This is a genomic window from Bacillus sp. FSL R5-0593, assembly GCF_038603755.1.
GTDB lineage: Bacteria > Bacillota > Bacilli > Bacillales > Bacillaceae > Bacillus > Bacillus velezensis.
This window is the reverse complement of the sequence record NZ_CP152011.1, coordinates 1,199,950-1,421,343: the sequence shown is the minus strand read 5'-3', so window position 1 is coordinate 1,421,343 and position 221,394 is coordinate 1,199,950. Positions and strand designations below refer to the sequence as shown.

General features: G+C 45.1%; 261 protein-coding genes, 1 tRNA gene, 4 pseudogenes and 8 riboswitches (1 of these 274 only partly in view). Of the genes and pseudogenes, 72 read left to right on the top strand and 194 right to left on the bottom strand.

Features of this window, described 5'->3' with window-relative positions:
• From queE to NYE36_RS07330, 5 genes are all read right to left on the bottom strand, one after another.
• Positions 1-196 carry the beginning of a 7-carboxy-7-deazaguanine synthase QueE gene (queE, locus tag NYE36_RS07350; protein ID WP_015239741.1) on the bottom strand. Its footprint begins 536 nt before the window's first position, so 196 of the gene's 732 nt are visible here — the first part of the coding sequence; the start codon lies at positions 194-196; its stop codon lies off the left edge, out of view.
• Positions 189-629, bottom strand: coding sequence for a 6-carboxytetrahydropterin synthase QueD (queD, locus tag NYE36_RS07345; RefSeq protein ID WP_007611020.1), 441 nt, complete (start codon positions 627-629; stop codon positions 189-191). The genes queE and queD overlap by 8 nt, the downstream gene beginning before the upstream one ends.
• Positions 630-1,289 (bottom strand): 7-cyano-7-deazaguanine synthase QueC, encoded by a 660-nt coding sequence (queC, locus tag NYE36_RS07340; protein ID WP_003154679.1) that lies wholly within the window; start codon positions 1,287-1,289, stop codon positions 630-632.
• 99 nt (positions 1,290-1,388) lie between these two features.
• A riboswitch (PreQ1 riboswitch) is annotated at positions 1,389-1,433 on the bottom strand.
• Between the two features lie 108 nt (positions 1,434-1,541).
• Positions 1,542-2,663: a hypothetical protein gene (locus tag NYE36_RS07335; RefSeq protein WP_042635147.1), complete on the bottom strand. Its 1,122-nt coding sequence runs from the start codon at positions 2,661-2,663 to the stop codon at positions 1,542-1,544.
• Positions 2,664-2,760: 97 nt separating this feature from the next.
• Positions 2,761-3,798 carry a transporter gene (locus tag NYE36_RS07330; protein WP_020953988.1) on the bottom strand — a complete coding sequence of 346 codons (1,038 nt, stop codon included), beginning with the start codon at positions 3,796-3,798 and terminating at the stop codon, positions 2,761-2,763.
• 401 nt (positions 3,799-4,199) lie between these two features.
• Between NYE36_RS07330 and clpE the strand changes: the two genes are divergently transcribed.
• The 3 genes from clpE to motB all read left to right on the top strand — a co-directional run bounded on the left by clpE (position 4,200) and on the right by motB (position 8,038).
• A complete protein-coding gene (gene clpE / locus NYE36_RS07325; RefSeq protein WP_007408460.1) occupies positions 4,200-6,296 on the top strand; it encodes an ATP-dependent protease ATP-binding subunit ClpE in 2,097 nt (698 codons plus the stop codon).
• Between the two features lie 169 nt (positions 6,297-6,465).
• A complete protein-coding gene (gene motA, locus NYE36_RS07320) occupies positions 6,466-7,281 on the top strand; it encodes a flagellar motor stator protein MotA (protein WP_244805651.1) in 816 nt (271 codons plus the stop codon).
• The gene (motB, locus tag NYE36_RS07315) at positions 7,253-8,038 is read left to right on the top strand and encodes a flagellar motor protein MotB (protein ID WP_003154685.1); all 786 of its coding nucleotides are present in this window, start codon (positions 7,253-7,255) and stop codon (positions 8,036-8,038) included. The genes motA and motB overlap by 29 nt, the downstream gene beginning before the upstream one ends.
• Positions 8,039-8,073: 35 nt before the next feature.
• Here the strand turns inward: motB and NYE36_RS07310 are convergent, their stop codons facing one another.
• Complete coding sequence (locus tag NYE36_RS07310) at positions 8,074-8,520, bottom strand: MarR family transcriptional regulator (protein ID WP_007408463.1); 447 nt, start codon at positions 8,518-8,520, stop codon at positions 8,074-8,076.
• Between the two features lie 198 nt (positions 8,521-8,718).
• On the opposite strand from NYE36_RS07310, the gene NYE36_RS07305 reads away from it, so the two are divergent.
• Positions 8,719-10,236 (top strand): ATP-binding protein, encoded by a 1,518-nt coding sequence (locus NYE36_RS07305; RefSeq protein ID WP_061046826.1) that lies wholly within the window; start codon positions 8,719-8,721, stop codon positions 10,234-10,236.
• Between the two features lie 209 nt (positions 10,237-10,445).
• Here NYE36_RS07305 and NYE36_RS07300 read toward each other — a convergent pair whose 3' ends face one another.
• The 6 genes from NYE36_RS07300 to NYE36_RS07275 form a co-directional block, all read right to left on the bottom strand.
• Positions 10,446-10,706 carry an aspartyl-phosphate phosphatase Spo0E family protein gene (locus NYE36_RS07300; protein ID WP_007408464.1) on the bottom strand — a complete coding sequence of 87 codons (261 nt, stop codon included), beginning with the start codon at positions 10,704-10,706 and terminating at the stop codon, positions 10,446-10,448.
• Positions 10,707-10,986: 280 nt separating this feature from the next.
• Complete coding sequence (locus NYE36_RS07295) at positions 10,987-11,523, bottom strand: cupin domain-containing protein (protein ID WP_007408465.1); 537 nt, start codon at positions 11,521-11,523, stop codon at positions 10,987-10,989.
• 15 nt (positions 11,524-11,538) lie between these two features.
• Entirely contained in the window at positions 11,539-12,168 is a 630-nt protein-coding gene (locus tag NYE36_RS07290; RefSeq protein WP_007408466.1) for a methylthioribulose 1-phosphate dehydratase, read from the bottom strand.
• Positions 12,126-12,830, bottom strand: a complete 705-nt coding sequence (gene mtnX, locus NYE36_RS07285) for a 2-hydroxy-3-keto-5-methylthiopentenyl-1-phosphate phosphatase (protein ID WP_047935655.1) — start codon at positions 12,828-12,830, stop codon at positions 12,126-12,128. Before mtnX ends, NYE36_RS07290 begins: the two co-directional genes overlap by 43 nt.
• Positions 12,827-14,041 carry a 2,3-diketo-5-methylthiopentyl-1-phosphate enolase gene (gene mtnW / locus NYE36_RS07280; protein WP_141137938.1) on the bottom strand — a complete coding sequence of 405 codons (1,215 nt, stop codon included), beginning with the start codon at positions 14,039-14,041 and terminating at the stop codon, positions 12,827-12,829. Before mtnW ends, mtnX begins: the two co-directional genes overlap by 4 nt.
• Before the next feature lie 81 nt (positions 14,042-14,122).
• Positions 14,123-14,222: riboswitch (SAM riboswitch) on the bottom strand.
• A 36-nt stretch (positions 14,223-14,258) separates the two neighbouring features.
• Positions 14,259-15,455, bottom strand: coding sequence for a pyridoxal phosphate-dependent aminotransferase (locus tag NYE36_RS07275; RefSeq protein WP_038457815.1), 1,197 nt, complete (start codon positions 15,453-15,455; stop codon positions 14,259-14,261).
• 91 nt (positions 15,456-15,546) lie between these two features.
• On the opposite strand from NYE36_RS07275, the gene NYE36_RS07270 reads away from it, so the two are divergent.
• The 3 genes from NYE36_RS07270 (at position 15,547) to mtnA (ending at position 18,935) form a co-directional block, all read left to right on the top strand.
• Positions 15,547-16,326, top strand: coding sequence for a carbon-nitrogen family hydrolase (locus NYE36_RS07270; protein WP_003154702.1), 780 nt, complete (start codon positions 15,547-15,549; stop codon positions 16,324-16,326).
• A 92-nt stretch (positions 16,327-16,418) separates the two neighbouring features.
• A riboswitch (SAM riboswitch) is annotated at positions 16,419-16,573 on the top strand.
• Between the two features lie 109 nt (positions 16,574-16,682).
• Positions 16,683-17,867 (top strand): S-methyl-5-thioribose kinase, encoded by a 1,185-nt coding sequence (gene mtnK / locus NYE36_RS07265; RefSeq protein ID WP_094032388.1) that lies wholly within the window; start codon positions 16,683-16,685, stop codon positions 17,865-17,867.
• 6 nt (positions 17,868-17,873) lie between these two features.
• On the top strand, positions 17,874-18,935 hold the full coding sequence (gene mtnA / locus NYE36_RS07260) for an S-methyl-5-thioribose-1-phosphate isomerase (RefSeq protein ID WP_094032387.1): 1,062 nt from the start codon (positions 17,874-17,876) through the stop codon (positions 18,933-18,935).
• Positions 18,936-18,966: 31 nt separating this feature from the next.
• On the opposite strand, the gene NYE36_RS07255 is transcribed toward mtnA, so the two are convergent.
• The 3 genes from NYE36_RS07255 to NYE36_RS07245 all read right to left on the bottom strand — a co-directional run bounded on the left by NYE36_RS07255 (position 18,967) and on the right by NYE36_RS07245 (position 21,890).
• The gene (locus tag NYE36_RS07255; protein ID WP_223255230.1) at positions 18,967-19,086 is read right to left on the bottom strand and encodes a hypothetical protein; all 120 of its coding nucleotides are present in this window, start codon (positions 19,084-19,086) and stop codon (positions 18,967-18,969) included.
• A 90-nt stretch (positions 19,087-19,176) separates the two neighbouring features.
• Positions 19,177-19,674 (bottom strand): methylated-DNA--[protein]-cysteine S-methyltransferase, encoded by a 498-nt coding sequence (locus tag NYE36_RS07250; protein ID WP_244805650.1) that lies wholly within the window; start codon positions 19,672-19,674, stop codon positions 19,177-19,179.
• Entirely contained in the window at positions 19,671-21,890 is a 2,220-nt protein-coding gene (locus tag NYE36_RS07245) for a PAS domain-containing sensor histidine kinase (RefSeq protein WP_241458166.1), read from the bottom strand. Before NYE36_RS07245 ends, NYE36_RS07250 begins: the two co-directional genes overlap by 4 nt.
• A 255-nt stretch (positions 21,891-22,145) precedes the next feature.
• Here NYE36_RS07245 and NYE36_RS07240 point away from each other — a divergent pair, with 255 nt between their 5' ends.
• The gene (locus NYE36_RS07240) at positions 22,146-23,168 is read left to right on the top strand and encodes an acyltransferase family protein (protein ID WP_061861412.1); all 1,023 of its coding nucleotides are present in this window, start codon (positions 22,146-22,148) and stop codon (positions 23,166-23,168) included.
• Positions 23,169-23,209: 41 nt separating this feature from the next.
• Here NYE36_RS07240 and NYE36_RS07235 read toward each other — a convergent pair whose 3' ends face one another.
• The 4 genes from NYE36_RS07235 to htpX all read right to left on the bottom strand — a co-directional run bounded on the left by NYE36_RS07235 (position 23,210) and on the right by htpX (position 26,555).
• Positions 23,210-23,380: a hypothetical protein gene (locus NYE36_RS07235; protein WP_007610936.1), complete on the bottom strand. Its 171-nt coding sequence runs from the start codon at positions 23,378-23,380 to the stop codon at positions 23,210-23,212.
• Between the two features lies 1 nt (position 23,381).
• Positions 23,382-24,056 carry a YetF domain-containing protein gene (locus tag NYE36_RS07230; protein WP_244805649.1) on the bottom strand — a complete coding sequence of 225 codons (675 nt, stop codon included), beginning with the start codon at positions 24,054-24,056 and terminating at the stop codon, positions 23,382-23,384.
• A gap of 94 nt (positions 24,057-24,150) precedes the next feature.
• Positions 24,151-25,503 carry a TrkH family potassium uptake protein gene (locus tag NYE36_RS07225; RefSeq protein WP_033574635.1) on the bottom strand — a complete coding sequence of 451 codons (1,353 nt, stop codon included), beginning with the start codon at positions 25,501-25,503 and terminating at the stop codon, positions 24,151-24,153.
• A gap of 158 nt (positions 25,504-25,661) precedes the next feature.
• A complete protein-coding gene (gene htpX, locus NYE36_RS07220; RefSeq protein WP_007407207.1) occupies positions 25,662-26,555 on the bottom strand; it encodes a protease HtpX in 894 nt (297 codons plus the stop codon).
• Positions 26,556-26,702: 147 nt separating this feature from the next.
• Between htpX and NYE36_RS07215 the strand changes: the two genes are divergently transcribed.
• Together NYE36_RS07215 and NYE36_RS07210 are read left to right on the top strand one after the other, a co-directional pair.
• Positions 26,703-27,404, top strand: coding sequence for a DUF1836 domain-containing protein (locus tag NYE36_RS07215; protein ID WP_080129853.1), 702 nt, complete (start codon positions 26,703-26,705; stop codon positions 27,402-27,404).
• 135 nt (positions 27,405-27,539) lie between these two features.
• Positions 27,540-27,734, top strand: a complete 195-nt coding sequence (locus NYE36_RS07210) for an alpha/beta-type small acid-soluble spore protein (RefSeq protein WP_003154717.1) — start codon at positions 27,540-27,542, stop codon at positions 27,732-27,734.
• Positions 27,735-27,740: 6 nt separating this feature from the next.
• Here the strand turns inward: NYE36_RS07210 and NYE36_RS07205 are convergent, their stop codons facing one another.
• The 4 genes and pseudogenes from NYE36_RS07205 to NYE36_RS07190 form a co-directional block, all read right to left on the bottom strand.
• Positions 27,741-28,910: an anti-sigma factor domain-containing protein gene (locus NYE36_RS07205; protein WP_014417566.1), complete on the bottom strand. Its 1,170-nt coding sequence runs from the start codon at positions 28,908-28,910 to the stop codon at positions 27,741-27,743.
• A complete protein-coding gene (sigI, locus tag NYE36_RS07200; protein WP_003154719.1) occupies positions 28,907-29,662 on the bottom strand; it encodes an RNA polymerase sigma factor SigI in 756 nt (251 codons plus the stop codon). The genes NYE36_RS07205 and sigI overlap by 4 nt, the downstream gene beginning before the upstream one ends.
• 276 nt (positions 29,663-29,938) lie before the next feature.
• A pseudogene (locus NYE36_RS07195) lies at positions 29,939-30,836 on the bottom strand (TerC family protein).
• A gap of 130 nt (positions 30,837-30,966) precedes the next feature.
• Positions 30,967-31,536 carry a DedA family protein gene (locus NYE36_RS07190; protein WP_241458162.1) on the bottom strand — a complete coding sequence of 190 codons (570 nt, stop codon included), beginning with the start codon at positions 31,534-31,536 and terminating at the stop codon, positions 30,967-30,969.
• A 599-nt stretch (positions 31,537-32,135) separates the two neighbouring features.
• On the opposite strand from NYE36_RS07190, the gene NYE36_RS07185 reads away from it, so the two are divergent.
• Positions 32,136-33,017 (top strand): Ku protein, encoded by an 882-nt coding sequence (locus NYE36_RS07185; protein WP_241458161.1) that lies wholly within the window; start codon positions 32,136-32,138, stop codon positions 33,015-33,017.
• Between the two features lie 2 nt (positions 33,018-33,019).
• Complete coding sequence (locus tag NYE36_RS07180; protein WP_265450903.1) at positions 33,020-34,855, top strand: DNA ligase D; 1,836 nt, start codon at positions 33,020-33,022, stop codon at positions 34,853-34,855.
• A 9-nt stretch (positions 34,856-34,864) separates the two neighbouring features.
• Here NYE36_RS07180 and NYE36_RS07175 read toward each other — a convergent pair whose 3' ends face one another.
• The 4 genes from NYE36_RS07175 to NYE36_RS07160 all read right to left on the bottom strand — a co-directional run bounded on the left by NYE36_RS07175 (position 34,865) and on the right by NYE36_RS07160 (position 36,632).
• Positions 34,865-35,419 carry a hypothetical protein gene (locus NYE36_RS07175; protein WP_007407215.1) on the bottom strand — a complete coding sequence of 185 codons (555 nt, stop codon included), beginning with the start codon at positions 35,417-35,419 and terminating at the stop codon, positions 34,865-34,867.
• A 179-nt stretch (positions 35,420-35,598) separates the two neighbouring features.
• The gene (locus NYE36_RS07170) at positions 35,599-36,063 is read right to left on the bottom strand and encodes a MarR family transcriptional regulator (RefSeq protein WP_007610911.1); all 465 of its coding nucleotides are present in this window, start codon (positions 36,061-36,063) and stop codon (positions 35,599-35,601) included.
• 142 nt (positions 36,064-36,205) lie between these two features.
• Positions 36,206-36,388 carry a Fur-regulated basic protein FbpA gene (locus tag NYE36_RS07165; RefSeq protein ID WP_003154731.1) on the bottom strand — a complete coding sequence of 61 codons (183 nt, stop codon included), beginning with the start codon at positions 36,386-36,388 and terminating at the stop codon, positions 36,206-36,208.
• Positions 36,389-36,476: 88 nt separating this feature from the next.
• Entirely contained in the window at positions 36,477-36,632 is a 156-nt protein-coding gene (locus NYE36_RS07160; protein WP_003154733.1) for a hypothetical protein, read from the bottom strand.
• 193 nt (positions 36,633-36,825) lie between these two features.
• On the opposite strand from NYE36_RS07160, the gene tnrA reads away from it, so the two are divergent.
• A complete protein-coding gene (tnrA, locus tag NYE36_RS07155; protein ID WP_003154734.1) occupies positions 36,826-37,158 on the top strand; it encodes a MerR family transcriptional regulator TnrA in 333 nt (110 codons plus the stop codon).
• 35 nt (positions 37,159-37,193) lie between these two features.
• Here tnrA and mgtE read toward each other — a convergent pair whose 3' ends face one another.
• The 3 genes from mgtE to NYE36_RS07140 form a co-directional block, all read right to left on the bottom strand.
• The gene (gene mgtE, locus NYE36_RS07150; protein ID WP_012117400.1) at positions 37,194-38,549 is read right to left on the bottom strand and encodes a magnesium transporter; all 1,356 of its coding nucleotides are present in this window, start codon (positions 38,547-38,549) and stop codon (positions 37,194-37,196) included.
• 234 nt (positions 38,550-38,783) lie between these two features.
• A riboswitch (M-box (ykoK) riboswitch) is annotated at positions 38,784-38,949 on the bottom strand.
• 114 nt (positions 38,950-39,063) lie between these two features.
• Positions 39,064-39,201: a transcriptional regulator SplA domain-containing protein gene (locus tag NYE36_RS07145; RefSeq protein ID WP_003154740.1), complete on the bottom strand. Its 138-nt coding sequence runs from the start codon at positions 39,199-39,201 to the stop codon at positions 39,064-39,066.
• An 88-nt stretch (positions 39,202-39,289) separates the two neighbouring features.
• On the bottom strand, positions 39,290-40,552 hold the full coding sequence (locus NYE36_RS07140) for a glycoside hydrolase family 18 protein (protein ID WP_241458155.1): 1,263 nt from the start codon (positions 40,550-40,552) through the stop codon (positions 39,290-39,292).
• A 148-nt stretch (positions 40,553-40,700) separates the two neighbouring features.
• Positions 40,701-40,813: riboswitch (TPP riboswitch) on the top strand.
• A gap of 179 nt (positions 40,814-40,992) precedes the next feature.
• Here NYE36_RS07140 and NYE36_RS07135 point away from each other — a divergent pair.
• From NYE36_RS07135 to NYE36_RS07125, 3 genes are read left to right on the top strand one after another with little or no spacing between them, the layout of a single operon-like run.
• Positions 40,993-41,592, top strand: coding sequence for an ECF transporter S component (locus NYE36_RS07135; RefSeq protein WP_003154744.1), 600 nt, complete (start codon positions 40,993-40,995; stop codon positions 41,590-41,592).
• On the top strand, positions 41,579-43,216 hold the full coding sequence (locus tag NYE36_RS07130) for an ABC transporter ATP-binding protein (RefSeq protein WP_265450902.1): 1,638 nt from the start codon (positions 41,579-41,581) through the stop codon (positions 43,214-43,216). Before NYE36_RS07135 ends, NYE36_RS07130 begins: the two co-directional genes overlap by 14 nt.
• Positions 43,191-43,952 (top strand): energy-coupling factor transporter transmembrane component T, encoded by a 762-nt coding sequence (locus NYE36_RS07125; protein ID WP_007407220.1) that lies wholly within the window; start codon positions 43,191-43,193, stop codon positions 43,950-43,952. The genes NYE36_RS07130 and NYE36_RS07125 overlap by 26 nt, the downstream gene beginning before the upstream one ends.
• A gap of 45 nt (positions 43,953-43,997) precedes the next feature.
• Here the strand turns inward: NYE36_RS07125 and NYE36_RS07120 are convergent, their stop codons facing one another.
• Entirely contained in the window at positions 43,998-44,831 is an 834-nt protein-coding gene (locus NYE36_RS07120) for an STAS domain-containing protein (RefSeq protein ID WP_007407221.1), read from the bottom strand.
• A gap of 219 nt (positions 44,832-45,050) precedes the next feature.
• On the opposite strand from NYE36_RS07120, the gene NYE36_RS07115 reads away from it, so the two are divergent.
• Positions 45,051-46,010: a S8 family peptidase gene (locus NYE36_RS07115; protein ID WP_241458149.1), complete on the top strand. Its 960-nt coding sequence runs from the start codon at positions 45,051-45,053 to the stop codon at positions 46,008-46,010.
• 139 nt (positions 46,011-46,149) lie between these two features.
• A riboswitch (SAM riboswitch) is annotated at positions 46,150-46,304 on the top strand.
• Positions 46,305-46,387: 83 nt separating this feature from the next.
• Entirely contained in the window at positions 46,388-48,676 is a 2,289-nt protein-coding gene (metE, locus tag NYE36_RS07110) for a 5-methyltetrahydropteroyltriglutamate--homocysteine S-methyltransferase (protein ID WP_144664151.1), read from the top strand.
• 47 nt (positions 48,677-48,723) lie between these two features.
• On the opposite strand, the gene yeiL is transcribed toward metE, so the two are convergent.
• Positions 48,724-49,395 carry a transcriptional regulator YeiL gene (yeiL, locus tag NYE36_RS07105; RefSeq protein ID WP_244805645.1) on the bottom strand — a complete coding sequence of 224 codons (672 nt, stop codon included), beginning with the start codon at positions 49,393-49,395 and terminating at the stop codon, positions 48,724-48,726.
• A gap of 81 nt (positions 49,396-49,476) precedes the next feature.
• Here yeiL and NYE36_RS07100 point away from each other — a divergent pair, with 81 nt between their 5' ends.
• A complete protein-coding gene (locus NYE36_RS07100; protein WP_244805644.1) occupies positions 49,477-50,661 on the top strand; it encodes an MFS transporter in 1,185 nt (394 codons plus the stop codon).
• Between the two features lie 271 nt (positions 50,662-50,932).
• Positions 50,933-52,021 (top strand): collagen-like protein, encoded by a 1,089-nt coding sequence (locus NYE36_RS07095; protein WP_265450898.1) that lies wholly within the window; start codon positions 50,933-50,935, stop codon positions 52,019-52,021.
• Between the two features lie 19 nt (positions 52,022-52,040).
• On the opposite strand, the gene NYE36_RS07090 is transcribed toward NYE36_RS07095, so the two are convergent.
• The 4 genes from NYE36_RS07090 to NYE36_RS07075 form a co-directional block, all read right to left on the bottom strand.
• Positions 52,041-53,168, bottom strand: a complete 1,128-nt coding sequence (locus NYE36_RS07090) for a glycosyltransferase (protein ID WP_113766327.1) — start codon at positions 53,166-53,168, stop codon at positions 52,041-52,043.
• 4 nt (positions 53,169-53,172) lie between these two features.
• Complete coding sequence (locus NYE36_RS07085; RefSeq protein WP_015417317.1) at positions 53,173-53,634, bottom strand: hypothetical protein; 462 nt, start codon at positions 53,632-53,634, stop codon at positions 53,173-53,175.
• Positions 53,635-53,655: 21 nt separating this feature from the next.
• Positions 53,656-54,240, bottom strand: a complete 585-nt coding sequence (locus NYE36_RS07080) for a hypothetical protein (RefSeq protein ID WP_233162022.1) — start codon at positions 54,238-54,240, stop codon at positions 53,656-53,658.
• Positions 54,241-54,380: 140 nt separating this feature from the next.
• Entirely contained in the window at positions 54,381-54,791 is a 411-nt protein-coding gene (locus tag NYE36_RS07075) for an organic hydroperoxide resistance protein (protein ID WP_015417315.1), read from the bottom strand.
• Between the two features lie 135 nt (positions 54,792-54,926).
• On the opposite strand from NYE36_RS07075, the gene NYE36_RS07070 reads away from it, so the two are divergent.
• Positions 54,927-55,373, top strand: a complete 447-nt coding sequence (locus NYE36_RS07070; protein ID WP_007407230.1) for a MarR family transcriptional regulator — start codon at positions 54,927-54,929, stop codon at positions 55,371-55,373.
• A gap of 27 nt (positions 55,374-55,400) precedes the next feature.
• On the opposite strand, the gene NYE36_RS07065 is transcribed toward NYE36_RS07070, so the two are convergent.
• From NYE36_RS07065 to NYE36_RS07030, 8 genes are all read right to left on the bottom strand, one after another.
• Positions 55,401-55,826: an organic hydroperoxide resistance protein gene (locus NYE36_RS07065; RefSeq protein ID WP_199022492.1), complete on the bottom strand. Its 426-nt coding sequence runs from the start codon at positions 55,824-55,826 to the stop codon at positions 55,401-55,403.
• A 113-nt stretch (positions 55,827-55,939) separates the two neighbouring features.
• On the bottom strand, positions 55,940-57,187 hold the full coding sequence (gene proA / locus NYE36_RS07060) for a glutamate-5-semialdehyde dehydrogenase (RefSeq protein WP_061861402.1): 1,248 nt from the start codon (positions 57,185-57,187) through the stop codon (positions 55,940-55,942).
• Positions 57,184-58,296, bottom strand: a complete 1,113-nt coding sequence (gene proB / locus NYE36_RS07055; protein ID WP_060675386.1) for a glutamate 5-kinase — start codon at positions 58,294-58,296, stop codon at positions 57,184-57,186. Before proB ends, proA begins: the two co-directional genes overlap by 4 nt.
• Positions 58,297-58,665: 369 nt before the next feature.
• Positions 58,666-59,568, bottom strand: a complete 903-nt coding sequence (purU, locus tag NYE36_RS07050; RefSeq protein WP_007407234.1) for a formyltetrahydrofolate deformylase — start codon at positions 59,566-59,568, stop codon at positions 58,666-58,668.
• Between the two features lie 73 nt (positions 59,569-59,641).
• Positions 59,642-59,956 carry a multidrug efflux SMR transporter gene (locus NYE36_RS07045; protein ID WP_007407235.1) on the bottom strand — a complete coding sequence of 105 codons (315 nt, stop codon included), beginning with the start codon at positions 59,954-59,956 and terminating at the stop codon, positions 59,642-59,644.
• Positions 59,956-60,294 (bottom strand): multidrug efflux SMR transporter, encoded by a 339-nt coding sequence (locus NYE36_RS07040; RefSeq protein ID WP_007407236.1) that lies wholly within the window; start codon positions 60,292-60,294, stop codon positions 59,956-59,958. Before NYE36_RS07040 ends, NYE36_RS07045 begins: the two co-directional genes overlap by 1 nt.
• 66 nt (positions 60,295-60,360) lie before the next feature.
• A riboswitch (guanidine-I (ykkC/yxkD leader) is annotated at positions 60,361-60,469 on the bottom strand.
• Between the two features lie 12 nt (positions 60,470-60,481).
• Positions 60,482-61,027 (bottom strand): GNAT family N-acetyltransferase, encoded by a 546-nt coding sequence (locus NYE36_RS07035; protein ID WP_199022491.1) that lies wholly within the window; start codon positions 61,025-61,027, stop codon positions 60,482-60,484.
• A gap of 99 nt (positions 61,028-61,126) precedes the next feature.
• On the bottom strand, positions 61,127-61,645 hold the full coding sequence (locus NYE36_RS07030) for an acyl-CoA thioesterase (protein ID WP_199022490.1): 519 nt from the start codon (positions 61,643-61,645) through the stop codon (positions 61,127-61,129).
• A 189-nt stretch (positions 61,646-61,834) separates the two neighbouring features.
• Here NYE36_RS07030 and NYE36_RS07025 point away from each other — a divergent pair, with 189 nt between their 5' ends.
• Positions 61,835-62,695 (top strand): dimethylarginine dimethylaminohydrolase family protein, encoded by an 861-nt coding sequence (locus NYE36_RS07025; protein ID WP_031378798.1) that lies wholly within the window; start codon positions 61,835-61,837, stop codon positions 62,693-62,695.
• Positions 62,696-62,765: 70 nt separating this feature from the next.
• On the top strand, positions 62,766-63,815 hold the full coding sequence (locus tag NYE36_RS07020) for a lactonase family protein (protein WP_199022489.1): 1,050 nt from the start codon (positions 62,766-62,768) through the stop codon (positions 63,813-63,815).
• Between the two features lie 27 nt (positions 63,816-63,842).
• Here NYE36_RS07020 and NYE36_RS07015 read toward each other — a convergent pair whose 3' ends face one another.
• The 10 genes from NYE36_RS07015 to NYE36_RS06970 all read right to left on the bottom strand — a co-directional run bounded on the left by NYE36_RS07015 (position 63,843) and on the right by NYE36_RS06970 (position 74,924).
• Complete coding sequence (locus tag NYE36_RS07015; protein WP_007610864.1) at positions 63,843-64,814, bottom strand: oligopeptide/dipeptide ABC transporter ATP-binding protein; 972 nt, start codon at positions 64,812-64,814, stop codon at positions 63,843-63,845.
• A 3-nt stretch (positions 64,815-64,817) separates the two neighbouring features.
• Positions 64,818-65,717, bottom strand: a complete 900-nt coding sequence (locus NYE36_RS07010) for a C40 family peptidase (protein ID WP_199022488.1) — start codon at positions 65,715-65,717, stop codon at positions 64,818-64,820.
• Entirely contained in the window at positions 65,714-66,811 is a 1,098-nt protein-coding gene (locus NYE36_RS07005) for a dipeptide epimerase (RefSeq protein ID WP_199022487.1), read from the bottom strand. Before NYE36_RS07005 ends, NYE36_RS07010 begins: the two co-directional genes overlap by 4 nt.
• 6 nt (positions 66,812-66,817) lie before the next feature.
• Positions 66,818-67,765: an LD-carboxypeptidase gene (locus NYE36_RS07000; RefSeq protein ID WP_161619917.1), complete on the bottom strand. Its 948-nt coding sequence runs from the start codon at positions 67,763-67,765 to the stop codon at positions 66,818-66,820.
• A gap of 75 nt (positions 67,766-67,840) precedes the next feature.
• A complete protein-coding gene (locus NYE36_RS06995) occupies positions 67,841-69,460 on the bottom strand; it encodes a peptide ABC transporter substrate-binding protein (protein WP_060675390.1) in 1,620 nt (539 codons plus the stop codon).
• Entirely contained in the window at positions 69,457-70,485 is a 1,029-nt protein-coding gene (locus tag NYE36_RS06990) for an ABC transporter ATP-binding protein (RefSeq protein WP_021493815.1), read from the bottom strand. Before NYE36_RS06990 ends, NYE36_RS06995 begins: the two co-directional genes overlap by 4 nt.
• 5 nt (positions 70,486-70,490) lie before the next feature.
• On the bottom strand, positions 70,491-71,438 hold the full coding sequence (locus NYE36_RS06985) for an ABC transporter permease (protein WP_003154782.1): 948 nt from the start codon (positions 71,436-71,438) through the stop codon (positions 70,491-70,493).
• 5 nt (positions 71,439-71,443) lie between these two features.
• A complete protein-coding gene (locus NYE36_RS06980; protein ID WP_060675391.1) occupies positions 71,444-72,370 on the bottom strand; it encodes an ABC transporter permease in 927 nt (308 codons plus the stop codon).
• Between the two features lie 14 nt (positions 72,371-72,384).
• Positions 72,385-73,209: a M55 family metallopeptidase gene (locus tag NYE36_RS06975; RefSeq protein ID WP_007407248.1), complete on the bottom strand. Its 825-nt coding sequence runs from the start codon at positions 73,207-73,209 to the stop codon at positions 72,385-72,387.
• 155 nt (positions 73,210-73,364) lie between these two features.
• Positions 73,365-74,924 (bottom strand): MFS transporter, encoded by a 1,560-nt coding sequence (locus NYE36_RS06970; RefSeq protein ID WP_241458144.1) that lies wholly within the window; start codon positions 74,922-74,924, stop codon positions 73,365-73,367.
• Positions 74,925-75,210: 286 nt separating this feature from the next.
• Here NYE36_RS06970 and NYE36_RS06965 point away from each other — a divergent pair, with 286 nt between their 5' ends.
• Entirely contained in the window at positions 75,211-76,560 is a 1,350-nt protein-coding gene (locus NYE36_RS06965; protein ID WP_186314435.1) for a trypsin-like peptidase domain-containing protein, read from the top strand.
• A 99-nt stretch (positions 76,561-76,659) separates the two neighbouring features.
• The gene (locus NYE36_RS06960; RefSeq protein ID WP_014417532.1) at positions 76,660-76,836 is read left to right on the top strand and encodes a hypothetical protein; all 177 of its coding nucleotides are present in this window, start codon (positions 76,660-76,662) and stop codon (positions 76,834-76,836) included.
• 88 nt (positions 76,837-76,924) lie between these two features.
• On the opposite strand, the gene NYE36_RS06955 is transcribed toward NYE36_RS06960, so the two are convergent.
• The 3 genes from NYE36_RS06955 to NYE36_RS06945 form a co-directional block, all read right to left on the bottom strand.
• Complete coding sequence (locus tag NYE36_RS06955) at positions 76,925-77,896, bottom strand: glycosyltransferase family 2 protein (RefSeq protein WP_007610846.1); 972 nt, start codon at positions 77,894-77,896, stop codon at positions 76,925-76,927.
• 11 nt (positions 77,897-77,907) lie between these two features.
• Entirely contained in the window at positions 77,908-80,055 is a 2,148-nt protein-coding gene (locus NYE36_RS06950) for a glycosyltransferase family 39 protein (RefSeq protein ID WP_094032375.1), read from the bottom strand.
• A gap of 182 nt (positions 80,056-80,237) precedes the next feature.
• Complete coding sequence (locus NYE36_RS06945) at positions 80,238-81,188, bottom strand: ring-cleaving dioxygenase (RefSeq protein ID WP_094032374.1); 951 nt, start codon at positions 81,186-81,188, stop codon at positions 80,238-80,240.
• Between the two features lie 322 nt (positions 81,189-81,510).
• Here NYE36_RS06945 and NYE36_RS06940 point away from each other — a divergent pair, with 322 nt between their 5' ends.
• The 6 genes from NYE36_RS06940 (at position 81,511) to NYE36_RS06915 (ending at position 85,985) form a co-directional block, all read left to right on the top strand.
• Positions 81,511-82,827 carry an amino acid permease gene (locus NYE36_RS06940; RefSeq protein ID WP_094032373.1) on the top strand — a complete coding sequence of 439 codons (1,317 nt, stop codon included), beginning with the start codon at positions 81,511-81,513 and terminating at the stop codon, positions 82,825-82,827.
• A gap of 285 nt (positions 82,828-83,112) precedes the next feature.
• Positions 83,113-83,730, top strand: a complete 618-nt coding sequence (locus NYE36_RS06935) for a DUF47 domain-containing protein (RefSeq protein WP_003154804.1) — start codon at positions 83,113-83,115, stop codon at positions 83,728-83,730.
• Positions 83,731-83,742: 12 nt separating this feature from the next.
• Entirely contained in the window at positions 83,743-84,741 is a 999-nt protein-coding gene (locus NYE36_RS06930; protein ID WP_020955696.1) for an inorganic phosphate transporter, read from the top strand.
• 104 nt (positions 84,742-84,845) lie between these two features.
• Positions 84,846-85,592 (top strand): type II toxin-antitoxin system SpoIISA family toxin, encoded by a 747-nt coding sequence (locus tag NYE36_RS06925; RefSeq protein ID WP_094032372.1) that lies wholly within the window; start codon positions 84,846-84,848, stop codon positions 85,590-85,592.
• On the top strand, positions 85,593-85,763 hold the full coding sequence (locus NYE36_RS06920) for a type II toxin-antitoxin system SpoIISB family antitoxin (protein ID WP_003154807.1): 171 nt from the start codon (positions 85,593-85,595) through the stop codon (positions 85,761-85,763).
• A 96-nt stretch (positions 85,764-85,859) separates the two neighbouring features.
• Complete coding sequence (locus tag NYE36_RS06915; protein ID WP_244805641.1) at positions 85,860-85,985, top strand: hypothetical protein; 126 nt, start codon at positions 85,860-85,862, stop codon at positions 85,983-85,985.
• A 33-nt stretch (positions 85,986-86,018) separates the two neighbouring features.
• On the opposite strand, the gene NYE36_RS06910 is transcribed toward NYE36_RS06915, so the two are convergent.
• The 36 genes from NYE36_RS06910 to NYE36_RS06735 all read right to left on the bottom strand — a co-directional run bounded on the left by NYE36_RS06910 (position 86,019) and on the right by NYE36_RS06735 (position 112,867).
• Positions 86,019-86,897 carry an N-acetylmuramoyl-L-alanine amidase gene (locus NYE36_RS06910; protein WP_007407257.1) on the bottom strand — a complete coding sequence of 293 codons (879 nt, stop codon included), beginning with the start codon at positions 86,895-86,897 and terminating at the stop codon, positions 86,019-86,021.
• Between the two features lie 13 nt (positions 86,898-86,910).
• Entirely contained in the window at positions 86,911-87,174 is a 264-nt protein-coding gene (locus NYE36_RS06905) for a phage holin (protein ID WP_094032371.1), read from the bottom strand.
• Between the two features lie 13 nt (positions 87,175-87,187).
• Positions 87,188-87,451, bottom strand: a complete 264-nt coding sequence (locus tag NYE36_RS06900) for a hemolysin XhlA family protein (RefSeq protein WP_003154815.1) — start codon at positions 87,449-87,451, stop codon at positions 87,188-87,190.
• A 51-nt stretch (positions 87,452-87,502) separates the two neighbouring features.
• Complete coding sequence (locus NYE36_RS06895) at positions 87,503-88,264, bottom strand: phage portal protein (RefSeq protein ID WP_094032370.1); 762 nt, start codon at positions 88,262-88,264, stop codon at positions 87,503-87,505.
• Positions 88,265-88,320: 56 nt separating this feature from the next.
• A complete protein-coding gene (locus NYE36_RS06890) occupies positions 88,321-88,518 on the bottom strand; it encodes an XkdX family protein (RefSeq protein ID WP_012117366.1) in 198 nt (65 codons plus the stop codon).
• Between the two features lie 4 nt (positions 88,519-88,522).
• Positions 88,523-88,948, bottom strand: coding sequence for a hypothetical protein (locus tag NYE36_RS06885; RefSeq protein WP_079892045.1), 426 nt, complete (start codon positions 88,946-88,948; stop codon positions 88,523-88,525).
• A 12-nt stretch (positions 88,949-88,960) separates the two neighbouring features.
• On the bottom strand, positions 88,961-90,550 hold the full coding sequence (locus NYE36_RS06880; protein ID WP_053573489.1) for a hypothetical protein: 1,590 nt from the start codon (positions 90,548-90,550) through the stop codon (positions 88,961-88,963).
• Positions 90,551-90,552: 2 nt separating this feature from the next.
• The gene (locus tag NYE36_RS06875) at positions 90,553-90,825 is read right to left on the bottom strand and encodes a hypothetical protein (RefSeq protein ID WP_060674884.1); all 273 of its coding nucleotides are present in this window, start codon (positions 90,823-90,825) and stop codon (positions 90,553-90,555) included.
• Complete coding sequence (locus tag NYE36_RS06870) at positions 90,822-91,400, bottom strand: YmfQ family protein (protein ID WP_015239689.1); 579 nt, start codon at positions 91,398-91,400, stop codon at positions 90,822-90,824. Before NYE36_RS06870 ends, NYE36_RS06875 begins: the two co-directional genes overlap by 4 nt.
• Positions 91,384-92,430, bottom strand: coding sequence for a baseplate J/gp47 family protein (locus tag NYE36_RS06865; RefSeq protein ID WP_064116094.1), 1,047 nt, complete (start codon positions 92,428-92,430; stop codon positions 91,384-91,386). The genes NYE36_RS06870 and NYE36_RS06865 overlap by 17 nt, the downstream gene beginning before the upstream one ends.
• On the bottom strand, positions 92,423-92,848 hold the full coding sequence (locus NYE36_RS06860) for a DUF2634 domain-containing protein (RefSeq protein ID WP_015417292.1): 426 nt from the start codon (positions 92,846-92,848) through the stop codon (positions 92,423-92,425). The genes NYE36_RS06865 and NYE36_RS06860 overlap by 8 nt, the downstream gene beginning before the upstream one ends.
• Before the next feature lie 103 nt (positions 92,849-92,951).
• A complete protein-coding gene (locus tag NYE36_RS06855; protein WP_007610818.1) occupies positions 92,952-93,218 on the bottom strand; it encodes a DUF2577 family protein in 267 nt (88 codons plus the stop codon).
• Positions 93,218-94,195, bottom strand: a complete 978-nt coding sequence (locus NYE36_RS06850; protein ID WP_015239687.1) for a hypothetical protein — start codon at positions 94,193-94,195, stop codon at positions 93,218-93,220. The genes NYE36_RS06855 and NYE36_RS06850 overlap by 1 nt, the downstream gene beginning before the upstream one ends.
• A 13-nt stretch (positions 94,196-94,208) precedes the next feature.
• Positions 94,209-94,868, bottom strand: a complete 660-nt coding sequence (locus NYE36_RS06845; RefSeq protein WP_007610816.1) for a LysM peptidoglycan-binding domain-containing protein — start codon at positions 94,866-94,868, stop codon at positions 94,209-94,211.
• Positions 94,861-99,825, bottom strand: coding sequence for a transglycosylase SLT domain-containing protein (locus NYE36_RS06840; RefSeq protein WP_342496884.1), 4,965 nt, complete (start codon positions 99,823-99,825; stop codon positions 94,861-94,863). Before NYE36_RS06840 ends, NYE36_RS06845 begins: the two co-directional genes overlap by 8 nt.
• A complete protein-coding gene (locus NYE36_RS06835) occupies positions 99,813-99,965 on the bottom strand; it encodes a hypothetical protein (RefSeq protein ID WP_015239684.1) in 153 nt (50 codons plus the stop codon). Before NYE36_RS06835 ends, NYE36_RS06840 begins: the two co-directional genes overlap by 13 nt.
• A gap of 41 nt (positions 99,966-100,006) precedes the next feature.
• On the bottom strand, positions 100,007-100,453 hold the full coding sequence (locus NYE36_RS06830; protein ID WP_003154836.1) for a phage portal protein: 447 nt from the start codon (positions 100,451-100,453) through the stop codon (positions 100,007-100,009).
• A gap of 76 nt (positions 100,454-100,529) precedes the next feature.
• Positions 100,530-100,973 (bottom strand): phage tail tube protein, encoded by a 444-nt coding sequence (locus NYE36_RS06825; RefSeq protein WP_003154837.1) that lies wholly within the window; start codon positions 100,971-100,973, stop codon positions 100,530-100,532.
• Between the two features lies 1 nt (position 100,974).
• A complete protein-coding gene (locus tag NYE36_RS06820) occupies positions 100,975-102,372 on the bottom strand; it encodes a phage tail sheath family protein (RefSeq protein WP_007610810.1) in 1,398 nt (465 codons plus the stop codon).
• Positions 102,372-102,581, bottom strand: a complete 210-nt coding sequence (locus NYE36_RS06815; RefSeq protein WP_007610809.1) for a hypothetical protein — start codon at positions 102,579-102,581, stop codon at positions 102,372-102,374. The genes NYE36_RS06820 and NYE36_RS06815 overlap by 1 nt, the downstream gene beginning before the upstream one ends.
• Complete coding sequence (locus NYE36_RS06810) at positions 102,578-103,024, bottom strand: hypothetical protein (protein WP_015417289.1); 447 nt, start codon at positions 103,022-103,024, stop codon at positions 102,578-102,580. The genes NYE36_RS06815 and NYE36_RS06810 overlap by 4 nt, the downstream gene beginning before the upstream one ends.
• Complete coding sequence (locus NYE36_RS06805; protein ID WP_094032368.1) at positions 103,021-103,524, bottom strand: HK97 gp10 family phage protein; 504 nt, start codon at positions 103,522-103,524, stop codon at positions 103,021-103,023. Before NYE36_RS06805 ends, NYE36_RS06810 begins: the two co-directional genes overlap by 4 nt.
• Positions 103,521-103,877, bottom strand: a complete 357-nt coding sequence (locus tag NYE36_RS06800) for a DUF3599 family protein (protein WP_007407272.1) — start codon at positions 103,875-103,877, stop codon at positions 103,521-103,523. Before NYE36_RS06800 ends, NYE36_RS06805 begins: the two co-directional genes overlap by 4 nt.
• Positions 103,874-104,257: a DUF3199 family protein gene (locus NYE36_RS06795; protein WP_015417287.1), complete on the bottom strand. Its 384-nt coding sequence runs from the start codon at positions 104,255-104,257 to the stop codon at positions 103,874-103,876. Before NYE36_RS06795 ends, NYE36_RS06800 begins: the two co-directional genes overlap by 4 nt.
• 16 nt (positions 104,258-104,273) lie before the next feature.
• A complete protein-coding gene (locus NYE36_RS06790; protein ID WP_007407274.1) occupies positions 104,274-105,209 on the bottom strand; it encodes a phage major capsid protein in 936 nt (311 codons plus the stop codon).
• Positions 105,210-105,235: 26 nt separating this feature from the next.
• Positions 105,236-106,081, bottom strand: a complete 846-nt coding sequence (locus NYE36_RS06785) for an XkdF-like putative serine protease domain-containing protein (RefSeq protein ID WP_015417286.1) — start codon at positions 106,079-106,081, stop codon at positions 105,236-105,238.
• 19 nt (positions 106,082-106,100) lie between these two features.
• Positions 106,101-107,492, bottom strand: coding sequence for a phage portal protein (locus NYE36_RS06780; RefSeq protein ID WP_094031916.1), 1,392 nt, complete (start codon positions 107,490-107,492; stop codon positions 106,101-106,103).
• Between the two features lie 48 nt (positions 107,493-107,540).
• Complete coding sequence (locus NYE36_RS06775) at positions 107,541-108,839, bottom strand: PBSX family phage terminase large subunit (RefSeq protein ID WP_064116092.1); 1,299 nt, start codon at positions 108,837-108,839, stop codon at positions 107,541-107,543.
• On the bottom strand, positions 108,836-109,633 hold the full coding sequence (locus NYE36_RS06770; protein ID WP_094032366.1) for a terminase small subunit: 798 nt from the start codon (positions 109,631-109,633) through the stop codon (positions 108,836-108,838). Before NYE36_RS06770 ends, NYE36_RS06775 begins: the two co-directional genes overlap by 4 nt.
• Before the next feature lie 112 nt (positions 109,634-109,745).
• Positions 109,746-110,258, bottom strand: coding sequence for a sigma-70 family RNA polymerase sigma factor (locus NYE36_RS06765; RefSeq protein ID WP_012117362.1), 513 nt, complete (start codon positions 110,256-110,258; stop codon positions 109,746-109,748).
• 113 nt (positions 110,259-110,371) lie between these two features.
• Positions 110,372-110,575 carry an XtrA/YqaO family protein gene (locus tag NYE36_RS06760; RefSeq protein ID WP_007407280.1) on the bottom strand — a complete coding sequence of 68 codons (204 nt, stop codon included), beginning with the start codon at positions 110,573-110,575 and terminating at the stop codon, positions 110,372-110,374.
• Positions 110,565-110,906 carry a hypothetical protein gene (locus tag NYE36_RS06755; RefSeq protein WP_015239676.1) on the bottom strand — a complete coding sequence of 114 codons (342 nt, stop codon included), beginning with the start codon at positions 110,904-110,906 and terminating at the stop codon, positions 110,565-110,567. The genes NYE36_RS06760 and NYE36_RS06755 overlap by 11 nt, the downstream gene beginning before the upstream one ends.
• 97 nt (positions 110,907-111,003) lie before the next feature.
• A complete protein-coding gene (locus NYE36_RS06750) occupies positions 111,004-111,171 on the bottom strand; it encodes a hypothetical protein (RefSeq protein ID WP_003154863.1) in 168 nt (55 codons plus the stop codon).
• Positions 111,171-111,971, bottom strand: a complete 801-nt coding sequence (locus NYE36_RS06745) for an ATP-binding protein (RefSeq protein WP_031378815.1) — start codon at positions 111,969-111,971, stop codon at positions 111,171-111,173. Before NYE36_RS06745 ends, NYE36_RS06750 begins: the two co-directional genes overlap by 1 nt.
• The gene (locus NYE36_RS06740) at positions 111,871-112,698 is read right to left on the bottom strand and encodes a phage portal protein (protein WP_053573483.1); all 828 of its coding nucleotides are present in this window, start codon (positions 112,696-112,698) and stop codon (positions 111,871-111,873) included. Before NYE36_RS06740 ends, NYE36_RS06745 begins: the two co-directional genes overlap by 101 nt.
• Positions 112,688-112,867, bottom strand: coding sequence for a hypothetical protein (locus tag NYE36_RS06735; RefSeq protein ID WP_031378816.1), 180 nt, complete (start codon positions 112,865-112,867; stop codon positions 112,688-112,690). The genes NYE36_RS06740 and NYE36_RS06735 overlap by 11 nt, the downstream gene beginning before the upstream one ends.
• 190 nt (positions 112,868-113,057) lie before the next feature.
• On the opposite strand from NYE36_RS06735, the gene xre reads away from it, so the two are divergent.
• Both xre and NYE36_RS06725 read left to right on the top strand, forming a co-directional pair.
• The gene (gene xre / locus NYE36_RS06730; protein ID WP_003154871.1) at positions 113,058-113,396 is read left to right on the top strand and encodes an HTH-type transcriptional regulator Xre; all 339 of its coding nucleotides are present in this window, start codon (positions 113,058-113,060) and stop codon (positions 113,394-113,396) included.
• Between the two features lie 148 nt (positions 113,397-113,544).
• Positions 113,545-114,135, top strand: coding sequence for an ImmA/IrrE family metallo-endopeptidase (locus NYE36_RS06725; RefSeq protein WP_007407286.1), 591 nt, complete (start codon positions 113,545-113,547; stop codon positions 114,133-114,135).
• 21 nt (positions 114,136-114,156) lie between these two features.
• Here the strand turns inward: NYE36_RS06725 and NYE36_RS06720 are convergent.
• Together NYE36_RS06720 and NYE36_RS06715 are read right to left on the bottom strand one after the other, a co-directional pair.
• Positions 114,157-114,988, bottom strand: a pseudogene (locus NYE36_RS06720) (manganese catalase family protein).
• 70 nt (positions 114,989-115,058) lie between these two features.
• Entirely contained in the window at positions 115,059-115,661 is a 603-nt protein-coding gene (locus NYE36_RS06715; RefSeq protein ID WP_064116090.1) for a poly-gamma-glutamate hydrolase family protein, read from the bottom strand.
• 109 nt (positions 115,662-115,770) lie between these two features.
• Between NYE36_RS06715 and NYE36_RS06710 the strand changes: the two genes are divergently transcribed.
• On the top strand, positions 115,771-116,148 hold the full coding sequence (locus NYE36_RS06710; RefSeq protein WP_007610770.1) for a PH domain-containing protein: 378 nt from the start codon (positions 115,771-115,773) through the stop codon (positions 116,146-116,148).
• Between the two features lie 37 nt (positions 116,149-116,185).
• Here NYE36_RS06710 and NYE36_RS06705 read toward each other — a convergent pair whose 3' ends face one another.
• From NYE36_RS06705 to NYE36_RS06695, 3 genes are all read right to left on the bottom strand, one after another.
• Positions 116,186-117,139 carry an N-acetylmuramoyl-L-alanine amidase gene (locus NYE36_RS06705; RefSeq protein ID WP_015417280.1) on the bottom strand — a complete coding sequence of 318 codons (954 nt, stop codon included), beginning with the start codon at positions 117,137-117,139 and terminating at the stop codon, positions 116,186-116,188.
• A gap of 142 nt (positions 117,140-117,281) precedes the next feature.
• Positions 117,282-117,416, bottom strand: coding sequence for a PhrA family phosphatase inhibitor (locus NYE36_RS06700; protein WP_003154881.1), 135 nt, complete (start codon positions 117,414-117,416; stop codon positions 117,282-117,284).
• Positions 117,406-118,542 carry a Rap family tetratricopeptide repeat protein gene (locus NYE36_RS06695; protein WP_087920760.1) on the bottom strand — a complete coding sequence of 379 codons (1,137 nt, stop codon included), beginning with the start codon at positions 118,540-118,542 and terminating at the stop codon, positions 117,406-117,408. The genes NYE36_RS06700 and NYE36_RS06695 overlap by 11 nt, the downstream gene beginning before the upstream one ends.
• 205 nt (positions 118,543-118,747) lie before the next feature.
• Between NYE36_RS06695 and NYE36_RS06690 the strand changes: the two genes are divergently transcribed.
• Positions 118,748-119,215 carry a DinB family protein gene (locus tag NYE36_RS06690; RefSeq protein WP_015417279.1) on the top strand — a complete coding sequence of 156 codons (468 nt, stop codon included), beginning with the start codon at positions 118,748-118,750 and terminating at the stop codon, positions 119,213-119,215.
• 144 nt (positions 119,216-119,359) lie between these two features.
• Positions 119,360-120,124, top strand: a complete 765-nt coding sequence (locus NYE36_RS06685) for a sulfite exporter TauE/SafE family protein (RefSeq protein WP_007610763.1) — start codon at positions 119,360-119,362, stop codon at positions 120,122-120,124.
• Positions 120,125-120,197: 73 nt separating this feature from the next.
• On the opposite strand, the gene NYE36_RS06680 is transcribed toward NYE36_RS06685, so the two are convergent.
• From NYE36_RS06680 to NYE36_RS06625, 12 genes are all read right to left on the bottom strand, one after another.
• Complete coding sequence (locus tag NYE36_RS06680; protein WP_015417277.1) at positions 120,198-120,389, bottom strand: hypothetical protein; 192 nt, start codon at positions 120,387-120,389, stop codon at positions 120,198-120,200.
• Positions 120,390-120,530: 141 nt separating this feature from the next.
• Entirely contained in the window at positions 120,531-120,626 is a 96-nt protein-coding gene (locus NYE36_RS06675) for an ATP-binding cassette domain-containing protein (RefSeq protein WP_225649673.1), read from the bottom strand.
• A 112-nt stretch (positions 120,627-120,738) separates the two neighbouring features.
• Entirely contained in the window at positions 120,739-122,097 is a 1,359-nt protein-coding gene (locus NYE36_RS06670; protein ID WP_064116089.1) for a HAMP domain-containing sensor histidine kinase, read from the bottom strand.
• Complete coding sequence (locus NYE36_RS06665) at positions 122,094-122,765, bottom strand: response regulator transcription factor (RefSeq protein ID WP_060561818.1); 672 nt, start codon at positions 122,763-122,765, stop codon at positions 122,094-122,096. The genes NYE36_RS06670 and NYE36_RS06665 overlap by 4 nt, the downstream gene beginning before the upstream one ends.
• A gap of 184 nt (positions 122,766-122,949) precedes the next feature.
• The gene (locus tag NYE36_RS06660; protein ID WP_094032365.1) at positions 122,950-124,443 is read right to left on the bottom strand and encodes an altronate dehydratase family protein; all 1,494 of its coding nucleotides are present in this window, start codon (positions 124,441-124,443) and stop codon (positions 122,950-122,952) included.
• Positions 124,440-125,885, bottom strand: coding sequence for a tagaturonate reductase (locus NYE36_RS06655; protein WP_094032364.1), 1,446 nt, complete (start codon positions 125,883-125,885; stop codon positions 124,440-124,442). The genes NYE36_RS06660 and NYE36_RS06655 overlap by 4 nt, the downstream gene beginning before the upstream one ends.
• 75 nt (positions 125,886-125,960) lie before the next feature.
• Positions 125,961-126,959: a LacI family DNA-binding transcriptional regulator gene (locus NYE36_RS06650; RefSeq protein ID WP_007407297.1), complete on the bottom strand. Its 999-nt coding sequence runs from the start codon at positions 126,957-126,959 to the stop codon at positions 125,961-125,963.
• 76 nt (positions 126,960-127,035) lie between these two features.
• Positions 127,036-128,421: an MFS transporter gene (locus NYE36_RS06645; RefSeq protein WP_061861391.1), complete on the bottom strand. Its 1,386-nt coding sequence runs from the start codon at positions 128,419-128,421 to the stop codon at positions 127,036-127,038.
• A gap of 24 nt (positions 128,422-128,445) precedes the next feature.
• Positions 128,446-129,843 (bottom strand): glucuronate isomerase, encoded by a 1,398-nt coding sequence (gene uxaC, locus NYE36_RS06640; RefSeq protein ID WP_015239666.1) that lies wholly within the window; start codon positions 129,841-129,843, stop codon positions 128,446-128,448.
• Positions 129,844-130,027: 184 nt separating this feature from the next.
• Positions 130,028-131,206 carry an NAD(P)/FAD-dependent oxidoreductase gene (locus NYE36_RS06635; protein WP_012117352.1) on the bottom strand — a complete coding sequence of 393 codons (1,179 nt, stop codon included), beginning with the start codon at positions 131,204-131,206 and terminating at the stop codon, positions 130,028-130,030.
• Between the two features lie 39 nt (positions 131,207-131,245).
• Complete coding sequence (locus NYE36_RS06630; protein WP_003154908.1) at positions 131,246-131,662, bottom strand: DUF1641 domain-containing protein; 417 nt, start codon at positions 131,660-131,662, stop codon at positions 131,246-131,248.
• Positions 131,663-132,048: 386 nt separating this feature from the next.
• Positions 132,049-132,546 (bottom strand): cupin domain-containing protein, encoded by a 498-nt coding sequence (locus NYE36_RS06625; protein ID WP_015417270.1) that lies wholly within the window; start codon positions 132,544-132,546, stop codon positions 132,049-132,051.
• A 129-nt stretch (positions 132,547-132,675) separates the two neighbouring features.
• Between NYE36_RS06625 and NYE36_RS06620 the strand changes: the two genes are divergently transcribed.
• From NYE36_RS06620 to fetB, 3 genes are read left to right on the top strand one after another with little or no spacing between them, the layout of a single operon-like run.
• A complete protein-coding gene (locus tag NYE36_RS06620; RefSeq protein WP_113766339.1) occupies positions 132,676-133,659 on the top strand; it encodes a multidrug resistance efflux transporter family protein in 984 nt (327 codons plus the stop codon).
• A 26-nt stretch (positions 133,660-133,685) separates the two neighbouring features.
• Positions 133,686-134,423, top strand: a complete 738-nt coding sequence (locus tag NYE36_RS06615; protein WP_113766340.1) for an ATP-binding cassette domain-containing protein — start codon at positions 133,686-133,688, stop codon at positions 134,421-134,423.
• A 1-nt stretch (position 134,424) separates the two neighbouring features.
• The gene (fetB, locus tag NYE36_RS06610) at positions 134,425-135,186 is read left to right on the top strand and encodes an iron export ABC transporter permease subunit FetB (RefSeq protein WP_015239663.1); all 762 of its coding nucleotides are present in this window, start codon (positions 134,425-134,427) and stop codon (positions 135,184-135,186) included.
• Between the two features lie 25 nt (positions 135,187-135,211).
• On the opposite strand, the gene NYE36_RS06605 is transcribed toward fetB, so the two are convergent.
• Positions 135,212-136,030 (bottom strand): uroporphyrinogen-III synthase, encoded by an 819-nt coding sequence (locus tag NYE36_RS06605; protein ID WP_039251834.1) that lies wholly within the window; start codon positions 136,028-136,030, stop codon positions 135,212-135,214.
• A gap of 175 nt (positions 136,031-136,205) precedes the next feature.
• On the opposite strand from NYE36_RS06605, the gene NYE36_RS06600 reads away from it, so the two are divergent.
• Positions 136,206-136,391, top strand: coding sequence for a hypothetical protein (locus NYE36_RS06600; protein ID WP_053573476.1), 186 nt, complete (start codon positions 136,206-136,208; stop codon positions 136,389-136,391).
• 42 nt (positions 136,392-136,433) lie between these two features.
• On the opposite strand, the gene NYE36_RS06595 is transcribed toward NYE36_RS06600, so the two are convergent.
• The 4 genes from NYE36_RS06595 to fdhF form a co-directional block, all read right to left on the bottom strand.
• On the bottom strand, positions 136,434-137,618 hold the full coding sequence (locus NYE36_RS06595; RefSeq protein ID WP_064107726.1) for a macrolide family glycosyltransferase: 1,185 nt from the start codon (positions 137,616-137,618) through the stop codon (positions 136,434-136,436).
• Positions 137,615-138,835 (bottom strand): cytochrome P450, encoded by a 1,221-nt coding sequence (locus tag NYE36_RS06590; RefSeq protein WP_052827305.1) that lies wholly within the window; start codon positions 138,833-138,835, stop codon positions 137,615-137,617. Before NYE36_RS06590 ends, NYE36_RS06595 begins: the two co-directional genes overlap by 4 nt.
• Before the next feature lie 207 nt (positions 138,836-139,042).
• Entirely contained in the window at positions 139,043-139,585 is a 543-nt protein-coding gene (locus NYE36_RS06585) for a DUF1641 domain-containing protein (protein WP_012117344.1), read from the bottom strand.
• Positions 139,578-142,535 (bottom strand): formate dehydrogenase subunit alpha, encoded by a 2,958-nt coding sequence (gene fdhF, locus NYE36_RS06580; RefSeq protein WP_265450881.1) that lies wholly within the window; start codon positions 142,533-142,535, stop codon positions 139,578-139,580. Before fdhF ends, NYE36_RS06585 begins: the two co-directional genes overlap by 8 nt.
• Positions 142,536-142,659: 124 nt before the next feature.
• Here fdhF and NYE36_RS06575 point away from each other — a divergent pair, with 124 nt between their 5' ends.
• The 4 genes and pseudogenes from NYE36_RS06575 to NYE36_RS06560 all read left to right on the top strand — a co-directional run.
• Positions 142,660-143,229 (top strand): YjgB family protein, encoded by a 570-nt coding sequence (locus NYE36_RS06575; protein ID WP_015417262.1) that lies wholly within the window; start codon positions 142,660-142,662, stop codon positions 143,227-143,229.
• 98 nt (positions 143,230-143,327) lie between these two features.
• Positions 143,328-143,729: a DUF2809 domain-containing protein gene (locus NYE36_RS06570; protein WP_007407313.1), complete on the top strand. Its 402-nt coding sequence runs from the start codon at positions 143,328-143,330 to the stop codon at positions 143,727-143,729.
• A gap of 43 nt (positions 143,730-143,772) precedes the next feature.
• Positions 143,773-143,946 carry a YjfB family protein gene (locus tag NYE36_RS06565; RefSeq protein WP_012117340.1) on the top strand — a complete coding sequence of 58 codons (174 nt, stop codon included), beginning with the start codon at positions 143,773-143,775 and terminating at the stop codon, positions 143,944-143,946.
• Positions 143,947-144,060: 114 nt separating this feature from the next.
• Positions 144,061-144,201, top strand: a pseudogene (locus NYE36_RS06560) (hypothetical protein); the annotation flags it as partial.
• 86 nt (positions 144,202-144,287) lie between these two features.
• On the opposite strand, the gene NYE36_RS06555 reads toward NYE36_RS06560, so the two are convergent.
• Complete coding sequence (locus NYE36_RS06555; RefSeq protein WP_007407316.1) at positions 144,288-144,923, bottom strand: MgtC/SapB family protein; 636 nt, start codon at positions 144,921-144,923, stop codon at positions 144,288-144,290.
• Positions 144,924-145,024: 101 nt separating this feature from the next.
• On the opposite strand from NYE36_RS06555, the gene NYE36_RS06550 reads away from it, so the two are divergent.
• Positions 145,025-145,357, top strand: a complete 333-nt coding sequence (locus NYE36_RS06550) for a hypothetical protein (RefSeq protein WP_025284582.1) — start codon at positions 145,025-145,027, stop codon at positions 145,355-145,357.
• A gap of 524 nt (positions 145,358-145,881) precedes the next feature.
• Here the strand turns inward: NYE36_RS06550 and NYE36_RS06545 are convergent.
• Both NYE36_RS06545 and NYE36_RS06540 read right to left on the bottom strand, forming a co-directional pair.
• Positions 145,882-146,565, bottom strand: a complete 684-nt coding sequence (locus NYE36_RS06545) for an HAD family phosphatase (protein WP_064107873.1) — start codon at positions 146,563-146,565, stop codon at positions 145,882-145,884.
• 17 nt (positions 146,566-146,582) lie between these two features.
• A complete protein-coding gene (locus NYE36_RS06540; RefSeq protein WP_003154937.1) occupies positions 146,583-147,344 on the bottom strand; it encodes a DeoR/GlpR family DNA-binding transcription regulator in 762 nt (253 codons plus the stop codon).
• 253 nt (positions 147,345-147,597) lie between these two features.
• Here NYE36_RS06540 and lacG point away from each other — a divergent pair, with 253 nt between their 5' ends.
• From lacG to NYE36_RS06495, 9 genes are all read left to right on the top strand, one after another.
• Positions 147,598-148,998: a 6-phospho-beta-galactosidase gene (lacG, locus tag NYE36_RS06535; protein ID WP_108725034.1), complete on the top strand. Its 1,401-nt coding sequence runs from the start codon at positions 147,598-147,600 to the stop codon at positions 148,996-148,998.
• Positions 148,999-149,061: 63 nt separating this feature from the next.
• Entirely contained in the window at positions 149,062-149,376 is a 315-nt protein-coding gene (locus NYE36_RS06530; RefSeq protein ID WP_007407323.1) for a PTS lactose/cellobiose transporter subunit IIA, read from the top strand.
• 11 nt (positions 149,377-149,387) lie between these two features.
• Positions 149,388-151,085 carry a PTS lactose transporter subunit IIBC gene (locus NYE36_RS06525; RefSeq protein ID WP_061861383.1) on the top strand — a complete coding sequence of 566 codons (1,698 nt, stop codon included), beginning with the start codon at positions 149,388-149,390 and terminating at the stop codon, positions 151,083-151,085.
• Between the two features lie 15 nt (positions 151,086-151,100).
• Positions 151,101-152,270 (top strand): galactokinase, encoded by a 1,170-nt coding sequence (locus NYE36_RS06520; protein ID WP_033574544.1) that lies wholly within the window; start codon positions 151,101-151,103, stop codon positions 152,268-152,270.
• Between the two features lie 3 nt (positions 152,271-152,273).
• Complete coding sequence (gene galE / locus NYE36_RS06515; RefSeq protein WP_015417253.1) at positions 152,274-153,266, top strand: UDP-glucose 4-epimerase GalE; 993 nt, start codon at positions 152,274-152,276, stop codon at positions 153,264-153,266.
• 1 nt (position 153,267) lies between these two features.
• Positions 153,268-154,767 carry a UDP-glucose--hexose-1-phosphate uridylyltransferase gene (gene galT, locus NYE36_RS06510; protein WP_265450957.1) on the top strand — a complete coding sequence of 500 codons (1,500 nt, stop codon included), beginning with the start codon at positions 153,268-153,270 and terminating at the stop codon, positions 154,765-154,767.
• Between the two features lie 51 nt (positions 154,768-154,818).
• Complete coding sequence (locus NYE36_RS06505; protein ID WP_094032359.1) at positions 154,819-155,931, top strand: glycosyl hydrolase 53 family protein; 1,113 nt, start codon at positions 154,819-154,821, stop codon at positions 155,929-155,931.
• 285 nt (positions 155,932-156,216) lie between these two features.
• Complete coding sequence (locus NYE36_RS06500) at positions 156,217-156,690, top strand: MarR family transcriptional regulator (RefSeq protein ID WP_012117330.1); 474 nt, start codon at positions 156,217-156,219, stop codon at positions 156,688-156,690.
• Between the two features lie 142 nt (positions 156,691-156,832).
• Positions 156,833-158,245 (top strand): MDR family MFS transporter, encoded by a 1,413-nt coding sequence (locus tag NYE36_RS06495; RefSeq protein WP_241458128.1) that lies wholly within the window; start codon positions 156,833-156,835, stop codon positions 158,243-158,245.
• Between the two features lie 99 nt (positions 158,246-158,344).
• Here the strand turns inward: NYE36_RS06495 and NYE36_RS06490 are convergent, their stop codons facing one another.
• From NYE36_RS06490 to NYE36_RS06440, 11 genes and pseudogenes are all read right to left on the bottom strand, one after another.
• Positions 158,345-158,647: a putative quinol monooxygenase gene (locus NYE36_RS06490; protein ID WP_223252784.1), complete on the bottom strand. Its 303-nt coding sequence runs from the start codon at positions 158,645-158,647 to the stop codon at positions 158,345-158,347.
• A gap of 99 nt (positions 158,648-158,746) precedes the next feature.
• Positions 158,747-159,667 (bottom strand): class A beta-lactamase, encoded by a 921-nt coding sequence (gene bla / locus NYE36_RS06485; RefSeq protein ID WP_094032357.1) that lies wholly within the window; start codon positions 159,665-159,667, stop codon positions 158,747-158,749.
• A 322-nt stretch (positions 159,668-159,989) separates the two neighbouring features.
• Positions 159,990-160,352, bottom strand: a complete 363-nt coding sequence (locus tag NYE36_RS06480; RefSeq protein WP_064107888.1) for a hypothetical protein — start codon at positions 160,350-160,352, stop codon at positions 159,990-159,992.
• Between the two features lie 738 nt (positions 160,353-161,090).
• Positions 161,091-161,560, bottom strand: a pseudogene (locus NYE36_RS06475) (hypothetical protein).
• A gap of 111 nt (positions 161,561-161,671) precedes the next feature.
• Positions 161,672-162,004, bottom strand: coding sequence for an HIT domain-containing protein (locus tag NYE36_RS06470; protein ID WP_014417482.1), 333 nt, complete (start codon positions 162,002-162,004; stop codon positions 161,672-161,674).
• Between the two features lie 237 nt (positions 162,005-162,241).
• Entirely contained in the window at positions 162,242-162,619 is a 378-nt protein-coding gene (locus NYE36_RS06465) for a hypothetical protein (protein WP_050515813.1), read from the bottom strand.
• Between the two features lie 250 nt (positions 162,620-162,869).
• Positions 162,870-163,244, bottom strand: coding sequence for a UPF0715 family protein (locus NYE36_RS06460; protein ID WP_094032460.1), 375 nt, complete (start codon positions 163,242-163,244; stop codon positions 162,870-162,872).
• Positions 163,245-163,293: 49 nt separating this feature from the next.
• Complete coding sequence (locus NYE36_RS06455; protein ID WP_094032356.1) at positions 163,294-163,992, bottom strand: hypothetical protein; 699 nt, start codon at positions 163,990-163,992, stop codon at positions 163,294-163,296.
• A gap of 30 nt (positions 163,993-164,022) precedes the next feature.
• The gene (locus tag NYE36_RS06450; protein WP_175406755.1) at positions 164,023-164,196 is read right to left on the bottom strand and encodes a hypothetical protein; all 174 of its coding nucleotides are present in this window, start codon (positions 164,194-164,196) and stop codon (positions 164,023-164,025) included.
• Between the two features lie 42 nt (positions 164,197-164,238).
• A complete protein-coding gene (locus NYE36_RS06445) occupies positions 164,239-164,469 on the bottom strand; it encodes a hypothetical protein (protein ID WP_039251891.1) in 231 nt (76 codons plus the stop codon).
• Positions 164,470-164,517: 48 nt separating this feature from the next.
• The gene (locus NYE36_RS06440) at positions 164,518-165,066 is read right to left on the bottom strand and encodes a hypothetical protein (protein ID WP_064116066.1); all 549 of its coding nucleotides are present in this window, start codon (positions 165,064-165,066) and stop codon (positions 164,518-164,520) included.
• Positions 165,067-165,626: 560 nt separating this feature from the next.
• Here NYE36_RS06440 and NYE36_RS06435 point away from each other — a divergent pair.
• The 6 genes from NYE36_RS06435 to NYE36_RS06410 all read left to right on the top strand — a co-directional run bounded on the left by NYE36_RS06435 (position 165,627) and on the right by NYE36_RS06410 (position 169,893).
• Positions 165,627-167,405, top strand: a complete 1,779-nt coding sequence (locus tag NYE36_RS06435) for a T7SS effector LXG polymorphic toxin (RefSeq protein ID WP_094032355.1) — start codon at positions 165,627-165,629, stop codon at positions 167,403-167,405.
• Between the two features lie 11 nt (positions 167,406-167,416).
• On the top strand, positions 167,417-167,809 hold the full coding sequence (locus tag NYE36_RS06430; protein ID WP_021494070.1) for a hypothetical protein: 393 nt from the start codon (positions 167,417-167,419) through the stop codon (positions 167,807-167,809).
• A gap of 33 nt (positions 167,810-167,842) precedes the next feature.
• A complete protein-coding gene (locus NYE36_RS06425) occupies positions 167,843-168,148 on the top strand; it encodes a hypothetical protein (protein ID WP_064115924.1) in 306 nt (101 codons plus the stop codon).
• Positions 168,149-168,201: 53 nt separating this feature from the next.
• Complete coding sequence (locus tag NYE36_RS06420; RefSeq protein ID WP_064115923.1) at positions 168,202-168,504, top strand: contact-dependent growth inhibition system immunity protein; 303 nt, start codon at positions 168,202-168,204, stop codon at positions 168,502-168,504.
• Positions 168,505-168,868: 364 nt separating this feature from the next.
• Positions 168,869-169,192, top strand: coding sequence for a tRNA-Val4 (locus tag NYE36_RS06415; protein WP_229024214.1), 324 nt, complete (start codon positions 168,869-168,871; stop codon positions 169,190-169,192).
• A 506-nt stretch (positions 169,193-169,698) separates the two neighbouring features.
• On the top strand, positions 169,699-169,893 hold the full coding sequence (locus tag NYE36_RS06410) for a hypothetical protein (RefSeq protein ID WP_119027030.1): 195 nt from the start codon (positions 169,699-169,701) through the stop codon (positions 169,891-169,893).
• A 21-nt stretch (positions 169,894-169,914) separates the two neighbouring features.
• Here NYE36_RS06410 and NYE36_RS06405 read toward each other — a convergent pair whose 3' ends face one another.
• From NYE36_RS06405 to NYE36_RS06395, 3 genes are read right to left on the bottom strand one after another with little or no spacing between them, the layout of a single operon-like run.
• Positions 169,915-170,346, bottom strand: a complete 432-nt coding sequence (locus NYE36_RS06405) for a protein-export chaperone SecB (protein ID WP_119027029.1) — start codon at positions 170,344-170,346, stop codon at positions 169,915-169,917.
• Position 170,347: 1 nt separating this feature from the next.
• Complete coding sequence (locus NYE36_RS06400; RefSeq protein WP_119027028.1) at positions 170,348-170,623, bottom strand: hypothetical protein; 276 nt, start codon at positions 170,621-170,623, stop codon at positions 170,348-170,350.
• Positions 170,613-171,260 (bottom strand): hypothetical protein, encoded by a 648-nt coding sequence (locus NYE36_RS06395; protein ID WP_219194609.1) that lies wholly within the window; start codon positions 171,258-171,260, stop codon positions 170,613-170,615. Before NYE36_RS06395 ends, NYE36_RS06400 begins: the two co-directional genes overlap by 11 nt.
• A 504-nt stretch (positions 171,261-171,764) precedes the next feature.
• Between NYE36_RS06395 and NYE36_RS06390 the strand changes: the two genes are divergently transcribed.
• Together NYE36_RS06390 and NYE36_RS06385 are read left to right on the top strand one after the other, a co-directional pair.
• Positions 171,765-173,585 carry a T7SS effector LXG polymorphic toxin gene (locus tag NYE36_RS06390; protein ID WP_342496883.1) on the top strand — a complete coding sequence of 607 codons (1,821 nt, stop codon included), beginning with the start codon at positions 171,765-171,767 and terminating at the stop codon, positions 173,583-173,585.
• Positions 173,586-173,597: 12 nt separating this feature from the next.
• A complete protein-coding gene (locus NYE36_RS06385; protein ID WP_007408575.1) occupies positions 173,598-174,038 on the top strand; it encodes an SMI1/KNR4 family protein in 441 nt (146 codons plus the stop codon).
• A 228-nt stretch (positions 174,039-174,266) separates the two neighbouring features.
• Here the strand turns inward: NYE36_RS06385 and NYE36_RS06380 are convergent, their stop codons facing one another.
• The 59 genes from NYE36_RS06380 to NYE36_RS06090 all read right to left on the bottom strand — a co-directional run bounded on the left by NYE36_RS06380 (position 174,267) and on the right by NYE36_RS06090 (position 211,669).
• Positions 174,267-174,668 (bottom strand): DUF1878 family protein, encoded by a 402-nt coding sequence (locus NYE36_RS06380; protein ID WP_042635102.1) that lies wholly within the window; start codon positions 174,666-174,668, stop codon positions 174,267-174,269.
• Positions 174,669-174,686: 18 nt separating this feature from the next.
• Positions 174,687-175,142, bottom strand: a complete 456-nt coding sequence (locus NYE36_RS06375) for a hypothetical protein (RefSeq protein ID WP_042635101.1) — start codon at positions 175,140-175,142, stop codon at positions 174,687-174,689.
• 334 nt (positions 175,143-175,476) lie between these two features.
• Positions 175,477-176,640: an N-acetylmuramoyl-L-alanine amidase gene (locus NYE36_RS06370; RefSeq protein WP_342496882.1), complete on the bottom strand. Its 1,164-nt coding sequence runs from the start codon at positions 176,638-176,640 to the stop codon at positions 175,477-175,479.
• 54 nt (positions 176,641-176,694) lie between these two features.
• Positions 176,695-176,958 carry a phage holin gene (locus tag NYE36_RS06365; RefSeq protein WP_014470539.1) on the bottom strand — a complete coding sequence of 88 codons (264 nt, stop codon included), beginning with the start codon at positions 176,956-176,958 and terminating at the stop codon, positions 176,695-176,697.
• 15 nt (positions 176,959-176,973) lie between these two features.
• Entirely contained in the window at positions 176,974-177,252 is a 279-nt protein-coding gene (locus NYE36_RS06360; protein WP_013351240.1) for a hemolysin XhlA family protein, read from the bottom strand.
• 66 nt (positions 177,253-177,318) lie between these two features.
• Positions 177,319-177,510 carry an XkdX family protein gene (locus NYE36_RS06355; protein ID WP_076983146.1) on the bottom strand — a complete coding sequence of 64 codons (192 nt, stop codon included), beginning with the start codon at positions 177,508-177,510 and terminating at the stop codon, positions 177,319-177,321.
• Entirely contained in the window at positions 177,500-177,964 is a 465-nt protein-coding gene (locus tag NYE36_RS06350; RefSeq protein WP_327997739.1) for a hypothetical protein, read from the bottom strand. Before NYE36_RS06350 ends, NYE36_RS06355 begins: the two co-directional genes overlap by 11 nt.
• A gap of 18 nt (positions 177,965-177,982) precedes the next feature.
• Positions 177,983-179,203 carry a hypothetical protein gene (locus NYE36_RS06345; protein ID WP_327997738.1) on the bottom strand — a complete coding sequence of 407 codons (1,221 nt, stop codon included), beginning with the start codon at positions 179,201-179,203 and terminating at the stop codon, positions 177,983-177,985.
• A gap of 14 nt (positions 179,204-179,217) precedes the next feature.
• A complete protein-coding gene (locus NYE36_RS06340) occupies positions 179,218-179,847 on the bottom strand; it encodes a hypothetical protein (RefSeq protein WP_327997737.1) in 630 nt (209 codons plus the stop codon).
• The gene (locus NYE36_RS06335) at positions 179,844-181,028 is read right to left on the bottom strand and encodes a baseplate J/gp47 family protein (protein WP_327997742.1); all 1,185 of its coding nucleotides are present in this window, start codon (positions 181,026-181,028) and stop codon (positions 179,844-179,846) included. Before NYE36_RS06335 ends, NYE36_RS06340 begins: the two co-directional genes overlap by 4 nt.
• The gene (locus tag NYE36_RS06330) at positions 181,012-181,368 is read right to left on the bottom strand and encodes a DUF2634 domain-containing protein (RefSeq protein ID WP_073982177.1); all 357 of its coding nucleotides are present in this window, start codon (positions 181,366-181,368) and stop codon (positions 181,012-181,014) included. The genes NYE36_RS06335 and NYE36_RS06330 overlap by 17 nt, the downstream gene beginning before the upstream one ends.
• Positions 181,365-181,712: a Gp138 family membrane-puncturing spike protein gene (locus NYE36_RS06325; RefSeq protein ID WP_016938720.1), complete on the bottom strand. Its 348-nt coding sequence runs from the start codon at positions 181,710-181,712 to the stop codon at positions 181,365-181,367. Before NYE36_RS06325 ends, NYE36_RS06330 begins: the two co-directional genes overlap by 4 nt.
• Entirely contained in the window at positions 181,712-182,686 is a 975-nt protein-coding gene (locus NYE36_RS06320; protein ID WP_250539901.1) for a hypothetical protein, read from the bottom strand. Before NYE36_RS06320 ends, NYE36_RS06325 begins: the two co-directional genes overlap by 1 nt.
• Complete coding sequence (locus tag NYE36_RS06315; RefSeq protein ID WP_014470549.1) at positions 182,664-183,023, bottom strand: hypothetical protein; 360 nt, start codon at positions 183,021-183,023, stop codon at positions 182,664-182,666. The genes NYE36_RS06320 and NYE36_RS06315 overlap by 23 nt, the downstream gene beginning before the upstream one ends.
• 14 nt (positions 183,024-183,037) lie before the next feature.
• Positions 183,038-183,595 (bottom strand): LysM domain-containing protein, encoded by a 558-nt coding sequence (locus tag NYE36_RS06310; protein ID WP_129003887.1) that lies wholly within the window; start codon positions 183,593-183,595, stop codon positions 183,038-183,040.
• Positions 183,596-188,209: a transglycosylase SLT domain-containing protein gene (locus tag NYE36_RS06305; protein ID WP_327997736.1), complete on the bottom strand. Its 4,614-nt coding sequence runs from the start codon at positions 188,207-188,209 to the stop codon at positions 183,596-183,598.
• 158 nt (positions 188,210-188,367) lie between these two features.
• On the bottom strand, positions 188,368-188,664 hold the full coding sequence (locus NYE36_RS06300; protein ID WP_042635088.1) for a hypothetical protein: 297 nt from the start codon (positions 188,662-188,664) through the stop codon (positions 188,368-188,370).
• Positions 188,665-188,764: 100 nt separating this feature from the next.
• Complete coding sequence (locus NYE36_RS06295; RefSeq protein ID WP_327997735.1) at positions 188,765-189,160, bottom strand: DUF3277 domain-containing protein; 396 nt, start codon at positions 189,158-189,160, stop codon at positions 188,765-188,767.
• Positions 189,161-189,176: 16 nt separating this feature from the next.
• Positions 189,177-190,211, bottom strand: a complete 1,035-nt coding sequence (locus NYE36_RS06290; RefSeq protein ID WP_014470554.1) for a DUF3383 family protein — start codon at positions 190,209-190,211, stop codon at positions 189,177-189,179.
• A 4-nt stretch (positions 190,212-190,215) separates the two neighbouring features.
• The gene (locus NYE36_RS06285; RefSeq protein WP_042635086.1) at positions 190,216-190,686 is read right to left on the bottom strand and encodes a hypothetical protein; all 471 of its coding nucleotides are present in this window, start codon (positions 190,684-190,686) and stop codon (positions 190,216-190,218) included.
• The gene (locus NYE36_RS06280) at positions 190,643-191,032 is read right to left on the bottom strand and encodes a hypothetical protein (RefSeq protein WP_327997734.1); all 390 of its coding nucleotides are present in this window, start codon (positions 191,030-191,032) and stop codon (positions 190,643-190,645) included. Before NYE36_RS06280 ends, NYE36_RS06285 begins: the two co-directional genes overlap by 44 nt.
• Complete coding sequence (locus NYE36_RS06275; protein WP_327997733.1) at positions 191,032-191,535, bottom strand: hypothetical protein; 504 nt, start codon at positions 191,533-191,535, stop codon at positions 191,032-191,034. Before NYE36_RS06275 ends, NYE36_RS06280 begins: the two co-directional genes overlap by 1 nt.
• A 4-nt stretch (positions 191,536-191,539) precedes the next feature.
• The gene (locus tag NYE36_RS06270) at positions 191,540-191,875 is read right to left on the bottom strand and encodes a phage head-tail connector protein (protein ID WP_327997732.1); all 336 of its coding nucleotides are present in this window, start codon (positions 191,873-191,875) and stop codon (positions 191,540-191,542) included.
• A gap of 14 nt (positions 191,876-191,889) precedes the next feature.
• Positions 191,890-192,759, bottom strand: coding sequence for a phage minor head protein (locus NYE36_RS06265; protein WP_327997731.1), 870 nt, complete (start codon positions 192,757-192,759; stop codon positions 191,890-191,892).
• An 11-nt stretch (positions 192,760-192,770) separates the two neighbouring features.
• Positions 192,771-192,974 (bottom strand): hypothetical protein, encoded by a 204-nt coding sequence (locus NYE36_RS06260; protein WP_014470560.1) that lies wholly within the window; start codon positions 192,972-192,974, stop codon positions 192,771-192,773.
• Between the two features lie 13 nt (positions 192,975-192,987).
• Positions 192,988-193,848, bottom strand: a complete 861-nt coding sequence (locus NYE36_RS06255) for a phage capsid protein (protein WP_014470561.1) — start codon at positions 193,846-193,848, stop codon at positions 192,988-192,990.
• A gap of 14 nt (positions 193,849-193,862) precedes the next feature.
• Positions 193,863-194,582, bottom strand: a complete 720-nt coding sequence (locus NYE36_RS06250; RefSeq protein ID WP_327997730.1) for a DUF4355 domain-containing protein — start codon at positions 194,580-194,582, stop codon at positions 193,863-193,865.
• Positions 194,583-194,849: 267 nt separating this feature from the next.
• Positions 194,850-196,283, bottom strand: a complete 1,434-nt coding sequence (locus tag NYE36_RS06245; RefSeq protein ID WP_327997729.1) for a phage portal protein — start codon at positions 196,281-196,283, stop codon at positions 194,850-194,852.
• A gap of 3 nt (positions 196,284-196,286) precedes the next feature.
• Positions 196,287-197,492 (bottom strand): PBSX family phage terminase large subunit, encoded by a 1,206-nt coding sequence (locus NYE36_RS06240; RefSeq protein ID WP_327997728.1) that lies wholly within the window; start codon positions 197,490-197,492, stop codon positions 196,287-196,289.
• A complete protein-coding gene (gene terS / locus NYE36_RS06235) occupies positions 197,479-198,234 on the bottom strand; it encodes a phage terminase small subunit (protein WP_327997727.1) in 756 nt (251 codons plus the stop codon). The genes NYE36_RS06240 and terS overlap by 14 nt, the downstream gene beginning before the upstream one ends.
• Before the next feature lie 206 nt (positions 198,235-198,440).
• The gene (locus NYE36_RS06230; RefSeq protein ID WP_327997726.1) at positions 198,441-199,196 is read right to left on the bottom strand and encodes a DUF4145 domain-containing protein; all 756 of its coding nucleotides are present in this window, start codon (positions 199,194-199,196) and stop codon (positions 198,441-198,443) included.
• Between the two features lie 111 nt (positions 199,197-199,307).
• Positions 199,308-199,592 carry a YjcQ family protein gene (locus NYE36_RS06225; RefSeq protein ID WP_327997725.1) on the bottom strand — a complete coding sequence of 95 codons (285 nt, stop codon included), beginning with the start codon at positions 199,590-199,592 and terminating at the stop codon, positions 199,308-199,310.
• Between the two features lie 11 nt (positions 199,593-199,603).
• The gene (locus NYE36_RS06220; protein ID WP_327997724.1) at positions 199,604-200,068 is read right to left on the bottom strand and encodes a hypothetical protein; all 465 of its coding nucleotides are present in this window, start codon (positions 200,066-200,068) and stop codon (positions 199,604-199,606) included.
• Between the two features lie 137 nt (positions 200,069-200,205).
• A complete protein-coding gene (locus NYE36_RS06215; RefSeq protein WP_327997723.1) occupies positions 200,206-200,418 on the bottom strand; it encodes a DNA-binding protein in 213 nt (70 codons plus the stop codon).
• A gap of 181 nt (positions 200,419-200,599) precedes the next feature.
• A complete protein-coding gene (locus tag NYE36_RS06210) occupies positions 200,600-200,812 on the bottom strand; it encodes a helix-turn-helix domain-containing protein (RefSeq protein WP_327997722.1) in 213 nt (70 codons plus the stop codon).
• A gap of 124 nt (positions 200,813-200,936) precedes the next feature.
• Positions 200,937-201,452, bottom strand: coding sequence for a sigma-70 family RNA polymerase sigma factor (locus NYE36_RS06205; protein WP_327997721.1), 516 nt, complete (start codon positions 201,450-201,452; stop codon positions 200,937-200,939).
• A gap of 15 nt (positions 201,453-201,467) precedes the next feature.
• On the bottom strand, positions 201,468-201,596 hold the full coding sequence (locus NYE36_RS06200; protein ID WP_327997720.1) for a hypothetical protein: 129 nt from the start codon (positions 201,594-201,596) through the stop codon (positions 201,468-201,470).
• A 91-nt stretch (positions 201,597-201,687) separates the two neighbouring features.
• Positions 201,688-202,371 carry a hypothetical protein gene (locus NYE36_RS06195; RefSeq protein ID WP_007408603.1) on the bottom strand — a complete coding sequence of 228 codons (684 nt, stop codon included), beginning with the start codon at positions 202,369-202,371 and terminating at the stop codon, positions 201,688-201,690.
• Positions 202,361-203,506 (bottom strand): DUF3578 domain-containing protein, encoded by a 1,146-nt coding sequence (locus NYE36_RS06190; RefSeq protein ID WP_327997719.1) that lies wholly within the window; start codon positions 203,504-203,506, stop codon positions 202,361-202,363. The genes NYE36_RS06195 and NYE36_RS06190 overlap by 11 nt, the downstream gene beginning before the upstream one ends.
• Before the next feature lie 129 nt (positions 203,507-203,635).
• Positions 203,636-203,806: a hypothetical protein gene (locus tag NYE36_RS06185; protein WP_007408605.1), complete on the bottom strand. Its 171-nt coding sequence runs from the start codon at positions 203,804-203,806 to the stop codon at positions 203,636-203,638.
• Positions 203,807-203,935: 129 nt separating this feature from the next.
• Entirely contained in the window at positions 203,936-204,193 is a 258-nt protein-coding gene (locus NYE36_RS06180) for a hypothetical protein (protein ID WP_150941133.1), read from the bottom strand.
• Between the two features lie 12 nt (positions 204,194-204,205).
• On the bottom strand, positions 204,206-204,607 hold the full coding sequence (locus NYE36_RS06175; RefSeq protein WP_047936195.1) for a hypothetical protein: 402 nt from the start codon (positions 204,605-204,607) through the stop codon (positions 204,206-204,208).
• Positions 204,604-204,828, bottom strand: a complete 225-nt coding sequence (locus tag NYE36_RS06170; RefSeq protein WP_327997718.1) for a hypothetical protein — start codon at positions 204,826-204,828, stop codon at positions 204,604-204,606. Before NYE36_RS06170 ends, NYE36_RS06175 begins: the two co-directional genes overlap by 4 nt.
• A complete protein-coding gene (locus NYE36_RS06165) occupies positions 204,825-205,187 on the bottom strand; it encodes a hypothetical protein (RefSeq protein ID WP_327997717.1) in 363 nt (120 codons plus the stop codon). The genes NYE36_RS06170 and NYE36_RS06165 overlap by 4 nt, the downstream gene beginning before the upstream one ends.
• Before the next feature lie 31 nt (positions 205,188-205,218).
• Positions 205,219-205,422, bottom strand: coding sequence for an XtrA/YqaO family protein (locus NYE36_RS06160; RefSeq protein ID WP_252616890.1), 204 nt, complete (start codon positions 205,420-205,422; stop codon positions 205,219-205,221).
• 80 nt (positions 205,423-205,502) lie between these two features.
• Positions 205,503-205,655, bottom strand: a complete 153-nt coding sequence (locus tag NYE36_RS06155) for a hypothetical protein (protein WP_162861722.1) — start codon at positions 205,653-205,655, stop codon at positions 205,503-205,505.
• A 57-nt stretch (positions 205,656-205,712) separates the two neighbouring features.
• Complete coding sequence (locus tag NYE36_RS06150; protein WP_016938684.1) at positions 205,713-206,141, bottom strand: RusA family crossover junction endodeoxyribonuclease; 429 nt, start codon at positions 206,139-206,141, stop codon at positions 205,713-205,715.
• Between the two features lie 94 nt (positions 206,142-206,235).
• A complete protein-coding gene (locus NYE36_RS06145) occupies positions 206,236-206,379 on the bottom strand; it encodes a hypothetical protein (protein WP_191905474.1) in 144 nt (47 codons plus the stop codon).
• Positions 206,376-207,323, bottom strand: a complete 948-nt coding sequence (locus NYE36_RS06140; RefSeq protein WP_139890484.1) for an ATP-binding protein — start codon at positions 207,321-207,323, stop codon at positions 206,376-206,378. Before NYE36_RS06140 ends, NYE36_RS06145 begins: the two co-directional genes overlap by 4 nt.
• Complete coding sequence (locus tag NYE36_RS06135) at positions 207,208-207,909, bottom strand: DnaD domain protein (protein WP_150941128.1); 702 nt, start codon at positions 207,907-207,909, stop codon at positions 207,208-207,210. The genes NYE36_RS06140 and NYE36_RS06135 overlap by 116 nt, the downstream gene beginning before the upstream one ends.
• A gap of 9 nt (positions 207,910-207,918) precedes the next feature.
• Positions 207,919-208,107, bottom strand: coding sequence for a hypothetical protein (locus NYE36_RS06130; protein ID WP_007408614.1), 189 nt, complete (start codon positions 208,105-208,107; stop codon positions 207,919-207,921).
• On the bottom strand, positions 208,107-208,904 hold the full coding sequence (locus tag NYE36_RS06125) for a PD-(D/E)XK nuclease-like domain-containing protein (RefSeq protein WP_020954292.1): 798 nt from the start codon (positions 208,902-208,904) through the stop codon (positions 208,107-208,109). Before NYE36_RS06125 ends, NYE36_RS06130 begins: the two co-directional genes overlap by 1 nt.
• Positions 208,864-209,781 (bottom strand): hypothetical protein, encoded by a 918-nt coding sequence (locus NYE36_RS06120; protein ID WP_150941127.1) that lies wholly within the window; start codon positions 209,779-209,781, stop codon positions 208,864-208,866. Before NYE36_RS06120 ends, NYE36_RS06125 begins: the two co-directional genes overlap by 41 nt.
• Positions 209,778-209,966, bottom strand: a complete 189-nt coding sequence (locus tag NYE36_RS06115; RefSeq protein WP_327997710.1) for a hypothetical protein — start codon at positions 209,964-209,966, stop codon at positions 209,778-209,780. Before NYE36_RS06115 ends, NYE36_RS06120 begins: the two co-directional genes overlap by 4 nt.
• 102 nt (positions 209,967-210,068) lie before the next feature.
• The gene (locus tag NYE36_RS06110) at positions 210,069-210,266 is read right to left on the bottom strand and encodes a hypothetical protein (protein ID WP_007408618.1); all 198 of its coding nucleotides are present in this window, start codon (positions 210,264-210,266) and stop codon (positions 210,069-210,071) included.
• Positions 210,263-210,520: a YqaH family protein gene (locus NYE36_RS06105; RefSeq protein WP_007408619.1), complete on the bottom strand. Its 258-nt coding sequence runs from the start codon at positions 210,518-210,520 to the stop codon at positions 210,263-210,265. Before NYE36_RS06105 ends, NYE36_RS06110 begins: the two co-directional genes overlap by 4 nt.
• Complete coding sequence (locus NYE36_RS06100) at positions 210,517-211,089, bottom strand: helix-turn-helix transcriptional regulator (protein WP_015388430.1); 573 nt, start codon at positions 211,087-211,089, stop codon at positions 210,517-210,519. The genes NYE36_RS06105 and NYE36_RS06100 overlap by 4 nt, the downstream gene beginning before the upstream one ends.
• A 150-nt stretch (positions 211,090-211,239) precedes the next feature.
• Positions 211,240-211,431: a helix-turn-helix domain-containing protein gene (locus NYE36_RS06095; protein ID WP_042635063.1), complete on the bottom strand. Its 192-nt coding sequence runs from the start codon at positions 211,429-211,431 to the stop codon at positions 211,240-211,242.
• 10 nt (positions 211,432-211,441) lie between these two features.
• On the bottom strand, positions 211,442-211,669 hold the full coding sequence (locus tag NYE36_RS06090) for a helix-turn-helix transcriptional regulator (RefSeq protein ID WP_179960591.1): 228 nt from the start codon (positions 211,667-211,669) through the stop codon (positions 211,442-211,444).
• A 164-nt stretch (positions 211,670-211,833) separates the two neighbouring features.
• On the opposite strand from NYE36_RS06090, the gene NYE36_RS06085 reads away from it, so the two are divergent.
• From NYE36_RS06085 to NYE36_RS06070, 4 genes are all read left to right on the top strand, one after another.
• On the top strand, positions 211,834-212,199 hold the full coding sequence (locus NYE36_RS06085; protein ID WP_061046888.1) for a helix-turn-helix transcriptional regulator: 366 nt from the start codon (positions 211,834-211,836) through the stop codon (positions 212,197-212,199).
• A gap of 246 nt (positions 212,200-212,445) precedes the next feature.
• Entirely contained in the window at positions 212,446-213,018 is a 573-nt protein-coding gene (locus NYE36_RS06080) for an SHOCT domain-containing protein (protein ID WP_061046889.1), read from the top strand.
• Between the two features lie 66 nt (positions 213,019-213,084).
• Positions 213,085-213,606 (top strand): ImmA/IrrE family metallo-endopeptidase, encoded by a 522-nt coding sequence (locus tag NYE36_RS06075; protein ID WP_015388434.1) that lies wholly within the window; start codon positions 213,085-213,087, stop codon positions 213,604-213,606.
• A gap of 4 nt (positions 213,607-213,610) precedes the next feature.
• The gene (locus NYE36_RS06070; protein ID WP_327997709.1) at positions 213,611-214,840 is read left to right on the top strand and encodes a site-specific integrase; all 1,230 of its coding nucleotides are present in this window, start codon (positions 213,611-213,613) and stop codon (positions 214,838-214,840) included.
• 131 nt (positions 214,841-214,971) lie between these two features.
• On the opposite strand, the gene NYE36_RS06065 is transcribed toward NYE36_RS06070, so the two are convergent.
• The 3 genes from NYE36_RS06065 to NYE36_RS06055 form a co-directional block, all read right to left on the bottom strand.
• A tRNA-Val gene (locus tag NYE36_RS06065) sits at positions 214,972-215,044 on the bottom strand.
• A 138-nt stretch (positions 215,045-215,182) separates the two neighbouring features.
• A complete protein-coding gene (gene metC / locus NYE36_RS06060) occupies positions 215,183-216,358 on the bottom strand; it encodes a cystathionine beta-lyase (RefSeq protein ID WP_064115922.1) in 1,176 nt (391 codons plus the stop codon).
• Positions 216,351-217,472: a methionine biosynthesis PLP-dependent protein gene (locus NYE36_RS06055; protein ID WP_265450873.1), complete on the bottom strand. Its 1,122-nt coding sequence runs from the start codon at positions 217,470-217,472 to the stop codon at positions 216,351-216,353. Before NYE36_RS06055 ends, metC begins: the two co-directional genes overlap by 8 nt.
• Positions 217,473-217,541: 69 nt before the next feature.
• Positions 217,542-217,667: riboswitch (SAM riboswitch) on the bottom strand.
• A 174-nt stretch (positions 217,668-217,841) separates the two neighbouring features.
• Here NYE36_RS06055 and NYE36_RS06050 point away from each other — a divergent pair.
• From NYE36_RS06050 to NYE36_RS06025, 6 genes are all read left to right on the top strand, one after another.
• The gene (locus NYE36_RS06050) at positions 217,842-218,564 is read left to right on the top strand and encodes an esterase family protein (RefSeq protein ID WP_007409075.1); all 723 of its coding nucleotides are present in this window, start codon (positions 217,842-217,844) and stop codon (positions 218,562-218,564) included.
• A gap of 25 nt (positions 218,565-218,589) precedes the next feature.
• Positions 218,590-219,105 (top strand): YjcG family protein, encoded by a 516-nt coding sequence (locus NYE36_RS06045; protein ID WP_007409076.1) that lies wholly within the window; start codon positions 218,590-218,592, stop codon positions 219,103-219,105.
• 4 nt (positions 219,106-219,109) lie between these two features.
• Positions 219,110-219,541, top strand: a complete 432-nt coding sequence (locus NYE36_RS06040; protein WP_094032353.1) for a GNAT family N-acetyltransferase — start codon at positions 219,110-219,112, stop codon at positions 219,539-219,541.
• 159 nt (positions 219,542-219,700) lie between these two features.
• A complete protein-coding gene (locus NYE36_RS06035; protein ID WP_007409078.1) occupies positions 219,701-219,934 on the top strand; it encodes an AbrB/MazE/SpoVT family DNA-binding domain-containing protein in 234 nt (77 codons plus the stop codon).
• The gene (locus tag NYE36_RS06030) at positions 219,935-220,672 is read left to right on the top strand and encodes an ABC transporter ATP-binding protein (RefSeq protein ID WP_007409079.1); all 738 of its coding nucleotides are present in this window, start codon (positions 219,935-219,937) and stop codon (positions 220,670-220,672) included.
• A complete protein-coding gene (locus NYE36_RS06025) occupies positions 220,665-221,387 on the top strand; it encodes an ABC transporter permease (protein WP_032874488.1) in 723 nt (240 codons plus the stop codon). The genes NYE36_RS06030 and NYE36_RS06025 overlap by 8 nt, the downstream gene beginning before the upstream one ends.
• Positions 221,388-221,394: the final 7 nt, after the last annotated feature.

Here is a 221,394-nt window from a genome sequence, read left to right as displayed (position 1 = left end):
CGCGGTAAATGTCTTCCGCCGTCATCCAGCGGATATCTTTTTTGGCAGAGCCGTCCCATGTAAAAGCGGAGTCGCACCAGCTGCAGGAGTAGTCGCAGCCCGCCGTGCGGACGAACATGGTTTTCTGGCCGATAACCATGCCCTCCCCTTGTATCGTCGGTCCGAAAATTTCTAATACCGGAATTCCTTTAGCCATTCCTATCACCTTTTTTCGGGCGGTATACGCAATAGCTTGTCGGGGTTTCCCTGACAAAAATCTGCACGCAGACCGGCTGATTCTCCAGTGTTTCGAGGTAGGACTGCACCTTATCGTAAATCGTTTTGGCCACGACCTCGGTCGTCGGCAGTGAATATCTGTCATCTTCAGAAAATTCGTCATGGTCATTCAGCAATGTATGGTCATAAGCGCCGTGCACCAATTTCTTCAGCACGCTGAAATTCACGAGAAAGCCTGAATCGTCCAGTTCATCCCCCGCAACTGTAATATTTACTGTATACGTGTGCCCGTGGACTCTGCTGCACGCTCCGGCGCTTTCGCGGGGAATAAAGTGCGCGGCTGAGATGTGCATGTCCTTATTCAACTCAAACGAATAAGGATGCTGAACCTGCGGGTATATTTGAGAAAGCAATTAGTTCCGCTCTCCTTTCATTTTCATATATTCATCATATCCTTTATTGCGGAGCAGGCATGCCGGGCATTCGCCGCATCCGTCCGCAATGATGCCGTTATAGCAAGTCAGTGTGTTATTCTTTACAAAATCAAGCGCGCCGAGCTCATCCGCAAGTTTCCACGTTTCCGCTTTGTTCAGCCACATAAGCGGCGTATGAATGACGAACGGCTTTTCCATCGCCAAGTTGACGGTGACATTGCAGGATTTGACAAACTCGTCACGGCAGTCCGGGTAGCCGCTGAAATCAGTCTCGCAAACACCGGTGATAATGTGGCGCGCGCCGATTTGATATGCAAGAATCGATGCAAAGGATAAAAATACAAGGTTGCGTCCCGGCACGAAGGTTGTCGGCAGTTCCCCGTCCTTCGCTTCAATTTCGATATCATCTCTTGTCAGCGCATTCGGCGCAAGCTGATTTAAAAGAGACATATCAAGCAAGTGATTTTTGACACCGAGCTTTTCGGCAATCGATTTTGCCACATCGATTTCTTCTTGGTGACGCTGATTATAATGGAATGTAACGGTTTCCACTTCTTCAAAGTTTTGCAAAGCCCATAATAAACAAGTCGTGCTGTCTTGGCCTCCGCTGAACACCACAACTGCTTTTTCTTTTTTCATCATGTCTTTCTCTCCCTTATCTATCATTCCATAAAAAAAGCGCCTTTTTCGGAGAAGGCGCCCTAAAAAACATAAAAAAACCGTATCCAAGGATACAGCTCGTCCTTAGTTTTTTATAGAGGGTGTAGCTAGAACCTCTCCCGCATCAATACGGATTTTCTTCTTTTTTCACTTTTGCTATCATACCATAATGTTGTTTCCCGTGACAATAAAAAAACAGCCTGAACCCTGTGTCAGGCTGCAAAATCGGGTTTAAGCCCCGCGTTTTTTCCCCGGAAATACCATCAGCGCAATCCCGATCAGAACAAATAAAGCAGGCCAGAAAACAGAAACCGGAATGATCGGCTGATTCGTCATCATAAAGCAAAGTGCTGTCAAGGTCAGCACCGCAACCGGGATGAGCAGCGCCTTCTGTTTCCCGCCGAACAGCCACAGCTCAAATAAACCGAATGCCGTTGCAAGCAGGTAAACAGGCCATGTCACACCGGAGTAGGACCAATTGGTTGCCGTTTCAAAGACAAACAAGATCCCCGTAATCAATAAGATGCCGCCCGGTACGAGAAGTCCCGCGTTTTTGACAGGTTTCGGGCCGAAAATCGGAATGTGAAAAGCGGCGCCCAGCAAAAGAATGAGAGCGGGCCAGCCGCGTTCGCTGATGACTTCATTTGCATTGGTGAATATGCCGAAAATGCCCGCGGCGCACAGAACCGCCGCAGCAGTCAAAAGCCCTCTCTGCTTTCTGCCGAACAGCCAGGCTTCAAACAGACCGAACGCAACGGCAAAGAGGTAGACAGGCGATGTCACATTTGCGTAAGTCCAATCCGTCAGCGTTTCAAACCATAACAAGCAACCCGTCACAAGCAAAATGCCGCCCGGAATAAGAAGGCCCGATCTTTTTTTCGGCTGCATAAAGGCAGCGGCGTGAAACAAAAGCGCGGCTGCGATGATCAAAAGCGGCCACAGCCCCGTCATCAGCATACCGGCAAAGCATAGTGCTCCCACGGCTGTCAGGATGAAAGCAGGAATCAATACACCTAACTTCCTCCCGCCGAAATACCACAGCTCAAACAGACCGAGAGCAGGCGCCCATATATAAACAGGCCACGTCACGCCTGAATACGTCCATCCCGTTGCCGTTTCAAAACAAAACAGGCAGCCCAGCACAAAAAACATACCGCCCGGAACGAGCAGTCCCGCCTGGTCAGGCGTTTTTTTCGCAAAAATAAATCCGGCGTGAAACCCTGCGGACATTATAATGAAAAGAAACGGCCACGCCGAACCTGCGGATATATGAATAACTCCCGCCCTCTGTAAAAAAAACGCAATGCCGATACAAATAAAAATAAATCCCAATAATACACGTCGAGCTTTCATCTCTTACTCCTCCCCATCATTTCCCAATTCATTATACAGAAATGTCAGGAAAAAAGAAGGGGAATTCCCAAAAAATACAGACATTTTCCTTATATCCTTATTTTTCTTTCGGGATTTTTTTGCAAATCAATGCGCCGATGAAAGCGAGGCTCACATACCCAAACACCGGATAAACGGTGGAAATCAGCTGTCCGTAGCCGATTTGGCTGATAATGAAAGCAAACGCCAAAATGCCGCCGTAAATATATGTACTTTTTATATGAAGAAAACTGTTTAATTGTTTTTCCAATCCGTATAAATTACCGATGACCGACGTAAACACTTCTCCGAAAATAATAAACAAATAAATGATATGAAGCGAACGCGAATACGAATAGACGACTTGAGCCATCGGAATGTCAAACTCCAGCACATCCGGCAGCACCGATAATGATAAAAAGCTCGCGGCAAGCACCAGTGTCAACAGAACGCCGCCAAAATAAGCCCCCCTTCTGATCACCTTCTCTGAAGACATTTCATTCGCAAGCGGCACAAGCACGGCTTGGGCGAGCGATAAATTTAACGCGCCGTAAGAGACGGCGGACAAAAGCCAATTCCACTTGTCAGGCCATACCCATTCGTCCGCGTTTCTCGTGCTTGTAAATACAAATGAATCTGCTGTCACGATAAAAGAGAAGGAAATTAAAAGCGGCACAACCAATATATTGACGCCGAACACACCTTTAACGCCGCTTGTCATGACGGCAAAGCTCAGTACGATCGTCAGAAGGATCCCCGCTTGTGCGGACCAGCCAAGCTGTTCATGAAACAGCGCTCCCGCTCCGGACAGCATGACAGAGGTCACTCCCAGCAATATAAACATCATAAACATGTTCACGGCGCGGCCGATGGACTGGCCGAATAAATATGTGTTCAATTCCTGATAAGATGCTGCATGAATCCGTTTGGAAATGATCATGATTTTGGCGCCTAAATATGTAAACATCAGACCGCTTACCACGATACCGAACAGACCGATCCAGCCAAACTTCAGAAAAAACTCAACGATTTCCCGTCCCGTGGCAAAACCGGCTCCTACAACCGTGCCTACGTATACAAATGCAAGCTGACTTGCAGAACCTTTTGTTTGTCCCATTTCACCCTCCGGCTAAGCGCAGATTTGTCCAGGCCTTTATATATGCTTATGAGACAAGTCGCCCGAAAAGACGAACAAATCGTCCTTCCCCGGAGAAAACAGATTCACCTCTCTCCTCTAAGCAAAAATATTGAAAGAAAAAAAGGGCCGGCGTATACTCTTCATCAAGAAAGGTCAAAACATTTCATTTCCTTTCTGACTATATTGGTCAAAAATAATCAAACCTCACAAATATCACTTATCATGCTGTAAACATTTATTTTTCAGGGTTTGAAACAAAACACTTGAAAGTCAAAGAAGGTCAGAGTATACTATTAATCAAAGAAGGTCAAAGTTAAGACCTTATTTTCTAATCCGTTTGGTCAAAGATGATCAAACATTTTTCGAGGAGGTTTTGGCAAATGCGTTGTCAACATTGTCAGAAAAACGAGGCGACGATTCGCCTGAACATGCAAGTCAATTCCATTCAAAAACAATTCGTTTTATGTGAAACATGTTATACAGAATTAACCCGAAAACCGTCTATGAGCATGGGGCCACAATCATTCGGATTCCCGTTTGAGCAAGGTTTCGCTCCCAATCAAAATAAACAGCAGGCCGGCTCTGAAAAAGGCCTGCTCGACGAGCTCGCTCAAAACGTCACAAACGGCGCAAAAGCAGGTCTGATTGACCCTGTGATCGGCCGCGATCATGAAGTGGCGCGCGTAATTGAAATTTTGAACCGCCGGAATAAAAACAATCCGGTGCTGATCGGTGAGCCGGGCGTCGGTAAAACGGCTATTGCAGAAGGCCTCGCGCTTAAAATCGCTGAAGGCGATGTGCCGAACAAATTGAAAAACAAAGAGCTTTACCTGCTTGACGTCGCTTCTCTCGTCGCCAATACAGGGATCAGAGGCCAGTTTGAAGAAAGAATGAAACAATTAATGAACGAATTAAAAGAACGGAAAAACGTCATCTTGTTCATTGACGAGATTCACCTTCTTGTAGGCGCCGGCTCTGCCGAGGGATCAATGGATGCCGGGAACATCCTGAAACCGGCGCTTGCCAGAGGCGAGCTGCAGGTCATCGGGGCGACAACGCTGAAAGAGTACCGCCAGATTGAAAAAGATGCGGCGCTTGAAAGACGCTTCCAGCCTGTCATGGTTCACGAGCCTACAATAGAACAAGCCATCAGCATTCTGGAAGGCATTAAAGATAAATACGAGAAATACCACGGCGTCACATTCAGCAATGAAGCGATAAACGCCTGTGTTACGCTTTCATCCCGTTACATTCAGGACCGCCACCTGCCGGATAAAGCGATCGACTTATTAGATGAAGCCGGCTCTAAGGCGAACCTGGAGCTTGATACCGTAAATGAAGAAGATGCGGCTGAGAGACTCAAAGCAATTGACGCGGAGAAAACAAAAGCGCTTCATGAAGAAAATTATGAGCTTGCCGCGAAACTGCGTGATGAAGAAGCGGCGTTGGAAAAGCAGCTGGCGCATGAAACACCGGCCTCTTCACCTGAAATCGGGGCGGAGCATATTCAAGCCATCATTGAACAGAAAACAGGCATTCCGGTCGGAAAACTCCAGGCTGATGAACAAGTCAAAATGAAGGAACTTGAAGAGCATCTTCATCAGCGCGTCATCGGTCAGGAAAAAGCCGTGAAAAAAGTGGCGAAAGCGGTCAGACGAAGCCGCGCCGGCTTAAAATCCAAAAACAGACCTGTCGGCTCCTTCCTCTTTGTCGGACCGACCGGAGTCGGAAAAACCGAGTTATCAAAGACACTCGCAGATGAACTGTTCGGTACAAAAGATTCCATTATCCGTCTCGATATGAGTGAATACATGGAAAAACACGCCGTATCAAAAATCATCGGTTCACCGCCGGGATATGTCGGACACGATGAAGCCGGTCAATTAACGGAAAAAGTGCGCCGCAATCCGTACAGCATCGTGCTGCTCGATGAGATTGAAAAAGCCCACCCTGATGTCCAGCATATGTTTCTGCAGATTATGGAGGACGGCCGTCTGACAGACAGCCAGGGCAGAACGGTCAGCTTCAAAGATACCGTTTTGATTATGACAAGCAACGCTGGAACCGGCGAAAAACAGGTGAAAGTCGGATTCCAATCTGAAGAGAGCGTCCTAGAGGAACAAACGCTGATTGATTCACTGAGCGCGTTCTTCAAACCGGAGTTTTTAAACCGGTTTGACAGCATCATTGAATTCCAATCCCTGAAAAAAGAACATCTCGTGAAAATCGTCAGCCTGCTTCTCACAGAGCTTGAAGACACATTAAAAGAGCGCGGCATCAGCCTGAGCGTAACGGACGAAGCGAAAGAAAAAATCGCTGAAATCGGCTACCACCCAGCTTTCGGAGCACGCCCGCTCAGAAGAACCATCCAAGAATTGATCGAGGACGAAATGACAGATCTCTTATTGGATGACAACGAAATAAAAGCCTTCCATGTCGTAATGGAAGAGGACGGCATCAAAGTCCGGGCACAATAAGAAAAAAGCGGTTCCCTCCTCGCGGGGAGCCGCTTTTTTGTTTCTTTCTCCATGCCGAAAGGGAGAAACTGTGAAGAATTCGGGAACAATTTCTCAATCACCCTAAAGTTCCATGCACTGCCACCGATATTAACCATAGAAAGCTAGTATAAAGGATTTGGTGAAAACTATGGATAAAACATCGATTATCGGTATCATCCTCGCCTTGATTGCTTTAAGCGTGGGCATGGTGCTGAAAGGGGTCAGCTTAAGCGCACTCGCTAACCCGGCAGCTATTCTGATTATTTTGTTCGGTACGATTTCTGCGGTGACCATCGCATTCCCCGGAAAAGAAATCAAAAAAGTGCCTGCCCTTTTTAAAGTGCTGTTTAAAGAAAACAAACAGCTGACAATTGCGCAATTAATTCCTATGTTCTCTCAATGGGCGCAAATCGCCAGACGTGAAGGTCTGCTCGCATTGGAAGCAAGCATTGAAGACGTGGATGACGCATTTTTGAAAAACGGCCTGAGTATGGCGGTTGACGGACAAAGCGCAGAATTTATCAGAGATATTATGACTGAGGAAGTTGAAGCGATGGAAGACAGACACCAGGCCGGCGCAGCCATCTTTACACAAGCCGGCACATATGCGCCGACACTCGGCGTTTTGGGTGCGGTCATCGGCCTTATCGCGGCTCTTTCCAACATGAACAATACCGAGGCGCTCGGACATGCCATCAGTGCGGCTTTTGTCGCCACCCTTCTCGGGATTTTCACAGGATATGTACTATGGCATCCCTTCGCCAACAAACTGAAACGCAAATCAAAGCAGGAAGTCAAACTGCGTGAAATCATGATCGAAGGCGTTCTGTCAGTGCTTGAAGGACAGGCCCCGAAAGTGATCGAACAAAAACTTCTCATGTATCTTCCTGCGAATGAACGCGCAAAAGTCGCTGAACAAGAAGGAGAGGCAAACAATGGCGAGAAAAAAGAAGAAGAAGCATGATGACGAGCATGTGGATGAGTCTTGGCTGATCCCGTACGCGGATTTGCTCACCCTTCTTTTGGCTCTGTTCATTGTATTGTTCGCCATGAGCTCGGTCGATGCGGCGAAATTCCAAATGCTGTCTAAATCATTTAACGCCGTGTTTACCGGAGGCACGGGTGTTCTTGAATATTCAAGCGTCACCCCTCCTGAAAACGAAAAAGACGGCGTTGATCAGTTAAAAAAAGACAAGGAAAAAGATAAAGAACAGAAAAAGAAAGAAAGAGAAGCAGCCGACCGCGAAGAACTTGAAGGCGTGCAAAAGCAAGTCAATCAATTTATAAAAAATAAAAAGCTTGAAACTCAGCTGGAAACAAAGCTGACTAAAGAAGGACTCTTAATTACCATTAAAGACAGTATCTTTTTTGATTCCGGACGGGCGGATATCCGTCAGGAAGATATTCCGCTTGCCAAGGAAATCTCGAATCTCCTTGTGCTGAATCCGCCAAGGAACATTATTATCAGCGGACATACGGACAATGTACCGATTAAAAACTCACAATATCAATCTAACTGGCATTTAAGCGTCATGCGGGCCGTCAACTTCATGGCTATTCTCACGGAAAACCCGAAACTTGACGCAAAAGTATTCAGCGCCAAAGGTTTCGGAGAGTATAAACCGGCCGTGTCGAACAAAACCGCCGAAGGGCGCAGCAAAAACAGGCGCGTCGAGGTATTGATACAGCCTAGAAACGCCGCGACTGACCAAAATCAGTAATATAAAAAAGGAAGCCTTTCAAATGGCTTCCTTTTTTATTTCTGATGAAAATGTTTAGCGTTTAACCCCACTCTCTTCAGCATTTCCGTACACATTTCTATCTCTTCATCACTCAACACACTGATCATTTCTTTAATTTCGTCAGCATGATCAGGGAAAATATCGTCCAAAAGACGGATTCCCTTTTCGGAAATCTGTGCGAAAGTCACTCTTCTGTCAGTCGGCGAGGCTTTTCTGATGAGAAGTTCTTTTTTCTCTAATTTGTCAACAACGTATGTAATACTTCCGCTCGCTAATAAAATTTTGTCGCCGATCTGCTGAAGCGGCTGGTTGCCTTTGTGGTACAGCAGCTCAAGCACCGCAAATTCCGTCGGGTTCAGGCCGTGCTTATGAATATGTTTATTCATATGGTCGTTAATAGATCGGTACGCACGTGACAGTACAATAAATAATTTCAATGAGTTTTCTGTTTTATCCGTCATACATTCAATCATCCTTTTACAAAAGAAACCGTTACAGAGAAACATTAATAAACAAAATGAAAAATGTCAACAAAAATGTTTCCAAAATTTCTCTTCTTTTTGTCAGACCTTAATAAAATAATTTGTTTTTCTATCATTTTGGTTATTTTTTCTTATTAAAGAAGTATAAAAATGATATAATACCTCTATTCAAGTGTAATGTTGGAGCGATGCAGAGTGAATACATTTAAAGGTGCCCGGGGAAAGATCAAGCTTTATCTCATATTGGTGATCATCCCGGCACTTATTATCAGCTTTTTCATTTATGAAAAAGAAAAGCAGAAAATAGCCGATAAACACATACAGGAAGCCAGTATGATGCTCAACCTTCACCGCAATAAGCTCAATTATTTAATCGGTGAAACAAAAGCCCGGATGACAACACTTGCGATCGCTGTCGATAAGCCTGTCAATGAAGAAAAGATCATTGACATTCTCGATCAGGCTTTTGAGGATGAACCCAGATTCAGCGGACTGTATATGCTGAATTCCAAAGGTGATGTCATCGCAAGCACGACTGATCTGAAATCAAAGGTGAATTTGGCCGACAGACCGTATTTTACGAAGGCGAAAAAGACGAAAAAAACGGTCATCACAAATGACTACTCCAGCAGAATTACAGGCCAGCGCATCTTCACGATCTGCGTGCCGGTGTTAGACGCAGAACGGGAAGTCACGGATTATTTAGTAGCCGCCATACAAGTCGATTATTTGAGAAATATGATCAATATGCTGAGCCCTGACGTTTATGTCAAGGCAACCAATCAGAATAAAGTGATATTTGCCAGCGGACGGGCTGATCAATCAGAAGGTGTGAAACCGGTCAGCGGCTATCTGGATGATATTAATTGGAATATCAATGTTTATCCGAAACCGGTTGAGCTGAATGAGCTGACCAAAAGCGTGCTGCTGCCGATGTCCAGTATTGCCGTGCTGCTGAATATTCTGTTCATCCTCGTTCAATATTATTTGCTTAAGCGCAAGACCCAGCTGGAGCGCGCTCAAAATGAAGCGCAGAAATTGGAGCTGATCGGAACGCTTGCCGCCAGCACCGCCCATGAAATCCGCAACCCGCTTACAGGGATCAGCGGCTTCATTCAGCTTTTGCAGAAAAAATACAAATCGGAGGAAGATCAGCTGTATTTCTCAATTATTGAGCAGGAGATTAAACGGATCAATCAGATTGTCAGTGAGTTTTTAGTGCTTGGAAAACCCACTGCTGAACGGTTGGAAGTGAACTCGCTGCAGGATATTCTTGATGAGATTATGCCGATTATTTATTCTGAAGGGAATCTATACAATGTGGAAGTGAATGTGGAGATTCTCGTCAATCGGCCGCTCAAGGTCAACTGCACGAAAGACCATATTAAACAGGTGATTTTAAATGTCGCGAAAAACGCGCTGGAATCCATGCAGGAAGGCGGCCGGCTGTCCATCTATTTAGAAGCCCGCGATCATAAAGCAGTCATTAAGGTGGCTGACAACGGAATGGGCATTTCTGAAGATATGCTTGAGCACATTTTTCTTCCGTTTGTAACGTCAAAGGAAAAAGGCACCGGCCTCGGCCTTGTCGTATGTAAACGAATCATGCTGATGTACGGCGGTTCGATTGACATTCAAAGCGAAGTCGATAAGGGCACAGAGGTCACCATTACCCTCCCTGCCGCTTCTCGATGAAAAAAACACCCTGATCGGGGTGTTTTTTATTTAAAGAAGAGTATGTGTAAGAGGATATACCAGAGGAACGGCATCATAGCCGGCAGATAGTACGAGGCGCTTCGTGAGCCGTGCCAGCGGAAAAATGTGCTGACTGTACGCGGTCATCTTTCGGATGCGGCGCTTGATCAGGAAGCGCATTCAGTCTTCGTTATCTGTTTTATCATCCATCATTTGTTTGCTTCATATGCAGGCATGACGTCACCGCGGGAGAACAAGCCTATTTTCTTCACAAGGCCCTGTATTCCTTGGTGATGTGTACGATCACGGTTTACCAGCTGCTGATACGCGTTCATCAGACAGTCCAGTTCCTGGCTGTGCCTGATCGTGTCATATCCTGTAAACCCTTGCCTGTTAGCCGCATCTATCATCATTTTTCTTTTTTTATCAATAGATAGAAGCAATTTTTCTTGTTCAGAATAACTGCCCATTCACTTCACCCCTCACCGCTAAAAGAATAGGAAACAAGTTTGATTGGGTTATTGAGCATTATTACAGATTATACTTTATTTGTAAACATTTTTTTACTAAATAACTTATTTTTTCATTTCATATTGGAATCTTTAGCATGAATAAGAGAATAATACCCATTCGGGTAATGATATAAACAGAATGCGGCATATTCAAGAATTAAAAAACAGCCAAAGCTGACTTTATATTACAATAAAAAACCTCTCATGCCGGTGGGTGCATGAGAGGTTCGGGCGTCTATCAGTTTTGCACACTTTCATTTTCGTAAATCGGCACCCAGCCCTCAGTCGTCACGAAGATTCGGATTGCGACGACCCGGCGGTCTTCCTGAAGCGTAAAGTAGTGGCGGATGTTCTCCGGAACTGAAATCAAATCTCCCGGATTTAAACGGACGTCGAAAAATGTGCCGTCTTTGCCTTGAATGACGAAGATGCCGTGTCCGCTGACGATAAAGCGGACTTCATCATCCGTGTGGTGATGTTCTCTTTGGAAATTTTTTAATAATTCATCAAGATTCGGCGTGGTGTCTGATAAAGAAATGACATCCTGAGACTGATATCCGCGCCGGGCTGAAATGTCCTGAATCTCCGTGTCAAACGCCGCGAGAATCCGTTCTTTTTCATCTTCGGTTAGATCGTATTTTTCCGAAAGCTCAGACGGAAGTTTTTCAATGTTCCACTGCTCATAGATCACCTCTTGTTCGTCTAAGAAGCGCGCTACTTCTTCCTGATGTTCAATGAGCGTATTTTTTTCGTCATGAATTCTGATGGTCGCCATTTTCTATTCCTCCTTTTATTTTACCAGCTGCGGCCGAAGTGACAGAAGCTTGAGGTGACAGCTGAATAAAAATTCATAGGCTTCCAGCACCCTTTTCGCTTCAAATGCGGTCCGCCCCCATGCCGTAATGCCGTGATTGCGGATTAACACCGCGCCTGAGCCGGCGGCCGCATGGTGCGCGAAGTTTTCGGCCAATGCCGGGATGTGCGCCGGATTGTCAATGATCGGAACGGTCACGGACGCGTTTTCCTCCCATAATCCGAGCGCCTTAATCATCTCCTGCCCCTGAAAAGTGATTTGTTTTTCATCCCCGTAAAGCTCTGAGATGACATTATTATTGACGGTATGGACATGCAGACAGCAGCCGGCGTCTGTCTTTTGGTATAAGTAAGTATGGAGAAGCGTTTCTGCTGAGGGTTTTAAAGAATGGCCGGTCTCAGCGGGCTTCCCGTTCTCATCGATTAAGAGAAAATCTTCATCTGTTTCTTTTCGTTTGTCTTTTCCGCTCGCCGTAACGAGGAAAGTCAGCGGCGCGTCGGATACTTTGATGGAAAGATTCCCGCTCGTTGCCGGGAACCAGTCTCTTTCAGCCAGCTCGCGCTTTACCTCGGCAAGTTCGCGCCAGCGTTCTTCTTTTGCAGCCATGCCTGCACCTCCCCGATGTTTTCAATGCCTGTTTTCACCTCATGAAAATCTTGAAAAGGCAGATGCCGGAGGCCGAGTTCTTTGCATTCAGTCATTAGATAATCTCTCGCAAAGCACATATCGGATAACTTTGCAGCCTCAACATCCGTGACCGAATCACCGATCATAATGAGAAATTTCTGCTGATCGGATAGCTTTCGGATGACTGACGGTTTGCAGCAGCCGCATTGATTGGTGCAATCTCCGTCACAGGCATGCGGCCAGTCTATATGAATATATTCATTGTCAAAGGATGCATGATTGCAGAAAATCCGCTCCTTTTCTACGATCCCTTCCAAAAGCGGATGCACAAAAAAGTCCATTCCCCCGCTTACGATATAAAACGGGAGGCCATTTGACCGGACAAACGAGACAAAATCCAAAAAGCCGTCCCGTATTTTCGCATCCTTCAGAATAAAGCCGGTCAGTTCTTCTTTTAAGCTGCTCGGCAGCAGTCCGAACATCCGTCCGACTCCTTCTTGGATTGATATGCTTTTAGACAGAACACCGTCTTTTAATTCAAGCCACTCAGGAGGCGCGAATTGTTTCATCATGCTGACAATGTTGTCGTTCATGGTGACCGTTCCGTCGAAATCACAAATAATCAGCGGTGTGCGGGTCATACGGCTTCCACCCTTCCCCATTTGTCTAATGCGAGCTGAAGATCTTTGCACGACGCGGCTTTTTCTTCAATCGGCTGCGCTTCAAGCACCGCATCAATGATGGCGCGGAACGCTTTTCCCCCGCCCTCGGCTCCTTTCGGATGGCCGTGAATGCCTCCGCCGGCATTGATGATGTGATCGATGCCGAAATCGCGCATCAACAATGGCACCATACCGGGGTGAATGCCTGCTGACGGGACGGCAAACGACGGATGAAAGACATCGTCTTTTACACATTCATCATGGATTGCAAGCGCGGACTCCTTCGGAAGAGCAACGGATCCGTAAGGTGACGGAAATAAACTGAAATCAGCGCCGCAATAGCGGTTCAGCTTGCCGAGCAAAAGCGCATGCGACAAGCCGTAAACGGGAGATGATGTGAACGCGCCGCTGACTGCCGGATGCGCCAGGATCGGAAGCGGGATTTCCCTGTCTTCAGCAAGGCTCTGCATCACATCTAAACCGTAAGCGAACACATTCAATAAAAGCGCGTCCGCCCCGAGTTCTGCCGCGCGCCTCGCTTTATCCCGCAATTCAGCGGTCCTTCCCGTAAGGTTTACGGCATACAGCGTTTTATGCCCCGTCTCCTCCCGGGTTTCCTTCAGGACTTGTTTTCCTTCGATAATGCGGGTTTCAAACGGAGCCAGTTCATTTTCAAAGAAAATTTCGTCATCTTTAATCAGATCCACGCCGCCGAGCGCCTGCTGTCTGAGCTGTTCTTTAATGTCGGCGAGATCCCGTCCGATCACGCCTTTAAATATGCTCATCAGAAGCGGTCTTTCAAATTCGCCCAGCAGTTTGCGGATGCCGTATATACCGAATTTCGGCCCGGGAAGGGAGCGTTTAAACCCTTCGGAAAATTCAAGATCAGTCAATTTTATTTTTCCGTCCAGTGACAGCTTTCCGAATACCGTCGTCAGGACGGCCGGAATATCTCTTGAAAAGTTCGCCTCGGGATAGGCAATGGTGATGACGGATTGTGTTTCGTTTTCTGAGGTTCCTTCTTTCTCCTCAACTTTTACGACCCGCCCTTTATGTTTTCTGAGCTGTTCCTGCTTCACCAGGGGCAGGTCAGTCCAGGAGCCTACCGTCAGCCCCGCCGCAATCTGTTCCGCCCGCTTTTCACTGTCCGTTGTGTCTGTCAGAAGATATGTTGCCAATACTTCGCTCATGCGTGAACGCCTCTCTTTCTTTCGCAAAACATAAAAAAACCTCTTCCGTATGAGCAGAAAGAGGCTTCGTGTTATGTCCGAATCTTATCTCTCAGCTCCTGCTGCAAGAATTAGCACCGTGCTTTATCAGTCGGTTGCCGGGCTTCATCGGGCTCGTCCCTCTGCCTGCTCTTGATAAGAATAATGATTTTATAAAGTATTTTGAATTATCGCATTGTTATCCAGATATGTCAATGCTTTTTCGGGTGAAAAGATTCAGTTTCCCGATCCGTTCCGCAGCTTCTTTAAGTCTTTCTTCACTTGTCAGAAGACCGACCCTTATATAGCCTTCCCCCCATTTTCCGAACCCGTTTCCGGCAGCGACCGCGACATCCGCTTTCTCGAGCAGCAGGTCTGAAAACGACTGTGACGTATAACCGTCAGGCACAGGGAGCCATGCAAAAAAAGAGCCCGCCGGAGCCGTTACATCCCAGCCGATATCGCGGCAGGCTTTAATCCATGCATTGCGTCTCGATTCATATCTGTCATTTTGCGCCGCGACGCATGCCTGATCCGCTAAAAGTGCGGCTGCCGCCGCCTGCTGCGCCGCGGGAAACAGGCTGACAAACATATGATCCTGATAAAGGTTGATCGCTTCGATGACAGAAGCGTTTCCGACGGCAAATCCGACCCGCCAGCCCGCCATATTATACGTTTTGGACAAGGTATAGATTTCGATTCCCGTCTCTTTTGCGCCTTCGGTCTGCAAAAAGCTCAGCGGTTTATGCCCGTCAAAACCGACGGCTCCGTACGCGAAATCATGAACGACACAAATGCCGTTTTGCTCCGCAAAACCGACCGTCTCCTCGAAAAACGCCTCTGTCGCCACAGCGCCGGTCGGATTATTCGGATAATTGAGATACAGCAGCTTCGCCTCGCTCCGCACCTTTTCAGGAATTACACTGTAATCAGGGAGAAACCCTCTTTCTTCCGTCAGCGGCATCATTTCCATTTTCGCCTTCGCAAGGGCGACGCCCGACCAGTAATCAGGATATCCGGGATCAGGCACCAGAATGGTATCTCCCGGGTTTAATAGACATTGCGGAAGCTCAACAAGTCCCGCCTTGCCTCCGAACAGCACGGCGACTTCCGTTTCCGGATCAAGCGTGACCCCGTACTCCCTTTCATAAAATGCAGCGGCTGCTTTTTTGAAGCTGTAAGCGCCCCGGAATGATGAGTATTTATGATTTTCCGGCCTTTCGACGGCGCGCTTCATTTCTTCAACGATATGCTGAGGCGTCGGCTGATCAGGGTTTCCCTGCCCTAAATTGATGACGTCTCTGCCTTCTTTCAGCTTTTGATTCACTTTTTGCACCAATGATGCGAAAAATTGTTCCGGCAGCTGTTTGAGTACATCTGAGATTTCAAAGTTCATATTTTCACCTTCTAAAAATGTCTTGAAATGATAGTCCATCATCATATATGGTTAAATAAAAAAAGTAAAGAGAAACTTGAGGTGTTTAAAAATGAAATGGACCGTTTCCTGTTTGCAATTTGATATTTCATACGGAAATCCTTCAGAAAACTTTAAAAAAGCAGAATCTTTGATTGAGCAAGAAAGCCGCCATGCGGATGTAATCGTGCTTCCTGAGTTGTGGACGACCGGCTATGATCTCACACGGCTAGACCAGCTGGCGGATGAAAACGGCAAAGTTTCGGAACAATGGCTTAAAGAAACGGCAAAAACATACAACGTACACCTCGTTGCCGGATCTTTTGCGGTCAAAGAAGGCGAAAATGTCTATAACACCATGTACATCGCCGATAACAGCGGACAGATCGTGAAGCGGTATCAGAAAGCCCATCTGTTTCAGCTGATGGATGAACACCTTTACTTGTCAGCAGGAAACAGCGACGGTTCCTTTGAGCTTGACGGTGTCAAGTGCGCCGGGCTTATCTGCTATGATATCCGTTTCCCCGAATGGATCAGAAAGCATACGTCCCAGGGCGCGAATGTCCTGTTTATCTCTGCGGAATGGCCTCTGCCCCGCCTTGATCATTGGCGAAGCCTGCTTATCGCCAGAGCAATTGAAAACCAATGTTTTGTCGCAGCCTCTAACTGCACGGGGTCCAATCCCGATAATGAATTTGCCGGCCACAGCCTGATTATTGACCCGTGGGGCCGGATTTTAGCCGAAGGAGACCGGACGGAAGGCGCAGTCCGAGCGGAAATCGATGTGTCAGAAAGCGCGGCCGTTCGCGGAACCATTCCGGTTTTCCAAGACTTGCGGCGTGATTTATATTAATTTTCAAAAAAACGTTGACAAGAATATCCCGCGCCTGCTAATATTTTCATCAACTGATTAATCCGAATTGTGATACAAATCAATATATTTTTCTCTTATCGAGAGTTGGGCGAGGGATTGGCCTTTTGACCCCAACAGCAACCGACCGTAATTCCATTGTGAAATGGGGCGCGTACATTTTGCGCCGAGACGATTGTCTCATAAGGCACGGTGCTAATTCCATCAGATGTTATCTGAGAGATAAGAGGCGGACTGCACTGTTTCAGCCTCCTTCTCTTTCAGAGAAGGAGGCTTTTTTTCGGGCGTATTCTCCGTCACGATCTCTTACTGCCACTACATAATTGGAGGGTAAATCCATGTCAGCAACTAAAGCAAGTCTTTATGAACAATTAACAGAAAGCTCCGCCGCCGCGTTAGCCGTCAAGCTCGGCTTATTCCAAAGCAAAAGCACTCTGACATGCCGTGAAATCGGCGACGGCAATTTAAATTACGTCTTTCATGTTTACGATAAAGAAAACAAAAAAGGACTGATTATTAAACAGGCAATCCCTTACGCGAAAGTCGTCGGTGAAAGCTGGCCGCTTACCATTGACCGGGCGAGAATCGAAAGCAGCGCCCTCATCCGCCAGGGCGAACACGTGCCGCACCTCGTTCCGGCCGTTTACTATTCCGATACTGAAATGGCCGTCACGGTAATGGAAGACCTCTCGCATTTGCGAATTTCAAGAAAAGGGCTGCTGGAAGGGCAGCATTATCCGAACTTATCGGTTCATATCGGTGAATTTTTAGGGAAAACGCTGTTTTACTCATCTGATTATGCGCTTGATGCGAAAGTAAAGCAGCAGCTCGCAAAGCAGTTTACAAATCCTGAGCTTTGCAATATTACGGAAAGGCTTGTGTTTACAGAACCGTTTCTCGACCATGAGACAAACGATTTTGAAAAGGAGCTGCGCCCATACGCAGAAAAAGTTTGGAACAATTCCCGGCTGAAAGAAGGCGCTGACGAATTGAAAGCCATCTTTCTGAATTCCGCGGAAACATTGGTTCACGGCGATCTGCACACGGGAAGCATTTTCGCCGATGAACATGAAACAAAGGTGATTGATCCCGAGTTTGCTTTCTTCGGACCGATCGGGTTTGACATCGGCCAATTTATCGCCAATCTGCTGTTAAACGCCCTCAGCCGCGACGGTGACGACAGACAGCCGTTATATGATCATACTGCCGCCGTATGGGATACATTTGTGAAAACATTCAGTGAAGCATGGGAGAAAGACTGCTTGCCTTCCCGCAGACACCTGCTGGAAGACACACTGAAAAACGCGTTTGAGGAAGCGGTCGGTTTTGCGGGATGCGAATTGATCCGGCGCACGATCGGACTCGCCCATGTGGCTGACTTAGATGAAATCACTCCGTTTGACAAACGAATCGAACGGAAGAAGCTGGCGCTTGACATCGGCGCCTATTATATCGAAAACAGAAAAAAACTGAAGCATATCACCGAGGTTCTGGACCAATTTAAGCTCCGTGTAAAGGAATGATGCAGCATGACCAATGAATTTGCCATCCCCCGTTCTGTAGAATGGAAAGAAACCTACATCCGCATTTTAAATCAGCAAAAGCTTCCCGACGTCACTGAATATGCGGAACTTAAAACAAAGGAAGATGTATTCGACGCGATTGTCACGCTGAAAGTAAGGGGCGCCCCGGCCATCGGTATAACCGCGGCGTTCGGACTCGCGCTCTCCGCCAAGTCGTTTGAAGCCCGCGACCTTTCAGATTTCCGACGTCAGTTCGCGGATGTCAAAGCATATTTAAACAGTTCAAGGCCCACTGCCGTCAACCTTGCGTGGGCGCTTGACAGACTGACGGATTCCATCAGGGATGCGATCTCAATCAATGAAGCGAAGACAACGCTCGTTCATGAAGCCATTCAAATTCAGATTGAGGATGAAGAAACATGCCGAATGATCGGCCAGAATGCGCTGCACCTTTTTAAAAAAGGCGACCAGATCATGACCATCTGCAATGCGGGCTCGATTGCCACAAGCCGGTACGGTACGGCGCTTGCTCCCTTTTACTTAGCGAAACAAAAAGATCTCGGCCTTCATATCTACGCATGTGAAACAAGACCCGTTCTCCAAGGATCACGGCTGACGGCGTGGGAGCTGATGCAGGGCGGAATTGATGTCACGCTCATTACGGACAGCATGGCCGCCCATACAATGAAGGAAAAACATATTTCTGCGGTCATTGTCGGCGCTGACAGAATTGCAAAAAACGGTGATACGGCCAACAAAATCGGAACGTACGGCCTCGCTATTTTGGCAAACGCCTTTCAAATTCCGTTTTTTGTTGCCGCACCGCTTTCGACATTTGACTTGCAGATTGAAAACGGCGATCAGATTCCGATTGAAGAAAGAGATCCGGATGAAGTCAGACAGATCTCCGGCATACGAACCGCTCCCGAGGATGTGCCGGTCTTCAATCCGGCCTTTGACATCACACCGGGCAGCCTGATTTCCGGCATTATAACCGAGAAAGGAATTGTGACCGGCTCTTACACGGAAGAAATTGAACAATTATTCGCTGACTGCCAGCTGAACTGAAAAACCGCTGATGATATTGCCTCAGGCAATGTCAGCGGTTTTTTTGTCTGCACAATGTAATCACTTTATCTTTTTGGACGGCTGTAATGAGATGCATTTTAAAAAACAGCTCTGCATAACCGGCTATCTTTTGCGGACGGCTCATTTTCATCAGGCTTCGTCCTCCTTTTTCACCAGACCAACTTTTTTCACTTAATAAAATGATATGTCGGACGTGAAAAAACGGAACGTGCCATACGCTTTATTTTTCTTTATAGGATATTTGTTCGATGTTCAGCAGCACCGCTTTTACATCCGTCTTCGTGCCCGCGTATCCCGTTAAGGCGCTGTTTTTGCCGATTACCCGATGGCAAGGGATCAAAATCGGCAGCCGGTTTCGTTTATTGGCTTGTCCGATGGCGCGCACCGCTTTCGGTTTTCCGATCGCTTCAGCCATATCGCCGTAGCTTCGGGATTCCCCGTAAGGAATCATCGTCAGCGCGTTCCATACCCTTTCTTGAAAGGGTGTGCCTTTTTGTCTCAGAGGCAGAGAGAATTGCTTTTTTTCTCCTGAAAAATATGATGCCAGCTGCTGTTTCGCCTCCGACAGCAAAGCGGTTTCGCACGGCTTTACGCCGGGCGCGTCTTTCCGCCATTCCTCAAAATCTTCCCCGGTGAGAAACAGGCCGGTAATAAAGCTCTCCTCCTCTGTTACGATGACGGTTCCAAACGGCGCTCTCACACTTGTAAAACAGATCATTCCCCGCTCCTTCTTTCTTCGGTATTCTGCCGGATCGGAAGCGTCAAATGAAAAACGGTGCCCTTCCCTTCTTCACTTTCCACATGAATGCGTCCCTGATGTTCTTCGATGATTTTATAGCTGACCATGAGACCGAGGCCCGTTCCCCTGTCTTTTGTCGTGTAAAATGGTTCACCCAGACGTTTTAATTTGTCTTCGGAAATGCCTGTTCCTTCATCTTGAATAGAAATCAAAATGTGGTCTTGATCAGAAGACTGAATGGTCACGTAGATATTGCCGCCGCCCGGCATGACTTCAATGGCGTTTTTTAAAATATTGATAAACACCTGTTTTAATTGATTCGGTTCACAGTAAATCGGCGGGATGTTTCCGGTCAGGTTCAGATGGATCTGCACATTGACAAGATTGGCCTGGGCATTCAAAAGATCAGCCGTGTCTTTCATAATCTGCGTCACGTCTTTTTCTTCATATAATATCGCCTGGGGTTTCGCTAAAATTAAAAATTCAGTGATGATAGACTCGATGCGTTTTAATTCTGAGGTAATGACGTTAAAGTACAGAGAATATTCGCCTTCAATGCTTCCTTGAAGAAGCTGAATGAACCCTTTCAGCGCCGTCATCGGGTTTCTGATTTCGTGGGCGATGCCCGCCGCCAGCTCCCCTACAACATGAAGAGTGTCGGATTTCCGCAGCCTCTCTTCAAGCTCTTTGGCCTCTGTGACATCTTTAAAGATGGCCAGATTCATATTTTGAATGATATTTCTTTTGAAGGAGAATTCCAGTTTGCGGCTGTCGCTGCTGCTTAACAGGAAGGGGATTTCATTATCCATTCCTTCTAAATCAATCTTTCTGGCGGGAACACCCGCGTTTTCAATATCAAATAAAGAAAGAATATCCGGAACGGTGTACGCTCTCAGCTCCTCATCCGGCATACCGAGTATACGGCTTGCGAGAGGATTCGCGTCAATAATGCGGAATTGGTTGTCAAATAAGACCTTGCCGTCCATTGAGCCGTTGAATACTTTTCTGAATTTCAGCTCGCTTTCCCGCAATTCTTTTTCCATCCGCTTACGATCGCTGACATTTCTTAAAATGGTTAAATGCTGACCTTCAAGTATGGTTCGTTTTGATGTGAATTCCAGCTCTTTAAATTGGCCGTTTGCCATCTGAAACAGCATTTCTTCACGGATTTCCCCGTATTTTTCATATTTTTTCTTAATCTGCTTATATTTTTTCTGCGGATCAACGATAAACGTACATAAATTCGTCTCCACCAGCTTATCCATCGGCAGTTCGAAAATGCGGCACGCCGATTCGTTTGCTTTGGCAATCTTTCCGTCATCAGACCAAATGACAATCGCGTCCATGGCGTTTTCAAAAATTTCGCGGAATCGCTCTTCGCTTTTGAAAAGTTTCAATTCCATCAACCGTTTCTCTGTTATGTCCCTCATAATGGACATGTAGAACCCGCTGATTAAGTTGGACGTAATCGTAAATTCAAACAGCTTCTCTTCGCCCGACCGAAGCTTGACGGGCAGTTCTCCTTTGGCGTTTCCTTTTCTGCGGAGGGTTTCCCAGATTTCTTTCAGATGCTTTTTGTTTTCTCCGTCGGTAAAATGGCGGAGCGATAGATGGGACAATTCATTCTGGCCGATCTCAAAACTTTTGCAAAAAGAGAGGTTCGCATCAATAAACCCGCCGTCCTTATCAAACAGCACGATGCCGTCGACAGCCCTGTCAAACAAATCTTTAAACAGCTGCTCGTTCATGGAGAATTCGCGCTCTAATATTTTTTTAGAGGAGATATCCCTCATCACCACAAAAAAATAATCCTTCCCAATTCCGTCTCTGGCGAGGAATTCAATGTATTTCGTCGCGCCGCTGTCAAGCTTAATCGGCACCTCTTTCCACAGATGGCCTTTTTTTAAAAACTTTTTCACGGCCTTATTCAGTTCTTCCTGAGGCACGGAATATAAAAAATCCAGGACGGAGCGGTTAATGAGGCTCTCTGCCTCAATCTGCATCATCCGGGCCGCAGCCTCGTTCGCCTGGACGATTTTCATTTCCTTACGGCATATAAAAATGGCATCAAGCGTGTTATTCATAATCACGTGATACCGGTTCAAATCACTCTTCAGGCGGTCATTTTCCTCTTTCATCCGCTTCAGCTGCTCTTTCAGCGACTCGTTTGTTTGCAAATCCAGAGTTTCAGCCATTCAGTACACTCCTTCTTCAAAAACCTATCCTTCAATATTTCTACAAAATACCTCATCTTCCTTCATTCGCCCTATACATTTCAGAAAATTTCAATGATATGACAAGTTAAAGTCTTTTTCTACGATCCTTACCTCCCCATTACATCATCCTAACAATCCCTTTTGTCCTCCTTCAATTTTTTGTTTTTTATTTTAAAATGAACACCAACAGGAAATAATCATGCAGTGGATGATTTTTGAAGAGAAGGTGATGCTATGACAAAATCGCGAGACAGTTACTTTGACAACGCCAAGTTTATCTTGATTTTTCTGGTGGTGTTCGGCCATATCCTCCGGTCATTTATTAACGGAAATGAGTTTATGCTCCATCTCTACAAATTCATTTATACTTTTCATATGCCGGCCTTTATCCTGGTTTCCGGCTATTTCGCAAAAAACTTTAAGCGGAAAGGTTATGTGAAGAAGCTGGCTGTGAAGCTGATTATTCCGTACTTGATTTTTCAGGGCATTTACTCAGTTTTTTACTATTTGATTCAGGATGAAAGCATGGCAAGCGTCAATCCGATTGATCCGCAGTGGTCTCTCTGGTTTTTAGTCAGCTTATTCTTTTGGAATCTGCTGCTTTACCCCTTTACGAAGCTGCCGAAAATGTGGGCGCTTGGGGCGAGCTGCGGGCTTGCCGTCATGATCGGGTATCTTGATTTTATCAGCAGCACGCTGAGTCTTTCACGGACGTTTGTTTTTCTTCCGATGTTTCTCGTCGGGTTTTATTTAAAGAAACGGCACTTTGATTTGCTTCGGGCTAAAAGAGGCAGGCAGATTGCCGCGGGCGTACTGGGGATTGTTTTCCTCTTATGCTGGTGTATTGATTTTGATTACTCGTGGCTGTTCGGATCGGAGCCTTATTCTACATTCGGCACAGTGTCGCTGTTGAGCGGTCTGTCGCGCATCGGCTGGTATGTTTTGGCCTTTGCCGCCACTTTCAGCTTTTTGGCGCTCGTTCCGCAAAAGCGTTATTTCTTTACGAAATGGGGTACGAGAACATTTTACGTGTATCTGCTGCATGGATTCATTATAAAAACGCTGCGGCAGATCGGGCTTGAAGATCACTTGTCTGATTATCAGAATTTAGTCATGCTCTTAATGTTAACGGCCGCTCTTACGTCCATTCTCTCCAGCAATGCGGTGAAAACGGCCGCACAGCCGTTTATTGAGCTGCGGATCACCGGCTGGCTTGAAGCGGTGAAAGGAACAAGAAACGGTGCTTATTCGAAATAATGCAAAATACCTCTTAAGCGTTATCGCCTAAGAGGTATTTTTTATTGTTTGCCGTCTTCTTTTTTCTTTGGCTTCGTCTGTTCAAGCGTTTCAATCCATTTTCCGGCGTTATAATCACCGAGCTCGCTTGCAAACTCTTCTTCAAGCAATTTAGGGTCCATCGGCTTTTTATGGTTTTGCATGTCTTTGCTGTGGCGGTTTTTTTTCGTCATGTTACTCGCCTCCTTGTTTGCCGTGTTTTGATTTGCGGTTTGCGCCTCTCAGTCCGGGATCACCGTCATATTGTGTTTTGTATGCATCTTTGTCCATGCTCTCAGTCGGTGTGTTGTTGTTGGTCAAAGCTTCATTCTTTGCTGCTTTGCGTTTCATTTGATTTCCTCCTTCTGTCAGCAAATCTGTTTTGAATTCATCAAGCATTTTTTTCAAGTCGCGCACTGTCACGTTGTTGGCCTCATCAATGAGTTCATAGCCGATCTGTCCGTTCGGCTCAAGCAGCACATATTTAAAATCTTGAATGTCTCCGAGGCCTTCCTGCCTGATCCTCATTGACAGCTGAGCTTCGGTAAAACGCATTTTTTTTAAGTTTTCCGGGATGATTTTTCCGTTTCTGACAACGGCGACGGTTTTTCCTGAAAATAAAAACTCAAAAAAGCTTGATTTGATTTCTAAATATTCCATCAGGATTAATACCGCAATAAAAATCGCCGCCGCGAAAATAGTTTCCCATAAATTATGTTCAATAAACGGCTGAATAATAATCGAGCCGATCGAAATCATGATGACTGTCTGGGTCACCGACAGCTGGCTGATTGATTTCCGTCCGGCAATCCGCAATAAAAAGGTACCGACCGCTATCATAACTACCGACTTCCAAAATACGGTAAACAATGACGTCACCTCTTTACAAGTAGATTCTCCAAAGAAACTGTTTCCACTCATCCATTTTACGGCAATAAAAAACACCGCTTTCTGAAAAGCGGTGTCAGCCGATAATCATTCTTTCCTTCGGATAGTGATAATTTGCTTCGATTTCTTTTCGGCCGATCAGATAAAGGAAGGTCAAAATGCCGATCCGGCCGATAAACATGACAATCATGATGACGCATTTTCCGATGTCGCTTAAATGCGGAGTAATCCCAAGCGACAGGCCGGTCGTTCCGAATGCGGAACACACTTCAAAAAGCAGTCCGAGGAGCGTCTGATTTTTCTCGGTCACGGCCAGAATCAGCGTCGATCCGAACACGAGCAGAATCGCCATCATCGTAACGACCAGCGACTTCATGACATCAGCCTGGTGAAGCTCGCGTTTAAAGACCTTGACCGCTTTATTTCCCCGGGCAAAATGAAACAGTGCAAGAAGGTTAAGCGCAAACGTCGTCGTACGGATTCCGCCGCCGACCGAGCTCGGTGATGCGCCGATGAACATGAGGGCGCAGATGAAAAATAATGTCGGCGCCGACAGCTGGCTGATATCAATTGTCGCAAGCCCGCCGCTTCGCGTAGCGGTTGATTGAAAGAGACATAAAAATAAAACATCATGCCAGCTTTTCCCCTTCATGACATGGCTTGCTTCAAGCGCGTAAATGCCCACGGCTCCGAACAAAACGAGCATTCCGAACGTAACGGTCGTAATTTTCGTAAACAGCGTGAATGAGTATCTGCGCTGTTTTGAAAACAAAAAGTCCTTTACTTCTACGAGCACCGGAAAACCGATCGCACCGAAAATAATCAGGAGCATCGTAATAAACTGCACGAAATAGTCATGTCTGAACGGGACGAGTGAATTTCCCGTAATATCAAAACCGCCGTTTGTCGTGGCGCTGACGCTCGCAAAGAATCCGTGCAAGTACGCCTGTTCAAACGAATCATAATACGTTAAAAAATATGTTCCTAAGATGATGCCGCCTAAAAACTCGATTAATAAAATCAAAAACAGCACTTGCTTCATCAGGTTGACGATACCGGAAAACTGCGATTGATTCTGATCCACCATGATGAGCTTCCGTTCCCGCAGACCGATCCGTTTGCCCATAATGAGCCAGACGAATGTTCCGAGCGTCATGATGCCGATTCCGCCGAATTGAAGCACGAAAGCCAAAATGACAATCCCGGCCGTGCTGAATGTATCAGCCGTGTTGACGACCGTTAAACCGGTGACACTGACTGAGCTGACAGCCGTAAACAGCGCGTCTATAAACGACCAGCTGGCCCCTTGTTTGTGGGCGGCCGGCAGACTTAGCAAAATAAATGCCACCGTCACAGCAAGAAAATAATATAATGCAATCAGCTGTGCAGGCGACAAGATCTGTATGAATTTCTTCAGTGTTAATTTCATAAGATAGTTCCTTCTGCCTCTCAAATGTAGTACGTAATTATTCTAATGATATTGGGAGTATTTTTAAAGGGCTTTTTAGAAAGATTTTTCATTACCTTATGTAATTTGCCGATCTTTAAACAAAAAACCTCTGAAACGATTGTCAGAGGTTTTGTTGATTATTTTGCTTCCAGCCTGCGGATGCGCTCATCGAGATCAGGGTGTGTGGAGAACAGTGACGAATGCTTTTTACCGTTAATTTTTAACGTCTGCACCGCCGTCTGGTCCTCTTCATTCACATGTCCTGTATAAGACTTCAGCGTACGCAGGGCGTGAATCATTTTATCCTTGCCGGCAAGGTCTGCACCGCCGCGGTCAGCGTGAAACTCTCTGTGACGCGAGTAGGCGAAGACGACAAGACTGCCGAGAATGGAAAAGATAATCTGAAACACGATCATCGCGATAAAATGAACGACCGGCGCGAGGTCTTCTTTGACAAAGCGGCTTGCAACCCATGCCGCGATTCGGGAAAGGAATACGACGAACGTATTGACGATTCCCTGCAGCAGCGTCATCGTGACCATATCACCGTTTGTGATGTGTGCGACTTCATGGGCAAGGACCCCTTCCACCGCAGCATCATCCATCTGCTGCAATAAACCTGAAGAAACCGCGACAAGCGAACGGCGCTTAGAAGGTCCGGTCGCAAAAGCATTGACCTCCGGGGAATGATAAATGCCGACTTCAGGCATTTTCGTCATCCCTGCGGCACGGGACAATCTGTGCACACGGTCAACCAATTGCTGTTCTTCATAGCTGAGCGACTGTTTCTTCGGATTTAACACCCGGACGCCCATCATCGTTTTGGCCATCCATCTGGACATTCCGAGAGAAATAAAAGAACCGACAAAACCGACGACAAGACTGAACACGAGCAATGCCATCAGATCAATGCGGCCATTTTGTATATACGAGCCGACACCGGTAACGCTTGTAATAATCGTAAGCACAATTCCGATTGTCGTAATGACCAAAAGGTTCGTTAAAATAAACAGAAATATTCTTTTCGCCATAATTACCTCCGTCTTTTTTAAGATCAAAAGAACTTATTTACTTAAATTATAAATGATCTGTTTGAAAATGCAACAATTTCGACGTATGATGTTAATGTAATTCCCATTGATATTAGAAAGTAACACGTAATCAATCAGAGGTGAACCATGAACACGTTTAAACTGACCCGAACTGATATGGTCCGGCTTCTTTACGCGCTAAAAGGCCAAGGAGACGCAACCCCTCTCCAAATCTTATTGCAATCAGCGGATATGACCTTGGATGAAGCGGAAAGCCGTCTGCATATCCCTGAATTTCTGACGAGATTCGAACGAAAAAAAGAGAAAAAGGAATACGGGCTTTCAACTAACGAGATTGTCGAGCTGGGAAATCTGTGCGAGCTGACGTCTTTAAAATCAACCGCCGTCCAAAACTGGGTGAAGCGCGATATTAAAGATTTAATCGGCCACCCCTTACTCGGCAAAAAATATACAATTGAACAAGCTGTCATCCTTCTCATTGTACGTGATTTAAAATCAATTTATGACTTCGAACATATACGCGGCATATTAAAAATCGCTTTTAACACGATCACAGACAGATCAGACGACGTCATCAGCCCGATCAGCTACTATGAAAGCTGCGCCCAAGTGATTGATTATCTTCATCATAAGGCAAACCCGCCGATGAAGGAAACGAGCCTGCAGGAGCTCGTCGAAGAGCAGACGGACAAGCTCAAAAGCTGCTTTAAAGAACTCGGAAGCGGACAATGGAACAATATCAGATCCATAATCGCCGTCACGGTGCTCTCCGTTTTGACTTTCCATATTCAAGCTTCAGCCTATAAAATGACCAGCCATTTATTATAATTCATAACGCTTCTTCGCCCCGGTGTCTGCGCCGGGGTTTTTTTGCTGTACAACAATTGCCAGCATAATCAATACCGTTCCGTTTGAAACTAAAACGCGAAAACACATCTTGCCAGAGAAAAGGAGATGAAAAAGATGGCGAGCAGAAATAAACTCTTAGTTCCAGGGGCTGAGCAGGCACTTGACCAATTTAAATACGAAGTGGCTCAAGAATTCGGCGTGAACCTTAGCTCTGATACAGCAGCACGCGCAAACGGCTCTGTAGGCGGGGAAATGACAAAACGTCTTGTACAGCAGGCTCAATCACAATTAAACGGGAAAAATCAATAGTGCAGCTTATTCGCCGGGACTTCTCGGCGAATTTTGATATTTATCGGCATTCTCCTTTCCGTGCCGGTAGCCGTTCGGATTCCTTCGGTCTGATGAATCTTCATGATGCCGATAGGATTCCCAATGTTCATTGCGATCATGATTCCAGTAATGATTGTAATACTTTTGCTTAGGCTCTTTGTCATTTCCGTTTTCCTGAGGATTTTGTGTTGGGGGCTGCTCTGTTTCCCCATCTTGTTCCTTCTGTGTGTTTTCCTCTGATCCGGAAGCTGCATTTTTTTCGGTTTGCTGATTGCCGTCCTGACTGTCCGGCTTCGCTTCTTCCGTACCGGGCGTTGTTTCATTGTTTCCCGGCTTCTCTGCTGCCTTTTCTTCATCAGGAGCTGTCTTTTCATCAGCCGCCGGCTTGTCTGTGTCCGGCTGCTCGCTTTGATCAGCGTCTGTTTCGGTATCTTTTTGATCTGTTTCATTGCCGTCGGTTTGCTTTTCAGGCTGTTTTTCTTCTGTTTTCTTTTCGTTTCTTCTTATGTAGCTGCCTGTTGACATCCCTTCCTGTTTTGCTTTTTCTCTTGTTTCCATATCAGATTCAAGCGATTGGACCTGGTAGGTGCCCTTATATTTTTCAGTCATGTCGGCCAGCTGTTTTTTAACGCCTTTTTTATATGTATTGTCATCTGTATTTTCATAAACCGTGGAAATTAAAATCTCTTTTGATTCCTTTACATATCCATGCTTGCTGCAATCGGTAATAATATTACTGATGACTTCCTTAAAATCGCTGCTTTTCCAATCTCCGATGTCACTGATGACCTGTTTGGCGTCATGGTTCAGCGGTGTCAGTTCAATGACTTCATATTTGCTGTTTAAAGCCATTTCAATGCTGGGATTAATGTCAAGCGTCATATACGCGTAAGCTTTGTTATCAGAAAAAACCGGGAGCAAAATTAAAATAAACAAAATAATAGCAGTCATCGTAAACACTCCCAATTTAAAAGGGCGCAGTTTCAGAAAATCAAAAAAGCTGGCCCTTCTTCCCATACGCGTTTCGCCTTCGAACGTAATTTCCTCTCCGATTTCACAAGTGCGGTGATCATTTTTTGTTTTTAAAAATTGTCCGTCAGGGGTTAGCAACGTGACGAATTTTTTATTTTTCTCTACTATGATCCCTCTTCTCATGAGTGCAACACCCCTTTAAGATAATCTTTTAAATAAATATAATCACCGGTAATAATAATACTCATGGCGATGATATATTTTCGGTTCCGTTCGATCGTTTTTCTGCTGACCGACACGAGCTGCTCCAGCTGCTTGACAGGAAGCTGTTTTTTCTGGTGCAAAATGGACGCCAGCTCTTCATTTTCAACAAGCGTGTAGGCTACCTTAATCGCATTCTGCCTCGCATCTGTATGCTTCGGCGATTGTTCCAGCAGCTCTTTAAAAGACAGGCCGTATTCTTTCAGCTGCTTCTGAAAAAAAAGAATTTCTTCCCGGCGCTGTTCCTGTTCTATCTGTTTGCGGTATTCATCAATGGAAAGCTCCGCTTCGATAAGGCTCTGCGAAGATTCCTGGTCGTCGCCTTCCTGCACATCCATATTGATATGCTGAGCGGTTCTTGCTTCTTTTCTGATATAGTCTATCACTTTTCTTTTTATAATCAGCTCTGCAAATGCAAGCAGCGAATTACCTTTTTCAGCCGAATATTTTTCAATGGCTTCGTTAAACGCGATCAGCCCGATGCTGAATTCGTCGTCTTTTTCATCTATATATCGTTTACAAACGGATGAAACCGTCTTCGCGATAAAAGGCTTATATTGCTGTATTAAATCGTTCTGCAGATCTTTGTCGCCTTTTTGTATTTTTTCAACAGATGTTTCAAGCGTTTGCTTCTTTTTTCCCAATTTAAACAAAAGGCTAAGCACTGGTTTCACCTCAGTTCCTCCCTATAACTACTCATAATCATAGCTAATTTAGTAGGGATTCGCAAAGGAAGAAAAAGAGAAATCGATTTCATTTGTCTCAATTATGACAAGCCAATAAGACGTACTATACATGATTTCGTGCCCCCATGCAGAATTAAGGGGGTTTTCTCTGTGTTTTTTGTAACAATGCTGTTATAAAATTGTTATCATATGTCTTAAATGTAAGCGTTTCAAACAAAAAAGGGAACCTGCTTTTTAAAAAGCCAGACTCCCTTTTTGATCATTTTACGCGTGTTCTCTTTTTTCCGATTCCGCGCCAGACTCTATTTGTTTTGCTCCTGACATAAACCATCCGCAAACCGCAATGGCAGCCAGAACCGCCCAGAAAATGATTTTCCAGGCCGCCGAATGGATGACATCTGCCGGAATTATACCAAGTTCCTCATGAGCCAATGTATAAAGAGCGAGCTTCACGCCTACCCATCCGACAATCACAAATGCCGCCGTTTCAAGGCCCGGCCTGGTTTTCAGTAAGGATACGAACATTGATGCCGCAAAACGCATAATGATTAAACCGATTACGCCGCCTGCTAAAATAACGAGAAACTGACCGCCGTCCAAGCCGCCGATGGCAGGAAGCTGAGTTCCCGGGAGCGTTACGGCAAGCGCGACCGCCGCTAAAATGGAGTCAACGGCAAAAGCGATGTCCGCGAGCTCCACTTTCAAGACAGTCTGCCAAAACCCGCTTTCTTTCTGCATTTTCTGACCGGCGTTATCTTTAAATACATACCGCTTCAGCAAATGGCTGACCGCAATGTAAAACAGATATAAAGCGCCGACGGCCTGGACCTGCCAAACATTCACCAGAAAAGAAATGGCGAACAGCGACCCGAAACGCAAAATAAATGCGCCCGCCAATCCGTAAAATAAAGCCTTCTTCCTTTGTTTTTCAGGAAGATGCTTCACCATCACAGCCATCACCAGCGCGTTATCCGCCGCTAAAATCCCTTCCAGCCCGATTAAAACGAGAAGAACCCATCCATACTCCAATAATAATGCAAAGTCCAATCCATTCCCTCCGTTTCTTTTTTCTATCATCCGAGCTTATACCGGCGGTTTTTTACGCAAAAAAGACCTTTGCCGATATAAGGCAAAGGTCTTGCTAGACATGAATGATTGGCATGCCAACAAAGCCGATGGATATGATCCATGAATTGACGACTTTGTTTCCGGAATATCCGGACGCTACTCCCCTTTGGGATTTCAAGAAATATTTGTTTATACGCTCATGATAAAGCCTGTTTCATCATTTGTCAACGCTTAACTTTTTTAACAAATTGAGAAATTTTTTCTGTTTTGGCCCGCTGTTTTCTTCTCTTTAAAAACATCCAAAGAATGAGAAGCAACACAATGAATATACCGAGCGGCAGCATATATTGATCGAGAATGGAACCGACGCTTTTCCAACTTTCCCCGAGTTTCATTCCGAGGTATACGTAAGCAAATGTAATCGGCAGCATCGCTGCATATGTATATAGAGAGAACACCCAGACATTCATCTTCGCAATGCCGCACGGCAAAGAAATCAGCGTCCTGACCCCAGGTATAAAACGGCCGCTGAACGCGACCAAACCTCCGTGCTTCTGAAAGAAATCATCTGATTTCTGCAGGGATTCGGGTTTTATCCATATATACTTTCCATATTTCAGCAAAAACGGCCGACCGCCCAGCCTGCCGATTCCATATAAGACAAGCGGACCTGAAACACCGCCGAGCGAACCGGCAAACACGGTCCCGGCAAGTGTCATATCCCCTTTTGAGACCCAATAGCCCGCTAGCGGAAGAACAATTTCCGCCGGGATGAATTCTATACTGAGCGCCAAAAAAATCCCGGCGTAAGATAAGCTTTTAAACGCCTCTATTATTGATATGATGAAATCTTCGATGATCTATCACTCCCGGCTTACGTCTATATTCCGAAACTTAAGAATGATTTTAACACAAAACCTTGAGGCTGAAATATCTTTTAGACATGCCCGTTATAAATGTGAGTCGTTTCAGATCGGTATAGCGGGAGGGAATGACATGCGCAATACAACGTCCCGCCTGTCTCCTGATTGCTTGTCTGGCGGCGTTTACATCACTTAAGATCTCCGGAAAAGTAAGCGGCGGCTGACCGCGGATTCAGTTCATATGGGAGCTGGAAATTTTCTCAGTCACCACATGGGAATGCGTGGGCATTTCCCGGGGAATGATTTTGTATAATCTTTTTGATTACCACTGATAATTTTCAGGGACTTCAGCGCTTTAAAGAACTTACCGATTCACTGATTGTAAATAAAGAATTCATTTGCTTTTCAGCCGACCATTTCCGCCTGAGGAAATGGAACAGCCGCTCCATGAAGCGCCGCAACACCCATAAGTTGCTACACATGGAACGGACCCGTTTATCCACAATAAAGACAAAAAGGAGTTTTTATTCATGCACACGATGTGGAAGGGTTCGATCAGTTTCGGCCTCGTCAATATCCCGGTCAAGCTCTTTGCGGCCACTGAAGATAAAGATATAAAATTCCGCAGTCTTCATAAAGAAGACCATGCGCCGATTAAATACGAAAAAATCTGCACCGGATGTGAAAAAAGTCTGGAGCCTGATGAAATCGTGAAAGGCTATGAGTATGTAAAAGGGAAATACGTCATTATGACAGACGAAGACTTGAAAGACGTAAAACAGGAACATGAAGAAAAAGCGGTTGAGATTGTTGACTTTGTCCAGCTGCAGGAAATTGATCCGATTTATTTTAACCGGTCATATTATGTTGGGCCGGGAGATAACGGCACAAAAGCCTATACACTTCTGCGGGAAGCGCTGAGGACGACGGGTAAAATCGGGATTGCCTCCATTACGATCCGCTCTAAACAGCAGCTTGCGATTCTTCGCGTGTATGACAACTGCATCGTGATGGAATCCATTCATTATCCGGATGAAGTCAGAAATGCCGGACATGTGCCGGGCGTTCCCGAGCAGACAGCCGTTAATGAAAAAGAGCTGCAGACGGCGATTACGTTAATTAATGAGCTGACAACCGAGTTTGACCCGGAACAATACGAAGACACATACCGGAAAGCCCTTCTCGCTAAAATTAACGATAAGCTCGAACATGAAGAAGCCGGCGTGACACCGGCTGCTGCCGGCCCGCGCGAAGATGTCATTGATCTTGTCAGCGCGCTTCAGGCAAGCATTGACCGGACGAAGCGGCCAGATCGCGAACAGGCTGCACCGGCGCGGACAAAAGACGCCACGTCAGCAGGCGGCGGAGGCAAAAAGCAGAAAACGACCAGACAAAAAGCCGGAACGTCTTAATCATGGTGCTGACGATGCAGCCGATTTTGACCTCTGTACCGCCTGAAGGCAGTGAGTGGCGCTATGAGGTAAAGTATGACGGATTCCGCTGTCTTCTCCGCATAGACGAAAGCGGCGTTACATTAACCAGCAGAAACGGACAGACGCTGACGAATCAATTTCCGGAAATCACGGCTTTTGCGGCCCGGTGTTTTCAGCACATGAAAGACAGGTTCCCCATTACGCTTGACGGAGAGCTTGTCTATTTAATCAATCCGTACAGAGCGGACTTTGAGCATCTTCAAATCCGCGGACGTTTAAAACGGACGGAAGCAATTGAAAGCACCGCTGATAGACGGCCGTGCCGCTTTCTGGCATTTGATCTCCTCGTTCTGGAAGGCGCCGGCACCGTCTCATTACCGTATGTGAAACGGAAACGCGCCCTTTCCAAACTGCTTAAAGAAGCAAATCTTCCCGCCTGCCCTCATCACTTAGCGGAAGAAGCGATTCAATACATTCCGGAACACACTGACTCTGATGCGCTTTGGGACAAGGTCGTCCGCCATGACGGAGAAGGTATCGTAGCAAAAAGGGCTTCCAGCGGCTGGGCGGAAAATAAACGCTCTCCCGACTGGCAAAAGTATAAACATATGAAAACGGCACATGTGCTATTAACCGGGTTTAATCCGAAGAACGGGTATGTAACGGCCTCTGTTTTAAAAGACGGCACCGCCGTCCCGATCGCTTCCGTTTCCCACGGCATGCAGGCGGAAGAAAAAAACGCCGTCAGAACCATTATGGAGACCCACGGAAAAAAACAAAACAGCGGCGAGTATACACTTGAGCCTTCTATCTGCATGACCGTTCAGTATTTAACCATATTGCAGGACACGCTGCGTGAAGTATCTTTTGTGTCTTTTCAGTTTGAAATGGATTGGACGGAATGCACGTATCAGCAGCTTATCCTTCACTCTAAAACGCTGCCGCCGAAGCTGCAGTTCACAAGCCTGGATAAGATTGTTTTTAAAAAACGTGAAAAAACGAAAGCAGATTTCCTTAGTTATATGGTGAAAATGAGCGATTTTCTTATGCCCTTTCTTAAAGATCGGGCCGTCACGGTGATCCGTTATCCGCACGGCGCGCCTGGCGAATCTTTTTTTCAAAAAAACAAACCGGACTACACGCCGGACTTTGTCTCAAGCGTGTTTGACGGGAGCCACGAGCACATCGTATGCAGCAGCATACCATCACTTCTATGGCTGGCCAATCAGCTGGCGCTTGAATTTCACGTTCCGTTTCAGACAGTGCATTCTGAAAGGCCCGCAGAAATCGTCATTGATCTTGATCCTCCGTCAAGGAATGATTTTCCTATGGCAGTAGAGGCTGCGCATGTGCTGAAACAGCTGTTTGACTCATTCAGCATTACGTCATTCCCGAAGCTCTCCGGAAATAAAGGCATTCAGCTCTACATCCCGCTTTCACCGGAAGCATTCACCTATGAAGAAACCCGTGCGTTCACAATGCTCATCGCCGATTATTGCGTCAGGACGCGGCCGGATCTTTTTACGACAGAGCGGTTTATCAAAAACCGAAACGGCAGGCTCTACCTAGATTACTTGCAGCATGCCGAAGGGAAAACCATTATCGCCCCCTATTCGACCCGGGGCAACGAATTGGGAACGGTTGCGGCTCCCCTTTATTGGAGTGAAGTCAACTCCTCTTTAACACCTGATGATTATACGATCGATACAGTAGTGAACCGCGTCAGGACAGAGGGAGATCCGTTTTATGATTTTTACCGGAATCCGCAGGACGGCCCGCTTTCAATCGTGCTTGAGCAAATCAAGAGAAAGAGCTGACGCTTTTTGTCAGCTCTTTTCAGTCTGATACGTGCACATCAATTTTTCTTTGGAAATAAATAAATAGCAGGAGTAAGGAATGTTTTTGAGGGTGAGCTGTTTTGCAGTAAAGTATAAAATCGGAATATGGGCCGCTTTCTTAAACAGCCTGTAGCAGCCGCTGGACGGTTTTATCACATCAAAACCGAGTCTCGCAGCTCCTTTATGAAGCATTGTAATGCCGACGACTCCCTTAATCTCGTCTTTCCGTTTATGCTGGTTAATATAATCCGCTAAATGAGGCATGGATTGATATACCTTCTGATATAGCATAATCCCCCTTCTGACCGCGCTTTCAATAGGCTGCAGCTCTTTCAGGAGTTTGACATTATGAAGATGAATCTTAACTAACACGTCGTTTTTTTTAATTCTGGTTCCGTCGCTCAGGATGACTTCTTTTCCTTTATATCTAGTCAAACGGACGCGGAATACATTCGATTGCCGTTTATCAATCAGCGTCAGCCGGGTAAAGAAGAAATAAAGCGGATCAAGTAAGTACCATATAGACAGCAGACAGCTTCTCACATGTTCACCTTCTTTATATTCAAAGCACCCTCATATTTTGGCATGGGGCATGTCACATTATGATTGGTAAATAATGATGCCGACCTGTATCAGCTTATGCAAAAACCGCTTCCGGCTCTACTGTCCGGAACAGAAAAAAAACACTCTTCGTGAAGAAGAGTGTCTGTATCCGCTTTCTTTTAACGGAAAAGCAAATGCTGGCTGTGAATTCCCGCTTTTTTCAGTAAGGCTATCAGCTGTTCCTGTTCCTCAGGCATAAGTCCTGAAAACGCTCTCGCAATTCTCAATGAATGAATCGGATAAATTTTATCCAAATACTCGTTTCCTTTATCAGTTAAATGGGCGTAAACAGACCGTTTGTCCTTAGGGTCTTGTTCTCTGACCAAAAACCCGTTTCTTTCAAGCTTGTCGATGACATAGGTGACATTCCCGCTGACAAGCAAAAGACGCGACCCGATTTGCTGAAGCTTTTGCGGTCCTCTCGTATAGAGCAGCTCCAAAACGGCAAATTCAGTCGGATTAAAACCGTGTTCTTTACTGTCGCGGATGCTGTGTTCAGACACACTCTTGAAAGCCCTTGCAAAAACTTTGTACAAATTCATCGAACGCATCACTTCTTCTTCGTTAAATGATAATCTCATCATATCTACCCCGTATTTAAGATTTTTATAAAAAAATAATGTAAACCCTTACAATTCATAAGAGTCGATCTTTGTTTTATATTCTATTCGTGCCGTTTTTCAGAATTCCTTCTTTTTTATATAAAAAAATACCCTTATACATCATTTAATTTGTATAAGGGTTCCGTTCTTTATAGGGAATGTTCCGAAAAAAATACGCGTATTCCTTTCTCAGCTCCGTAATTGTCATGGAATTGAGTATTTCTTTCGTATAGACTCCGATCTGCAGAAGCTTTTTGGAATAATGGTTTCTCTCTTTGTCCAATGCATTTTGAAGCAAACGACTCATGGCGGCCTCCTTTGTTTTCCGTTATTCTATGATCAGAATAACGCTTTTATATCAAAGACGTATAAAGCCATTGTAAAACTTCTGTAGATTATGATGTTTTTCGGTAAAGTCCGTTCTGGACGGCTCTGAGCAGCGGAAAAGCGTGTTCCCCGGCAAGCTGCATGAACGCCTCCAGCATTTCATCGCGTTTCATATCTAATTCAATGATTTCTTTTGCCAGCGAAACCGCTTTTTCTTTCTCCATTCCTATCCTTCCTCCTCATTGTGTCTGTATAGTAAGCATAAAACGGGGCACAGGACCATGCATTAACCTTGTCAATTTTTCTGCCGCTTTTTTTCTAAAATTTTCTATTCCGCGTCAGAAAACCTGACAAGCGTCAGGTTTTTTCTCTTTTTTTCTTATATAATATGAGTAAAAGACATCCAGGGGTGGAAAAATGACGACAGACGAACAATCTTACAAAGATAAAAAAGTAATCTCGATCGGCATTGTAAGCGAATTAACCGGATTGTCAGTCAGACAGATCAGATACTATGAAGAACGGAAATTAATCTACCCGCAGCGTTCATCACGGGGAACGAGAAAGTATTCCTTCGCGGACGTTGAGCGGCTGATGGATATTGCCAACAAGCGGGAAGACGGCGTGCAGACGGCTGAGATTTTAAAAGACATGCGAAAAAAAGAACAGGCTCTCAAAAACGACCCGCAGCTCCGCAAAAAAATGCTGGAAGGCCAGCTTAATGCTCATTTTAAGTATAAAAACCGCTGATCAAAAAAGTCCGCCTCCTGTGAGACGGACTTTTTTTATAAAGCATGAAGAAATGCAGTTGCAATGCCGAAATAAATTAATAAGGACAAAATATCGTTCAGCGTCGTAATCAGCGGACCTGATGCAATCGCCGGGTCAATGTTCAATTTATGAAGAATAATAGGGACGATCGTTCCGGCCATCGTACCGATAATCAACGTTGCAAGCAGCGATGAACCGACGACAAAACCGAGCGTTAAGTCTTTCTGCCAGACGGTTGCGACAATCGTAATCGCGATCGCACAGACGATGCCGATATAGATACCGGTTCTTAATTCACGGAAAATCAGTTTAAAGATGGTTTTTTTATTCATTTCTTCTTTAGCCAGTCCTCTGATGACGACGGCGAGTGACTGTGTGCCTGTATTACCCGTCGTTCCCGCGATCATCGGCATGAAAAACGCGAGGGCGACGACTTTTTGCAATGTATCTTCAAAATAATTCAGAATGCTTCCGGAAATCAATCCGATAAACAAAAGCAGAATGAGCCACGGCAAACGGCGGTACGCCGCAACGTACGCTTTCGTATCAAATGTAATCGCCTTACCGGAGGCTGCGAATTTTTCGTAATCTTCATCGGCTTCTTTAATCACGACGTCAATAATATCATCGACAGTGACAATACCGACAAGCACATGATTTTCTTCCACGATCGGAATGGCTAAAAAGTCATACCGCTGGATCAGCCGGGCGACTTCTTCCTGGTCTTGGAGCACCCCGGCCGAGATGACACGTGTAAACATGAGATCCTGCACTTTATCCTCAGGCTCGCCAAGAATTAAATCTCTGTAAGAGAGCACTCCGACAAGCTGCTTGCTGTCATTAATCACGTACAAATAATTTATTGATTCTGCGATTTCTGCAAAGCTTTTCAGCTTCACGACCGCATCTTTTACTGTATAATGCTGCGGAATCCAGACGAAGCGGTTCGTCATCATCCGGCCCGCCGATTCTTGCGGGTAGTTCATCAAAAGCTGTACGGCCTTTGATTCCTCAGCCTCCATGCTGGATAAAAGCTGTTCTTTCAGTTCTTCATCCATCTCTTCCAGCAATGCGGCGAGATCGTCGTTATCCATTTTATTCATTGCGAGAGTGGCTTTCGTTTTACCGACTTTATGCAAAACGGCAAGCTGAAATTCCCGCTCCAGCTCTCCGATCATGTCGGTGATGTCATCAACCGTCATATATGACAGATAGCGGGCCCGGTGCTTTTCCGGCATTTCTTTAAACAAAAATGCCATGTCATAGGGCTGAAGCTCATCTATCATGTTTCGGAATTCTTTTATTTTTCCGTCCCGCAATAAAATGATAATGCGTAATATGAGTTCGTCATAGGTCATGTTTTGGACCATCGGGACTCGTACCTCCTTTACGGAGACGCGCCGTCCGTCAAGGGAAGTGCGGCGGTTTGTCTCCTCATCATGTCGTCACTGGTTATCTGGCTGTATATGGGTACTTCTTCTGACATACTCGAATGGGGAGAATCCATACTCCGCACCTCCTTATCATGCTCAGTCGTGTACGTTTTGAGGCATAAAAAAAACCTTCTGATATGAAGGCGAAAACAAGCACGGCAAATAAACGTGCGGGGCCTCCAATCGTAGAGCTTTAGCACTGTATGGCATAGGACAGCCATCCAGCTGCGTTAAGAATCACCTTATGTCGATGATTCCTGTTGACCCATTGGCGTCTTTGGACATTTTTGGGCAGCAGCGTATCTCCATACAGGAGCCTCACCTAACGAAGTTCTTATTTGAATTGACACACTGAGATTACAGAAAAAAAAGGAATGTGTCAACCTTAAATTTGTGATTTCAGCACATGCCTATAAAATAAACGGAATAAAGGAATAAAGGCATAAAGCCCTTATTCCGGCAAATCGCTTTCATCCTCTTCTGAAAGGAAATGATAGGATTCATGCAGCATGAGCGCGTACTCCCCTTCTTTTGTCGGATGCGGTACATACTCAGCCTCGTTGATATACTGCTCTTCCCTTTTCTTCATATGACAGACCTCCTGTTCAATTTTAGATTGTCCAAAAGAAGATCCGTTATCATAGGAAAAAAAATTACTTGCGGAGCGGGACATGCAGCTATATTTTTCGGATCGTGAAAAAGTTCCTAAGCAGCCATGGGCCCGGTTTGAAACCGAGCGTTAATTGCCACGCGCCGATCGCCTGCAGTCCGAACTCCCGAACGAGAACCATTTTTTCACTCATGCTCCGCACATCCTCAAACCACACTTCATGCGTTCTTCCATTTTCATCAGTATACCGGAAGTAAGGGGAACGCTCCTGCTGGGAATAACGGATCACTGATTGATGCTTCATGGCCGTTTCCATGGCGCGCTGATTGGAGATGGCGGATCCGATCGTTCCGGGACGGTACGGAATCACCCAATCATACCCGTACAGCGGAACACCGAGAATCACTTTTCTTCTCGGCACCCTGCTGATGGCAAAATTGATCGTTTGCCTGACCTCTGTCAAAGGCGCCACAGGTCCCGGCTCACTGCCGGCGTGGTGCCAGTCGTACGCCATAATGAACATATAATCGACGACGGCTCCAATTCCGCCGTAATCATATCCCCTCAGCCACGGCACTGCATCACTTGTTTTCGCCGGAACCGATATCGTTAACGCGAGCTGATGCTCTGAAAGCCGGGTTTTTAACTGCCGGAGAAATCCTGTGAAGAGGTCCCTGTCAGCTTCTCTGATCCGTTCAAAATCGATATTTACACCGCCGTATCCCTTTCTTACGGTTAAGGAGACGATATTGTTGACGAGATTCGTTCTTGCCGTCGGATTTTGCAGCACTTGATGGGCTAATTCCGGACTGAATCCCCCTTCTGTCAGATTCGTAATGACGGCAAGCGGGCGCACTCTGTTCTGCCATGTGGTTTCTATTGCGGTTCTGTCGTTTAAATCGTTAATGATGTCTCCGTTCGGGCCAAAATGATATTCAAACAAAGAAATCGCCGAAGAATACGGCGCAAAATCATTAATTAGCTCTCTATCCGCTTCAGGCGTCCGAATGACATAAAATTGCAGGGTTCCCGCAAGATAGTTAGAGATATCAGGGATCTTCACTTTCATACCCGCCCGCAGCCGGTTCGGCGGAATATCCGGGTTTGCCTGCATCAGCTGCATCTGCGGCACATAAGCCTTACCTGCGATAACGGCATACGTATCATTCGGCTGAACCGTATATTCATTAAGAGGGATTAAAAGCGCCTGCCCCGGAACGATATTCGTTTCCTCAAGCCCGTTGACGCCTCTGATGCTGTCAACAGGGTATCCGTACTTTCTGCTGATGGAAAATAACGAGTCGCCAGACTGCACTGTATGAACAAACATAGATGTCCTCCGTTTCCTTTTGATCAAAAGGGCTCTTCTTATCTTTATGAATGATCATCCGGTCCGATTCCAAACTCTGTTCGGAGAAAGGCTGTTTACAAATCAGACATGATCAACTATGATGATGTCATCATAAAAAACTGTATAGGAAACGCACTAGGGGTGCTGTTATCGGCTGAGATAAAACATGCGGCAGGCGTGTTTGATCCCTTATAACCCGATCTGGATAATACCAGCGTGGGGAAGTGCAGATTGACCGGAGCGCAGGGTTTTTCCCCATGCGTTTTCGTTCTGCTGCTGCATATTCCCTCGGATATGCAGTTTTTTATTTTTCATTAAAAAACGGGGGAGGACACCGCAATATGAAACTGAATATGAACCGCCTGTAAAATCATTTCTTTCATACATACGACTATCCGATAAGAAAGCAGGAGATCACAATGAAAAATTGGAAAATGAGAGAAATTGTCGTCATGTCCGTCATCAGTGTTGTATTTGCTGTCATTTATTTAGTATCAACTCATGCAAGCAATATAGCGGCAGGATTTTTTGGCCGGATGAGCTATGAACCGATTTACGGTATCTGGTTTATCGTCTCGGTGATTGCCGCGTACATTATTCAAAAACCGGGAGCGGCTCTCGTTTCTGAAATCATCGCCGCGTTTGTGGAGTGCTTACTCGGAAATCCGTCAGGACCGATGGTGATTCTGATCGGGATCGCACAGGGAATCGGTGCGGAAGCGGTCTTTTTAGCGACACGCTGGCGGGTGTATACCCTGCCCGTGCTTCTTTTATCCGGTATGGGGTCTTCTGTGACAAGCTTCATTTATGACTTGTTCGTTTCCGGATACTCTGTATTGAATCCGGGTTTATTAGCCGTCATGCTTCTCATCCGTCTGGTCTCAGGTGCGCTTCTTGCCGGCCTTCTCGGCAAAGCAATCAGTGATGCGCTGGCTTACACAGGAGTGCTGAACGGCATGGCGCTCGGAAAACAATTCAAGAAGAAAAAGAAACAGGTGAACCAAGATGCAGGCATCTGATCCCCTTCTATCGGCCGGCCGTCTTACCTTTTCTTATGATCAGGATGAAAAGCCGATTCTTCAAAACGTGTCCTTTCAGCTCCGGAAAGGAGAGCGGGCTTTATTGCTCGGGCCGAGCGGATGCGGCAAAAGCTCGCTCGCTCTCTGTTTAAACGGTCTGTACCCGGAAGCATGCGATGGGGTTCAATCGGGAACCGTTTCTTTATACGGAACACCTCTTTCACATCTGACAGAGCCCGCCGCCAGATCCATCGGCGTCGTGTTTCAAGATCCGGACCAGCAGTTTTGCATGCTGTCGGTTGAAGATGAAATCGCCTTCGGCCTGGAAAATTTGCAATATACAAAAGAAGATATGGACGCAATCATCGATGACGTTTTGGCAAAATTAGAGATCACTCATCTGAAAACGCGAACGATCGCTTCGCTGTCAAGCGGTTCAAAACAAAAAGTGGCGCTTGCCTGTATCATTGCGATGGAACCGGAACTCATTATTTTGGACGAACCGACGGCACAGCTTGATCCATATTCCGCACGTGAATTAGTGCGGCTGATCAAAGATCTTCAAGCAAAAAAAGGCTTCGGCCTTCTCGTTATCGAACATCAGCTTGATCATTGGGCGCCGTGGATGGACAGGACGATTGTCCTTGACGAAACGGGTCAGAAGGTGATGGACGGAGAGACGGACGTTATCTTTGAAACAAAGATTGAAGAGCTGATGCAGCTCGGCATTCCGATTCCGCGTGTGATCTCATTGCAGGAGCACGTCAGCATTCCTTTTACATTGTGTAAAGAAAAGCTGTTTCACGAACCTGTACCATCTCTGCCCGAACCCCGGCCCGCCGCGCTTTCGGCAGAAGACGCGCTGAGCGTTCACGAGCTGTCATTCTCAAGAGGGGCAGACGTCATTTTTCAAGATGTGAGCTTTTCCGTAAAAAAAGGTTCAATCACCGCGATTGCCGGCCCTAACGGAACAGGAAAAACAACGCTCCTGTCTGCCGCGGCCAAGCTCATCCGTCCGCTGGGCGGAGACATCAAAATAGACGGCAGACCGATTGATTCCTATTCTGAAAAAGAGCTGCGGCGGCTGATAGGATATGTTTTCCAAAATCCTGAACACCAGTTTGTCACAGATTCCGTCATTCAAGAGCTGATGTTCGGTTTTGAAAGCAGCAGAGCCGCAAAGGAGAAAGCTCTTCAGCTGTTAACCCGATTCGGCCTGAGACGCCATGCCTCACAGCATCCGTTTTCTTTAAGCCAAGGACAAAAACGCCGGCTCAGCGTCGCAACGATGCTTATGCACAATGTGAACGTTTTGATGCTTGATGAACCGACTTTCGGACAGGATGCCAAAACGGCGCGGGAGTGTATGCAAATGCTCCGTGAGATTCAAAAGGAAGGAACGGCTGTTTTGATGGTGACACACGATATGGAACTCGTCTCAGATTATGCCGACACGATCCTTGTGCTCTGCGGCACGAAACTGGTATTCCGGGGAACGCCCGACTCATTGTTTTCTGATCATATCGGAATCGCGGAGCGGGCGCATTTGGCTTTGCCCCTGCGGTATGAATGGATGAAACACGACAGGAGGCGGAGAAATGAACTTGCGGCTGGAGGCTGTTAACCCGTCAATAAAGGCGGCGGCTGTATTGTTATGCGTCATTATGCTGTCGTTTATTTATAATCCGTACACCCCTGCTTTGTTTTATATCATCATTGCGGGAGGCGTCCTCTCGGCGGGGCGTGTGCCGCTGAAAAAATGGCTGCTGTTCACGATTCCGTTTGTCATTCTGGCCTTCGGTTCTTTATGGACAGCCGCCGTATTCGGAAACGTCCCGACAACCGGAAGCAACCTGCTGTTTAAGCTCGGGCCGATTGCCGTCAACAGTGATAACGCGGCGCTCGGGATTTCTATCGCGTTTCGTATTTTATGTTTTTCCGCTTTGTCGATGATGTTTCTTTTCACAACCGATCCGATTCTGTTCATGCTCAGTCTGATTCAGCAGTGTAAGCTGCCGCCCAAGCTTGCATACGGCGTTATCGCGGGGTTCCGGTTTCTCCCTCTTCTGAAAGATGAAATCCTGATCATCCGGCAGGCGCACAGAATCAGGGGCGCGGGGTCTGATTCCGGGCTGAAAGGAAAGCTCTCCGCCTTCAGGCGCTTCACCATTCCGCTATTGGCAGGCGCAATCAGAAAGGCGGAACGCACGGCGATCGCGATGGAATCTAAAGGCTTTACGGGGAGCCGAAACCGCACGTTTTACAGAACTGTTACCGTGCGCCGCGCCGACTGGTGCTTTTTCCTGCTCGTGCTTCTGTTATTCGGCGCAAGCTGGCTCATTTCATTGTTGTTTGTATAAAAACAGGCCGCCGGAGTGATTCGGCAGCCTGTTTTGTTATGTATGTTATTGATGATAATTGAGAGCCTGAGCGAGATTGGACTTGATCGTAATATCTGAGAAATTAATGCCGAGCTGTACGGCGGTTTGAGCGATTTCCGGCCTGATTCCGGATAAAGTGGACGTGACGCCGATCAATTTCAGCGCCTCAACTAATTTAAAAATCTGATGCGCCACCATCGTATCGACAACCACTACACCCGACAGGTCAATTAACAGATGTTCAATCAGCCGTTTTGCACATGTGCTCAGCGTATTTTCAAGAATGAATTTGGCGCGCTCCGTGTCAATATCGCCGACAAGCGGCAGCAGCGCCGTCCGTTTGCTCAGCGTGATAACCGGCGAGCTTAACTCCAAAATCATTTCTCTTTGCGCATTCAGCTGCATTTTTGAGTTATGCTCGGCATGATCGACAAACGTGTAAATCGTAAAATCAAATACTTGTACAATTAAATTCTCCCATTTCTTCCTTTCTCCCTGTGCAAACGAAGATTCATGTTTATCGGCAAACGCATCATAATAACTGATGTATAGTCTCCGGTTTCTCATGAATTCACGGACCACATACTGTACGGGAGTATCCAGATGCTTCTGGTCTTTCGCAAGCTCAATCACCCACTGCTCGAACTCTTCTAAAAATTCTTTTTTCGGCATGATATACATTTTATTAATATGCCGGTAAAATTCTTTATCCTGCTCCGTCAGTTCTTCTGTGATGACGGGATTTGTCAAAGAATAAATCGAATTCGGATCCGAATCTTCCATCGTTTCGATCCACTCTTTCGCAATTTGATCCACTTGTTCTGAAAAATAGTTGTATAATGCTTCACTTATCTTCATATCTCTTCTCCTTTCCCATTTCCAATTATACCGTCAGCGGATCATGAATGAAAATAAAAGCTGTTAAACTATCCATTTATTTGAAATTTTTTAGTGCGATAGATTACGCCTTTTTTATGAAAATGCTTCAAATGACTCTTTCCGGCCGGCATGCTCTGCCATAAAATAGTAGCAACACCCTTGTATCCACTCGCAAGCATAAAAAAGGAGGGCTTTTTTATGAATGGTGAAATGCATTTGATTCCTTATGTCACGGATGAACAGATCATGGAGGTGAACGAGCTTCCAGAGGGGATTAAAGTGATTAAGGCGCCAGAGTTGTGGGCAAAAGGGTTTAAAGGCAAGGATATTAAAATCGCGGTGCTTGACACAGGCTGCGACATCAATCATCCTGATTTGAAAGACCGAATTGTCGGCGGGAAAAACTTCACCGATGATGACGGAGGCAAAGAAGACGCGATTTCCGATTATAACGGACACGGGACACACGTTTCCGGAACGATTGCCGCCAATGATTCAAACGGCGGAATTTCGGGTGTCGCGCCGGAAGCAAGCCTTTTAATCGTTAAAGTTCTCGGCGGTCAAAACGGCAGCGGCAAATACGAATGGATCATTAACGGCATCAACTACGCCGTTGAACAAAAGGCCGATATCATTTCCATGTCACTCGGCGGGCCAAGCGATGTGCCTGAATTGAAAGAAGCCGTCGAAAATGCGGTAAAAAGCGGTGTTCTGGTCGTTTGCGCGGCAGGAAACGAAGGTGACGGAGACGAGCGTACAGAGGAACTGTCGTATCCGGCCGCTTACAACGAAGTGATCGCAGTCGGATCAGTCTCAATCGCCCGTAAATCGTCTGAATTTTCAAACGCAAATAAAGAGATTGACCTGGTGGCTCCGGGAGAAAATATTCTCTCCACCCTTCCCAACCATAAATACGGGAAGCTGACGGGCACTTCAATGGCCGCCCCGCATGTGAGCGGAGCGCTTGCCTTAATAAAAGGGCTTGAACAGGACGCGTTTCAGCGGACGCTTTCTGAGGCTGAAGTCTACGCCCAGCTCGTGCGGCGGACCCTTCCTTTGGACATCGCCAAAACATTGGCCGGGAACGGATTTCTGTATTTAGACGCGCCTGAAGTACTGATGGAAAGAGCCGAACAGGCACAGCTGCTGTCTTTCTGATATTTTTCTCATATAATGATTGATCAGCTTGTCATATCACCAATTTTTAAAATGTGAGATTTTCTATTGACAGTGGTCTGAATAAGCTGATAAGATAACCAACAAATGATGTAACTTTTCAAAAAAATTTAAATATTTTCTCTTATCGAGAGTTGGGCGAGGGATTGGCCTTTTGACCCCAACAGCAACCGACCGTAATTCCATTGTGAAATGGGGCGCGTGATTTTTGCGCCGAGACGACTGTCTCATAAGGCACGGTGCTAATTCCATCAGACGTGATCTGAGAGATAAGAGAGGCTTGCATTTTGAAGTTAAAGCCTCTTTCTCTCATGAGAAAGAGGCTTTTTTGTTACATCTCACTTAAAGGAGGAAACTTAATGACAACAATCAAAACTTCGAACCTCGGTTTTCCGAGAATCGGCTTGAACAGAGAATGGAAAAAAGCGCTTGAGGCTTATTGGAAAGGTAACACTGATAAAGAAACGTTTCTTAAAGAACTTGACGGTTTATTCTTATCAGCTGTCAAAACACAGCTTGACCAACATATCGATATCGTGCCGGTCTCTGATTTCACCCATTATGACCATGTGCTTGATACAGCCGTCAGCTTTAACTGGATTCCGAAAAGATTCCGCAGCATCACGGATCCCGTTGATACATACTTTGCGATTGCCCGCGGTGTAAAAGACGCCGTTTCCAGTGAAATGACGAAATGGTTTAATACCAACTACCATTACATCGTTCCTGAATATGACGAAAGCATTGAATTCCGTCTGACGAGAAACAAACAGCTTGACGACTACCGCCGGATCAAAGAAGAATTCGGAGCGGAAACAAAACCTGTCATCGTCGGTCCGTACACATTCGTCACACTTGCGAAAGGATACGAAGAATCAGAAGCGAAAGCGATTCAAAAACGCCTTGTTCCTCTTTATGTGCAGCTGCTGAAAGAACTTGAAGCTGAAGGCGTAAAATGGGTTCAGATCGATGAGCCGGCCCTTGTGACAGCTTCTTCTGAAGACGTCCGTGCCGCAAAAGAACTCTATGAAGCGATCACAAAAGAGCTTTCAGGACTGAATGTCCTCCTGCAGACATACTTCGATTCGGTTGATGCATATGAAGAACTCGTTTCTTATCCTGTACAGGGAATCGGGCTTGACTTCGTACATGATAAAGGCAGAAACCTTGAGCAGCTGAAAAAGCACGGCTTCCCGAAAGATAAAGTGCTGGCAGCCGGTGTGGTCGACGGCCGCAACATTTGGAAAATCGATGTTGAAGAACGCCTGGACGCGGCTCTGGATATCCTCAGCCACGCTGATGTTGAGGAGTTATGGATTCAGCCTTCAAGCAGCCTTCTGCACGTGCCGGTGGCGAAACACCCTGACGAGCATCTTGAAAAGGATTTGCTGAACGGCCTGTCATACGCTAAAGAAAAACTGGCGGAACTCGGCGTCTTAAAAGAAGGGCTTCTGTCCGGCAAAGCGGCCGTCAGTGAGCAGATCGAAGAATCAAAAGCGGCACTTAAGGCTTTAAAAGCATTCGCAACAGGAGCGAACTCAGCTCAAAAAGAAGAGCTGAATCAGCTGACGGAAAAAGATTTCTCCCGTCCGGCAAGCTTTGAAGAACGATTGGCGCTGCAGAATGAATCACTCGGTCTTCCTCTTCTGCCGACGACGACAATCGGAAGCTTCCCTCAATCTGCCGAGGTGCGGAGCGCACGGCAAAAATGGCGCAAAAAAGATTGGACGGATGAACAGTACCAAGCCTTTATTAATGCGGAAACGAAGCGCTGGGTTGACATTCAGGAAGAAATCGGCTTAGACGTGCTCGTTCACGGAGAATTTGAGCGGACGGACATGGTCGAATACTTCGGTGAAAAACTGGCCGGATTCGCCTTTACGAAATATGCATGGGTGCAGTCTTACGGTTCACGCTGCGTACGTCCGCCTGTCATTTTCGGAGATGTCGAATTTATCGAACCGATGACGGTAAAAGATACGGTCTACGCCCAATCGCTGACGGAAAAACACATGAAAGGCATGCTGACGGGACCTGTCACCATCTTAAACTGGTCATTCCCGCGTGTGGATATTTCAAGAAAAGAAATCGCCTTCCAGATCGGGCTTGCCCTCAGAAAAGAAGTAAAAGCGCTTGAAGATGCCGGTATTCAGATTATCCAAGTGGATGAACCCGCGCTCCGCGAAGGACTGCCGTTAAAAACGCAGGATTGGGATGAATATTTAACTTGGGCCGCAGAAGCATTCCGGTTAACGACGTCTTCTGTGCAAAATGAGACGCAGATTCATACGCATATGTGTTACAGCAACTTTGAAGATATCGTAGATACGATCAATGATCTTGACGCGGATGTCATTACAATCGAACACAGCAGAAGCCACGGAGGATTTTTAGAATACTTGAAAGAACATCCTTACGTGAAAGGCCTCGGACTCGGTGTATACGACATTCACAGCCCGCGTGTGCCGGCAACTGAAGAAATCTATCAAATTATTGATGACGCGCTTGAAGTGTGTCCGACTGACCGCTTCTGGGTAAACCCGGACTGCGGACTGAAAACAAGACAGCAGGAAGAAACCGTTGCGGCATTAAAAAATATGGTCGACGCCGCGAAACAGGCACGAAAAAAACAAGCTCAGCTTGTATAAAAAAACAGCCATCCGCAAATCGCGGGTGGCTGTTTTTTCTGGGCGTGCTATTTATTCTTCAGCGCCTTCGCAAGTTCACTTAGTGAATCATGCTGCTTAATTTGATAGCACCGCCCTTCTTTTTGTAAATACCCTTTTTGGCAGAATTGCGTCAGCACATGCAAGAGATGACGGTAAGATACACCCAAATAATCACAGACCGTTACGTGCTTCTCTTTATAAACCCCTTCATAAGCCGTCTGCAAAATAAAATCGGCCAGCCGGTTTTCAAGCGGGAACGCCAGACTTTGTGAATATTTCGAAGCCATAAGCGTCGCCTTAGCACTTAAAAACTTAGCCAACTCACGCAGGAATTTCGCATCCTGCAGCAATTGCGCGCGGCAGCGGTTAATAGGCAGAGCAAAACAAACAGTCTTCGCTGAGGCTTGAATTCCTTTTGTGTAATACACTTCATGTAATAGTTCCATCTCTCCGATGTAATCATTTTTGTTGATAAAATTAATTAAAGAAACTTTCCCGTTTTGGTGGGTTACATATATTTTCGCTTTTCCTTCAATCACGTAAAACAGGAAGTCAGGCCTCCTGCCCTCTTGAATAATCCATTCGTCCCGCTCATATTCGCGCACTTCCATAAACTCTTCAGCGGGGAAAGAGAATAAATGCGCGATTGAGTGTTTTTTTAACTGATGCCGCTTTTTCTCGCCTTTATAAATTTCCATCGTCCACCCCAAAAATATGAGATATCTCATATTGTCTTTATGTCTTTACATGATAACATGCCAATTAAAGGAGGAACGGGAATGAAAGCATATCGCTGGATGAGTCTGCATTTTTTTAGTTTTTTTATGACATGGGGTGTTTTTCTGCCCTATTGGACGGGATGGATGGTGCATATAAAAGGGGTTTCCGTACCCGAAGCCAGTTTCATTATGAGCTTGGGCTTGGCGGCAAGAGGGATTTCCACATTATTTTTCTTCCCTTATTTATCAGGAAAATTCAGCAGCAAAGCCTTATTAAACGGCGCCAGAATCGGGACGTTTCTCGCACTTTTATGTTATATTCCCGCTGATTCTTTTCAAAGCCTGCTTCTTGTCACATTAGTGCTGCATGTGTTTTATCCTGCTTTAATGCCTGCTTTAGACAGCGCTTGCGGCGTCCTTGTACAGCATAACGAATTAAAGGCCTATGGGACAAGCCGGCAGTGGGGGTCCGCGGGTTTTGTTTCAGCCGGCGTCATCCTGTCCGTCTTTACAAGTATATTCGGAGATCAAGCGATTTTATGGGCACTGCTTTTGGGCACCCTGATATTCGCATGCCTCAGCTTTATGCATGCGCCAGCTGTTCTTTCAAAACGGCCGGAAACAGACCGCGCAAGAAAAGAGGGCATGTTTGCTTTATTCCGCATCAAATATTTCGGTCTGGTGCTCGCAATCGTTATCTTACTGCAGGCGGCACACGCGTCTTATTACAATTACGGTTATCTCTTTTTGCAGGAAATCGATGCCCCCGCTTATGCCATCGGAATCATTATCAACATCGCCGTTATCGCGGAGATTATCTTCTTTGCAATCGCTGACCGATACTTTCATCAATTTACGGCAGGCTCTTTGCTCGCCTTGGCGGCGCTTGGTGCTACCGTACGCTGGATACTCGTATTTGCATTTCCGCATGTCATCATTTTCTGTATTGCGCAGACGCTGCATGCCTGTTCATTCGCGATGGGACACTATGCATTTATGAAATACTTAATTAAAAATATTTCACCCGCGCAAATCCCGAAAGCCCAAGGCATATATTCAGCGCTTGCTCTCAGCTGGAGCACTGCGGTATTTACTATTTTCGGAGGTTTTTTATATGAAATTGAACCCCGGTATGCCTTTATCGGAATGATTGTTTGTACGATCCCATCCATGCTTCTCGCCCTTTTATACAGAAAACTTGAAATGAAAAAGAGAGTTTTTGCAGGAAACGCACAAGATATATAGCCATCGCTTTATAGACGATCACATGTCCCGCTGTCATTTTGACCGATTTGCGAATGCTGTGCGATGTATTTTCTCTATATTTAAAGTATTTCCTTCATATATGATGAAATCAAAAACAGCGGTATAACCCGCTCAATTGGTTTATAAAGGGAATCCATTCAGAAACTTGGACAGAATCCGTGAATATACTGATACAGTACTGCTTACGCTCATTTCGGGGAACTTTGTTCGTAATAAAATGATTTTCAGCCAACTCATAAGGAGGGACATTGTGTCACAGCCTAATTTGCCCAATATCACCCCTGTCGTTACACTTTCCAGAGACGATACCATTAACCTTCTTCTTTCGTCAATTGCTATGGAAGAGCTGGGAATGGCACATATTCTGAATGCGGAAGGTGAAAAAATCCAATACGCGCTCGGAGCGATTCCCGGATTAACAGGGCCCCCGTCAAGTCTTGCGGATATTCTTAACCTGAATGAGAGCGTCCGGGATACGCTTGACAGCTTAATGAAACAGGAGCTTCTTCTCGGTTCAAAATTGGACAGTATCTCAAATATCCCTACACTGGCGGGACCGACTGGTGCTACGGGGCCGACGGGATCTACGGGAGCAATCGGACCGGCCGGAGCGACGGGGCCAACCGGACCGGCCGGAGCGACGGGGCCAACCGGATCGATCGGACCTACGGGGGTCACCGGTGCGGGCCTTCAAGGGATTGTTGCTTTTAATCCGCTGATTGCCCCCACTTACACAACCGGACAGGTTGTCTTGTATAACGGAAGCTCTTACGTCGCAAACGTAAACAGCCCGGCGGGAACCCCTGGAGCCTCAGCTGACTATACACTTTTAGCTGCGGCGGGAATCACCGGCGCTACTGGCGGCACGGGACCAACCGGAAGCACCGGCGTTACTGGCGGCACCGGACCGACCGGAAGCACCGGAACAAGTCTGACAGCAACTTCCGGCTATGCGAGCAATACGGGCGGCGGTGTTGTCGCAGTTATTGTCGGCGGCACGACCATTTCCTTACCGAATGAACAAAACCTTTCGGCAGATATTACGCCTAATGCCGCAAATACCATATTTACCGTTGCTCCGGCGGGACGTTACTATATTTCCTACCATATTAATTTAACGGCCGGCTTGCTTGTAAGTTCGCGTATTTTAATCAACGGCACTCCTCCTGCAAGTTCGATTATCGCCCCGGTCGCGTCTTTGGCAAACTTTAATAACTCCTTTATTGTGACTTTGCCAGCAGGCAGCACCATCCAGCTTCAGCTGTTCGGATTATTGGGTGCGGCCACATTGCTTGGAGGAAGCGTCGGTGCAGCTTTAAACATTATTCGATTATCTTAATGGAACATGCAAAAAAGGATCAGGCGTTTGTCCGCTGATCCTTTTTTAATTGAGACAGAAGTTCTTTCGCGGGTTTAAATTGAGGATTGAACTTCACGGATTTTTTGGCGTAAGCGATGGCCGTCATATCATGGTTTAATGCAGCATGGCATTTCGCCATATAATAAAAGGCTCTGAAATCGGCGGCACCTTTTAAAATGAAGTGATCAGCGTTTTCTCCTTCAACCTGCGTTCCGTTATCAAATGCTTTGATTGCCGCTCTGTACTTTTCCAAATGATATAATACAAGGCCTTTATAATAATGAAGATTGCTGTAATCAGGATATAGCTTGAGCACTTTTTCAATCCCTTGTTCGGCTTCTTCATACCGTTTGAGCTCAAGCAATATTGTATATTTCAAATAATACAGGAGAGACGGAGGCATTCGTTTTTCGCTTAAAAATTGAAAAATTGAGCCGTTGACAAGATGTAATGCTTTTTCATAGTCTTTGATTCTGTAGCATTCACTTGCCAAATGATAGACAAGCCACGGATCAGGATTTTCCTCTGAAAGCTCTTCATTTAAAATGCTGATATTCCGTTTATGTTTTTGCTTGATCTTTTCTTCCTGCTCTAAGTAGCCGTAGTGATGAATCACACATGGGAGCGTGAAAAAAGCATTGTTTTCTTCCTCATTGGAAGCCGAGATATTCTCGTGAATTCTGCCTTGATACAGAAGGCCTTTATGATTGCGGAACAGTCTCGGCTGCATGCTTTCAAACGCTTCGTTTTCATCGAGCTGCTTCCCCGTATAATTGATGATTTTCATAAGGCCCCGGCTCGGTAATCCGTCATGAAGCAGCGAAGTTAAAAAACGGGCCGTCTCCTGATCGAGCTCTTCATCCGCGTCAAGCACTAAAATCCAATCTCCTTCGGCATGCTGCAGGGCGTAATTTCTGGCCTTTGCGAAATCATTCTCCCATTCGAAATCAAACACTCTTGCCTGAAAGCTTTTGCATATATCTTTTGTATTATCTTGTGATCCGGTGTCTGCGATGACGATCTCATCAACGATGTCTTGTACACTTGATAAACAACGGGAGATGTATCTCTCCTCGTTTTTCACAATCATGCAAAGAGTCAGTTTACATTCAGCATTTCCGCTCATTTTCTCACCTTTCCCGATTTTGGAGTTGTTGATTGAACCAAGGCCGTTCAGGAGTGCCGTTCATCGTGATGATGACAGGCCGCACCCATCTGACGGCAGGTTCGGCAGTTTCCGTATTCCATTCCTGAAGCTGCCTGACAGCCCGCTTCGTAATCGGATGCGCCCGGAATTCGCGCGGGCTGTCAGAAATGAATTTTTTCGTTCGTTCCGTCACTGTCTTCATTTCAAGAAAGTGCCGCTCATACATCTGCTTCTGCTCTTCTTCCAAGCTGATCATTAAAAACAGACGGCCGCCTGTTTCCATCTGCCAGCGGCACAAAGCGGAGAACAGCCTGATTTCTTCTTTGTAATTTGAACCCCTTCTTTTATCCACGGTCACAGATAATATATGTAACAGCGCAATCGTGAGACAATGCATGGCTTCAAAAGATGCCTGTTTCGCTTTTGAGATGCTTGAATACGGCATATGCTTCACCCGTCTCTTTTTTTATGAACGCTCCCCGCCTTTTTTCTTCCAACCGCAGTCCTCACAATCCCCGCACTCACAGCAGCCAATGCGGCCGTAAAACAGGCCGTCACACGGATCATCAGGATCACTGGGATCGTCTGGATTCCACGGGTCATCAGGATCGCCCGGATCACTCGGATTACTTGGGTCGTCCGGATTCCACGGGTCATCAGGATCGCCCGGATCACTCGGATTGCTCGGGTCGTCCGGATTCCACGGGTCATCAGGATCGCCCGGATCACTCGGATTGCTCGGGTCGTCCGGATCCATACAGACTTCAGAATCCTGTAAGAAGATAATGTCCTCAAGCTTCGTCTGCAAAAGGAGTTGTGATTTCATGACGGTGCGCAGGAGCCGTTCAGTGCTTCTATTGATTGATGACAATTCCTCCAAGGAGGGATCGCCGGAAGCGCCGAGAAACATTTGAATCCTTTCCGCTTCCGCCTGCAGAATATGGGATAGTCCGATTTCTTCCATAGCCACGGATGAAAGAAGGAGGTTCAGGGTCTCACATCTGGAGAGTGTAATGTCGGGGGTGATGTTCGGTATGTTTGGAAGAGACATCGATTTCTCCCTCTTTTCTCTTGGTGTCATTATGCAAAAGTGCTATATCGTATTCATATTCCGGGAGAGAAGAGATCATTACTGATGTTTTCGTTAATAAAATATCCCGGATATAAAATCCGGGATATTCGTTCGTTGAATTATTTTAATTCAAGTTTGACGTCTACATTTCCTCTTGTTGCTTTTGAATACGGACAGAACTCGTGAGCGGCGTGCACTAGCTTCTCCGCCGTTTCTTTGTCAAGATCTTTTGTATCAATGACGAGCGTTACGCCGATTTTGTAACCTCCGTCACTCTCATCTTTTAAAAGGCTGACCTGTCCTTCAATTTCAGAGGTCATGTCGATTTTTTGTTTTTGGGCGGCGAGCTCAAGCGCTCCCCCGAAGCAGGCAGCATATCCTGCCGCAAAGAGCTGTTCAGGGTTTGTGCCGGTTTCTCCGTCTTTTTTTGCATTCGGCATGATGATGTCAAAATCCAGCACCCCGTCTTCGGATTTAATATGTCCTGCTCGTCCGCCGACTGCGGTCGCTTTTGCAGTAAATAATGCCATTATTATCAGCCTCCTCATTGTACTTACTGTATATATTGCCCCTGCTCATATTTTTAAACATGAGGAATAGGAAATGGGCCGTTTTTCGGCTACAATAGGGGTAACGTTAACAAACAAAGAGTTGGTGAAAGAAGAATGGCAGAAAAAGATTTTGAACATATGAAACTGGAGAATCAGCTTTGTTTTTTGCTGTACGCAAGCTCAAGGGAAATGACGAAACGGTACAAACCGCTGCTTGATAAGCTCAACGTAACTTATCCCCAATATTTGGCGCTGCTTTTATTATGGGAGCACGAAGAACTGAATGTGAAACGGATGGGTGAGCTTTTGTACCTGGATTCCGGAACGCTGACACCGATGCTGAAACGGATGGAGCAGCACGGAATCATCATGAGAAAGCGGTCGGCTGAAGACGAGCGATCCGTGACGATCAGGCTCACAGATGAAGGACGGGCCTTGCAGAAAACAGCGGCGGATATCCCCATTGCCATGCTGGAACAGACGGGACGGTCAAAAGAGGAATTAAAGCAGTTAAAGCAGTCGCTTTATGAGGTTTTGAATACGCTGCACGGCAAAAAATAAGGATGCCCCGAATGGGCATCCTTATTTTTATTCTGCTGCCAGAAGCTTCACTTCAATATTTCCCGCTGTCGCTTTTGAATACGGACAGACACCGTGCGCTTTTTGGATAAGGACTTCAAGCTCCTGTTTATCAATGCCGGATCCTTTGACCTCAAGCGTAACGCCTAGTTTATATCCTTGGTCTGCTTCATCTTTCAGCACACTGACATGCGCAGTGACCTCTGTTTCAATACTCAGACGCTCTTTTCTCGCTACGAGCTGAAGAGCGCTGTCAAAGCAGGCTGAATATCCTGCGGCAAACAGCTGTTCAGGGTTTGTAGCATGTTCGAGCTTTTTTGCTCTTGGCGTTCCCGGCATGGCAACATCAAGATTCAGCACTCCGTCAGAAGACGTGACTTTCCCTTCACGTCCGCCGGCGGCTGATACGGTTGCAGTAAATAATGGTTTTGTCATGTGAATTCACCTCTATTATATTGTGTACAATTTAATTTTACAAAATATAATAGAGACCGTCAATCTTTCCGCATAAAAAAAGCCTACCCTTTTTGAAGGATAAGCTTAAAAGATTATACGCGGATTTGTCCGTTTCCTTTGATGATGATTTTTGTAGATGTTAACGCCGGAAGCCCCATCGGCCCTCTCGCGTGAAGCTTTTGCGTGCTGATGCCGATTTCGGCTCCGTATCCGAATTCAAAACCGTCCGTAAACCGGGTTGAAGCATTATGATACACGGCGGCGGCGTCAACGGCGGTCTGGAAGTAAGCCGCATGATCGGCGTTCTCCGTCAGAATGGCTTCTGAATGGTTTGTGCCGTACTGCTGAATGTGGCGGACCGCCTCCTGTACGTCCTGCACCGTTTTCACACTGAGAATCGGCGCCAGATACTCCGCTCCCCAATCGGCTTCTTCTGCTTGTTTCGCTTGAGGCTCCAGCCTGCAAATCACCTGGTCTCCTCGGAGCTCCACCCCTTTTTCTGTCAGCTGATTCAGCAGCTTTCGCCCGTGTTCTTCGGCCCATTTTTCATGAATCAAAAGAGATTCAATCGCGTTGCAGACCGAAGGACGCTGTGTTTTGGCATTGATGACGACCTCGCTTGCCATTTGAGGATCTGCTGACTCATCTATGTACACGTGGCAATTGCCCGCTCCGGTTTCTAAAACGGGTACGGTTGATTCCCTGACCACAAGATCAATTAAATTTTTACCGCCGCGCGGGATCAATACATCCAGCCCGTCATTTAATGTAAAGAGCTGTTTGGCGGTTTCTTTGCTTGTATCTTCTATGAGCTGAACGGCATCAATCGGAAGCTTTGACAGCCCCAGAGCGCGTTTCATCACACTGACAAGCGCTATGTTGCTGTGGATGGCGGAAGAACTTCCTCTGAGCACAACCGCGTTTCCGGTTTTCAGGCAGAGTGTGGCCGCGTCTACGGTAACGTTCGGTCTGGCCTCATAGATCATGCCCACTACTCCAAGGGGCACGCGGATTTTTTCAATGGATAATCCATTCTCTTTTTGAATGGTCTCCAGCGATTCACCGACGGGATCTTCAAGACCGATCAGCAGTTCCACGGCGTCCGCGATATCGAGCAGGCGTTTTTCATCAAGAGTCAGCCTGTCAATAATGTCAGGTGTCAGTCCTCTGTTCCGTCCCGCTTCAATATCTTTCTGATTCTCTGTTAAAATCAGCCGGCGTTCATTTCTGAGTCCGTCTGCAATACATTGGAGCGCTTCGTTTTTTTCAGCCGTCGTTTTCATGACCATTTCGGCAGCCGCTTCTTTTGCCAAGGCTGCTTTTTGCAATACTTCACTCATTTGTGTTCCCCCTCGTCAAATAAATTCACCCAATCATCTCTGTGAATCACTTCCACCTGCTTCGTTCCTGAAAGCTGGTCGCTCCGCTTCCCTTTGACTTCTAAAATTTCATCGGATGAGTACTGCGTCTGCCCTTTGCCGATCATGCCGCCGGGCCCTTTGACTTCCACTACGGCCCCTTTCGGAAAACTGCCGCAGACATCGGCGACGCCGGCCGGGAGGAGACTTGACCCGTTATGGATCATCGCCTGCTCCGCTCCCCCATCAATGATGATTTCCCCTGATATCGGAGAATGAAACATGATCCATTGCCGTGTATTATTCACTGAGGACAGGTCTTTATCGCCGATATAAGTGCCGTCGCCTTTTCCGTCTAAAATCACCATCAGTTTTTCCCGTCCGGAGCCGGTTCCGATAAATACCTTCACCCCGAGCGATAATGCGGTCTGGGCGGCGAGAAGTTTTGACTTCATACCTCCGGTGCCGACCTTTGAGCCTGCTGATCCGGCATATCCGAGCAATTCTGGTGTGATGTCATTCAGATAGTCGAACCGCTTTGCGTCCGGGTTTTCATTCGGATTGGCATCGTACAGCCCGTTAATGTCTGTGAGAATCATTAATTGGTCTGCATGAATCAAACCGCTTACAAGCGCCGACAGCATGTCATTATCACCGAACGTCAGCTCTTCGACTGATGTGGAATCATTTTCATTAATAATCGGCACGACGCCCCGCTCCAACAGTTCCATTACAGTGGCATAGGCATTTCTGTACCGCTCTCTTTTTGAGAAATCATTTCTTGTTAATAAAATTTGTGCCGGCGTCAGACCGTATCTTTTTAAATGGTCCATATATTGCTGCATTAAAAGCGTCTGGCCGACTGCGGCAGCTGCCTGCTTTCCTTTTATCGTAACGGGTCGCGACGGATAGCCGAGAGCGGAAAAACCCGCTGCCACCGCGCCTGAGGTAATGAGGATCACTTCATGCCCGTTTTCTTTTAATAAAGAAATGGCTTCCGTATGTTCCTTGATTTTTGCTTCATCAATACTTCCGTTACTGTTGGTGAGCGAGCTGCTCCCGATTTTCACAACAATTCTTTGTTTTTTCATCGTTTCTCCTCCGTGGCAATCAATCCAAACCGGCTCCCGTCAATAAAAAAAGCCCATTCCGTCCTGAAAAATAAGGACGAAATGGGCTTTCCGTGGTACCACCTTGTTTGAACGCGTTTTTCACGCGTCCCGCTTTCCTGTAACGCCAGGTTATCGCGCCTGAGTTTTCCCCTCAGGACTCCAAGGCAGGTTCGGCAGGTTTCATGCGGCAAAATGTTTCAGCGGGCCATTTTGCTCTCTGTCACAGAAAGTTCTGCGTACTGATCCTCTTCAACGCTCAATGATTTTTTTATATTATGCAAAGAAAACAGGTTCTTGTCAAGACATTTTCATCCATAAAAAACAGTCCGCCTCCCCGGCGGACCGCCATTAATTAAATACGATCGTTTTGTTTCCGTGAACGATGACGCGGTCTTCCAGATGCCATTTTACGGCTCTTGCCAACACGCTCCGCTCAATCGTTCTGCCGATATTCTTCAGATCCTCTGCGTGATCTCTGTGATCGACGCGTTCAATATCCTGTTCAATAATAGGCCCTTCGTCAAGATCGTCCGTCACATAGTGAGAGGTCGCGCCGATTAATTTCACTCCGCGCTCATAAGCCCGTTTATACGGATTAGCGCCGATAAAGGCCGGCAGAAATGAATGGTGGATGTTAATAATCCGATTCGGATGGGCAGATACAAAATCAGACGTCAAAATCTGCATGTAGCGGGCAAGAACGATCACATCAATCTTATACCGCTCCAGCAGCTCAAGCTGGCGCCGCTCCACTTCGGCGCGGATGTCTTTGTTAGCTTTCATGTAATGGAACGGAATATTCAGCGGTTCGACCACTTCTTTGGCCTCTTCGTGGTTGCTGATGACGACCGCAATTTCGGCCATCATATTGCCGCTTTGCCATTCCCAAATCAGTTCATGAAGGCAGTGCAGCTCCTTCGATACAAAGATCGCCACCCGCTTCAGCTCACTTGCCAGAGACAGGCTCCATGTCATGCCGAATGTCTGGGCGATTGAGGCGAACGCCTGCTGTAAGTCCTCTTTTTTCTCACGAATGCCCTTGCAGTCGAATTCGATCCTAAGAAAAAACCGTCCGCCTTCAGGGTCAGTCGTGTATTGATTTGATTCAATAATGTTTGCGCCATGTTCAAACAAAAACGCGGACACAGCCGATACAATTCCCGGCTGATCGGGGCAGCTGACAAGCAGGCGCCCTTTTTCCTCATTCCCGCGGCGGTATTCTTTCAGCCGCTGTGTCATATATGAATTCATCTGTTTTAATCCCTCGTATCTTCATAATTCGTAACTTATTATAGATTATACTGAAAATTTGATAAAAATCAATTTACGAAAGAATTTTCAGCCCTACGGCAGCGCATAAAATAAGCGCAATGAAAAAGATGCGCTTCGCATCCTTCTGCTCGCCGTAGAAAAGAATGCCGGCTAATGCGCCGCCCGCCGTGCCGATACCGGTCCAGATCGCATAGGCCGTGCCCATCGCGATCGTCTCCATCGCATAAGAAAGCAGGGAAAAAGAAGCCGCAAATCCGGCGATAATGAAAAGAATCCATTTGACTTTCTTTTCTTTTTGAAATTGATTCATTAAAATGACCCCGAGCATTTCACAAAGACCCGCGGCTATCAGGCTGATCCAATGCATTACGCCTTCTCCTCCTTCGTCTCAGGCTTATCCTGTGTGACCAGCTTTAATCCGATGACACCGATCAGCAAAACGCCGATCAGCACGATTTTCACCGGATCGGCCTGCTCTTTGAAAAGCAGGATTTCACTGAGCACGGTGCCCGCTGTCCCGAGTCCGGTAAAGACCGCATATACCGTTCCTACGGGCAGGCTGTCTGTCGCCTTGATTAATAGATAAAAACTGATGATGATTCCCGTAATCGTGCCGCTCCACGCCAGTGCCGAATCAGCATGTTTCAGGCCGGTGACCCATACCACTTCAAATACGGCCGCTATGACCACTAAACCCCATTTCATGTTCTTCACCCTTTCTGTATCCGGACAATACAAAAAAGCCCGGATAGTCGTCTCACATGAGATTGACTCTCCCGGGCTTTTTTCCCTCCGTGTGCATATGCGGGATATGTCCGCATATGTGTTTTCTCTCGGACCAGGCCATGTATGAACATGCGGAACCCTAGAAAACATGTCTGCTCGTATCATACTACATTTCGCCGAAACGTTCAACGTCAGATGTGATGTCAAAAACCGTCAGCTGCCTCTCCCATTTGGTAACGGTCTCACCGGGCACCATACCGATTTTTTCCGCGACACGGACGGAGGCAGCGTTTTCCGGATCAATCAGCGCCGCTATGCGTCCGTATTGCTGCGTATGAAAACCGTAGTCCAGACAGGCGTTCGCCGCCTCTGTCGCATAGCCGCAGCCCCAGCGGCGGCGGGCAAACATATAGCCGATTTCCATCAAAGTGTTTCCGTTTACCGTCTGCGGAACGATTCCGCATTGACCGAGAAATGCGCCCGTCTCTTTATCCTCTGCGATCCAAAGACTGACGCCGTATCCTGCGGCCAATCGTTTGTTCCAGACAATCCATTCCTTCGTTTCCCGTCTGCTTTTAAGAGAAGGATAATATTTCATGACCTCTCTGTCGGTAAACAGCCCGTACAAATTTTCTTCATCGTCATCCCGCATAGTCCGCAGACGGATACGCCCGGTTGTCAGGATGGTGCCGGAAGACTTATGTTTCATCATGCACGCCACGTCTCCTTTCCCTGTAATAGATTATGGATCCGGCAGGAAAAGTCCTTTCTCAGCATAAAAAAACCGCTTTTTAAAAAAGCGGTTTGACGATTACCAAGGTTTATTTGTTCCGAGCGCCTCGGCCAGGGCCTTGCTGTGTTTTAAGCGGTTTTTTCGTTCTCCGGCGCGCTGAAAGGCCGTATTGTGAAGCATGATTTCTTCCTCAGTTTCCGGCACGATCCGCGGAACGGGTACCGATTTCCCGTTTGAATCAAGCGCGACAAAGGTCAGAAACGACGTTGCCGCAAGCTCGCGTTCGCCCGTCATCAGATGTTCTTTAATGACTTTGACAAACACCTCCATAGACGATGTGCCGACCCATGTGACGTAAGATTCAAGGCATACGGAATCCTGTTGGCCGATGGGGCGCAAAAAATCTACAGAATCCATTGAGGCCGTGACTGTTTCACACCGGCAGTGGCGTGCCGCGGAAATTGAAGCGATATCATCAATGTAGCTCATCAGCTTTCCGCCAAACAGCGTATTGTGATTATTCGTATCAAGCGGAAAAACCCTGCTTGTTTTAACAACCCTTGTTTCTTTGCAAAATCTTGATTCTGGCAACTTCATATTATTTAAACTCCCCTTTGGTGTCTGGTCGTTTTGACTCATTCATCTGTACCCTATTAAACAATACTTTGACCGTTTTGTCTAAAATTTTAAATATTAAGTTGGTTAGATATTCTCTCATAAATGTTTTATTATTCATCACATCCGGGAATAATAAACGCACATTGAATACCGATAGGAGGATATCACATGGACGTATCCATTCCCAAATCCACGCGGAAACCGGCTTGCCGCAGTGAGTTTGATGCTTTGCAGACAGTCATCTTATGCCGGCCGGAACACATGGCCATCAAGGATATTATTAACGGAACGCAGAAACATTTCAAACAAGAAAATATTAACATATCCGTTGCCCTCAAACAGCATAGTGAGTTTATTGACATTTTAAGATCTCATCAGATTGAAGTCGTCCTGCTGCCTGCCGATCCCGCATTGCCTGAGCAGGTATTCACCCGGGATATCGGATTTGTATTAGGCGAGACGGCGTTTATTTCAAACATGGCGGCTTCAGTCCGGCAGGGAGAAGAAAAAGTGTTTCAAGACTTGCTTGACAATAAGAAAATCCCTTATACGCGACTGAAAAAAGCGAATATTGAAGGCGGCGACATCTTGATCGCAGACGGCACCGTTTACGCCGGGCTGAGCAAGCGCACGGATAAAGCGGCTGTCCGGGAGCTGCGGGAGGCGCTGCCGGAGATGACGGTTGTGCCGATCCCTCTCAAGGAGGATTTCTTACATTTGGACTGTGTATTTAATATGATCTCGGAAACGGAGGCGCTATACTGCAAAAATGGCTTGCGGCAGAAAGAAATTGATCTTCTCGCCGAACGTTTTGAGATGATAGAAGTGCCTGAAGAAGAGCAATTCACGCTCGGTCCGAATATCCTGTCACTCGGCAATCAGACAATTATCAGCCTGCCGCAGCACCGTCATACGAACCGCGAGCTCAGAAAAAGAGGTTATACAGTCATTGAAACCGAGTTTTCCGAAATTATTAAATCAGGCGGTTCCTTCCGCTGCTGCACCTTGCCGCTTGTCAGAACATCTTAAACATTTACAAGGCAGTTTCCTTCAAGATACGTTAATATAGAGAAGACAAGACTCTAAAGGGGGAAACCGAATGGCTAATTACATAGGATACGCGGGAACATATACAAAAGGCGGAAGCGAAGGCATTTATTGTTTTGAACTTGATACAGAAGCGAAACGGCTCAGCCGTCCGAAGCTGGCAGCAAAGCTCGGCAACCCGACATACGTCACTCCGAATTCTGATAACAGCATGCTGTATTCCATTGAAAAGGCAGACGGAAAAGGCGGCGTCGCAGCCTATCAGATTCATCAGAACAGCGGGGAATTAACTTTTGTGAACCACCAGCTGATTGAAGGCCCGTCTCCATGCCACGTCAGCATTGATGATAAACATGAATATGTGTTAACCGCTAATTACCACAGCGGAAAAGTGCACGCCTTTCCCGTCAATGAAGACGGAAGTCTGCGGGAGCCGGCTGCCGAAGCCGCTCATACGGGAACAGGTCCTCATGAAAGACAAGAGAAACCGCATACCCATTTCGCAGGCTATACACCTGAGCATAACTACATTGCAGCCGTCGATTTAGGGACGGATACGCTTTATACTTACCAAATGAAAAACGGTTCGCTCACAGAGGTGAAAACTCACTCTTTCGCACCGGGTTCAGGGCCGCGCCACATCGTTTTCCATCCGGCGGAAAAATACGCCTATGTCATGACGGAAATCAGTAATGAAGTCATCGCGCTTGAATACAACCCGACCTTAGGTGAATTCAGAGAGCTGCAGGTCATTTCCGCTTTGCCTGAAGGCTTTACGGACAAATCGCAAGGCAGCGCGATCCGCATATCTAAAGACGGCAGATTTCTTTATGCCGCCAACCGCGGACATGACAGCATCGCCATCTATAAGATCAACCAATATTCCGGCGAATTGTCTCTTATTGAATGGGTGTCGACAGAAGGCAACTGGCCGCGTGATTTCGCGTTTGACCCTTCCGAGACATTCCTTGTCGCGTCAAACGAAGAAACGGGAAATCTGGTTTTGTTTGAACGCGACCCGGAAACGGGCAAATTGACTCTGCTTCAATCTGACATTCCGGTTCCGTATCCGGTCTGCGTGTCATTTCTGCATCAGGTTTAATTAAAAAAGAAAGCTGACTTTATATTGTCAGCTTTCTTTTTTGTATAAATGGCAGGCGACAAAACGCCCCGCCTTCACTTCTTCAAGCTCAGGCGTTATCTTACCGCAGAGCTCCATCGCTTCAGGACACCGCGTCCTGAATACACAGCCGCTCGGCGGGTTAAGGGGGCTCGGCAGCTCCCCTTTCAGAATAATCCGTTCACGCTTGTCCTCAAGAAGCGGATCAGGAATCGGGATTGAGGATAAAAGCGCCTTCGTATAAGGGTGAAGCGGTTCCCGGTAAAGCGCAGCGCTTTCTGTAATTTCCATCATGCGGCCCAAATACATCACGCCGATCCGGTCGCTGATATGCTTGACCATTGATAAATCGTGAGCGATAAATAAAAATGTCAGCCCTTTCTCTTTCTGAAGCCTTTTTAAAAGGTTGACGACCTGAGCCTGTACCGACACATCCAGCGCGGAAATCGGCTCATCCGCCACGATAAATTCGGGATGCAGAGAGAGCGCTCTGGCAATCCCGATTCTCTGCCTCTGTCCGCCGCTGAATTCGTGGGGATACCGGCTGCCGAAATCCGGATGGAGCCCGACAGCTTCAAGCAGTTCATCCGCCATCATCAGACGGGCTTTTCTTGTATTGTAAAGATTGTGGATTTCCATCGGCTCCATAATAATTTCCCTTACGGTCAGGCGCGGATTTAACGAGGCGTAAGGGTCTTGGAAAATCATCTGCAGCTTGCGGAAGAAGACCGACCGCTGTTCTGCCGCGGCACGGTGTATATCCGTCCCTTCATATGATACCGAACCGGCCGTCGGGTCATACAGACGGAGAATAACCCTTCCGAGCGTCGATTTACCGCATCCCGATTCTCCGACAAGTCCGAATGTTTCCCCTCTTTTAATGTGAAAGCTGACACCGTCGACTGCTTTTACGGCTTTCTTTCTTCCTGCGTCAAAATGCATTTTCAGCCCGCTGACTTCAAGGAGCGGAGATGCCGTCATTTTCTATTCCCCCTTTTCGCTTATACAGCGGCGTACGGTGCATAATTCTTTTTCATAGACGGTTCCTTCCAAAGACAGCACTTCGATTGTTTTTCCCGTTTTCGGGGAGTGCAGCATTCGGCCGTCTCCCAGCGCCAAACCGACATGGTGGATCGCGCCTTTTCCTTCTTCATAGGCGAAAAACAAAAGGTCAGCCGGCAGGATATCGTTTACCGCCGCGCCGCATCCGGCTTTTGCTTGGTCCTTTGCATCACGGGGAAGGGTATAGCCATTTGCTTTAAATATCGAATACATAAACCCGGAACAGTCAAACCCGAAACCGCTCAGTCCTCCCCATAAATACGGAAGCCCGAGAAACATCATGCCCGTTTCGATGACATCGGCCGCCCGTCCTTCCGTATGCCGGCACTCGTCTGCGTCAGCTTCATTTACGAACCGTTCTCCGAGCGGCGTCACCACCCGGAAAAAGTCTTTCTCACGTCCTGATGCCGGAAGACGCGTTAAGAAACTTACTTCCAAGTCCGGTTCGCCGTTTGTGTGATATAAAATAGCTGTCGGTTTGGTAATCCATACGGCAGGGGAAGATGTATGAAAGCCGTCTTTTGAAATCTGGCTTTTTTTCATCCACCCCGGATATCCGCGCACATCCTTGTTTGAAGGCTGGCCGGGAACGGCGACAAAAGCCCATTCCCCTTCCTCTTTGAGAATGATCACCTCTTCCCCGAAAAGCGCTTGCGTTTGGACAAGATTGTCTATGCATAATTGCAGCCGCTCTTCATATCCCATAGACGCTAACCATTTTCTGATCTGCGGCGGGTTTTCAAGCATCGGCGCATCATACGAACGGGGAGATGACGGCAACGTCCATACGTTGGCTGCCGCCGCTGTAACGGCTGCTCTCATCTTTTCGCCCCCTCTTGTATCGACACACCGGTAATGCCGAGACCCGGTTCGTCGGGAATCGTAATCTGACTGCCGGTGTATGTGATGCCGCCTTGAATCAAATCATCTTTCAGCATAAGCGGCGCATCAAAATCAAACCTCGTCACATTCCGTTTGCCCGCGGCAAAATGAGCCGCGGCGGTGATGCCGAGCTTGGTCTCAATCATGCTGCCGACCATGCATTCCACGCCGCACGTTTCCGCCATCGCATTGATTGTTTCCGCCTGCTTTATGCCGCCCGCTTTCATCAGCTTAATATTAATTAAATCGGCGCTTCTCGTCTGCAGCACGTGAAATGCCTGACGGGGGGTAAAGACGCTCTCATCCGCCATAATCGGCGTGTCTACGGCATCTGTGACCTGCTTCAGCCCGGCGATATCGTCTTTGTGAACAGGCTGCTCGACCAGCTCAATGCCGAGGCCTGCGTCTTCCATCTTTCGGATCGCAGTCACGGCTTCTTTCGGCGTCCAGCCTTGATTCGCGTCCAATCTCAGTTTGACGTTTCCGCCGACACGTGATCTGATCGCCTGAATCCGCGCAACATCGTCCGATATGTCACCTATGCCGACTTTTACCTTTAAAATATGAAATCCTTTGTTCACATAACGGTCTGCATCCCCCGCCATCTCCTCAGGAGAATTGACGCTGACGGTAAAATCTGTTTCCAGTGTATTCCGATAGCCGCCGAGAAGCCGGTAAAGCGGCTGTCCGTGCATTTGCGCCCATCCGTCATATACAGCCATATCCACCGCGGCTTTTGCGCTTTGATTTCTTTCCAACAGCCGGCTGATATCAAACAAAACGGCTTCCGTGCCGGAAAGGCTCCGTCCCAAGAGAGCCGGCTTCAGCACATCGTGGACGGCGCTTTCAATACCGGCCGCGCTGTCGCCTGTAATGACAACCGTCGGCGGCGCCTCCCCCCAGCCGGTCAGACCGTTGTCAAAAGTGAGCTTCACAATGACCGATTCAGCATTGTAAACCGTGCGTAAAGCGGTCTTAAACGGCTTTTTCAGCGGCACGGACATCCGTCCCGTTTGAATATCTGTAATCCTCACGCCTGATCACTCCCTTCCGGAAACCCCCGATTCAATTGTTACCGCTTTGGCCGCCGTATCCATAACCGCGCGGGCGCCGATCGGAACGGCGAAGCTCGGTGAACAATGGCCGATTTTAAAGCCTTTGAGCGCGGGCTTCCCTGATTTGACAATGTAATCGTTCAGCACTTGCTCTAAAGTAAGCGACTTTTCTTTATGCTTTGGTTCGCATTGGTGAAAATCACAGACCAGGATTCCGGCTGCGTCTGACAGTTTTCCGGCCATCTTTAATTGATTCAGCATTCTGTCGATTTGATACGGCTCCTCATCAATATCCTCGATAAACAGCAATTTGTCTTTTGTATCAATTTCAAACGGCGTGCCGAGTGTGGACGTAATGAGCGACAAGTTGCCGCCTGCAAGCTCTCCCTCGGCCCTTCCGCCTGTCAGCACCTCTAAGGGAGAAATGTCCTCCGTATAGGTAAATTCCGTTTCTGTAAAAAGCTGATGATACGACGCTTTTGTCAGGGGATCAGCATTTTCAAGCCCGACATCTGTGCTCAGCATCGGACCGTGAAATGTGACGAGCCCCGTATTTTGATGAATGGCGGTATGTAAAAACGTGATATCACTGTATCCCCAGAAAATTTTCGGATTGCGGCGGATTAATCCGAAATCGATGTCGGCGGCAATACGGCCAGTGCCGAATCCTCCGCACGCGCATATCACCGCTTTGACATTCTGATCACTAAACATGTCATGGAGATCATCGAGACGCGCCCGGTCTTCTCCCGCCAAATAGCCGTGACGGGTCTTCAGCGCCCGGCCGAGTTTCACTTGAAGGCCAAGCTCATTCTCTAAAAACAGCAGCGCGGTTTGCAGCGTCCCGCTCTCAGGCGGGCTTGCGGGCGCAATCACACCGACCGTGTCGCCTTTTTGCAGTGCTTTCGGTTTATGGTTCATGACTTTTTCAATCTCCTTTCCGGATTGAAAAGTGAAACACGCCGCTCCTTTATCGGCAAAAGAGCGGCATATGTTTCCGCTGTAAGATCAGGACTTTTCCGCCCACTTCAGATCAATGTAACCGACGGGGTGCCGGACAATGCCCTTCACGCCGCTGTTCTGCAGATGCACCTGATTGTAAAAGTAAATCGGAATGATCGGAGCCTCGTTCATGAGCAGTTTTTCCGCTTTATGCATGAGCGCAAAACGTTTTTTGGCATCGGCTTCCTGTTTTGCCTGCTTGATGCAGCCGTCGTATGCCGCGCTGCCCCAGCCGGTGCGGTTCATGGAATTATCCGTCTGGAAAGCCTCTAGAAAACTGATCGGATCTGCGTAATCCGGTAAAAATGAGCTTTGAGAGAACTGGAACTTCAGTCCTTTCTGCTCTTCTAAAAAGACGTTCCATTCCATATTGGCGAGCTTAACGTCTATACCGAGCACACTTTTGAGCTTCTGCTGAATCGCTTCCGCTATTTTCTTATGCTCCGGTTTTGTGCTGTATGTCAATGTAACGGCGGGCAGCTTGTCATAATGCTCTTCTGCCATGCCTTTTTCCAGCAGTTTTTTGGCTTCTGATTCATCCGGATTTAATAAACTGCCGCCCGCTTCGCGGAAATCTTTCCCGTCAGGCTGAGTAAATCCCGGGGATACAAAGGCATGTGCCGGCTTTTCACTGTTTTTGGTCACATAATCCGTGATTTCTTTCTGATCAATCGCTGCCGCGAACGCTTTTCTGATCTTTTCATTTTGAAACGGCTCCATTTTCACGTTAAAACGATAGAAATAGAGTCCGGCCTGATCCCACGTGCGGACATTTTTTCCTCCCATCAGCTGCTCGCTCAGCTCTGCCGGCACAAAGGCGGTATCCAAATCCCCCGACTGGAACATCTGATAGTCGGTATTCCGGTCACTGACCATCGCCCATGTGACTTTATCCAGTTTCACTGTCTTTTTATCCCAATACGTCTCGTTTTTGACCATCGTCATGCTGTCGTCATGCTTCCATTCCGTCAGTTTGAACGGCCCGTTGCCGACAAAGGTTTTTGCTTCAGTGAACCATTTCGGATCAGCCTTGGCGACCTTCTCATTAATCGGGAAATACGCCGGATTGGACACGACGCTCAGAAAATAATCCTGCGGTGCCGCCAATGTGACGACAAGCGTTTTTTTATCTTTTGCCGTGACTTTCACGTCTTCTTGTTTGCCTTTTCCGCTGTTAAATTCTTCCCCGCCTTTGATCATATAGCCGAGAAAAGCGGAAGATGCGCCCGTTTTCGGATCGAGCATCCGTTTCCAGGCGTACACGAAGTCTTCCGCCGTAACGGGATCGCCATTTGTCCATTCGGCGTTATCCCGGATATTGAAGGTATATGTCAGCTTATCAGCGGACACCTTCCAGCTTTCCGCCATGGCCGGTTCGGGCTTATTATCTTTTCCGAGCCTCGTCAATCCTTCCATGATGTTATTCAGCGGCTGCCAGGAAACATTATTAAATCCGATCGGCGGATCAAGTGAGGTCGGCTCATTTTCGTTATTGAGCCGCAGCACCGTTTCACCCCCCTGTTCTTTTGCTTTGCCGGGTTCTGTCCCCGCCTGTTCATTGGCTGTACAGCCCATCAGAGCAAACGAAACAACAGCAATCACACCGATTGCCCATCTCTTTTTCATTTCAATCCCCCTTTTTCCTCTGCTGCCGTCAGCTGCTGCTTCAGCCGCTCTGCACGGTGATCCTGAAGCCAGCAGTTGACGATATGGCTTTTGGATTTCACGGTTGTTGCCGGGTATACCTTTTCACAGACGATCATCCTGTCCGGGCAGCGGGCGGCAAACGGGCAGCCCGGCGGCGGATCGAATAAATCAGGCGGCGTCCCGTCAATCGGCGACAGCTCACTATCCTCCATATCCAGCCGCGGCACTGAACGAAGCAGCCCCTTTGTGTATGGATGAGCCGGACGGTAAAAAATATCATGCCTCGTGCCGATTTCGGCGATTTTCCCCGCATACATGACGGCGACTCTGTCGGCGGTCTGAGCGACGACGCCGAGATCGTGCGTGATCAGAATAATAGACACGCCTGTTTTTCTTTGAATCTTCTTAAATAATTCAAGGATTTGTGCTTGAATCGTCACATCAAGAGCCGTTGTCGGTTCATCGGCGATCATAATTTCCGGCTCGCAGATCAGAGCCATCGCGATCACGATCCGCTGCCGCATGCCCCCGCTTAATTGGTGGGGGTACTGCTTCAGGCGGGATTTCGAGTCCGGGATACCGACCAGATCCAGCATGGCGAGAACTTCGGATTCAGCTTGTTTTCTGGTCATGGCGCGGTGTTCCAACAGCGCTTCTGAGAGCTGATCCCCTATGGTCAAAGTCGGATTGAGCGCCGTCATCGGGTCCTGAAAGATCATAGAAATATCGCGCCCCCGGATTCCCCGCATTTCCCGATCCGACATTTGGCAAAGGTCTTTCTGTTTAAATTGTATGCTTCCGGATTCAATCTTTGCCGAATGTTTCGGAAGAAGACCCATCACGGCTTGTGACGTCACGCTTTTTCCGCAGCCCGATTCACCGACGATCGCAAACGTTTCACCTTTATATAAATCGAAGCTGACGCCTCTGACGGCTTTTACAGTGCCTCCGTATGTTGAAAAAGTAACATGCAGATTTTGAACGGAAAGAACTTGCTGCGCCATTTTTCCTACCTCCTCAGTTTCGGGTCTAACGCGTCCTGCAAGCCGTCTCCAAGTACGTTAAACGCGTACATCGTCAAGGAAATGAAAAAAGCGGGGAAAAACAGCCGCCACCAATGGCCTGATAAAATCGCCGGCAGCCCGTCGTTTGCCATGACTCCCCAGCTTGCAAACGGCGCCTGAATGCCGAGTCCGAGAAAACTTAAAAATGATTCCGCAAAAATCGCCGCCGGCACCGTAAGCGTCATTTGGACAATAATGGCTCCCATCGTATTCGGCAGCAGATTTTTCTTAATGATCCGAAATGTTTTCGCTCCAAACGTTTTCGAAGCCAATACGTGTTCATCATGCTTCATCCTCAGCACCTGCCCTCTGACAATCCGCGCCATGCCGACCCATCCCGTCACGGTCAGAGCGACGATAATGGAACTGAGCCCCGGCCCCATCAGCACCATTAACAAAATGACAACGAGCAGATACGGCAATCCGTAGAGAACCTCGATGATTCTCATCATGGCGCTGTCTGTCCGGCCCCCTTTGTAACCGGCGACGCCTCCGTAGATGACGCCGATCAAAAAGTCGATCAGCGCCGCCATCACACCGACAAATAAAGAGATCCTCGCTCCGTACCACGTTCTTGTAAACACGTCCCGGCCAAGTTCATCGGTTCCGAACCAGTGTGAAAAAGACGGCGGAAGATTCTGCTCGGCGAGCGTCTGCCTTGTCACGCTGTGCGGTGATATCAGCGGACCGAACACAGCCGATAGAAACAGGCAGCATAATATCACAAGGCCGGCCATCGCCAATTTGTTCTTTTTAAGCCGCCGCCACGCATCCTGACTGTAAGACAGGCTCGGACGCTTGACCGACTCGGTTTCACCCTTTCTTTCCGCGCCCGGCTGAAACCAGTCATCAGGCACTTCTGTGTGTTTTACCGTTTCTTGCGGGAGATTCATCAGGATCACCCTTTCTTATGAAGTTTTATGCGCGGGTCTAACAGGCCGTATGCCAAATCAACCAGAAACAGCAGGACGATCAGAATCACACTGTAAAATACGGTCGTTCCCATGATGACCGGGTAATCTCGCTGATTGATGCTTTCTACGAAATATTTGCCCATTCCCGGTATGGCAAAAATTTTCTCGATGACGAAACTGCCCGTTAAAATACTTGCGGCAAGTGTCCCGAGTACTGTCACAACAGGCATAAGAGCATTTTTCAATGCGTGTTTGATCACAATTTTGACGGGAGAAAGCCCCTTTGCTTTTGCCGTGCGGATGTAATCCTGAGTCAGCACTTCGGCCATGCTTGATCTTGTCAGCCTCGCGATAATGGCCATGGGACCGACGGCAAGCGCAACAGTCGGCAGGACCATGTGAACGGGACTCGTCCAGGTAGCTGCCGGAAACCATTTCAGATGAACCGCAAATTGCTGAATCAGCAGCGTAGCCATAATAAAATTCGGAATGGAAATCCCGAGCACCGCAAGGCTCATGGCCGCATAATCGAGAAAGCCGCCGCGCCTGAGAGCGGCCATTATGCCGAGCGCGAGTCCGGAAATCACAGCGATGATGATCGCCGTTATCCCAAGCTCAAATGAGACCGGAAACCCGCGTTCGAGCATAGCGTTTACACTGTCTGACGGTTTTTTAATTGAAGGACCGAAATCAAAGGTAAGAATGGATTTTAGATAGATGGCGTATTGAGTGATAAGAGGTTCGTTCAGATGGTAGTAGGATTCGAGATTTCGCTGGACCGCTTCGTTTGTGCCCCGCTCTTCGTTAAAAGGCGAGCCGGGTATCACTTTCATCATGACAAATGTCAGAGCGGTGATGACGAGGACGGTCATAATCATGGCGATAAAACGTTTGATAAAATACCGCAGCAATGCCGTTCACCCCTTTAACAGAATGTTGTTCTCATGGCGAGTTCTGTCATGACGAGCATGGCCTGATAGGCTTCCGGCATGTCTTTTGCCTGAAATTGAACGATTGTCGTTCCCGGGATGATTTCTGTGCCCGGCATTAAATGGGCCCATTCAGCCTGTCCGTAGTTGGCAAATTCAATGCCTAATACAGGTCTTTCAGGCGGAGTCAGCGGTTTGACCTTATCTTTATTTTTGAGCGCATAGGCTGTTTTTTCCGTCAGGAGCCGTCCGGCTTTTTGAGGGGACAGGCATTTGACCGCGGTTCTTGAAATGGTTTGTTTGACGGCGGCAGTCGTCACATTCGGGATCAGCTCCTCCGCTTCTTTTGCGGCGCAATCATCTCCGGCAGCCATGATGACCGGGACATCGTAAAATCCGGCGAGATAGGCATTTAACCCCAGTTCACCGACCGGCTTATCATTTATGTAAAAGTGGCGGACGCCGAATATCATGCTGTGCGACATAACGCCCGGCATCGACGCTCTCGCATGATAGCCGATAAACATTACGCCCGAATACGATTCATCAAGCCCCTGCATCATGGAAAACGGCTTGACATCCCCCGTAATCAGCTCTGCCTCAGGGTGAAGTTTTTCCGCGAGCAGATTATTCATCTTTGAGTGGCTGTCATTCACGGTCACTTCCGTGCATCCGTTATTAAACGCTTCTGCGATGCACCAGTTTGCTTCTTCGGTCATCAGAACCCTGCCGCGCTCATAATTGTGCATGCGGGAATTGACAAATGTTTCATCAGGCAGTCCGGAAATCCCTTCCATATCCACAGATAGATACAGTTTCATGTAATGCCTCCTTTTTTACTTAAAATTTCGATATTAAATTATGAATATTCTAACAAATTATATTAAAAAAGGATGAAACATGCAATATACCATTCTGCCATTATGGGAAAAAACAAACCCTTTTCACCGGGAAAAGGGTTTGCTGATAGAAATAGTTACATACTGTTTTTGCTTATATGATGACGCTGAAACTGTCTGACCGCACTTCTGTATTCATGATCGGGAATGACCTGATGCCTGATCGGTTCAGGAGCCTGCGGCGAAGGCTGTTCAGCAGCCTGCTTACGGACGGCATGCGGTTTATGCGCCAGCTTATGCCCCATGCCGCTCGCATTCATGACAAATGATAAACACACTAAAAGCAAGCTTAAGATGAAAGCAATAAGAAACAAATCGCTGTATGTCCCCATCAGCAGCTCATGCGGTGATTGTGTGCCGCGCGCGCCCCGAAGCGTGCCGGAAGCATCTCTTTTCGTAAAATACCCTATTAAAACAGGTGCGCCCATATAAATGAAAAGCCTCAAAAACTGAACTGCCGTCATGCGTTTCACCAGTTCCGGAAGCGGTCCGCCCAACGCGGCTCCCATCAGTCCGGCTGCCACAATAAGCCCTGTCCCGGCCGCCAGCATCACGAAAAGCCCCGCAAATAGAATAAGCGGTATATGATGATCCGCCGTCATCCATTGGAAATTCACGAACACCAGTATAACAGAGCCTGTTATGCCGAGCATGCCCGGACCGACTTTATCATATGCTAATGCACTGATGACAGCGGCGATGGCCACGCCTCCCAAAAGGCTCGCATAAAGGAATATCAGTTGAGTTTGTGACATATGATATGCGGTCTGAAGCTCCCCGTGAAATGCAGAAAGACTGACCGCTATGGAAATACTGCCCGCAGCGATCATGAAAACACCCAGAATCGGCTTTGGAATGAGCATAAGTTTAATCGAAATCAGCGCATGTTCGTTTCTGTACTGCATGGTCAGCAAGATCAGAAGAATGACAATGCTTCCTCCAAATCCCGCCAATATCTGCCATGATGAAAAGCCCCATTTCGGCAGATGAATAAATGTATAGGCGGCCAGCACGGCTGATACACCCGCTAACAGAAAACCCATGCCGTCAAATGGAGATTTTTCAGCATTTTTATGAGCGTCATCCCGCAGCCACATATAACTGAAAATGAGGCCGAAAAAAGACAGCAGGCCAAAAATGCCGAACAGCCAGTGCCAATAGCCGGCGCTTGCCGCCGCCGTGCCTAAAACGGTCCCCATAATGACGGACCCGTAAAATCCGCCGATTAACACAAATAATGCGTAATTCCGGCGCTCAATCGGAAACGAAAGCACCAGCATCGGAATCATAATCATCAGCATAGTGCCCGCCGCAGCTCCCTGTAAAAAACGGCCCGCGGCGAGCGGATAAATATCATTTGTCACAGCAGCAAGGAGCGCTCCGATGACACCCGCGGCCATCGAAATCATATAGACAGGCCGGGAGCCGAATCTTTTTCTTAAATACGGCCCCGCCGGCACGAATAAGGCAAATGCCATATTACCGATAATAATCGGATGAAAAGAGTCAAAGTTTTCCCCGCCGACCGTCTGCCGGACAAGGCTTTGGACAGCCGAAAGAGCGGTATTCGACATCAGCCCCGGCCCGACAGCCAGCACAGCAAGCAGAGAAATGATCCAGTGATGTTTTTCTTTCATTTGACAGCTCCTTTCTGACTATTTGACAAAGTGAAAAAGCTAACAGATTTCCCCCATTAGCTTGACAGAATTTTTCATATCTTTTCATGTGAAGGATTGAACATAATATCTTATTATTATTTCAAATCCGATGGAAATTGTCAATATAAAGCGCCGCCGTCCGATTTCGTCTTTTTCACAATTTCCCACAATCTTTTCATTATTATCCCACACTTTTTGTTTAAGATGGAGTCAGTAATAATAGGCAAATCATGCTATGATGAAATAGAGAAACGGAGTGAACATGATGGATAACTATCGTGATGAAAATCGGACAGACCACAAAGAACAGGAAGTCCTTTTAGTAAAAGAAAACCTGCAGCCGGCCGGATATTCCGCGCCTGACGAGGACAAGAAAAAACGAAGCTTCGGCTGGTTCAGACCGCTTCTCGGCGGAGTGATCGGCGGAGGGCTCGCCCTCGGCATCTATACATTTACGCCGCTTGGAGACCATCAGACTCAAGATACTTCCAATCCGGCTCCCGCTCAGGAAACGTCATCGGTAACCGCCAAGCAGACATCTTCTGAATCAGACAGCGGCAAATCGGCAAACAGCTCATCGGCAAATTCAAGCAGCATTTCGAATATGGTGGAAGACATTTCACCGGCGATCGTCGGAATCACCAATCTGCAGAAGCAGCAAAGCAGTTCCGATTTATTCGGATTCGGATCAAGCTCAGATTCAAACTCTAATGCATCGGGTGATGATGCGGAAACGGGATCGGGTTCAGGCGTTATTTTTAAGAAAGCAAACGGCAAAGCGTATATCATTACGAATAACCACGTGGTCGAAGGCGCCTCTTCCCTTAAAGTGTCATTATATGACGGCACCGATGTAACAGCTAAACTCGTCGGCAGCGACTCTCTGACAGACTTGGCCGTTTTAGAAATCAGTGATAAACACGTGACAAAAACAGCAAGTTTCGGCAGCTCATCCGCTCTCAGAACGGGTGAATCCGTCATCGCCATCGGTGATCCGCTCGGAAAAGACCTTTCCCGCACCGTCACACAAGGCATCGTGAGCGGCTTAAACAGAACCGTCTCGATCTCTACGTCAGCCGGCGAGTCGAGCATCAACGTCATCCAAACCGATGCCGCCATCAATCCCGGAAACAGCGGCGGACCGCTCTTGAATACAGACGGCAAAATCATCGGCATCAACAGCATGAAAATCAGCGAAAGTGATGTAGAAGGCATCGGCTTTGCTATCCCGAGCAACGATGTAAAACCGATCGCCGAAGAGCTTCTCACGAAAGGACAGGTGGAGCGCCCTTATATCGGCGTGAGCATGATCGACTTGGAACAAGTGCCGCAAAACTATCAGGAAGGCACACTCGGGCTTTTCGGCAAACAGCTGAATAAAGGCGTTTATATTCGAGAAGTGGCGCAGGGCTCACCTGCTGCCAAAGCCGGATTAAAAGCAGAAGACATCATTATCAGCTTAAAAGGGAAAGAAACCGGCACGGGCAGCGAACTCCGCAATATTCTCTACAAGAATACGAAAGTCGGCAGCACCGTTGACGTGAAGATTATCAGAAACGGCAAGGAAATGACGAAAAAAATGAAACTGACTCAAAAAGAAGAAACATCTTCTTAACAAAAATCCAAGGCAGCCGCCTTGGATTTTTTATATACAGCTGAAACTTCAGGCCTGGATCAGCCGTATGACTTAGTGTACAAAGGAGGATACATACACATGAAACAAACAGGACTTTTGCTGGTCGTTACAGGCCTGATCTTGCTGCAGCTGAGCATTCAGCTCCCTCAGCAAAACGCTGCTTGGGGAATGACGCTTGGTGCAAGCATTTTACTGAACCTTTCGGGAACCGGACTGATCATGCGCTCTCTGCACACGCAGACCGGCCGCAGATGAATGAAAAAAGCCGCGGGACATTCTGTCATCCCGCGGCTTTTATTTCACATAAAAGCACCCTGTCCGCTGGCCGGACAGGGTGTTTCGGTTAAGACATATGCTGGTCCCGATAAATCTTTTCGTTTTTCATGCCGTACGCTTTTTGCACGATATAGAGCGGACGGTCTTTTGCTTCGTCATAAATCCTTCCGATATATTCGCCGATCATTCCGAGCATTAATAGAACGATGCCGCTGAATAACAGCTGTATCACAATCAGAGAGGACCAGCCCGTAATGGTGCTGTTCGTAAACAGCTTCATGTATAAAACGATAAACATATAGAGAAAACCCGCTCCGGACATGATCATTCCCGCATAGCTTGCCGCCTTGAGCGGTTTATGAGAGAACGTTGTGATCCCGTCCATGGAAAGCTTCAGCATTTTTTTAAGCGGGTATTTCGTTTCCCCCGCAAGCCGCTCATCACGTTCATATTCTACAGCAGTCTGCTTAAAGCCGACCCAGCTGACGAGTCCTCTGACAAAAGGATTTTTTTCTTTTAATCTTTTCATCTCATCACAGACTTTTCTGTCCAGCAGGCGGAAATCTCCGGTGTCGAGCGGAATATCAATATCAGTCACGCTCCGCAGCAGCCGGTAAAACATAGAGGCCGTCTGTTTCTTGAAAAAGGTTTCTCCCTTTCGTTTCGTTCTGACGGCGTACACCACATCGTAGCCTTCTTTCCACTGCTCAATCATATCAAGGATTAATTCAGGAGGGTCCTGCAAATCGGCGTCAATGACGGCGATTGCATTCCCCTCTGCATAATCCATACCCGCTGTGATCGCGATCTGATGTCCGAAGTTTCTGGAAAAATCAATAATTTTCACTCTCGGATCAATCAGACTTTGCTCTCTTAAAATCTCAATACTGCGGTCTTTGCTTCCATCATTGACAAAGATCAATTCATAATGCTCTTTTGTTTGATCCATGACTTCTTTCAGGCGCTGATAGGTTGTCTGAATGACGAGTTCCTCGTTATAAACCGGGACGACTATTGAATATTGAATATGTCTGCTCATGTTCTTTCCTCCTATTCATCAGATTGAAGTTCGTATAGTGAAGCTGACTGATTCATTCCGCCCGGCCCGCCGCTCATTCGGCTGTTTTTACCTGTGGCCTTGCTGCTTTTTTTATCAGCTGGATCACTATTTTTCGTTTTCTGATCTGTGCTTGATTGCCATTTATCTGAAGATACTTTCTTTCCGTTTTTCTCAACCCACTGCACAATATCGTTATTTCCGCCTTTGCCCATTCCGGATGTTAAGAAGTATTTTACTTTCCCTTCTTTTACGAGCTTTTTAAATTGAGTCAGCGTAATGGCCGGGTCAGACCCGCTGAATCCGCCGATCGCCATGACCGCTTTTTTCGTTTTAATAATGTAAGGCGCAGCCGTGTTGGAATCGGTTGTTGCAAATAGATAGTCCGCTCCGGCGTTGTGTTTCTCTAAATAGTTGATCAGTTTTGTATTGACAGATGCGTTATCCATTCCCATGCCTTTTCCGCTTGTTGAAGCGAGCTGAGGGCCTGTTTCAGGCAATGAGCTGTTGCCTCCGTACAGAAGCGGTGTGCTCGCCCAATAAATCGGCATGACCATCAAGACGAGAAGGGCTGCAAGTGAAACATAATAACTTAGCGGTTTTTGGCGCTGTTTGAATACGAACAGGGCGATTGCTGCCACTGCGCCGAGAACGCCTGCTCCGATGCTCCAGCCTGCTCCGATTTGATCATTGTAGTTTCTGAGGATAAACAGCTCAAATCCGGTTGTCACAAGAATAGCGGCCGGCAATAGCCAAGTTTTCCATCCCGCCTGCTTGCGGTACAGATGAACGAGGGCGACCCATCCCGCACCGACAAGTGCCGCGATCGGAGGCGCCAGCATAATGAGATAATAATGGTGGAAAAATTCCGCCACACTGAAGAATCCGGCAATCGGCACAAGCCACGCTGTCCAAAAGATCGTTTCCTTCTGTTCTGCTGATAATCGTCTTCTTTCTCTCGCCCCGGCGATCAATAAACCGGCCATTCCAAAAATCGCAAACGGCAGGAGCCAGCTGATCTGATCAGATAATTCCGTTTGGAAAAGGCGCAGCGGACCAGGGGTTCCCGTTCCGAACCTTCCTGAACCTGATTGCATTTTCGAGCCGGTGCCTGTACCGCTTTTTCCTCCGCCTCCGCCGCCATCTCCGCCGCTTGGAGGGCCTCCTTGACCGCCGCTTGGCATTTTCCCGTTAGATGGAGGTGCCGTCATACTGCCGTTTTGTGATTTGTCTCCGCTTGCTGAACTGCTGTTTGAAGACTGGCCAGGCGGTTTTTGCATTTGTGAAGAACCGCCGGAAGAAGACATCTCTTTCGATGCGTTTCCGTCCGGTCCGCCCTGGCCGCCGCCGGAACTTTTCCCTGTCAGCCGCTGAATCCCGTTATATCCGAAAGCCAATTCCAATACGGAGTTTGTCTGGCTGCTTCCGACATATGGCCTTTTGCCGGCAGGAATATTGTCAACAATGAGCGGCCATGACAATGAAACGGCTGCTAAAACGGCTAACGCGCTTACCAATGAAATGATTTTTTTCTTAATCGTGGTGTTTGCCGCAATCATATAGAACAGCAAGAAGGCCGGCAAAATCATATAAGCCTGAAGCATTTTTGTGTTAAAGCCTGCTCCGACGACAAAAAATGCCGCCAAAAGCCAGATCAGTCTGCCTTTTCTGATCGCTTTAAAGAGAAGCCATGTGGCGAACAAGAGGAAAAAGACCAGTAAAGCATCGACATTGTTCGTCCGCGCGACCGCTACTGCGATCGGTGTACACGCCATGACAAATGAGGCGATGCGCGCCGCCGTTTTTCCGAACGTCGGCTTTATTAATAAGTACATGAATAGAACTGAACCTACACCCGCCAATGCCTGAGGCAGGATAACGCTCCACCCGTGCATACCGAATATCAGCGCGCTGATCGTTTGAATCTGGTATGTAACAGGCGGTTTATCTACCGTGATAAAACCGGCTGCGTCAAATGAAGCGTAAAAGAAATTATGAAAGCTTTGAAGCATACTCGTTACCGCTGCAGTGTAATAAGGATTCACCGTATCATCATTCCAGATGTTGTACATATTCAAGAATGCGGAAGCGAGTAAAATGAGAATTAAGACTGCGTCTATCTCGCGTTTTTTCATTTTCACCTGTGTTTTCACTCCTTTTGTTTAACTTTGAACAAGTGTAACAACCAAATGTGAAAAATTTATTAATAAACAAAGACAATTATTTTGCCGTTTACAAATAGGTAAAAAGAATGACAAAACGGGTAAAAAAGCAAAAAAAGATGCCCCCGTCAAGCCGGGAGGCATCTGTCATGATTTCTGATTTACTGTATCGGTTTCAGCCGTGCTTCTATTTCAGAACGGCGGTGTTCGAGATAAGGCGGGAGCGCAACCGTTTTGCCTAGCTCTTCAGGTTTTTCATCAACCATAAATCCCGGACCGTCCGTTGACAATTCAAACAGAATTCCGTTCGGCTCCCGGAAGTACAGCGCTTTGAAATAATAACGCTCTACAATGCCTGAGTTGCTGAAACCTTCTTTCGTAATGATGCGGTGCCATAAAGCAAGCTCCTCTTCATTCTGAACGCGGAAGGCCACATGGTGCACGCTGCCTTTTCCAGGACGCTCGCGCGGAAGATCGTTTCTTTCAATGAGATGGACTTCTGTACGCGCGCCTCCGTTTCCGGATTCGAGCACCGTAACCGTGCCCCGGTCTTCATGCGTTTCTTTCCCGATTTCAGTGAAGCCCAGCACATCGGTTAACACACGCAGCGTCGGTTCTGCATACGGGACGGTCAATTCAACGGGACCAAGACCGCGGAAAGAATATTCTTCCGGTATGCCGCTTTGCTTCACCGCTTCACCGATGTCTTTTCCTTTTTCGTCAGCTGTCAGCACAAGCCGCTGTCCTTCATGATCCCAAAAAGCGAGTGTCTCTCTGCCCGCTATTTTCACGATCTCACTGTGAGAGACCTGGTGCTCTTCAAATCGTTTTTTCCAATATTGCAGCGCTTGTGCATCCGGGACACGCAGGCCGATTGAAGAAATACTGTTTGTTCCCGCATGAAACGGCGCAATCCGCGGAATTTCGAAAAACGTCAATTCCGATCCCGGATTGGCTGCTTCATCACCGTAAAATAAGTGATACATCGTCGGTTCATCCTGGTTTACGGACTTTTTCACAAGCTTCAGTCCCAGGATGTTCCGATAAAAATCTAAATTTTTCTGCGCATCAGCCGTCAATGCTGATACATGGTGTATTCCATTAACTTTCATTATGTTATCCTCCAGTCAATTATCTCGATTTCGAGATATTTTATATATACAATTTATGTTATCCGGATCGCAAAGTCAACCCATCTGCTTCACAGACGGTCTGCAGACTGCCGCTCCCCAAATAACGAACCTTCTATATTAAAAAACCATTAATGTTCGTTTTTGAAACGGTATTTTTTCCTTCTCAAAAGCAGAAACCTTTATCTTTTAGGGAAAACAACAAAATCAGAAAATTTATTTTATTCGTGTTTCAGCAATTAGGGTTTACAATATGGAAAATAGTTTTTTCAGCATGACGATTTTACATCTGGAGGGATAGGATATGCAGATTGAAGAGAACGGACTTAAAAAAGAGATCGGCCTTACCATCGCCCTCTCACTTGTTATCGGCACCATCATCGGTTCCGGCGTATTTATGAAACCAGGCGCCGTGCTTGCCTACTCCGGTGATGCGAAATCCGCGCTTATCGCGTGGCTGTTAGGAGGCATTTTGACGCTTGCCGGCGGCTTGACCGTTGCGGAAATCGGCACTCAAATTCCGAAAACGGGCGGACTTTATACATATCTCGAAGAAGTGTACGGCGAATTTTGGGGCTTTTTGTGCGGATGGGTTCAAATTATCATTTACGGCCCCGCCATTATCGGAGCAATCGGCTTGTATTTCGGCTCTTTGATGGCGCACTTGTTCAATTGGGATTCCGGCTGGTCTAAATTGATCGGGATTTCAGCCGTTTTGTTTTTAAGCATCATTAACATTATCGGAACGAAATATGGCGGCATCGTCCAGGGAATTACGACTGTCGGCAAATTGATTCCGATTATCTGCATGATCGTGTTCGGCCTTTGGAAAGGCGATCAGCATATTTTCACAGCCGTCACAAGCAGCATGTCGGACATGAATTTCGGCGCTGCCATACTGGCCACCTTGTTTGCTTATGACGGATGGATTCTGCTTGCGGCACTCGGCGGCGAAATGAAAAATCCGGAAAAGCTGCTCCCGAGAGCGATGACGGGCGGACTGCTGGTCGTCACCGCCATTTATCTTTTCATTAACTTTGCGCTGCTGCACATTCTTCCTGCGACCGACATCGTCAAACTCGGTGAAAATGCGACCGGCACCGCTGCCGGAATGCTGTTTGGCGACATCGGAGGAAAATTGATCAGCGTCGGAATCATCGTCAGCATCTTCGGCTGTTTAAACGGAAAGATTCTCGCTTTTCCGCGTGTCTCGTTTGCGATGGCGGAACGGAAACAGCTGCCGTTTGCCGGGCAGATTTCGCGGGTGCATCCGACGTTCCGCACCCCGTGGATTGCCGTGTCATTTCAGATCGCGCTGGCCATTATTTTTATGATCGCCAGCAATCCCGATAAGCTGTCTGAAATCTCTATTTTCATGATTTATATTTTTTACGTCATGGCCTTTTTCGCCGTGTTTATCCTCAGAAAAAAAAGCGGCGGAAAACCGCGCGCCTACAGCGTGCCTTTGTATCCGATCATTCCTGTTTTGGCCATCGCGGGTTCACTGTTTGTGCTGATCAGCACGATCATTACAGATACACTGAGCTGCGTGCTGTCCCTCTTGATCGGCCTCGCCGGGCTGCCGCTTTATTTTTGGCTGAAAAACGGCAGAAAAAACTGACAAAAACGGTTCCTTTTACGGGAGCCGTTTTTTTTCTGGCAAAATCACGTGCAAAAGTTGACAGCAAATTCACATCTTTTGTTATACTTTTTAAGCAAGATGTCTGAATTCGAAGTATGTTACGTTTTTTTGGCGAAGTGGGTAACATAAGAAAAACAGGATGAGACACGTTTTTACGAAAAAATCAAGAGGCGTTTTTTTCGACTTTATCTGTTTTTTTTCGACAAAAGGCTATATAATAATTTGATGTGTGCATTGTCTCATTCAAACAATGGAGGGTTTTTAATGATAAAAAGAAAAAAAGATAAGTTCTCACTCCTTTTAACAGAAATCGCAAAAAACATAGACGAAACCGCAGAATATTTTGTCAACTTTAAAGTGACGAACCAGACGACTTTAAAGGAATTTGCCGATACGTTAAAAGAGTTTGAAACAAAAGGAGATAATCATGTTCATGTCATGATTAAAGAGCTGAACAAAGCTTTTATCACTCCCATTGAACGTGAAGACATCCTTGAGCTGACAAACAGCCTCGATGACGTGCTTGACGGAATCGAACATTTTTCAGCAATGATGGAGATTTTCTCGATCACTTCTTCCGATGAGCATATCGATAAGTTCAGCGGATACATCAGAGAGTGCGCGAAGGAAATTTTAATCACGATTGAGCTGCTTGCAGAAAACCGATTGAAGGACATTCACCCTCACGCCATTAAAATTAAGGAATACGAGCACAGCTGTGATAACCTGCACCGTAAATCATTAAAAAATCTGTTCGGCACAGAAACCGATCCGATTAAAGTGATTCAGTACCGCGAGATTTACGAAACGCTTGAGGAAATTGCCGACTCTTGTCAAAGCGTTGCCAATAACCTTGAAACCATTATTATGAAAAACGCGTAACGAGGGGTTATAATGGATACTCTATTACTTTTAACGATATTAATTGTCATATGCGCTTTGGTATTTGACTTCATTAACGGATTTCACGATACCGCAAACGCAATCGCCACCTCAGTTTCGACAAAAGCGCTGAAGCCGCGGCACGCAATCGTCATGGCCGCCATCATGAACTTTCTCGGAGCGATGACATTTACCGGTGTGGCGAAAACCATTACAAAGGACATTGTGAATCCTTATACATTAGACAACGGGTCAGTTGTCATTCTGGCGGCTCTACTCGCCGCAATCGCCTGGAACTTGATCACATGGTATTTCGGCATTCCGAGCAGCTCTTCACATGCGATTATCGGAGCGATCGCCGGAGCGGCCATTGCAGCGTCAGGTTTTGCAACGCTTAATTATAAAGGGTTCATTAAGATTCTCGAAGCACTTATTTTATCACCGATCATCGCCTTTGTTCTCGGCTTTATCGTATATTCGATCGTGAAGCTGATTTTTAAAGACAGCAATTTGGCGAAAACAAATAAACGTTTCCGCAGAGTGCAGATTTTGACGGCTGCCATTCAGTCCTATACACACGGAACGAACGACGCGCAAAAAGCGATGGGTATCATTACGATGGCGCTTATGACGGCCAATTTACATAAAAGTGATGCCATTCCTTTTTGGGTGCAGCTCTCTTGTGCCCTGGCAATGGGTCTCGGCACATCCATCGGCGGCTGGAAAATCATTAAAACCGTCGGCGGAAAAATTATGAAAATCCGTCCGGTAAACGGCGTATCTGCCGACTTAACCGGCGCAGCCATTATTTTCGGGGCCACGTTTATTCATCTCCCTGTCAGCACGACGCACGTCATTTCGTCTTCCATTCTCGGTGTGGGCGCTTCCCACCGCGTAAAAGGCGTAAACTGGGGAACGGCTAAACGGATGCTCATTACATGGGTCATCACCCTGCCGATTGCAGGTACACTCGGCGCCATCGCCTTTTTCATCTTAGATCTGTTTTTCTGATGACATCCGCTTCTTTACAGAAGCGGTTTTTTTTGTGACAGGAAAATGATGTCATGACATAGAATGAACATAGCAGACCATTTTTCAAATTGTGAGGGATGCTCATGCTTTTGTTTTTTCAGATCATGGTGTGGACGATGGCGGCCGCACTCATTTTATATGTGTACGCATCCTGGCGGTATGAGGCAAAGGTAAAAGAAAAAATGTTTGCCATCCGTAAAACGTGGTATTTACTATTTGTACTGGGCTCCATGGTCTATTGGACATATGATCCCGAATCGCTCTTTGCCGCATGGAGACAATATTTGATTGTTGCCGTCTGCTTTGCCCTTATTGATGCGTTTATCTTTTTGAGCGCGTATATCAAAAAGCTCGCCGGCAATGAATTAGAGACGGATACGCGGGAAATTTTAGAAGAAAATAACGAAATGCTTCACTCCTATCTTGAAAAACTGAAAACCTATCAATATCTGTTGAAAAATGAACCGATCCATGTATATTATGGAAGTACAGAAGCTTATGCGGAAGGCATCAGCAGACTGCTGGCCGCTTATGCCGAAAAAATGAATGTCACGGCTTCCTTGTGCGACTATTCCGCACAAGCGGATAAGGACCGCTTGACGGAGCATATGCCTGATGCGGCGGACGTTCAGTCCCGTCTTAACCGTAAAGACGTCTACTATGATCAAAAAGGCAGGCTTGTGCTTATTCCGTTTACAGTCCAGAACCGCCATTACGTGATCAAACTCACGTCGGAAAACCTGTTGACGGAATTCGATTATTTGCTTTTCACATCGCTAACGAGCATTTATGATTTAATGCTGCCAATAGAAGAGGAAGGTGACGGTTAAATGGAGCAGGCATTTCAAAACGGGCAGCCGGAACAAAGAGCGAAACCGTTCAAAATGTTTAAAAAACGTTCAATGACAAGTATCGCAAGTTACCAGGTCAGCCCTCATACCGCCAGAATTTTCAAAGAAAACGAGCGGCTGATTGACAAGTATAAACAAAAAAAAGCTTGATTACACTAAGGACAGGAGACACGGCTCTTGTCCTTATTCCTTTTTTCCATATCTTTCATATAATAAAACCAACAAAGAGATGCGACAGGTGATGATGTGAAGAAAATTGTCAAGCGCGTAAAGTTTGTGGATTACGGACGCTTCGGGCTTTCCGCTTATTCGCTGAGGATGCGGGCGAGGAATCTCAGGCTATTGAACCGGTTAAAAAAGAAAAAAGGCTGAATCCCGCAATGTGAACGGGACTCAGCTTTTTTGTTAAAGCTGCATCAGAATTTTCGCTTTTACAGCGGGACCGTAGACGCCGTCAGACGTCAGTCCGTTTACAGATTGGAAGCGGGCCACGGCATCTGCGGTTTTCGGACCGTAGATACCGTCAATTCCGTTATTGACAGCTCCTTTTTCAGGATAGAAATAAAGCGCGGCGAGCGCGTTTTGCACCTGGTATACCTTTTCGCCGGACGTGTACGGCTCTGTCAGCTGAATCACCTCGTCCGGAAGAGAATACAGTGCTTCAACCGGCGGGCTGACGATCAGTACTTGTCCGACTTTAATCAGGTTCGGGTCAGCGATGTTATTCCATTTCTGCAGATCGGCCACGCTGACGCCGAATTTCCGCGCGATCGCTGACAGCGTATCTCCTTTTTGGACGGTATACGTCTGTCTTTCCCCAGAACCGATTCCCGCTTTAAACTCATCCCATGTATCCAACAGTCTTCTCGGACAAAGCTTTCCTGACCAATGCTTGTGCGCAACGACGTTTGCAAGCGGAATGCCGTGCGAGGTCATTAATGTGCGGATGAGCCATTGGGCGTTTGCCACGGCCTGTGAAAAGTTGCCGTCTGCGTTTTCACAAATTTCAATACCGATGGATTTACGGTTGCCGTCCCCGTTTCCGTCACCGGCATGCCAGCCGTTTTCGTTCAGCGGAAGATGCTGATAAATTTCCGTATCATCGACTGTGAAATGCCAGCTTGTCGGTGTATCGGGATTTTTCACATAGCTTGCGTGACTTTTGGCATTAGCTCCGACTGCGGTATTGGCTGTATTGTGCACCGTAATGTAAATCGGTGTCATTGCATAGCCTGGGCGGTTATTGTTTCCTGCCGGGATAAAATCCTGTGTGATTTTTACCATATTCTCATCTCTCCTATTTCGATAAATTGTTTATTTTTAATAAAGCCTGCTGTTTTTTCCCTTTTGCTGTAACGTAATTGTTTTTAAACCAGGCGGCGGCAGTCGTTATGATTGTAAAAACGGCCGACCCGGCGGCATACAGCGTATCTGCAAGCTGGCTGACCTGGTCCTCCTGAATATTCAGCGGCGATTTGCCGAACATCAGCAAAGTTTGATTCAATAAAGCAAGCAAAAGAAACACCGTCCTGACGACCGTGCCTTTGTCCGCGAATTTCATATTGGTTTCCCCCTTACTTTTGCAGCAGATTGTACATGATGGCGATGGCTCCGCCAATGACGCCCGTGCAGATTGCTGTCACGATCGCTCCTGTAATGGTCCGCTTAATCCATGTTGTGTTTTCGTCAATTTTGTTCAGTTTTTCATTCAGCGTCATGATTTGCTGATCCTGCCGGTCTGATACCCGCTCTAATGCGGCTACCCGCTGTTCAAGCACCTTTTGTTCACCTTTGATGCCTGCGAATTCTTTTTGCACCGCTTGTTCATCCAGAAGCACTTCCGCTCCCCCCTCTTACATTGTTCTCACCTCCCTTCGGAAGCTTCATTCTTAAGAAAATGCCGTGCCTTTGACAGAAAGGCTCCCGCCGGAAATGCTCTCGATTTCCATGACGATTTCCTTAAAGCCGGCAATATCAAATGACCACACTTCTTCTGTGCCTGACGTACCGGCGGCTGATGTCCCGTCATCAGACCTGATTCCTCTGATCGGCACATTTTTTCCCGAGATGGATCTCCCCCAAAACGCGACATGGCCCGACTCAGCCGTGCCGGTGATTTCGACGAGAAGTTTTTTCCAAGCGCCCGCCGAGAAGATGCTTCCCTCGCCCGCCTCTGCTGCATTTTCATGAAAAATCACGTCTGTATATGAAAACGCCATATCACCGCCCGTACCGACAGATTGGTATAAAACAAATTCGGACTGCTTTTGATTTCCGTTTTCAAAACGGAACCGGTAATATCGTTTTGTCAGGAAGACCCACCCCGAAGCGGTCAGCACTCCGCCTTTGACTGCGACAGAATGTGAAGCCGTCCACGAATTGTTATCCTCGCTCTCTTCGATAAAAAGAGTTCCGCTGCGGTCCGAATAAGCCCACCCCTGTGCTCTGTCTATTAAGACGGCTCCTAAACGGTCTTGTCCGAATTGGCTGTATACTTCTATCGCTTCTAGCGGCGTATTGGTAAGAAGCTCTGCCATTCCGGACAAATCAGCAACAGGTGTGACATAATCGTTTTTGTTACCGCGATAAGCTTTTACGGCGCCGGGTCTGCCAAGTTGATCGGCGGGAAATTCAAATGAATGCTTTTTCATCGGCCGTCCTCCTTTTCTCATTTATTAAAAATGACAAATAAAAAAAGCCGTTTGGCTTATGACACAGCATTTTTATAATTTTCGTATGTTTCACCCGTTATTTCTTGAAATTCCTCAGGCGTGATATACTTCGCGGCCACACCTTCAGCCAGATCTTCGGCAGAGCAGTCATCATAGCCCATAGCCTGTTTTACCATTTCTATTGTGGCCCACTTATAAAACAAAGCGTAAACCCAAAAGTTAAGTCTCTTCATTTTTTCATTCTCCTTTTACGTTTAATAATTCTAATTTTAAAGACGCTAATTGTTCACCTAAAGCTTTATTCAACATCTCTGTTTTCTCCCTTGCTACCACTTCGGCAGACAATTGTACACCTAAAGCATTTTGAGCTTGTTCTGCTTGTTTTCTCGCTAGTTTTTCATCTGCCAGTTGCTGTCCGATTTCTTTCAACTGTTCCACAATGGGATCCGGCTCCACCACATCCTGATACTTGTTTTTTTGATTTTCCTTATATTCTTGATCAGCAGATTCGTTCCAAATTTTATTTACTTCATCAAACTGCGGCCTCCATAAGCCGTCCGGAGGTTTTATGGTTGTTGAGTTTTGCGGCATTATACTTGATGTACTGTCTAAGATTTCAGGCCTTTGAAAATAAAAATTCTCATCATACAAAAAGACTTGCATATTCATCCCCCATTACAAAGTGAAATTATTATCTATTGAAATCCCTGTAATATTCCCCTCTATTTTGGCATATTTCCCGTTAATTCTCAGTTCTCCCGTTGGTTCGGCATAATATTTTGTTATCCCGGTTGTTCCAAAGAGTGGGGCAGCCATTGATTTCTGTGTTGAAGGATGAGCTTCAGAAGGAAGTACAGCAAAAACGCTGTCGAAATCTGGGGGAACCACTTCACCACGTGTGAATACTTGGTTGCCCCACACTGCATACTGAGGATTTCTTGCGCCAGCCTTATGCCCATTAATTAGTGTTAAATCATACCAGGTCATTTTATTAAATTCTTCTTCAGTAAATAGACGTTTCCACCCCTTAAAAACACCGTCTGTATGAACAGTCGCGATCCATACATTATTATCGTAACTTCTCCAAGCCAAAATCGACTTTCTACCTGACTCACTCTCAATCACATCATAGTTAAACAAGGAATTATCATTTTCAACCGGATTGTTTTTCAGCTGAGCACCCATTCCATAATAAAACCCCGAGCTCAGTGCCAGTATGTCTGATCCGCTTTCTAAGCGTGTCCGTTTCCCATCATCCTTTGTCAATTTCGCCAACTGGCCGCCGTTCCATTTGTCTCTTTCGATAGGACTTATATGAATTGATGAATCTATCGCATGTGCATCGACCTTTGACTGCGCTCCAGCTATGGATTCAATTGGATACCAATTGATTGCTGTTTGATTAGTGTTATAATAAAACCACCATGCATTACCCTTCACGTCTACAGCATAACCATTACCTATTCCCGGCTGCCCCACTAACTGCATACCTCGGAGACTCGTATTTGACGGGTTGTCTGTTACTGCATTGGTTCCGTAAAAAGTTACAGAACCAACATCTTTTAACGAGTCATAAAACGAGCCGGAAGTTAAATTGATTTTTTGCGTGCCGTTATCAGCGGTGATTTTAAACAGCTGCCCTGCATTCCATGTATCCTTTTCAGCTTTCGTTACATGGATATCAGTCTGATTTGTGTGGGCATCGACTTTTTTTTGGGCGCCTTCCGAAGTTTCTAACTGAACCCAATCAGACCAGCCGGAAGCTTTAAGGGTTTTTCTCCATGTGCCTCCTTCATAATCCATTGCCAGAGCCTCACCATAAGACTTGAATCCGATATATAAGCCTCTGGTGGAAAGCGGAGGAGTATGAACTCCCGTGTTATTTGTGTAAAAGAAAAAAGATTGATTAAGCTGGTCTACAATTTGATGAAAATCCAAGCCATCTTGTATACTTATTAAATATTTCCCTGAATCATCCGTCAGCTTTGTTAACTGCCCGTTATTCCACTTCTGGCGCTCTTCCTTCGTCACATGCCGGTCCAGATCTTGATTGTGCCGGTCAAAATCTTTCTTTGCTGCCTGCTGGACATTGTCTACGTTTCCGAGGCCGATTTGCGCCTTTGTCGTTTTGTGCGGGTTGTTCATGTCGTTTTTATGGGCCGCCAGATCCGTGTGTGCGTCATTTATGCCTTTTTCCCAGCGGTTGACGTCATCTTCGTTAATCGGATCGTCCGGAAGCCAGTCTGTTTTTTCTTCGTAAGCCATCGTTACACCACCTCAAAGGTAAATCTTAAATCAAGCGTTCTGTTATTGCTGAGATCTAAATTTGTTTTTCGTTCTGTAATGACGCTTCCTGTTTCGTCAAGCATCTGCACGGTTTCAATGTGTTTGACGTCTTCTTCCCTGCGTGTGAGAACGGTGACTGCGGCTTCTTTTACGGAAATGTCCGCAATCGGAGTTTCTTTTCCGTTTAACAGCACTTTTGTGATCCTGTTTTTCAGATCGGCTGCGGCACGCTGTCTGTAAGCGGCTGATATCATGGTAAGACCACCTCGTTATTGTTGAGTGTGACGGAATAACCGACCTTCAGTTCACTGACTTTTCGGTATCTCCGATTGTTGAGAATGACACGGTCTTTGATTTCCAGTGTTTCGTTTAATGCAGCTCTCAGTGTATACGCCAAATGAGCGGGTTTGATTTTTTCAAGCGTTTCAATCAGCTCGTTCATGTGCTGCAGGTCATCAAGCCCGATATCGGCATAAAAACGATACTGCCCCGGAAACATCCGAACGTAAGCTGACGGATGTTTTAAAAAACGGTTTAGCGCCTGCTCGATCGCTTGATGTGTGATGGGCGGAATATTCGACATCTTTGAAATCAGCCTGAGCCGTCTCATATCCTCCGTGTCACCTGATTCCCGCGGTATTTTTAATATTTTTTCCCAGCGTTCAAGCCCCCACGTCGCCGTCGTGATAAAGAGCTGATCTGTCAAATCGAAAATATCGTTATTCTGCCGCTCAAACTCGGGAGCTTCCGCCTCAAGCAGTTGTGCCATTTCCTTTAATCGGGTTAAAAACGGCGGGAGGTACGCCGTCATCTCATCGAGTCTGCTCAAGGATTGTCACCTCTTTGAGTTTAGGAATTTCCACGTCACTGAGCACGAGGTTTTCCGCCGCACCGTTCATTTTGATATCGGCATAGTCACTGACGGATGCCGAGTTATAAACGATGTTGTTAATTTGTGATAAACGGACGGTGTTTTCTTCGAAGGCCATTTTCTTAAATAAATTCAGGACGCCTTTTTCAATCTCCGCTTTCACGTCATCGATCGAGCTGTTCAGCTCAGGCAGCACGGAAGCGGAGATTTCGATTTCCTTCCATACGGCGCTTTCCACCGTTACTGCCGCTCCGATCGGCGCCTGTCCTTCTCCCTGCCCTTCGTCCGGATCAATATAATCCTTTACTTTCTTGATCAGAATATCTGATGCCGGTTCCAAATTCGCATTTGTGATGACAACCTTCACCGTTCCGTCTCCGTTCCAAAGCGGGAAGATTTTCGCCCTGCCGACGCCGTCCACCTCTTCGGCCCATTGTTTATAGTGCTGTTTATTTGCGCTGACTGCTTCCCGGCGGACACGGGTAAAATAGCGCGCCCTTAAGCTGTTGTCATCTTCTTCCTCACGGCCGGGAATTAATATATCGCGCACGACTGCTTTCTCAAGCCCGGGTATCGTATCAAGCGGCAGCAGGTTCTGCCCTGAAATGCCGGCATTGCCCGCTTCACCGGCTGTTTCACATTCAAGCGTTCCATCCCCCGTATATTGAAAATACAGGTTATCAACGAAGAAACGAGAGCCTGGCGGAATGGTGATGCCCGCTGTGAATTCTCCGGCTCTGACCGCTTTTGTGGCAGGTGTTCGTTCAATTCCCGCTTCAGCAGCCCGCCTGTCCAGAAATTCTCCCTGAGCCGTATCGGAAAACACGAGCTCCAGCACGGTATCAAGCCAAATATAAGACTTTGCGAGCTCAGCGGCCGCAGGCGCGAGCGCATTGTAAATGACGCTGCCTTCTCTCGTATCAATATCTGCCGTAATGCGCGTCAGCATTCTGTCCATAATGTCGTCAAACGTCTGAGCTTCAAACATCCTCACCCAGCACCTCCTCTATCTCAAGCATGCCCTCATCAGTTTCAACGGTAAAAGAGACGGTGAAGGCATCATCTTTTTTCTCAATCTCAAAATTGGTAACAGCCAAAATACGGTCATCATACAGCAAGGCTTCTTCTATCAGTCTTGGAATCTCCATTTTTTTATAAGCATCCGTCGTGTTCTGATCTGAAAGCACTTCCTGCAGTTCATTTCCGATATCATGGCTGAAAACCGAATATGAATACCGTTCTGTGTGAAGAGCGATATAGACGAATTGTCTGATTGCGTCCAGTCCGTTTATCAGTTCATTGGTAATCCGGTTGTTTTCAAAATCAATTCGGTAGGTTTGTGAAGTTTCAATGGCCTCACTCGCATCCTCCAAATCTTCAAATTCGATTTCCGGTGTCAGGGCCATTGCACCCGCTCCTTTTAGATTTGATCATGTAAAAAAGCCCTCTTCGGATGATGAAGCGGCTTTAATAGGCTGATATTCTCTTACATTTCCGTCCGAACGCCGGTTAAATTTTGTCCAGTACAAAGAAAGACTGCCCTCCTGTTAAAGCGGCGGTCATCACCCGATCTCCCGCCTGGAGCTGATCATCTTCTCCGGATCTCAGCCGCTTCGGCACAATGAGTGCATCAGACGGAATCAAAAGTTTGTCGTGATCTTTCAGTTTCAGCTCAAGCGGCGAAACGGAGGTCACTTCGGCCGGCATCAGCTCCACCGGTGCTTCGGCGTCAACCGCTCCGACGGCTAAATGTTTAATGGCATCACTTAATCTCATCAGGATGTCCCCTCCGGAAGTGAATTTTTCTCCGTGACGTCAATCGTCATGGTATGTTTTGTTCCTTGGAATTCATGGCGGTCCGTATCTACATAATAGGTTTTCTTCAGCCCGATTTCCGGAATTGAGATATAGACAGGCAATCCGCTTTCCAACCCAGGAATACCGATCGCCTGTATATTTTTCAGCTCTTTCTTAACGCCTTTTTTCTCAGCCTGCTTCACTTTTGCGCGCTGTTTCAGCTGGGCTTCGTTAATGTCGTCAGAAACCGTTTCGGTATACTGCAAAACGCCGAATGTTTTCATGCCCGCGCTGTCTGACGCGGAAGCCTTTATCGTTTTATTGTCTTTTTGCAGCCGCATGACGACACGGGTTGCGGTGTCATCAATTGAGGTGCTGTATTGATACCCTGTGATATTAACTCCTGTTTCCAGCACCCATATGTCAGACGGCTCCGGCCATTCACGCAAGCCGAGCCTGCCTTTTTCTGAATAGAGCTGATAATTGCGTCCCGTCTGGCTTTTTGTCTGCTTTAACGCTTTTAGCATCATATCGTAAAGGCTTGTATCATTTTTAAAAACGAGTGATTTAATGGTATGGCCTGTGTTGGCAATGGATGTGACGGGAATTTGAAAATCGCTGGCGATCCTTTTTAATATTTGATCGGCGCGCTTGTTGGAAAACACGTAAACGTCCTGGTTTTTCACAAGGTATTGAAGCATATCGTATGCGGTGAAGGCGACGGTATGCTCATCGGGCGTTCTTGCAAAAACAACGCCGCGGAACAGCTCTTTTCCGTTCCATTTGAACAAAACCGTATCCCCTTCTGATACGCCGTAATACGTCTGGCTGCCCTGCTTTACGACAATCGTTGCTTCGATGGAGCGGGGCGCCTGATATCTGTGTCCTTCCAGCGTGACGCTTTCTGTGACAAGCTCGAGCCACTCCGTTTCTTTTATGACAAATAGTTCAATCATCTTTTCACCCGTTTCATTGCGGTATCTTCAGCTTCTGCCCCGGGAAGATCCAATGCCCCGGCTGCCGGATATTCCGTTTGCTGCGCTTAATCATGGCGGTTTTATTCGCGTTCCAGATTTTCCGCCACTCCGTGTGTTTTCCGTAAAACTTGCCGGCGATGTCCCAAAGCGTATCCCCTTTTTTGACGGTATATGTTTTGGGTGAAGCTTTGGACGGGCGCTTCGCTTTCGTTTTTTTCTTTTGTTTGATTTTTCTTGGCGAAGCGGTTTTATATTCTTTTAGTACGATATCAAAATTCCGGTCGCCGATTTCATTGTCACCTTCGCTGTAATTAAAGCTTTCAATGCTGCATGTGACATTGATTTTTGTTCCTGTAATCAAAAACTGAACGGGTTTTTTCGCTTTCATCCATGCTTCAATGGCTGAAATGGCTTTTTCCGGCGAAGGGATGCTTTGATATTCGGCAATCGGGCTGTACCGTTTCGGAAAAAAAGAAGAGAACGAAATTTCTTTCGCTCCCGGTTCTTCGATAAAAGTCACCTCTCCAAGTCCGGTGACTTTTACGGAATCATTCTGCACGCTGTTTGCGATATCAATCGCTTCAGGGAGAACGGGAAGCCGGAGCTTGTCCTTCCCCTGAGACAGCCAAAATTCGTAAACAGATTTAGTCAAAAGCAACGGCCCCCTTTGCTCCGGTATAAATGTCTTTTTGCAGTTCATCAATCAGCGCCTGTTTGATTTTGGCGGCGAGGCTGTCGGCGTCCTGTCCGTTATGGAAATGCTGATCGCCGCTGAATTCGATTTTAATTTCTTTTGTTCCCGTTTTTTGAACGGTTTGTCCGCCGCCTTTAACGGCTGCGGAAACCGTGCCGGCTGAAAGCGCCGCCGGTTCCGTCTGGGACGGATCGGACACTTCCATGCCGAGCGCCTGAGCGGCTTTTTGCAGCAGATAACGGCCGCGGATGCCCCGCTCTTCAGGGATGATCCACTCCCGTTTGTTCCCTTCGCCGACACGGGCGATCTGCTCCTTGGTAATCAGACCCCCATTGGCATAACCGACGTAAGGGCCTCCGTGAGCCATACTTTTAATCCCGGGGACATTGCTGATCGAGCCGTATCGGCTTTTAATATAGCCGATAGCGGCAGCGGCGTTGTGAATTGGATTTCTGATATCATTCATGCCCGGCGCTTTGTGATCTTCAAAGGTGCTCGGAATCGTCTGCATAAGCCCCTGTGACGGGTGTCCGGCTTTGGCGTTGCTGTCCCATAGATTAATGGAATTAGGGTTGCCGCCTGACTCATGCTGTGCGATCGTCATTAATCCCGGAAGCCAGCTGATCGGCGTATTGGTTGCTTTCATTGCGGCCAAAAGCCACTCTTTGACGCTTCCTCCCGCTGCACCCATGCCGGAAAAGGCTGCTGCAAGCGAGCCTGCCTGTTTTTCGGCGTATTTTTTTACGTCAACTGAGCCGAGACCTTTGACGACGCCGACTGAAGCAAAGCGCCCGAGGCTCATCATGACACGGGAAGGAGAGTGAATATCAAGCTCTTCTCTGAATGCGTCCTCGACTTTTTTGGCCATATCTTTGGCCGCCTGTTTGACTTCGCTTCCTTTTGCAGTCATCCCTGATACGAAGTGTCCGATCAGGCCTGACCCCCAGCCGTTCGCGGAATCTCTTGATTGCACAAACGGTTTATTGATATGTGTGCTTACGTATTGCGACGTTCCCGTATCTTTTGCATTCTGTCCGGCCGAATATCCTTTCACCGTTGCGGCGCCCCATGATGACGATTGATTAACCGCCGATTGATAAGGTGTTTTCACCTTTGTTTTTAAAAATGAATCGGTGCCCATCGGCGAAGTATTCTGACCTTTCGCATAGCCCGCAACGACTTGCTTTCCGTAACCGGATGAAGACGAAATGAGGGCATTGAACGGCGTTCCGATGTTTTTTTCCTTCCAGCCGTCCATATCCACCGCTTTTTTGCTGATTCCGCTGTCAAAGCCTTCAGTAAACTGTTTGCCGAGTGATGAAGCCGTCCCGCCAAGTCCGGATGCCTCTACAGACGCTGCTGCCGATACAGATGCAGAAGAAGAAACACCGCCCGCTCCCGCCGGAACAGCAGAAGACTGAGCCGAAGCCGCGCCCATATCATCGACAACACGCATGCCGAGCTTAGACGCAGCTTGTGAAAGCAGCATCTTTCCGCGTCCGCGATTGTTGTCAACGGGAATGACAAATTCTTTACCGGCTTCACCAATCCAGGAAATGGTCGGCTTTGTAATGTAGCCGCCTGTGGCGTTTTTGTCCGTTTTTTTCTTTTTATCTCCGCCGCCTCCTGTGACAAAGTTCATTATGCCTGAAATCATTTTGCCGCCGGTTTTATCCCAAATCTTTTTCACCCAGTCGAATGCTGCAGAAAAAGCATCTGATATGGCCGTTCCCACTTTTACAAGAGGTTCTTTTATATGTTTCTCAAACCAGCCGCTTAACCCTTTCCATATATTCTTTACCGTATCTAAAGCAGTCTGGAAAGCATCTGATATTCCTTTACCGACATTTTTCACCATGTCTTTCACCGGATTCCAGACAGTATCCATGAACCAGCCGGAAACCGTACTGAAAACGGATTTAATTTTATCCCAAGCTCCTGTGATTTTACTCCAAATGGACGTCGCCACTCCGACGACAGCCGATTTTACGGGCCCCCAGACCGTGCTCATAAACCAGCCGGATACTGTGCTGAAGACACCTTGAATCGTCGTCCACGCATTCACGATATTTGACCAGATGCTGGTTGCCACTCCGACGACAGCCGATGAAACCGGCGTCCATACATTTTCCATGAACCAGGATGACACCGTGCTGAAAATCCCTTGAATCGTCGTCCACGCATTCACGATATTTGACCAGATGCTTGTCGCCACTCCGACGACAGCCGATGAAACCGGCGTCCATACATTTTCCATGAACCAGGATGAAACGCTTCCCCAAGTATCTTGTATTGTTGTCCAAGCACTTTGCGCCGCTTTGGAAATATCATTCCACGTGTCTTTCAAAGCTCCTGAATCAAAGGCCTCTCCCAAGCTGGAACCGCCTAAACTGCCGGCGATGCCGCCTACCGCGCCGCCGATTAATGTGCCCACTCCGGGAACAACGCTGCCGATTGCCGCTCCGGCCGCGGCTCCGGCAAGACCGCCGCCTGCTGAGCCGACCTTCTCTCCTGCATTATCTTTATTGATGCCGGCTAAATCAGTAAGTGATAACAATTCACCTATGCCGGGAATTCCTTTAGCGGCACCTTTTAACCCTTTCATACCGCCTTTTAGCGCCTTTGAATCTCCTAAGCCTTTCAAAAGCCCACCGATGCCTTTACCTGCCCCTTTTGTTTTCGGCGTATTTACGGATGCCTGTTTGCTTTCCTTTACGGAGGAACCTCTTTTCGAGGATTTATTTCGCCCTTCGACTTTACTGCTTTTGCCCCTCGTCACTCCGGTACAGCAGCAGCAGCCCCCCAAAGCCCCGCCGGTTTTTTTGGCTGACTTTCCTGAAGATTTTGGCGCTGTTACCGTGCGCTGTGAACCCTTTGTCAGATCAGGACGCTTCGGGCCGTTGGAGCCGCCGGCAGTAAGGCCGCCCTTACTCTTTTCTTTTTTCGTGCCGCCTCCTAATAGTCCGCCGATATTGAGTTTGCCTAATTTTTCAGCGATTCCTGAAAATATTTTTTCTATTAATTCCCCGGCTTTTTCGATGATTTTGTCCGGGCTGAATTTCTCAAATTTCTTGGCAATCTTGCTGACAATTTTATCAACAAATGCCTCAGCTTTTTCGATGATCGCATCAGGACTGAATTTGCCGAACTTTTTATCAATGCCTCCGAACAGTGAGGATGTAAACTGCTCCACTTTTTCCAAAATCATATCCGGATTGAGAAAATCGAATTTCTCAGAAATTCGGTCAATCGTGTCATTTACAAATTGTTCGGCGCGGTCGATTAGCTTATCAGGACTGAATTTGCCGACAACGTCGTCGACTTTCTTCATAAACGAATCAGTAAAATGATCCAGCTCTTTCAATATGGTCTCCGGGCTGAATTTGCTGACAACGTCATCTATCTTTTTCATAAATGAATCAGTGAATTTATCCAGTTCTTTCAATATGGTCTCCGGACTGAATTTACTCACAACCCCGTCTACCTTTTTCATAAATGAATCAGCGAATTTATCCAGCTCTGCTAAAATCGTCTCCGGGCTGAATTTGCTCGCGATCTCGTCTACTTTTCCCATGAATGATGTTGTGAACTTGTCCAGTTCGGCTAATATCGTTGCCGGGCTGAATTTGCTCGCGATCTCATCCACTTTTCCCATGAATGAGGTCGTGAACTTGTCCAGTTCGGCTAATATCGTTGCCGGGCTGAATTTGCTTGCGATCTCATCCACTTTTCCCATGAATGACGTTGTGAACTTATCCAGCTCTGCCAAAATCGTCTCCGGGCTGAATTTGCTCGCGATTTCGTCTACTTTTCCCATGAATGATGTTGTGAACTTGTCCAGTTCGGTTAAAATCGTTGCCGGACTGAATTTGCTCGCGATTTCGTCTACTTTTCCCATGAATGAGGTCGTGAACTTGTCCAGTTCGGCTAATATCGTCTCCGGGCTGAATTTGCTTGCGATCTCGTCCACTTTTCCCATGAATGACGTTGTGAACTTATCCAGTTCGGTTAAAATCGTTGCCGGGCTGAATTTGCTCGCGATTTCGTCTACTTTTCCCATGAATGATGTTGTGAACTTGTCCAGCTCTGCCAAAATCGTTGCCGGGCTGAATTTGCTTGCGATTTCGTCCGCTTTCTTCATAAAGCTTGCAGCGAATTTATCCAGTTCCGCTATGATTGTTTCCGGATAAAATTTGGATGCGATGTCATTGACTTTTTTCATGAAGGTGTCTGCAATGGAGTCAAGCATTGAAAAATCGTTTTTCGGCGAAGCAGGAGCAGCAGATGCAGAAGCTTTTCCGCCGTCCGGCATATTCTTTTGCATTGCAGCCAGCTGTGCTGTCACCTTTTCGTTTAACGATAATTGAATAACATTGTTTTTTCCCGTCAGCGAATCAATGCCCGCTGAAATTCGGCCGACTGTTTTCATGACGTGATCTATGACGCGTATAGTGACAGAGTACCCGTTCTTTAACGCAGATTGCATATAGCGTTTGATACGTTCCATGGCAGGGGTCACTTCGTCTGACGCATACAGTGAAACGGTAAATCCTTTAAAACCGGCAGCCAGATCCCGCAATCTCTCAAATGCCGCTGTCGCGCTGTCTTTTGCTCCTATTTTAATGGTTAAAGACGCAGGCAGATCCGCTAATTGGGTTTGCACCTTTTGAATGACGGCACTGGCTCCGTCTTCAGCTGAAATAGAGATCATTTGTGCGCCCAGCTTTCTTTTCATAGAGCGCTGGATGCGGTCAATTGTTCTTAAAACAGATTTACTCTCTTTGCGTATATCAATTTCACTTTGGCGTTTTGTCATTTTCCTGTATTTCTCAAGCGCTCTGAAGCCATTTTGGATTTTCCTTATTTTCTTTGAAACCCGATCTTCCAATTCAAAACGGGCGGTCAGCTTTGCCATGATGTCGCTCCCCCTTTCTTCGCTTGTTTTTCAAGAATGTCCAGCTTGTAACCGATTAAACCGTACAACAGCGCCTTAAAATGTCTCGGTGCTTCATATAACTCTTTCAGTTCTGATGGAGAATAATGAAGCTCATGCATCGCGTAATAGAGATACACGGCTTCCTTATTCCCATCTTTTATCAGTTTTTTGCTTCTTGCTCCAGATCTTCTAATTCATCTTCAAAACCGTTGATCTCAATCGCTTTATTCAGCCAATTTGCATACTCACCGCCGACTGAAAGCACGCGTTTTGCCACCTCGACCGGATCTGCCGTTTTGTAAGCGTCGCGGAGCTCCTTAGACCGGAAATCAGGGTAAATCGTAGATTCAACCGCGATCCGCGCATAAAAGCGCTGGCTGTCTAAGTCTTTTACTCGGCCTCTGCCCTTCACATTTTTATATGTCGTGCTTTCCTTCTCCAGTTCATCAATGCGCTCAGTCGTAATGGCTTTAAAAATAAAAGGCACGATGTTTCCTTTTTTATCGACAAAACGCTTTGAAAGCGGAACCCGAATCTCCTCAGCCTCGACTGTTTTACCCGGCATAAAGAATGACAGATCATATACTTGTTCGTTTTTTTCGCTCATGATGAAAACTCCCTTACTCTTTTTTTTATAAAAAACAGGCCTGTAAAAAGGCCTGTTTCACTCATACCGATCTTAATTAAAACGTTTCAGAAAGCTTTTCCGGCACATCGAAATCTTCAAAAGTAAACGGCACTTCTTCTTCGAGTGCTTCTGAGTCTACGTCCAGTCCGGCGATTTTTGCAGAATCAAAGTTGACGTCATACAGAGTGACGCGTTCTGTTCCGCGGCCCGATGATTTGTCATCAAGAACGGCTTGCAGCGTAAAATACGGGTCGCTGCCTTTTTTGACGTAATCCATCATAAGAACGGCGAATTTGGATGTGACCTTATAGAATGTTGCCGTGCCCGTTCCGTTGGCGCCTGTTGTTTTATGTCCCGTCATGCGGCGGCCCATGATGTTTACTTCTGATTTGTTTTTTTCCACGTTTGCTTCAAACGTTTTAATATGCGCCATCTCTTCTCCGTCGAGAAATAAACGGCCTTCTTTTCCTGAAATCGTGTTTTGCGCTTTTAATGCCATCTTAGTTTACCTCCACGTTAAAGTAGAATTTTTCTGCCGCATCCACAGGCTGTACGGCGAGATCAATTAAAAAGCCGTCGCGGTCTTCATTCAGCCCGATTGTAATGTCTTTGTCTGAATCAAAGTTGGCGATGCCGCCCGCATCCTGAAGCGTAGTCAAATATTGAATGATCATCGTTTTAACGAATTGAAGACCGTCATTTGTCGCAGGAAGATCGCTGCCCGTGCCTTTTTTCGATTTAATTAAGGCTTTCAGTTCACGTGTCAAATCGTTATTCACCGCATCAAGCACACGGACGATTTTGTTTTTCGCGAACTTTTTGTTTTTTTCTGCCGTAAATGTCACCAATGAGTTGATATCTTTTTCAACGCTGACTGACTTATCACGGGCATCATAAGAGAAAAGGAATTCACCTTTGGAAAGACGTTCGATCACTTCATCATGAGTCAGGCGGTGCAGCACATCGACGGCGCCTTCGTATTCAACGAATGTTAAGGATTGATTAAATGCGGCGCTGGCACTTGCGCCTGCCACCCAGGCGGTCGCATCTTCAGCTTTAATCTCGGTTCCGTCTTCCAGCAGCACACCTTCAGTCACATTGATAATGCCTTCATAATCGCCGCTGTAATGGGCGGTCACCCCTTGCACTTTCTGTCCCTGCGCATCGCGAAGGCGTTTAATGAATGCGGCAAATGTCGCTTTCAGCTGATCGTTTTCCGCGACAGGAAGAGCGATGACATCGAAATTCTCCGTTTCAGCAGCAGCTAAAAAATCCGTATAGTCTGAGTTGACCGGTGCTTTATCAGTTCCGCCCGCGAGACGGATGCCTGCCTGCGGGTTTAACGTTTCCCCGGATTCTTCCTCAGTGCCTGTCAGCGGGATGGAAGCCGACAGTTCGCCCGTTCCCGTAAATGTGACATAGCCGTTTGCTTTTAATTCTTCGGCTTTTTTCACCGTTTGTTTGTCAACTTCCGCTTCATCCATGTAAGTGGTCACATCGAAAGCGGTCTGATCAAGGACGTTTTCACTGATGCGGATGATGATGTCATTTCCTTTTGAACCGCCGTACAAAGCGGTTGCTTTAACACCTTGCGAAAGATCGGCACTCGCTCTGATTCCCTCTGTCAGACGGTACATCAAAACGGTTTTTGCTTTCTTTTTCGCCTCACGAAGCAGAATCAGTGACGGATCTTCAATACTGAGCCCCACTTTTTTATTCAAATCTTCAATGCTTGAAATGGAAACGAATGTTTTCGCTTCCCCCCAGCCGGATGCGACGGGAAGGGCGACAATCCCGCGTTCACCGATCGATACCCGCTCCTGGGCGGTTGTTTTAAAGTTAAAATAGATTCCGGCACGTTCTTTTTCTTTTCCTTGCGTAAATGTTCCGCCGTTCATTATTGCATGACCTCCTTGGTTAAAAATGCTTCAATGTAAGACTTGGCTTGCGCTTTTGTCATTTGTTTTTGCTTCACGCCGAATAAAGCCCCCTGGAGAATCTCAGGTTTTACGCCGAAAAGCTCCTTCGCGTGCTTTGTTAAATCCGCCGTGTCATAAAGAACCGCTCGTTCCGCCGCTGCGGCATTTTTCTTTTTATGTTGTTTCACTTTTCTTTCACCCCGCTGTTAATGTCCACATCCCGCAGTGCGGGAGATGTTTGTTTCTGATAGTAGTAGCGGCTCGTCCAGCGGATTGTGATCACTGCCTCGCCTTTGTCTCCGACTCTTGTTTCGATACGGCTGATGCGGACGAAATCACCGGTATCCTCCCCTGATTCCGTAAGCAGCGGAATCAGCTGTCTTGATTCTCTCACCGCATCGGCGATCCGGTCGGCTGCATAGAGCGCCTGCACCGAGTCGGCATGGAACAGCTTCACATTCAGACTGTACGTTTTCTTATAAGTGGAGACTGTATCATTTTCGTCAAAAACAAATGGGGGCGGAATGTATAGTGACGGCACCTGAAATTGTTCAGGCAGTTCATTTTCATATACGGGCACGCCGCACTGCTGATACAAAAAAGCGGCGATTGAACCGGTTTCGCGATTCATCCGATATCTCCCCCCAACGTGTTAAGCCACTGATTGAAACGCTTGTCCAGCGATTCGGCGAAGAGTGTTTCATACATAAGAAGGGCTTTGTCCCAAAACCCATTCCCGCTGATCCACTGTTTTTTGAGCGCCATTCCCGTTGAAGCTGACGGATCATAGATGAACCGGGAGCCTTGAAAATACCCGGGCACCCATCTGACATTTTCATCTGAGACGGTCCAATGTCCGTCATTTATGAATGAGGCATACTCTACATTGGTGCCGATTTCAAGGGTCAGTCCCCCGTTTTCAATGATCCATACATGATCCTGCGCTCCTTTTCGGAAAGAAGACAGCAGGTTTTCTGTATCAATTCCTCCCGAATGAATAAGCTCCTCCCGTACCATGTCGAGAAAATCCTCTCCTGACTGTTCCAGCCATTCGCCTGCCTGACGGGTAAATTCTCCGGATGATGCCTTTTGCAGCGACCGATTCCATTGCTCAAGGTTTTTTATGCTCATAGTCTGTCATCTCTCACAGCGATAACCTCCCAATGGTGCTGTCTTGCTTTCTTCGGCATTTCCAGAATATACGCCTGTCCTTCCCAAATGATTTTGTCATTGACACGCACAGCGGCCTCTTTCGGAAAATGAACGAGAAACCGCTGATATACCTTATGATCAGGCGCAAGCTGAATAAGCTGCTGCTGTTTTTCAACAAACAGACACGGCACGTCTTCAGCGTCGGGCACTTCCGGATAAGAAAAGACAGGCTGGAGCTTTTCGGCGGGAATCCCGAAGCGTCCGGCCTTCGGAACTGACACCGTCTCATGATAAATATCGCATCTGTCAGTGAGCAGCCGTTCGTAGCTCATAAAGGTCTCACCTTTGCGTTTGCAGAAACCGGGGAATAACCCGGCGTGATATATTCACAGAGAAGATGGCGCACCGCCGGTTTTCGGATTCCGCCTTCACCTGCCACCGTATACGAGTAGTCGCCTATCTTTTCAGATTGATAGGCGGAAGCGGCTGCTTCATTCTGGTTGATCAGCGCAAAATATTGAGAAAGCTTTAATAACGCAAGCTTAATCTTTTCGGGAAGCGGTGAGTAAATAGGGTCAGTGAACGAATGCCCCGCCATTCTTGCCGCTTCCGCCTCCGCCTCCAGAATGTCCTGTATAAGAAGCGGCTCCGGCCTGTTTTTGACTTGATCATAAACTGAATATGAAACAACGTCAGACGGCTGAATTAACATAACTGCCACCCCCGTCTTATTCTTTAACGTTTACGATTTTGGCGCTTGCATCTTCTTCTTCAAATTTGCTGTCAAGTTTAGCCGTCAGTACGATAATAAATTTGCGGCTGCGAATATCTTTATCTACTTCGATTCGGATATTCCGTGAAAAACCGAGAATGATATTTTTTGGGTGAGTCAAAATGATGTCAGACGCATCGTATTGGGAGTCACCTTCTCCGACCGAGTACGGCTGCAGATTGGACACTCCTTTGACCGGAACGCCGAATGCTGAAGACAAACCGCCCTGCACCGCAAGATCCCCCAGGTTGGTCTGACGGTCAGCCACACGGTCTTTCCATTCAATCTCCATGCCTTGAGATGTGTAAAATCTGAATTCCTGAGGCAGGCGCAAATATTTTGCCGGAATGGCTTTTAAGCCTTTTTTAAATGTGGCTCTGGACAGCTCTTCCCCGTTTCCGTCAATGACATGAGATACAGTCTGCTTACGGATTCCGTCAAGCTGTGCCAAGTACGGATCAGAAGAAGATGTATCGCCGTTTACGACAAGCTCCTCAATATCGACTGCCGCCCGCTCCGCCAAAATCTGCATGATCGTCTGCTGCAGGCCGTCTTTTTCTATATTGTTTTCAAGCGTGTCATAGGTGATATTAATTTCCGCAATGACTTCTTTCGTATTCAGCTGCACCGTACTTGTTGCCGGGACGGTCAGCTGATCGTCAGTTAAGGCTTTTCCTTCCTCAGCGGCACGCAGAATCCGCTGGCCGAAACCGATTTTTTCAAATTTCTGCGAGTCATTTTCCATTTGAATCACACGCGATTCGCTGAAAATAGTCGGCGTGTTCTGCACCATGCGGATAAATGCTGAAGCTTGTGCGGGGTTCATTAAACCGCCGCTTTTTAAAGCGGAAAGTGACATTTCCGCCTTTCTGATGATATCTTGATTTCTCACTCTACAGTTCCTCCTTCTGACTGGGCTTAAAGCAGTCCGCTCCAAATGGATTTTTTAACAGGCTCTTGGCCGCCCGTCTCTTCTTCCGGCTGCTTTGATGCGCCTCTTACTTTTTCAAGCGCTTCAATGCGTTTAATAATCGGGGCGAGCATGTCCTCAACAAGCGTTTTCAGCTTTTCTTCATCAGACGGCGCAGCCGCCCCGTCTTTGTCTTCCGTGTTTTGGTCCAAGCTGTCAAGCCGCTTTAAAAGCGGGTGCAGCGCGTGTTCAATCGATTCTCTTACGTCTTCTTTTCTCATCTTGTTCAAGTCCTCTCCCTTGCGGTTTCTTGATTTGCGGTCACGGTCGAGAAATTGCTTGACCGCGCCGAATAAGCCGGCTTGCTTTTCTGCCGGCTCTTCGTAAACGTCAGCGGTTCCCGCCATGCTGTAGCCCGTAATGATACCGGCTTTAATCTGATCCCATACTTCATCGGAAGCTTTGGTGACAAGCACCCAAGATCCTTTCCGGATCACAGCATTCCCGATTTCAAAGTCATCCGGAGCGACGTACGACTCTACCACCTCGCCGGTCCCGCCTTCAAAATTATGATTTGTATCGATGTTGCGGGCGTCCGCCAAAAAACCGTGGGCGGCCTTTTCAATCTCTTCAGCCGTCATATAATCACCATGGGCATCCGGGACATCCGGCTCGTAAACGATGCCGTAAACAAGCTTCTGCTCATCCGATTCGTTTTTTGTAAACACCTGCACCTTTTTTTCAAATGACGGAAGGCCTCCGGCTGATTTTGTAAAAAAGAATTCCGTTTGGTTCGCCGCCTTATCGACATAGCTCACAAAACTGATGACGGCATTTCTCAATTCTCTCGGCACGAGATGTTTTCACCCCCTTTCAGGATTGCTCCTTTTTCCCTTTCAGCACCGGCCGGCTGTAGTACTCTTCAGGCCATTCCTCAAGCGTCTTGCCGAGCACTCTTCCGGCCAGATCACGGAGGTCATTAGGAGAGACCGCGCCGGCGGAAATAAATGGCGTAAGCACCTTCGCAATTTCAAGCGGATCGCGAAAATCAGGCCCTTTTAATGTGAGCTGTACATCGTGGAGACCCAGTTCAGGCAAAAATAACGTGTTGAGCTTATTAATCAGCGTTTTCCGCTCCGGCTGAAACACCTGCTCCTCCGTTATTTTCCGTGCCGTATCGGCGGTGGCTTTGTTGTATTCCTGCGCCTCGCCCGTATAAAGCGGCGGGAGACGGAAAGCGGAACGGAGTTTATTTCTGCTTTTGTCGTCATATTCAAGAAACAGCGCATCATCCTGCAGAATTTCCGCAAGTGATTTAATTTCCACAGACACGGGCGTAATGTCTTCGCCTCCGTGAAGGTCTTTTTCCTTCGCAATGCCTTCCGCCTCAATCAGCAGAAACTTGTGGGCGTTTTCCACCCCTTCCAGGTCATTCATATAATCCTGGAGCTCTTTGTACGATGCTTCTGACAGCATGCCGTTTTCAACCGTAATGGCGGCCGGCACGTGACGGCCCTGCTTGAAATACATAAAATTCAGTTCTTCCGCTTTCCGGGCGCCGTACAGATTGACGATATTGCCGACCCAGCGCGGAATTCCGTAAGTGCCGCTGCCGATTTTTAAGTGAATGGCTTCATTTGCCCGGTATTCTTCAGACAGGGTCTTTACGTATTCGCCGGTTCTCATGTCCATCATGCGGGGGTCGCCGTATTCCTTAAAAAACACTTTCCGACCGTTCAGCATCTGAACATATTTACGGAACCGTTTTTGCCTTTTAATCGTTTTGGATGCGCCGTTTTCTTCATATGAAAATGTGACTTCAACAGGATCAGTCACACCGCACACGCGCATATGTTTCACATCCAGATATTCAATCCCCGCCGGTTTTCCCGCCCCGTCCCGAAGCACTTCGAGAAAACCGTTGCCCGTTTTTTCACGGTCTTCTATCGCATATCCGAGGATCGTCTCGGCCGATTCATCAAAATGAAGACATTTGTAAAAGCTCTCCAGCTTCATCCAGTTTTTTTCGGCCCGAGCCTTTTTTGACGGGGAGCAATCCGGGCTATTTACATCAAAGGTATATTCCACATCAAACCCAAAACCCGTAATATTGACCCGATACGCGTCAATGCACTGCTGAAGAATCGTCGAGTATTCGGCGATTGTTTTCAGTTCAATGAGATTATAGGGCGGTGAAATGATGTCTTCGCCGTACAGATCGGCAAATTGATCTTCGTTCATCTGCCTTGCCTGCGGCGCGGCCATTTTTGATTTAAAGACGGTGGCTCTAACGTTTTGATAGTTCGGCAACGCCTACCTCCTCCTTTCCCGATTCGGACGTCTCCGTTTTTGTGATGCATCTTTCAAATCCGCCGCGTCATAGTCATCCAGCGCATACCAAATGGCTGAAAGTGTGTGGGGATCAATTGAAAACTCATCTTCCGACAGAACGCCGTTTTTGTTTTTTGCGTACGTTAAGTTCTGCAATTCGCGGATCGTATGTTGACAGCTGTCTGAGCAATAGATGTGTTTGAACCGTTTCAGTTTTTTTGTATATTGAAGTCTTGAGCCCGGAAACTTTTTGGCCGCAACCATGCAAAAGCCCTGCCTGCGAAAATATTGGATGCTTTTCGGCTCAGCCGAATCCGCTTTGATCAGCTCTTTTTGATCCGCCAATTCCTGAAGCTCCTCAGCTGTCTGATCATCGGTCATTTTGTTTTTGTAATACTCCCAGAAAATATAAAGCTCTTTTTGATCCGGATCGACGGCAAGCCGGATGACCGCATTGTATGACTCTTCAAAACCGAAATCCATGCCGGTCCGAAACAGGGGGCGCCTGATGGAAGCAATCCGCTCCGTTACTTCGTTGTGCTCCATGACCTGAAACTGCGGAAACACGCGGATGCCATTGATGCCGAACTGTCCTTTGCGGGCGATCCGGTATAAATCGGGATCGTAATGCCGTAAACTGTCCAGCTGCTTAATATAGCTTTTCGGCAAAAACAGATTATCGCACGCTGTGGAATGGTGGTAATACGTATCTCCCTTAACGACGGTGCCTTTTTCATACAGCGTCTGATCATCCAATACGAACCGTTTTTTTTGGTCATCACGAAAAAAATGCCGGTACGTCCAATTGGAGGTGCCGACGGGATTTGTGGTGCATATCATATGAAGCGAAAGCTCGGGATGGCGCAGACGCCCGATCAGCTCCTTAAAGCCTTCATACTTCACTTCAGAGCATTCTTCAATCCAAATCAGTGAAATATGATGAATGGATTTCAATTTGGCCGGGTTGTCCATCCCTTTAAACATAATCCGGCTTCCGTTTGAAAATCTCAGCTGCATCGGTGAAGACACGGCCTTTACGGCATGTCCCAGCTCAAGCTCCCCGATAATATCTTCAAACAAGGCAAAAGTAGAATCTCTGTGCGTATCGAAAACTTCCCGCACGACAAGCGCCGTCCGCTTTTCACGAAGCAGCTTCAGGATGATTTTCAGCGCGGTATGATAGCTTTTTGACGAGCCGTAGCCTCCGACGAGAAATTGGTACGTTTCATTCCAATTGAACAAATAATCTTCAAAGCGCGGGTTGACCGCTTTTTCAATCATGACCGTTCCTCTTTCCGCGTAATGACAATGTCAATCGGCTTTTGGCTGTCTTCTGTTTTTTCCATCTTCTGCTGTGCCAGCTTTAATTTTTCATTTTCGATTTTTTGTTTAAATTGATCAGGGAAAAGGTCAAAGTACAAGGACAGCTTTTCAAGAGCCTTCATCTTGTCGGCAAGCTTGATTGCAATGCCCTCTTTTCCGAGTTTTGCTTCTGTGACGATGGTTCCGTCCAGAAGGTGCGAATCTTTAACGTCAACGTAGCTGATTTCCTGCATAATCGGCTGATCATTTTCGTCAAAGAGCGGCCCTGATTTTCCGAAGGCCTGAACCTCTTTTTTTCCGAAGGTTACATAATCGGTAATGTCGGCGAAAGCGATTTTCACATAGACTTGAAGAACGTCCATCGCTTCGACAAACACTTTATTGACCATTTCCTTTTTCATGCGGCTGATTTCTTTGGCGACTTTTTCGTTTTTTAACAGCCTGCTTCCCGTCACATGCGCGCTTTCCGGTGAATACCCGGCTTTTATCGCAGATTGGGTGGCGTTAAAGCTTTTCACATAATAAAGACAAAACAGCCGCTGGCGTTCGTTTAACTCATCACCTTCGCCCGGGTTGTTTTTTTCGCCGCTTTCCGCATTCTTATGAAGCGCCTCGTCCCAGCGCCCTTCTTTTTTCCATCTGCCGATCGTTCTTGCGGATACGCCTGATTTGCCGGCAAGGGCGCAATTTGTGATGCGGCCTTTATGAGACTGATAGATTGTAAATGCCTGTTTTCTTTTTGCGTTTTTCATGCTACGGCATCACCGCCACCTCCGACATGATTGTCTATAATAAAAAGCGGCTTCTAATCGGGCCGCTTTTTGTGATCGTCTGTTCACTTCTAGGTGGCAAACGTATGACAACTTATGAAGCAGGCGATTGATTTCTTTGTTCCTGCTGTTTTTGAATTTTCAGAAGCGCCCGTTTGACCGTCGTCTGTACGGTTGATTTCTTTACGTTCAGCAAGGCGGCGATCCGTTCATATGAAAAGCATTCCGCTTTGTGGAGCAGCAGCATTTCTTTTTCTCTATCCGTTAAAACGGCTAATGCGTCCCGCAGTCTGATTCTGTCTTCTTCAGTCACATTTGCGGAAGGTTCAAACATCAGCGCCTGCGAATAGGTTTCTATGATTCTAGGATCTTTAATCAGCATTCTCTGATAAGCGTCTCTTCGGTCTATCGCCCTTCTTATGCCGGGCTGCCGGCCTTTTTCAAGCCATTCGATGACATATTCCACATCTGTAATGATCGTTCTGATGATTTTTTTATCTTTCAGTTCTTCTGAAGTAAGCACCGTTTCATCGGCTTCCTCCAGCTGCTTGTACCACTTTTTCGTCTCTTTCAGCGTGCGTTTATATTCAAATAGTAAGTCTTCCATGCAGATCCTCCTCTTTTTCGGAACAAAAAAAGGACACCAACCAATGCGCAGCATATACGCGATTGATCAGTGTCCGCAGGCTTTCCGTCTTGGACGTATTCTGTTTTTTTCGATTAATTCAATTTAAAGCCGATTTCATATTCAACCCGGGCCAGATCTCCTTTTCGCGTTTCGACAAGCGTTTTGCCGTGCTCCGGCGCTTCGGCGAGCCATGCTTCCTTCTTCAGTCCGTCTACAATGATGACCCGCACCTTGCCTTCTTCCAGCTGGCTTTGTAATGTTGTATGTTCAATGTCAGTCAGTTTTTTAGGATTCATGTTTTACGTCCTCCGTTTTTTTCAGGATGTTTACTTCATGTATGAGGCTTCCGAGCTCATTTATGAACGCTTCTTTTTCTTCAGAACTTTCTCCCCGGAGCAGGCGGAGAGCCGTTTCGGCCGCCTCAAAAAGTTCCGGGGCCTTTGCCATCAATGCCGCGTTGATCTGCTGAGAGTATGAACTTAAGTTGAAAACGGCCGCGATGAGCCTTCCGTTTGAATAAGGGAACTTCTCTTTATCCGCTTCGCTGTAAGCGGAATAAATGTAAATGGGTTTTTCTTCTCCGCTGTGTACGGCCCGCCATGGAGCGGGGCTGTGTTTTTCTTGCAATGGTTATCCTCACTTTCCATCAGCCTCATGCCATGCTTCAATTTGCTTTTCTATCCGTTTCGCCCTGAACAGCAGGCAAAAAAGCCATTTAATATATTTATACACGTGCATCAAGCCTCGCTTTTGCGTCTTGAACCATTCGCTCAAGACGTTTAATGACCGGCGTTAAATCAGTGCCTGTTTTGCAGTTCGGGCAAGGGTGAAAGACAGCGCCGAAACCCGTTTCCGTCACAATGACCTTCTTCGGCCCGCACAGCTTACACATTATCTCGCCCCCTCTAATCTGTGGTTTACGTCAAATGAATTGCCATTAATGATGACTAAATAATCGCTGCACATCTCATAAATTCTTGTGCCCAAGGCTTCATCAACCTGCACCAGTCCGTCACAGGCCAGCTCGCTCGAGATAAGAACCGGCTTATGATTTAAATAACGGTAATTCACGACGGCGTACATTTGTTCAATCTGCCAATCGGTCGCCCGGGGTTTTCCGTTCAGCGGTTTGAACAGATCGTCAATAAAAAGCACATCCGCCTGTTTCATACGGCCAAGCTTTGCATCAAGCAGATCAAAATCATTTTTTAAATCCGTAAAGCCCTCCACAAAAGGAAAATACAGCACGGGTGTCTGCATCTGTCTCATGACATAATTGCTGAGAGCGGTCAAAAGATGGGTTTTTCCCGACCCCGGACGCCCTAAAAGGGCAATGCTGTTTTTCCGGCAGTTTTTAATCTTGTCGAAGTTTTCAACATATTCAAGGGCGCACTCATATGCGTCGACGACTGCCTGAGGCTTGCCCCGCGTGATAAATCCTTTGAAGTCCAGCTTCCGAAAGGCGCCTGTAATCTCACTTGCGCTGAGGATGCGCTCTGCTTTTCGTTCGGCGGCGCAGCGGCACTTAACCCACACATCCATTCCCAGCTGGTTTTTGAGATAACCGCCCTGATCTTTACAGAGCGGACAGTCAAAGCGGCTTTCGTCTGATTCTTCCGGTCTGTCCGCCAGTAATGGACGTTTTCCGTTTTTCAGGTCGGCCAGTATCTGCTCGATCGTTCGTTTTGTCATGTATCGTATTCCTCTCTTTTTTTGTTGTGATTGTCCTTCCCGCAATTCGTGCATTCAAGCGGTCTTCCATATACTTGGCGCAATAGCTGAAAGCCTTGATCGTTTCAGCTGAAGAGGTGCGCCGCTGTTCAAAAGCGGTAAAGCATTCGCCGAGCCATTTGATTGCTTCTTGTGCTGACGCACCGAGGGAAACAATACGGGCGATGGCCTGATAATCCCGGGGCGACGGGTATACGCTCCGCCCCTCCTGTACAGACCTTAATCTGATAAAATGGGCGGCAATGTCGTTAATCGCTTCTTCAGCAGTATGATTTTTTGTTATATCTATTTCTCTCCGGACATTTTTGTCCCGGTGATCCGCCGATATTGTCCGGTCAGTTGCTTCTGGGCGGGTCAATGTCTTTTTCGGCGTGAATCTTTTCGAGTGCTTTACGGAGACGATGAGTCCGTAAGGGGCGCGGACGGTTTTGATATATTCATGCTGTTCCAAAACCTCAAGCCACCGTCTGACGGTTTTTTCGCTGACGGCAAATACGTCGGCCATTTCTTTTGCTTTTAAGGGCTTATGACCGAGGACGATCCCCCACTTTACGCCGTCTTTTACGTGTTCCTTTGTCGTTGAGCTGATGAACCATAAAAACAGCCAAATGGCCGATCCTATTTTGTCGTAATGTTCTGAATTCAATAATCCGGAATAGATGAAAAACGGGTAGCTTTTACGACTCATAAGGGACGTCTCCGTTTTTCTTCAGACCTATATAGCGTTCATACTGCAATCGGTTATCAAATCGGAATACCGGAAGTCCGCAAGCGGTAAAAGATATCGAACCGCCTGCTTTTCCTAAACATCTCTGGTCAGCCGGATTGCTGCTGAAACGGATGATTATCGGCTTCATCTCTCACCCTCCTGATCAATTTCTTATCGTATTTTGATACATTTCGTATCCTTATGATGTTGATTATATACGATACTTTTCGTATCATCAAGACCTTTTTGATACTTTTTTTATCAACCCTTTATTTTGATACATTTTGTATCTATAATCATAAGTAACTTAGGGTGTTGAAAAAAGAGAGGTCATTCGGATGATAGGCGGAAGATTAAAGAGTCTCAGAGGAAAGAAAACACAGGAAGAAGTCGCAAATCATATCGGTGTCTCGCGCGCCAGATATTCTCATTATGAAAACGGCCGATCTGAACCCGATTACGACACGCTGCAAAAGCTTGCGGATTATTTCAAAGTGTCGACTGATTATTTGTTAACCGGAAAAGAACCTTCAGATGAAGACATGTTTGCCGATCCCGACCTGCAGATCGCATATCGGGACATGCAGGACTTTTCCCCGGAAAGCAAGCAGCAGGCCATTGAATTCATTAATTATTTAAAAGAAAAAGAGAAAAACCGCAGGCCGAAACATAAATAATCCGCTCTTTTCCTTTAAATTGCTTAACGTTCAGCCGATATAAAAGCTGAATGTTTATTTTTAAAAGAAAAGGGAATTGATTCAAAGTCCGATCAGGGCTTTTCTTTCTCGCTTGAAAAAGAACATAAGTTCGAAAGGGTGTATTCAATTGGGCGATTTTTTAACACATCTTGAGGAATACGTCAAAAACTTATATTGCCGCATGGGAATGACCGCCCCTCTCCATATTGATATGCAGATGATTGCCAAGGAGCTTGACATTTGGATTCATTTTGAAGATACGCACAGTATGATGCTGAAGCGGGACGGCATGTACAGCATCGTCCTGAATCAAAGAAAGTCACCCGAAGAGCAATGGCAGGATTTTGCGCACGAACTGTGCCATGTGCTGAAGCATACCGGCAACCATTTTCATATGAACAAGCTGTTCAGGGAACTGCAGGAATTTCAGGCCAACCATTTTATGTACCACTTCTGTGTGCCGACCTTTATGCTGTTAAACATGGAGCTTCCCCAACGGAGAAGCCATGCCGTTATTTTAATCGCAGCCGCTTTCCGGGTGACGGCATCATTTGCGGAAAAAAGACTCGAGCTGTTTGAACGGCGTAAAGCAGGTATTCAATTTCAGAAGCGGCTCGCTTGTCTGTTATCCGACAAGCGGCCGAATGTGTATTATGAAAGCGGACAGACACACTTGCATGCCGCTGAAGAAAAAACGCCGTATTTTATTGAAAATTAGCGATTCTCCGCCGGCAGAGTGTCAGCATTTTGACATCGGAGGAAGAGTATTGTGAAGCCACATTGGCGCTGGTTTAAGATGAGGCGCAGATGCGAACGCGACCGGGGCCGAAATATATCTGAACTCGCCCCGTCCGTCAAAGGCTTCACCGCGGGCCCATCTTCCTTGTGAACTCTCATCTCCTCTGGAAAAGTTAAACAGGTCATACGACACTTCCTGCTTTTCGAGTTCACGCGGAAACGTCACAGGTACAACAATGTCCCGTTCTCTTTCTTCCAGCTCTTTTATCGCCGCATACCACATATTTTGATGATACGTATCTCTTGCAATTAAAAAGGACAGCATATCCCTGACACCCGGATCGTCAGTCATCGCATACAGCCGGGTCACCTGAAGACGTCCCTGGGATTCCGCATTTAAATTTGCCCGAAAATCTGCAAGTAAATTCCCGCTGGAAATAATGTATTTCGCATTCCAAGGGTATCCTTCAGCGTCAGCCGCCATTGCGCCTAAACCTGCAACAATGGCGTGCTGCGGATTCATTCCCCCCATAACAGCCGCGACGGCCGGGTCACTTGGCGTTTTCCTGCACATCAGCCGGCGCATCGTCCAAGAGCCTTGAAATCATCGTCGCAAGCATTTCCACATGCCCGATCTCTTCCGTTCCGACATCATGCAGCAAATCTCTATATTTTTCATCGGCACGGCAGTTAAAGCCTTGAAACAAATATTGCATCATGACGCTGATCTCACCGTACTGCCCTCCAAGCACTTCTTGAAGCTTTTTCGCGTAAGCCGGATCAGGACAAGACGGCTTTGCGCGGTATTGAAGCTCTTTAATATGATAAAACATACTCATTCCCCCATTCTTTCAAACAATCTTAGTGTATGAAAGAATGGGCAGGCGGTGCGAGTCCGTTTCTTCACTCATAAAAACCGGCCTTCACGGCTTCTACATACCGAAAAAACAGATCGGTTGGCGTATATTTTTCTCCCCGGCACCCAAAATTGCTGAACAGCGCGTGTCTCTGCGCCGTGCTCACTTCCAATTGCAGCCCCATTTTCCTTTTTGTCCGATTGACAATGTTGCCGGGATTTACACCTGCCAGCCGATCATTCTTCTCTGTCAGCTCGGCATCAAATCCCGCTTCACGCAGCAGATCACAAATCAGTCTTGCTTTTTCCAGATCCGCGCCCCCGACGAGTGTATTCGGCTTTTTCAGATCATGATACCCATGAAAAGCCAATCCGTAATGATGGGCGGTCACTTTTTCTAAAGCCAGGGGTTCGTCAAAGCGTGTGCTTGTCAAATGGAGAGAACGGTTATCGCACCGCTTCGTTCCTTCAAATAAATAAATTGAGCTTTGGTCAGAAAATGCCCGCACCAGCTCACTGACACCCGGCTCAATCCTGCCGCCGTGGGGAGCGAGGACGATACATTTACTTCCCTCTTTTTCTTCATAAATAATTCTGTATTCCGATTCAGCAGCAGAAAGGGCTGCGAAATTGTCATATCTATCTTTCATGTGTAGCATGCTCTCCTTTTCCAGTCAGCACCAGTTTACTCTACTCATCTAGGAATGGAAACCTTTTTATAGTATGATTTGATAGAATACGTATCAGGGGGGATATATCATGGGATTCATCAATGGATTGCTGGGCAATGCGTCGACAATATCGACGGCTGAAGCAAAAGCAGAACTGGCTCGTATTCTGCTGGAAGGTGAGAATGTCAACGCCGCATTTAAGCTCGTCCGGGATATCATTGTCTTTACGGATAAGCGTCTTATTCTTGTTGATAAACAGGGACTCACGGGGAAGAAAACGGAGATTCAATCCATTCCGTACAAGAGCATTTCCAGATTCAGCGTAGAAACCGCCGGCCGCTTTGACCTTGATTCAGAGCTGAAAATTTGGATTTCAGGCGCGGAACTTCCCGCTGTCTCAAAGCAGTTTAAAAAAGATGAAAGCATTTATGATATTCAAAAGGCCCTTGCAGCAGTTTGTATGTAAGAAGAAACGGAAGCCCGGGGAGCTTCCGTTTTATTGATTACAGTTTTTCTTCAATTTTCGCCTTCGTTTTCGGGCCGTAAATTCCGTCTGCCGTTAATCCGCTGACGGATTGAAAACGTTTTACGGCATTTGCCGTTTTCGGACCGTAAACGCCGTCCGCCCCATGATTTTTTGCTCCTTTATCGGGATAAAAATAAAGAGCGGATAAAGCGTTTTGCACTTGTTTTACGTTTGTCCCTTTCGTCAGCGGTTTCGTCACTTTGATCACACCGGATGGAAGCGGATAGGAAGACACAGCCTGACTTTTTGAAGAAGAACCCGTCTGAGCGAGCTTGATCACTTGTCCGACTGTAATGTGATTCGGATCGGTGATATGGTTGATGCTTTGCAATGATTTTACGCTGACACCGTGCGATGCGGCGATTTCCGATAAGGTGTCGCCTTTTTTCACATGGTATTCAGACGCGGAAGAAGCAATAGAGGCTTTTTTCGCCGGCATACTCCCGCTTAATTTCTTTTCAATCTTCGCCTTCACTTCATCCCAGCGGCCTTCAGACAAAATGCGGTGCGGGCAGTACTTTCCGTTCCAGTCCTGATGCTTTCTGATTCTGTCAATCCCCCAGCCCCGTTCTTTCAAAAGCTGCGCCGCGAACGCAATCGCCAGTTCTTCTGCGGCTCTGTACCGTTCGCCGCCTGACTTGCTGTAACAGATTTCTATAGCAATCGACTTTCGGTTTCCGGTACCGTTCGTGCCGTCTCCCGAATGCCAGGCATTCCGGTCCAACGGGATTCCCTGGATCACTTCTTTGTCATCAACCGCAAAATGATAGCTCGTTGATTCGCTGTTTCCCGTCATATAGCTGATTTCATTAGCGGCGGATGCGTCGTTTGCCGTGTTATGAATGGTAATATACTCCGGCGTCATCGGATTCGGACATTTTAACGCATATTTATCAGCCGATACGAGCCGTTTTTTCACTTCAATCCCCACTCTTCATCTCTCCTTATGCCTTTTTCATCAATAGGTGGCATTCGTAGGACAGATAACTTGAGCATATAGACCCTGTATTCGGATAAAAATGGAATGGATACGCATGCAAAAAATAAGACCCTTCCAAAGAAGGGTCTTTATGTTATGTTTGGTTGCGCGCGGCAATATGGAATGTGCCGTCCGCTTGGTTTTCCAAATGGCTTTCATGGCCGATCACCTGTGTAAAGCTGAATCCGACAGCAACAAGCAGCAATCCTGACAACAGTTTAGATTTCATATAGACAATCTCCTCTCTGGATTTGTTTTTGGGCGTGCACCATTTTTTCATAAAACGTGAGCGCTTTTTCAGGCTGTCCGTGTTTCATGTAAAATTTGGCAGCATCATGCGCCAATTCTTCCACATACGGATACAGCATGTGTTCTTCCAGAAAATCAAACGTGTGCCTGACGGATGCGTTATCCATTTCCTTGCCGTATAACGCATGTAAAAATTGGAACAGATTCACAAACAATTCATCATTGTATTCGCGGGCGATACTGAGCCCGAGACGGTATTGCTTCTCTGCTTCGGCTGTAGTGTTCTGTTTATAAAGAACCTGTGTTAATGAGTAAATAGAATGCGGAAGATTATCGAACTTTTCTGACCTGCAAATGGAAACGGATGTCTCAAAATATTCGGCTGCTTTAGAGAGGTCTCCCATTTTTTCGTAACAGTTTCCGAGATTATATAAGGCTGAACTGATAAGACGGGGATTGCCTTCTTGTTTTGCAAGATCTAAAGCAAGTTCTAAGTGGGGCAATGCTCTTTCTGGATACTGCATGTCATCATAATTCCCTGCAATAACGAATTCACATTGGATTCTGCGGACGTTGTACGTCTCATACGATTGGTACGTTTCAAGGGCTTGAACGGCATAACTCATGGAGACGTAGGTTTGTTTCAGGTTGTAAAATATCTCGGCCATTTTAAAAGCAAACTCAGCTTTCTCGATGTCATCAGAAACGAGTGCAAGGTTTTTTTCAGCCCGTTTGTAATACATCATGGCGTTTAGGAACATTTTCTGTTTAAATTCGTACATTCCTCGAAAAAAATTAAAGTAGTAATCAAGCAGTCCTGTCAGTTTATACTGGTTGCCTTCAATGTCTTCCAATAATTCTGAAAACTCAGGCTGAGAAGGGTCCTCCTTTAAGGGCTTGATGTAATCCAGCATGACACGGTGTCTGAATTCCATTAATGAATAATACAGCAGCAGATCCTGATCTTCTTCCATATCCTCGATCTCTCTCTCTACTTCACGTTTGACGCGCTCCGCCTCAAGAACGTGAAACTGCCGGATATGGGTATACCATTCATTAATTTTGAGCCCGACAAAAGAGGACGGAATAGTCTGCTTCATCCTCAATAAATCCCCCCTTTTGGAATGACCGAGATATGTCATATTTTATCATATTTGCTAGAAAAAGAAGAACGCAAAAAGACCGCAATTGTCGAATTTCGGATATCCGCAACGATTTATCTCCGTCACAAGCTTATTGCTTGTTTCTTCCGTGCCGTTGATATAGCATATCCTTGCAGCTTTTTATTCTGTATTAAATGGGGGTTTTCACATGACAGCACAAAATCAGTTGGTCAGCCACTTTCTGTCACATCGAAACGTAACGATTGAGCTGGCGGAAAAAATCAGCCGCGAACATTACGATTACAAGCCGGCAGAGACATCAATGTCCGCTCAGGAACTTGTAAAACACATGGTTTATTCTTTTCTTATGTTTGCAAACGTCATTAACGACGGAAACGCATCAGCCATCCAGAACAAACCGAAAGAAGAAGCAGAAACAGACCTCGTCAAACTGGCTGAAACGTGTACTGAAAAAACGACAAACATCCTGTCACAGCTGACAGAAGAGCAGCTGAACCGCGAAATTGACCTGACCGCCTCTTTCGGCAGAAAAGTGACCGGCGCGGCTCTCCTTCAGCTTGCCATGGAGCATGAAATTCATCATAAAGGCAATCTTTTCGTGTATGTCAGAGAAATGGGCCACACGGAACTTCCGTTTTATCAGCAAAAATCATAATCCGGCCATCCGCCGGTCTGCGACATAACAGCAGGCTGGCGGATTTTTTGTTCTGCATAAAATTTTCCGAAAATTTAATTGATTACCGCCTCTTAATCATATATAATCTGATAAAAATAGTAGGATTATTCAGGAGGCACACAGATGACTGTAAGCATTGTGTTTATGGGTTTCTTTGTCGGAACGCTTGTCGGATTGACGGGTGTGGGAGGAGCAGCGCTCTTGACTCCTTTACTGATCGTTTTGGGGATCAACCCCTCAATCGCCGTCGGCACTGACCTTTTATATAACTCCATCACCAAACTGTTCGGTGTCGTTTCTCATTGGAAGCAGCGCACCGTTCAATTTAAACTAGTCGGTTACTTGGCGCTCGGAAGCATTCCCAGCGCAACAGCCGCCATCGGTGTTCTTCACTTGTTTCCCGCTTTTCACCAGCATCAGGAGCAGATTATCAAACAGGCGCTCGGCTACGTACTGACCCTTGTCGCCATTTCCATTATCGCCCGCCTTTTTTTCGATAAAAAACTGCGGCCGAACCGCTGGCAGCAAAAAACGCTTGAAGAAAAGCGGACACTCATGATATTGATCGGCGTCATTTTCGGTTTCATCGTCGGCCTGACATCTATTGGATCCGGCTCATTATTTGCGATCGCCATGTTATACCTGTTCAGAATGAAAACGGCAGAAGTGGTGGGAACGGATATCGCACATGCCTTTCTGCTCGTAACTGCTGCCGGTCTGTTAAACGCAAGCTTCGGAAGCGTCGATTACCTGCTTGTATTGAATCTGTTGATCGGCTCTGTGCCGGGTGTGCTTCTCGGCAGCTTCTTTTCGCCGAAATTCTCACCGCGCCCCCTGCAGTTTGTGATGGCGGCGATTATTTTAATCAGCGGAATCAAATTAATATAAAAAAGCGTCCTTTACAGGATCGCTTTTTTATTTGGGAAATCCCCCCAATGAGCACCTATATAAAAGTTCAATATTACCCTACACTTATTAAAATATAAACAGCAAACATAACAATGTATACCAGAAATGATCCAGCCATAAATTTTACGGGTTTTCTTGAGAAGTTTAATACTCCTCTTAATCCGTCATTCAAAATCATTCCGAAAAATGTCATCAGTGTCACTCCTAAAGCGAGCATTGAAATCACAAAAATAACCTGTTCCATGTCAAATCATCCTCTATTTACATTTTATTTTTTCAAATATGCCTATTAGTCTGGGAAAAAGATAAGACTATTGCGACCTAACATTTTCATTACTAGAATTGAAACGTTACTAAGTTCATAGCAGCAGAAAAAATGTCGCTATTAATCGCTTGCCGGGACTGAAGTTGGAGGAAATATCCCTAAAAGAACTTTAAGCAATGTCGTTTTTCCTGCACCGTTGGGACCTAATAAACGCATCATCCCTTTCCGTCTTGTTCTGTTTATAATATAAACTTACGAGGTTAAAAAGAAGATATAATCAAGGTTAATTTGCGTTTAAATTTCTCAACATAAAAAATACGTGAAGCCTCTACGGCTTCACGTATTCACTGCTGTTTGGATAAATTATAAAAATCGTTCCGTTTTGATTGCTCTTTATTTTATGTTCAAGCCCCATTTGTTTAAGCATCATATTAATGATCGATAAGCCGATCCCGGCGCCTTTTCTTTCAGATTTATTATTCATTCCCGGGCCCCTATCCTCAATTATGATTACGGGTTTGTTTTCAATTAGCTTTGTCTGTACGGAAACGTATTTTCCTGAATGAGCATGGCGCAAAACATTTTGAAAAATGTTATCAAGAATTCTCTTCAGCCAAGTCTCGTCTATTTCCCATACGATGTTTTCCTTCAGATCAATATCTATTGTAAAGTGCTCTTTCTCAAAAATCGGATACCAAGCTGTTAACGAAGAACGTATTATCTTTAATATGTCACAACTCTTTTTATGAAGCGGCAATTTACCTGCGGCAAGAAGAGAAAATGATGACAAATTGTCAATCAGTTCGCCCATAAACGTTATTTTATCGTTTATGATGCCTAAAGAATGCTTTCCATTTTCACTGTTTACTTCATTCTTTAACGTAAATGTATGCCCTCTTATAACCGTAAGAGGGGTCCTTAAATCATGAGATAAATCAGCAATCAAGTTTTTGCGGATTTCACCTTCTTCGCGCTCTTTTTGTCTGCTGTTCCTTAGTTCCTCAACCATCTGGTTGAATGAATATTCCACTTGGCCCAGTTCATCCTTCTGTTTAACTGTTACAAATTCCGGTATGCCGTCATTATCTTGTTTTTTCATATGATTCCTCAAAGAAATTAACCTTTTCTGTATTTTCGCAAAAAACATCCATGAATTAATGACAAAAAGTGAACAGACAAAAATCAAGACGATAAACCATATATAGGAATACTTAGCCCTCATAACCTCCCATTGAGATCCTATAATTGAGCGCGGAGTTTCTAAAAATGCATATCCGCTATCTTCACTCCCATTTACATAAGCACTCAGCAATAAATATTTCTTTTGGTTTTGTTCTATCATTTTAATCAATTCGCTAACGTGAATGACCTCACCTTTTTTGGCCAACCGTTCTGAGTTCGAAAACATCACCTTTCCCTTATCATTTATCCATACAATATCAGAGTGTTTATATTGCTTCATGTGCGGGAAAGCAGACGTAATTTCCCGATTGGATTTCCCTGAAAAATCTTCCACATCAGACTTCCAATCACTTTCCAACTTGTTTGGTTCATAGTGTACTTGCCCTTGGTGATCAATCAAGTATGTTAATGTGACATAGTATAGAAAATTCACGCCTAAAAAGGCTATCGGAAAAAACAAAGTTGAGGCAACGATATTAATAAGGTATTTGGTTGATAATTTCATTGTTTGATCCTGTATCCAATCCCCCTGATTGTTTCAAGAATTTCCGGCTCATTTGGATTGATCTCGATTTTTTGCCGTAAATGCCGGATATGTACCATCAACGTCTTATCCCCTTCGATATAAGGCTGTTCCCAAATATTTTCATAAATTTGTTCCTTTGTTAATATTTGATTGGGATGTCTAAGCAAAAGCAAAAAAATCCTTAACTGCTTATCAGTTAAAAATATTTCCTCATGACTTTGATGATTTAAAATTCTTTTTTCTTTCAAGTGAACACTTAAGTGTTTCAGCTTCAATTCATGAATGGCAGTCTTGTCAAATCTTCTTAATAATACTTCGATTCGAGCAGCCAGTTCATCGGGATGAAAGGGCTTTGTCACGTAATCATCCGCAAATCCTAAGCCTTTCAGCTTATCTTCCAGACCCGTTCTGGCTGTTAAAAGCAAGAGCGGGATCTGCGGATGTGTTTTTTTCATCCTTTGACCGATTGTAAATCCATCTAAACCGGGCATCATAATATCAAGCACGATCAGATCTGCCTTTTCTATATATGTTTCGTAATTATACGAAGAAGTGAGCCAGATCATCATATAGCCCCGATCTTCTAAGTCATCCTTTACAAATTGGCCAATTTCTTGATCATCTTCAATGTATAAAATGTTATTCATTAGGACCCCCTCTGAAATATGTGACTGAAAATCAATCTTCCATAATAATGATATATATTATAAAAATCTCCTTTATGTAAGGCACCATTCCATTTATTATAACTATAGATATTCACAATTCATCAAGAGGCAAAACGATAAGTCAACGGCGAAAAGGCGGTCTGTTGTCAGATCGCCTTTTCCCTTATAACGTCACACCGGACTTAAAGATTGCAAGCTCCCGAAAATCGTTTTTTTCGTTATTGACGAATTCTCCGCTTGCAACTTTAATAATGTATTGTATAAAATCTCTTACAATGTGATCTTCTGTTGTTTGTTCTTCCGCCAATCTGCCCGCGTCGTAATCAATCCAATGAGGCTTTGATTGAAATAAATCGGTATTTGTTGATACTTTCACAGTCGGGACAAATGTGCCGAACGGCGTGCCTCTTCCGGTTGTAAACAAAACGATGTGACAGCCCGCCGCTGCGAGCGCTGAAGAAGCGATTAAATCATTGCCGGGCGCACTGAGCAGTGTCAATCCCTTTGTTTTCAGTGTTTCACCGTATGTCAGCACATCAGAAACCGGTGCAAGACCGGCTTTTTGGGTGCAGCCGAGCGACTTGTCTTCGAGCGTTGAAATGCCGCCTTCCTTATTCCCTGGTGACGGGTTTTCATAAATCGGCTGCTCGTGCTTCATAAAATATTGCTTGAAATCATTGATCAATCGGACTGTTTTATGAAACACTTCTTCACTCGCCGCACGCTGCATGAGAATCGTCTCAGCGCCGAACATCTCAGGCACCTCCGTTAAGACCGTGCTCCCTCCCTGTGCAATCAAGTAATCTGAAAATCTCCCTAATAAAGGGTTTGCGGTGATGCCGGAAAAACCGTCCGACCCGCCGCATTTCAATCCGATGCTCAATTCTGACAGCGGAATCTCCTCACGTTTATCTCCCTTTGCCGCAAGGTGTATCTCTTTAAGAAGCGCAGTCCCCGCTTCAATTTCATCTGTGACAGCTTGTGATTCGAGAAATTTCACCCGATCTCCGTTCACTTCAGAAAGGGTTTCCCTAATCGCCGCCAGCTCATTATTTTCACAGCCGAGCCCTAAAACCAGCACACCGCCCGCATTTGGATGGCGGATGGCGTTTAACAGCATTTGTTTCGTATTCTCATGATCATCGCCAAGCTGGGAGCATCCGTATTGGTGCTTTAAAACCAGCACATGGTCAAAGGGCGCAATGTCTTTCGCCTCTTTTACGAAGCGCTGCAGGATTTTCTCAGCGACGCCGTTAACGCAGCCGACTGTAGGCACGATCCACAGTTCATTCCGGACGCCGGATGCACCGTTTTCTCTTCTGTAGCCTTTAAATGTCCGGTTCTCATTTGTAAAAGGATTGTCCTCGAAGCGCGGTGAATACGTGTATTCTTGCACATCGGATAAATTCGTTTGCAGATTATGGGTATGAATATGCTCGCCGGCCGAAATCCGCCTTGTCGCACGCCCGATTGAAAAACCGTATTTAATGATGCTGCCGTTTTCTTCAATGGTTTGCAGCGCGATTTTATGCCCCCGCTTTACAGGATCCTTCACTTCAATCGTCAGTCCGTCTGTATGCAGCCGCTCCCCTTTGTTAAAATGGCGCATGGCGAGAAGCACGTTATCGTTTTTATGGATTTTTATGACCTCTTTCATTTCACTTCCCCCTTTTTTCCGCAGCATTCATGTAACGCATGCTTCATACCCCGCTTATGAATAACAGACAGAAAAAAAGCCGTTCGTTCAGTCAGCCCCGGAAGATGATTCAGATTCTTCCCCCACAATCGCTCTTCTCCTAATATGGCAGATGCCGCTTGAAACATATCATCTTTGCAACGGGACCGCGCCATTTGAAAACGGTTAAGAACCTCCTCGCCGTCTGCCGGTTTGTTCGGTCCGTTCCAGTATGAATAGATCATGGCGCTGAACGAAAATACCAGCTTCTCAGGTAGCCGGCCCTCCTGTTCGATATAAGCCTTCAGCGTCGGCAGGTTTCTTGTTTTGAATTTCGCGGCGGCGTTAAGGGTAATGCTTTGCAGATAATGGTGGATATAAGGGTTTTTAAACCGCTGTAACACGTCTGCCGCGTATTGGGTGACACCCTCTATTTGCAGCACAGGGAGGATTTCTTCATTGATCAGCTCTTCAATGAATCTGCCCGTCACCTCGTGCTCAGCCGCTTCCCGGACGGTTTGCAGTCCGTATAGTAAAGCCACTGGCGCCAATGCCGTGTGAGCGCCGTTTAAGATTCTCACCTTTTTTGTCCTGTAAGACGTAAGGTCAGACGTGATCAGTGCGTTCAGCCCGGCCTCAGCAAAAGGAAGCTCATTCTGAAGCTGTTCCGGCCCTTCTATCACCCACAAATAATAATGCTCACCAACCACAAGCAGACGGTCTTCGTATCCGAGAAAATCGGTAAGTTCTTCCGCGGTATCAACAGGAAATCCGGGAACAATCCGATCCACGAGGGTATTGCAGAAGATGTTCGCGTCATGAATCCATTGAGTAAAATCAGGTTCCAGCTCCCACAGCCCGGCATATTGAAGCACGGCCGCCTTCAGTTTCCGTCCGTTTTCTTCGACCAGTTCACATGGAAGCACTATACACCCTTTCTCGGCGTCACCCGCAAATGCCTTATAGCGGAAATAAAGGAACGCCGCTAATTTCCCGGGGAATGTTTTTTGAGGTCTATCCTCGAGCCGGTCGCCTTTCTCAAACGTAATTCCCGCTTCCGTCGTATTGGAAATGATAAAACGAAGCTCCTCTTGTGCTGCCAGCCGTTTAAAGGAATCATAGTCAGAAAAAAGATCAATGCCGCGGCTGATGGATTTGACGATCATGTGTTCTTCAGCCGGTTTTCCGTCCTTTATCCCCTGCAAAAAAAGCGTAAATAAACCGTCCTGCTCGTTTAAACGTTTTATTTTCTCAGAGCCTCTCGGCTGTACGGCGACAACGCTTCCGTTAAAATCCGTCAATTGATTCAATTGATCGATCTGCCAGTCAGCGAAAGCCCGCAAAAAGTTGCCTTCACCGAACTGAAGGACTTTTTCAGGATATTGAATGTATTCGCCGCACACCTTTTTATTCAGCTGCTGCAAGCTGTCCGCCTCCTTCTGTATTTATGCACACGTTAACATTTCTCCGTGTGAAAACCCGGATAATCAGACGGGCCGTTATGTGAGTTTTTTAATGGAATCTCTTATCATCACCTCGGTGTTTTCGTATATTTTTTCCGCCGCCGTATCCGGGTCGGCGATTAGCGCCAAAATCTTCTCTGCGCCGAGTATGCTGATGTTTTCAACCGGGCGTTTTACTGTCGAAAGCCTCGGCGTCATGTATTGGGAAATGCCGATGTCATCAAACCCGATAACGGATATATCTTCCGGAACGTTCAGGCCCTTGGCGAAAATGGCGTTCATCGCCCCGATCGCCATATCATCGTTTGAACAAAAAACAGCCGTAGGCGGTGATTGAAGCGCCAAGAGTTTTTCCATCGCCTGACTGCCGCTTTCCATATCATAGCGGCCTTTTACACTGTATTCATGCTTAATCGGAATAGAATGATCAATTAAAGATGTCAAATAGCCTTCTTTCCGCTGAGAAGTTGACCTGAATCCTTCCTTTCCCTCAATGATCGCGATATCTCTGTGTCCGTTTGCGATCAGGCAGTCGACCGCCTGTCTGGAGCCTTCTTTATCGTTTGACAGGATATTCGTGATGCTCCGGTCATCAATATCCCGGTTCAGCACGACAAGCGGGATGTTTTTCTCGCGGATATGATAAATAAATGAATTATCACTGTCGCTTTGGCTCATTAAAATGATTCCGTCATATCTCATGGGCGTAATGGTTTCAAAGCTTTTCAGGTCGTCAATCGCGCGGACGAACAAATTGTATTCCTCACTGATTGTGCGGTTTACACCTTTGATGGTATCGGAAAAAAAGCTGTGTGAGGTTCCGTTTGTGATGCTTGTAAAAAACAGCCCGATCGTATGGGACTTTTGCATGGCAAGGCTTTTTGCATTTACATTCGGTGTGTAATTCAGCTGTGAAGCGAGCTCTAATATTTTCTGTTTTGTATGCTCTTTAATGTAGGGGCTGCCGTTAAGTGCCCGGGATACGGTTGTGTGGGATACGTTGGCGAGTTTTGCGATATCTTTTATGGTTACCATCGTTTTTCCTTTCTTTCTGTATGCTGTCATTTATTTCTATTGTACCATTAACGGACAGTCCATAAAATCACTAAAGTTAAGGTTTTGCATGATGTAAGTCCTGAACGAGCTCGGCATGCTGCCGGTCCGTCAGTTTATACATTAAACCGATAATCAGCATGGCGCACGCTAAAGCGAAAGCCGGGTACAGCAGCAGAAGCCCTTTAATCCCGATCAGCGTGCCTTTTGTCTGAGATGCATTCGGGATATAGCCGATAACGCTCAGCCCGATGCCTGAAAGAAAACCTGATAAAGATTGGGCGAGTTTTCTGGAGAAGTTGAAAAGCGAATATGTCGTCGCCTCCTTCCGTTCACCCGTCTTCCATTCCCCGTAATCAATAATGTCCGACACGAGCGCCCACGTAATGCCGTTTGGTATGCTGATCCCGATAAAAGCAATGCTCGCTAACGCCGTAAAGATATATACGTTTGACGGCAGACAGAAATTCAGCGCATCAGCCGCGGCGCTGACGGCAAAACCGATCATCACCGTTTGCTTTTTTCCGAAATGTTTGACGAGTTTCGGCATAAACAAAACACCTAAAAATGAAGAACCGATGATGATAAAACTCATGTAGGACATCAGCTCCGCATTGTTGAGATTATACTGGGCGAAGTAAACAAGCATAGCGGATTTAATGTTATATGCCGATATTGAGAAAATCGTCATGAAAACGACGGTCAGAAGCGGTTTGTTGCCGATAAAGCATTTGAAAACCGACATGACGGACAGCTTTTCTTTCGGCGCTTCACGGACGATAATTCTTTCTTTGCAGTTTCGGTAGCAGATCATAAATCCCGCGATTCCGATTACGGCCATCATTCCCATGACTGCCGGGTAGCCGATGTGAACGTTATCAAAATGAACGAGAATCGGGATGACGATGACACTTGTAATGAGCAGCGCGCCGAGGGAGCCGATCTGGCGGAATGCAGAAAGCGCCGTTCTGTCCTCCGCATCCTGTGTAATGGCCGCGCCGAGGGAGCCGTACGGAATATTGACGAAAGAATAAGCGACCCCCCACAGCATGTAAGAAGCATAGGCGTACACAAGCTTCCAGGTGACGCTCACGTCCGGTGACACAAAAATCAATACGGTCATGACCGCAAGAATAATACTTCCGAATAATAAGTACGGCCTGAATTTCCCCCGGGGTCCGATCTTTTTTCTGTAGTCAATGGCCGAGCCGACAATCGGATCAGTCACAGCCGCAAACAGCTTGCTGACCAAAAAAATACTGCCGGCGAACGCTGCCGGAATGCCTGCGACATCTGTGAAAAACTTCAGCAAATAGATCTGCCCGAGATCAAACATAAATCCGTTCCCAAAATCTCCAAAACCATAGGATACTTTTTCTTTCAGACTCAGCTTATGCTCCTTCACTTTTGCGGCAGGTGCTGTCACGACAGGCACATTACTCATAGGCCACCTCTTTCATTCCATTTTTTAAAAGCGGAAATATTCCTCAGCATTCCGGTAACAAATCCCCTCGACAATCTTTCCTAAAAGCTCCATATCGTAAGGCGCTTCGCCTTGTTCCGCCCAGCCGCCGATCAGCGTGCAGACAAGCCGCCTGAAGTATTCATGGCGGGGATAGGACAGGAAACTTCTTGAATCCGTCAGCATCCCGATAAAACGGCTGAACAGGCCTGTATTTGATAACGCTTTCATTTGCTGGAGCATTCCATCTTTCGTGTCATTGAACCACCAGGCTGTGCCGAATTGAATTTTCCCCGGTGTTTTCCCATCCTGAAAGCTGTTGATCATGCTGGCGATAATATAGTTGTCATTCGGATTCAAAGAATACAAAATCGTTTTAGGCAATTGCCGCTTTTTTTCGGCGGAATCTAACAGCCGGGCGAGCGGTTTTGCGATACGTTCATCATTAATTGAGTCATATCCCGTATCAGGACCGAGGCTGCTGAACTTATTTGTATTGGTATTTCTTAACGCGTTAATATGGAACTGCATCGCCCAGTCCAGTTCGGCGTAAAGACCGCAAAGATATTGCAGCGTCCGTGTTCTGAATTTCTTTTCATCTTCAAAAGACACATGCTCTCCGCTTAATCCGGCTGCAAAAATCCGGGCCGCTTCCTCTTCGGTCGTCTCGGCATAGACCATTTGATCTAATGCGTGATCCGACACTCTTCCCCCGGCATTGTGAAAAAAGCGGACGCGGGATTCTAACGCATCTAAATACGATTGGTAGGTGGTGACAGCCATTCCGGAAGCGCTCTCCAGCGAACGGACCCAATCGGCAAAACCCGGGCTGCTGATGTCCAGTCCTTTGTCAGGCCGAAATCCGGGCAGCACTTGAACCGGAAAATCACTTTCTTTCAACAGTTCGTGGTATGTCAGCGCATCGGCAGGATCGTCGGTTGTGCAAATGACTTTGACATTTGATTTCAGAATGAGATCCCTTGCGCCAAACCCGTCTCCCTGCAGGAGCTCATTCGTTTTTTTCCAAATTGCCGCGGCCGTTTTTTCATTCAATACGTCATAAATGCCGAACCAGCGCTGCAGCTCTAAATGCGTCCAGCTGTACAGCGGATTGCCTATCGCCATCGGCACCGTTTTTGCCCAGGCGAAAAACTTCTCTTCATCTGAAGCGTTTCCGGTAATGCAGCGCTCTTCAATGCCGTTGGCCCTCATGATCCGCCACTTGTAGTGGTCACCGTAAAGCCATGCCTCCGTAATCGTTGCGAAGGTTTTATTTTCATAGATTTCCTTTGGGCTTAAGTGACAGTGATAATCAATGATCGGCATGTTTTCGGCGTATTCCCTGTACAGCTTTACGGCCGTTTTACTATCCAGTAAAAAATCATCACCCATAAAAGCTTTCACACTTTCATCCTCCCTCTTAAAAATGTTAACGTTAACAAAATGGTTCTTTTTTATTTTAGCTTCCTCTTTCTCACATATCAATCATTTTTATTTTATTTTTCAGAAAATTTCATCCGTAACATTTTCATACAAAAAAAGACACTGCCGAGAAAGTCCGGCAATGTCTTCTGTGTGATCTTAAGGATTAGTAAGCGAGGCTGAATAATCCTTTGATATGTGTTAAATAACGTACGTTACTTGCTTCTTTCATTAAAGATGCCGGAAGACCTTTCAGCGGAGTAGAGTTCGCTCCGATGATGGCAACCGCGTCTTTACGTCCGAGGCTTGCAAGCGTACCAGAGTTTACAGGCTTGAATGTTTCAAGCGTTTTTCCTTCTAAGTAAGCGAACAGGTTGTAACCGACAAGTTCACCCATCTGCCAAGCGATTTGCGCTGTCGGCGGGTACGGACGGCCGTCCGGCGCAAAGTATACTGCGCTGTCTCCGACAACGAATACATCTTCATGAGAAGTAGATTGTAAGAAATCGTTAACCGTCGCACGGCCGCGGTTCACTTCAAGGCCGGATTCGCCGACTAACGGGTTGCCTTGTACGCCGCCTGTCCATACAAATGTGTTGGCAACGACTTTTGAACCGTCTTTCAGATCAATAACGTTTCCTTCAACATTTGTAACAGGAAGACCTGTTAAGAACTCAACGCCGCGTTTTTCAAGACTTTTTGTCGCGCGTTCGATAAGGTCATCAGGAAGAACAGGAAGAATTTTCGGACCTGCTTCTACTAATTTCAGTTTGATTGCTTTCGGATCTACGCCGTATTTTTTCGTAAGGTTCGGCATGATGTCAGCAAGCTCACCGACAAGCTCAACGCCTGTTAAGCCGCCGCCGCCGATAAGGATCGTTGCATCAGCTTCGTTTTTCGTTTTAGCGTATTCACGCACACGGTCTTCCACGTGTTTGTATACTTTGTTGGCATCAGCCGCAGATTTCAGCACCATGCTGTTTTCTTCGAGTCCAGGAATGCCGAAATAAGCCGTAACAGAACCAAGTCCGACAACAAGCGCGTCATAAGTCAGCTTAGAACCGTCAGAAAGGGCAACTTCTTTCTTATCAACTGAGAAAGAATTGACTTCTGCGATTTTAATGTCGACGTCTTTTCCTTTCAGAAGTTTTTCAAGCGGCATAGCAACAGCCTGTTCAGACACGTTGCCCGCTGCAAGGCGGTGCAGTTCCGTAATGATTTGGTGAGTCGGGTATTTGTTCACAACGGTTACGCGTGCTTCATCTTTACTGTAATGTTTGCGAACGGTTAAAGCAGAAAGAACTCCGCCGTAACCAGCGCCTAAAATGACAATATGTTTTGACATCGTATATCCTCCGTCCTTTATATCAATTTGAATCTGAGATTATTTTTGTTTTTCGTTCATGATTTCAAGATAGCTGTTAGCAAAACGGAACAGCTTTTGAGCTTGAGGATCTTTCAGCATGCGCAGCAGGCCGAAAAGTCCGATCGTTTCATTGCTTGCATCCGCGCGGTCTTTTGCTTCGATCGCAGTAGCCGCAACTTCTTTCGCTGTTTCTTTCACCGGCTCAAGAATTTCTGTAAGCGCACCCACTGTATCGCTCTTCAATACTTCGTCTGTCGCTACAGACTGTGCAAAATCATAAGACTTCGTTAAAATATTTACTAACTCAGTCAGTTTTGGAAGCTGATCCACTAAAACAGTCAGTGATTCTTGAACTTCAGGTTTTAGCAGCTGATCAATAAGATCGCGTTGGCCTTGGCTGACAGATGCATTTGTTTGATCGATTGTTTCTGGCATATCCGATTCTCCTTTACTATAAGCAGTATGCTGATTTTTTTGGAAAGGGTAGCCTTTCCCCCTTCATGCAGAAAAGCATGAAAAAGCAAGATTGTGAATTCATGCACAATCATTTACAAAAATAAATGTTTACTACCCAGTTTTTCACTTTGCCATATCCAGTATTATTTTTATATCAACAAAAACAATTGAATAAGTCAAAATTTCTTTTTCCTCTCTGAAAATAGCAAACATAAAAAACCCCAATTTGATTTACTCTTATATAATAACACTTTTTGAACAAAATTTGAACGTGAATTGTTTCGTTTATGAAATTATTTATATGGCGGGGGTGTAATAACGTTTCTTTTAGGCTATTTTTTTACAGACCATCCGCTTTTCCCCTGTCATTTTTCCCACAATTTTAATAGCGGGCCCGTTTTTCCCGTAAAGGGGTCGCATTCCGGGAGCGGGACACGGCTGATTTCTTCTGAAGTTCTATCATTTTTCTCCGTTTTTGTATCGTACTGCCTGCCGCCCGGATAAGCCCCGATCACGGTAAAATCAGAACTGCCCGACAGTTTTTTATGTCCGGTGCCGGCCGGAATGACCGCTGCGTCCCCCGTTTGAAGAACGGCATCCGCTCCTTGTTCCCCGCCGAACCTCAAAACCGCGTTTCCTTTTACCGCGACAAGAACTTCGTGCGTGGTGCTGTGAAAATGGTGATACGGAAATACTCCGCCCGTCCAGCTGTTCGACCAATCGTGCCGGCGGAGGACGGACTCTGCTTTCTGCACCGTTTCTTCATTAAATACCGCTTTATAAATAACAAGCGGAAGATTCGGGTTATTCGGAATGCGGCCGTCATCTTCAAAATAAAGCACTTGAATATCCTCTTTCTGCATTGTTTTCACCTCCGTATATGTCTGTTTCCCATTCATCATTTGTTAAAACGCTATTTTCTCATATTCCATTGCGAAGCCTGTCGGTGAATAGTATAGTATAAAAAAATATGTGTCAAAATGAGGGATTTAATGAAAGCCATCGTGATCGGAATATTGGCATCTCTGTTTTTTGCAGTCACATTTATTTTAAACAGGGCGATGGAGCTTTCCGGCGGAAGCTGGATGTGGAGCTCTTCCCTGCGTTTTCTTTTTATGGTTCCGTTTTTATTTTTGATCGTTTATGCGAAAGGAAAATGGGCGCCGCTCTGGCATGAAATCCGGAAAAAACCGTTTTTTTGGCTGAAGTGGAGTTTTACCGGGTTCGTGCTTTTTTATGCCCCGATTACGTTTGCGGCGGCATATGGGCCGGGCTGGCTGATCGCCGGCACGTGGCAGATTACAATTGTCGCGGGTGTGCTTCTGTCGCCGTTTTTCTACGAAACAAAAAATTCACCGGCGGGCCCGGTTTCCGCCAGACAAAAGATCCCGCTCATTTCGCTGGTTACTTCCGTCATCATCCTGATCGGAGCCGGTCTGATTCAGCTTCAGCATGCGGGTTCTCTGTCCGGCCGCACGATACTATTCAGCGTGGTGCCGGTCGTCATCGCCGCATTTGCCTATCCGCTCGGCAACCGCAAAATGCTGGAACAATACGGCGGAAAACTCGATACGTTTCAGCGGGTGCTCGGCATGACGCTCGCAAGCCTTCCGTTTTGGCTTTTGATCGCCGCTTTCGGCTGGCATAGAGACGGGCTTCCGTCAATGGCACAGACATTCCAATCCTTTATCGTCGCACTCAGCTCTGGCGTTATCGCAACAGTATTATTTTTCCGCGCCACCGATATGGTGAGGAATGAGCCGCAGAAGCTCGCTGCTGTTGAAGCGACGCAGTCCGGAGAGGTTCTTTTTGCACTGATCGGCGAAATCGTCTTTTTATCCGCGGCGTTTCCGTCACTTCTTTCATTTGCCGGACTGTTCATTATTATTGCGGGAATGGTCATGCATACATTCGCTTCCCGGCAGACAGACCAGAAAACGGCTGAGCAAACGTCAGCCAATCTCACCGGTTCCTGATTTTTTTACGAAAGGTGTCTTCCTGTATGAAAGAAGAAATTCCGGCAATATCTTTTCTGTCAGCCGGCAAACGCTTTGAACAAAACAATACGTCCTTTGATGTCCTAAGCCGTGTAACCGGACATATTCAAAAAGGTTCTATCACGGCGTTGATAGGCCCTTCCGGCGCGGGAAAAAGCACATTGCTGACACTGTGCAATCTGATGAATACACCTGATGAAGGGGAAGTGCTTGTATTCGGAAAAGAAATAAGGCGCTGGGATATCAGGGAGCTCAGAAAAACCGCGGGCCTTGCATTTCAATCAGCTCCCGTCCTCGAGGGCACGGTGCGGGACAACCTTCTGCTCGCAGAAAAACTCCACGGGGCGCAGCACTATACCCCTGAAGAGCTCGCAGATTTTACAGACCTACCGCGCGGGCTTCTGGATCGGAATGCAAAAGAATTATCCGGAGGCCAGCGGCAGAAACTCTCATTAGCGCGAACTCTCGCCGGACTGCCGTCCATCCTGCTGCTGGATGAAATCACCTCGGCGCTCGACCCGTCATCCGTTCTCATCATTGAGAAACTGATTACGAAACTCCATCGACAAAAACAGCTGACGGTCCTGTGGATCACCCATAACCTTGAACAAGCGGAACGGTTATCCGATACGGTATGGTTTATGGCTGAGGGCCGGCTTTTAGAGACCGCGGAAACGAAAACGTTCTTTAAGGAACCGAAACACGAAAAGGCCCGGGCGCTTTTACAAGGGAGCGGGTGCTGATATGAATGATCTTTCTCTATTATTGACAAGTATATTTGTCATTATTGCTTTATTCCTGTCTAAATCTTTTAAAGCCGGCGTCGAAAAGGATATGATCGTCGCAACCGTCAGGGCCGTCATTCAGCTGCTTATCATCGGCTATGTGCTGTCGCTGATTTTTCGCGGTGATCACCCGATATTTATCATATTAATGGTGCTTCTCATGCTCACGGCCGCTTCGCACAATGTCTCCAAACGGAAAAAAATGCGGATCGGCTCATTTTGGCGCGTTTTTCTGACACTGGCGATCGCGGAAACCGTGACGCAGGGACTTTTACTGACCCTTCACATCATTCCGTTCACTTCAAGATATGTCATTCCGATAAGCGGCATGGTCATCGGAAACTCCATGGTGCTCTCAAGCCTGTTTTTAAGCAGGCTCAGTTCGGAAGCGGATCTGCGGAAAGAAGAAATCCAGCTGATTCTCTCTCTCGGAGGAACGCCTAAGCAGGCCGTCCGGCAGATATTGACGTCCAGTATGAAGCTCAGTATGATCCCGACGCTTGAAAGCCAGAAAACATTGGGTCTCGTTCAGCTTCCCGGCATGATGACGGGGCAGATTTTAGCGGGGGCTGATCCGATACAGGCGGTGCGCTTTCAGCTGCTGATCGTTTTTACAACGATGGCCTCCGCTCTTCTTACATGTATCATCCTCAGCGCCTTGACATATCCTTCCCTTTTCACGGAACACTGGCAATTAAAAAAATTCAGCAGGGAAGCGTAGGCTTTTTTCCCTGCTGAATGATGGTTTATGACAAGGTCAGAGATTCATAGTAACGGGATAATTCAATAATCATCGCTCCCATCCGCTCAATGTCCGGAGCAAGGACCCTCTTTACCCCTTCATCCCGGATCGCTTCAGCCGTCACTTTGCCGACTGCGGCGGCAAGCACTTGTTTTTCGAATGCCTGCTGCACTTCTTTTGTGAACCCTTTTTCTTTTGCATAATCAAAGAGAGAACGCACTTGAATGGCTGTCGTAAAACATACGGCATCGACCTCTCCGTTTAACAGCTCTCCCAGCAGTTTATCGACCGTCTCCCTTTCAGGCGGAATATGCTGATACGGCAGAACAGGGAATACCTCCGCTCCGTTTTTCTCAAGGAACTCCGTTAAGACCGGCGCTTTTTCGCCATGAAGCTGTATCATGACTTTTTTATCTTTAAAGTCAAATCGTTCCAAGGAGCGGATCAGCCCTCTTGTTGTACCGTCTTCATCTGAGGCATGCGGCGTGATGCCGAGCTTTTTTAAGGCCGCATATGTTTTATAGCCTCTGCAGCCGATTTTCGCTTCATGAACGGCCGCTAAAAATTCTTCTTTCAGACCGATTTTTTCCGATACCGACAATAACGTTTCCGTACCGATGCCTGTGGTGAATATCACCCAGTCGGCTTTTTGCCCGGCAAATGTTCTTACGTCGGGTTCAATTTGATCCTCCGCCAGGTATACGGTTCCTTGGAGGGAACGGACGACCGCCGTTCCGCCCTGCTTTTCTATTAATCTTGTGATCTCTTCTGTTTTCCGCGAACCGCCGATGGCAATCCGTTTCCCGTTCAATCCTTTTCCCATCGCTGTTTTCTTCTTCCCTTCAGATGCCGGGCGCCCTATGGCAGGCCGTCATTTATTTCTATTATTGTTACGCAATCAGCCGGGAAAATCAAGCTATGCTCCCGTTGAATCCCCCGTGCAGTTGCTGTATCATTAACCGGGCAGAACGATTTGATTCGCGGAGGGATTTTCAATCATGGAAACAAAAAAAGAGTTCGAGACAAAAGGATACGATACTTCGGTCATTTATGAGTTCAATGAGTATCCTGATGCTCACAGCGGCCGATGTGACAATTGCGACTACACGCTGTTTAAAAGCTCAGTGAAGGGCGGAAAATTTTTGAGGGAATGCCGGAGATGCGGCATGAAGAAAAACATATAACAAAACAGGCAGCCGTCTTCCGGTGCGCTGCCTGTTTCTCAATCAATTTTCGACGGCCGCCGTTTTCAAAAATTCTTCAATGGCGCAAACAGCCTGTTTGGGGCCGCCGGTTTCTTCTATTTTCTGCTGCATGCTTTTCACGCGGCTGAGGATGTTTTTATCGCCGTATACGTTTTGAACGTCTTTTTGCAAACGGGCCACAGTGACTTCTTTCGGCGGCAGATGCACGCCAAGCCCCAATTCATCCACACGCTTTGCGGTAACCTCTTGTTCGTGCATTTGCGGAACGACAACGAGCGGGACACCCGCATTCATCGCCTCCATTGTACTGTTCATCCCGCCGTGAGATACGAACAGCTTTGCTTTCTCCAGCACATCAAGCTGAGGAACGTGCTGGCGGATGATAAAGTGATCGGGGACATCCGAAAAACTTTCCGGATCAATTGTTGTGCCGACTGACATAATAACCCGCCAGTCCGAGTCCCGAAACGCGTCAATACACATCCGGTAAAATTCAGGCCAGGCGTTAAACGCCGTTCCCAGTGAGATGAGCATAAGCGGACGGTCATCGGCTGCATCAATTTCCAGACTTCCCGTATTTGTGCGTTCTCCAAGAGACGGACCCACAAAACAGAATCGTTCATCAAAGGTTTCCTGTTTCGGCTGAAAGGCCCTTGGCATAAAGACAATATTCAGTTTTTCAGGCATAAAAAATTCTTCCATTGTCATCCGTTTCAATTGTTCATTTTCAATCTGCTCCTGGTATTCTTCTATCGCCTGTTTGGCCGCTTCCAGTGTTTCTTCGTCTCTTCCTAATTGAAAATACTCATTCATTGCATAGCTCGGGCAGAACTTTACGGCCGGGATGCCGCCATTATCCGCAAACAATTTTCCGGCAAGAGCTAAAAAATCAAACAGGACGATGTCAGGAAGGTCGTCTTTGTACAGCTCTTCCAGCTGCGGAAGCACTTCAACCGCTTCTTCCAGAAACATCACAAACGCGTCATTTTTGTTTACCCGTTCTTTTATCGTCTCCGGGTCCGCCTTTATGCTTGTGCGGTATAAAACGGGAATGGCGCCCGTTTTGGCAACGGAAGCTTCGAATTCCTCAGTCGTAGCGAATGTCACTTTATACCCGCGATTGACAAGTTCCTCGGCTACGGGCAGCGTGGGATTGACATGACCGTGAGCGGCCACATTAATAATGGCGATATGTGTTTTTCTCATCTTTTTTCTTCTCCCTTATTTTCGTTTATCTCCGCTTCTAAAGACTCCAGCCCGTACATGACACTGTTTCGGATCGGCTCAATCCGAACAGGCTCAAGGTGTGAAAAGGCTTTTACAATTCCTTTCAGCGCGACTTCCGCTTCAAGTCTGGCAAGCGGAGCGCCTAAGCAGAAGTGTACGCCGAATCCGAAGGAAAGGTGCGGATTCGATTGGCGATGAATATCAAATACGCCCGCCTTCTCAAATTTGTTTTCATCACGGTTGGCAGATGCAACGTAGCAGAGAACGATTTCCCCGCTTTTCAAGCGGCGTCCGCGCAGTTCAGTGTCGTGCCGGACCGTCCTTCTGACAAACGGAGCGGGAGCGCGAAAACGCAGCGTTTCTTCCACCGTTTGCGCGATGAGAGAAGGGTCCTGTCTCAGCTCTTCATAAAGGCCGGGCGTCTCTAATATGCTGTAAACCGCATTTGAAATGAGATTAGTCGTTGTTTCATTTCCCGCCACTAAAAGCAGGTTGCAAAACGGGATCAGATCTTCTGCCGTGAGCTTCTCTCCCTCTTCTTCCTCTTTTATCAAAATAGAAATAATGTCTTGGCCGGGCTGTTTTCGTTTGCTTTCTATTATTTCCGCAAAAAACGCCGCCAGCTCCGCCTCACATTGGTCACGTTCCTGCTGATTTTTCTCCGCCGCTTCAGGGCTCGCATCTTTCGGCATGCTGACGAGAATGTCCGACCATTTTTTAAACTGATCCATACGTTCGGACGGAACGCCCAATAATTCTGAAATCACCATGACCGGCAAAGGGTAAGAGAGATCTTTAACGATATCAATCCGCCCTTTGTTCTTTGCCTGTTTCAGGAGATGATCGGTAATGTCTTTAATTCGCGGCTCCCATTCCTTCAAGACGCGGGGAGTGAAAGCGCGATTGACGGCGGATCTGATTTGGGTATGCTTCGGCGGGTCCATATTCAGCATGGACTTTGCAATCGAGCTTTTCACATCAGTCATGAGGCTTGAGAACGTCTCTTTATCACTGATGACTTTTTTGACATCATCGTATAAAAACACACTCCAAACCTTCGTTTCTTCATCAAAGTGTATAGGGCTTTCCCGTCTCATTTTTTCGTACCAAGGAAAAGGGTTGTATACGTCCAGGCCGTTTTTTCCTTTCATCAGGGTTCTTTGGATGGCTTGTCTCGTGCTCCTCAGCTTACTCATATTTCATCACTCCTGATTGTTTCATATTTGAATAGTTGACGTACCTTGAATTTTATCCTAGCACATATTTTCAATTTTTTTCTATTCATAACCTTAACTATTAACATAACACAACAAAAGTCATGAATCCGGAGGTGAAATTTCTCCCAAGAAAACAGCAGAGGCGCACAAAAAACCCGAGCCTTCGGCCAGGCTCGGGAGATATGTTCACTCATTCGTCTGCGGTTTCTGGTGCTGCTTTTGGTCTTCAGGAGGCTGCGTATTTCTTTCCATATCGTCCGTATCAGCGCCCATGCCTTTCAGGAAAGAAAACAGCAGAGTGACGGCCTTGTTGATTTCCGGGTCTTTTAAAGCGCGGACGATATCAAAATACCCGGTCTTCCTGCCGCTGTCTTTTTCCTCGACGGCCTTTGTGACCCCCGCATTGATTTTAACGATAAATGGCTCAAGCTGTTTTACATCGAGCATGCCGAGAACGCCGCTTAACAGCAGGAGATTTTTCAGCATATTGGCCGTTTCCGGAGTATTCGCCTTCTTCACGAGGATATCCATCACTTTGTCTCCCTGGCCGAAGAGCCCGCGCAGAAGCGCCAAAACGCCGCGCTCGTTCATGTGCTGAAGAATGTGCAGAGATTCCAAAATCGCGTCTTTATTTCGTAAAAGAGCTGTCTCGATCTCTTCTAAGTCCTTTTTTCGTTTGTCTTCTTCTGTGACGGTCTGTTTTCGGATGCCGCTGATTGCTTTAGCCATTTTGCTGTTTCCCCCTTTTTACGGCGTCTCCCGGAAATACATAATCTTTACGCGCCCATTTCCGATCAACCCGGACACCGATCTGCGGCTGCGGGTTTCCGTAACGGAAATTGATTTTCGGAAGCGGATTAACGCCTTCTTTTTTCAAAATCTCCATCTTCGCTGATGTTTCTTTATAAGCCGGTGTATCGGTATCCTTATCGGCATAGCTGCTTGTCAAAAGGTTAATGGCGGCGTCTTTTGAATCGTTCATCGGGAGATAGACTTGTTTGCCTTTTACCCTGTCTGTGATGACGCACTTGACTTTCACATTTCCGTACGGTGATGTCAGACGGACAAGCGTTCCGTCTTCCAGCCCTCTTTCTTCGGCGAGTTCGGGCGAGACCTCAAGGAACACACCCGGTGTTTTTTCGGATATTCCTTTTGACCGGTAAGTCAGATTCCCTTCGTGAAAATGCTCGAGCAGCCGCCCGTTATTCACATGGATATCATATTCTTCACCAAATTCTTTCGGCTCGGTCCACTGAACGGGATATAGAATCGCTTTGCCGTCTGAAAACGGGAACTTATCCGTAAATAAAAGCGGTGAATCGGTTCCGTCCGCTGCAACCGGCCATTGCAGTGAATTGTAGCCTTCGAGACGTTCGTAAGTGACGCCTGCGTAGAGCGGCGAAAGCATCGCCGCTTCTTCCATAATGTCTGCCGGATGTTCATAGTGCCAATCAGCGCCCAGACGGCTGGCGATGTCTGTAATGATCTGCCAATCAGGCTTTGAATCGCCCAGCGGTTCAAACACTTCGTAAAGGCGCTGCACCCTCCGTTCCGTATTCGTAAACGTCCCTTCTTTTTCAAGGCTCGGGCTTGCCGGAAGCACGACATCGGCGAACTCGGCCGTACGCGAAAGAAAGATATCCTGCACAACGAAGAAATCAAGCTTTTCAAATGCGGCATGAACATGGTTAATATTGGAGTCGACAAGCCCCATTTCTTCTCCTTTTAAGTACATGGACTTCAGTTTTCCTGAGTGGATGCCTTCGATCATTTCATGATTTGTCATTCCGATTTCTTTCGGCAGGTCTGTTCCCCAGCCCTGTTCATACTTTTTACGGGCTTTTTCATCCGTTACTTTTTCATAGCCGGGGAAGCTGTCAGGCATACTGCCGAAATCACTGGCTCCCTGCACGTTATTATGGCCCCGAAGCGGATATGAGCCTGCGCCGGGCTTGCCGTAATTTCCGGTCACAAGAAGCATATTGGAAATGGCCGTGCTCGTATCACTTCCTCCGATATGCTGGGTGACACCCATCGCCCACAGTGCGCACACGCTGCCGGCTTCATGAATCATCCGGGCCACTTTGATTAAGGTATCCTTGTCCACACCGGTATGTTTTTCCGCATATTCCATTGTATAAGGTTCAAGGCTTTTCACGAATTCATCTAATCCGTTCACTCTCTCCTTCAGAAATGCAGTATCCGCCAAATCGTGATCAAGCAGATATTTCGATACGGCATTCAGCCAGACAATATCTGATCCGGCACGCGGCTGGAAAAACACATCGGAGCGCTCGGCCATTTCATGTTTTCGCAAGTCAGCGACGACGAGCTTCTGTCCGTGCAGTTTATGAGAACGTTTAATGCGTGTGGACAGGACGGGGTGAGACTCAGACGTATTTGAACCGATTATCAGCACGAGCTCAGCTTTTTCTATATCTGTAATCGACCCTGAATCACCGCCGTATCCGACCGTTCTGAACAATCCGGCCGTGGCGGGAGACTGGCAGTAGCGTGAGCAGTTGTCGACATTATTTGTGCCGATGACGGCTCTTGCAAGCTTCTGCATCACGTATGATTCTTCATTCGTGCATTTGGAAGATGTGATAAAGGCAAGTGCGTCAGGGCCGAATTGTTCTTTTATATCGGTAAATTTATCAGCGATCAGCTGCAGCGCTTCATCCCATTCCGCCTCCCGAAACGAGTCTCCTTCCCGGATAAGCGGTTTGGTAAGGCGCTTTTCACTATTGACGAAATCCCAGCCGAATTTCCCTTTCACACACGTCGAAATGCCATTTGCTGGGGCCTCGGCCTGAGGCTCGACCTTTAAAATGTCTCTTCCTTTCGTCCATATATCAAAACTGCAGCCGACACCGCAGTATGTGCATACGGTTTTCGTTTTTTTGATTCTTTCATCCCGCATGGCCGATTCCATGTCCGATATGGCCAAAATCGATCCGTATCCGGTTTCGACGCCTTTTGTGATGTCAATCATCGGCCGAAGCGTCTCTTGGTTAATGCTTGTTAAATACCCCGCTTCGCCTTCCATGCCTTTTTCCATCATGGCATTACACGGACATACCGTCGAACAATGTCCGCAGGAAACACATGATGATTCATTGATCGGCACATCCTGATCCCAAATGACCCGCGGGCGTTTCCGCTCCCAATCAATGCTTAAGGTTTCGGTTACCTGTACGTCCTGACAGGCTTCGACGCAGCGTCCGCACAAAATGCACTGGTCGGGATCATATCGGTAAAACGGATTTGATTCATCTTTAGGATACGGTTTTTGATCGAACGGAATGCTTTGATGATTGATTTTCATTTCCTTTACGGTATTATGTACTTCGCAGCTCCCATTGTTGTAATCACAGACCGTGCAGTACAATTCATGGTTGTGCAAAATGTTGTCCATGCCGATAATCTGCGCTTTTTTTACATCGGACGAAAGCGTATCGATGACATCTCCGTCCTTTATTTGCGCGGAACACGAACGCACCAGTTCCCCGTTAACATTGACGATACAGGTATCGCACGTTTCAATCGGCCCGAGACTCGGGTGATAACACACGTGCGGCACGTCAATTGAACTATTGTTCAAAAGCTGCAAAACGGTTTGGCCGTCCGGCGCTTCCATTTCAACCCCATTGATTGTAACTTTCTTTGTCCCAGCCATTTTCTTTTCCCCTTTCTGTACCCCTCTATACATCCTCTATGATTCCCAGCCGGCCTTTCACTAAAACATCTCGTTTATCTCAGGAAACATACGGGTATGAGCGGTAAAAAGGAGGCGTTCACATATGTTGAAGAAAAAAACACTCGCCACGGGATTATCGGCAGTGATGCTCACGGGATGCGCATTCGGCGCAGAAGCATTTTCGGTTACACAGCCCGTCCACGCCGCAGCCGCTTCAAAAACGGAAAACCAACGTGCACAAGAACTGGTGAACAGCCTTTACCAATCGGCGTTTAAAGGGGAAATGCCGCAAAATGTGAAAGGCCTGAAAATCAACCAAAGCACAAGACAGGACGTTTACGATAAAATCGGCGAGCCGGAACAAAAAGCAGACAGCCGCAATCCATTTGATTTATACAGCTGGAACATGGGAAACCCCGGTTATGGATTTTCCTATCATAAAAACGGAAAAATCTCGGAAATACGCTATTTCGGAACAGGGGTCGAGCGGCGCTTAAACCTCGGGAGCGTCACACCTGACGTCTTAAGCAAACAAATCGGCAGCGCTGACAAAATCCTGACAGTGCCAAAAACGGGCGAAACAGATTACGTCTACCATACGGGGCAGTATGAGCTCCGCTTCGTCATCGGCAGTGACCAAAAAGCAGACCATGTCAACCTAAAAGCCAGATAACGCAAAAAAAGCGGCCTCCCGGACCGTTTTTTTCATAGACAGCTTCTCCGTCGTTCCTTACAATACATGGGAGTACAAAAAAAGGGGAACAGTGTGAAGTGAATAGACATCCATTGACATACGGAATATGTACCGTTTTTATCATCGCCCTCGGTTTGCTGTCCAGAACCGCATACATCACCGCCCTATTGCCCGGCATCATAAACGCTTATTTAGGAGATGCCTTGTGGGCGGCAATGATTTTTACAGGATTCGGGCTTTTGTTTCGGCACATACGGACGGAAACAGCCGCATTTTTGAGCCTCTCGTTTTGCTGTCTGATTGAATGCAGCCAGCTGTATCACGCGCCTTGGATTGACGCAATCAGAAGCAGCACGCTCGGCGGGCTGATCCTCGGCTGGCAATTTGTCTGGAGTGACATTTTTGCCTATACCCTCGGGGTATGCGCTGCCGCATTTTTAGAATGGGCCGTAAAAAGAAACCGCCAGTCCCCTTCATAATCGGAGCATGCCGCCGATATGAAGGGATAAGGAGGTGGAAGCTATGGATATCCCTGCGTTATCAATCGCAATGCATCAGGCATCTCTGGCGCAGAATGTAAATATCGCTTTAACAAAAACGGTCATGCAGCATGCACAGGCTGCGGCAGAAGAAACAGTGAAAATGCTGCCGTCCCAGCACCCGACTGCCGGACATTCAATTGATGTGAAAGTGTAAAAAAAGATGCCGGATGATAACCGGCGTCTTTTTTTTGCCCGTTGTACGTACACCATACCGGGCATACAGGAATAAGGTAAACGGAACCAAACATTTGAAAAGGAGGTTTTCCTCTTGTACGATCCTTTCTATCATGAATACACAGCCGAGAGCCACGAACGGGTGCCATATCATTATCCGCGGCCGCCTTATTATTTCCCCAGACCATATCCATACTATCCGCGGCCGCCTTATTATTATCCTAGACCATATCCATACTATCCGCGGCCGTATATCCCGTTCTATCCTTGGTATTAATGTTTGAAAAGAAATGACCGCAGACAGGAGGCTTCCCCTGTCTGCTATTCAACTTTGACCGACAGGATATACGGGAGGGCTTGAACTTTTTCCATTACCGCCGCTTTCCCGCTTTTGCTTTTCACCCTTCCCTTCACTTCAAGCACCGCCTTATTCAATTCATAGGACGTAATCAGAATTCCTTTTTCCTCAAGAGAAGTTAAAATATCATGCATGACGGCTTTCTCCTCAATCCTGAAACTGACAGACAAAGAATGCGCCGCCGGTTTAAACAGAAAATTTAACAGTTCAAGCCCGATTAACGCCAAAATCGTGCCGCTGATGCCGATGACATACATACCTGCCCCAATCGTCAGCCCGATGCCCGACGTAGCCCAAATCCCCGCGGCCGTCGTAAGCCCCCGCACGACATGCCGCTGTAAAATAATCGTGCCGGCTCCTAAAAATCCGACGCCGCTGACGACCTGAGCCGCCACCCGGCTCGGATCAAAGGACGTATGGCTGTTGGATAACAAATCAAAAAAGCCGTATTTGGAAACGATCATCATCAAGGCGCTGCCGACGGCCACTAAAAAATGCGTCCTCAAACCGGCTTCCTTCGCCCTGAATTCTCTCTCCAATCCAATAAGAGCCCCGAGCAGACCCGCAACTGCCAGACGAATCACAAAATCAAGTTCCATCCGTCTCTCTCCTTTCCTTATCTTCTTACCCGCTTTTACACCCCAATCATGCGGTGTATCTTTTTTTAAAATGCACCGACTAATTGACATAAGGAGGTTTTATGAAATATATTCTGTGGTTTTTTATATTATTGTTATTTAGCTTATTTATTTTGGGAGGATATAAAGCATCTGTTTCTCACCCGGATTTCCCGGTTCCATTATTTGCTATGCACAGCAAAACAAAGGAATATGAAAAAGGAAAATACGTTTCAAACTATACATACCGTTTCGCAAAAGAAGAAGAAGGTCCGAGCGGTTTATACCAATTGGAAATAGCCGAAAAAGGCTGGAAACTTAAAGGGCAGGAAGGACTTATCAAAACCTATGAAAAGCGAGGAGAACGTGTTTCACTTTTTTTCGGTACGGGGGAAATAAGCGTCATTGAAGAATGATCCTTCTCAAAAGACAGGCTGAAATCCGCAAACGGCATATCTTTTACGACTTCCTTTATCTCTGCGAATCTATAAATTCAGCCAATATCTCAATTAAGGCGAACACCTTTCTGATCCAAAAAATGCCGCCTTCAATGAGAAAATCATTATACAAAAACAAAAGCGCAACTGAAAAAGAATAAGCACCTCATAAAAAAAGCCCTCTTTTTAAAAAAGAGGGCTGCAGAAGGAAAACAGGTAATTATTTATCTAAAGTGTACTCACTCACATTAAAAGTAAGAATGTTCCCAAAAACAATATGGTCCCTTCTATTTTGAAAAGGGCCTATATTATTATAGTGCTTCTCGATAACATATCTAGATAAGCCTATTCCAGAACTTTTTTGATCATACCATCTGATAAAATCTTTAATCTCTTCCATTGAAAGATCAAATTCTTTCTCAAGACCTGTGGTCATTGTAACAAGAAGAATTGCCCGATTACTGGCGGGCTGTTTATTTGGTGGTTCCTCCCAACTGCATCTCTCAAACAGAATGTCCGGCAATCACCTCAAAAAACGAGGTGAAATCTGTCAGTATCCCGTCATCCGCCAGCTGTTTTTCTTCAAATAGCGCGCGGTTTTTTCCGAGCGGGTCAATGGCCATAATCTTGCCTGCACCTGCTTTTTTCGCCGCTGTGAGCCCCGAAAAGGCATCTTCAATGACTAAGCAATCTTCAGGTCTGAGGCCTAACTTTTCCGATGCGATGAGAAAAATATCCGGCGCCGGTTTTCCGGGGAAGCTCCCGTCATCAAACGTGACTTTGTCAAAATTAAACCACCGATCCAACTGAAAGACGTCAAAGTAAAACTCGACATTTTCCTTTACCGTAGCCGTGGCAATGGTCATCGGCGTTTCTGATTTTTTCAGATGGTTCAATACGCCGGTCAGTCCCTTCGTCAGCTTTAACTCATCTTTGTTTTCAAGGCATAGTTCTCTGTAGTAGGCTTCTTTTTCAAAAGACAGCTTCTTGATTTCTTCATTTGTTAAATCGCCGGAAATAAAATACGTCAGGATTTCACTGTTTGTTCTCCCGTGAATGTTAACGAAAATGTCTTCATCAGATATGGTTTTCGGCGCGTATTTTTTCACCATGAAAAACCATGCTTTTTCGTGCAGATGCGAATCTTGAAACATCGTGCCGTTGAAATCAAAAATAACCCCTTTCATCGAACCGCCCGCCTTTTTTATTTTTTTGCGATTTTGACATCTACATATTGCTCGTAATGAATTTGAACATCTTTCATCACTTTATCATCCGTAATCAGATAGTCCATATCGTGCAAGTTATAGAATACGTAAAAATCTTCCCGGTTGAATTTTTTATTATCCGCCAGCAAAAATTTCGTCCGCGAATTATTCAGCGCGATTTGATGAGCTTCCCCTTCTTCAATGCTGTAAGAAGAAATCTCATCATTATGTATGCCGTTGGCGCTGATGAAGGCTTTCGTAAAATTGAATTTCTGCAGATTGCCGTTCACGATGGGCCCGACGAAGGCACCGGTATTTTTTCGGAAATCGCCGCCAATCAGGATGGTATCCGCAGTGTCACCATGTTTTAAAATATCAAATACGGGATAGTTGTTTGTGATAATCCTGATTCGCTTATGCAGCAGGTGTTTGGCTAAAAGTTCAATCGTCGTGCCGGGCCCTAAAAAAACGGTATCGCCGTCATTTACATATGAAGCTGCGAGTTCCGCGATCTTCCCCTTCTCCTCCATTTGAACACCCAGTTTTTCATTATGCGATAATTCGTGATCAATGGAATAAGATATGCTCTGTGCGCCTCCGTGAATACGTACGATTTTTCCGGCCTTATCCAGCTCGTCCAGATCTCTTCTCACTGTCATATCAGAAACTTCCAATTCATCGATAATATCACTCACCGTAATAAACCCCCGCGAGTTTACGATATCGATGATTTTTAAAAGTCGCTCTTTTTTTAACATGTTTCAATCATCTCCTCAACTTTACACACAATCTAACATACTGCGGCAATCCGGTCAACAAAAACAAACACTAACAAACAACACAATCAACATATAAAACAATGAAAAACTTATATAAACCCTATGAAAACAGATGTTATTTCTTTATGAAGATATTGACAACAAAAATGTATGCGTTTACTATTAAACAAAAGATAACAATTACAAACATTAACAAACTTCAATTCACACATTGGCGAAGGAGGATTCAGTAATGCTCAAATTACCTCATGACTTTATTTTCGGCGGGGCGACTGCGGCATATCAAGCGGAAGGCGCCACAAAAGAAGGCGGCAAAGGGCCTGTGGCCTGGGATGAATTTCTTGAAAAACAGGGAAGATTCAGCCCTGATCCGGCAAGTGATTTTTACCGCCAGTTTCCCGAAGATATTAAACTATGTGAAAAATTCGGAATAAACGGCATCCGCCTTTCTATAGCCTGGACGAGAATTTTCCCTGACGGCACGGGCAAAATCAATCAGGAAGGTGTTGATTACTATCATCGTATTTTCTCAGAGTGCCATAAACGCAACGTCACCCCTTTTGTCACGCTGCATCATTTCGATACACCGAAAGGATTATTTGACCAGGGAGATTTCCTCAACCGCGCTGCAATAGAAGCGTTCGTCAGCTATGCGGAGTTTTGCTTTAAAGAATTCAGCGAAATCCGATATTGGAGCACGTTTAACGAAATTTATCCCACAGCCACCAACCAGTATTTACTCGGGGTTTTCCCGCCATCTGTTAAAAGTGATATCACAAAAGTCATTCAATGCCTCCATCACATGATGGTAGCGCATGCGATGACCGTCAATCTTTTTAAAGACGGCGGCTATCCGGGAGAAATCGGTGTCGTCCACTCATTGGAAACAAAATATCCCGCCAGCGACACAGCAGAAGACCGCCATGCCTGTTTTCTGGATGACGCGTTATCAGTGAGATTTCTCCTCGACGCCACCTACCTCGGTTATTATTCTGAGGAAACCATGCGGGCTCTGGATGAAATCTGTGAGGCAAACGGCGCTTCATACGAGTTTTCAGACAATGACTTTGACGTGATGAAAAAAGCTTCAACGCGCAATGATTATCTCGGCATCAATCATTATCAATGCCATTTCGTCAAAGCGTACGACGGAGAAACCGTTATTCACCATAACGGAACGGGCGATAAGGGCACTTCGGTCTATAAAGTAAAAGGAATCGGCGAAAGAATTTACAAAGAAGGCCTGAAGCGGACTGATTGGGACTGGCTTATTTATCCTGAAGGCATGTATGACATGCTGATGCGCATCAAACGGGACTATCCGCAATATAACAAAATGTACATTACCGAAAACGGCATGGGCTATAAAGATGAGTTTGAAGACGGCATCATTATGGATAAGGCAAGAATCGACTATTTAAAAGTCTATTTAGAAGCCGTCAGTAAAGCGATTACCGACGGAGTCAATGTAAAGGGGTACTTCTTATGGTCCTTAATGGATTTATTTTCATGGACCAACGGCTACAACAAACGTTACGGTCTTTTTTACGTCGACTTTGACACCCAAAAACGGTATCCGAAAGAATCGGCCTACTGGTACAAACTTGTAAGTGAAACAAAAACAATCATTTAACGATCATACATGGTGAAAAGAGTCTCTTTTCATCATGTGTGCCGTCTTTAGGAGGTTTTTTTCATGACAAAGGAAGAATTGCAGATGCTCGGTTTTGAAATCGTCGCCTATGCCGGCGACGCCAGAAGCACTTTATTGAAAGTCCTGAAAGAAGTCCGTGCCGGAAACTTCGAAAACACGGAAGCAGCATTGAAAAGCGCCGATGAAAATTTAACCCTCGCCCACAATGCGCAAACGAAAATGTTAGCTGAAGAAGCTGACGGCAAGGACATGGAATTAGGATTTATTTTCGTTCACGGTCAGGACCACTTGATGACAACCCTTTTGCTCCGTGATCTTATTCAGGATTTTATAGAACTCTACCGAAGCCGCCGATAAGGAGTGGAAAAATGAACGGTATCATCAAGCAAATCGAAAAGGGAAAACCGTTTTTTGAAAAAATCTCAAGAAACATTTATTTAGGCGCGATCCGCGACGGCTTCTTAACGGCCATGCCTGTTATTTTATTCGCCAGCATTTTCATCCTCACCGCCGCTGTGCCGGAAGTGTTGGGTTTCACTTGGCCTAAAAGTGTTTCTGAATGGCTTTGGAAAGTTTATAACTATTCAATGGGCGCCCTCGGTCTGATCGTTGCGGCAACAAGTGCGAAATGCCTGAGTGAATCAATGAACCGAAAAATGCCGAAAAACAAAGGGATCAACCCCGTTTCAGCGATGCTTGCTTCAGTCGTCGGGTTTCTCATTTTAAGCGTCACTCAAATCGATGGCGGATTCTCCACGGAATACCTCGGCACAAAAGGTCTTTTAGCCGCTTTTGTATCCGCTTTCATAACAGTGAACGTTTACAGATTCTGCGTGCTGAAAAATATTACGATTAAAATGCCTAAAGAAGTACCGGGTACCATTTCACAAACATTTAAAGATGTTTTTCCGTTCGCTTTTTCCGTTTTGGCCATGGTGATCGTTGATTTATTGATCAGGAACATGCTGAACGTATCTTTTGCAGAGGCTCTCTCCTCTCTCTTATCGCCGTTTTTTACCGCCGCAGACGGTTATTTCGGGATTTGTGTCATTTGGGGAATGATGGCGCTGTTCTGGTTTGTCGGCGTTCACGGGCCTTCTATTGTGGAGCCGGCCATCGCAGCTATTATTTACGCAAATGTGGAGGCGAACCTTCAGCTCCATAATGCCGGCGAGCAGGCGTCCAACGTGCTGACCGTCGGACTCGGGAACTTCGTCGGCACAATGGGAGGAACCGGCGCAACCCTTGTGGTTCCGTTTATCTTTCTTCTTTTCGCGAAATCCAAGCAATTGAAAGCAGTCGGAAAAGCATCCGCGGTTCCGGTGTCTTTCGCAGTAAACGAACCTCTGCTCTTTGCTGCGCCGATCATTTTAAATCCTTATTTTTTCATTCCGTTTGTTGTAACGCCGATGGTGAATGTCTGTCTGTTTAAATTTTTCGTGGATGTCATCGGAATGAACAGTTTTATGTATGTTCTTCCGTGGGCCACCCCGGCGCCCGCCGGCTTGATTCTCGGAACCGGCATGGGGCTCTCGGCTTTTGTGCTGACGGCTGTATTAATCATTGTCGATTTCCTGATATACCTGCCATTCTGCAAAGCTTATGACAAAGTATTAGCGGCGAAAGAAGCCCAACACACCGAGCCTGAAACCGCGCCGCAAACATTACAGCCCGCCATGGCCGGCGCCTCAGAAGACGCGGCCTCCGTCATCAGCACAAATCTTCAGGAATCCTCATCCGCCTTGGAACACGGCACCAATGTGTTAGTGCTGTGCGCCGGAGCGGGAACGAGCGCCATGCTTGCGAACGCACTGACAGAAGGAGCCGAAGAATACAACGTGCCGATTACCGCCTCAGCAGGCGCCTACGGATCCCATTACGACATCATGAAAGACTTCGATATGATCATTTTAGCTCCGCAAGTCGGCTCTTATTATGATGACATTAAAGAAGATGCGGACCGCCTGCAAGTGAAACTCATCGCAACGAAAGGAGCAGAATATATCAGCCTCACCAGAAATTCACAAAAAGCCATTCAGTTCATACTGGAGCATACCTCAAAATAGAATCGGGGGTTTATCATGGATGCCAAACTTTTAAAATCAAGATTCGAAGACATTTTCAAGAGAAGTAACGGAGAACTGTTTTTCGCACCCGGCCGAATCAACCTGATCGGGGAACATACGGATTATATAGGCGGCCACGTTCTTCCCTGCGCGATCACGATCGGAACTTATGCCGTATGCGCAAAACGCGGAGATCACCAGATCCGGTTATACTCAGAAAACTTTCCTGACAGCGGCATTGTCTGCCTTGATCTTTCCGCCACAGCATACAAAAAAGAAGACGGCTGGGCCAATTATCCGAAGGGGATGATCCATTACCTTCTTAAAGCCGGCGGCCAAATAGACAGCGGAATGGATATTCTTTTTCACGGTACGATTCCAAACGGAGCCGGTTTAAGCTCCTCCGCTTCCATTGAAATGTTAACAGGTTCCATTTTAAGAAAGTTATTCAGCCTGGATGTTTCCGATACTGAACTGGCGCTTATCGGAAAAAGAGTCGAAAATGAATTTATCGGCGTGAATTCAGGCATTATGGATCAATTCGCAGTGCAAAAAGGCAAAAAGAACATGGCCATTCTGTTAAACTGCGATAAGCTTGAGCACGAAATGATTCCGGCTGCTTTTAACGGATATAAAATCGTCATTATGAATACGAACAAGCGCCGGGAGCTGGCCGCTTCAAAATATAATGAACGCCGCAGCGAATGCGACGCAGCTCTCTCGGAACTGCGGCAATATCGGAATATCGCATCACTTGCGGAATTGACGGCAGAAGAATTCAACGAACTCGAATCCCTTCTCTCCTGTGAAACTTTGCGTAAAAGAGCCCGGCACGCGGTCAATGAAAACGAGCGGACCCTCTCAGCCGCGGAGGCTCTCAAATCGAATGATTTGAAAACGTTCGGCGAGCTGATGAATGCGTCCCACCGTTCGTTACGCGATGATTATGAAGTGACCGGTGACGAATTAGACGCACTCGCTGAAGCAGCCTGGAAAGAAGGAGCACTCGGAGCGCGGATGACGGGCGCGGGGTTCGGCGGCTGCGCCATAGCCATTGTGGAAAATGAAGAAACCGCCGGCTTTATCCGGGCCGTTTCATCTCACTACCGCAGCAGGACAGGTCTTGAAGCTTCTTTCTACATCGCGGATATAAGCGATGGCGCGGCTGAATGGAGGGAAAAATAAATCATGGCGATTCTCGTTCTCGGCGGAGCCGGCTATATCGGTTCTCATGCGGTTGATCAATTATTAAACAAAGGATTTAAAACGATAGTTGTGGATCATCTGCAGACAGGCCACCAGAAAGCTGTTCATGAAAAAGCAGTTTTTTACCATGGAGATATCCGTGACAAACCGTTTCTTCGCTCTGTGTTTGCGAAGGAGAACGTAACAGGCGTTCTCCATTTTGCCGCTCAATCCCTTGTCGGCGAATCAATGAAAGACCCTCTTTCATATTTCAATAATAATGTGTACGGTACGCAAATTACGCTGGAGGTCATGCAGGAATTCGGGGTGAAACACATTGTGTTTTCTTCATCCGCCGCTGTATATGGCGAACCTGAAAAAGTGCCCATCACAGAAGACATGCCGGAAAAGCCGGAAAGCGCATACGGCGAATCAAAACTCATGACAGAAAAAATGCTGAAGTGGTGTGAAACTGCCTGCGGCATAAAATATGTCTCGCTTCGGTATTTTAACGTTGCCGGCGCGAAAACGGACGGTTCCATCGGAGAAGATCATCATCCGGAAACCCACCTTATCCCTATCCTTTTACAAACCGCGCTCGGTCAGCGCGAGGAGGTTTTGATATTCGGCACTGACTATGATACAAAAGACGGCACGTGCATCCGCGATTATGTCCATGTTTCCGATTTAATCGATGCCCATATTCTCGCTCTGGAATATTTGCAAAACGGCGGAGACAGCGGCATTTTCAATTTAGGATCAAGCAGCGGGTTTTCCGTATCAGAAATGGCGGAAGCGGCCCGGCAAGTGACCGAAAGAGACATAAAAGTAAGAGCGGCCGCAAGAAGACCCGGTGATCCAAGCACCCTCATCGCTTCCAGCGATAAAGCGCGGAACATTCTGGGCTGGAATCCGAAACAAACGGACATATCGGAAATCATTGCGTCAGCATGGAATTGGCATCGGCAACATCCAAACGGATACAAGGACAAATGAAATGGAGGCGGCGGTCATTGAAGTTTTTGAATCAGTGGCAGGGTTTCTGAAAGAAAGCACTGTCTTAGGCGACATAAATGAAACAGATGTGATTTATACAAGAAACAGACTTCTCGATCTGCTCGGACTGCCGGATTATGCAGAACCGAAACATATCAAGAAACAAAACAGGCTTCACTATTTGGACGAAATGGTGAAAGACGCGGTAAAACGGGCAATCATTAACGATACGCCGGCTGAAAGAGACATGCTGGGAAGCAGGATCATGGACGTGATCACACCGGCCCCTTCTCTCATCAATGCCGCGTTCAGCGAATTGTTATCAGATTGCCCGAAAAAAGCAACAGATTATTTTTATAGACTGAGCCAAAACAACGACTATATTAAGACGCGGGCCATTCGAAAAAACATCGTGTACCGCTCAATAACACCTTTTGGGGAATTGGACATCACCATTAATTTATCAAAACCGGAAAAAGACCCTAAAGACATCGCCGCGGTAAAAAACAGTCCGGAAAACCGGTATCCGACATGTCTGCTCTGTATGGAAAACGAGGGGTATGCCGGAACACCGCATCACCCCGCCCGTTCAAATCACCGCATCATCAGGCTTGACTTAGCGGGAGAACAGTGGGGGTTTCAATATTCTCCTTATGCGTATTACAGCGAGCATGCCATCTTTCTATCAAGCGTGCACAAGCCGATGAACATCAGCCGTGACAGCTTCAAAAGGCTTCTGGCCATTACGGAAATCTTCCCGCATTATTTCGCGGGATCAAACGCAGACTTGCCGATCGTAGGAGGCTCCATTCTTTCTCACGATCATTATCAAGGCGGCGCCCATGAGTTTCCGATGGCAAAAGCGGGTTCCCTCTACCCTTTTCATATGCGTCATTTTCCAGACGTTCAGGCCGAAGCCGTGAAGTGGCCGGTATCAGTGATCCGCCTTCGCGCAAAAGATCCGGATTTGCTGACAGATGCCGCTGCCTATGTTTTTGAAAAGTGGCGGGAATATTCAGACGAAACCGTCAGCATCATCGCAAAGACAAATGAACCCCATAATACCGTCACCCCGATTGCCAGACGCAGGGGAACGGATTTTGAAATCGATCTCGCTCTCAGAAACAACCGCACCTCCGAAGATTATCCGGATGGCATTTTTCACCCGCATCAAGATGTCCATCACATCAAAAAAGAAAATATCGGTCTGATTGAAGTGATGGGACTCGCCGTTTTACCTCCCCGCCTGAAAGATGAGCTGGCAGAAGTGAAAAAGTATTTACTGAATGAACCTCATGACATCAAAGATATTCATCTTCCGTGGGCTGAAAACATCAAAGCGGATAAAGACGTGACACCGGAGAATGCAGCCGCTGTTTTACAAAAAGAAACCGCGAATGTATTTTTACGCGCGCTGACCGATGCAGGCATTTTTAAAATGACACCCGAAGGAATTCAGGCGTTTCAGCGTTTCACGACGTTATTGGAGAATGGCAGCTGAAACATTCAGAGTGAAATCAATCAACAATCTTTTTTATCAGGAGGTATTGTGATGTTCAAAAACCGATTGAAACGTGTATTTATAAACGCAATCTGTCTTTCTCTCATTTTCACTGCTTTTACATTCTTTGAGAAGTTTCCTAAAGCAAAAGCGGATGCCCCGTTTGCCTATGGCGCTGATATAGGATGGCTGAAACAAATGGAGGACGAAGGTGTGCGCTGGCTGGATGACGGCGGAAAACAGAAAGATGCCTTGCAGATTCTTAAAGATCACGGAATAAATGCCGTGAGACTGAGAGTGTTTGTGAATCCGCCAAGCAGCTATTATTGGCTGAAAGACGGGACAACATGGACCATGCTCGGCTATAGTGACAAAGCGGGCGTACTTGCGGCGGCAAAAAGGGCAAAAGCGTTAGGAATGAAGGTAATGGTTGACTTCCATTACAGTGATGTGTTCGCTGATCCAGGCCACCAGATCAAGCCGAACCAATGGAACGGCTATTCAAACAGCCAGCTGCAGGCAGCCGTGTATAACCATACGTACGATGTCATGAAAGAACTTAAAAATCACGGCATCTCCCCTGATTGGGTGCAAGTAGGAAATGAAATGAATTCAGGAATTTTACTGCCCGACGGCAGCACGAACGATTTCAGCAAATTGACCGGCTTACTGAACAAAGGCTATGACGCCGTGAAATCCGTCAGCCCGGCCACCAAGGTCATCAGCCATTTGGCACACGGCACGGACAACAGCCTATTCAGATGGTGGTTTGATCAATTCTTTAAAAACGGAGGAAAAACCGACATCATCGGCGTTTCGTTCTATCCCTATTGGGAAGGCAAGCCGTACTGGGAGCTCACCAGCCATTTATCATCTAATTTGAATGACATCGCCTCACGCTACAACAAGGAAGTCATGGTGGTTGAACTGGGCGGAGATGAAAATAATCCGAAAGATTCCTACTGGACCATAAAAGACACCATAAAACTGGTGAAAGCCGTTCCGAACGGCAAAGGAATCGGCGTATTTTACTGGGAACCCGAAGCTCACTCCAGCGTTCTGTCAGACGCGTATCCATTAGGCGCAACCGCCAAAGTGTCTAAAAACGTCTTGAAATACACAACCGCAATCGACGCTTTTCATGATGCCGCAACAGGAAAATGATTGATGCGAATCTCAAGCAGGCTCATTGTGCAGCCTGCTTTTTTATAAGGCTGTAGTGTTGGCCTGTTATGAAACAGAGCAAGTAACGAATACGGAAAGAAAAATACCCGAAAACCCGCGTTTCGGTTAAAAAGCCGCTTTTTAAATAGAATACTTCTTCTGTTCCCCCTCCTTCTTATTTCTGCGCACTATCTCTCAGTTCCTAAATCATAACTTTACGATTGTTGAAAAAGAAACAAACATTTTATAATATTGTGTAAGCACCACCGAGCAGGAGGACGGGCCATGGACAAAAAAGAACAGCTCCTCACGGATTTCAGGGACTTTTTTAACAAGATGGTGTGGCTGAATAGGCTGAAGATGGAAGAAAGCCTTAAGGGGCATAAACCTTCTGAAGTGCATTGCATCGAATTCATCGAAAAAATTGAAGACGCCAATGTGACAAAACTTGCGGAGTCCCTTTATATGACAAGAGGCGCCATAAGTAAATTAACGAAGAAGCTTATCAATAAAGGCCTTATCGAAAGCTATCAGAAGCCGCTTAACAAGAAAGAAATCTATTTCAGGCTTACCGAACAAGGAAAAGTCATTTATAAAATTCACGAGGAATTGCACAAAGAGTTTCAAGAACGGGACAAAATCGTGTTTGAACAAGTAACTGATGAACAATTTGACACGATGCTGAACTTCGTGGAAACATACAGCAGGCATTTGGATTCAGAAATAAAGAAACTTGGTGCAGACTTGAAATCGGAATAAATATGAATAAAACCATAGGCAGCCCTGCTCCATGAAAACGGGCTGCCTTTTTATATCCCTCTTATTGTTGACAAAGAAACAAAACCACTCTATTATTTTGTTGACAAGGAAACAAAGACAGCAATTTTGAGAGGAGAATACTATGTCAACACATAAAAGAAAGGTACTTCGGCTTCCAAAAGAAGTTCTCACAGCCGCCTGGGCTATTGCACTGGGAGCAATCGCTCCAATGCTTGACTCTACGATGGTAAACATCGCCATCGGCAAACTGACCAAAGACTTCAACACAACATTGGATATCATTCAGTGGTCCGTTACAGGCTATATGTTAGCACTTGCGATTGCAGTACCCGTATCCGGCTGGCTTATGAATAAATATAACGGTAAGAAAATCTTCATCGGCTCAGTCATCGCCTTTGGTGTCATTTCTGTTTTTGCGGGAATGAGCCGTGACGTTTCCAGCTTCATCTTCTTCCGTTTGCTTCAAGGATTCAGCGCCGGCATTATCACTCCGCTTATGTCAACACTCTTGGTTAAAACGGCAGGTCCGGAAAACCTGGGAAAAGTGATGGCAATCGTCAGCACCCCTATGATCTTCGGCCCGATCTTAGGACCTGTCATTGGGGGTTTCATCGTCCAAGGCGCTTCATGGCATTGGATTTTTTACATCAACGTGTTCATCGTTTTGATTGCTGCACCGCTTATGATGAAAACCATTCCAGACTTTGAACCATTCAACAAAGATCGTAAACTCGATATTTTCGGGATTATCAATTTGTCATTAATGAGCGCGGCATTGATGTACGGTATTACAAAAGCGGCGGATCATGCATCATTTAACAATAGCGACACCATTTTATGGACAGGCATCGGTCTTGTTTCAGCAGCTATTTATCTTGTATATAATCAGATCAAGAAAAACCAAACCGTGCTGCCTATGAATTTGTTTGCAAACAAGAGCTTCTTGGCATCTTCGATCGGGTTGTTCTTAGCGAATGTTGCCATCATGGGGCCGATGTTAATACTTCCGCTGTTTTTTCAAAACATTCGTCAGTTCACGGCAGCCGGAGCAGCACTCGCTTTAATCCCTCAAGGAGTCGGAATGCTCGTGACTCGTCCGCTGATCGGAAAAATGATTGATAAGATCGGTGCGAAATACGTGGTTACGGTCAGTCTTGTTCTTTCGCTGATCGGATCTATCCCGCTTATTTTTATCACCGATAACACAAGTATGATTTGGATTTCCGTCGTATTATTTATCCGCGGCACCAGTTTTGGAGGAATTATGCTCCCATTAATGAGTGACGCTTATACAGGTCTTGACAGCAAACAGCTTCCGGAAGCAGGTGTCGGTATTCATATGATTGAAAACCTCGGTTCCAGCTTTGGGTCAGCTGTGATCGCAACCGTTACCGCAACTGTCATACAAGAATTGCAGCCGACGATTCCGAACAGTTTAAAAGGCTACCATGCCGGATTCTTAGTATCCGTCATCATCCTTGCGGCCATCTTCATTCCAAGTCTGTTCCTTACCCATAAAAAGACTGCCATATAAAGAACTTTTTAAAGTAAAAAACCCTTGCGCAGCAAGGGTTTTAATGAATGAAACTGATGATGGTTGCCGGCAAAGTCAGCCAACAACAGACAAAGCCTTTTACTCATTCACATTGCTTTTCATTAACCATTCTACTTCCGTTAATTCTTGTTTTTGAACGTCTTTTGTATGTTTTTTCGTAAAATGGACTTTAACAGCTTCTTCGTTTTCCCAAATCTCCCAAAGCATGATTTTGCGTTCTGATGGTTCAAGCGGATAAGCATGGAACTGAATACAGCCTTCTTCTTTGTTCGTTTCTTCCTCAAGTTTTTTGAACTCTTTCATTATTTCATTAAGGTCTTTATCACTGATGATTTTTAAGCATGCCGTTATGTAATGCATCGAAATTCCCCCTCTTCCCATCTTTTTATGGCTTTACATTATAACATTTATCGAAAAACGAAACCGGCCTACCGCATTCTCAACATATAAAAAACCGTCCATAAAAATGAACGGCAATGTTTATTTAAGAGCATTAAGAGCGACTTTTGCAGCCTCAGCGATAAGAGCATTATTATAATTGGCATCTTCCGTAAACCGGTTTGACAGGATTGCCAAAACAATTGGGGCTCTGTCAGGCGGCCAAACGATCGCAATGTCGTTTCGTGTGCCGTAGCTTCCGGCTCCGGATTTATCGCCGACTTCCCATCCTGCAGGAGCGCCTGCCCGAATCAGTTCGTCGCCGGTAGCGTTGCCCCGCATCCAATCTGTTAAAATCGTGCGCTTGTCAGCCGTGAGAGTGTTACCCAAAGCGAAAGTCTTAAGGTCAGTTGCCAGTGCTTTTGCGGTGCTTGTGTCACGACGATCCCCGGGAATCGCAGAGTTTAGATCCGTCTCGAATCGATCAGCTTTCGTTACATGATCCCCGATCTGTTTCAATGATTTTTCAAAACCTTTGGGACCGCCAAGCTGCTGCAGCAATAGGTTCCCGGCGGTATTATCGCTGTAACGGACAGCGGCTTCTGAGATTTCTTTCAGGCTCATGCCTGTATCCATGTGTTTTTCTGTGATTGGAGAATATGTAACCAAATCGTCTTTGCTGTAGCGGATGATGGCATTAAGTTTTTCATTTGAGCTTTTCTTCAGAACAGCAGCTGCAGCCAGAACTTTATAGGTTGATGCGTAAGCAAACCGTTCATTCGGCCGATAGGCGATTGTCTTGTTTGAACCTGTATCAATCGCATAAACGCCGAGCCTGGCATCAAATTTTTTCTCAAGCTGAACAAATTTCTGATTCGTTATACAGCTTGTCATTTTTGCGTCCTCTATAGATTTCGCTTCAGCATGCGCTGAGCCAAATAAAGGATTGAAACCGGTAAAGCTTAAACATAAGAGTCCAATGCATATTCCAAATTGTATTCTCGCTTTATTTTTCACATCCAGACCTCCTCATTATAATGATTTTGTATACATCTTCTAATTAACATTACAAACAGGATGAAAGTCAATATAATTCCTGTGTGATGTTTTCCGTGACAGTTAGGAAATCAGCTGAAAATTTAATTAAAACACCCCTGACTCTTCAATGGATAGCGTTTCTTCCGGCAGATATTTCGCGAAGAACCCATGTGATACAGCGTTTGATTTCTTGCTTGAGCCACGGCCGCTCTACCCGGATTCATTTTGCCATCTGGACCATGCAGCGGAAGCAGGCGGCGCAACGGCCGCCGCTCCCGTAAGTAATACCGCTGATAGAATTTCCTTGTTATTGCTTCTCCTGCTTTTTGTATTCTGCGATTTCCTTAGGGGTAGCCTTCCGGACTCCGTCTGTGTCTGTCCTGTTTGCCACTTGAACGCCTTCCATGTTTTTTATCTCGCTGACGACTCCCAAATGCTCTAAATACACATGATCACCAATCTTGAAACGATTCAGTTTAGCCCGCTCCTCTGTCATGCTCCTGTATTCAGTCGCGGCTTTCATTTTTAATTCAGCCAGACACATTTGACAAAGGGTTACTGTTACAGAATTGCCGTTAAAATCAGTAAACGAAACCGATCTGACAGATTCCTTTTCCGGGTGCATCGTGCATGTTTTCTTCATAGGCGATGGCCGTGTAAATTTAATCATTCCGCTTCCTCCTCAAAAAAAGTCTTTTCGTCCCCTGACATAACAGCGGATGAATGGGAAGTTCCATTCACCCGCATCCGAACTGTCACGACACATGGAGATTGTCTTTCCTTCGCCGGCTGACGGATATTCATACATCCTGCATAGCTGTAAAGCCTATATTTCTTTATATTCCCAATGCTCGCCGCATTTCCCTGTTAGGATGAAGTTTCTAAAGCTGTTGACCAGTTGCCGCATGTTGGCTCCATGCGAAAAGCCATGTGGACCGCCGTATCCCAATTCATACGGGTAATTTTCAGCCCTTTCATATGTGTGTATGCTTTTTAAAGGAGGCGCATCACATGATGTTCTAACAACCAATTCAACTGAAACAAAGTGATTTAGTCGACAAAAAGATTGTCAGGAGCAAAAAGAACGGTGAATCTAAAAGCAATTGATCTTTTTGAATATGGATTGTAAGTCAACGCATTTTCCAAATTAATAAGATAAATAAAAATAGACCCCCTCACAGTTAATGGTAAGGGGGTTATTGAGTATACGGCCGATATTTCTTTTTTGAATCCAAATGTCTGCATTCCCATACCGTCTACAGATATACTTTCTCTAGATTGGAATATTTTAAGCATGTATAAGGATAACAACTGAAATAAACGAAGATTATGCAAAAATGGAGTGATGAGGTGTTGAGCAGTAAAGTGTTTTATGATTTTGCCGCCATGATAATGTACAAATATTTAATTAATACTGTATTAGTTTATTCAATATGTTAATTTTACTTTGATCTTTATTACTCTTCTTTGTTCTTCTATACCATCTAATAAAGACTTATTATAAACCTTGAGGTAATCATCAATAGTCAGCAAATGATATTTGGCTCCGTCATCTTCAAAAACCCCTAGGTTATTATAGTCTACGTCTGCAAATGGTTTTAAATCCTCAATGCAAGCAATGCCTATTTTAGTATTCGTTTTCCTAAATTCATGCTCATGTAAATCAACCAATTTATATCCTTGCAGTTCCATACTTTTTTTTAGCTTTTCCCACTTTTCCTCTAAAAATATTACAGGAATAAGGATATCAATGTCTTCTGGTGAAAAGTTCAACCCAGTTACCTTCTCAAGACCTAAAGATCCATATAATAATGGAATAATGTCTAACTCTTTATTAAGAGTTTTAGCTATATTTATAAATTCATTATACAATTTCATCTTTATATCCCCAATTTTTGGCCATTTAGAATCAACTGCTACTTGGAGTTTCTTTGGAATTTTATAAATCCTGTAGGTCAATTTTATAATTTTCACTTTAAAAGGATTCTTTTATCTCAATGGATCTCCTGAAGCTATATGCCAATGCAGATGCTTTGAATCCTGATAATCTCCTAAGTTTGTAAGCACCCTGCAAGAACCACTTTCTTTTGTCACCTTCGCCGCAACCTTTTTAATCACACCCAGCAACTCGAGTAAAAGTTCATTGTCGTCTTCTTCCAAAGTGATTAAAGAAGAGATATGTTTTTTAGGAATAGCAACAATATGCACCGGCCAAAAAGGTCTTGTATGATGATACGCCAAAACATTCTCGGTTTCTAAAACTTTATTTACTTTTGTTTTTCCGCTTAATACTTCGTCACAATAAAAGTCTTCAGTCATCATTAATCCCCCTTACTCTTTAGCTTTGATCATCATAATCAATATACAAATTAACCCAATGCTCTGCTTTATTTTTCACTTTTGTTATTAAGATAAGAGAACCACAATAAACTTATGAACCCAGCAGCTCCTATGATTGTAGATATAATGTAAGTCCAATTAAGTAAATCCATAAACTTCTCCTCTGAGAAATAATTTCAATACATCACATTTTGTGTTTTTTTCTGATTAATAAATTCTTTATTCTTCCTCAAATTTATTTATTCTGCTTAACATTCTCCTATCGTTTTTCGAAGCTTTCTTCAGCGATCTTTTCTCATATAATGTTCCTTTATTAATCACAACAAAATCAGTATTATTTTGCACATAAACTTGGAAGTCAGATGATTCATAGTAACCCGTAACGTTTTCTAAAACCGTCTTGGAATTGTCTTTATTATATAGATCATAGTTGACTGGCGGTCTGCTGATTGCAAATTTCCCAAAAACAGCAACATCATCCTTACCGGGAGTATGGCTCGCTCCTTTAATAAATATAACGCTAAATATTAAAATCAAGAAAATTGCAATTAAAGTTCCTGCAAACATAAATTTTTCATTTCTTTTCCAGTTCAACATAAACAACCCTTTTCTTTATCATGCCGTGTTGATATAAGTAAATCTTACAATTTATGTACTAACATATAAATGTTTAGAATTTAAACAAGCCGCTTCCATTCAACATACTTAAATCGCTGCTGATGAAGGTCTTCCAGGATTGATGCCCATTTACCTCAGCCTTCCACAACAATGCTTTTTTCTCTCCATCCTAAATCCGTTCACTTCAAAGTTACTCACCCTTCCGAAAGTGTTTTTACTTAGAGCTCAGCTACTTAACCACAACTTTTTGTACAAGAATAGAGTCCCAAAGCCAAAAGATCAGAGAAAATAATACGCTGAATAAATATATCTCATAACTCGCTAGTATAGACCCTAATGGGTTATAAGGTTCAAAGAGAACCGACATGATTAGCCATGCAATAAATGAAAACACTGTGTATAGTAAGAGATATTTAAAATTGAACATTCTAGGTTTTCGGTTTAAGATAAGCTGCAATGGCAATTCAAAAATTAAATAACATGTCAACATGATCCCGCTAATTATAAGATAAGGAACATATTCAGCTTGATGCAGGGTGATCACATATACCAGTGTAGAACATATGGCCGACAAAATAAGGACAGCTAGGTATCTTACTACCATCAAATCTATCTCCCCCCTTACGATTAAAAAACAAACATGCTTGCAATTGCTATTTTTCGTAATAATAAGATTTGACCCAAGGATAGATTCTGCCCTTATTTTCACACCATTCAACAAATCCCTTTGATTGTTTTTCTTTAAACAACAACCAGTCATTCAACAAATCTTGATAATAGTTAAGCTGTTCGTTATTGCTTTTTCTTGTTTGTTGACATTCTATCTTGTTGTTCAACTGCCGGGACTTGGTAAGAAGTGCTTGATCTTCTTCAATATCGCCTAGATATAAATCTTCGGATATGTGATGAAATGAATACCACAAGGCGTTCAAATGAATATCGATTAACGTTAATAAAGATAATTGTTCATTACTGCCGCCTAGTCTAAGTGCATTATTCAAGTAATCAACACGATTTTCAGTATTTAAAAACACACCATACCACCTGTATGGTCTTGGATCTTCGGGGTTACTCTTCATCCATGCTTCAAGCAGAGGCTTTAAAAGATCCGTTTCTAAAGGGTGAACAAGTATATGGTGAATATCATCTGATGTTTCTAATAAAGCAAATAGCCAACAAGCAAAATTCTGTTGTGCATGATTATCCCACGTTTTGGCTTCATCGATAAAGGAAGATAATGCATTAAGGGATTCTTTACGTAACCCTTTTTCTTTGAGAGAGCAAAACTTTTTAAATAATGGGTATTCATCCAGTCTGTCATTTTTTAAGATATTAGTTAAGACATCTATCATGATTCACATCTCTCTTTGCCTAGAATAAACTTAAACAATTTGAAATACGACATACAATGCAACTTCAGCTACAAGCAAATAAATCATATATCTAGCATAATTTAATACATCTTCATCAGTATTTTTCTCTTTTTTAAAAGTCCATGCAAATAAACCTAATACAGTTGCCACTAACACGATTTCAATTATTGTTAAAATTGACATACCTTCCTCCTAAAAAAGACGAGAGTTCCTTATGATGCATATTTACTTAGTTTCTTCAAAATAATAATGACAATAAACTGAGTTGCTTTCTTCATATCTAATATATGTATCTTGGGTTAAGAACTTTGTATAGCCGGTTGTTTTGAGTATCGCTTTACTCATCATGAGCATATCCTTCTGGATATCATAATCTGTTTGGATATCCAAATTAACTTTAAATGCTGCATGTAACTCAAAGAACCAATCGTCAAATTTAAATTTTAAAATTTTCATTGCGATCCCCCGATCTGTTTCATTGAAATGCGTCAATTTAGACTAAAACTATAAATCAACCTCAATCGCCTTTTCATATGCTGAATGGAAAATTATTTTGTTATCTTTCCATTCGGCATTACCTACTCCTAACACATCAAGGTCGTCTTCACCCTCGGTATTTCGGGTCATAATATATACGGTGTCCTTATTCACTTTTCTCATTAAACCAGGGTATAAACTAGGAACATGCACATAAAAATCGTAAAAGTGATTCGTTTCCCCTAAGGTGGCGTTTCTATATTCTATGGTTACTGTTACATTTTTAGCTGGCGAAGAAATGGTCCCATATGAATCACCAGTTGCCGCCAACAATGCAACTATAAGTACTACTGGAATTGTTAAGCAAATTACATATAATTGCCGTATTTTATATCTACGAGCTAACACAAAAAAACCGACTAAAGTAAGCAGTACAGGGAAAATATAATTTGTTTCCACTACAAAGCTTAAGTAATAACCATCATGAGACATTAAGAAAACAGTTAAATCAAATGCTAAAACCAATACAAAGAAGATTGTTGCTCCATTTATTTTGCGTAATATTTTGTTTACCATAATCATTGCCCCCGTTCATACACCGCACTCGATCATTTGCGATCTGCAGCCTTAGAGTTGCATTATAGCAAAGTAAAAGGGGCGTCAGTAATAAAGACAGAACAAAAAGACTTATACAAATTTAATCTCTTCATTTAATTCAGAATTATTTCACCTTATAAAAACTTTCCATTTCTTCATGTTCATCACCTTCAATGAGTTCAAAGCTGCCTGGTACATTATACATTATTTTCCGTTAATCTATCAATTCCGGTTAATACCTCACCATCATCTTACATCTTCATCTATCACACACCATAATTCATTATCTAATAATACGTTCCAACCTTTTTAACCCGCTTAATCTTTCCAATTCAATTAATTCGAACACTGCCAAGTAATTCCCTGCACTCCGGTTTCTCACCCATAGCCTCTCTTCTCAAATTCTTAACCACACAAGATTAAGGACAAAGACTCAGGTCAAATTATTCATTTTCTTCTCCTTAATCACACATTGTTCTGTTTCTTCATTCCTACATGGTAATATCTTGTTAAAGTATTTCGTATGAAAGGATATGGTCATGAAAGTTTTCGAAGCAACCACCCTGCTGGCCGCTGCCAAACAGCGTGCGGGTGAATACAAAGAACTGCGCGGCCAGATGGTCAATCTAAAAAAAGCGTTTCAAGGTATGGCTGACCTCGGTGACAGCGACTTTTCAGGCAGGGGCGCTGACAATATCAAAGCCTTTTTCCAGGACCACGCCGGCGTCACAGACAGCTGGCTTGATCTGATCGATATGAAAATCGCATTTCTCACAAGCCTTCCCGGCAAGGTCGAAGATGCCGGACTTTCCAATTCGCATGTGGAGGAATCATTTCTGGAGCATGAGCTCACCCACGCCCTCAGTAAATCAAAGGCGATTATGGAAGAGCAGAAAAAGGACATGCGCTCCATCCTCGGAGAGATCGAAGACATCATCTCGCTTGATCTGTTTTCAACGGAAAGCACAGATCAGAAGCTCTCTTCAGCTGACAAAAAAAGAAGCGAAACGATACATAAACTCGGCAAGCTTGATCACGATCTAACGAAAGAATACGCAGAAACCGAAGCAAATGAACATTTTATCCAAGCAGATTTCCAGCAGCTCCAAAACGCCACGGGCAAAGGAAAAAGCGCCACGCCGCTTCACTACAACGCCAAAGCATACCGTGAAAGCGACATCCATAAGAAAAAAGGCGATATCGCAAGACATTCGGATGCTTATTTGACGATTAAAAAGGAAGAAGCGAAAGAGCGTGAAATCAAGGATCTGAAGAAAAAGCTGGCTGATGGTGTAACCGACCCGGATGAATACTTAGAAATCGCCAAAAAGGTTGGCTATGAGAATCTCACCCCTGAACAGCTTGAATTTGTTTCATTTCTGGAACAGCGTAAAGCTTTCATAGATAACGGAAAAGAAGTATTGCAAATCATAGGTGATGGCGCCAAAGGTCTGCTTGTTGGTGTATACGATCTTGCCAAGGATACCGGTGAAGGAGCACTTCAACTCGGATGGAATATCGGTTGGACAATTGACAACTTAAACAAAGATCCTCAAAAAGTTCTAGATACTGTTCTGGAATACGATTATCTAGGTGTCTATCAAAGTATGGTTGACACATTGAAGGATGATTGGGATAAAAAGATGATTCACGGGGATGCATATACACGGATGCACTATGTTACTTACTTGGGCGGAAGTCTTCTGTTATTGAAAGGCGGAAAGTCCTCTGTCTCAACAGGCTCGAAAGATCTTGCTAAAGCTGGTGGCACAATTAAGAAAGGCGGAAAGTCTGTAAAACAGTTTTACAAATCTCCTGTCAATCGGTATACTCCTGCATTAGAAGGAATCCTTCAAGATGCTGAGAATACTATTAACGTGAAGAATACACCACTCCTAAAAAGAATAGCCGATTCCACTAAAGGTAGTGTACTCTTTAAATCAATCAATGGTAAGTCATCAAAAAACAAGACAGTTAAAATAGGCCTTTCCAAAAAATCAAGAGAAGTTGCGCTTCCAAAGGTAGACACATATGAACAAGCTAGAAATGAGGCGCTAAATCTAATTGGTGATTTAGGAATAGATTCAAAACCTTTTATAGGTACTTTATCTAAAAGCGCAGGCTTTGGTAAAGTTACTGGCCGAATGTCTGGAGATAATAAAGTCCTTTGGAGATTAGATTATGACCCCGAAAAGGGTCCTCATATAAATGTTGAGGATTATAGAAATGGAAAAGGAGATAAGGCAAAGAAATATTATATACCTTTTAACGGAAACGAAGATACTTATAAATCCCTTTTAAAACATTTAAATAAATAGGAAGTGTTAATATGACCTTATACGAAGAATGTCTAGAAGCTCTTGGAGATAACAAAGAAGTCCTCACTATTTCTGAGACACGTAAATATCATGAGCAACTTGGCGAAAGTTTCCCCTTCACATCATGGGGAAGAATTAAATGGGATGAAGTAACTTATCACAGATCTATTGATTACGCTGAAGATATTGATGAATGGTTAGTTGAGAATAAAATAGATAATAAAACTGTTATTCTCCTTTGGGCTTACGGTGATTATCCAGCTGTAAAAACCAGCTTAGACAACGCCTTAAACGTAATTGATGATGTAACTGCTGTAGGTTCAGATACCTTCATGTTCAGCGAATCTGGTTATGTTATTGAATTTTTCCATGATGGAGATGTAACAATAGGAAAAGCAATATGAAAATATTAGCCCTTCTTAGTTAAGAGAATCAATATGAATTTAGAGAAAAAAATGAAAGATATATTAATTAAAAGAAAAAAACTTAATCTTAATGATGACTATGGCATTCAAAAAAGTTGGGATGAAATAATTGAAGTGCTCTCAGAAAACGAAGAAAATACAATCAGCTATCTAGAAAATTGTAATAAAGCAGATTTATATTGGGTCAGTGAGGTATTTGAAGATTTAGCTGAAAGTTTGCAAACTAAAGACCTTATTGATTGTTTAAGAAAATTAGATGAAAAATACCCTGGCCTAGAAATGACAAATGATATTGATATAGCAGAAAGTTATATATAATATACTTACCATCTCTTTTATTTGAAGATAACGATTCTTGGTGGTGGTAAGCAATGATTGAAATTAAAGTTTCTGATCCTGTATTTAGATTTCTCGGCGGACATTTCCACCAAGATATAGAATCTCCGGCAAATGCACTTGATGAATATTTAAATGAAGCATCACAAAAACTAAAAGAAAGAGATTTAATAGCACTAACTGAGTTTGTAAATAGTGATTATTCAGAAGAAGACAAGAATGAATTTATAGAGGAAACAGCGGATGGCATATACTTTCCTGAAGATGATATAACTCCATTAGAATGGCTTAAGCAAGTCACTGAACAAATTAAAAAGCATCTTAAACAACATAGTTAGAAAAAGAGCCCTCTTATAAGAAGGGCTTCTTTTATAATTTCAATTTCACTTCTAGCTCCGCTTTCGTTTTTAGTCCGTAAATGCCGTATGTCTTCAAAACAAACATGGACTGAATCGTTCGACCGCATTTTTGATGACAGATAAATTGAAGTGGTATAAACTGCAGAAAAAGACGGTAATAAAAAATCCCATAATAATGGACTTAATTTATATTCTTCTAATCTCATTTTATGGGATTTTTCCCATCTCTCTGATGAACAAAAAGTCGCTAAACCATATCGGCTGTATTAGATGTAGAGATGTATATTAATAAAGATGGCTCAATAGCTACTGCATATCCTTTATATAAAAAACCAAGGGAATTATGGAATATTCATTTGAATGTAAAAGAGACCATTTAGGATACTTACGAGTAGTTCTCCCCGCAGAGTTAGAATACTTTTCTGATTTCATTGAAGACATTGTTTCGGTAGATGAAGCTGATGAATACTTGAAAATGATTCAAGATGTATTAGATAGTTCTTCTGAAGAATATGAGATTCAACTAAATACAACCATTGCATATATAAAAGAAGATCAAACAGTCATAGAACACCTTTATACAGAAAATGAAAACGATAGAAGCTCCATGGAGACAGAAAAATTCACTTATACTCGACTGGAGAGACAAGATCCCCCAAAGGTATAAGAGTGATGATTGAAACTTTAGGTCCCTTGAAATTCAAGGGACCTTTTTATTACTTAATAACGCTTCAAGTTTCACTTTGTTTTCGATCCGCAGTTACTATCGGAGAACTCATTAGGAAGCGTCTGACGAATTTTCGGTTTTCAATGCATAATAGCTATCAATGCCATTTCCTTGTCCTTCTTACTGGAATAATGTAAGCCTCTAGAGCTCTATCAATATAAAGTAAAAAACCCTTGCTACGCAAGGGTTTTGGCTATGATTCCGACTGGGCTCGAACCAGCGACCTCTACCCTGTCAAGGTAGTGATTATCTTCTGATACGAACGGACGTTTTATTTTGAAACCTTATTTTATAAGGTTTGCTGACCAGTCTTTCTGATAAAAAATCTTCTGTTTTGGCTAAAAATGAACAAGTTGGTCCCCAATTCGTCCCCAACTGTCCCCAAATCAGATTTATTGACAACAGAACTTAGGTTCGCATATCATCTTTGCAGGAGTTGAATCGCAATGACCGATTTTGAGCGTAAAGTGTATCGGATTATTTTTAATATGACCCGCTTCGGGAAAAATCCCTCCATGGAACAATTGAAAAGGAAAACCGGGAAAGATGAACAAGCAATACGTGCTGCTGTGAAAAGTTTGATGAGGGAACGTAAGTTAATGTGGGATAAAAGAAAAGAGAAATGGAACGTAAATAATTAAAAGCTTACTTAAAAGTAAGCTTTATGAGTTTTCTGATTCAGCAGCCTCTTGGTCTGCAATCATCTCAGCAATATTCATAGTTGGCAAAATAATAGGTGTTTCATTTCCTTTACTTGAGACTTCCGATATTAATGATCGCAAATATGGGTACAATATAGAAACGCCATTAATTTTATAAAAACCAAGCTTTTCTTGTTCGGTTAATTCTTCATCACTTTCTATACAGAATTCACCTTTTATTAGACACTTTACGAAGAAAAAATTTTTTTCGAGTTCTGGATCACCCATTTCTATTCCTAGAGTAATCAAAGCTTTGTTTTTTTCTTCGTCAGCAAAATCTAAACCAAAACTAAATGTCGGTAACAGATATTCTCCATCAGGCTCTCCCCAAGGGTCAAATTTATATTCTATGTCTGTTACATGATAGTCAGTAAATTGTAAAATTGATCTCATACTACGCAGCCCTTACAGTTTCATTATTAGAGAAAGACTTCTTAGTGTTTTTAATGTGTACACTAGTTGTGTCTTTGAATGTTACGGGAAAGTTAAAGAAAAATTGTTCTTGGTATTCCGGATAATGATTAGGTGAAAAAAGGTCATCCATAGTCAACTCTTTTCTCTCCCCACCAGATTCCACAAAAATTCCTGGGTTTAGCGAATCTTTGCTAACATCAATACCCAATTTCTGAGCAGAAGCAAAAATCTTATCGTTGTCAAATTTAAATTTCATGTATATCACTCTCTTCTATTTGAAGTGTTATTGGTCTACGACGTCGACGTCCTTTACTTCTCTTTCCTTTAAAAACCTTAGTAGGGATTAGACCCACGATTTTAATTTTTTCAAAGTCAAGAATATCTTTGTCGCGAATACAAAGCTGCACTCCATTAAGACCTAATTCAACTTCTACGAGTTCTCTATCAGTAGCAGAGGTTGTTTTAAACGTTCTTTGAATAACTTTAACTTCTTCCGGTAACTGGTCACAGACTAAACATCTTAACTCTGTTGCAGTTTTATTTGTTAAATTTATTCTTTGTTCATGACAATGTTTCTTGAATTCTTTAAAAAAACCTCGAAAAAAATTATACCCACCCCGGGAGTCCAAATTCAAAAAATTTTCATTGTCGATTTCAATAGTCGCTTCTAAAACAGCTCCATCTTCTGTTCCTTTGAGTTTAAAAACCGACCAAGTTTTTGCTTGATCAAAGTCATCTCGAAAGAAATAAGAACCTTGCCCAAGCCAATGATCTTCTCTTAGATCCCCTAACTTGAATTCTTTATCTTTGATAATTTTATTCGCAACTCTTAACGAAGTTCCGTGAAAACCTTTAATGTTTATTTTGTAATTATAATCCCCATGAGTCAGCATTTTAAACCCCAGTTTTTAATTCCTTTTAATTTTAAAACACTTTAAACCATTCCAAAATGGTATATCTTACTTAAATATATTAGAACATTATGGAACAATAAACAATAATAAAGTTCTATTTTCCACCCAAAAATAAACATTATATGCATATTGTGTGTACACTGATTGTGTATTCAATACATAAAATCCCCACGTCGAACTTCGTTTAATATTCAATATATAGATATATAAAGACTAACCTCCTCTTTTTTTCACAATATATAGACCTCCCGTTAAAAATTTCAAACCAGTCTTTCATACATAGGTGGCAACTGTAGGACAAACAAATATTTTTAATTGGCTTTTCATCTTCAAGCTCACTTCTCAAGTATTTAACCATACATGAATAAGCACAAAGGCGCAGGTCTAATTATTCATTTTTCCTCTTTTGATCACACATTAATCTTTTTCTTTATTCTTCCATGGTAATATTTTGTTGAAGCATTTAAAAGAAAGGAAAAGATCATGAAAGTTTTTGAAGCAAACAGCCTACTGTCCGCTGCCAAACAGCGTGCGAGTGAATACAAAGAACTGCGTTGCCAGATGATCAATCTAAAAAAAGCCTTTCAAGGTATGGCTGACCTCGGTGACAGCGACTTTTCAGGCCGGGGCGCCGATAATATCAAAGCCTTTTTCCAGGATCACGCCGGCGTCACAGACAGCTGGCTTGATCTGATCGATATGAAAATCGCATTTCTCACAAGCCTTCCCGGCAAGGTCGAAGATGCCGGACTTTCCAATTCGCATGTGGAGGAATCATTTCTGGAGCACGAGCTCACCCATGCCCTCAGTAAATCAAAGGCGATTATGGAAGAGCAGAAAAAGGACATGCGCTCCATCCTGGATGAGATCGATGAAATTATCTCGCTCGAATTGTTTTCAACCGAAAGCACAGATCAGAAGCTGTCTTCAGCTGACAAAAAAAGAAGCGAAACGATACATAAACTCGGCAAGCTTGATCACGATCTAACGAAAGAATACGCAGAAACCGAAGCAAATGAACATTTTATCCAAGCAGATTTCCAGCAGCTCCAAAACGCCACGGGCAAAGGAAAAAGCGCCACGCCGCTTCACTACAACGCCAAAGCGTACCGTGAAAGCGACATCCATAAGAAAAAAGGCGATATCGCAAGACATTCGGATGCTTATTTGACGATTAAAAAGGAAGAAGCGAAAGAGCGTGAAATCAAGGATCTGAAGAAAAAGCTGGCTGATGGCGTAACCGACCCGGATGAATACTTAGAAATCGCCAAAAAGGTTGGCTATGAGAATCTCACCCCTGAACAGCTTGAATTTGTTTCATTTCTGGAACAGCGTAAAGCTTTCATGGATAACGGAAAAGAAGCATTGCAAATCATAGGTGATGGCGCCAAAGGTCTGCTTGTTGGTGTATACGATCTTGCCAAGGATACCGGTGAAGGAGCACTTCAACTCGGATGGAATATCGGTTGGACAATTGACAACTTAAACAAAGATCCTCAAAAAGTTCTGGATACTGTTCTGGAATATGATTATCTAGGTGTCTATCAAAGTATGGTTGACACATTGAAGGATGATTGGGATAAAAAGATGATTCACGGGGATGCATATACACGGATGCACTATGTTACTTACTTGGGCGGAAGTCTTCTGTTATTGAAAGGCGGAAAGTCCTCTGTCTCAACAGGCTCAAAAGATCTTGCTAAAGTTGGGAAGGCGGCTAGCGAAAAGATTAAAAATGGCAATCCATCTGTCAAGCCTTATGCCGATAGATATACCCCTGCATTAGAAGGGATTTTACAAGACGCCGGGAATACTATTAATGTTAAAAATACGCCGCTTTTAAAGAGATTAGTTCAATCAAAGGATGATTTGTTTACTAAAGCCGCACCTTATACTTACAGAGATGAATATGGAAACCTCAAAACAGTTAACTTAAAAATGGGCCATCTAAAAAACCAAAAACACCCTAAAACTGGAGTTCCATATAATAAAGACGGTTTCCCAATTTTCAAAGCAAAATTTGATACAAAGATTGATTCCAAACTTTATAAGGAAAGCGATTATTTACAATTTAAAGATGCAACCTTAAAATTAAAAGAAGAAATTGAAAGAGATCCTTTACTTAGAAATCAATTCAATGACCTTCAAATCGAAATGATAAAAGCTGGTGAAACACCAGACGGATATACTTGGCATCATCACCAAGATTCAGGGAGAATGCAATTAGTTGACCAAAAGGTGCATCGGCAAACAGGCCATACAGGAGGCCGGCACCTTTGGGGTGGAGGAAGTAAGAACAGATAGGAGTTGGTCAATATGACAGAGTGGAGATTCGCCGAAGAACCTATCGGGGAAACAACTGTTAAAAAAATCGAAAAGGCTTTAGATATTAAGTTTCCAAACGACTACATTTCAACTATATTAAACAACAATGGAGCACGCCCAAGTAAAAAGATTTTTGACTATGAAAATACAAAAGGCGCGGTTTTTAATCGATTACATGGTCTAACTGAGGATAGTTCCAGTTTTATTTTAGAGGTTTTAGAAGATTATCAGGATGGAAGAATGCTTTCAGGGATAGTCCCTTTCGCCTGTGATCCTTTCGGTAATGAAATCTGTTTCGATTACCGTCAGAATAAAGAAAATCCCTCCGTGGTTTTCTGGGATCATGAAATTGCTTATGAAGACCCTGATGGAGCTTTGAGTCATATATCTGATTCATTTACCGATTTGGTTAATAAACTATACGATGAATAAAAAGATAAGTCCCTTCTCATAACGAGAAGGGATTCTCTTATTTTAGTAGAGCTTCAAGCTTCGCTTTTGTTTTCGGCCCGTAAATGCCGTCAGCAGCCAGACCATACATGGACTTAAAAAACAAAAACCCTTCTCGTCATAAGAAGGACTTTCATTCATCATACGGCCGATACTTTTATCGTTTAAATGCAAAATCCCCCCACATTTGCGGAGGGACAAAAATTCTCATTAATTATCTTGCAGTAAAAATTCACAAACATTTGGCTTAATATGCTGTCTTTGAAGACTCATTAATAAATATTTGGTTTCAATTTCAGAAGAAAAGATTTTATCCTTATAACTCTCAAATTCTTTTCTTGTTGGTTTGTCGTTTTTAAAGACTTCTTCAACCGCAATGCCAAACGCATCAAACTTCTTACCCGCAGAGTTTTTTCTTAAATTGAGAGACTCTTTTTCGCCATTAAGACGATTAGAAAAGATGCTTAAAATCTCTACAGTTGCTTCGACTTGCTTCTCATTTAAGTTGTGATCTAAAGCAAACATAAAAAATGGATAATCATCACCATTTATAATTGTTTTTAATAAATAATTTTGGTACTTGAGAAGCTCTACTTCTTTTTCTAAACTCATGGAGTCACTCCTTTATCGTCATCCAATAACTTGCATAATCGCCCATGCAATAGTACGAGCAGCTGATTGCGGCAGCTCCAAATCAAAAATCATAAAATCAACCAACTTTTTCTCAATGTCACTGGAAACTTTGTCAAGGAAATTAGCCAGCTCTTTGGAATACTTTTTAACATAACTTGCATTTTTCTTGCTTAACAGACTTAGTAAATCCCCTGCTAAATCACCGCCGTATCTAAGAGCAAGAACAAGCGCATCTTTCTTCCATCCCTGTGTAGAAAATTCACCGCTTGTATTTCCAACTGATTTGCTTTTAGACTCAGCAATAGTCTGCAACTCAGTTTTTTGAACTTGGGCATACGTTAATAATTCATTACCTTTATTAGAACTTCTTTCTGCCGCAAAAGAGGTTAGTGGGGAAGCTGAAAGCATTATTGAAAAGGCTAAGCAACCAGCAAGAACTTTTTTCTTTAGCATCATTTTCTCCTATTAGTAGATGCATCTACAAGTGTTATTTGGCCCAAACAAATTATAACATTAAAATTTTACTTAAAATACATATTTTTCATAAAATACATTAAATAGTATTTTTGTCATTGTATTTCCCGAGTAAAAATAAGTAAGTGTTCTCTTTAATTTATGCGATTCATTACAATACTAATACAAAAACTGGTAGCATTTATTTTGAGTCCACAACGTTGGGTTTAGGTGAAAATAAGTGAATTATAAGAAAATCGCTGCCCTTATTCGTTTGGAAATCAATTGTTTATCAAAAAGGGTCGCCCTCTTAAACTGAGACAGAACTCTATTTTCACTTTAATAGTGCTTCAAGCTTTGCTTTTGTTTTCGGCCCGTAAATGCCATCAGCAGTTAGGCCATACATAGACTGGAATCGTTTGACCGCATTTGCTGTTTTCGAGCCATATGCGCCGTCGATTCCAAAGTTCTTTGCGCTCTTATCCGGGTAGTAATGAAGAGCCGCCAGCGCCGTTTGAATCTGTTTTACGGCCTCTCCTCGGGTCAATGGGCTTGTGACTTTAAAAGTACCCGCAGGCAGGCTGAATTTTGATTTCTGAGTGTTTTTAGGCTTTGAGGCTGTTACCTTCTTCTTGCCGCCGCTTTTCAGCTCGTTATCGCTTTTGATATAGGAGACATTCACATACCCGTGGAATGTCTGGCCTTTTGAATTGGTGTATTCAACATATCCCCATCCGTTGACAGTTGATCCAAGCTGATATTTTACAACCGTACCATTCGGCAGGTTAAGCACCATGGAAGAAGAGGCGCTCCGTTGCGTACGTAAAACAAGGCCGTCACTTGAAACCACCGTGTTTTTGATAAAACGGCCTTTATTCGAATCGGTGTTGGTTTTCGATTTGTTGTTAGTTGGTTTGTTAATTACTACCCCACCTAATCGCGCTTTTACTCCATTCTTGAAATCAGTAAACCCTTGGGATCTGCTTACCCATGGGGCCGGACAGATTTTGTGTGTAATGTCATAGTGCCGCACGATGTCATTGATCGGATCAAGTTTAAACTTCTTGCATAGCTCAGCGCAGACTTGTTCTGCACGGGCAATGGTATCCGGATGGAAAGTGCCGTTCTTTTCAATACAAAGCTCCACGCCGATAGATAAGAAATTCGCATTCGGCTTCAGCGCCGAGACACCCCGGTAAGGCTGCCCGTTAACAATCTGTTGGACATCATTCGCATGATAAGCCACCTCATTCAACGGAATGATACAAATAGCCTCTGTACGATCGACAAAGATATGTGCAGAAGCAAACGTCTGTTTCTTCTCAGACAGATTTCTGTTCTGTGCGGGGAGCGTTTGACCAAAATATCTATAATGATTGGCAGCAGGCGCGCCGGGGTTTGCCGTGTAATGTACGGCCAGTTTCTTCACGCCGTTGTTTTTAATTCCCGGCCGCGTCCATTTATTAATATCAATATATTGGTTTTTAAATGCTGACATAAAAATCTCTCCTATTCTGTTTTGAAATATAAAAAGGCCGCCGAACGGCAGCTCTTACTTGGTTAAATCGTGCTGTTTTAAAACGGCTTTTTGCTTATGGCCTTTTTCAGTCACATAGTTGTTTTTGAACCATGCTACCAGTGACATGATGATCGTAAACCCGATGGAGCCGCCTAAATAAACCGCGTCCGCAAGGTCATTCACTTGATCATCTGCAATCGGTAGCACATCTTTACCAAACATCACTAAAACTTGGTTTACCAGAGCAATAAAAAGAAGCACAGTCCGGACGACTGTACCTTTGTCGAATTTTTTCATATGTTATTTTCCTCCTTATTTTTGCAGCAAGTTATACATGATCGCGATAGCCCCGCCGATAAAGCCGGTGCTGACGGCCGTTATTATGGCTCCTGTGATGGTCCGTTTGATCCAAGTCGTATTTTCATCAATTTTGTTCAGCTTTTCGTTTAATGAAATGATTTGCTGATCATGCCTGTCTGAAGAACGTTCAAGGACACTTACCCGCTGTTCAAGAGTCTTTTGCCCGGCTTTAACCTCTGTAATTTCTTTTTGTAAAGCATTCACTTCCGGTACCTCCGTCATTTGTGACATTAGTACGCCCCCCTTTTATCTATCTCATACGCTTCACCTCCTTCGAGGCAAAATAAAAAAGCCTTATTAATTGGCTTCTGTTTGATCCTCGTATGGCTGCCCTGTTACTTCTTGAAACTGATCCGGTGTAACATACATCGCAGCCACACCCTCTTTCATGTCTTCGACGGTACAATCGTTAAAACCCATTGCCTGCTTTACCATTGCTGTTGTCGCCCACTTGTAGAACAAGGCATAAACCCAGAAATTAAGATTCACTGGTCACCCCTCCTTCCAATTCCAATACTTTAAGCTTTAAGGCAGCAAGCTGTTTACCCATTGAAATATTTACTGCTTCAGCCTGCTTTCGTGCTATGATTTCATTTGTAAGCTGCATCCCAAGAGCTTGCTGGCCTTCTTCAGCTTGCTTTCTTGCAAGCTCTTCGACCGAAAGTTGTTGCCCGATCTTGTAAAGTTGATCTTTAACTGGATCGGGATCGGTAACTATCTCTTTTTTCAAGCTGTCTTTATATTCTTGATCAGCCGTTTCGATCCAAGTATTCTTTTCTTTATCAAATTTAGGCCGCCACATTCCCGCACCATCAGCCGTTAATGGTGGGATGTCCGTAGCGTTATCAGACATCTTATACTCTCCGGTTTCCGGATCGAGTGATAATTCAGCCGGCTTACCAATATAAATATTGTCGCTTCCATAAGGGAATATCAGTTTCATGAAATCACCTTCCTTTCTTTAAGTTAGTGGAATATTTATGTCGATATAGTAACCGTTGACCTTTGATTCGGTTGTTGCCATAATACCAGTAATTTTCATGTCGCCTGAAGCGTATACAATTATCTTGCTGTACCCAGTTGTTCCGCTGGTTGCAACCAATTTCACCACACCTTTGCTTGGAGCGCAGGAAGTGGGTATGCTGCCGAAGACAATTTCCCTGTCAGTAAGAACATGACCATTTAAGTGAAGCGTATTTCCTACTTTTCGATATTGAACAGGTCGATCCCCTGTTTTGGCACCGTTTTTGTATGTCACATCTAACCAAGGAATATCAATGTCAGTAATAAGCTCCCGCCAACCCGTAAACTCACCTTCCTTGTGAATTGTTGAAATCCATGTACGGTTATCATAAGAGCGTGTGGCAACTATTTTTTTTAATCCTTGTGGCGGAGCCAAGTCAGCAGGCACATCCGATATATCATAATAATACCAAGCTGCATCATCATCACCAGGATGGTTTACAACGCCGGCACCAAAATAAAAGCCTGTCGGATAATCAAAAAGATTCTGCCCTTTCATTATTTTTATTCGTTGCCCGTCTTGTGTTGTCAGGGGATAGAGTTGCCCGCCATTCCACTTATCCCTTTCCACTTGAGAAATATGGCGAATGCCGTTGTTATCGTGTTGGCGAAACGCATAATAGTCGGCCTGTTTCACATTATCAACGTTACTAAGCCCGATCTGCTCCTTTGTAACCTCATGTGGATTATCTCTTCGGGCAGCCAGTTCATCAGTATATGCTTTAGCGTTTTTTTCAGCCGCATCAGCTTTGTTTTGGGCTCCTGTTGTCGTTTCCTTCGCATTCCAGTTAGTGCGCTCTGTGGCTGTAATATGCCGGTCATTATCCTTTGTATGGGCGTCAAAATCGGCTTTGGAAGCTTGCAGTACATTGTCAACGTTACCGAGCCCTACTTGTGCTTTGGTTGTCTTGTGTGGGTTGTCAATTCGTTTTTCGTGCTTGTCAGTATAAGCTTTGGCATCAGATACAGCAGAAGAAACATCTTCCTTCGTTGCTCCGATCGTTTGCAACTCTTTCAGGGCCTGATAGGCCGTATATTGATACCAGTTAAACCAGTCCGCCGGTGGGTGGTCCATCGGCTTATACCCTTGATCAATGGACGTTTGCGGCGGCCGCTGCCCGGGGTTCCCCCATTCTGGTAATTCTTTTGTAAAAGACATATGCTTCACACTCCTTAAATTGGTAACGGATAATCATCTTCTGGCCGGAAGATGCCCCCCAGGGTCCCGCCGTCTTTTCCATCAGAAGAAAACCCATATTCGCTTGTTTCTATGGTGCTGGCTGATGATGAAAAACAGAATGTGCCGTTTAAATCCACATAGGCAACTCGAACCCCCGCAGCCACCGTTTTTTGAACGATGTTCGAAAATTGCGTTTCGCTCATTCCCACCTTACTTAATGCTTCGATCGGCGCCTTTTTCACAATGATTGCAGCTGGTTCATCCTGATTGTTCTCTTTGCTGCTTACAATGTTTATTTCACTCGGCTTGCAGTTCAATGTTTTCGCCAGCGCTTCAATAATCCGGTTTGTTGTCCCGTCTGAGGCATTCCGGGCTACCTTTCCACGAATGAGCACGCGGTATATTTCATCAGTGGACCGGCCCCGATCCTGGGCAACGTTATCCCCGAGAAGGTCCAGCGATTTCCCGCGCGCTGCGTCAATATCCCGCCATTGTTCCGCCGTTGTCAGTGAATTTTTTAATGCTGTCAATTGTTCATCGACAATTAAAAAAAGCTTCCCGATATTGCTCTTTTCGTCTTTCAAGAACGCATCAGTTAGCTTTCCTATTAAATCTTTGATCATATCAGATTCACCACTATTTCAGAGAAGTGAACTTGCGCAACTTCTCTCGGTTCAATTGTAATATTTGACTGACCGAGAGAAGCCGCATCCTTCCCGATTTGTATAGTCACATCTGAAACCCCATTCACCTGATATACAGCGTTAAAAAGTTGCGACAGAATAACGTCGTCACCCATCTGTGAGCCGGTAAAAGATGAACCATTTTCATCAATCCCGCCAATTTTATATACGAGATTATTTTTGATCTGACTCACGCCGTCAACAGGGAATAAAGCGTTTGTTTTTAAATCAAGCTGCACATAAATTTTCACTTCTTTTGCAAAATCAAATTTGACATCGTGATCCAAACCACTTGCATCTGTAATGACAACCGATTGTTCTCCGACTGTTTCAATACCGGCCGCCACGCTGTCAAACAGAGCTTGCGCCACGTCTACTTTTGTTCCCCCGAGGACATAGGCATGAATGCTTTTCGGTGGATTGCCGTCCGCATCCGTTTGCATGGTATTATTCGCCACTATATTCGCTGAACGAACGCCCGAAACGGCAAGCAATGCCGAAATGATGCCGCTATTCGTAGAAGCAGAACTGCCTTCAACTGATTTTTTAATTCGCGCCCGAAATTCCGGATCAGATTCCTCGTCAGTGCCGCCTGCAGCTGCTTCCGGATTATTCACTGAATAAACTCCCTCTAACGTCTCAGCCTGTTCAGTAATGGTATTGGCCGCGACATTGTTAATAATCCCTTTAGACAGCGATACAGCCGCCCCTGTGCCCGTTCCATCATCCCCGATTACAACATCTTCGATTAGTTCAAAATAAATACCGGATGCCGTTGTATATTGGGTTTGTTCTTCTATGACGAATCCGGGTTCCCCGGTAAAAAACAGAGTTGTGACCGCCTCAGCCGCCGGCTCCCGGCTTATACCGAAATTACTTCCCAACCTGTCCAACTGAACACCCTCCGACTTACTGACAAAGCCGCTATTATAAACCCGCTCTGCAATGTCCCAAATTCCCGCTAAAAACCAAGCAAAAATACGTAGGATAATGCCTAATGGCGTTTTGCTTGACGTGTTTATATCTTCGCCAAACAGCTCCTTCGCTTTGTCCTCCATGCCGTCAAGAAGCTCCGAATAGGTCTGCCGTTGGAATCCTGTTTCATTAAGCAAGATCAACACCCCCAAGCTCGATTGTTTGATCATCCTCTTTCTTCATTTTCAAGTGGACAGATAGATTTCGTGTCTCTTTATCATGAGAAAACTCAACTGATTCAACGCTAGCAATTCGCTCATCTTGTGTTACAGCATTAATAATGTCGTATTGCGCCTCTTCTTGGTCAAAGCCTTTCCCGAGAATGTTACTCCGATCCAAGCCGAAATGTTCATCCAGAGTAAATTCCCCTAACCGTGTTTTTAATGTTAATTCGACTGATTGAGCAATTTCCTCGTTCCCCTCGACCATCTGAAGAGTGCCGTTTTCAAAACATAGATCACCGTCTACAAGCTTGAGCGTTTTCATCCTTCCCACACTCCTATGACCACCGGATCATTGATACTGTGCGTTCGTCGAGAATCAGGATCAAACGTTTTGTTTCCATCCAAGTTATCAAGGGATCTTTCAGCGAATGAAACAAAGACCGAGGAACCAACCTTTATATCAGGCTCAACATGCTTTAAAACTGGTGCATGTTCGATCAACGGGTATTCATGAAGGTATTCACCATCATTCATAAGAAACAACAATTGCAGATCAGCAGTATGCTTTTCCGCATTGTATTTCACAACCCGAGCCGGGGCCAGTGTATGGATAGATAGTTTGATCCTTTTCTCAAAAGCATCGAAAAACCTCGTCGCTTTACTCATTACATCACCTTGCATTCTGTGAAAAAGTCTCTTCCATCAAACGAATGGGTGCCTTCTTTCACTCGATATTTTCCTTTTGCTGTTTTGCTGTTGATTTCAATAATTGAAGCAACAGCAATACGGTGCTGAAGAAGACACTTCGCCTTATAACCTTTGAAATTATCTTCCTCAACCTGCTCAGGTGTCTCAATTAGCCCGGTGGCCTCTTCTAATTTGAAACGCTCATCATCGCCCTGATTAAGTGGGCGAATAACCGGTTTCCCTCGTCGATAGTACATAACGGCTCCGGCATCATGTATGACTTCTTCTAAATTATTTTCTATTAAGCCAGTCACCCGGTAACCCTTTTTGTACACCTTATTTTTCGGCAGGATAATGTTTTTCACTTTAATTCCGAGAACGCGCAGCAGTTTATCTACAATTTGCCTCGATGTGGTTCCGGCTTTAAAAGTAATCTTCATGTATCGTTTGCGATACCTAACCTCTTCCCGCGTCCCGTAATTCCTGACAGTCTTGTACGTTCGGCCGTTTTTGTCTTTCCTAACAGTAACAACTGGTTTTGCAAGCTTATATCTTTTTTTGACATAATATTTCTCAGCAGGATCAGCATTGGCAGTTGTCACTTTCATATGGGTATAATCGTCGCCGTCTTTTGAATAGATCGACGTCACCTTGTCCAACCCGCTCCAGTTATTCAGAACCTTTGTCACTTTGCCAATCGTTAAAACGCCGTAGTCGTCTCGATAACCGGCCTGAACCGTTATCGTGCTGCCTTTTTTTATCTTGTTGATTGAATCTTTGCTAAGATTGTAAATCTCAACTTTTGTTTCATTGGGTTTGAAATCATCATCGAAGGGCACTTCAAAATGAATTTCTAAATCCTTGTAATCAAATGTTATCTGCGAACTGCCGTTATCAATGGTTATCTTGACGACCCGGCCAAACAGTTTTTTATTCGTCGTCGCCAATGTCATCCCCCTCCGATCCGTCAGCTACATCATCAATATAAAGAAACACGGTTTCCATGAAATTCTTATATGTAACCCGTGTTTCTGAATTTGATTCATCTAAAGGGATAAGGGCGGGAGCCGGCAGATTTTCATTTACAATGTCATCCCACAAAGGAACATTGAGTATAAGCTTCTCGCCCAGAACGATAGGCGTCATATCTTGCTCGTATAAATCCAGTGAAAAACTATCATCGGATTGATTGTAATTTATACGCAGAATAAACGTGTCATCCGCTAAATCAAATTCGAACTGCTGCGGAATATCCTCTTTATCAAAAGGAATATAGTCCCTCGTAGCCATTTCCCGTACCCTCCCTATTTAATCCGCATCTTTACCCCGATAGGTATTCTTCTGTCAGGCCATGGATTGAGCCGCCTCAATGCGCTGACAGTAGTTCCGTATTTGCGGGCGCAGCCCCAATACGTATCACCCTTTTTCACCTTGTGATAAATCTTGCTGGATTTTTTTGTGGTTTTTTTCTTATTGGCCTTTTTCTTTTTTCCGGCTGTTTTCACTTTCTTCTTAACCCACGGGCTTTTTGCAATGCGGATTTCTTGTAAAGAGATTGTTATCGCAAACCCGTTTGAAAATTCCCCTGTATCGCGGTCGATTTTCGTAATGATCACGTCTTTTGCGACCTTTCGCCCGGTATAGGTTAGGAGATTGCCGGCATATGCTTGCTTTTTTAAATATTCATAGTCGCTATTTGCCGTCTTCCCAAGTAAATAACCGGAAACACTTGTGGTTTCCGGTTTTCTCTGCACATGGTCGGTAATCGGCACGCCTTTTTCAACGGGATAAGATGTGACTTCCACATCCGCCCCGTCTGATTCTTTTTCGTTAACAAGATTGACCTTCCCAAGCTTCGCCAATTAATAAACCCCCTCCGCTTGAAAAAGAGCCGCCAGGCTGTCGTAAGAGTCTTCCAGTGATTGGGTGATAGCCTTTGAAATATCAGTTTCAACTTTTGCACTTCCGCCCTCAACTTTCACATTGATAGACGGGCTGAATGTAATATTTACAGACGTTCCACCGCTGCTGCTTGCTGCTTTTTCTGGTGTATATCCAGTTTCAGCCCCAAGCTCTTTGCCGAGCGCAGCATACATTCCCAGTGATTGATTACGGTAACGCGGTTCAGTCGTGATGACATATTCCCGCCAACCGTTTTCCCCGAGTGCCGCAACCTGCGGGCTATTGATTACGCCGCCTGTTGCATATCCTCTGTACGGCCCGCCGTGCGACATTGACACCAGGCCGGGATGTTTCATGATGCCGCCGTATCTGCTGTTCAGATAGTTAATAGACGCTAGAATTTGATCAACCGGATTTTTAATATTTCCGTGTCCTGGTTCTTTATGGGCGTTAAAGGTGCTTGGGATGAACTGCATTAACCCCTGTGACGGGTGGCCGGCTTTCGCATTGGAATCCCAATTGTTAACAACATTGGGGTTTCCGCCTGATTCTTTCATTGCGATTGTTTCGAGTGCCCCTGCGTATTCAGGGCCTAAATGCTTAATTGACAGCGCCTGAGCTACCCACTTTTTAACGGCTTTCGAACCGCCGCCTGAAAAGCTGGCAGAGTAACTGGACATTTTGCCTTTGACAAAACCTACAGCCTTATTTTTGACAAAGTTAAAAGCCCCTTTTGCGAGATCACCGAACGAGCCAGCCATAGAAGGTGCAGAGACACCCATTTTTTCTAACACTTTTGTTAAAAGCTTAGAGGGGTGCCCGATGTAATCAAAAACATCAACAGCAACATCTTTCACTTTGCCAGCAACGGATTTCACACCATTCCATGCATTTGTGAATATATTTCCTTCTGTGCCTTTCGCGTATGCTGGAACTCCCGCTAATGCAGCCCTTGTCTGTTTTGCAGATAAGACCGCAGTGCCTTTTGGAAGGTTCATCAGTGTATCTGTTGCAGGGCTGAGCCCTACTTGTCCTGAAGGTGTCCGATACATTTCAGGGCCAGCGTTTGCCCCTTTACCGTCTCCCAGTATCGCCGGACCTCCTGGGTGTCCTCCGGTTCCGTGTGCATATTTAGGTACTTCCCATTTTGGGATATGCTTATCTTTCAAACCGATCTTATCGAGTACCCAGTTTACTCCGCCGATTACACCATTTACGCCTTTTCCGAGTGCGCCGGAAAGTTTGTTCGCTAAGCTAGTCACACCAGATACAGCCTTGTGAGCCATGTTCTTAATTCCATCACCGATTCTGCCCGGTAATTTCTTGGCCCCGTCAACTAAATCGTTGAAACGATCCATGACTTTCTTTCGCAGATCATATGCCAATAACGCGACTTTATTTTTTATATAAAGCCATCTGTCAGTGATTGCTGCACCCATATTGCTTACAAGCTTTTTCACCATTCCGACTGCACTAGAGAAGATTTGCTTCACTCCGTCCCACATCATGCGGAAATTCCCAGTGAATAAGCCTTTGAAAACCTTCACTATTCCCATAATAATGCCGATTGCACCCTGTATGATCGCAATGATATTTTTTAGTGCAACTTGAATTATCGAGAGCACAACCGGAAAAACAGCAGTCACGATATTTAGGATGAAATGGATCGCCGGAATTACAACCGTAGTAATGATGTTTGCCAAGGCTTGCAGTAGAGAAACTACAATAGGCAGCACCATCTGAATGATCTGCACAATTTGCGGGAAGACCTGCTGGACCACCTGAATTAAAATTGGTAAAGCCGCCTGCGCAAGCTGCAAAATAATATTTGCTGCTAAAGTAAGAAGCTGGGCGACAACCGGGAGGACCGCCAGAATGACCTGCCCTATGATCGGAAACACCTGTTGCACCGCCGTTAAAATCAACGGCAGAATTTGCATGGCAATTTGTCCGATCGTTGATCCGAGTAATTGAATTAGTTGAACCACAATCGGCAGAGCCTGCTGGATGATATTCATAATCAAAGGAAAGACCATCTGAATTGTCTGAACCAGGATAGGCAGAACAGTCTGGATTATCGTAACGATAACCCCTGAAAAACTGCTGACTAATTGAATGATGATAGGTAAGACCGCATTTATCACGCTGAGAATGACCGGAAAAACAGTCTGAAACCCTTGAACAAGTAACGGCAAAATTGAACTGACAATCTGTAATACACTCGTCATTAATTGCCCTGATACCTGCATCCATGCAGTTAATAGCTGCTGGATCAATGGAATCAATTGTGGGCCGATCGTTGAAAGTGTTTGTGAAACGGCTGCGGCTAAAAGAACAAGATGTCCCGCAAGCTGAATGAACGTCTGTTGCATTTGACCAGCTAATTGCTGAAATTGCGGTGTCAGTTGTGCTACCAGTTGACTGAAAACCTGCTGTACTGTCGTGATAATCGGCTGAATGGCCGTGAATACCGTTGTCAGCACAGACTGAACAGCCGCCCACGCCGAATGAATTGCACTGCTGACCGCTTGGTTTGCATCTTTCAAACGATACAAATACCCTACAAAACTGAGGATCGCCCCAATTGCTATTCCTATCGGTCCGGATACTCCGAAGAAAGAAAGGCCAATCGACGCAATTATAGGCGCAATTATTGACACAATCCCTTGAAAACTTGATAAACCAATCTTGAGTTGATTCATGAAGCCTTTAATAAAACTGTTCAACCCTTCGGTTAATCCCTTTCCGAAAAAGTCGGTTACTCGTTTTCCTGCATTCTGAACAAATGAGGAAACAGTATCAACTGCCGTTTTGTATGCAGCCTCAATCCCTGCGACTAAATGAGGGTGTGACTCGCCCAACCGATCCCATAATTTTAAGGATTCGGCTTGCATCTTATGAATTGCGGATACAGCAACCTTTTGTGAATCCTCAAATCCTTTCATAAATGCAGGTTTAAGCCCCTGCACCTCTTTAATCATGGTATGGAAGGCACTGACTACCGCAGTTTTTCCGGTATCCGCAAAGCGCTTCATGGCATCCGTCGCCGGTTTGAATCGCTCTTGAAGCTTGTCAAAATTCTTGTAAAGCATATAAATGCCTGTTACAAGCAAGACAATTGAGCCGGCAACTACATAGACTGTTCCGGACATGGCAGCAAGCCCCGTTACTACCGGGCCAATGAACATCCAAAAGCTGCTCAAAGCCCCCAGAAACCCATTAAGTAACCCCACTCCTATTGCCAATGGCGATAAAAGCAGGGTTAAAACAGGGATGAGCAATAAAAATCCTTGGATCATTTTCGCCAGCACCGGATGAGCTTTGTTGAACTGAATAATCATTTTTCCGATCGCGGTAACGCCTTTATAAATTGACATCGCAACGGTTCCGAATACTTCAAGGGCTGGCTGAATGGCTTTTAAAAGAGTGCTGCACATTTGTTCCCAAGCCTTTGAATAACCGGGAACGGTCTGTGTGGCCGCCTTGTGCAACCCTTGAAATAAGAAAAAGTTTGTGAAAGCCGCGCCAAGCGCTACCATCTGAAAACGCATATACCCCTGTGTTATCATACCCGTCATATCTTGAAGCTGTTTCATATTTGCGGTAGGCCCGAGCATCTTCAAGGCCAAGTGTGCCGCAGTTCCCTGCTTCGCCATGTTTTCAAGGGTATTTGAGACGGCAAGCCCCGCTTTGTTGACTTGGTATAACGGGTTTGCCATCCTGTCATAATTGGCAGCGATCTTTTCCGATTGTGTTGACATTGCCATAATCGTTCCGATGGATTGCAACATGCTCATGCGCATCATCTTATTATTCTTGATCATGTTGTCAGTAACCGCTTTATGCTCACGGCCTAGCCTGTACACTTCATCCATAAACTGTTCATTTGTCCCGGTCCAGTTGTCCATTTCTTGGCCTAACTGAAAGAAGCCGTATCTTGCCCGTATAAGCTCGTTACGGAAACCGTTCATTCCGTATCTTTCCTCATACCAAGCCCGGCGCATTTCATTGACCATTTGAATAGTATCTGCTTCAAGTCCGCGTGTTGAGCCGCGCAAAAAGTCCATTTCCCGCCCATAATAACGCATACCCCTGTAATCAGGTGCAGGCATGGCCTCCATGCTTTGTGATGATCCTCCGTTAACCCGGCGCATATCCACATTATGCAAATTGTTTCGCAGCCTATCAACTTGATCATTTGCATTGTTCAATGATGATTGGTCAACGTCGATGCTCACGCGTGACGGTATATTTTGCACTAATCTGTTCGTTTGTTGAATGGTCCGGTTTAGACTTTCCACATGAGACGTCATAAGGTCAAATGCGGGGCCGAGATTCTCAATTGTCCGCGCAGCAGATTGTAAAGAAGAACTGTCCAGAATCATACTCATGTTCCTGAATCTTCGCTGCTCCCTGTGCATATTGGACATTTGCGTTCGCATTTGAGAAAAATGGCCGGCCGCATTATCTGTATGATCAACAAGTCTATCAATCTGGCGGTTTGCTCGTTCAAGAGGGGAGGTGTCAACGTTTAATTCCACATCAATATGCGTGCTCCGCAAAGCATCTGTCAACGTTTAACCCCCCTTATTTCTTTTTGTTTCGTTTGTTTTCTTCGGCCAGGTGAATGTCCAAAGCCGCATTGGCTTCGAGTAACGTATCAAGGTCCATAGCTGAAACCTCTGTGAAAGAAAACTTCTCAGACATCACAAGCCGATACATAGGCCAGTTGTCACTCGCCTTCTTTTTGTAGAACTGTTTCGGCTTCATTTTCGGCGCTAAGAAAGGTCTGAACCTCTTTCATCAGCTCAAGGAAACCAGGTTTTTCATCAAAATAGCCATAGCTTACTTTTGGTTCAACAACTACTTCTTTCATGTACAGTTCATACAGTTTCGCAGACGAAAACATTCCTGTATTGATATTGATAGCCTCATCGTTAAATTCAATTGAACGACGCGTTCCTGGGTGTTGAAGAGTGTACTCAGTTCCTTGGATTGTTACTTTCTTTTGTTTACCGAATTTTGACATAGGTTTTCCCTCCGATTGTTTGGTTTGCATATATTGAAAAGCAGCCCGAGTGAACTGCTTTTTTGCATTTGATTTTTTTCTTTTCGACATGATTAAAACCTTACTGCTCTAAAACTGTATAATCGAAAACTTGAATTTCAAATTCACGATCTCCGATTTCGTCACTGAATTCAGCATCAGCAGGCTTTTTTACCATAGCTTCAGTGCCGCCGATTTTCTCTTGTCCGCCAGTTACCCAGATGGGAAATTTTTTGGACGTGTTCGCCAATCCATTTAAATAAGGCACAAACGGCGAACCCATGGACAGAGTAAGCGTAATTGTACCTAGCGGATTGTTTTTTGTTGCAACACTCACATCACCTTTAGCGCTGACTTTTGTTGAAAACTTTTCTTCGTCTTTTGCACACGAAACCATGGTACCCTCTGAATAACCAGTAACAATTTTTCCGTCGATATTCGTGTTGACCTCGTTCGCATCATAAACATAAGCAGCCATTGACTATTCTCCCCCTTTAGATTGAAATTTCGCCTGTAATGGAGGCGGAATGAACCGCGCCGGCTAATTCGAACGTGAAAGAAAGGCCGTCATACACGCGATTTTTTCTGTTCTCGTCTGATACTTCAGAGCGTTTTTTTGTGCTGATGGTGTAAACGGGCAAGCCGTCTTCATCAGAAGCGACAATCCCATTTGAAAAGGCTTTTTGAAGTACATTCGTAACCTGAACGCTCAACAATGAAAAACCGGCATTCGAGAACGGGATTTTACCGTTATTTGAGAATGCCGATTGAATGGATGTTTCAATATTTAATTTCACCCAGTCCTTGCCGTGCAGGACGTCAATGTACTCACCTGATGCAGTAATTCCCTCTGACGTCTCGCTGTGGCCTGCTTTGGTCACATAAGCGATAGCTCCCTCTTTGTGGAGCTTTTGCAGCTCGTCCGCCTTCAGGTCTTGCGGGGTGACTCCCACAATGTTTTTGAACTTCCAAGTAACTGAACCCACTGTCAGGGAGCCTACGGCACCAACCAGTCCGGCGTCTGGATGCTCGCTTGTTATCGGGTGATAAAAAACGATTGTCCGGTCCTTCCCGGTATAGGAAGTGACTTCTTCCCGATCTGTTACTTGCAGAACGAGGAATTTGTATGATTTTTCTTCCATCGCCTTTGCTGCTTCCAGCTTCTCGTCTGCCGTCGCATCAGCAAGAATGAGGAAGTGCCAATCATTATCAAAATACTCGTCAAAAGCATTCCGAATCGTAAATGTGGCAGCCGCTCCCGCTCCGTCGCTCTCCCCGTTCTCCGGGTTACCTCCGTAAGTACCGATGGCTACTTTTGATGGAGCATTGTCGCCCTGTGCATAAATAGCAGCAGCCTTTTTATATGCGGGTGTTCCTTCTGGATAATCCGCTTTGACAGCTTCTATTGAGCCGTATTCTTTATAAGTGTTGTGTCCGGCAACCTTCGCAAGAATTAGGGGTGTTCCTAACCCTTTAAGATTCGACGGCTTCACCAGGTCAATTTTGACCGTTACATCACTAAGTGGCATGTGTTTAACCTCCTATGGTTTCTATTTGTGCGGAATCAAAAAACTCCGCTTGTGTCTCTCCATAAGCCGCTCGCGTTCTAAGACGCATATCAAAGCCGTGACGGCGTTCTGTGTCTATCGTGATAAATGTATCCCGATTCCCGAAACCGTCGTTTCTCACCCACGCCATGCCGTTGTCATGAAGCGTCTGGCGCGCGTCAGCAGTTTTGAAGTAAGAAGCTGTTTCTTGAGCAAGAGAAATGACTTCAATGTGACTGTTTGAAATCCATGTAAAAGAAAAAACCAGCTCAATGTCTTCCGTTAACACTCCTTGTTCCTCAACACCCCTGTGTTGCGGCAAATACGGAGAAGTAACGGTATACGTGCAAAAAGGGTATTCAGGCTGTTTACCTGTCCCGTTTGCTTCGATAACGACATGGCCGGTTTTCTCTTTAATCATTCTGAGAACCGTTCTGATTATGCTGTTGTAATCCATCTGAATTGCTCACCGCCTTTAAGATATAGGAATTGAAATCGGCGTATGTCCCGTATGGCGTCATTGCTTCCACCAAAAAGGTTACTCCATCAAAAAACACTTGAGCTTTGAAAGGGATTTTCCTCTGGAAGTACAGTTGCCTGTCCATCTGTGTAAGCCGTCCGCCGGATTGATAAATTAATTGCCCCTGCAATGGGACAATAGCGCCTTTTTCTTCCGATTCCACCGGCTTGCCCTCTACCCATTTTCCGAGATCGTCATAAAACCCCGCAGACGCCGGGAGCAACAATGTAAAATCAACGCTGTATTTCTCAATCAGATCACCGAACTGAAAGTGATTTTTCATTAGCTTTCAACCTCGTAATCCATAGAACCGATCATTTCCCCGGTATCTACTAACGGATTTGAAGAGCCTTTTTCCTCCGTTGTAAAAGGATGATTGGCAGGACTCCGCAAGTCTCTTGCATAAGTCTGCAGCCGGCCCTTTGCCAGTAATCCGACCGCGTTCATGATGTCATTAATAGAATCGCCGTTCTCTATGGCTCTATTGACCAGTTCCTCTACCTTTTGTACAATCTCAGCTTCATTTTCATCCCAGCCAGCCCGTAAGAATGACCGTTCAGGGATATTAATAAATTGTGTATCCTTCTTGAGATAAAGACCTTTGGCAGCAAGATATTTCCGCATGCGATCAGTTACAGCAATACGGCAGCCGAATTCATGAACAGCCGCGATCATTTGGCGGTCGCCGTCCAGAACACCGACTTTCATTTTCCCTTTTGGCTCAAGGTTCCTCAGTAATTCCGGTATACGGTTTGTATCCCGCACCCGGATATTTCGGCGCCCCATCTGCTCACCTCAATGGTTTAAAACGAATTTTTTTGTATGGCCGGAAAAGGTCAAACGCGGATTTATACCTTACGTCATCCGCCGTGTATGTCTTGCTCATTCCGCCAATTGATTCAGCCTGGACGCCTTTCGGGCTATCCCGGTCTATTTCAATCATGAGGGCAATTCCTTTCTTTACAGGACCTGGTAATGATTCAACCCCGTCTGGTCCGACAAAAGAGTTATTACACTCCTCCTTAACGAAAGAAATTGCGTCTTCAAGGTCAATTTGTAGCTTTGCATCCTGCGAGGCGTCATCCTCGGGGATTCCCAACCGTATTTTTAATTCTGACAGGTCCATTTCTCTCAGTCCTTTCAAAGCACGGGTTCATATGTCGCGAAGCACCTGCAATTTATATCATTTGAGGGATCTCCGCTTTGTCCCGGTGCCGGCGCCCTCACAGACTTGCCGTTTTTATCTTGACCGAGATCAAACAGCTCATTTACAAACCTGGCCTGGCCTTCTAAATGAACATGATCCGCGTTTCTTCCCTCACGAACCCGCTCGTCACCCATGTTGTGCCATATCTTTTTCATGGCAATACCATTGGAATCAGCTTTCGTAGCTGCGTCCAGTGTCGCTTTCTCCCGCACTCGATGCATTTCTGTTCTGGCAATGCGCTGCGCACGGCTATAACTGATACCCACATCAGCTTGCAGCTCCTTCGCTACCTGAACAAAGCGTTTCCGCTCAATAAAGCCGCGTTCAATCGTATGAGTGATCTTCTGAACTGTCTTTTTACGGTCGGTTTCGATAGCTTTGAGCATATTTTTGCTTGTGATAGTCTGCGAGATTGATGCGGGCGCCGCCCATGTGACAGGCAATTTTCCTTTCGATGAACGGGACAATTTAAAGCCGACGGCCGATAGGATACCAAGCATTAGCCAGTTATACGATGACTCGTAGGTTTCATTCAGAAAATCAAGAACAGCCGTTTTAACCTTTGCAGAAAGGGCAGTAATCAATGATGCTATATCCTTCTTAATCTGAGAAAGATCATTACTCCGATTCGCGTCAGCAAGGCTGATTTCGCGCCCTTTATCAAGCTTGACAAACAGGGCAGTCAACTTGGAAAGTATTTTTTCGGAAGTACCACGAAAAAGCCGCTTCAGCTTCCGTAAAAACTCCTGCATCTTACGGGTTAACGGCTTCAAAAGCTCTTTTTCAGTTTGTTCTTTATCCACCGCTATCCCTCCTATTCGTCAGATGCTTTTTCACCAGCGTCAGCAGATTCTTGATTCTCTTCATCTGTTGTTTTGTCCGCTGCCTTTTTGCTGTTTTTTTCAGCTTTTTTAATGGGCGACTGTACTTTTTTGTATCTGTCCTCTTTCAAAAGCTTATTACCGTGTTCATCCTCAACAAACCAAGTTGAACCGGTATCAGTATTTTGAATCCACATAAAAAAGCCCCTCCTATTGTGGACGGGCTGCGCTTAATACCGCGAGCGCTTCCGGTCTTGTTACTTTGGCGCCGTACAAGTGAAGCCCTTTTACTGCATCAGCAAAACGTTTCTCAGGGCGATAAGCCTCGACTTGGGTTGCTTGGTCTGCATAAGACCAAGCCATTCCGTGACCGGCGATAATCTTATGATTTTCTGTGCCGCCCTCTGGTTTAGAAAGTGGAGCATTGTTTGATTTTAATACCGTGAATCCGGCAGCTTGTCCGATAACACCATTTAAAAGGCGTTGTTCTGAAGACATGTTTCCAGCTTTCACGAAGCGATCATCTTTTAGCATTAATCCTTCATACCAAGGTGTTACAACTACCCATCGCCCCTGTTCCGGCACGTCTGCTTCATCCAATTTCACTGAAAGATCAACCAGATATTCGTATGCGTCGTTTTTTGTTGGTGAAACAACTTTTGTATCGCTGCCGATCGTATGAGCTGCATCCACATAATGAGAAGCAATATATGAATCAGCAGTATTTTTCAGAGCGTATGCTGCCTCTTGCATAGCCGCATCCATCAACTTTGGATTTTGTTGAATTTTATCAACATCATCAATCTGAAAGTTGAAATATTTTGATTGGTCAATGAGAAGCTTGCGGCTTGTAGAATCAAGTGTTTGCGCGTTATCCATGTCTTGATTTTTAGTGTAGTCGCCCACACTAACGCGCCCCATATTGTTGATTGTCACAGAGTCACCAGCAGCAGTGATTTCTCCCTCGTAATCTCTGTTAATGACTCCCGTTTGACCATAAACCAATGTTCTTTGTAAATTGCTCAGCAGTCTTGCACTCCATAATACCGGAATAAAATTGTCTAATGCCATGTGTTTTTATCCTCCTATTGATTCTTGTAAAGAGCTTGGATGCGATCCCAGTTTTGATTGACTTCCTCGGGACTCATCTTTTTAATGTCTTCTTCTGTTAATGGGGCTGATGCTCCGCCTGATGGTGTCGGCGTGCTGCCGTTCTTTTTGAAATGATCGTTTACGATGCTTTGTTCAAAAGTCTTGAAGGCTTCGGCCAAGGTATTCAAATTTTGTTCTGTGGTCGTATCGTCCTGACCGATAAAAAAGTCAACAAGATTAGTAGGCAAACCCTTTTCCGTTGCAATTGAAAGGGCCGTATTTCTCAACGACTCCCGCGTTTTCTCTTGCTCAAGGTTCTGGAATTTTTCCTGCAACTCACGTAATTGCTTTTGTTCCTCTGTTTCAGGAGGAAACCGCTTTGAAATCTCTTCCTCAAGTTTCTTCGGCAACGTATTTTTCTCATACGTCTTGATCGCCTCTGTCACCCTTGCATCAGATGTTGATTGAAGCAGCTTCTTTCCCTCGTCATTTGTTTCTAGGAAAGCCCGTACTGCATCCAGCGAGAGTTCTCCGCCGCTCGGCTGCGGTGCCGGATCGGTACCGGTTCCACCTGCTGGATGGGCTCCCGGTGTTGGATCAGCCGCTCCCCCAGGTTCGGAAAAATGCTGAAGGTTAATGCGCAGTGGTAGCCTTTCTTTTTTCATGAAATTCATTGACGGACTGACTGACTTATCCGTGTTTAATCGTTTCATTTCTGTGTGTCCTCCTTGCCCTTATCAGTTGCCGAAGCCCCTAACAAGTTCAAAAGTATTTCGGTTGCTCTTTAACGCCTACAACGCGAAAAAAAGGCATAAAAAAAAGCCATTCAAAAGAGTAGCTTGCTGCTCAATTAGTCAGAAACGTTATCCTTCTTCCTGTTTAGAAACAGAGACTTTTTCACTTCAGCATATATTTCTTCAGATTCAAGCAGCAGGTTTTCGTTTTCCAGCATTCTCAACAAAGAATTAATTCTAAACTCTTCATTCAGACTGTTGTTTTTTTCTTTCGTCCTTTTGAAAAGCTTCCTCATCCTCATTCGCCTCCTGTTCCTCGTCTTCATCCTGATTATCATCAATGGTGTAAGCATCTGCTTCCGCTCTCATTCTTTCAATCTCAAAACGCACATCATCAATGAACGATAGTAGAGCAAGCCGCGTTTCTTCGCTTACCAGCCCTTTGAGTTCCGCGGATGCTTGAGCCTCTTCGAGAATGTTCGCAGGAAGATTCCGCTTGAATTGAAACCATAGTTTCAGATACGCGTCTTTACCGGCCAGTATCCTTTTGGACCATGCCGAACAGAGTATCTTATACTGATAACGGAATGCCGCTGTCATTTTGCGTTCCATGGTAATTGCCTTGTGTTCCAACGCCATAAGCTTATACCGCATGGCAACGCCTGTAATAGTGCCCCCGAAAGAGCCGTCAGAAAAATTGACTGTCTTCGCAAAACGTAAAATATTTTCTTCCAAACGGTTCAAGTGATTTTCGATCATGGCGTCGTTTATTTCCTTGGTTAAAAATTTCACGTCTCCGTTATCGTCGAAGACTTCAAACACACCATTCTTTTTTAGCTTTTCCATATCCTCATCATCGAGTGAAGCACCTTTGACAATCAAGTATGCAAGCCGGAACTGTTCGATTTCGTTCGATGCGTCAGACAAAGTTCTGTCGTATGCATCAATTAAAGAAATGACTTTTTCAGTGTCGCCTTTCATTTCTTTATTGTTCGGAACACCAAACAACGGGCATCCATTGAAAAGATGCGGCTTCGTCTCAATAAGATCGTACTTCGCTTTATCAGACGACTTAAACGAATAAATGAACGTTTCATCGTAGAAATCAGCCCGATATGACTCGACTTTTTTGCCGCTCACCCACTCAAACACTGAATAATACCGCAAAGCATATGTGGGCTCTGTTATATCGTCTAAAGCGAGAATAATGCATTCCCACGGATCAACATTTCGCAGGCATTCGTTTCCGTCTTCATTAACAAACAGCAGGCGGGCGCCGTAACCACAGATGGAAGCCATTTTCCCGAGTTCGGAATCGGCGTCCTCAATGTTATTTCTCGTATTGAAGGTACTCACTTGGTCTTTCAATTGCTTATCTTCAGTTTCATAAGAAATGGGATGTCCAAACATATAGCCTGTCTTAGTATCAATGATTTCAGAGTCAAATGAGTTGTTCAGCTTATTGTTTACCTTGTCATCAATACGCTGCACCTTATCAGTTCCCGCGCTGCCATAATCAATGATGGACCGTGTTAATATGGGAACGCCTGCCGGATCAGCCTTATATCTTGCATATAGCTTCATCAATTTTTCACGAACAGGGACGTGTTCATTAATCATCATCTTGATAATGTCACCGTTGATTCCACTCTGGCGAATTAGATTTATATATTCCTTCATTGGTCACTCCCCCTTTCTGTGTTTCGGCTTGTTGTGGGTATATAGAGCGTACCGGAGAGCATCCAGTACGTCGTCCCATTCCTTCACAGGGTCGCCGGTCTTGGGATTCCATACATACATGAAAATTTCTTTTTTGAAGCGCTCAACCTTGTCTTTCACGATGAATAATTCATTCCGCTTAAACAGACGGGCTACTTCTTCAATACCGGATACGATCGCCTTATCAGCGTTCAGGGCTCGCAACTTCTCCCGCCTGAAGCGCTGCACATGCTCTGGCCGCGCAGAATCGCAGTAAAAATTAATATTGCCGTACCGCTCCTTTACGCCTTTCGCTACTTTCACCCAGTAGTCAATTTCCTCATGCTGCTTGGCATGTTCTTCGAGCAAATAAAAACACCCTTGGTCATCTTGCCCGATTACGACAATAGAACCCGGGTGCTCATATCCCCAGTCAACGCCAGCGAAATACTTCTTGAAGTTGACGCGCCTGTTCTCCAATTCCTCAGAACTGATATAGTGAATGTCCTTATTGAAGTCCCGGTAAATGACTCCTTCAGACGCCACCCAATAACCCTTTATATCTCGATCGGTAAACATGCCGCTGGGCGTCGATGCCACGATACTCTCCACATATTCCGGATCGAGAAAATTGTTATCGAACAGCGAGAAATGAAATGACCGGATGTTCAGCCGGCCGCTCTTCAACTTTTGCCCGTCTTTGTCGATATAATCGGTTTTGACGGTGTGCATCGGGTTTTCGGGGTTTGTATCCATCATGACCACAGCGCCTTTGTAAGAGCACCGGGAAATGACTTCTTTTACAAATGAATCATGCAGGGCGGTCGCCTCATTCAGAAACGCGCCGGCTGACGTGAACCCCCGCGCCTTTTTCCATGAATTTGCGTTTGCTCCATCAAAGCAATATACCTGATTACCGAATATCTCAACGGCGCTGGACTTATTGAGTTTCAATTCCTTGCCGAGAATCTGTTCTAAATCATTCAGAACGTTCCGCCTGATAGTTCCCAGGTTCGCCCCGCCAATAACAAAATTCAAACCCATGTTTTGATACTTGCTGACGTGAGCAAGAAACGCCAAAAGGAGCACGAATGTTTTTCCTGCCCTCTTTGCGCCGCTACAAATTAAAATTTTGGGCTGCTCTTTTATGAAGCTGTCCCAAACTTCCTTTTGCTTTTTATTCAGTTCCATCGGCATCCACCATTTTTCTCAACATTGTAGCAATCTCATTTTCTTTGGTGTTTTCGTCGCCGCCGTTAATAGCCTTCTTGGTCTTCTCGATATTCAAGCGCATTTGTTCCAATTTAAGGCGCCGCTCATCTTGCTCATGCGCCAGCTGGTCAAATTGCTTGATCAAGCTCCGGAGCTCCCCCATTGCCCGAGATTGAGCGTTAAGGAATGCCGCCTGCTTATCCCATGCGAATTGTATATCGTGCTGCAACTCTTCCACAAAGTGAGCTTTTGAAAGACTGCCGTCCTCATTTATGCTGAGGTCACCTTTTATTTTTGAGACAATTTTCGTAGTGTCATTTTTATCCTGCACAAACATAATGCGCTGCGCCCGAATAATAGCCGCATATTGTATCTGAATCTGATCCCATATCATATCAGCAGGGGAACGCTCCTGAATCTCTTCCATGATTTCAAGCGTTTCTTCCGGCAGATACTTTGAGAAGAATCCATGCGAAACCGCGTTTTGATTTCTTGCCGGAGCCGCCCCGCCGCTATTTCCTAATGCATTTTTGTTGCCGGGTTGCCCGCCTATTTTTGTGTGCACACTTTTTTCAGGGGGTGCACCCTTTTTTCTTTCCCAACCATGCCGCTGCTTCCACGATTTGATGGTGTTCACTGACACCCCGTATTTTTCGGCAAGGTCCTTGTATTTCATGCCTTTGACGTAATCCTTATACGCCTGAATGTGCTTTTCAGCCATCTACATTCACCGCCGCCCCCTTCTGATTCGTGTTTGTTTTGGAAAATATATTCCCTCTAAACCGACGCCGCACTCAGACCGTTAACCGCCAATAGTTTTTCTGAGATTTACCGGAATCGGTTTACAGAGAACATAAAAAAGCACCCCTCAGGATGCTTTTGCATTTGATATGATTTATATTGAATAGAGTTCATCGTGTCTTTTTTCTAGTTATGTGTAACATCTTTAAAGACAATATCATATTTCTGTGATTCATAAAGATTTTTAAATGTAATTTCAATAATTTCTAATCCGTCTTTTATAATTTTACGTTTTGGGTTATTTAACTTATGAACCGTTTGATTCCCTAATTTCCTTATTATATGAAGAATTTGTATTTGTCTTTTTGTTAACAACCCTTTCTCTTCAAGTCCATTAATTTTACCATCTAGACTTTTACTTCTAACTTCTTGTCCCTGATTATTTAACTTTTTTGAATTTGTTTTTTCATCAATTACATACCCCTCAGTTATTGAAAGATCATTGCAAATACCTTCTATAATCATTCTAAGCCCAGCAGCTGCAAGAAGGTATTGCTTCAAGTCATAATTTACTATGACTTGCTTATATAATGTTTCAAGTAATTGAGGTAGGTAATTAAATTTAACTTTCTTATATTGATTGGCTTTATTATATATTGGTTCAGGTGGGTATACTTTAATATCCTCTAAATTAATTTCTTCAACTTCGCCTAGATCATTACGTATGGTAAAATGCATTGAAACATCATCATATTCATTTATAAAACATGGTGTTCTACAACCCATGCAAGTTGCAATAATATACCTTTCCCACCAATAATGACCGTAACTCTCCTCTACTTCATCTTGCTCAATACTATATTCCTTAATAATCTTGTGATATGTCTTGTTCTCACATCTTCTGCAATAAACCATTTTTTCAAATTCTTTATTTTCAGCCATTATATTATCACCCCCTCCTTATTATCGGTTAAGGAGTAGGAGAAAGGAATCATTCGCAGAATTTGTCGAACAAAAACCTGAAAAAGAAAAAGTATCCTCAAGAAACTTTCGTTATTTTATCCAATCTCTAACCTCTTTTATTGTCCTATATGTCTTAGACCATGTTCCATTCTCTTCTAAATAGTTTTCGCCTTTCTCCGTCAGTTCGGGTCCTAATTTATATAGATGAGGTCTATTACTTGAATAATGAACCCCAATTATATAGCCTTCTCGTTTTAAGAAGTTCACAGCATTATCAAATTGTTCTTCGGTAACACCAAAATCGTTTTCTGCCAAAGGCGTGTTTCCTTTTGAAATTTCCTTTAATATGGCATACCTTAATTTATCCTTATTCATATTTTCTCCTTTCAGTCTTTAGATCTGTCTTTCACTTTTCTCTCTTTGACTTGTTCAAATATTTTCATAATAGAAATTGCTTGATTTCTATGTTTTCTTTCTACTGCAATTATCCAAACAATAGCAGCAATTGTACCAGCAGCAAAAGCTAAAGCTCCCCAATGTTTTTCATAAAAATTAAAGAACATGGTGAGATATGCTGCAAATAAAGGGATAAAGGCTGGAACATATTTTGAATGATCATGGATAACATCTATATGAGAAAATCTCGATATTGCAAACTCTAAACATTCAATATCCAAAGCATAAATTAGGGATTGGAATTTTTGATATTCTTCCTTCTTATGACCAATTCGAGTTTTTTCAAAAAAGAAAGAGAGTAACTCCTTCTTGGGATAAGTATAAATAACATTCTCCAGTTCTTCTAAGTCCTTTTTATTCTTCTTTTTATTATCTTTCTTTTTATTCTTATTCATTTTACAAATCACTCCCATTTTTAATATCGGGAATGAATTGATATGATTAACATTTTGCAAAATTTGTCGAACGAAAGTATCTTTCATAAATAGGTGGCAACCGTAAGACGAAAAAACACCCTTTTGACAGGGTGCACTCAACGTTTCTTTTTGTAACCTTCAATATCTTTTCTCAAAAATAGGCGATCTCTGTTTGTAGTTTTAATTGGAATCAATGTCTTGTAATCCACCAGCTGCTTGAGGTTCTGCCGGCTGCATCCGATTATTTCAATAGCTTCAGATGTCGTTATGACTTCTTTATCCATAAAATCTCTCAGCTCGTCTATACTCTCAAAAATAAACTTAGCCATTTCGAAGGTTTCTCCATTTTAGAGTTACATTAATTATAGTCAATACCAACCAGATCAATGCCAAAATCATAGTAATAATATCGATAGTGCTGAGATGACCATAATCAAAATTAGTGAACAATATCACAAAAAGAATAAAGAATAAGATTGTTGAACCATCGATTAATTTTTTCATATTCGCTCATTTCCTTCTATGTTTTTGAAAATCCAAAATATCCTCTTTCAGAAAAAGCCTGTCCCGGGGCATTTCTTTCATCGGCTCTAATTCCCCGCTTTTAACTAACTGGTTTAGGTATTGACGAGTGAAGCCCAACATTTCAATTGCTTCGCTTGTATTAACGGTTTCCTCATTTAAGAACCGTTTAATTGCATCGCGTTCTTTAAGATTGTACATAATATCATCCTCTTTGAATCCCCTAATTTGTAACAATAAACAATACCATTATACCTATAACAATAGTAGTCTTTAAAGGGTTTTTCACAAACTTTTCTTATATTTCAATAAATAAACAACCTATTCATGCTAAACAGAATAGGCTGTGATCTGCTCTATTTTTCATTTTCAGGCGGGAACGTTCGATGTTCTTCTGCACGGTTCCTTTTTTAATCCCCAATAACTGCGCTATCTCTTCGAATGACATGTTTTGCACAGCATGCATCATGAAAATGTCTTTTTCTCTTTCGGTAAGCACGGATAGGGCATCAGCGATTCTTTCCTTATCCCAATCACTTACCTCTCCCTCAGCCTCTTGAACGATTGCGTATTCTTCCGGGAGCGCATCAATTAAGCGCGGATCAGCAAGAATCGTCCTTTGATATGCATCTCTTCTGTCAGCACCTCGGCGGGCGCCCGGCTGTCTTCCGTTCTGCAGCCATTCGAGAGTGAATTCAATATCGCTGATCATGCTACTGATAATCTTTTTGTCGTTAATCTGTTCAGCCGTCAGACTGACTTCAGCCGTATCTTTGTAGAGCCGGTACATTTTTCTTGTTTCTCTTAATGCTCGTTTGTATTCAATGATTAAATCCTGCATTCTGATTCCTCCCCCTTATTTGCGCTTAAATGCGCCGTCCTTGCCTCGTTTAAGTGTTTGCATGTTCGTGTTCATCATTTGTTGCCAGAAACGATCTGAGCGCTCCTGCGTGTTATTATTGGGCTTTTTCTTTTCTTGCTTCATGTCATCCCTCCGCTCAAATAAAAAACGGACACCAATCAGAGCACAGTGATTCTGTGCAATGATCAGTGTCCGCAGGCTTTCCGTCTTGGACTTATTTTTTGTTACTACATTCGCTAATACATACGTCAAGTATTTCCTCAATTATAAGGTTTCTTTTTTTATTTGTTACTGAATCAGATATCAAAAACATAAGAACACTTAAGAAAAACAAGACTATAGTTAAAATGTTTGCCACGGTTAGAAACGTTGGATTAATCTCAGCGAAGTCTTTGGGCTTTAGGAATACAAATAATTGTCTATTGTTTATCACAAATAATAACAAAGGTCCTGAAATTATTGCCACTAAAGAGCGAAAAAGCACCTCAATAATATTTCCTGAGCTTTTTGTCTTGAAGTATGCCTTTAATAATTTTAGTTTAATTATATCGAGTTTTGCATAAATCAATAATTTTTTATAAATTGTCTCTAAATTTTCTAACAAGTCCTTAACAGGAACCTCCGATAAATCATGAATAAACTCTTTGTCTGTGAAATTCGGAGAATCTAACCAAAGGTACAAATTATCTCTTTTTACTTTTTGCGGCCTTATTAAAAAACAATATATTAAAAACCAAATAATTAGGTAAGCACCTATTACTATTATGTAATAAATAACTTCATATGCTTTCAAATGCCAAGATATAATTGCTATAATCGTAAGTACTGCTAAAACACAAAGAAATTTTATGAATGTAATTGATATTGATTTTAGGTCTTTTAATATTTCATTCGTCATTGTCTTGGCATCCCTCTGGTTTCAGTTTGCCACTATAATTTAGCGGCTTTAAACACATTTTATGAACCGGGTCCCTAACCTCTTTTATGATTTTTATTAGCTTAGGATTCCCCACGTTCTCAACCAATGTTAAAACATATTCTTTTCCCTTTTCTTCAGCAACAACTCTTTCACGTTCAGATAAATAAAACTGATAAGCATTGTTTTTAAACTTGGTACCTTTTACCTCAATAAACTTGTCAGAGCCATCTGGAAAATAAGATTTTATATCATATCCATGACCGTCTTCCCTATTAGAGATCCAATCAACTTTTTGAGCCAATTCATTTCTGCCTTCTTTGATTAAATAATCTTTTTCTTTATGAAAGACAAACTCTTCTGCTGCCTTTCCAGTTAATTCATTAGCAATCTCTTTTTCTTTGCGAAGCAACCTGTACTTTTCAACATTTATTACTTTTCTTCTAATCGTTTTTTTCTTTATTAAATTCTCTTGTTCAGTTTCGCCATTATTTTCTTCTAAATAATGTTCATAGACATAATCATAGAAGAGGTCATTTAATATGAATAAATCGTTAAGCAATTGCTCTTCATCAAACGTAAATAGATTAAATTTCTTGTTGATGAGGGCGCTGGCAGCATACTTTTTTGGCCTGTCGGACGTACCCAAATAAAATTCATCCGTATTAAATCCTAGTAACTTTTCATTTGATTGAATCTGTCTAGCAAAGAATTGTTTACCTGCTTTAGCTTGCTCCCTAATTTCAGTTAAGTTAAAGTTTTCAGTGCCAGTTGCTATACTTAAATAAAAATTGTCTCCGCTTTCTGAAAACAATAAAACAATATAAATACCAACTTGAGTCGATACTCTTTTTCCTTTGGTAGTCAATCGATTATCAAGAAAAGCAATCCAGAATGAATCAGAAATCCTCCCAGTACCTGTGGAAGCTTTGATGCTTATATAATCTCGATTCTTGAACTGCTTTTCTTTTAATACCTTCTCAAATGCTACAGGAATTTCGTTACGAAACAGTTTAAAAAAATCATGTTGTTTATTATCAACTTTGTAATTTTTATATTCATTAAAACCTTTCCAAAAACGGTTTACATCAAATAGGCTAGGTGTAGTTCGCATCATAACAAAATCTCCTTTAACCAGAATTCAACGAGCCTATCATACCATATATTTCTAAACTATTTTATAATTTCCTTTCCAAATTTTCATTTCTTTCCGTCCTTATCTTCATTTTTAAGCAAAACAGCCTATTCATTCCTGCTTCTCTCTAAATTTATCAATATCATTAAAATAAGCCGCTGCCGTGAATGCAATGATTGCTCCTATTAACGTGATGTTTGCTTTCATGTCCGGCCTGTATTCGTACTGAAAATAAAACCAGAATCCTAACCCCATTAGCATAAAAATTATTCTCAGCGCCATTGAATCCCCCTATTTAATATATAGTTTTCACTGAACTGGCCGAGCCGCCGAAAGGCTCGATGTACATTATGTTGTGTTCGGCGTATGTCCTTTGCCGCCGAATAAGATTAAAGGTGAGCGTACCATCCCTTAACCCCCGATCAAATTCGGCAGCACAGCAACAGCGAAGAAGAAAAGCCCCACGCATGCCCCGACCAGCCAGATATTTGTTTTATCCCGTTTAGCGATAATGGTATCGCCGATCATTTTCAGATCGTCAGACCGAGCGACCAGCGTCGGGATGTAGTCCGGGTGAACCTTTAAAAGCTCGGCCGCCTGCTCGACGGTCATTGCTTCGTCCTTCGTAGCCTTCACGTTCCGCTGAAGTTCTACTTGTAATGGCATCATTTTTGTTCCCCCTTAAATGACTGAAGCTGATACTGAAACTGTCTGCTCAACGCTTATCGTCGCTGCTTTTCTGTGAAATGTCTCACCATCTATAACAATTGATGTTTTCCTTGCTTTCTTGTATAACGACGGATATTTTTCAACAGATGAAGCAGGAACAAGCCCCCATACTATCCATTCATCCATTGAGTTCTCAATATCCTCGGCCTCGTAATAATTCCCCTCCGAAAATTCCTGTTCTAACCATTCGTCTAGTTCCAAGGAATTTTCAAATATATAGGCTTCGTCACATTCGTCTTCATGAAAGACAAAGAAATATTCGAAAAAAGCGCCAGTACCATTTGACTTAACAAAATCAACAAATTCCCGCCAGTTACTTTTCAAACCACCTTGATCAACATGTTTCACTTTCATTCCGCATCATTCTCCAATCCCCAGATTTTATCTTCCAAATCGCTATTTGCAGATTCGAAATCTCTTGTTATCTGTTCCAGTTCTTCAATTTCCGATCTTAATTTTTTGTTCTCCGCCTTTAGCCGTCGAATTTCTTCCTCGTCATGCCTAGATTTCTTTCTGAGCCGCTGGACTTCGTCGAACAAATTTTTGTTAATTTGTTCTTGTGATAATCCGCTCATTCCGCATCACCCTCCCATGCAGCAGGAAACTGACCGTTTAAGGCCTTCCTTACCACTCCGAAAGGGTCGTCCTCTTCATCGGTGAATGTAGCAAGCAACCTTCTGAAATTGTCATTCTCGTATTTAAGCCGCTTAATCTCTTCTTGAGCCTGCCGAAACTGAATGACCGTGACTTCCTGTTGCCGCTGATGCTCCCGATTCATAGCCTGCTGCATGATTAACTCTTCCGCGAGCTTTTCGGCTGCTGCTTCTAAAGAAATTGGCTCCGGTGCACTGGCCGCCGTTTTCGAAAGGGTGCAAATGTAAGAGCCGGTATATAAAACCTCACCTTTTGACAAATTGATTTTGAATTCTTTCATGCCCGTTCCTCCCCCGCAGGGGAAACCCCTGCTATTTGAATTTATGGCCGATCTCGTAATCACAACGAGCCAGGCCGCCTTTTACTGTTTGAATGATTGTTTTACCGTGTTCCGGGGCGTCCATTAGATGAGCAGTCCCTTCGGTGCCATCTAAAACGATGATGCGGACTTTCCCCGGCTCGATGCTTTGCTGAATAGTTGTTTCATGATTTTTTATTTCTGTTGGCTTGTTCACTCTGGCCGCCCCCTGTGCTATGATAGAAGTACCAGTTCATATCAGAGCATCGGGGCCAAGGCTTCGGTGCTTTTTTCGTTTTACGACGGCAGCCGCATCGTTACGCCGGCAGATGGTTTTAATTCCTCGCGGTAAATGATCGGATGCTTTTCGACGTATGCTGCCAACTGCTCCGGCGTCATTTTCCACTCCTTAACTGGACCAGGCTTGTATGGATCGATTTTTTCTTGCATAGCGATAACCTCCTGAATTGATTTAGTTTTCAAGCACCAAACTTTTGCCGCAAAGCGTTATGGCAGGATTTCCGTTATAATGACTTCCACTCTGGGTTCTTCACTGTAAAACTTGCTAACTTTCAGATCGACTACCTGGCTATCATCCCGGTAAATCAGATGATTCAGGGCGTCTTTAACTCCCTTTACATAGTTGTCAACGTCCGGCTTTGTTACGGGACGCAGGAGACCCTTTTCCGCATTTTCTCTTTTTGTCTTGGATTTAGAAATTTCTTTCGTCATTGGTCTGAATACTCTGACATCCATTGCCACAGGTCCCGTAATAACTTGTTTTGGCCGATACTGTGACGCCACCAGTGCAACATATTGTTTAAAATTCTTTGATTTCAAAGGATCACGCATTTTAACCTTGCCATTTATAACAGATCCCCTCGGCCTCCCCTGTGCAACAGGCTCGCCGTAAACTATAAACTGAATGGAATCCAACCGTCATTACCTCCCGTCAATTTGTTCCCAGTGCTGAATCTGCTTTTCCTTGTACGGCGCTGTAAGGATGATGGCCTGCAGCAGGATAACCGCTTTAAGCACTGTACATCAGCTCCATTTGTTTGATTTTTTCCTCAAGCACCCGGATCGCCGGGGTAAGGTCCTGGCCGGCCGTTTGCTCGGCGGGCCCGAACAGATACATGCCGCCGGTTGCTGTGAAGTTCGCTTTTTCCGTCATTCCCAATCTCCTAACCTATGATTTAATTGCATCCGGTCGCCTTTAATGATCACCGTATAATCTCTGCACATTTGATGAATCCGGGAGCCCAGCGCCTCGTCAATATCCAAAATTTCGCCCGTATCAAGCTCGGAAGAGATTAGCAGAGGCTTATGATTCAAGTACCGATAATTCACAACCGATTGAATTTGTTCCACTTGCCAATCCGTCGCCCGCGGCTCCCCCTTCACTGGCTTGAATAAATCATCAATGAACAGGACTTCAGCTTTCCGCATGGCGTCGAGCTTTGTTTCCAGCTGGTCAAAGTCATTTCGCAGATCGCCCATTCCCTCTACATACGGGAAATACATGCAGTAAATTGATTTTTTCTTGATTAGATTGTTCATGATTGCCGTTAACAGGTGCGTTTTACCGCTGCCCGGCTGCCCGAGCAAAGCGATACTGTTTGAACGTTTTCCCTTGATGCTCTGAAAATCCTTATAGTATTCCACCGCGCACTCATAAGCGTCCTTGATCATGTCCGGCTTCCCGTCCTTAATGAAGTTTCCAAAAAGGAGCTTTTCGAATTCCTCCGTGATGCCGCTGGCCTTCATAAGCCGGGCGATCTTTTTCCGTTTTACACACTCGCATTGCTTTGAAAATGTGGTTTTCCATTCCCGGGCCTTATCCGGCAAGCATACTTTCCCCGCAAGATAATCCTCTTCCCTGACCATTTGATCGGGGGCCAGGCTCTCCATTGTCTTATGCTCTTTTCTCAGCTGACGCTCGGTGTCTTGGTGAATCCGGTAAACGATAATGCCCTTATCCTTGCAGTCAGAGCACTCGTATTCAGCCTTTTCTTCTGAGGCGGCCTGTCCCGTTGAAGATGCTGCTGACCGATCCCGGAGCTTGGTTAGAATGGCCTTCATTGCCGCGTCCATATCTTGCGTTTTGCGAGCTTCCATACTGCTGTTTCTCCTTTCGTCTCTGGCTGAATGGGTTTGAGAGGATTGCTTCAATGTAATTTAGATTGACGTTGTTGCCCTTGCTTCTGAAAGCCTGTTTCATTGCCTCCATGACTTTCTCTTCGCCGTAATCATCCACCATATACCCGAGCCGCTGAACCTCCATCGTGCCAATGGTGCGGGCTGTTTTGTTTTCGAATAGTTCAAATGCGTTTTTCATTTTTTCGTCAACCTCCTGCTGTCCTAAAGGTATTGGAGCCGGGTCTATCTTCTTGTTGTAATTTCCAAGCTGTATGTACTCGGCATAATTCAACACCGTCACAATGAAACCACGTTTTTGCGGCAGCCGATCCAGCTTCAAATACTCTTGCTTTACCATCCGATCTAACGAGTATTTGATCTGATCAGAAGACCAGTTGAAGCGCTTGGCTAAATCTACAAGCTTAATGATTGTCTGCCCGAGCTTTAGTTCTTGATCTGCCCTGTACTCCGCCCGTTTGAATAAATAATCGTATATTGTCTCGTCTCGTGAATCTTTAAATGGCAGCCGGGGCAGGACCACATACCCCAAACCTTGCATATCCATGCCGCTCACCTACTTCCTTTCACACAGTGCTGTCAGAGCCTTGAAATCTATTTCTACTAATCTCAGAGACGGCTCATTTGTCTTTAAGTAGTCAGTCGTGTACCGGGTATACAAGTCCTTTCTCATGTCGCGCTGAACCGTTTTGACCAGCCAAAGATAACAATGCGGGATAGGAATCCTAATCAACTCCCTTTCCATCAGCTCACCAACTCCGAAAAATGGATGATACTGTTTAGTTGATTAGTAGCCCGGCAATACTTGCATTTTTCGCATCGCTCCGGCTTCTCCCCGCCGTGTTTCACTTGCAAAATCCGGCCCATCCGCTGCTCAATCTCCTCAAGCTCTACTTCCATCCTTCCTTCATCAATATTGATGACAGCTTTATCAGGTGGGTCTTCTTTCGACACTCCAACGATCAGGGGTTCAAGCCATTCGTTACGCCCAGTCATCCGTTTTTCAATTTCTGCGTAAAGCGCCATCTGAGCGATGTAACCGTATGCCTCAACAAAAGAGCAATATCCTATTTCCGGGTCCCAAACTTTCTCCCGCAATGACCGCGCTGTTTTCAGATCGGAGAAACGGCCGCCAGCTGGGTTGTATACGTCCAGCTTTCCTTTCCACGGAACACCGAACAATTCAGCAGTTACAATGACTTCCTTTTCTCCTTGAAGAACAAACATACAGAGATCATCATTTTGAATCGCCTCAATCATCAGATCAGCTAACTGATACTGCTTGTACAGCTGACCTTTTTGAGTAAATAGCGAAGGTGTATTCATCTTGAATTCATCAAAAGCCTGTTCACCCTCAAGCCAGGCATGAACGTATTGGCCGAAGAGGAGCGCCTCCGATGTGGGCGGCGTCCATTCTCCGTTCAGCTTTGCCATCGTGGCAGCCTCGCACTGCAAAAAACTTTTATATTGAGAATTTGACATGTAGTGTCTATCAATCTCGTTAGAGTAATAATTCTCCTTGTTCAGCGCCGGTATCCGCATTAGCAGGATCACCCGCCTTTTCTTTACTATCAGCAGGCTTGTCAGCTTGCTCTTTCTGCTTTTTGAATTCTTCCTCAGCCTTTGACCTAGTCGCGCCTGTGGCCTTCACATTGAAGTAATCCTCTTTCTTGGCCATACCATCACGTAAAGATGTATAAATGCGGCCAATCTTTAAAAAGTCTTGTTCTGTAAAGGCATCGACGTTACTGCCGATGTATTCTTCAATCATTTCTTTGGTGATCCCGAATTCTTTTTTGAATGTTGATAAAGCATTTCTGAGCCGATCTTCCAATGGTTCTTTATGGCCGTTTATTAACGTTTTCTGGCACATATCAACTGCAGCGTCAACGATATCGCCAGGAATCACTCCAAGTATGCAGGAACGTAGTCGACGGGCTCCTTGATTGGCAACCATTTCATAAATATCCCTGGCGTCATTAAGCTTTGTAACTGTACCTTTTGCCTTTCTCTCATGCTTCACAGTGAATATTTTGGTTTGCCTGGTATTCGTTTCAAGATCCCAAGCGTAAGCCATGACAGATGATTCACCAGCTTTTTGTTCCAACTCCATAATTCCGTAATCAATGTTCCCCCAGTTCTGTGCCAAGGCCTCCGCCAGCCGGATAGATGGACCGGAAACCTTTGTCCCGCCGCGAGGATATTCATACACCGCATTCTCGGCTAAAAGCCTCCGTTCGCATGCTTTTTTAATCCGGTCAAACGCCGCGAATACGTCCCGTGGGAATTTCTTTGCGATGATCATCGCCGCCTGTACTTCTTGAGCCTGTCGGCTTACCATCGCTTCCGTAGTCACGCTAGTATCCTGCTGGGGCGCCGGCATGTAATCTGAGTAATCTACCTGAGATAGTCCGTTCATTGTGCTTCTGCCACCTTTCTCAAATAAGCTTCCGTGCCGAGCCGCTGCCATTCTCGGTATGCATCCATTGACGGAAAGGAAAATACCGGTTTGCCCTTACTGAACATGATCGAGCCGCCGACTTGTCCCAGACGCTTCTGATCGTCCGCTCGGTCACTGAAAGATGCTGTTATTCGTTTAGCCATGTGTAAAACCTCCTTTGTCTTTTATGAGGTAATTTGGTATAATAAAGGAACTAATCTTTACCAAAAGACCTTTTGAAGTCCACTCTGCCAAGTGGGCTTTTTTTACTGCGCTGAATGAAACCTAAATCCAAGTTGCTCTTTCAAATAGCGTTTAAGATTGTCTTGTAAAATTACCTCGCCGCTGTCGATTACATAATTATCTGCTGACGTTACTTCATCCCCGAAAAAGTCCTTTTTTGTTTCCGGTTCTGTCGTTTTATCATGCCAGTTGTTCAGGACCATTGGATTTTCAATATTCATCGTGAACACCTACTCGCAACACTCAGTTGAATCCCGCGGGCTGCCATATTTAAAACGGTTTGGTGTAAGCGTCCTTTATTCGCCAGCCGGTTAATATCCTCTGTAAGAACCTTGATGCTCCCTGCAAGACTGATAGCTTCTTCATAATCGCCATCCCGTAACGCCTCCGAAAGCATGATAGAGAGCCTTTCCGCCGACTCGATTTTCCTTTTTGCTGAATCTGCATCTGCTTTAAGAAACTGATTGATTTTCATACCAGCACCGCCTGCCTTTCCTCTGTTTTTGCCATTGCAACTTGACTCATTAGCGCTTTCCGCGTCCATCTTTCAGCCAGTTCCTTCATGTTCAGGCCATGACTGCGGGCCAGCGAATATATCAGCGTTTTGTTTGCTGGGATCAGATCAAAAATCTGTTTAATATCGGCCATGGGCAGTTCTTCCGCCTGTCGGCCTGGCCTATCATTTGCCAGCCAGCGCGCTAAATGCTTTGTTGCCTGCAATGCTTCTTCAAGCTGGTGAATCATGTTGATTACCGCTGTGCTTGCGCTCTCATTAAGAGCTGGGTCTATTGGAGCAGCCGTTGTCGGGTGCAGTTTGAAAAGGTAATGTACCAGATCAATATGTTCGTATGCCTCGCACGCCTCAAACCACCTGATGCATAATTCAGGGGTCAGCTTACTAAAACCATTTTCAACATCGGAAACGTAACGTTGATCCTTCCCGCCTATCAAACTGCCGATCTGATATTGTGTAAACCCGGCCGCTTTACGAACACAGCGCATGATCTTCGGTAAATTCCGCAAGTTGTACGGATTGTTCTCCATATGTTTGCCTCCTGATATATTCAGCTGTTTGCTGTTAAAATTTAATTAGGGTCAAAAGATGTTTTATTGTATTGGCTTATGATTTTTCGAATATCCGGCCTCATGGCTCTAAATTTCGCTTTGTGGCCACAATAAAAACAAATATTTACTCTATAGAGCCTCTTTCATGATTGCTTGTTCTTGTGCTTCGATCCATGCATCAATATTGTGTTTGGTAAAGAAAATCCGATTTCGCACACGAAAGTGAGGAATTTGTTTTTCTCGAACCATTGTGTAAATTGTGTCATGGTGAACACCCAGGTAATCAGCTGTTTCCTGCACAGTTAATGTATTGCGTATCATACTCGGCCTCCTAAGCAGTGTGTTCTTTACTCGTTACGTGTAACTTTTGATCAAAAAAAAGTTCATCTACATCTTTATTCAACAACTTGGATATTTGATGTGCTTTTTCAAGACTTGGTTTTGTACGACCCATTTCTATATTCGCATACCCACTTACAGATCTGTATCCGAGTTTTTTAGCCATAAAGGTTTGGGTCTTTCCTTGAGAAATTCTAGTCGCCCGTAAATTTTCTAACATTATTTAACTCACCACCTTACTCTTTTTGTGTAACTCGTTAAACTCATAATAATATACACAATAAGGGTAAGTCAATATATTTTTATTCTTTTTGTGTAAGTTATTATCTGTTGTGTGTAAACCGTGTTAAAATTTACACACCAAATGAAAAAAGGTGTATAATAATGGATAATATAACAGGGAAAATTCTAACTGAATTAAGAGAAAAAAAAGGTTGGAGCAAATCTTTTGTCGCAAAAAAATTGGGCATTAAAACAATGTCTACATATGCGAATTGGGAGTACGGCTTAAGGAAACCGGATGGCGAGATGCTTGTGAGAATTGCAAAGCTGTATGGTGTAACTACTGACTATCTCCTAACCGGCAAAGAACCTAATGCTTTTAATACTGACCTTTTTGATGATCCTGATTTACAACTCGCCTTTAGACAAGCTCGTGATTTCTCAGAAGAAAGTCAAAAACAAGCAATTGATTTTATTAAGTACCTTAAAGAGAAAGAAGAACGCGAAGGCCGCAAGCCTAAAAAGTAACAACTGCCGAAACCTTTATTTATATTTATTTATTATGTTATTTCTGTTTACTAATAAGATCGGGATTGGATCGGGATTAGAACCGAACTGGAACGGGAAAGCATTTTTCATTAGTAGGTTGAAGCCAGTTATATCAAGGGATTCAGCAATCGTCCTCTTCTGGATTGCTTCAGTATTCAAACTGGAATGGATCAGAAAAAAAGAAAGACAAACTCAGCCGTGACTACATATAAAGGGGAAATTAATTTGGCGTTTTTGTTCACTAATGAGGAAGTATATAACAGTGCCTTTGGAAAAAAACGCAGAGCTTCAGGGGCTTTCAGGAAAACTTATTATGCAGCCCAGCCATTATTGGGGAAGAAAAACCAAGTAATAATGGAAGCTATATTCGGTGTGTTAAATGACAAAAAATTCGGCACTCAAGGTTTACTTATTGCTACCAAAGAAAACTTATATCATATTGCAGATAAAGCTGGTGCCCATAGAATAATCAGCTGGTCATATAACGAAATTACGAGCATCACCATCTTAAAGGAAACATTTACAGGGTTTCAGATAGATCTCAAAACCCATAAAGAGGAATTCTTGATTAAGGGAATTCAAGAAGGGGATCATGATAAGTTTGTCAACTACGTGAGAAAAGAAATACAAACTGCTCAAAAAAATAATGATCCGTCCCCTGCCCAGTCTACTCACCAGCATTTATCTGATTTTGACATGATAGCTTCAGAAATTAGAAAATATGCTGAGTTAAAAGAAGAAGGTCTTTTGACAGAAGAAGAGTTTACAGCGAAAAAAAAGCAGCTTTTAAAATTATAGTGGCCCTATGGGCTTTTCTTTCACACCAAAAACAGAACATATATTCCCCTTATGGTGGTGTTTTTAATGTCAATCCAACTATCGTACCTCGAAGAAGAAGTCAAAAAAATCTACCACAGATTAAATATTGAAACTCCTGAAGACATTGATTTAGAAAGGATTGCCGCGGCATTTCGTATCTGGCTGCATTATGAGCAAAGAGAAAGCTGCATGTTTCAAATCAACGGTGAGTATAGCGTCGTCCTTGATGCTCGTGCCTCTCCACAAGAACAGTGGCAAGACTTTGTTCATGAGCTATGCCATGTCTTAAAACATACTGGAAACCAATTTCACATGAATAGAATGTTCAGGCAGCTTCAGGAATACCAGGCGAACAGTTTCATGTATCACTTCTGTGTACCAACGTTCATGCTCATAAAAATGCAACTGCCCCGTCTTAAATCAGAGGCCATTAAATTAATAGGAGATACATTTAATGTGACATATTCCTTGGCCGCTAAACGGCTAGAAATATTCAACAGAAAGCAGTTTTCAATTCTCTGGCATAAAAATCTTCATCAAATAAGTAAATTGAATGTTAGGAGGTAGCCAAATGGCCAGTATAGAGCCCCGTGGAAAAAACTCTTTTAGATTAATTGTTGAGAATGGTTACGATGCCAAAGGTAAAAGGGATAGAAGAAAGAAAACAATTCGTATAGAAGATCCAAAGCTATTAAAGACTAAACGGAAATTACAAGAGTATCTTGAGGACCAGCTGCACCGTTTCAGAATTGAAGTAGAGGCCGGCGAGTATATTGCTCCGGAAAAATCCACTTTTGATTCATTTGCAGAAAAATGGATTGAAAAGAAACTCTTTAATAAGAATGGTAAGCCTTACTCTTTTACAACCTCTGTCAAATATTCAAATCACTTAAAAAATCACATTCTTCCAGCATTAGGTCATAAAAAAATAGACAAAATCAAAAGCCTTCATATTGTTGATTTTATAGATGATTTATCTAAAGATGGGGCTAGAAAAGATGGAAAGCCTGGCGGATTAGGTGATCAAACAATCAAAGATATATTTAAAATCTTACAAGCATTATTTAAAACTGCCACAGAGGAATGGAAATTGATAAAAGACGACCCTATTGAGGGATTGAGTTCGCCAGAAGCTGAGAATAAAGAAATGAACTTTCTTGAATCTGACGAAGCAGCTGAATGTATTAAAGTGTTGTATGAAATAGATATTAAATGGCGCTTATATTATCTTGCAGCTCTGATCGGGGGGCTTCGTAGAGGAGAAGCTCTTGCCTGTGAATGGCACTTGGATGTAGATTGGGACAAAGGTGGAATATACGTAAATAGATCAATTTCTAAAACAATTAACGGAGAGCCTCATGTCAAAAGCCCAAAGTCAAAAAGTTCTCAACGATTCGTCAAAATGCCTGATTTTTATATGAATGAGCTGGCTAAATATTATCGCATATGGAAAAAAGAAAAATTATTGCTTGGCGATGCCTGGGAAGGCGGAGAACATCAATATGTGTTTCACAGTGGTAAAGGAAAACCTTACTACTATACAACCCCTACCGCAAAATGGACTAAAATAAAAAAGAAGTACGGTCTAAAAGATGTTCGTCTTCATGACTTGCGGCATACTATGGTGGCTCTCCTTATGGAAGCTGGCGAAAGTCTCAGTGCTATTCAACGAAGAGCCGGACATGCCAGTGCTCGAACAACTAGTGATATTTATGGTCATGTTACCGAGAAACTCGAAAATAGCACAGTAAAACACTTTAACCAGTTCGATCCTAGAAACCTAGCACAAAAACAGAGTTGATTTTGAAATTCCTCTTCAAAATCAGCTCAAAAAAATAATTTCGTCCCCAATTCGTCCCCAACTCGATGAATGATGACAAAATCAATAAATAAGCAAAGTAAAAAACCCTTGCTACGCAAGGGTTTTGGCTATGATTCCGACTGGGCTCGAACCAGCGACCTCTACCCTGTCAAGGTAGCGCTCTCCCAGCTGAGCTACGGAATCATGATATGTATGTGTTGCTGGGTATGTTGTTGTCTCTCTGACATTTATAATTATATATCCTGATTTCTCATTCGTCAACACTTTTTTTATCTAAAATAAAAAAAGGGCGCGTCGCAAAATTGACGGCGCCCTTTTCGTTTATGATCTCACTTGGGCAGGGGTTATTTTTTTCAATGCCTGTTCGAAGTCCCGCTCTAAATCTTCGGCGTTTTCGACTCCGACGCTCAGGCGCAGAAGGCCGTCTGTGATGCCGCGTTTCTCCCTCTCTGCTTTCGGCATGGCGGCATGCGACATGGCTGCAGGGTATGAGAGAATGGATTCGACGGCGCCAAGGCTGACGGCAAATACCGGAAGCGATACGTTTTCGACCAGCTTTTTGACGGCTTCTTTGCTTTCCAATTCAAAGGACAGGACGGCGCCCGCTCCGCTCGCTTGCCGTTTATGGGTATCGGCTCCCGGATGTCCGGCAAGGCCGGGATAGTAAACGTTTTTGATGGCGGGATGTCCGTCAAAATAGGCAGCCAGCCGCTCAGCTGTCCTGCTCGCTTTTTCTAGTCTGACCTGCAATGTTTTTAAGCCTCTCAATACGAGCCAGCAGTCCTGAACGCCGAGCACCGCTCCAAACGAGTTTTGCAGCTTATACAGCTGATTGCCGAGCTCTTCATCCTTGACGGCGGCAAGGCCTGACAGCACATCGCTGTGGCCGCTTAAAAATTTCGTCGCGCTGTGAAGCACGATATCTACGCCGAAATCAAGCGGCCGCTGCAGTGCAGGCGTCATGAAAGTGTTGTCAAGGTATGTCAGACAGCCGTGTTCTTTTGCCAGCTCGACGACGGCTTTAATGTCCGTGATGCCGAGCGTCGGGTTTGACGGTGTTTCCATATAGATGGCTTTCGTATTCGGCCGGATGGCCCGGGCAACCGCTTCTGTGTCCGTCATATCGACAAAAGTGTGTTCGATTCCGAAACGGGACAGCACTTCTGTCACCATGCGGAATGTTCCGCCGTACACATCCTCCGTGACGAGAACATGGTCGCCTTGGGATAAGAGCAGAAACGCCGTCGAAATCGCCGCCATTCCGGAGCTGAAAGCAAAGCCTCTCGTTCCGCCTTCAAGACCTGCGATCGTTTCTTCAAGCGCTGTTCTTGTCGGTGTGCCGGAGCGGCTGTAATCATATGTTCCGAATTCTTCAAAGGAAGACTGATGAAATGTGGAAGCATGCTGAATCGGCACGCTGACGGCTCCTGTAGCTCCGTCAGTTTTAAATGGATTGTGCACGAGCTGGGTTTCCAGCGTCCAATTTTGATTACTCATACGACACGGCCCCCTCTTTTACTTGCTGTAATGCCTGCTTTACATCCCGCTTCAAATCTTCTGCATGTTCAATTCCCACTGAAAATCTCAGCAGGCGGTTGCAGACGCCGTTTGCGATACGGATATCTTCCGGAATGTCCATGTGCGTCTGTGTCGCGGGGTATGTAATAAAGCTTTCCACCCCGCCGAGACTTTCTGCGAAACAGATCGTTTTCAGCGCCTTTAAAAATGGATTGACCCATTCCTCTTTTTGCAGCCGGAAAGACAGCATTCCGCCTTTTCCGGGATATAACACGTCGGCGATTTCTTCTTCCTGTTCTAAAAATTCTGCAAGTTCACGGGCGTTTTCTTCATGACGCCGCATTCTGAGCCCGAGTGTTTTCATCCCTCTCATTAAAAGCCACGAATCAAACGGCGGAAGAACGGCCCCGATCGCATTTTGGTGATTAAACATGATGTCGCCGAGCTCTTCATCCTTTACGACAATAAGACCGGCAAGGAGATCATTGTGCCCGCCTAAATATTTTGTGGCACTGTGAATGACGATATCGGCTCCCAGTTCAAGCGGGCGCTGGATGACCGGGGTATAAAACGTATTATCGACAATCAAGAGCAGGCCGGCTTCTTTCGTAATCCGGGCGATTTTTTCAATGTCCGCCTCCTGCATTAACGGGTTTGTAGGCGTTTCAACAAATACCGCTTTCGTGTTTTCCGTTAATTTGGAGCGTAAACAGTCTTCATCGCTGAAATCATCGTAAATAAAGCTTAACCCGTATTTTCTCCATTCATTTTCAAACAAACGGTATGTGCCTCCGTATAAATCGGAGGATACAATCAATTCATCTCCGCTTTTAAATAAAGCCATAATCGTTTGAATGGCTGCCATTCCCGAGCTGAAAGCAAAGCCTCTCGCACCGTTTTCCAACACGGCGATAGCGTCTTCAACGAGCTGGCGTGTCGGGTTTTTCGTACGCACATAATCAAAGCCTGTAGATTCTCCAATTCCTCTATGTCGGTAAGCGGTGGACAGATAAATCGGCGGACTGACCGTTCCCGTTGCTTCTTCGCTTCTATTTCCGATTTGGGCTAATTTTGTATCAACATGCTGCGTCATCAGTAAGCACCATCCTTTTTCAAAAATAAAAAAGCCCCCTCTTCATAAGAAGAAGGAGCTTTTCTCTTCCTCTTATCTTCCAAGCATGTGAATCGCTTGCTGGATTTAGCACCTTGGCACTTTGCCTTCCCGCGGCAAAGCAAACCGGTTGCTGAGGTTTCAAAGGGCCAGTCCCTCCACCTCTCGTGATAAGAATATTGTTTTGTATTTTCTGATTGTTCTATATTAACGCACTATAAAATGAATTTCAATAACTTTTTATTTATCTGAACTCTCGCAAGAAGTGCATCTGAAGAAAGAAATTTCTAATAATTCATGGTACAATAGGAAAAAACCATCAAGACAAGAAGCGGCCTGGAGGAATGCGAAGTGGCATCAAAAAACGGAATCATTCATGAGAAAAAACTTTTCTCCCATGAGCTTGAAGAGGAAATGACCGTTTTGGTCTACCTGCCCGCCACCTTCTCCCCTCTGTATAAATATCATACGGTCATCGCTCAGGACGGCCATGATTATTTCAGATTAGGGAGAATCGGGCGGCAGGCGGAAGAGCTTATGTCAAAAGGGGAAATTGACCGCTGCATCATTATCGGTGTCCCTTATAAAAATGTGCGGGAGCGAAGAAACACATACCATCCAGAAGGCTCTAAATTCGCCTCATATAAGCGGTTCATCGCAAATGAGCTCGTTCCTTTTATCGACAAAGAATACCCGACTTATCAAGTCGGATACGGCCGCACCATGATCGGGGATTCCCTCGGCGGAACCGTTTCGCTTATGACGGCGATTGACTATCCGAACATGTTTGGAAACGTCATCATGCAGTCTCCGTATGTTGACGGGCACGTGCTGGATGCCGTCCGGCAGTCGGAGGATCTCAAACAGATTTCCGTTTATCATCAAATCGGAGAAAAAGAAACCGGCGTTCACACGACAGACGGCCAGGTTCTTGATTTCACCGCGCCGAACGAAGAGCTCAAACAGCTGCTGGAAAGCAAACAGTCTGAATACACGTATGAAACCTTCGACGGGGATCATAAATGGACCTACTGGCAGCCGCTCATCACGCCGGCGCTGAAAAAAATGCTGTAACCATTCATTTAAGGAGGGAACTTTCATGAAATACGGTATTGTTTTATTTCCATCAAAAAAATTACAGGATCTCGCAAATTCGTACCGGAAACGCTACGACCCGAGCTACGCGCTCATTCCTCCGCACCTGACGCTAAGAGATCCGTTTGAAGCGACAGAACAGGAAATCGAGCAGGTCGTATCACAGCTGAGACAGACGGCGAAAGAGTCGCATCCGCTCGTTCTGAAAATCACAAAATACAGCTCGTTTTCTCCTGTGAATAATGTGATATATATGAAAGCAGAGCCGACGGAGGAATTAAAATCTCTGAGTGAGAAATGCTACTCAGGAGCATTATCCGGCGAGCCGGAATACAGCTTCGTTCCGCATGTCACGGTCGGCCAGAAGCTGTCGTCAGATGAACATTCCGACGTACTCGGACAGCTGAAAATGCTGGACATTTCCCACGAAGAAGTCATCGACCGTTTTCACTTGCTCTATCAGCTGGATAACGGCTCATGGACTGTGTACGAAACATTTTTATTAGGCGGAGGAGAATAACTGCTTGGAATCCATCATCGCAAAAACTGAAAAACAGCTAAACGACTCTTTTTTCGTCAGAAAAGAGGTCTTTGTTAAAGAACAGCACGTTCCGGAAGAAGAAGAGATTGATCAATTCGAAGACACGTCAGAGCATATAGTCATATATGACGGCGGCCAGCCGGTCGGAGCCGGCAGATGGCGCTTGAAAAACGGGCATGGAAAATTAGAGCGCATCTGCGTGATGAAAAGCCATCGTTCTTTAGGCGTCGGAGCCATCATTATGCAGGCGCTTGAAAAAGCGGCGGCAGCCAAGGGCGCCGACAGCTTTATCTTACATGCGCAGACGCAGGCCGTTCCGTTTTACGAAAAACAAGGATACCGCGTCACATCCGGCGAAGAATTTCTCGATGCGGGCATCCCCCATCTGGAAATGATAAAGGAACACAAACGATAAAATCAAAAGCACTCCTGTTATATGGCAGGAGTGCTTTTTTTATGAAAATAATACTATTACATGAATTTTATTGCATTTTATGGAAAGTTAATGTATGTTTAGTATACGAAGTATTACAATTCATACAAAAAATACAATTCATATTTCGGAGGGATAAACATGACGGCACCAAAAGGAAAACACATATTCGGGACTGTTAAAGTGGGCACAAAAGGACAGATTGTCATTCCTAAAGAAGCAAGAGATGTTTTCGATATAAATCCGGGGGATTCACTGCTTATGCTCGGGGATGACCAGCAAGGTATCGCACTTGTTAAACAAGAACTCTTTTTCGAGTTTGCAAAAGATATTTTAAACGCTAAGCAAATCGATGAAGATAGCGAGGATGAGTAAATGCACGCGATTGAGCTGAAGCAATTAACGAAACATTATAAAGAAACCGCCGCCGTTGACCGTCTTGAGTTCTCAGTTGAGAAAGGGGAATTTTTCGCTTTACTCGGTGAGAACGGAGCCGGAAAAACGACATTAATCAGTATGCTTTGCGGACTCCTTTCTCCGGATGACGGTGATGCATCAGTGCTTGGACACAGTATTTTGACTGATTTGGATAAAATAAAACCGAAATTGAATATGTCCCCGCAGGAAACAGCCATCGCTCCTCATCTAACCGTACGGGAAAACTTAGAGTTTATAGCCGGAGTCTACGGAATTCCGAAAAAAGAAGCAAAAAAAAGAACAGATGAGATGCTCGAATTGTTTCAATTAAAAGAGAAAGAAAGAGCAAAAACCAAAACATTATCAGGAGGAATGCAGCGCCGCCTCAGCATCGCAATGGGAATGATCACCAAGCCGGATATTTATTTCTTAGATGAGCCGACATTAGGGCTTGACGTCCGTTCACGCCGCGAGTTGTGGAAAAATCTTGAGGCATTAAAGGGTGACATGACGATTATTTTAACGACACACTATTTAGAAGAGGCTGAAGCCCTGGCAGATCGTATTTGCATTTTAGAAAATGGGACTTTAAAAGCACTGGGTACGGCGGAGGCTCTGAAAAAGCAAACTCATTCAGCTACATTTGAAGATGCCTTTTTAGCGATTTGTGACGGGGAGGCGGGTCTTTATGCTTGATTTCGCCATTCGCAACCGCAAAGAAATTTTTCGTGACCCCCTGTCTATTATCCTTGGAATCGCACTGCCTGTTATTCTATTGTTTCTGTTTACGGCGATTGAAAAAAATGCGCCGCTTGATACCTTTAAAATTCAGCATTTAGCACCCGGACTCATTGTTTTCGGTTTCGCTTTCCTTACGATGTTCTCTGCATTGCTGATCGCAAAAGACAAACAGACCGCCCTTTTGACCCGTTTGTTTGCTTCCCCTTTAAAAACAGCCGATTATGTTATCGGTTATGCAATGCCGATGCTGCCGTTAGCCATTTTACAAATCGTCATTTGTTTTATCGCAGCTGCTGCTGCCGGTTTATCCGCCGAGTGGATGAATCTTCTCGCAGGTATCGCTGTCTTGCTGCCGATTGCGATGATGTCCGTTTTCTTCGGTTTATGTTTAGGGGCTGTGTTTACGGACAAACAAATTTCAGGTATCGGAACGATTTATATTACACTCGTGCAATTTCTGGGCGGGGCTTGGATGGAGGTGAGCCTGCTCGGTGACACATTCAAACATATCGCTTATGCCTTACCGTTTATTCACTCGATCGAGCTGGCCCAGGAAGTCATATCCGGAGATTATTCTTCCTTTCATCAGCATATTTGGCCGATAGCGGGATATACCGTTTTGGCGCTTGCACTTGCTTTCCTCAGTTTTATGAAAATCAGGAAGAGATAAAAAAAGC

What these genes read in the sequence shown, in the direction of transcription:
- queC (WP_003154679.1), bottom strand. Translation starts at nt 1,289, where the DNA reads ATGAAAAAAGAAAAAGCAGTTGTGGTGTTCAGCGGAGGCCAAGACAGC.
- NYE36_RS07335 (WP_042635147.1), bottom strand. Translation starts at nt 2,663, where the DNA reads ATGAAAGCTCGACGTGTATTATTGGGATTTATTTTTATTTGTATCGGC.
- NYE36_RS07330 (WP_020953988.1), bottom strand. Translation starts at nt 3,798, where the DNA reads ATGGGACAAACAAAAGGTTCTGCAAGTCAGCTTGCATTTGTATACGTA.
- clpE (WP_007408460.1), top strand. Translation starts at nt 4,200, where the DNA reads ATGCGTTGTCAACATTGTCAGAAAAACGAGGCGACGATTCGCCTGAAC.
- motA (WP_244805651.1), top strand. Translation starts at nt 6,466, where the DNA reads ATGGATAAAACATCGATTATCGGTATCATCCTCGCCTTGATTGCTTTA.
- motB (WP_003154685.1), top strand. Translation starts at nt 7,253, where the DNA reads ATGGCGAGAAAAAAGAAGAAGAAGCATGATGACGAGCATGTGGATGAG.
- NYE36_RS07310 (WP_007408463.1), bottom strand. Translation starts at nt 8,520, where the DNA reads ATGACGGATAAAACAGAAAACTCATTGAAATTATTTATTGTACTGTCA.
- NYE36_RS07305 (WP_061046826.1), top strand. Translation starts at nt 8,719, where the DNA reads ATGTTGGAGCGATGCAGAGTGAATACATTTAAAGGTGCCCGGGGAAAG.
- NYE36_RS07300 (WP_007408464.1), bottom strand. Translation starts at nt 10,706, where the DNA reads ATGGGCAGTTATTCTGAACAAGAAAAATTGCTTCTATCTATTGATAAA.
- NYE36_RS07295 (WP_007408465.1), bottom strand. Translation starts at nt 11,523, where the DNA reads ATGGCGACCATCAGAATTCATGACGAAAAAAATACGCTCATTGAACAT.
- NYE36_RS07290 (WP_007408466.1), bottom strand. Translation starts at nt 12,168, where the DNA reads ATGGCTGCAAAAGAAGAACGCTGGCGCGAACTTGCCGAGGTAAAGCGC.
- mtnX (WP_047935655.1), bottom strand. Translation starts at nt 12,830, where the DNA reads ATGACCCGCACACCGCTGATTATTTGTGATTTCGACGGAACGGTCACC.
- mtnW (WP_141137938.1), bottom strand. Translation starts at nt 14,041, where the DNA reads ATGAGCGAAGTATTGGCAACATATCTTCTGACAGACACAACGGACAGT.
- NYE36_RS07275 (WP_038457815.1), bottom strand. Translation starts at nt 15,455, where the DNA reads ATGAACTTTGAAATCTCAGATGTACTCAAACAGCTGCCGGAACAATTT.
- NYE36_RS07270 (WP_003154702.1), top strand. Translation starts at nt 15,547, where the DNA reads ATGAAATGGACCGTTTCCTGTTTGCAATTTGATATTTCATACGGAAAT.
- mtnK (WP_094032388.1), top strand. Translation starts at nt 16,683, where the DNA reads ATGTCAGCAACTAAAGCAAGTCTTTATGAACAATTAACAGAAAGCTCC.
- mtnA (WP_094032387.1), top strand. Translation starts at nt 17,874, where the DNA reads ATGACCAATGAATTTGCCATCCCCCGTTCTGTAGAATGGAAAGAAACC.
- NYE36_RS07255 (WP_223255230.1), bottom strand. Translation starts at nt 19,086, where the DNA reads ATGAAAATGAGCCGTCCGCAAAAGATAGCCGGTTATGCAGAGCTGTTT.
- NYE36_RS07250 (WP_244805650.1), bottom strand. Translation starts at nt 19,674, where the DNA reads ATGATCTGTTTTACAAGTGTGAGAGCGCCGTTTGGAACCGTCATCGTA.
- NYE36_RS07245 (WP_241458166.1), bottom strand. Translation starts at nt 21,890, where the DNA reads ATGGCTGAAACTCTGGATTTGCAAACAAACGAGTCGCTGAAAGAGCAG.
- NYE36_RS07240 (WP_061861412.1), top strand. Translation starts at nt 22,146, where the DNA reads ATGACAAAATCGCGAGACAGTTACTTTGACAACGCCAAGTTTATCTTG.
- NYE36_RS07235 (WP_007610936.1), bottom strand. Translation starts at nt 23,380, where the DNA reads ATGACGAAAAAAAACCGCCACAGCAAAGACATGCAAAACCATAAAAAG.
- NYE36_RS07225 (WP_033574635.1), bottom strand. Translation starts at nt 25,503, where the DNA reads ATGAAATTAACACTGAAGAAATTCATACAGATCTTGTCGCCTGCACAG.
- htpX (WP_007407207.1), bottom strand. Translation starts at nt 26,555, where the DNA reads ATGGCGAAAAGAATATTTCTGTTTATTTTAACGAACCTTTTGGTCATT.
- NYE36_RS07215 (WP_080129853.1), top strand. Translation starts at nt 26,703, where the DNA reads ATGAACACGTTTAAACTGACCCGAACTGATATGGTCCGGCTTCTTTAC.
- NYE36_RS07210 (WP_003154717.1), top strand. Translation starts at nt 27,540, where the DNA reads ATGGCGAGCAGAAATAAACTCTTAGTTCCAGGGGCTGAGCAGGCACTT.
- NYE36_RS07205 (WP_014417566.1), bottom strand. Translation starts at nt 28,910, where the DNA reads ATGAGAAGAGGGATCATAGTAGAGAAAAATAAAAAATTCGTCACGTTG.
- NYE36_RS07185 (WP_241458161.1), top strand. Translation starts at nt 32,136, where the DNA reads ATGCACACGATGTGGAAGGGTTCGATCAGTTTCGGCCTCGTCAATATC.
- NYE36_RS07180 (WP_265450903.1), top strand. Translation starts at nt 33,020, where the DNA reads ATGGTGCTGACGATGCAGCCGATTTTGACCTCTGTACCGCCTGAAGGC.
- NYE36_RS07170 (WP_007610911.1), bottom strand. Translation starts at nt 36,063, where the DNA reads ATGATGAGATTATCATTTAACGAAGAAGAAGTGATGCGTTCGATGAAT.
- NYE36_RS07165 (WP_003154731.1), bottom strand. Translation starts at nt 36,388, where the DNA reads ATGAGTCGTTTGCTTCAAAATGCATTGGACAAAGAGAGAAACCATTAT.
- NYE36_RS07160 (WP_003154733.1), bottom strand. Translation starts at nt 36,632, where the DNA reads ATGGAGAAAGAAAAAGCGGTTTCGCTGGCAAAAGAAATCATTGAATTA.
- tnrA (WP_003154734.1), top strand. Translation starts at nt 36,826, where the DNA reads ATGACGACAGACGAACAATCTTACAAAGATAAAAAAGTAATCTCGATC.
- mgtE (WP_012117400.1), bottom strand. Translation starts at nt 38,549, where the DNA reads ATGGTCCAAAACATGACCTATGACGAACTCATATTACGCATTATCATT.
- NYE36_RS07145 (WP_003154740.1), bottom strand. Translation starts at nt 39,201, where the DNA reads ATGAAGAAAAGGGAAGAGCAGTATATCAACGAGGCTGAGTATGTACCG.
- NYE36_RS07140 (WP_241458155.1), bottom strand. Translation starts at nt 40,552, where the DNA reads ATGTTTGTTCATACAGTGCAGTCTGGCGACTCGTTATTTTCCATCAGC.
- NYE36_RS07135 (WP_003154744.1), top strand. Translation starts at nt 40,993, where the DNA reads ATGAAAAATTGGAAAATGAGAGAAATTGTCGTCATGTCCGTCATCAGT.
- NYE36_RS07130 (WP_265450902.1), top strand. Translation starts at nt 41,579, where the DNA reads ATGCAGGCATCTGATCCCCTTCTATCGGCCGGCCGTCTTACCTTTTCT.
- NYE36_RS07125 (WP_007407220.1), top strand. Translation starts at nt 43,191, where the DNA reads ATGAACTTGCGGCTGGAGGCTGTTAACCCGTCAATAAAGGCGGCGGCT.
- NYE36_RS07120 (WP_007407221.1), bottom strand. Translation starts at nt 44,831, where the DNA reads ATGAAGATAAGTGAAGCATTATACAACTATTTTTCAGAACAAGTGGAT.
- NYE36_RS07115 (WP_241458149.1), top strand. Translation starts at nt 45,051, where the DNA reads ATGAATGGTGAAATGCATTTGATTCCTTATGTCACGGATGAACAGATC.
- metE (WP_144664151.1), top strand. Translation starts at nt 46,388, where the DNA reads ATGACAACAATCAAAACTTCGAACCTCGGTTTTCCGAGAATCGGCTTG.
- yeiL (WP_244805645.1), bottom strand. Translation starts at nt 49,395, where the DNA reads ATGGAAATTTATAAAGGCGAGAAAAAGCGGCATCAGTTAAAAAAACAC.
- NYE36_RS07100 (WP_244805644.1), top strand. Translation starts at nt 49,477, where the DNA reads ATGAAAGCATATCGCTGGATGAGTCTGCATTTTTTTAGTTTTTTTATG.
- NYE36_RS07090 (WP_113766327.1), bottom strand. Translation starts at nt 53,168, where the DNA reads ATGAGCGGAAATGCTGAATGTAAACTGACTCTTTGCATGATTGTGAAA.
- NYE36_RS07085 (WP_015417317.1), bottom strand. Translation starts at nt 53,634, where the DNA reads ATGCCGTATTCAAGCATCTCAAAAGCGAAACAGGCATCTTTTGAAGCC.
- NYE36_RS07080 (WP_233162022.1), bottom strand. Translation starts at nt 54,240, where the DNA reads ATGTCTCTTCCAAACATACCGAACATCACCCCCGACATTACACTCTCC.
- NYE36_RS07075 (WP_015417315.1), bottom strand. Translation starts at nt 54,791, where the DNA reads ATGGCATTATTTACTGCAAAAGCGACCGCAGTCGGCGGACGAGCAGGA.
- NYE36_RS07070 (WP_007407230.1), top strand. Translation starts at nt 54,927, where the DNA reads ATGGCAGAAAAAGATTTTGAACATATGAAACTGGAGAATCAGCTTTGT.
- NYE36_RS07065 (WP_199022492.1), bottom strand. Translation starts at nt 55,826, where the DNA reads ATGACAAAACCATTATTTACTGCAACCGTATCAGCCGCCGGCGGACGT.
- proA (WP_061861402.1), bottom strand. Translation starts at nt 57,187, where the DNA reads ATGAGTGAAGTATTGCAAAAAGCAGCCTTGGCAAAAGAAGCGGCTGCC.
- proB (WP_060675386.1), bottom strand. Translation starts at nt 58,296, where the DNA reads ATGAAAAAACAAAGAATTGTTGTGAAAATCGGGAGCAGCTCGCTCACC.
- purU (WP_007407234.1), bottom strand. Translation starts at nt 59,568, where the DNA reads ATGAATTCATATATGACACAGCGGCTGAAAGAATACCGCCGCGGGAAT.
- NYE36_RS07045 (WP_007407235.1), bottom strand. Translation starts at nt 59,956, where the DNA reads ATGCATTGGATCAGCCTGATAGCCGCGGGTCTTTGTGAAATGCTCGGG.
- NYE36_RS07040 (WP_007407236.1), bottom strand. Translation starts at nt 60,294, where the DNA reads ATGAAATGGGGTTTAGTGGTCATAGCGGCCGTATTTGAAGTGGTATGG.
- NYE36_RS07035 (WP_199022491.1), bottom strand. Translation starts at nt 61,027, where the DNA reads ATGATGAAACATAAGTCTTCCGGCACCATCCTGACAACCGGGCGTATC.
- NYE36_RS07030 (WP_199022490.1), bottom strand. Translation starts at nt 61,645, where the DNA reads ATGAAGTTGCCAGAATCAAGATTTTGCAAAGAAACAAGGGTTGTTAAA.
- NYE36_RS07025 (WP_031378798.1), top strand. Translation starts at nt 61,835, where the DNA reads ATGGACGTATCCATTCCCAAATCCACGCGGAAACCGGCTTGCCGCAGT.
- NYE36_RS07020 (WP_199022489.1), top strand. Translation starts at nt 62,766, where the DNA reads ATGGCTAATTACATAGGATACGCGGGAACATATACAAAAGGCGGAAGC.
- NYE36_RS07015 (WP_007610864.1), bottom strand. Translation starts at nt 64,814, where the DNA reads ATGACGGCATCTCCGCTCCTTGAAGTCAGCGGGCTGAAAATGCATTTT.
- NYE36_RS07010 (WP_199022488.1), bottom strand. Translation starts at nt 65,717, where the DNA reads ATGAGAGCAGCCGTTACAGCGGCGGCAGCCAACGTATGGACGTTGCCG.
- NYE36_RS06995 (WP_060675390.1), bottom strand. Translation starts at nt 69,460, where the DNA reads ATGAAAAAGAGATGGGCAATCGGTGTGATTGCTGTTGTTTCGTTTGCT.
- NYE36_RS06990 (WP_021493815.1), bottom strand. Translation starts at nt 70,485, where the DNA reads ATGGCGCAGCAAGTTCTTTCCGTTCAAAATCTGCATGTTACTTTTTCA.
- NYE36_RS06985 (WP_003154782.1), bottom strand. Translation starts at nt 71,438, where the DNA reads ATGAATCTCCCGCAAGAAACGGTAAAACACACAGAAGTGCCTGATGAC.
- NYE36_RS06975 (WP_007407248.1), bottom strand. Translation starts at nt 73,209, where the DNA reads ATGAAACTGTATCTATCTGTGGATATGGAAGGGATTTCCGGACTGCCT.
- NYE36_RS06970 (WP_241458144.1), bottom strand. Translation starts at nt 74,924, where the DNA reads ATGAAAGAAAAACATCACTGGATCATTTCTCTGCTTGCTGTGCTGGCT.
- NYE36_RS06965 (WP_186314435.1), top strand. Translation starts at nt 75,211, where the DNA reads ATGGATAACTATCGTGATGAAAATCGGACAGACCACAAAGAACAGGAA.
- NYE36_RS06960 (WP_014417532.1), top strand. Translation starts at nt 76,660, where the DNA reads ATGAAACAAACAGGACTTTTGCTGGTCGTTACAGGCCTGATCTTGCTG.
- NYE36_RS06955 (WP_007610846.1), bottom strand. Translation starts at nt 77,896, where the DNA reads ATGAGCAGACATATTCAATATTCAATAGTCGTCCCGGTTTATAACGAG.
- NYE36_RS06945 (WP_094032374.1), bottom strand. Translation starts at nt 81,188, where the DNA reads ATGAAAGTTAATGGAATACACCATGTATCAGCATTGACGGCTGATGCG.
- NYE36_RS06940 (WP_094032373.1), top strand. Translation starts at nt 81,511, where the DNA reads ATGCAGATTGAAGAGAACGGACTTAAAAAAGAGATCGGCCTTACCATC.
- NYE36_RS06935 (WP_003154804.1), top strand. Translation starts at nt 83,113, where the DNA reads ATGATAAAAAGAAAAAAAGATAAGTTCTCACTCCTTTTAACAGAAATC.
- NYE36_RS06930 (WP_020955696.1), top strand. Translation starts at nt 83,743, where the DNA reads ATGGATACTCTATTACTTTTAACGATATTAATTGTCATATGCGCTTTG.
- NYE36_RS06925 (WP_094032372.1), top strand. Translation starts at nt 84,846, where the DNA reads ATGCTTTTGTTTTTTCAGATCATGGTGTGGACGATGGCGGCCGCACTC.
- NYE36_RS06920 (WP_003154807.1), top strand. Translation starts at nt 85,593, where the DNA reads ATGGAGCAGGCATTTCAAAACGGGCAGCCGGAACAAAGAGCGAAACCG.
- NYE36_RS06910 (WP_007407257.1), bottom strand. Translation starts at nt 86,897, where the DNA reads ATGGTAAAAATCACACAGGATTTTATCCCGGCAGGAAACAATAACCGC.
- NYE36_RS06905 (WP_094032371.1), bottom strand. Translation starts at nt 87,174, where the DNA reads ATGAAATTCGCGGACAAAGGCACGGTCGTCAGGACGGTGTTTCTTTTG.
- NYE36_RS06895 (WP_094032370.1), bottom strand. Translation starts at nt 88,264, where the DNA reads ATGAAAAAGCATTCATTTGAATTTCCCGCCGATCAACTTGGCAGACCC.
- NYE36_RS06890 (WP_012117366.1), bottom strand. Translation starts at nt 88,518, where the DNA reads ATGAAGAGACTTAACTTTTGGGTTTACGCTTTGTTTTATAAGTGGGCC.
- NYE36_RS06885 (WP_079892045.1), bottom strand. Translation starts at nt 88,948, where the DNA reads ATGCAAGTCTTTTTGTATGATGAGAATTTTTATTTTCAAAGGCCTGAA.
- NYE36_RS06880 (WP_053573489.1), bottom strand. Translation starts at nt 90,550, where the DNA reads ATGGCTTACGAAGAAAAAACAGACTGGCTTCCGGACGATCCGATTAAC.
- NYE36_RS06875 (WP_060674884.1), bottom strand. Translation starts at nt 90,825, where the DNA reads ATGATATCAGCCGCTTACAGACAGCGTGCCGCAGCCGATCTGAAAAAC.
- NYE36_RS06865 (WP_064116094.1), bottom strand. Translation starts at nt 92,430, where the DNA reads ATGTTTGAAGCTCAGACGTTTGACGACATTATGGACAGAATGCTGACG.
- NYE36_RS06860 (WP_015417292.1), bottom strand. Translation starts at nt 92,848, where the DNA reads ATGGCCCTGACACCGGAAATCGAATTTGAAGATTTGGAGGATGCGAGT.
- NYE36_RS06855 (WP_007610818.1), bottom strand. Translation starts at nt 93,218, where the DNA reads ATGAGATTAAGTGATGCCATTAAACATTTAGCCGTCGGAGCGGTTGAC.
- NYE36_RS06850 (WP_015239687.1), bottom strand. Translation starts at nt 94,195, where the DNA reads ATGATTGAACTATTTGTCATAAAAGAAACGGAGTGGCTCGAGCTTGTC.
- NYE36_RS06840 (WP_342496884.1), bottom strand. Translation starts at nt 99,825, where the DNA reads ATGGCAAAGCTGACCGCCCGTTTTGAATTGGAAGATCGGGTTTCAAAG.
- NYE36_RS06835 (WP_015239684.1), bottom strand. Translation starts at nt 99,965, where the DNA reads ATGCATGAGCTTCATTATTCTCCATCAGAACTGAAAGAGTTATATGAA.
- NYE36_RS06830 (WP_003154836.1), bottom strand. Translation starts at nt 100,453, where the DNA reads ATGAGCGAAAAAAACGAACAAGTATATGATCTGTCATTCTTTATGCCG.
- NYE36_RS06825 (WP_003154837.1), bottom strand. Translation starts at nt 100,973, where the DNA reads ATGGCATTAAAAGCGCAAAACACGATTTCAGGAAAAGAAGGCCGTTTA.
- NYE36_RS06820 (WP_007610810.1), bottom strand. Translation starts at nt 102,372, where the DNA reads ATGAACGGCGGAACATTTACGCAAGGAAAAGAAAAAGAACGTGCCGGA.
- NYE36_RS06810 (WP_015417289.1), bottom strand. Translation starts at nt 103,024, where the DNA reads ATGAATCGCGAAACCGGTTCAATCGCCGCTTTTTTGTATCAGCAGTGC.
- NYE36_RS06805 (WP_094032368.1), bottom strand. Translation starts at nt 103,524, where the DNA reads ATGAGCATAAAAAACCTTGAGCAATGGAATCGGTCGCTGCAAAAGGCA.
- NYE36_RS06800 (WP_007407272.1), bottom strand. Translation starts at nt 103,877, where the DNA reads ATGAGCTACGAACGGCTGCTCACTGACAGATGCGATATTTATCATGAG.
- NYE36_RS06795 (WP_015417287.1), bottom strand. Translation starts at nt 104,257, where the DNA reads ATGTTAATTCAGCCGTCTGACGTTGTTTCATATTCAGTTTATGATCAA.
- NYE36_RS06780 (WP_094031916.1), bottom strand. Translation starts at nt 107,492, where the DNA reads ATGGCCGCGCCGCAGGCAAGGCAGATGAACGAAGATCAATTTGCCGAT.
- NYE36_RS06775 (WP_064116092.1), bottom strand. Translation starts at nt 108,839, where the DNA reads ATGATTGAAAAAGCGGTCAACCCGCGCTTTGAAGATTATTTGTTCAAT.
- NYE36_RS06770 (WP_094032366.1), bottom strand. Translation starts at nt 109,633, where the DNA reads ATGAAAAACGCAAAAAGAAAACAGGCATTTACAATCTATCAGTCTCAT.
- NYE36_RS06765 (WP_012117362.1), bottom strand. Translation starts at nt 110,258, where the DNA reads ATGGAAGACTTACTATTTGAATATAAACGCACGCTGAAAGAGACGAAA.
- NYE36_RS06760 (WP_007407280.1), bottom strand. Translation starts at nt 110,575, where the DNA reads ATGAATCCTAAAAAACTGACTGACATTGAACATACAACATTACAAAGC.
- NYE36_RS06750 (WP_003154863.1), bottom strand. Translation starts at nt 111,171, where the DNA reads ATGTGTAAGCTGTGCGGGCCGAAGAAGGTCATTGTGACGGAAACGGGT.
- NYE36_RS06745 (WP_031378815.1), bottom strand. Translation starts at nt 111,971, where the DNA reads ATGACAAAACGAACGATCGAGCAGATACTGGCCGACCTGAAAAACGGA.
- NYE36_RS06740 (WP_053573483.1), bottom strand. Translation starts at nt 112,698, where the DNA reads ATGAGTCGTAAAAGCTACCCGTTTTTCATCTATTCCGGATTATTGAAT.
- NYE36_RS06735 (WP_031378816.1), bottom strand. Translation starts at nt 112,867, where the DNA reads ATGAAGCCGATAATCATCCGTTTCAGCAGCAATCCGGCTGACCAGAGA.
- xre (WP_003154871.1), top strand. Translation starts at nt 113,058, where the DNA reads ATGATAGGCGGAAGATTAAAGAGTCTCAGAGGAAAGAAAACACAGGAA.
- NYE36_RS06715 (WP_064116090.1), bottom strand. Translation starts at nt 115,661, where the DNA reads ATGAAAGATAGATATGACAATTTCGCAGCCCTTTCTGCTGCTGAATCG.
- NYE36_RS06710 (WP_007610770.1), top strand. Translation starts at nt 115,771, where the DNA reads ATGGGATTCATCAATGGATTGCTGGGCAATGCGTCGACAATATCGACG.
- NYE36_RS06700 (WP_003154881.1), bottom strand. Translation starts at nt 117,416, where the DNA reads ATGAAATCTAAACTGTTGTCAGGATTGCTGCTTGTTGCTGTCGGATTC.
- NYE36_RS06690 (WP_015417279.1), top strand. Translation starts at nt 118,748, where the DNA reads ATGACAGCACAAAATCAGTTGGTCAGCCACTTTCTGTCACATCGAAAC.
- NYE36_RS06685 (WP_007610763.1), top strand. Translation starts at nt 119,360, where the DNA reads ATGACTGTAAGCATTGTGTTTATGGGTTTCTTTGTCGGAACGCTTGTC.
- NYE36_RS06680 (WP_015417277.1), bottom strand. Translation starts at nt 120,389, where the DNA reads ATGGAACAGGTTATTTTTGTGATTTCAATGCTCGCTTTAGGAGTGACA.
- NYE36_RS06675 (WP_225649673.1), bottom strand. Translation starts at nt 120,626, where the DNA reads ATGCGTTTATTAGGTCCCAACGGTGCAGGAAAAACGACATTGCTTAAA.
- NYE36_RS06670 (WP_064116089.1), bottom strand. Translation starts at nt 122,097, where the DNA reads ATGAAATTATCAACCAAATACCTTATTAATATCGTTGCCTCAACTTTG.
- NYE36_RS06665 (WP_060561818.1), bottom strand. Translation starts at nt 122,765, where the DNA reads ATGAATAACATTTTATACATTGAAGATGATCAAGAAATTGGCCAATTT.
- NYE36_RS06660 (WP_094032365.1), bottom strand. Translation starts at nt 124,443, where the DNA reads ATGAAAGAGGTCATAAAAATCCATAAAAACGATAACGTGCTTCTCGCC.
- NYE36_RS06650 (WP_007407297.1), bottom strand. Translation starts at nt 126,959, where the DNA reads ATGGTAACCATAAAAGATATCGCAAAACTCGCCAACGTATCCCACACA.
- NYE36_RS06645 (WP_061861391.1), bottom strand. Translation starts at nt 128,421, where the DNA reads ATGAGTAATGTGCCTGTCGTGACAGCACCTGCCGCAAAAGTGAAGGAG.
- NYE36_RS06635 (WP_012117352.1), bottom strand. Translation starts at nt 131,206, where the DNA reads ATGTCAAAACATATTGTCATTTTAGGCGCTGGTTACGGCGGAGTTCTT.
- NYE36_RS06630 (WP_003154908.1), bottom strand. Translation starts at nt 131,662, where the DNA reads ATGCCAGAAACAATCGATCAAACAAATGCATCTGTCAGCCAAGGCCAA.
- NYE36_RS06625 (WP_015417270.1), bottom strand. Translation starts at nt 132,546, where the DNA reads ATGCAGAAAGAGGATATTCAAGTGCTTTATTTTGAAGATGACGGCCGC.
- NYE36_RS06620 (WP_113766339.1), top strand. Translation starts at nt 132,676, where the DNA reads ATGAAAGCCATCGTGATCGGAATATTGGCATCTCTGTTTTTTGCAGTC.
- NYE36_RS06615 (WP_113766340.1), top strand. Translation starts at nt 133,686, where the DNA reads ATGAAAGAAGAAATTCCGGCAATATCTTTTCTGTCAGCCGGCAAACGC.
- fetB (WP_015239663.1), top strand. Translation starts at nt 134,425, where the DNA reads ATGAATGATCTTTCTCTATTATTGACAAGTATATTTGTCATTATTGCT.
- NYE36_RS06605 (WP_039251834.1), bottom strand. Translation starts at nt 136,030, where the DNA reads ATGGGAAAAGGATTGAACGGGAAACGGATTGCCATCGGCGGTTCGCGG.
- NYE36_RS06600 (WP_053573476.1), top strand. Translation starts at nt 136,206, where the DNA reads ATGGAAACAAAAAAAGAGTTCGAGACAAAAGGATACGATACTTCGGTC.
- NYE36_RS06595 (WP_064107726.1), bottom strand. Translation starts at nt 137,618, where the DNA reads ATGAGAAAAACACATATCGCCATTATTAATGTGGCCGCTCACGGTCAT.
- NYE36_RS06590 (WP_052827305.1), bottom strand. Translation starts at nt 138,835, where the DNA reads ATGAGTAAGCTGAGGAGCACGAGACAAGCCATCCAAAGAACCCTGATG.
- NYE36_RS06585 (WP_012117344.1), bottom strand. Translation starts at nt 139,585, where the DNA reads ATGGCTAAAGCAATCAGCGGCATCCGAAAACAGACCGTCACAGAAGAA.
- fdhF (WP_265450881.1), bottom strand. Translation starts at nt 142,535, where the DNA reads ATGGCTGGGACAAAGAAAGTTACAATCAATGGGGTTGAAATGGAAGCG.
- NYE36_RS06575 (WP_015417262.1), top strand. Translation starts at nt 142,660, where the DNA reads ATGTTGAAGAAAAAAACACTCGCCACGGGATTATCGGCAGTGATGCTC.
- NYE36_RS06565 (WP_012117340.1), top strand. Translation starts at nt 143,773, where the DNA reads ATGGATATCCCTGCGTTATCAATCGCAATGCATCAGGCATCTCTGGCG.
- NYE36_RS06555 (WP_007407316.1), bottom strand. Translation starts at nt 144,923, where the DNA reads ATGGAACTTGATTTTGTGATTCGTCTGGCAGTTGCGGGTCTGCTCGGG.
- NYE36_RS06550 (WP_025284582.1), top strand. Translation starts at nt 145,025, where the DNA reads ATGAAATATATTCTGTGGTTTTTTATATTATTGTTATTTAGCTTATTT.
- NYE36_RS06545 (WP_064107873.1), bottom strand. Translation starts at nt 146,565, where the DNA reads ATGAAAGGGGTTATTTTTGATTTCAACGGCACGATGTTTCAAGATTCG.
- NYE36_RS06540 (WP_003154937.1), bottom strand. Translation starts at nt 147,344, where the DNA reads ATGTTAAAAAAAGAGCGACTTTTAAAAATCATCGATATCGTAAACTCG.
- lacG (WP_108725034.1), top strand. Translation starts at nt 147,598, where the DNA reads ATGCTCAAATTACCTCATGACTTTATTTTCGGCGGGGCGACTGCGGCA.
- NYE36_RS06530 (WP_007407323.1), top strand. Translation starts at nt 149,062, where the DNA reads ATGACAAAGGAAGAATTGCAGATGCTCGGTTTTGAAATCGTCGCCTAT.
- NYE36_RS06525 (WP_061861383.1), top strand. Translation starts at nt 149,388, where the DNA reads ATGAACGGTATCATCAAGCAAATCGAAAAGGGAAAACCGTTTTTTGAA.
- NYE36_RS06520 (WP_033574544.1), top strand. Translation starts at nt 151,101, where the DNA reads ATGGATGCCAAACTTTTAAAATCAAGATTCGAAGACATTTTCAAGAGA.
- galE (WP_015417253.1), top strand. Translation starts at nt 152,274, where the DNA reads ATGGCGATTCTCGTTCTCGGCGGAGCCGGCTATATCGGTTCTCATGCG.
- galT (WP_265450957.1), top strand. Translation starts at nt 153,268, where the DNA reads ATGGAGGCGGCGGTCATTGAAGTTTTTGAATCAGTGGCAGGGTTTCTG.
- NYE36_RS06505 (WP_094032359.1), top strand. Translation starts at nt 154,819, where the DNA reads ATGTTCAAAAACCGATTGAAACGTGTATTTATAAACGCAATCTGTCTT.
- NYE36_RS06500 (WP_012117330.1), top strand. Translation starts at nt 156,217, where the DNA reads ATGGACAAAAAAGAACAGCTCCTCACGGATTTCAGGGACTTTTTTAAC.
- NYE36_RS06495 (WP_241458128.1), top strand. Translation starts at nt 156,833, where the DNA reads ATGTCAACACATAAAAGAAAGGTACTTCGGCTTCCAAAAGAAGTTCTC.
- NYE36_RS06490 (WP_223252784.1), bottom strand. Translation starts at nt 158,647, where the DNA reads ATGGGAAGAGGGGGAATTTCGATGCATTACATAACGGCATGCTTAAAA.
- NYE36_RS06480 (WP_064107888.1), bottom strand. Translation starts at nt 160,352, where the DNA reads ATGATTAAATTTACACGGCCATCGCCTATGAAGAAAACATGCACGATG.
- NYE36_RS06470 (WP_014417482.1), bottom strand. Translation starts at nt 162,004, where the DNA reads ATGATGACTGAAGACTTTTATTGTGACGAAGTATTAAGCGGAAAAACA.
- NYE36_RS06465 (WP_050515813.1), bottom strand. Translation starts at nt 162,619, where the DNA reads ATGTTGAACTGGAAAAGAAATGAAAAATTTATGTTTGCAGGAACTTTA.
- NYE36_RS06460 (WP_094032460.1), bottom strand. Translation starts at nt 163,244, where the DNA reads ATGGTAGTAAGATACCTAGCTGTCCTTATTTTGTCGGCCATATGTTCT.
- NYE36_RS06455 (WP_094032356.1), bottom strand. Translation starts at nt 163,992, where the DNA reads ATGATAGATGTCTTAACTAATATCTTAAAAAATGACAGACTGGATGAA.
- NYE36_RS06450 (WP_175406755.1), bottom strand. Translation starts at nt 164,196, where the DNA reads ATGTCAATTTTAACAATAATTGAAATCGTGTTAGTGGCAACTGTATTA.
- NYE36_RS06445 (WP_039251891.1), bottom strand. Translation starts at nt 164,469, where the DNA reads ATGAAAATTTTAAAATTTAAATTTGACGATTGGTTCTTTGAGTTACAT.
- NYE36_RS06440 (WP_064116066.1), bottom strand. Translation starts at nt 165,066, where the DNA reads ATGGTAAACAAAATATTACGCAAAATAAATGGAGCAACAATCTTCTTT.
- NYE36_RS06435 (WP_094032355.1), top strand. Translation starts at nt 165,627, where the DNA reads ATGAAAGTTTTCGAAGCAACCACCCTGCTGGCCGCTGCCAAACAGCGT.
- NYE36_RS06430 (WP_021494070.1), top strand. Translation starts at nt 167,417, where the DNA reads ATGACCTTATACGAAGAATGTCTAGAAGCTCTTGGAGATAACAAAGAA.
- NYE36_RS06425 (WP_064115924.1), top strand. Translation starts at nt 167,843, where the DNA reads ATGAATTTAGAGAAAAAAATGAAAGATATATTAATTAAAAGAAAAAAA.
- NYE36_RS06420 (WP_064115923.1), top strand. Translation starts at nt 168,202, where the DNA reads ATGATTGAAATTAAAGTTTCTGATCCTGTATTTAGATTTCTCGGCGGA.
- NYE36_RS06415 (WP_229024214.1), top strand. Translation starts at nt 168,869, where the DNA reads ATGGAATATTCATTTGAATGTAAAAGAGACCATTTAGGATACTTACGA.
- NYE36_RS06410 (WP_119027030.1), top strand. Translation starts at nt 169,699, where the DNA reads ATGACCGATTTTGAGCGTAAAGTGTATCGGATTATTTTTAATATGACC.
- NYE36_RS06405 (WP_119027029.1), bottom strand. Translation starts at nt 170,346, where the DNA reads ATGAGATCAATTTTACAATTTACTGACTATCATGTAACAGACATAGAA.
- NYE36_RS06400 (WP_119027028.1), bottom strand. Translation starts at nt 170,623, where the DNA reads ATGAAATTTAAATTTGACAACGATAAGATTTTTGCTTCTGCTCAGAAA.
- NYE36_RS06395 (WP_219194609.1), bottom strand. Translation starts at nt 171,260, where the DNA reads ATGCTGACTCATGGGGATTATAATTACAAAATAAACATTAAAGGTTTT.
- NYE36_RS06390 (WP_342496883.1), top strand. Translation starts at nt 171,765, where the DNA reads ATGAAAGTTTTTGAAGCAAACAGCCTACTGTCCGCTGCCAAACAGCGT.
- NYE36_RS06385 (WP_007408575.1), top strand. Translation starts at nt 173,598, where the DNA reads ATGACAGAGTGGAGATTCGCCGAAGAACCTATCGGGGAAACAACTGTT.
- NYE36_RS06380 (WP_042635102.1), bottom strand. Translation starts at nt 174,668, where the DNA reads ATGAGTTTAGAAAAAGAAGTAGAGCTTCTCAAGTACCAAAATTATTTA.
- NYE36_RS06375 (WP_042635101.1), bottom strand. Translation starts at nt 175,142, where the DNA reads ATGCTAAAGAAAAAAGTTCTTGCTGGTTGCTTAGCCTTTTCAATAATG.
- NYE36_RS06370 (WP_342496882.1), bottom strand. Translation starts at nt 176,640, where the DNA reads ATGTCAGCATTTAAAAACCAATATATTGATATTAATAAATGGACGCGG.
- NYE36_RS06365 (WP_014470539.1), bottom strand. Translation starts at nt 176,958, where the DNA reads ATGAAAAAATTCGACAAAGGTACAGTCGTCCGGACTGTGCTTCTTTTT.
- NYE36_RS06360 (WP_013351240.1), bottom strand. Translation starts at nt 177,252, where the DNA reads ATGTCACAAATGACGGAGGTACCGGAAGTGAATGCTTTACAAAAAGAA.
- NYE36_RS06350 (WP_327997739.1), bottom strand. Translation starts at nt 177,964, where the DNA reads ATGAAACTGATATTCCCTTATGGAAGCGACAATATTTATATTGGTAAG.
- NYE36_RS06345 (WP_327997738.1), bottom strand. Translation starts at nt 179,203, where the DNA reads ATGTCTTTTACAAAAGAATTACCAGAATGGGGGAACCCCGGGCAGCGG.
- NYE36_RS06340 (WP_327997737.1), bottom strand. Translation starts at nt 179,847, where the DNA reads ATGATCAAAGATTTAATAGGAAAGCTAACTGATGCGTTCTTGAAAGAC.
- NYE36_RS06330 (WP_073982177.1), bottom strand. Translation starts at nt 181,368, where the DNA reads ATGAAAACGCTCAAGCTTGTAGACGGTGATCTATGTTTTGAAAACGGC.
- NYE36_RS06325 (WP_016938720.1), bottom strand. Translation starts at nt 181,712, where the DNA reads ATGAGTAAAGCGACGAGGTTTTTCGATGCTTTTGAGAAAAGGATCAAA.
- NYE36_RS06320 (WP_250539901.1), bottom strand. Translation starts at nt 182,686, where the DNA reads ATGACATTGGCGACGACGAATAAAAAACTGTTTGGCCGGGTCGTCAAG.
- NYE36_RS06315 (WP_014470549.1), bottom strand. Translation starts at nt 183,023, where the DNA reads ATGGCTACGAGGGACTATATTCCTTTTGATAAAGAGGATATTCCGCAG.
- NYE36_RS06300 (WP_042635088.1), bottom strand. Translation starts at nt 188,664, where the DNA reads ATGTCAAAATTCGGTAAACAAAAGAAAGTAACAATCCAAGGAACTGAG.
- NYE36_RS06295 (WP_327997735.1), bottom strand. Translation starts at nt 189,160, where the DNA reads ATGGCTGCTTATGTTTATGATGCGAACGAGGTCAACACGAATATCGAC.
- NYE36_RS06290 (WP_014470554.1), bottom strand. Translation starts at nt 190,211, where the DNA reads ATGCCACTTAGTGATGTAACGGTCAAAATTGACCTGGTGAAGCCGTCG.
- NYE36_RS06285 (WP_042635086.1), bottom strand. Translation starts at nt 190,686, where the DNA reads ATGGATTACAACAGCATAATCAGAACGGTTCTCAGAATGATTAAAGAG.
- NYE36_RS06280 (WP_327997734.1), bottom strand. Translation starts at nt 191,032, where the DNA reads ATGAAAAATCACTTTCAGTTCGGTGATCTGATTGAGAAATACAGCGTT.
- NYE36_RS06275 (WP_327997733.1), bottom strand. Translation starts at nt 191,535, where the DNA reads ATGGGGCGCCGAAATATCCGGGTGCGGGATACAAACCGTATACCGGAA.
- NYE36_RS06270 (WP_327997732.1), bottom strand. Translation starts at nt 191,875, where the DNA reads ATGGACCTGTCAGAATTAAAAATACGGTTGGGAATCCCCGAGGATGAC.
- NYE36_RS06260 (WP_014470560.1), bottom strand. Translation starts at nt 192,974, where the DNA reads ATGTGGATTCAAAATACTGATACCGGTTCAACTTGGTTTGTTGAGGAT.
- NYE36_RS06255 (WP_014470561.1), bottom strand. Translation starts at nt 193,848, where the DNA reads ATGGCATTAGACAATTTTATTCCGGTATTATGGAGTGCAAGACTGCTG.
- NYE36_RS06250 (WP_327997730.1), bottom strand. Translation starts at nt 194,582, where the DNA reads ATGAAACGATTAAACACGGATAAGTCAGTCAGTCCGTCAATGAATTTC.
- NYE36_RS06245 (WP_327997729.1), bottom strand. Translation starts at nt 196,283, where the DNA reads ATGAAGGAATATATAAATCTAATTCGCCAGAGTGGAATCAACGGTGAC.
- NYE36_RS06240 (WP_327997728.1), bottom strand. Translation starts at nt 197,492, where the DNA reads ATGGAACTGAATAAAAAGCAAAAGGAAGTTTGGGACAGCTTCATAAAA.
- terS (WP_327997727.1), bottom strand. Translation starts at nt 198,234, where the DNA reads ATGGCTGAAAAGCACATTCAGGCGTATAAGGATTACGTCAAAGGCATG.
- NYE36_RS06230 (WP_327997726.1), bottom strand. Translation starts at nt 199,196, where the DNA reads ATGGCTGAAAATAAAGAATTTGAAAAAATGGTTTATTGCAGAAGATGT.
- NYE36_RS06225 (WP_327997725.1), bottom strand. Translation starts at nt 199,592, where the DNA reads ATGAATAAGGATAAATTAAGGTATGCCATATTAAAGGAAATTTCAAAA.
- NYE36_RS06220 (WP_327997724.1), bottom strand. Translation starts at nt 200,068, where the DNA reads ATGAATAAGAATAAAAAGAAAGATAATAAAAAGAAGAATAAAAAGGAC.
- NYE36_RS06215 (WP_327997723.1), bottom strand. Translation starts at nt 200,418, where the DNA reads ATGGCTAAGTTTATTTTTGAGAGTATAGACGAGCTGAGAGATTTTATG.
- NYE36_RS06210 (WP_327997722.1), bottom strand. Translation starts at nt 200,812, where the DNA reads ATGTACAATCTTAAAGAACGCGATGCAATTAAACGGTTCTTAAATGAG.
- NYE36_RS06205 (WP_327997721.1), bottom strand. Translation starts at nt 201,452, where the DNA reads ATGCAGGATTTAATCATTGAATACAAACGAGCATTAAGAGAAACAAGA.
- NYE36_RS06200 (WP_327997720.1), bottom strand. Translation starts at nt 201,596, where the DNA reads ATGAAGCAAGAAAAGAAAAAGCCCAATAATAACACGCAGGAGCGCTCA.
- NYE36_RS06195 (WP_007408603.1), bottom strand. Translation starts at nt 202,371, where the DNA reads ATGACGAATGAAATATTAAAAGACCTAAAATCAATATCAATTACATTC.
- NYE36_RS06190 (WP_327997719.1), bottom strand. Translation starts at nt 203,506, where the DNA reads ATGATGCGAACTACACCTAGCCTATTTGATGTAAACCGTTTTTGGAAA.
- NYE36_RS06185 (WP_007408605.1), bottom strand. Translation starts at nt 203,806, where the DNA reads ATGGCGCTGAGAATAATTTTTATGCTAATGGGGTTAGGATTCTGGTTT.
- NYE36_RS06180 (WP_150941133.1), bottom strand. Translation starts at nt 204,193, where the DNA reads ATGATGCCATTACAAGTAGAACTTCAGCGGAACGTGAAGGCTACGAAG.
- NYE36_RS06175 (WP_047936195.1), bottom strand. Translation starts at nt 204,607, where the DNA reads ATGAAAGTGAAACATGTTGATCAAGGTGGTTTGAAAAGTAACTGGCGG.
- NYE36_RS06170 (WP_327997718.1), bottom strand. Translation starts at nt 204,828, where the DNA reads ATGAGCGGATTATCACAAGAACAAATTAACAAAAATTTGTTCGACGAA.
- NYE36_RS06165 (WP_327997717.1), bottom strand. Translation starts at nt 205,187, where the DNA reads ATGAAAGAATTCAAAATCAATTTGTCAAAAGGTGAGGTTTTATATACC.
- NYE36_RS06155 (WP_162861722.1), bottom strand. Translation starts at nt 205,655, where the DNA reads ATGCAAGAAAAAATCGATCCATACAAGCCTGGTCCAGTTAAGGAGTGG.
- NYE36_RS06145 (WP_191905474.1), bottom strand. Translation starts at nt 206,379, where the DNA reads ATGACGGAAAAAGCGAACTTCACAGCAACCGGCGGCATGTATCTGTTC.
- NYE36_RS06140 (WP_139890484.1), bottom strand. Translation starts at nt 207,323, where the DNA reads ATGGAAGCTCGCAAAACGCAAGATATGGACGCGGCAATGAAGGCCATT.
- NYE36_RS06135 (WP_150941128.1), bottom strand. Translation starts at nt 207,909, where the DNA reads ATGGATATGCAAGGTTTGGGGTATGTGGTCCTGCCCCGGCTGCCATTT.
- NYE36_RS06130 (WP_007408614.1), bottom strand. Translation starts at nt 208,107, where the DNA reads ATGGAAAGGGAGTTGATTAGGATTCCTATCCCGCATTGTTATCTTTGG.
- NYE36_RS06125 (WP_020954292.1), bottom strand. Translation starts at nt 208,904, where the DNA reads ATGCGGATACCGGCGCTGAACAAGGAGAATTATTACTCTAACGAGATT.
- NYE36_RS06120 (WP_150941127.1), bottom strand. Translation starts at nt 209,781, where the DNA reads ATGAACGGACTATCTCAGGTAGATTACTCAGATTACATGCCGGCGCCC.
- NYE36_RS06115 (WP_327997710.1), bottom strand. Translation starts at nt 209,966, where the DNA reads ATGGCTAAACGAATAACAGCATCTTTCAGTGACCGAGCGGACGATCAG.
- NYE36_RS06110 (WP_007408618.1), bottom strand. Translation starts at nt 210,266, where the DNA reads ATGAATATTGAAAATCCAATGGTCCTGAACAACTGGCATGATAAAACG.
- NYE36_RS06105 (WP_007408619.1), bottom strand. Translation starts at nt 210,520, where the DNA reads ATGAAAATCAATCAGTTTCTTAAAGCAGATGCAGATTCAGCAAAAAGG.
- NYE36_RS06100 (WP_015388430.1), bottom strand. Translation starts at nt 211,089, where the DNA reads ATGGAGAACAATCCGTACAACTTGCGGAATTTACCGAAGATCATGCGC.
- NYE36_RS06095 (WP_042635063.1), bottom strand. Translation starts at nt 211,431, where the DNA reads ATGATACGCAATACATTAACTGTGCAGGAAACAGCTGATTACCTGGGT.
- NYE36_RS06090 (WP_179960591.1), bottom strand. Translation starts at nt 211,669, where the DNA reads ATGTTAGAAAATTTACGGGCGACTAGAATTTCTCAAGGAAAGACCCAA.
- NYE36_RS06085 (WP_061046888.1), top strand. Translation starts at nt 211,834, where the DNA reads ATGGATAATATAACAGGGAAAATTCTAACTGAATTAAGAGAAAAAAAA.
- NYE36_RS06075 (WP_015388434.1), top strand. Translation starts at nt 213,085, where the DNA reads ATGTCAATCCAACTATCGTACCTCGAAGAAGAAGTCAAAAAAATCTAC.
- NYE36_RS06070 (WP_327997709.1), top strand. Translation starts at nt 213,611, where the DNA reads ATGGCCAGTATAGAGCCCCGTGGAAAAAACTCTTTTAGATTAATTGTT.
- metC (WP_064115922.1), bottom strand. Translation starts at nt 216,358, where the DNA reads ATGAGTAATCAAAATTGGACGCTGGAAACCCAGCTCGTGCACAATCCA.
- NYE36_RS06055 (WP_265450873.1), bottom strand. Translation starts at nt 217,472, where the DNA reads ATGACGCAGCATGTTGATACAAAATTAGCCCAAATCGGAAATAGAAGC.
- NYE36_RS06045 (WP_007409076.1), top strand. Translation starts at nt 218,590, where the DNA reads ATGAAATACGGTATTGTTTTATTTCCATCAAAAAAATTACAGGATCTC.
- NYE36_RS06035 (WP_007409078.1), top strand. Translation starts at nt 219,701, where the DNA reads ATGACGGCACCAAAAGGAAAACACATATTCGGGACTGTTAAAGTGGGC.
- NYE36_RS06030 (WP_007409079.1), top strand. Translation starts at nt 219,935, where the DNA reads ATGCACGCGATTGAGCTGAAGCAATTAACGAAACATTATAAAGAAACC.
- NYE36_RS06025 (WP_032874488.1), top strand. Translation starts at nt 220,665, where the DNA reads ATGCTTGATTTCGCCATTCGCAACCGCAAAGAAATTTTTCGTGACCCC.